General features: G+C 63.3%; 207 protein-coding genes and 1 riboswitch (2 of these 208 only partly in view). Of the genes, 97 read left to right on the plus strand and 110 right to left on the minus strand.

The features are described from left to right. The 3 genes in view from leuS to holA are tightly spaced (at most 12 nt apart) and all read left to right on the plus strand, a layout consistent with a single transcriptional unit that may run on beyond the window. A protein-coding gene (gene leuS / locus IF10I1_RS18850; protein WP_186391393.1) for a leucine--tRNA ligase crosses the window boundary here: on the plus strand, positions 1–1,985 show its 3' portion. The gene continues 622 nt to the left of window position 1, outside the view; 1,985 of the gene's 2,607 nt are visible here — the last part of the coding sequence; its start codon lies off the left edge, out of view; its stop codon occupies positions 1,983–1,985. Further along, positions 1,972–2,535 carry an LPS assembly lipoprotein LptE gene (gene lptE / locus IF10I1_RS18855; protein WP_050474036.1) on the plus strand — a complete coding sequence of 188 codons (564 nt, stop codon included), beginning with the start codon at positions 1,972–1,974 and terminating at the stop codon, positions 2,533–2,535. The genes leuS and lptE overlap by 14 nt, the downstream gene beginning before the upstream one ends. Before the next feature lie 12 nt (positions 2,536–2,547). Then, positions 2,548–3,591: a DNA polymerase III subunit delta gene (holA, locus tag IF10I1_RS18860; protein WP_122522529.1), complete on the plus strand. Its 1,044-nt coding sequence runs from the start codon at positions 2,548–2,550 to the stop codon at positions 3,589–3,591. A 70-nt stretch (positions 3,592–3,661) separates the two neighbouring features. Here holA and IF10I1_RS18865 read toward each other — a convergent pair whose 3' ends face one another. The 9 genes from IF10I1_RS18865 to hemE form a co-directional block, all read right to left on the minus strand. Next, positions 3,662–4,585: a ParB/RepB/Spo0J family partition protein gene (locus IF10I1_RS18865; protein ID WP_050474035.1), complete on the minus strand. Its 924-nt coding sequence runs from the start codon at positions 4,583–4,585 to the stop codon at positions 3,662–3,664. A gap of 110 nt (positions 4,586–4,695) precedes the next feature. Then, positions 4,696–5,520, minus strand: coding sequence for a ParA family protein (locus IF10I1_RS18870; RefSeq protein WP_019964314.1), 825 nt, complete (start codon positions 5,518–5,520; stop codon positions 4,696–4,698). Continuing rightward, a complete protein-coding gene (gene rsmG, locus IF10I1_RS18875; protein WP_164477651.1) occupies positions 5,517–6,203 on the minus strand; it encodes a 16S rRNA (guanine(527)-N(7))-methyltransferase RsmG in 687 nt (228 codons plus the stop codon). Before rsmG ends, IF10I1_RS18870 begins: the two co-directional genes overlap by 4 nt. A gap of 13 nt (positions 6,204–6,216) precedes the next feature. Next, positions 6,217–8,097, minus strand: coding sequence for a tRNA uridine-5-carboxymethylaminomethyl(34) synthesis enzyme MnmG (gene mnmG / locus IF10I1_RS18880; RefSeq protein ID WP_186391394.1), 1,881 nt, complete (start codon positions 8,095–8,097; stop codon positions 6,217–6,219). Between the two features lie 347 nt (positions 8,098–8,444). Further along, the gene (gene mnmE / locus IF10I1_RS18885; protein WP_186391395.1) at positions 8,445–9,797 is read right to left on the minus strand and encodes a tRNA uridine-5-carboxymethylaminomethyl(34) synthesis GTPase MnmE; all 1,353 of its coding nucleotides are present in this window, start codon (positions 9,795–9,797) and stop codon (positions 8,445–8,447) included. A gap of 365 nt (positions 9,798–10,162) precedes the next feature. Continuing rightward, entirely contained in the window at positions 10,163–10,705 is a 543-nt protein-coding gene (locus IF10I1_RS18890; RefSeq protein WP_186391396.1) for a GNAT family N-acetyltransferase, read from the minus strand. Between the two features lie 109 nt (positions 10,706–10,814). Further along, on the minus strand, positions 10,815–12,080 hold the full coding sequence (gene rho / locus IF10I1_RS18895) for a transcription termination factor Rho (RefSeq protein ID WP_026355666.1): 1,266 nt from the start codon (positions 12,078–12,080) through the stop codon (positions 10,815–10,817). Positions 12,081–12,360: 280 nt separating this feature from the next. Beyond that, entirely contained in the window at positions 12,361–12,789 is a 429-nt protein-coding gene (gene hemJ / locus IF10I1_RS18900; RefSeq protein ID WP_050474031.1) for a protoporphyrinogen oxidase HemJ, read from the minus strand. A gap of 10 nt (positions 12,790–12,799) precedes the next feature. Further along, positions 12,800–13,828 (minus strand): uroporphyrinogen decarboxylase, encoded by a 1,029-nt coding sequence (gene hemE / locus IF10I1_RS18905; protein WP_186415178.1) that lies wholly within the window; start codon positions 13,826–13,828, stop codon positions 12,800–12,802. 433 nt (positions 13,829–14,261) lie between these two features. Here hemE and IF10I1_RS18910 point away from each other — a divergent pair, with 433 nt between their 5' ends. The 5 genes from IF10I1_RS18910 (at position 14,262) to dnaQ (ending at position 18,115) form a co-directional block, all read left to right on the plus strand. Continuing rightward, on the plus strand, positions 14,262–15,110 hold the full coding sequence (locus tag IF10I1_RS18910; protein ID WP_081625996.1) for a pyruvate, water dikinase regulatory protein: 849 nt from the start codon (positions 14,262–14,264) through the stop codon (positions 15,108–15,110). A gap of 133 nt (positions 15,111–15,243) precedes the next feature. Next, positions 15,244–15,837, plus strand: coding sequence for a Maf family protein (locus IF10I1_RS18915; protein WP_186391398.1), 594 nt, complete (start codon positions 15,244–15,246; stop codon positions 15,835–15,837). Continuing rightward, the gene (locus IF10I1_RS18920) at positions 15,834–16,676 is read left to right on the plus strand and encodes a shikimate dehydrogenase (RefSeq protein ID WP_186391399.1); all 843 of its coding nucleotides are present in this window, start codon (positions 15,834–15,836) and stop codon (positions 16,674–16,676) included. Before IF10I1_RS18915 ends, IF10I1_RS18920 begins: the two co-directional genes overlap by 4 nt. Next, positions 16,673–17,260: a dephospho-CoA kinase gene (coaE, locus tag IF10I1_RS18925; protein WP_186391400.1), complete on the plus strand. Its 588-nt coding sequence runs from the start codon at positions 16,673–16,675 to the stop codon at positions 17,258–17,260. Before IF10I1_RS18920 ends, coaE begins: the two co-directional genes overlap by 4 nt. A 132-nt stretch (positions 17,261–17,392) precedes the next feature. After that, positions 17,393–18,115, plus strand: coding sequence for a DNA polymerase III subunit epsilon (gene dnaQ, locus IF10I1_RS18930; RefSeq protein ID WP_186391401.1), 723 nt, complete (start codon positions 17,393–17,395; stop codon positions 18,113–18,115). A 267-nt stretch (positions 18,116–18,382) separates the two neighbouring features. On the opposite strand, the gene IF10I1_RS18935 is transcribed toward dnaQ, so the two are convergent. Next, positions 18,383–19,369, minus strand: coding sequence for a D-glycerate dehydrogenase (locus IF10I1_RS18935; RefSeq protein ID WP_050474026.1), 987 nt, complete (start codon positions 19,367–19,369; stop codon positions 18,383–18,385). Positions 19,370–19,638: 269 nt separating this feature from the next. On the opposite strand from IF10I1_RS18935, the gene IF10I1_RS18940 reads away from it, so the two are divergent. Further along, the gene (locus IF10I1_RS18940) at positions 19,639–20,193 is read left to right on the plus strand and encodes an SH3 domain-containing protein (protein ID WP_058898416.1); all 555 of its coding nucleotides are present in this window, start codon (positions 19,639–19,641) and stop codon (positions 20,191–20,193) included. 99 nt (positions 20,194–20,292) lie between these two features. Here IF10I1_RS18940 and fabI read toward each other — a convergent pair whose 3' ends face one another. The 3 genes from fabI to fabA form a co-directional block, all read right to left on the minus strand. Then, a complete protein-coding gene (gene fabI / locus IF10I1_RS18945) occupies positions 20,293–21,105 on the minus strand; it encodes an enoyl-ACP reductase FabI (RefSeq protein ID WP_019964299.1) in 813 nt (270 codons plus the stop codon). A 78-nt stretch (positions 21,106–21,183) separates the two neighbouring features. Then, the gene (fabB, locus tag IF10I1_RS18950) at positions 21,184–22,398 is read right to left on the minus strand and encodes a beta-ketoacyl-ACP synthase I (protein ID WP_186391403.1); all 1,215 of its coding nucleotides are present in this window, start codon (positions 22,396–22,398) and stop codon (positions 21,184–21,186) included. A 111-nt stretch (positions 22,399–22,509) separates the two neighbouring features. Further along, entirely contained in the window at positions 22,510–23,016 is a 507-nt protein-coding gene (fabA, locus tag IF10I1_RS18955) for a 3-hydroxyacyl-[acyl-carrier-protein] dehydratase FabA (protein ID WP_050474024.1), read from the minus strand. Positions 23,017–23,516: 500 nt separating this feature from the next. Here fabA and irrA point away from each other — a divergent pair, with 500 nt between their 5' ends. Continuing rightward, the gene (irrA, locus tag IF10I1_RS18960; protein ID WP_050474023.1) at positions 23,517–23,957 is read left to right on the plus strand and encodes an iron response transcriptional regulator IrrA; all 441 of its coding nucleotides are present in this window, start codon (positions 23,517–23,519) and stop codon (positions 23,955–23,957) included. Between the two features lie 4 nt (positions 23,958–23,961). Here the strand turns inward: irrA and IF10I1_RS18965 are convergent, their stop codons facing one another. Together IF10I1_RS18965 and nth are read right to left on the minus strand one after the other, a co-directional pair. Continuing rightward, the gene (locus IF10I1_RS18965) at positions 23,962–24,498 is read right to left on the minus strand and encodes a GNAT family N-acetyltransferase (protein WP_186391404.1); all 537 of its coding nucleotides are present in this window, start codon (positions 24,496–24,498) and stop codon (positions 23,962–23,964) included. Next, positions 24,495–25,331 carry an endonuclease III gene (gene nth / locus IF10I1_RS18970; RefSeq protein WP_186391405.1) on the minus strand — a complete coding sequence of 279 codons (837 nt, stop codon included), beginning with the start codon at positions 25,329–25,331 and terminating at the stop codon, positions 24,495–24,497. Before nth ends, IF10I1_RS18965 begins: the two co-directional genes overlap by 4 nt. Positions 25,332–25,353: 22 nt before the next feature. Between nth and IF10I1_RS18975 the strand changes: the two genes are divergently transcribed. Both IF10I1_RS18975 and IF10I1_RS18980 read left to right on the plus strand, forming a co-directional pair. After that, a complete protein-coding gene (locus tag IF10I1_RS18975) occupies positions 25,354–25,893 on the plus strand; it encodes a DUF2244 domain-containing protein (protein WP_186391406.1) in 540 nt (179 codons plus the stop codon). Between the two features lie 89 nt (positions 25,894–25,982). Further along, complete coding sequence (locus tag IF10I1_RS18980; RefSeq protein ID WP_186391407.1) at positions 25,983–26,627, plus strand: DUF2799 domain-containing protein; 645 nt, start codon at positions 25,983–25,985, stop codon at positions 26,625–26,627. Between the two features lie 15 nt (positions 26,628–26,642). Here IF10I1_RS18980 and IF10I1_RS18985 read toward each other — a convergent pair whose 3' ends face one another. The 6 genes from IF10I1_RS18985 to IF10I1_RS19010 form a co-directional block, all read right to left on the minus strand. Further along, positions 26,643–27,815 (minus strand): MFS transporter, encoded by a 1,173-nt coding sequence (locus tag IF10I1_RS18985; protein WP_186391408.1) that lies wholly within the window; start codon positions 27,813–27,815, stop codon positions 26,643–26,645. A gap of 193 nt (positions 27,816–28,008) precedes the next feature. Continuing rightward, a complete protein-coding gene (locus IF10I1_RS18990) occupies positions 28,009–29,292 on the minus strand; it encodes a TRAP transporter large permease (RefSeq protein ID WP_094462562.1) in 1,284 nt (427 codons plus the stop codon). Then, positions 29,289–29,819, minus strand: a complete 531-nt coding sequence (locus IF10I1_RS18995) for a TRAP transporter small permease (protein WP_050474017.1) — start codon at positions 29,817–29,819, stop codon at positions 29,289–29,291. The genes IF10I1_RS18990 and IF10I1_RS18995 overlap by 4 nt, the downstream gene beginning before the upstream one ends. A gap of 5 nt (positions 29,820–29,824) precedes the next feature. Beyond that, entirely contained in the window at positions 29,825–30,811 is a 987-nt protein-coding gene (gene dctP / locus IF10I1_RS19000) for a TRAP transporter substrate-binding protein DctP (RefSeq protein ID WP_186391409.1), read from the minus strand. 37 nt (positions 30,812–30,848) lie between these two features. Continuing rightward, complete coding sequence (locus IF10I1_RS19005) at positions 30,849–31,796, minus strand: hydroxymethylglutaryl-CoA lyase (protein WP_186391410.1); 948 nt, start codon at positions 31,794–31,796, stop codon at positions 30,849–30,851. After that, positions 31,793–32,980: a CaiB/BaiF CoA-transferase family protein gene (locus tag IF10I1_RS19010; protein WP_186391411.1), complete on the minus strand. Its 1,188-nt coding sequence runs from the start codon at positions 32,978–32,980 to the stop codon at positions 31,793–31,795. Before IF10I1_RS19010 ends, IF10I1_RS19005 begins: the two co-directional genes overlap by 4 nt. Before the next feature lie 107 nt (positions 32,981–33,087). Between IF10I1_RS19010 and IF10I1_RS19015 the strand changes: the two genes are divergently transcribed. Beyond that, positions 33,088–34,020: a LysR family transcriptional regulator gene (locus tag IF10I1_RS19015; protein ID WP_186391412.1), complete on the plus strand. Its 933-nt coding sequence runs from the start codon at positions 33,088–33,090 to the stop codon at positions 34,018–34,020. Between the two features lie 12 nt (positions 34,021–34,032). On the opposite strand, the gene mutS is transcribed toward IF10I1_RS19015, so the two are convergent. Beyond that, positions 34,033–36,777, minus strand: coding sequence for a DNA mismatch repair protein MutS (mutS, locus tag IF10I1_RS19020; RefSeq protein WP_186391413.1), 2,745 nt, complete (start codon positions 36,775–36,777; stop codon positions 34,033–34,035). A gap of 144 nt (positions 36,778–36,921) precedes the next feature. Between mutS and IF10I1_RS19025 the strand changes: the two genes are divergently transcribed. The 3 genes from IF10I1_RS19025 to trpB (IF10I1_RS19035) all read left to right on the plus strand — a co-directional run bounded on the left by IF10I1_RS19025 (position 36,922) and on the right by trpB (IF10I1_RS19035) (position 41,172). Further along, positions 36,922–39,204, plus strand: coding sequence for an NADP-dependent malic enzyme (locus IF10I1_RS19025; RefSeq protein WP_050474012.1), 2,283 nt, complete (start codon positions 36,922–36,924; stop codon positions 39,202–39,204). Between the two features lie 87 nt (positions 39,205–39,291). Continuing rightward, a complete protein-coding gene (locus IF10I1_RS19030) occupies positions 39,292–39,951 on the plus strand; it encodes a phosphoribosylanthranilate isomerase (protein ID WP_094462564.1) in 660 nt (219 codons plus the stop codon). A 15-nt stretch (positions 39,952–39,966) separates the two neighbouring features. After that, complete coding sequence (gene trpB, locus IF10I1_RS19035) at positions 39,967–41,172, plus strand: tryptophan synthase subunit beta (RefSeq protein ID WP_186391414.1); 1,206 nt, start codon at positions 39,967–39,969, stop codon at positions 41,170–41,172. Between the two features lie 339 nt (positions 41,173–41,511). Here trpB (IF10I1_RS19035) and IF10I1_RS19040 read toward each other — a convergent pair whose 3' ends face one another. Next, positions 41,512–41,679, minus strand: coding sequence for a hypothetical protein (locus IF10I1_RS19040; protein WP_160318761.1), 168 nt, complete (start codon positions 41,677–41,679; stop codon positions 41,512–41,514). Between the two features lie 337 nt (positions 41,680–42,016). On the opposite strand from IF10I1_RS19040, the gene trpA reads away from it, so the two are divergent. The 3 genes from trpA to IF10I1_RS19055 all read left to right on the plus strand — a co-directional run bounded on the left by trpA (position 42,017) and on the right by IF10I1_RS19055 (position 45,327). Beyond that, positions 42,017–42,844, plus strand: coding sequence for a tryptophan synthase subunit alpha (gene trpA / locus IF10I1_RS19045; protein ID WP_186391415.1), 828 nt, complete (start codon positions 42,017–42,019; stop codon positions 42,842–42,844). A 36-nt stretch (positions 42,845–42,880) separates the two neighbouring features. Next, on the plus strand, positions 42,881–43,795 hold the full coding sequence (accD, locus tag IF10I1_RS19050) for an acetyl-CoA carboxylase, carboxyltransferase subunit beta (RefSeq protein WP_186391416.1): 915 nt from the start codon (positions 42,881–42,883) through the stop codon (positions 43,793–43,795). Between the two features lie 215 nt (positions 43,796–44,010). Beyond that, positions 44,011–45,327, plus strand: coding sequence for a folylpolyglutamate synthase/dihydrofolate synthase family protein (locus IF10I1_RS19055; RefSeq protein ID WP_186391417.1), 1,317 nt, complete (start codon positions 44,011–44,013; stop codon positions 45,325–45,327). Positions 45,328–45,615: 288 nt separating this feature from the next. Here the strand turns inward: IF10I1_RS19055 and IF10I1_RS19060 are convergent, their stop codons facing one another. From IF10I1_RS19060 to IF10I1_RS19070, 3 genes are all read right to left on the minus strand, one after another. Beyond that, on the minus strand, positions 45,616–45,987 hold the full coding sequence (locus IF10I1_RS19060) for a cupin domain-containing protein (RefSeq protein ID WP_186391418.1): 372 nt from the start codon (positions 45,985–45,987) through the stop codon (positions 45,616–45,618). A gap of 33 nt (positions 45,988–46,020) precedes the next feature. Beyond that, the gene (locus tag IF10I1_RS19065; protein WP_208994292.1) at positions 46,021–46,947 is read right to left on the minus strand and encodes an AraC family transcriptional regulator; all 927 of its coding nucleotides are present in this window, start codon (positions 46,945–46,947) and stop codon (positions 46,021–46,023) included. Positions 46,948–47,064: 117 nt separating this feature from the next. Beyond that, positions 47,065–48,591, minus strand: coding sequence for a YifB family Mg chelatase-like AAA ATPase (locus tag IF10I1_RS19070; RefSeq protein WP_186424608.1), 1,527 nt, complete (start codon positions 48,589–48,591; stop codon positions 47,065–47,067). 259 nt (positions 48,592–48,850) lie between these two features. On the opposite strand from IF10I1_RS19070, the gene IF10I1_RS19075 reads away from it, so the two are divergent. Beyond that, positions 48,851–49,672 carry a cyclase family protein gene (locus tag IF10I1_RS19075; RefSeq protein WP_186424609.1) on the plus strand — a complete coding sequence of 274 codons (822 nt, stop codon included), beginning with the start codon at positions 48,851–48,853 and terminating at the stop codon, positions 49,670–49,672. Positions 49,673–49,892: 220 nt separating this feature from the next. Here IF10I1_RS19075 and gshB read toward each other — a convergent pair whose 3' ends face one another. The 8 genes from gshB to IF10I1_RS19115 form a co-directional block, all read right to left on the minus strand. Beyond that, a complete protein-coding gene (gshB, locus tag IF10I1_RS19080; RefSeq protein ID WP_186424610.1) occupies positions 49,893–50,837 on the minus strand; it encodes a glutathione synthase in 945 nt (314 codons plus the stop codon). Positions 50,838–51,042: 205 nt separating this feature from the next. After that, the gene (locus IF10I1_RS19085; protein ID WP_019964270.1) at positions 51,043–51,825 is read right to left on the minus strand and encodes a succinate dehydrogenase iron-sulfur subunit; all 783 of its coding nucleotides are present in this window, start codon (positions 51,823–51,825) and stop codon (positions 51,043–51,045) included. 55 nt (positions 51,826–51,880) lie between these two features. Then, positions 51,881–52,723 (minus strand): FkbM family methyltransferase, encoded by an 843-nt coding sequence (locus tag IF10I1_RS19090; RefSeq protein WP_050474000.1) that lies wholly within the window; start codon positions 52,721–52,723, stop codon positions 51,881–51,883. A 12-nt stretch (positions 52,724–52,735) separates the two neighbouring features. Next, on the minus strand, positions 52,736–54,562 hold the full coding sequence (sdhA, locus tag IF10I1_RS19095) for a succinate dehydrogenase flavoprotein subunit (RefSeq protein ID WP_186424611.1): 1,827 nt from the start codon (positions 54,560–54,562) through the stop codon (positions 52,736–52,738). A 5-nt stretch (positions 54,563–54,567) separates the two neighbouring features. Next, positions 54,568–54,951: a succinate dehydrogenase, hydrophobic membrane anchor protein gene (gene sdhD / locus IF10I1_RS19100; protein WP_026355658.1), complete on the minus strand. Its 384-nt coding sequence runs from the start codon at positions 54,949–54,951 to the stop codon at positions 54,568–54,570. Between the two features lie 11 nt (positions 54,952–54,962). Next, positions 54,963–55,367, minus strand: a complete 405-nt coding sequence (gene sdhC, locus IF10I1_RS19105) for a succinate dehydrogenase, cytochrome b556 subunit (protein ID WP_019964266.1) — start codon at positions 55,365–55,367, stop codon at positions 54,963–54,965. Between the two features lie 253 nt (positions 55,368–55,620). After that, positions 55,621–56,526 (minus strand): glutaminase, encoded by a 906-nt coding sequence (locus tag IF10I1_RS19110; protein WP_186391618.1) that lies wholly within the window; start codon positions 56,524–56,526, stop codon positions 55,621–55,623. A gap of 72 nt (positions 56,527–56,598) precedes the next feature. Further along, entirely contained in the window at positions 56,599–57,267 is a 669-nt protein-coding gene (locus IF10I1_RS19115; RefSeq protein ID WP_186391619.1) for a sulfate transporter family protein, read from the minus strand. 291 nt (positions 57,268–57,558) lie between these two features. Here IF10I1_RS19115 and IF10I1_RS19120 point away from each other — a divergent pair, with 291 nt between their 5' ends. Next, the gene (locus IF10I1_RS19120; RefSeq protein WP_186391423.1) at positions 57,559–58,287 is read left to right on the plus strand and encodes a class I SAM-dependent methyltransferase; all 729 of its coding nucleotides are present in this window, start codon (positions 57,559–57,561) and stop codon (positions 58,285–58,287) included. A gap of 12 nt (positions 58,288–58,299) precedes the next feature. Here IF10I1_RS19120 and recR read toward each other — a convergent pair whose 3' ends face one another. The 10 genes from recR to IF10I1_RS19170 all read right to left on the minus strand — a co-directional run bounded on the left by recR (position 58,300) and on the right by IF10I1_RS19170 (position 68,528). Further along, positions 58,300–58,908 carry a recombination mediator RecR gene (gene recR / locus IF10I1_RS19125; RefSeq protein WP_058898393.1) on the minus strand — a complete coding sequence of 203 codons (609 nt, stop codon included), beginning with the start codon at positions 58,906–58,908 and terminating at the stop codon, positions 58,300–58,302. Between the two features lie 86 nt (positions 58,909–58,994). Then, positions 58,995–59,408, minus strand: a complete 414-nt coding sequence (locus IF10I1_RS19130) for a nucleoside 2-deoxyribosyltransferase (RefSeq protein ID WP_186391424.1) — start codon at positions 59,406–59,408, stop codon at positions 58,995–58,997. 36 nt (positions 59,409–59,444) lie between these two features. Further along, a complete protein-coding gene (locus tag IF10I1_RS19135; RefSeq protein ID WP_058898392.1) occupies positions 59,445–59,765 on the minus strand; it encodes a YbaB/EbfC family nucleoid-associated protein in 321 nt (106 codons plus the stop codon). A 17-nt stretch (positions 59,766–59,782) separates the two neighbouring features. Further along, positions 59,783–60,862 carry a tryptophan--tRNA ligase gene (trpS, locus tag IF10I1_RS19140; RefSeq protein ID WP_122522476.1) on the minus strand — a complete coding sequence of 360 codons (1,080 nt, stop codon included), beginning with the start codon at positions 60,860–60,862 and terminating at the stop codon, positions 59,783–59,785. A gap of 111 nt (positions 60,863–60,973) precedes the next feature. Then, a complete protein-coding gene (murJ, locus tag IF10I1_RS19145) occupies positions 60,974–62,584 on the minus strand; it encodes a murein biosynthesis integral membrane protein MurJ (protein ID WP_186424612.1) in 1,611 nt (536 codons plus the stop codon). A 22-nt stretch (positions 62,585–62,606) separates the two neighbouring features. Next, a complete protein-coding gene (locus tag IF10I1_RS19150) occupies positions 62,607–65,426 on the minus strand; it encodes a [protein-PII] uridylyltransferase (RefSeq protein ID WP_186391426.1) in 2,820 nt (939 codons plus the stop codon). Positions 65,427–65,553: 127 nt separating this feature from the next. After that, positions 65,554–65,925 (minus strand): helix-turn-helix domain-containing protein, encoded by a 372-nt coding sequence (locus tag IF10I1_RS19155; protein ID WP_122522470.1) that lies wholly within the window; start codon positions 65,923–65,925, stop codon positions 65,554–65,556. Between the two features lie 37 nt (positions 65,926–65,962). Continuing rightward, positions 65,963–66,577 carry a Smr/MutS family protein gene (locus IF10I1_RS19160; protein ID WP_050473634.1) on the minus strand — a complete coding sequence of 205 codons (615 nt, stop codon included), beginning with the start codon at positions 66,575–66,577 and terminating at the stop codon, positions 65,963–65,965. Further along, positions 66,574–67,674, minus strand: coding sequence for a murein transglycosylase A (locus IF10I1_RS19165; RefSeq protein WP_186391427.1), 1,101 nt, complete (start codon positions 67,672–67,674; stop codon positions 66,574–66,576). Before IF10I1_RS19165 ends, IF10I1_RS19160 begins: the two co-directional genes overlap by 4 nt. 128 nt (positions 67,675–67,802) lie before the next feature. Beyond that, positions 67,803–68,528 (minus strand): Tim44/TimA family putative adaptor protein, encoded by a 726-nt coding sequence (locus tag IF10I1_RS19170; protein WP_122522466.1) that lies wholly within the window; start codon positions 68,526–68,528, stop codon positions 67,803–67,805. 276 nt (positions 68,529–68,804) lie between these two features. On the opposite strand from IF10I1_RS19170, the gene IF10I1_RS19175 reads away from it, so the two are divergent. The 3 genes from IF10I1_RS19175 (at position 68,805) to polA (ending at position 73,527) form a co-directional block, all read left to right on the plus strand. Beyond that, positions 68,805–69,290 (plus strand): FxsA family protein, encoded by a 486-nt coding sequence (locus IF10I1_RS19175; protein ID WP_058898385.1) that lies wholly within the window; start codon positions 68,805–68,807, stop codon positions 69,288–69,290. Between the two features lie 157 nt (positions 69,291–69,447). Beyond that, the gene (locus IF10I1_RS19180; protein WP_186391428.1) at positions 69,448–70,443 is read left to right on the plus strand and encodes an acyltransferase family protein; all 996 of its coding nucleotides are present in this window, start codon (positions 69,448–69,450) and stop codon (positions 70,441–70,443) included. Positions 70,444–70,518: 75 nt separating this feature from the next. Beyond that, the gene (polA, locus tag IF10I1_RS19185) at positions 70,519–73,527 is read left to right on the plus strand and encodes a DNA polymerase I (protein ID WP_186391429.1); all 3,009 of its coding nucleotides are present in this window, start codon (positions 70,519–70,521) and stop codon (positions 73,525–73,527) included. A gap of 102 nt (positions 73,528–73,629) precedes the next feature. Here the strand turns inward: polA and ubiB are convergent, their stop codons facing one another. Both ubiB and ubiE read right to left on the minus strand, forming a co-directional pair. Further along, positions 73,630–75,213, minus strand: coding sequence for a 2-polyprenylphenol 6-hydroxylase (gene ubiB, locus IF10I1_RS19190; protein WP_186391430.1), 1,584 nt, complete (start codon positions 75,211–75,213; stop codon positions 73,630–73,632). Positions 75,214–75,216: 3 nt separating this feature from the next. Further along, entirely contained in the window at positions 75,217–75,966 is a 750-nt protein-coding gene (gene ubiE / locus IF10I1_RS19195; RefSeq protein WP_186391620.1) for a bifunctional demethylmenaquinone methyltransferase/2-methoxy-6-polyprenyl-1,4-benzoquinol methylase UbiE, read from the minus strand. Positions 75,967–76,234: 268 nt separating this feature from the next. On the opposite strand from ubiE, the gene mutM reads away from it, so the two are divergent. From mutM to gyrB, 8 genes are all read left to right on the plus strand, one after another. Then, positions 76,235–77,140 carry a bifunctional DNA-formamidopyrimidine glycosylase/DNA-(apurinic or apyrimidinic site) lyase gene (gene mutM, locus IF10I1_RS19200; protein WP_186391431.1) on the plus strand — a complete coding sequence of 302 codons (906 nt, stop codon included), beginning with the start codon at positions 76,235–76,237 and terminating at the stop codon, positions 77,138–77,140. Between the two features lie 148 nt (positions 77,141–77,288). Further along, positions 77,289–78,062 (plus strand): enoyl-CoA hydratase, encoded by a 774-nt coding sequence (locus tag IF10I1_RS19205; RefSeq protein WP_050473626.1) that lies wholly within the window; start codon positions 77,289–77,291, stop codon positions 78,060–78,062. A 177-nt stretch (positions 78,063–78,239) separates the two neighbouring features. After that, positions 78,240–78,506 (plus strand): 30S ribosomal protein S20, encoded by a 267-nt coding sequence (gene rpsT, locus IF10I1_RS19210; protein WP_019964246.1) that lies wholly within the window; start codon positions 78,240–78,242, stop codon positions 78,504–78,506. 650 nt (positions 78,507–79,156) lie between these two features. Then, positions 79,157–79,585: a rhodanese-like domain-containing protein gene (locus tag IF10I1_RS19215; RefSeq protein ID WP_186391621.1), complete on the plus strand. Its 429-nt coding sequence runs from the start codon at positions 79,157–79,159 to the stop codon at positions 79,583–79,585. A gap of 167 nt (positions 79,586–79,752) precedes the next feature. Then, positions 79,753–81,240, plus strand: a complete 1,488-nt coding sequence (gene dnaA, locus IF10I1_RS19220; protein WP_186391432.1) for a chromosomal replication initiator protein DnaA — start codon at positions 79,753–79,755, stop codon at positions 81,238–81,240. A gap of 211 nt (positions 81,241–81,451) precedes the next feature. Further along, positions 81,452–82,570 carry a DNA polymerase III subunit beta gene (gene dnaN / locus IF10I1_RS19225; protein WP_050473623.1) on the plus strand — a complete coding sequence of 373 codons (1,119 nt, stop codon included), beginning with the start codon at positions 81,452–81,454 and terminating at the stop codon, positions 82,568–82,570. Positions 82,571–82,872: 302 nt separating this feature from the next. Then, the gene (gene recF, locus IF10I1_RS19230; protein ID WP_186391433.1) at positions 82,873–83,985 is read left to right on the plus strand and encodes a DNA replication/repair protein RecF; all 1,113 of its coding nucleotides are present in this window, start codon (positions 82,873–82,875) and stop codon (positions 83,983–83,985) included. A 175-nt stretch (positions 83,986–84,160) separates the two neighbouring features. Next, the gene (gene gyrB, locus IF10I1_RS19235; protein ID WP_186424613.1) at positions 84,161–86,614 is read left to right on the plus strand and encodes a DNA topoisomerase (ATP-hydrolyzing) subunit B; all 2,454 of its coding nucleotides are present in this window, start codon (positions 84,161–84,163) and stop codon (positions 86,612–86,614) included. 92 nt (positions 86,615–86,706) lie between these two features. Here gyrB and IF10I1_RS19240 read toward each other — a convergent pair whose 3' ends face one another. Further along, the gene (locus IF10I1_RS19240) at positions 86,707–87,684 is read right to left on the minus strand and encodes a sugar-binding transcriptional regulator (RefSeq protein WP_186391434.1); all 978 of its coding nucleotides are present in this window, start codon (positions 87,682–87,684) and stop codon (positions 86,707–86,709) included. Between the two features lie 297 nt (positions 87,685–87,981). Between IF10I1_RS19240 and IF10I1_RS19245 the strand changes: the two genes are divergently transcribed. The 4 genes from IF10I1_RS19245 to ptsP are packed head-to-tail and all read left to right on the plus strand — an operon-like array spanning position 87,982 to position 92,185. Next, positions 87,982–89,391 (plus strand): PTS galactitol transporter subunit IIC, encoded by a 1,410-nt coding sequence (locus IF10I1_RS19245; RefSeq protein ID WP_186391435.1) that lies wholly within the window; start codon positions 87,982–87,984, stop codon positions 89,389–89,391. After that, on the plus strand, positions 89,388–89,855 hold the full coding sequence (locus IF10I1_RS19250) for a PTS sugar transporter subunit IIA (RefSeq protein ID WP_122522450.1): 468 nt from the start codon (positions 89,388–89,390) through the stop codon (positions 89,853–89,855). Before IF10I1_RS19245 ends, IF10I1_RS19250 begins: the two co-directional genes overlap by 4 nt. Positions 89,856–89,871: 16 nt before the next feature. After that, on the plus strand, positions 89,872–90,159 hold the full coding sequence (locus tag IF10I1_RS19255; RefSeq protein ID WP_050473617.1) for a PTS sugar transporter subunit IIB: 288 nt from the start codon (positions 89,872–89,874) through the stop codon (positions 90,157–90,159). A gap of 34 nt (positions 90,160–90,193) precedes the next feature. Then, on the plus strand, positions 90,194–92,185 hold the full coding sequence (gene ptsP, locus IF10I1_RS19260) for a phosphoenolpyruvate--protein phosphotransferase (RefSeq protein WP_186424614.1): 1,992 nt from the start codon (positions 90,194–90,196) through the stop codon (positions 92,183–92,185). A 123-nt stretch (positions 92,186–92,308) separates the two neighbouring features. Here the strand turns inward: ptsP and IF10I1_RS19265 are convergent, their stop codons facing one another. After that, a complete protein-coding gene (locus IF10I1_RS19265) occupies positions 92,309–93,994 on the minus strand; it encodes a tannase/feruloyl esterase family alpha/beta hydrolase (protein ID WP_208994293.1) in 1,686 nt (561 codons plus the stop codon). Between the two features lie 287 nt (positions 93,995–94,281). Between IF10I1_RS19265 and IF10I1_RS19270 the strand changes: the two genes are divergently transcribed. From IF10I1_RS19270 to IF10I1_RS19315, 10 genes are all read left to right on the plus strand, one after another. Then, positions 94,282–94,755, plus strand: a complete 474-nt coding sequence (locus IF10I1_RS19270; RefSeq protein WP_186415196.1) for a low molecular weight phosphatase family protein — start codon at positions 94,282–94,284, stop codon at positions 94,753–94,755. Positions 94,756–94,901: 146 nt separating this feature from the next. Further along, on the plus strand, positions 94,902–96,923 hold the full coding sequence (locus IF10I1_RS19275) for a bifunctional DedA family/phosphatase PAP2 family protein (RefSeq protein ID WP_186415197.1): 2,022 nt from the start codon (positions 94,902–94,904) through the stop codon (positions 96,921–96,923). 105 nt (positions 96,924–97,028) lie between these two features. Further along, complete coding sequence (locus tag IF10I1_RS19280) at positions 97,029–97,460, plus strand: YeeE/YedE family protein (protein ID WP_050473613.1); 432 nt, start codon at positions 97,029–97,031, stop codon at positions 97,458–97,460. 5 nt (positions 97,461–97,465) lie between these two features. Then, positions 97,466–97,924 carry a YeeE/YedE family protein gene (locus IF10I1_RS19285; RefSeq protein ID WP_186424615.1) on the plus strand — a complete coding sequence of 153 codons (459 nt, stop codon included), beginning with the start codon at positions 97,466–97,468 and terminating at the stop codon, positions 97,922–97,924. 23 nt (positions 97,925–97,947) lie between these two features. Beyond that, the gene (locus tag IF10I1_RS19290) at positions 97,948–98,841 is read left to right on the plus strand and encodes an MBL fold metallo-hydrolase (RefSeq protein WP_186391439.1); all 894 of its coding nucleotides are present in this window, start codon (positions 97,948–97,950) and stop codon (positions 98,839–98,841) included. Positions 98,842–99,168: 327 nt separating this feature from the next. Continuing rightward, the gene (locus IF10I1_RS19295; protein WP_186391440.1) at positions 99,169–100,953 is read left to right on the plus strand and encodes a SulP family inorganic anion transporter; all 1,785 of its coding nucleotides are present in this window, start codon (positions 99,169–99,171) and stop codon (positions 100,951–100,953) included. A gap of 259 nt (positions 100,954–101,212) precedes the next feature. Beyond that, positions 101,213–102,340, plus strand: a complete 1,128-nt coding sequence (locus IF10I1_RS19300) for a hypothetical protein (protein WP_186391441.1) — start codon at positions 101,213–101,215, stop codon at positions 102,338–102,340. 51 nt (positions 102,341–102,391) lie between these two features. After that, the gene (locus IF10I1_RS19305; RefSeq protein WP_208977088.1) at positions 102,392–102,901 is read left to right on the plus strand and encodes an MmcB family DNA repair protein; all 510 of its coding nucleotides are present in this window, start codon (positions 102,392–102,394) and stop codon (positions 102,899–102,901) included. 68 nt (positions 102,902–102,969) lie between these two features. Then, the gene (locus IF10I1_RS19310; RefSeq protein ID WP_186391442.1) at positions 102,970–104,601 is read left to right on the plus strand and encodes an FAD-binding domain-containing protein; all 1,632 of its coding nucleotides are present in this window, start codon (positions 102,970–102,972) and stop codon (positions 104,599–104,601) included. Next, entirely contained in the window at positions 104,598–104,798 is a 201-nt protein-coding gene (locus IF10I1_RS19315; protein ID WP_186391443.1) for a DUF2256 domain-containing protein, read from the plus strand. Before IF10I1_RS19310 ends, IF10I1_RS19315 begins: the two co-directional genes overlap by 4 nt. A 43-nt stretch (positions 104,799–104,841) precedes the next feature. Here the strand turns inward: IF10I1_RS19315 and IF10I1_RS19320 are convergent, their stop codons facing one another. Together IF10I1_RS19320 and rsmI are read right to left on the minus strand one after the other, a co-directional pair. Further along, complete coding sequence (locus IF10I1_RS19320) at positions 104,842–105,228, minus strand: YraN family protein (protein ID WP_186391444.1); 387 nt, start codon at positions 105,226–105,228, stop codon at positions 104,842–104,844. Continuing rightward, positions 105,225–106,154, minus strand: coding sequence for a 16S rRNA (cytidine(1402)-2'-O)-methyltransferase (rsmI, locus tag IF10I1_RS19325; RefSeq protein WP_186391445.1), 930 nt, complete (start codon positions 106,152–106,154; stop codon positions 105,225–105,227). Before rsmI ends, IF10I1_RS19320 begins: the two co-directional genes overlap by 4 nt. 120 nt (positions 106,155–106,274) lie before the next feature. Here rsmI and IF10I1_RS19330 point away from each other — a divergent pair, with 120 nt between their 5' ends. Together IF10I1_RS19330 and coaBC are read left to right on the plus strand one after the other, a co-directional pair. Further along, positions 106,275–107,537, plus strand: coding sequence for a penicillin-binding protein activator (locus IF10I1_RS19330; RefSeq protein ID WP_186391446.1), 1,263 nt, complete (start codon positions 106,275–106,277; stop codon positions 107,535–107,537). A gap of 11 nt (positions 107,538–107,548) precedes the next feature. Continuing rightward, on the plus strand, positions 107,549–108,778 hold the full coding sequence (gene coaBC / locus IF10I1_RS19335; RefSeq protein WP_186391447.1) for a bifunctional phosphopantothenoylcysteine decarboxylase/phosphopantothenate--cysteine ligase CoaBC: 1,230 nt from the start codon (positions 107,549–107,551) through the stop codon (positions 108,776–108,778). Between the two features lie 2 nt (positions 108,779–108,780). Here coaBC and IF10I1_RS19340 read toward each other — a convergent pair whose 3' ends face one another. Beyond that, positions 108,781–109,335, minus strand: a complete 555-nt coding sequence (locus IF10I1_RS19340; RefSeq protein WP_186391448.1) for a sugar transferase — start codon at positions 109,333–109,335, stop codon at positions 108,781–108,783. Positions 109,336–109,476: 141 nt separating this feature from the next. Beyond that, positions 109,477–109,950 carry an Lrp/AsnC family transcriptional regulator gene (locus IF10I1_RS19345; RefSeq protein ID WP_186391449.1) on the minus strand — a complete coding sequence of 158 codons (474 nt, stop codon included), beginning with the start codon at positions 109,948–109,950 and terminating at the stop codon, positions 109,477–109,479. A gap of 118 nt (positions 109,951–110,068) precedes the next feature. Here IF10I1_RS19345 and IF10I1_RS19350 point away from each other — a divergent pair, with 118 nt between their 5' ends. The 5 genes from IF10I1_RS19350 (at position 110,069) to IF10I1_RS19370 (ending at position 118,635) form a co-directional block, all read left to right on the plus strand. Further along, positions 110,069–111,508, plus strand: coding sequence for an aminotransferase class V-fold PLP-dependent enzyme (locus IF10I1_RS19350; RefSeq protein WP_244284573.1), 1,440 nt, complete (start codon positions 110,069–110,071; stop codon positions 111,506–111,508). A 78-nt stretch (positions 111,509–111,586) separates the two neighbouring features. After that, positions 111,587–112,498 (plus strand): bifunctional helix-turn-helix domain-containing protein/methylated-DNA--[protein]-cysteine S-methyltransferase, encoded by a 912-nt coding sequence (locus tag IF10I1_RS19355; protein WP_050473574.1) that lies wholly within the window; start codon positions 111,587–111,589, stop codon positions 112,496–112,498. 193 nt (positions 112,499–112,691) lie between these two features. Then, entirely contained in the window at positions 112,692–115,088 is a 2,397-nt protein-coding gene (locus tag IF10I1_RS19360) for a PAS domain-containing hybrid sensor histidine kinase/response regulator (protein WP_208977089.1), read from the plus strand. A gap of 278 nt (positions 115,089–115,366) precedes the next feature. Beyond that, positions 115,367–116,263 (plus strand): GNAT family N-acetyltransferase, encoded by an 897-nt coding sequence (locus IF10I1_RS19365; protein WP_371328523.1) that lies wholly within the window; start codon positions 115,367–115,369, stop codon positions 116,261–116,263. A gap of 188 nt (positions 116,264–116,451) precedes the next feature. After that, positions 116,452–118,635, plus strand: coding sequence for a transglycosylase domain-containing protein (locus tag IF10I1_RS19370; RefSeq protein WP_186391451.1), 2,184 nt, complete (start codon positions 116,452–116,454; stop codon positions 118,633–118,635). On the opposite strand, the gene IF10I1_RS19375 is transcribed toward IF10I1_RS19370, so the two are convergent. The 6 genes from IF10I1_RS19375 to rph form a co-directional block, all read right to left on the minus strand. Continuing rightward, on the minus strand, positions 118,636–119,373 hold the full coding sequence (locus tag IF10I1_RS19375; protein WP_186391452.1) for a M48 family metallopeptidase: 738 nt from the start codon (positions 119,371–119,373) through the stop codon (positions 118,636–118,638). Between the two features lie 183 nt (positions 119,374–119,556). Next, on the minus strand, positions 119,557–119,970 hold the full coding sequence (locus tag IF10I1_RS19380) for a DUF2852 domain-containing protein (RefSeq protein WP_094462865.1): 414 nt from the start codon (positions 119,968–119,970) through the stop codon (positions 119,557–119,559). Positions 119,971–120,259: 289 nt separating this feature from the next. Then, the gene (gene phaZ / locus IF10I1_RS19385) at positions 120,260–121,864 is read right to left on the minus strand and encodes a polyhydroxyalkanoate depolymerase (protein WP_208977104.1); all 1,605 of its coding nucleotides are present in this window, start codon (positions 121,862–121,864) and stop codon (positions 120,260–120,262) included. Between the two features lie 356 nt (positions 121,865–122,220). Next, the gene (hemW, locus tag IF10I1_RS19390; RefSeq protein ID WP_050473569.1) at positions 122,221–123,378 is read right to left on the minus strand and encodes a radical SAM family heme chaperone HemW; all 1,158 of its coding nucleotides are present in this window, start codon (positions 123,376–123,378) and stop codon (positions 122,221–122,223) included. Next, positions 123,375–124,016 carry an RdgB/HAM1 family non-canonical purine NTP pyrophosphatase gene (gene rdgB / locus IF10I1_RS19395; protein ID WP_186391454.1) on the minus strand — a complete coding sequence of 214 codons (642 nt, stop codon included), beginning with the start codon at positions 124,014–124,016 and terminating at the stop codon, positions 123,375–123,377. Before rdgB ends, hemW begins: the two co-directional genes overlap by 4 nt. An 8-nt stretch (positions 124,017–124,024) precedes the next feature. Then, a complete protein-coding gene (rph, locus tag IF10I1_RS19400) occupies positions 124,025–124,738 on the minus strand; it encodes a ribonuclease PH (protein WP_122522363.1) in 714 nt (237 codons plus the stop codon). A gap of 196 nt (positions 124,739–124,934) precedes the next feature. On the opposite strand from rph, the gene hrcA reads away from it, so the two are divergent. Continuing rightward, positions 124,935–125,984, plus strand: coding sequence for a heat-inducible transcriptional repressor HrcA (hrcA, locus tag IF10I1_RS19405; RefSeq protein ID WP_186391455.1), 1,050 nt, complete (start codon positions 124,935–124,937; stop codon positions 125,982–125,984). Between the two features lie 30 nt (positions 125,985–126,014). Beyond that, a complete protein-coding gene (locus IF10I1_RS19410) occupies positions 126,015–126,821 on the plus strand; it encodes a molybdopterin-synthase adenylyltransferase MoeB (RefSeq protein ID WP_186391456.1) in 807 nt (268 codons plus the stop codon). Between the two features lie 70 nt (positions 126,822–126,891). Here IF10I1_RS19410 and secB read toward each other — a convergent pair whose 3' ends face one another. Then, a complete protein-coding gene (secB, locus tag IF10I1_RS19415) occupies positions 126,892–127,386 on the minus strand; it encodes a protein-export chaperone SecB (protein WP_050473564.1) in 495 nt (164 codons plus the stop codon). Between the two features lie 215 nt (positions 127,387–127,601). Here secB and IF10I1_RS19420 point away from each other — a divergent pair, with 215 nt between their 5' ends. The 3 genes from IF10I1_RS19420 (at position 127,602) to IF10I1_RS19430 (ending at position 131,610) form a co-directional block, all read left to right on the plus strand. Continuing rightward, positions 127,602–128,960 (plus strand): ActS/PrrB/RegB family redox-sensitive histidine kinase, encoded by a 1,359-nt coding sequence (locus tag IF10I1_RS19420; RefSeq protein ID WP_058898195.1) that lies wholly within the window; start codon positions 127,602–127,604, stop codon positions 128,958–128,960. Between the two features lie 60 nt (positions 128,961–129,020). Further along, on the plus strand, positions 129,021–129,578 hold the full coding sequence (locus IF10I1_RS19425) for an ActR/PrrA/RegA family redox response regulator transcription factor (RefSeq protein ID WP_050473562.1): 558 nt from the start codon (positions 129,021–129,023) through the stop codon (positions 129,576–129,578). A 244-nt stretch (positions 129,579–129,822) separates the two neighbouring features. Next, complete coding sequence (locus IF10I1_RS19430; RefSeq protein ID WP_186391457.1) at positions 129,823–131,610, plus strand: hypothetical protein; 1,788 nt, start codon at positions 129,823–129,825, stop codon at positions 131,608–131,610. A 25-nt stretch (positions 131,611–131,635) separates the two neighbouring features. On the opposite strand, the gene coaA is transcribed toward IF10I1_RS19430, so the two are convergent. The 3 genes from coaA to hisF form a co-directional block, all read right to left on the minus strand. Continuing rightward, on the minus strand, positions 131,636–132,601 hold the full coding sequence (gene coaA, locus IF10I1_RS19435) for a type I pantothenate kinase (RefSeq protein ID WP_050473560.1): 966 nt from the start codon (positions 132,599–132,601) through the stop codon (positions 131,636–131,638). 124 nt (positions 132,602–132,725) lie between these two features. After that, positions 132,726–133,049, minus strand: a complete 324-nt coding sequence (locus tag IF10I1_RS19440; RefSeq protein ID WP_050473559.1) for a phosphoribosyl-ATP diphosphatase — start codon at positions 133,047–133,049, stop codon at positions 132,726–132,728. Between the two features lie 53 nt (positions 133,050–133,102). After that, the gene (gene hisF / locus IF10I1_RS19445) at positions 133,103–133,882 is read right to left on the minus strand and encodes an imidazole glycerol phosphate synthase subunit HisF (protein WP_094462662.1); all 780 of its coding nucleotides are present in this window, start codon (positions 133,880–133,882) and stop codon (positions 133,103–133,105) included. A gap of 45 nt (positions 133,883–133,927) precedes the next feature. Between hisF and IF10I1_RS19450 the strand changes: the two genes are divergently transcribed. Beyond that, positions 133,928–134,665: a DUF3800 domain-containing protein gene (locus IF10I1_RS19450; protein WP_186391458.1), complete on the plus strand. Its 738-nt coding sequence runs from the start codon at positions 133,928–133,930 to the stop codon at positions 134,663–134,665. Positions 134,666–134,806: 141 nt separating this feature from the next. Here the strand turns inward: IF10I1_RS19450 and hisA are convergent, their stop codons facing one another. The 4 genes from hisA to hisB form a co-directional block, all read right to left on the minus strand. After that, entirely contained in the window at positions 134,807–135,544 is a 738-nt protein-coding gene (hisA, locus tag IF10I1_RS19455; RefSeq protein WP_186391459.1) for a 1-(5-phosphoribosyl)-5-[(5-phosphoribosylamino)methylideneamino]imidazole-4-carboxamide isomerase, read from the minus strand. A gap of 63 nt (positions 135,545–135,607) precedes the next feature. Further along, complete coding sequence (gene hisH, locus IF10I1_RS19460; RefSeq protein ID WP_186391460.1) at positions 135,608–136,261, minus strand: imidazole glycerol phosphate synthase subunit HisH; 654 nt, start codon at positions 136,259–136,261, stop codon at positions 135,608–135,610. Then, positions 136,258–136,779: a DUF2628 domain-containing protein gene (locus IF10I1_RS19465; RefSeq protein WP_186391461.1), complete on the minus strand. Its 522-nt coding sequence runs from the start codon at positions 136,777–136,779 to the stop codon at positions 136,258–136,260. Before IF10I1_RS19465 ends, hisH begins: the two co-directional genes overlap by 4 nt. Positions 136,780–136,791: 12 nt before the next feature. Beyond that, positions 136,792–137,385 carry an imidazoleglycerol-phosphate dehydratase HisB gene (hisB, locus tag IF10I1_RS19470; protein WP_094462666.1) on the minus strand — a complete coding sequence of 198 codons (594 nt, stop codon included), beginning with the start codon at positions 137,383–137,385 and terminating at the stop codon, positions 136,792–136,794. A gap of 213 nt (positions 137,386–137,598) precedes the next feature. On the opposite strand from hisB, the gene pyrF reads away from it, so the two are divergent. Further along, positions 137,599–138,327: an orotidine-5'-phosphate decarboxylase gene (gene pyrF, locus IF10I1_RS19475; RefSeq protein ID WP_186391462.1), complete on the plus strand. Its 729-nt coding sequence runs from the start codon at positions 137,599–137,601 to the stop codon at positions 138,325–138,327. A 404-nt stretch (positions 138,328–138,731) separates the two neighbouring features. On the opposite strand, the gene IF10I1_RS19480 is transcribed toward pyrF, so the two are convergent. Continuing rightward, positions 138,732–139,520 carry a dioxygenase gene (locus IF10I1_RS19480; protein ID WP_186391463.1) on the minus strand — a complete coding sequence of 263 codons (789 nt, stop codon included), beginning with the start codon at positions 139,518–139,520 and terminating at the stop codon, positions 138,732–138,734. A 230-nt stretch (positions 139,521–139,750) separates the two neighbouring features. Between IF10I1_RS19480 and dut the strand changes: the two genes are divergently transcribed. Further along, complete coding sequence (dut, locus tag IF10I1_RS19485; protein WP_186391464.1) at positions 139,751–140,212, plus strand: dUTP diphosphatase; 462 nt, start codon at positions 139,751–139,753, stop codon at positions 140,210–140,212. 426 nt (positions 140,213–140,638) lie between these two features. Further along, positions 140,639–141,625 carry a LysR family transcriptional regulator gene (locus tag IF10I1_RS19490; RefSeq protein WP_186391465.1) on the plus strand — a complete coding sequence of 329 codons (987 nt, stop codon included), beginning with the start codon at positions 140,639–140,641 and terminating at the stop codon, positions 141,623–141,625. Positions 141,626–141,631: 6 nt separating this feature from the next. On the opposite strand, the gene IF10I1_RS19495 is transcribed toward IF10I1_RS19490, so the two are convergent. The 6 genes from IF10I1_RS19495 to IF10I1_RS19520 all read right to left on the minus strand — a co-directional run bounded on the left by IF10I1_RS19495 (position 141,632) and on the right by IF10I1_RS19520 (position 148,275). Next, complete coding sequence (locus IF10I1_RS19495) at positions 141,632–142,711, minus strand: serine hydrolase (protein ID WP_186391466.1); 1,080 nt, start codon at positions 142,709–142,711, stop codon at positions 141,632–141,634. Positions 142,712–142,750: 39 nt separating this feature from the next. Continuing rightward, on the minus strand, positions 142,751–143,740 hold the full coding sequence (locus IF10I1_RS19500; RefSeq protein WP_186391467.1) for an ABC transporter ATP-binding protein: 990 nt from the start codon (positions 143,738–143,740) through the stop codon (positions 142,751–142,753). Continuing rightward, positions 143,737–144,714, minus strand: coding sequence for an ABC transporter ATP-binding protein (locus IF10I1_RS19505; RefSeq protein ID WP_186391468.1), 978 nt, complete (start codon positions 144,712–144,714; stop codon positions 143,737–143,739). Before IF10I1_RS19505 ends, IF10I1_RS19500 begins: the two co-directional genes overlap by 4 nt. Then, positions 144,711–145,610: an ABC transporter permease gene (locus IF10I1_RS19510; protein ID WP_186391469.1), complete on the minus strand. Its 900-nt coding sequence runs from the start codon at positions 145,608–145,610 to the stop codon at positions 144,711–144,713. The genes IF10I1_RS19505 and IF10I1_RS19510 overlap by 4 nt, the downstream gene beginning before the upstream one ends. Before the next feature lies 1 nt (position 145,611). Then, positions 145,612–146,583, minus strand: coding sequence for an ABC transporter permease (locus IF10I1_RS19515; RefSeq protein ID WP_186424616.1), 972 nt, complete (start codon positions 146,581–146,583; stop codon positions 145,612–145,614). Positions 146,584–146,709: 126 nt separating this feature from the next. Then, positions 146,710–148,275: an ABC transporter substrate-binding protein gene (locus tag IF10I1_RS19520; protein ID WP_186391471.1), complete on the minus strand. Its 1,566-nt coding sequence runs from the start codon at positions 148,273–148,275 to the stop codon at positions 146,710–146,712. A gap of 902 nt (positions 148,276–149,177) precedes the next feature. On the opposite strand from IF10I1_RS19520, the gene cysK reads away from it, so the two are divergent. After that, the gene (gene cysK / locus IF10I1_RS19525) at positions 149,178–150,140 is read left to right on the plus strand and encodes a cysteine synthase A (protein WP_186424617.1); all 963 of its coding nucleotides are present in this window, start codon (positions 149,178–149,180) and stop codon (positions 150,138–150,140) included. A gap of 256 nt (positions 150,141–150,396) precedes the next feature. On the opposite strand, the gene IF10I1_RS19530 is transcribed toward cysK, so the two are convergent. The 8 genes from IF10I1_RS19530 to IF10I1_RS19565 all read right to left on the minus strand — a co-directional run bounded on the left by IF10I1_RS19530 (position 150,397) and on the right by IF10I1_RS19565 (position 162,532). After that, positions 150,397–151,512, minus strand: a complete 1,116-nt coding sequence (locus IF10I1_RS19530) for a siderophore-interacting protein (RefSeq protein WP_186424618.1) — start codon at positions 151,510–151,512, stop codon at positions 150,397–150,399. Then, positions 151,509–152,783, minus strand: a complete 1,275-nt coding sequence (locus IF10I1_RS19535; RefSeq protein WP_186424619.1) for an MFS transporter — start codon at positions 152,781–152,783, stop codon at positions 151,509–151,511. The genes IF10I1_RS19530 and IF10I1_RS19535 overlap by 4 nt, the downstream gene beginning before the upstream one ends. A 61-nt stretch (positions 152,784–152,844) precedes the next feature. Continuing rightward, complete coding sequence (locus IF10I1_RS19540; protein WP_186391475.1) at positions 152,845–155,055, minus strand: TonB-dependent receptor; 2,211 nt, start codon at positions 155,053–155,055, stop codon at positions 152,845–152,847. Between the two features lie 155 nt (positions 155,056–155,210). Next, positions 155,211–156,995 carry an IucA/IucC family siderophore biosynthesis protein gene (locus tag IF10I1_RS19545; RefSeq protein WP_186391476.1) on the minus strand — a complete coding sequence of 595 codons (1,785 nt, stop codon included), beginning with the start codon at positions 156,993–156,995 and terminating at the stop codon, positions 155,211–155,213. Continuing rightward, entirely contained in the window at positions 156,992–157,948 is a 957-nt protein-coding gene (locus IF10I1_RS19550) for a GNAT family N-acetyltransferase (protein ID WP_186391477.1), read from the minus strand. Before IF10I1_RS19550 ends, IF10I1_RS19545 begins: the two co-directional genes overlap by 4 nt. A gap of 15 nt (positions 157,949–157,963) precedes the next feature. Next, the gene (locus IF10I1_RS19555) at positions 157,964–159,811 is read right to left on the minus strand and encodes an IucA/IucC family siderophore biosynthesis protein (RefSeq protein WP_186391478.1); all 1,848 of its coding nucleotides are present in this window, start codon (positions 159,809–159,811) and stop codon (positions 157,964–157,966) included. An 88-nt stretch (positions 159,812–159,899) separates the two neighbouring features. Next, positions 159,900–161,246 (minus strand): lysine N(6)-hydroxylase/L-ornithine N(5)-oxygenase family protein, encoded by a 1,347-nt coding sequence (locus tag IF10I1_RS19560; RefSeq protein ID WP_186391479.1) that lies wholly within the window; start codon positions 161,244–161,246, stop codon positions 159,900–159,902. After that, on the minus strand, positions 161,243–162,532 hold the full coding sequence (locus IF10I1_RS19565; protein WP_186391480.1) for an MFS transporter: 1,290 nt from the start codon (positions 162,530–162,532) through the stop codon (positions 161,243–161,245). The genes IF10I1_RS19560 and IF10I1_RS19565 overlap by 4 nt, the downstream gene beginning before the upstream one ends. Before the next feature lie 359 nt (positions 162,533–162,891). Here IF10I1_RS19565 and IF10I1_RS19570 point away from each other — a divergent pair, with 359 nt between their 5' ends. The 3 genes from IF10I1_RS19570 (at position 162,892) to IF10I1_RS19580 (ending at position 164,539) form a co-directional block, all read left to right on the plus strand. Continuing rightward, positions 162,892–163,698: a PRC-barrel domain-containing protein gene (locus IF10I1_RS19570; RefSeq protein ID WP_208994294.1), complete on the plus strand. Its 807-nt coding sequence runs from the start codon at positions 162,892–162,894 to the stop codon at positions 163,696–163,698. Between the two features lie 112 nt (positions 163,699–163,810). Beyond that, positions 163,811–164,113, plus strand: coding sequence for a hypothetical protein (locus IF10I1_RS19575; protein WP_082206017.1), 303 nt, complete (start codon positions 163,811–163,813; stop codon positions 164,111–164,113). Between the two features lie 3 nt (positions 164,114–164,116). Then, positions 164,117–164,539, plus strand: a complete 423-nt coding sequence (locus tag IF10I1_RS19580; RefSeq protein WP_186391481.1) for a hypothetical protein — start codon at positions 164,117–164,119, stop codon at positions 164,537–164,539. Positions 164,540–164,735: 196 nt separating this feature from the next. Here IF10I1_RS19580 and IF10I1_RS19585 read toward each other — a convergent pair whose 3' ends face one another. From IF10I1_RS19585 to IF10I1_RS19595, 3 genes are all read right to left on the minus strand, one after another. Further along, on the minus strand, positions 164,736–165,647 hold the full coding sequence (locus tag IF10I1_RS19585) for a diacylglycerol kinase family protein (RefSeq protein ID WP_186391482.1): 912 nt from the start codon (positions 165,645–165,647) through the stop codon (positions 164,736–164,738). A gap of 105 nt (positions 165,648–165,752) precedes the next feature. Next, positions 165,753–166,340, minus strand: a complete 588-nt coding sequence (locus IF10I1_RS19590) for an RNA polymerase sigma factor (RefSeq protein WP_050473528.1) — start codon at positions 166,338–166,340, stop codon at positions 165,753–165,755. Further along, positions 166,337–166,525: a NepR family anti-sigma factor gene (locus IF10I1_RS19595; RefSeq protein ID WP_094462866.1), complete on the minus strand. Its 189-nt coding sequence runs from the start codon at positions 166,523–166,525 to the stop codon at positions 166,337–166,339. The genes IF10I1_RS19590 and IF10I1_RS19595 overlap by 4 nt, the downstream gene beginning before the upstream one ends. 195 nt (positions 166,526–166,720) lie before the next feature. Between IF10I1_RS19595 and IF10I1_RS19600 the strand changes: the two genes are divergently transcribed. From IF10I1_RS19600 to IF10I1_RS19615, 4 genes are all read left to right on the plus strand, one after another. Further along, on the plus strand, positions 166,721–167,521 hold the full coding sequence (locus IF10I1_RS19600; protein ID WP_058898218.1) for a response regulator: 801 nt from the start codon (positions 166,721–166,723) through the stop codon (positions 167,519–167,521). Positions 167,522–167,772: 251 nt separating this feature from the next. After that, positions 167,773–167,937 (plus strand): DUF1328 domain-containing protein, encoded by a 165-nt coding sequence (locus IF10I1_RS19605; RefSeq protein WP_072242536.1) that lies wholly within the window; start codon positions 167,773–167,775, stop codon positions 167,935–167,937. Positions 167,938–168,025: 88 nt separating this feature from the next. Next, positions 168,026–169,057, plus strand: coding sequence for a sensor histidine kinase (locus IF10I1_RS19610; protein WP_186391483.1), 1,032 nt, complete (start codon positions 168,026–168,028; stop codon positions 169,055–169,057). A 143-nt stretch (positions 169,058–169,200) separates the two neighbouring features. Continuing rightward, positions 169,201–170,829 (plus strand): CHASE domain-containing protein, encoded by a 1,629-nt coding sequence (locus IF10I1_RS19615; protein ID WP_186391484.1) that lies wholly within the window; start codon positions 169,201–169,203, stop codon positions 170,827–170,829. A gap of 21 nt (positions 170,830–170,850) precedes the next feature. On the opposite strand, the gene IF10I1_RS19620 is transcribed toward IF10I1_RS19615, so the two are convergent. The 4 genes from IF10I1_RS19620 to thiO are packed head-to-tail and all read right to left on the minus strand — an operon-like array spanning position 170,851 to position 173,474. Then, complete coding sequence (locus IF10I1_RS19620; protein WP_186391485.1) at positions 170,851–171,456, minus strand: thiamine phosphate synthase; 606 nt, start codon at positions 171,454–171,456, stop codon at positions 170,851–170,853. Beyond that, positions 171,453–172,229 (minus strand): thiazole synthase, encoded by a 777-nt coding sequence (locus IF10I1_RS19625; protein ID WP_123193257.1) that lies wholly within the window; start codon positions 172,227–172,229, stop codon positions 171,453–171,455. Before IF10I1_RS19625 ends, IF10I1_RS19620 begins: the two co-directional genes overlap by 4 nt. A gap of 1 nt (position 172,230) precedes the next feature. Next, positions 172,231–172,428, minus strand: a complete 198-nt coding sequence (thiS, locus tag IF10I1_RS19630) for a sulfur carrier protein ThiS (RefSeq protein ID WP_122522306.1) — start codon at positions 172,426–172,428, stop codon at positions 172,231–172,233. Then, positions 172,425–173,474, minus strand: a complete 1,050-nt coding sequence (thiO, locus tag IF10I1_RS19635; RefSeq protein WP_186391486.1) for a glycine oxidase ThiO — start codon at positions 173,472–173,474, stop codon at positions 172,425–172,427. Before thiO ends, thiS begins: the two co-directional genes overlap by 4 nt. Before the next feature lie 76 nt (positions 173,475–173,550). Continuing rightward, a riboswitch (TPP riboswitch) is annotated at positions 173,551–173,666 on the minus strand. 219 nt (positions 173,667–173,885) lie between these two features. On the opposite strand from thiO, the gene IF10I1_RS19640 reads away from it, so the two are divergent. Beyond that, positions 173,886–174,335, plus strand: a complete 450-nt coding sequence (locus IF10I1_RS19640; protein WP_371328520.1) for a GNAT family N-acetyltransferase — start codon at positions 173,886–173,888, stop codon at positions 174,333–174,335. 51 nt (positions 174,336–174,386) lie between these two features. On the opposite strand, the gene IF10I1_RS19645 is transcribed toward IF10I1_RS19640, so the two are convergent. The 3 genes from IF10I1_RS19645 to IF10I1_RS19655 form a co-directional block, all read right to left on the minus strand. After that, positions 174,387–174,887: a GNAT family N-acetyltransferase gene (locus IF10I1_RS19645; protein WP_186391487.1), complete on the minus strand. Its 501-nt coding sequence runs from the start codon at positions 174,885–174,887 to the stop codon at positions 174,387–174,389. Next, a complete protein-coding gene (locus IF10I1_RS19650; protein ID WP_186391488.1) occupies positions 174,884–175,156 on the minus strand; it encodes a YjhX family toxin in 273 nt (90 codons plus the stop codon). Before IF10I1_RS19650 ends, IF10I1_RS19645 begins: the two co-directional genes overlap by 4 nt. 328 nt (positions 175,157–175,484) lie before the next feature. After that, positions 175,485–176,615, minus strand: coding sequence for an ROK family transcriptional regulator (locus IF10I1_RS19655; RefSeq protein ID WP_186391489.1), 1,131 nt, complete (start codon positions 176,613–176,615; stop codon positions 175,485–175,487). Between the two features lie 94 nt (positions 176,616–176,709). Between IF10I1_RS19655 and IF10I1_RS19660 the strand changes: the two genes are divergently transcribed. The 12 genes from IF10I1_RS19660 to IF10I1_RS19715 all read left to right on the plus strand — a co-directional run bounded on the left by IF10I1_RS19660 (position 176,710) and on the right by IF10I1_RS19715 (position 190,955). Next, positions 176,710–178,083: an ABC transporter substrate-binding protein gene (locus tag IF10I1_RS19660; RefSeq protein ID WP_186391490.1), complete on the plus strand. Its 1,374-nt coding sequence runs from the start codon at positions 176,710–176,712 to the stop codon at positions 178,081–178,083. A 121-nt stretch (positions 178,084–178,204) separates the two neighbouring features. Then, the gene (locus tag IF10I1_RS19665; protein ID WP_123193266.1) at positions 178,205–179,116 is read left to right on the plus strand and encodes a carbohydrate ABC transporter permease; all 912 of its coding nucleotides are present in this window, start codon (positions 178,205–178,207) and stop codon (positions 179,114–179,116) included. Next, positions 179,116–180,180, plus strand: coding sequence for a carbohydrate ABC transporter permease (locus IF10I1_RS19670; RefSeq protein ID WP_164477463.1), 1,065 nt, complete (start codon positions 179,116–179,118; stop codon positions 180,178–180,180). Before IF10I1_RS19665 ends, IF10I1_RS19670 begins: the two co-directional genes overlap by 1 nt. A 5-nt stretch (positions 180,181–180,185) precedes the next feature. Further along, positions 180,186–181,298 carry an ABC transporter ATP-binding protein gene (locus IF10I1_RS19675; protein ID WP_186391491.1) on the plus strand — a complete coding sequence of 371 codons (1,113 nt, stop codon included), beginning with the start codon at positions 180,186–180,188 and terminating at the stop codon, positions 181,296–181,298. A gap of 12 nt (positions 181,299–181,310) precedes the next feature. Beyond that, positions 181,311–182,027 carry a glycerophosphodiester phosphodiesterase gene (ugpQ, locus tag IF10I1_RS19680; RefSeq protein ID WP_186391492.1) on the plus strand — a complete coding sequence of 239 codons (717 nt, stop codon included), beginning with the start codon at positions 181,311–181,313 and terminating at the stop codon, positions 182,025–182,027. A 2-nt stretch (positions 182,028–182,029) separates the two neighbouring features. Continuing rightward, complete coding sequence (locus IF10I1_RS19685) at positions 182,030–183,562, plus strand: metallophosphoesterase (RefSeq protein WP_186391493.1); 1,533 nt, start codon at positions 182,030–182,032, stop codon at positions 183,560–183,562. Positions 183,563–184,049: 487 nt separating this feature from the next. Further along, positions 184,050–184,301 carry a DUF1427 family protein gene (locus IF10I1_RS19690; protein ID WP_094462699.1) on the plus strand — a complete coding sequence of 84 codons (252 nt, stop codon included), beginning with the start codon at positions 184,050–184,052 and terminating at the stop codon, positions 184,299–184,301. Between the two features lie 40 nt (positions 184,302–184,341). After that, positions 184,342–185,031 carry a hydrolase gene (locus tag IF10I1_RS19695; RefSeq protein WP_094462700.1) on the plus strand — a complete coding sequence of 230 codons (690 nt, stop codon included), beginning with the start codon at positions 184,342–184,344 and terminating at the stop codon, positions 185,029–185,031. A 161-nt stretch (positions 185,032–185,192) separates the two neighbouring features. After that, positions 185,193–187,043: an amidohydrolase gene (locus IF10I1_RS19700; RefSeq protein ID WP_186391494.1), complete on the plus strand. Its 1,851-nt coding sequence runs from the start codon at positions 185,193–185,195 to the stop codon at positions 187,041–187,043. Between the two features lie 11 nt (positions 187,044–187,054). Next, positions 187,055–188,674 carry an MFS transporter gene (locus IF10I1_RS19705; RefSeq protein ID WP_244293781.1) on the plus strand — a complete coding sequence of 540 codons (1,620 nt, stop codon included), beginning with the start codon at positions 187,055–187,057 and terminating at the stop codon, positions 188,672–188,674. 230 nt (positions 188,675–188,904) lie between these two features. Further along, positions 188,905–189,735, plus strand: coding sequence for an alpha/beta fold hydrolase (locus IF10I1_RS19710; protein ID WP_122518976.1), 831 nt, complete (start codon positions 188,905–188,907; stop codon positions 189,733–189,735). Between the two features lie 191 nt (positions 189,736–189,926). Continuing rightward, positions 189,927–190,955, plus strand: a complete 1,029-nt coding sequence (locus IF10I1_RS19715; RefSeq protein WP_186391496.1) for a homoserine dehydrogenase — start codon at positions 189,927–189,929, stop codon at positions 190,953–190,955. A 51-nt stretch (positions 190,956–191,006) separates the two neighbouring features. Here IF10I1_RS19715 and IF10I1_RS19720 read toward each other — a convergent pair whose 3' ends face one another. Beyond that, positions 191,007–191,918 carry an AraC family transcriptional regulator gene (locus tag IF10I1_RS19720; RefSeq protein ID WP_186391497.1) on the minus strand — a complete coding sequence of 304 codons (912 nt, stop codon included), beginning with the start codon at positions 191,916–191,918 and terminating at the stop codon, positions 191,007–191,009. Beyond that, a complete protein-coding gene (locus tag IF10I1_RS19725; protein ID WP_186391498.1) occupies positions 191,915–192,880 on the minus strand; it encodes a helix-turn-helix domain-containing protein in 966 nt (321 codons plus the stop codon). The genes IF10I1_RS19720 and IF10I1_RS19725 overlap by 4 nt, the downstream gene beginning before the upstream one ends. Positions 192,881–193,130: 250 nt before the next feature. Here IF10I1_RS19725 and IF10I1_RS19730 point away from each other — a divergent pair, with 250 nt between their 5' ends. The 3 genes from IF10I1_RS19730 (at position 193,131) to IF10I1_RS19740 (ending at position 197,100) form a co-directional block, all read left to right on the plus strand. Beyond that, on the plus strand, positions 193,131–193,742 hold the full coding sequence (locus IF10I1_RS19730; RefSeq protein ID WP_094462706.1) for a TetR-like C-terminal domain-containing protein: 612 nt from the start codon (positions 193,131–193,133) through the stop codon (positions 193,740–193,742). A 192-nt stretch (positions 193,743–193,934) separates the two neighbouring features. Continuing rightward, on the plus strand, positions 193,935–195,398 hold the full coding sequence (locus tag IF10I1_RS19735) for a catalase (RefSeq protein ID WP_186391499.1): 1,464 nt from the start codon (positions 193,935–193,937) through the stop codon (positions 195,396–195,398). 172 nt (positions 195,399–195,570) lie between these two features. Then, on the plus strand, positions 195,571–197,100 hold the full coding sequence (locus IF10I1_RS19740) for a VOC family protein (protein WP_186391500.1): 1,530 nt from the start codon (positions 195,571–195,573) through the stop codon (positions 197,098–197,100). A gap of 263 nt (positions 197,101–197,363) precedes the next feature. On the opposite strand, the gene IF10I1_RS19745 is transcribed toward IF10I1_RS19740, so the two are convergent. The 3 genes from IF10I1_RS19745 to IF10I1_RS19755 all read right to left on the minus strand — a co-directional run bounded on the left by IF10I1_RS19745 (position 197,364) and on the right by IF10I1_RS19755 (position 200,804). Beyond that, positions 197,364–198,491 (minus strand): amidohydrolase family protein, encoded by a 1,128-nt coding sequence (locus IF10I1_RS19745; protein ID WP_186424621.1) that lies wholly within the window; start codon positions 198,489–198,491, stop codon positions 197,364–197,366. Between the two features lie 307 nt (positions 198,492–198,798). After that, positions 198,799–200,139 (minus strand): HAMP domain-containing sensor histidine kinase, encoded by a 1,341-nt coding sequence (locus tag IF10I1_RS19750; RefSeq protein WP_186391502.1) that lies wholly within the window; start codon positions 200,137–200,139, stop codon positions 198,799–198,801. Further along, on the minus strand, positions 200,136–200,804 hold the full coding sequence (locus IF10I1_RS19755) for a response regulator transcription factor (RefSeq protein ID WP_122521023.1): 669 nt from the start codon (positions 200,802–200,804) through the stop codon (positions 200,136–200,138). The genes IF10I1_RS19750 and IF10I1_RS19755 overlap by 4 nt, the downstream gene beginning before the upstream one ends. A 367-nt stretch (positions 200,805–201,171) precedes the next feature. On the opposite strand from IF10I1_RS19755, the gene IF10I1_RS19760 reads away from it, so the two are divergent. Continuing rightward, positions 201,172–201,960 carry an AraC family transcriptional regulator gene (locus IF10I1_RS19760; RefSeq protein WP_186391503.1) on the plus strand — a complete coding sequence of 263 codons (789 nt, stop codon included), beginning with the start codon at positions 201,172–201,174 and terminating at the stop codon, positions 201,958–201,960. 170 nt (positions 201,961–202,130) lie between these two features. Then, a complete protein-coding gene (trpB, locus tag IF10I1_RS19765) occupies positions 202,131–203,363 on the plus strand; it encodes a tryptophan synthase subunit beta (RefSeq protein ID WP_186391504.1) in 1,233 nt (410 codons plus the stop codon). Positions 203,364–203,448: 85 nt separating this feature from the next. Here trpB (IF10I1_RS19765) and IF10I1_RS19770 read toward each other — a convergent pair whose 3' ends face one another. The 3 genes from IF10I1_RS19770 to IF10I1_RS19780 form a co-directional block, all read right to left on the minus strand. After that, the gene (locus IF10I1_RS19770) at positions 203,449–204,453 is read right to left on the minus strand and encodes an NAD(P)-dependent oxidoreductase (protein WP_186391505.1); all 1,005 of its coding nucleotides are present in this window, start codon (positions 204,451–204,453) and stop codon (positions 203,449–203,451) included. Next, a complete protein-coding gene (locus tag IF10I1_RS19775; RefSeq protein ID WP_244293783.1) occupies positions 204,446–205,078 on the minus strand; it encodes a TetR family transcriptional regulator in 633 nt (210 codons plus the stop codon). The genes IF10I1_RS19770 and IF10I1_RS19775 overlap by 8 nt, the downstream gene beginning before the upstream one ends. 149 nt (positions 205,079–205,227) lie before the next feature. After that, positions 205,228–205,575 carry a cupin domain-containing protein gene (locus IF10I1_RS19780; protein WP_186391506.1) on the minus strand — a complete coding sequence of 116 codons (348 nt, stop codon included), beginning with the start codon at positions 205,573–205,575 and terminating at the stop codon, positions 205,228–205,230. Between the two features lie 372 nt (positions 205,576–205,947). Between IF10I1_RS19780 and IF10I1_RS19785 the strand changes: the two genes are divergently transcribed. After that, entirely contained in the window at positions 205,948–206,355 is a 408-nt protein-coding gene (locus tag IF10I1_RS19785; protein WP_122518987.1) for an ester cyclase, read from the plus strand. Between the two features lie 200 nt (positions 206,356–206,555). Here the strand turns inward: IF10I1_RS19785 and IF10I1_RS19790 are convergent, their stop codons facing one another. The 3 genes from IF10I1_RS19790 to IF10I1_RS19800 form a co-directional block, all read right to left on the minus strand. Next, the gene (locus IF10I1_RS19790) at positions 206,556–207,446 is read right to left on the minus strand and encodes an SDR family oxidoreductase (protein WP_186391507.1); all 891 of its coding nucleotides are present in this window, start codon (positions 207,444–207,446) and stop codon (positions 206,556–206,558) included. A 77-nt stretch (positions 207,447–207,523) separates the two neighbouring features. After that, positions 207,524–208,513 carry a zinc-binding alcohol dehydrogenase family protein gene (locus IF10I1_RS19795; protein ID WP_208977090.1) on the minus strand — a complete coding sequence of 330 codons (990 nt, stop codon included), beginning with the start codon at positions 208,511–208,513 and terminating at the stop codon, positions 207,524–207,526. 2 nt (positions 208,514–208,515) lie between these two features. After that, positions 208,516–209,124, minus strand: a complete 609-nt coding sequence (locus tag IF10I1_RS19800; RefSeq protein ID WP_122521025.1) for an NADPH-dependent F420 reductase — start codon at positions 209,122–209,124, stop codon at positions 208,516–208,518. A 150-nt stretch (positions 209,125–209,274) separates the two neighbouring features. Here IF10I1_RS19800 and IF10I1_RS19805 point away from each other — a divergent pair, with 150 nt between their 5' ends. Continuing rightward, complete coding sequence (locus IF10I1_RS19805; protein ID WP_186391509.1) at positions 209,275–209,634, plus strand: helix-turn-helix domain-containing protein; 360 nt, start codon at positions 209,275–209,277, stop codon at positions 209,632–209,634. Between the two features lie 177 nt (positions 209,635–209,811). Here the strand turns inward: IF10I1_RS19805 and IF10I1_RS19810 are convergent, their stop codons facing one another. The 4 genes from IF10I1_RS19810 to IF10I1_RS19825 form a co-directional block, all read right to left on the minus strand. Further along, the gene (locus IF10I1_RS19810) at positions 209,812–210,498 is read right to left on the minus strand and encodes a type 1 glutamine amidotransferase domain-containing protein (RefSeq protein ID WP_186391510.1); all 687 of its coding nucleotides are present in this window, start codon (positions 210,496–210,498) and stop codon (positions 209,812–209,814) included. 50 nt (positions 210,499–210,548) lie between these two features. Beyond that, positions 210,549–211,292: a nuclear transport factor 2 family protein gene (locus tag IF10I1_RS23025; protein ID WP_244284575.1), complete on the minus strand. Its 744-nt coding sequence runs from the start codon at positions 211,290–211,292 to the stop codon at positions 210,549–210,551. 77 nt (positions 211,293–211,369) lie between these two features. After that, positions 211,370–211,732 carry a nuclear transport factor 2 family protein gene (locus IF10I1_RS19820; protein WP_122518990.1) on the minus strand — a complete coding sequence of 121 codons (363 nt, stop codon included), beginning with the start codon at positions 211,730–211,732 and terminating at the stop codon, positions 211,370–211,372. Positions 211,733–211,832: 100 nt separating this feature from the next. After that, complete coding sequence (locus IF10I1_RS19825; protein ID WP_186414887.1) at positions 211,833–212,486, minus strand: hydrolase; 654 nt, start codon at positions 212,484–212,486, stop codon at positions 211,833–211,835. A 342-nt stretch (positions 212,487–212,828) separates the two neighbouring features. Between IF10I1_RS19825 and IF10I1_RS19830 the strand changes: the two genes are divergently transcribed. From IF10I1_RS19830 to IF10I1_RS19840, 3 genes are all read left to right on the plus strand, one after another. Next, positions 212,829–213,764 carry a pirin family protein gene (locus tag IF10I1_RS19830; protein WP_186414888.1) on the plus strand — a complete coding sequence of 312 codons (936 nt, stop codon included), beginning with the start codon at positions 212,829–212,831 and terminating at the stop codon, positions 213,762–213,764. A 26-nt stretch (positions 213,765–213,790) separates the two neighbouring features. Continuing rightward, positions 213,791–215,041 (plus strand): DUF5996 family protein, encoded by a 1,251-nt coding sequence (locus tag IF10I1_RS19835; protein ID WP_186414889.1) that lies wholly within the window; start codon positions 213,791–213,793, stop codon positions 215,039–215,041. Positions 215,042–215,194: 153 nt separating this feature from the next. After that, positions 215,195–216,199 (plus strand): zinc-dependent alcohol dehydrogenase family protein, encoded by a 1,005-nt coding sequence (locus tag IF10I1_RS19840; RefSeq protein ID WP_186414890.1) that lies wholly within the window; start codon positions 215,195–215,197, stop codon positions 216,197–216,199. A gap of 229 nt (positions 216,200–216,428) precedes the next feature. Here the strand turns inward: IF10I1_RS19840 and IF10I1_RS19845 are convergent, their stop codons facing one another. Further along, on the minus strand, positions 216,429–217,193 hold the full coding sequence (locus IF10I1_RS19845; protein ID WP_208977091.1) for an alpha/beta fold hydrolase: 765 nt from the start codon (positions 217,191–217,193) through the stop codon (positions 216,429–216,431). Positions 217,194–217,488: 295 nt separating this feature from the next. Here IF10I1_RS19845 and IF10I1_RS19850 point away from each other — a divergent pair, with 295 nt between their 5' ends. Next, positions 217,489–217,896: a helix-turn-helix domain-containing protein gene (locus tag IF10I1_RS19850; protein WP_186391513.1), complete on the plus strand. Its 408-nt coding sequence runs from the start codon at positions 217,489–217,491 to the stop codon at positions 217,894–217,896. A 154-nt stretch (positions 217,897–218,050) separates the two neighbouring features. Here IF10I1_RS19850 and IF10I1_RS19855 read toward each other — a convergent pair whose 3' ends face one another. Beyond that, complete coding sequence (locus IF10I1_RS19855) at positions 218,051–218,950, minus strand: LysR family transcriptional regulator (RefSeq protein ID WP_186391514.1); 900 nt, start codon at positions 218,948–218,950, stop codon at positions 218,051–218,053. Positions 218,951–218,972: 22 nt separating this feature from the next. Between IF10I1_RS19855 and IF10I1_RS19860 the strand changes: the two genes are divergently transcribed. Together IF10I1_RS19860 and IF10I1_RS19865 are read left to right on the plus strand one after the other, a co-directional pair. After that, positions 218,973–220,376, plus strand: a complete 1,404-nt coding sequence (locus IF10I1_RS19860; protein WP_256387640.1) for an MFS transporter — start codon at positions 218,973–218,975, stop codon at positions 220,374–220,376. Positions 220,377–220,608: 232 nt separating this feature from the next. Next, complete coding sequence (locus IF10I1_RS19865; protein WP_186391515.1) at positions 220,609–221,232, plus strand: DNA alkylation repair protein; 624 nt, start codon at positions 220,609–220,611, stop codon at positions 221,230–221,232. 414 nt (positions 221,233–221,646) lie between these two features. Here the strand turns inward: IF10I1_RS19865 and IF10I1_RS19870 are convergent, their stop codons facing one another. After that, the gene (locus IF10I1_RS19870; protein ID WP_050473513.1) at positions 221,647–222,255 is read right to left on the minus strand and encodes a TetR family transcriptional regulator; all 609 of its coding nucleotides are present in this window, start codon (positions 222,253–222,255) and stop codon (positions 221,647–221,649) included. A 116-nt stretch (positions 222,256–222,371) separates the two neighbouring features. Between IF10I1_RS19870 and IF10I1_RS19875 the strand changes: the two genes are divergently transcribed. Next, positions 222,372–223,385, plus strand: a complete 1,014-nt coding sequence (locus tag IF10I1_RS19875; protein WP_186391516.1) for an NAD(P)-dependent oxidoreductase — start codon at positions 222,372–222,374, stop codon at positions 223,383–223,385. Between the two features lie 570 nt (positions 223,386–223,955). On the opposite strand, the gene IF10I1_RS19880 is transcribed toward IF10I1_RS19875, so the two are convergent. After that, positions 223,956–224,137: the 3' portion of a VOC family protein gene (locus IF10I1_RS19880; protein ID WP_186391517.1), read on the minus strand. Its footprint extends 211 nt past the window's final position; the window shows 182 of its 393 coding nt (coding positions 212–393); its start codon lies off the right edge, out of view; it ends in the stop codon at positions 223,956–223,958.

The following is a 224,137-nucleotide window of genomic DNA, read 5'->3' on the forward strand; positions in this document are numbered from 1 at the left end:
ACACGCTCGACCGCTGGCCGGAAAAGGTCCGGCTGATGCAGAAGAACTGGATCGGCAAGTCGGAAGGCCTGCGCGTCCGCTTCGAGTTCACAACTCCGGCTCCGACCGGTGACAAGACCCTCGAAATCTTCACCACCCGTCCGGACACTCTGTTCGGCGCGTCCTTCATGGGCCTGTCGCCGGACCATCCGGTTTCGGCAAAGCTCGCCGAAACCAATCCCCAGATCGCCGCCTTCATCGAGGAATGCCGCCGCATCGGCACCTCGGCCGAGGCCATTGAAACGGCGGAGAAGAAGGGCATCGACACGGGCCTGCGCGTCAAGCATCCGCTGGATGCGTCCATCGAGCTGCCGGTCTATATCGCCAACTTCATCCTGATGGACTACGGCACCGGCGCCATCTTCGCCTGCCCGGCCCATGATCAGCGCGACCTTGACTTTGCCCGCAAATACGGCCTGCCGGTGCGCCCCGTGGTGCTGCCGAAGGACGCGGATGCGGCCAGCTTCACCGTCGCCGATGTGGCCTATACGGATGACGGCACCATCTTCAATTCCGGTTTCCTCGACGGCCTCAGCATTGCCGACGCCAAGGACACGGTGGCGAAGAAGCTGGAAGCCATCGAGATCGATGGCGCGCCTCAGGCTGCCCGTCAGGTGAACTACCGCCTGCGCGACTGGGGCATCTCGCGCCAGCGCTACTGGGGCTGCCCGATCCCGGTGATCCACTGCGATGACTGCGGCGTGGTGCCGGAGAATGATGCGAACCTGCCGGTCAAGCTGCCGGACGACATCAACTTCGACAAGCCGGGCAACCCGCTGGACCGCCACCCCACCTGGCGTGACTGCAGCTGCCCGAAATGCGGCAAGCCGGCCCGGCGCGAAACCGACACGATGGACACCTTCGTGGACAGCTCCTGGTATTTCGCCCGCTTCACCGCCCCGCAGTGCGATCAGCCGACCGATCCGGTTGCTGCGAATGGCTGGCTGCCAGTGGACCAGTATATCGGCGGCATCGAGCATGCGATCCTGCACCTGCTCTATTCGCGCTTCTTCACGCGCGCGATGCAGAAGGTCGGCGCGCTTGATCTGAAGGAGCCGTTCAAGGGCCTCTTCACGCAAGGCATGGTGACGCACGAAACCTACAAGAGCGCGGAAGGCAAGTGGCTGAGCCCGGCCGAGATCCGCTTTGTGGAAGGCACAGAGCGCAGCGCCGTGGAAGTTGCCACCGGCGCTCCGGTCACCATCGGCTCCATCGAGAAGATGTCGAAGTCGAAGAAGAACACGGTGGACCCGACCGACATCATCGAAACCTACGGCGCCGATACGGCCCGCTGGTTCATGCTGTCGGATTCGCCCCCCGAGCGTGACGTGATCTGGACCGAGGAAGGCGTTCAGGGTGCCTGGCGTTTCGTCCAGCGCGTCTGGCGCCTCGTGGGCGAGATCGCCGCCACCCCGGCCCGCAACAGCACGGCACCGGAGTTCAGCGATGGCGCGCTGGAACTGCGCCGCGCCACGCACAAGACGTTGGCAGCGGTGTCGAAGGACATCGAGACCCTGTCCTTCAACCGGGCCGTCGCCCGCATCTATGAGCTGGTCAACCAGATCGGTAAGACGGTGCATGGCGGACTGACCTTCGAGGACGTGTCCTGGTCAGCGCGCGAAGCAGCCGAATGCCTCGTGATGATGATGGCCCCGATGATGCCGCATCTGGCCGAGGAATGCTGGAAGGAACTGGGTCACACCGGCCTCGTTGCCGAGGCCAGCTGGCCGGCCGTGGACGAAAGCCTGCTCGTCGAAGACAGCATCGTCCTGCCGATCCAGATCAACGGCAAGAAGAAGGGCGAGATCACCGTTGCACGAGACGCTTCCAACGAGGTGGTCGAAGCAGCTACTCTGGCCCAGGATTTCGTCCAGAAGGCGCTCGAAGGGCGCCCGCCCCGCAAGATCATCGTGGTGCCGCAAAGGATCGTGAATGTCGTTGCCTAACGCCTCTGGCCGCACTGGCGGCACCAAACTGACCCTTGCCCTGCTCGTTGCCGGCGCCGCCCTTCTGGGTGGCTGCCAGGTGCGCCCGCTCTATGGCAGCCTGACACCCGGTGATGCCTCGACGGCGTCCCATGTGCAGAGTGACCTGGCAGCCATCCGGATCGACACGATCGATACGCTCGGTCCCAATACGAGGCGGGTGCTTCTGACGGAGCTGATGTTCAACTTCGAGCGAGGCAATTCAACGGCAGAAAAGAAATATGACCTGAGACTCGTCGGCAATGTCAGCTCCACGTCCATTGGCGTCGAGCAGCTGGCCGATGTCCCGGCCTCCTATACGATGACGATGAATGTAACCTTCGTGCTCTATGAAAGGGCGACACAGCGCACGCTGATGACCGGCAAGTCCTTTGCCAGCGCGTCCTATGACTTCTCCAGCCAGCGTTTTGCCAACCTGCGCGCCCAGCGGGATGCGGAAGAGCGTGTGGCCAAGCAGGTGGCACAGGACATGACGGCACGTCTTGCCGGCTATTTCGCCACGCGCAAGTAAGGACAGGTTTCCGTGGTCGCGCTCAAAGCCGGTGACATTGACAGGTTTGTCGCCAAGCCTCCGGCCAGCGTCCACGCGATCCTCGTCTATGGCCCTGACACGGGCCTGGTGTCCGAGCGGGCCCAGGCCCTTGTGGCCGCCGTCAGCGACGGCAACAACGATCCCTTCAGCCTCGCCAAGATCGATGCCGGTGACATCGTTTCAGACCCGAATCGTCTGATCGACGAGGCCCTGACCATTCCCCTTTTCGGCGGCAAACGCACCATCTGGGTCAAGGATGGCGGCGGCAAGAACCTGTCTCCGGCCGTCACGCCTGTTCTTGCCCTCACGGACTGCCCGGCTGTCGTCGTCATCGAAGCCGGAGATCTCAAGAAAGGAACGGGCCTGCGCAAGCTTTTCGAGGCCGACAAGCGCGCTGTTGCCATTCCCTGCTATGCCGACACCGCCCGTGACCTGGAAGCGCTCATAGACGAGGAAACCCGCCTTGCCGGGCTCACCATCAGCCGGGAGGCGCGCCAGAGCCTGCACGGGCTTCTGGGCGGCGACCGCATGGCCAGCCGGGGCGAGCTGCGCAAGCTGTGCCTCTATGCCCTCGGCAAGGGCCGCATCGAGACGGACGACATCGAAGCCATCATCGGCGATGCCTCGTCCTTCGAGCTTTCGGAGCTGATTGATGCGGCTGCCGGCGGCGACCTTGCCGCCCTTGATCACGGCCTTGAACGGCTGGAAGCAGCTGGCAGCAATGCCTCCGTCATCGCCGGTCAGGTGCTCGGCCACTTCCAGTGGCTGCACCGGCTGCGGGCAGACGTGGATTCCGGCGGACAAGCTGCCACCATCATCGAAAACGTCAAGCCACCGGTGTTCTTCAAGCGCAAGGCCGCCCTCACCCGCCAGCTGTCCATCTGGGCCGCGCCCGATCTGGAACGGGCCATGACACGGCTTGCCGAGACCATGCGCACCGCCCGCCTGAATGACCGGATCGGCATGCCGGTTCTGTCCGAAACGCTGCTGACCCTTGCCCGCGTCGCCCGCGCCCGCAGCGCCGCCCGCCGCTGATCTTCCCCTATACGCAAAACGGTCCGGATTTACATCCGGACCGCTTCCGATTCGATTTCGTTAACGCACGTTAACGCGTCTCGATGCCCAGCTTGCGGCACAGCTCATCCAGCTGCTCCAGCGAGGCATATTTGATCTTCAACTCGCCCGCATCCTTGCCCGGCTTGTGGCCGATGGCGACCTTGAGGCCCAGCGTATCGGTCAGCCGCTTTTCAAGGGCACGGGTGTCTGCGTCCTTTTCGGCCCGGGTTACCGGGTCCTTGGGACCGGAGAGCTTGGAGAGGATTTCCGGGTCCTGCGCCAGCTTCTCCGCTTCGCGTACGGACAGGCCCTTCTCCACGATCAGCTCGGCCAGAGCCGAAGGATCCTCCAGCGTGATCAGCGCCCGGGCATGGCCGGCGGTAATCAGGCCTTCGGACAGATAATCCTTCACCGCATTGGGCAGCTTCAGCAGGCGCAGGGTGTTGGCCACGTGGCTGCGGCTCTTGCCGATGAGCTTGGCAAGCTCGCCCTGGCTGTAGTTGAACTCGGCCGTCAGCTGCTCATAGCCGAGCGCCTCTTCGATCGGGTTGAGATCCGCGCGCTGCACGTTCTCGATGATCGCCAGTTCCAGCGCTTCCTGATCGGTGATGTCGCGGATGATCACCGGCACTTCATGCAGGCCTGCGCGCTGCGCCGCCCGCCAGCGGCGTTCACCGGCGATGATCTCGAAATGGTTCGGCTTGCCGGCTGCCGGGCGCACGAGGATCGGCTGGATGATGCCCTTCTCGCGGATGGAGTCGGTCAGTTCCGTCAGATCCTTCTCCACGAAGGTCTTGCGCGGGTTGCGCGGGTTCGGCTCCAGAAACTCGACCGGCACCTTGCGCGAGTCCCGCGGCGGCGCCTTGTCCGCGCTCTGTGCCGCCGGTTCTGCAGCCGTGGTAATGCCTGCATCACCGATCAGGGCTGCCAGCCCGCGTCCCAGCCGCTTGTTGCGTCCGCCTTCTTCCGCCATTGGTCTTCTCCGCTTGCGCGTCACATCATACGAATAAAAGAACGCGGGCCCTGCCCTCACAGGGGCTTTGCTCCGCGTTCCATGAAACTTTCAAGCCTGTGCCGTCAGCCTCAGGCTGCCACTTTCCGCAGCTCCCGCTCGCGCTGGATGATCTCTGACGCCAGCCGCAGATAGGCTTGGCTGCCCGCACATTTCAGATCATAAAGCAGCGCCGGCTTGCCATAGGACGGGGCTTCCGAGATACGCACGTTGCGCGGGATGATGGTCTCATAGACCGCATCTCCCATCGTCTCGCGCACATCCGCCACCACTTGGCTGGAAAGGTTGTTGCGGCTGTCATACATGGTCAGGACGATGCCATGGATGGTCAGCTCGTTGTTCAGCGCATTGCGCACCTGCTCCACGGTGGAGAGAAGCTGCGACAGACCTTCCAGCGCGAAGAACTCGCACTGCAGCGGCACCAGAATGGAATGCGACGCCGACAGGGCGTTGATCGTCAGCAGGTTCAGCGAGGGCGGGCAGTCCACCAGCACATAGGTGAACTTCAGCTCCGCAAACAGCGCCGACGTTGCAAACCGCTCGATGGCCTTGCGCAGCCGGTAGGCCCGGTCGGCGCTGGAAGCGATTTCCAGCTCGAGGCCGAGAAGGTCCATGGTGGACGGCGCGACCCAAAGGCGCGGCACGGCGGTTTCCTTCACCGCCTCTTCCAGCGAGCAGTCGCCGCAGAGCACATCATAGGTCGAGAGATTCCGGTCGCGCCGGTCAATGCCAAGGCCGGTGGACGCGTTGCCCTGCGGATCGAGATCGATCACCAGAACGCGTTCGCCAATGGCGGCCAGCGCAGTGCCGAGATTGATGGCAGTCGTGGTCTTGCCCACACCGCCCTTCTGATTGGCCAAAGCCAGCACGCGCGGCAATTCAGGAAGCCTGCTCATCTATGGGATCCTTCCTTGATGGAACCGGCCTCGTTGGATCGGGGCGACACGCTGGAGAGGGTCAGCATGCGGCTCTCGGGATCAATGAGACTGGTCCGTTCTACCAGATCAAAACTCCAGGCGTGAGACGCTTCATCAATCTCCCGCTGAAAATCGCGCCCTTTGTGGAAAACAGCCACAGCTCCCTCTGCGAGGAAGGGATGGGAATAGTCCAGAAGCTCGGCCAGAGAAGCCAGCGCCCGGGCGGAAACTGCATCCACCTTGCCATGGGGCCATTGTTGCGCCACCGATTCGATCCGCTCTGGCATCACCGTGCCCTTCGAACCGGTCTCGCGCAAAGCGGTGCGCAGGAAGGCTGCCTTGCGCTGATTGCTCTCGACGAAATAGACATGGGCCTCCGGCACATCGGCCAGGAGGATGGCCGTGACGATACCGGGAAAGCCTGCCCCGCTGCCAAGGTCCACCCAGCGCTTCGCCTGCGGCCGGCACAGATGCGGCTGCAGACTGTCCGCCACGTGCCGCCGCCAGATCTCCGGAATGGTCGAAGGCGCAATCAGGTTCTGGGCCGGCTGCCAGCGCAGCACAAGATCCACATAGATCTTCAGCCTCTCCTCAGTTTCACGTGAAACAGAAGCAAACTCTTGCAGGATCTGGGGGCCATCCCTCAGGTTCTTCACAGCCATATCCACAGGTCCTTCAGGCGGCGCCGCGGCGTTCATGCCGCTTCACTTGAGACAGAAGCAGCGTCAGCGCGGCAGGCGTCATGCCGTCCATACGCGCCGCCTGCCCCATTGTGCCGGGCCGCACCAGTTCCAGCTTCTGCCGGACTTCATTCGACAGACCGGCGAGCGCGGAGAAATCAAAGTCCTCCGGAATGGCCAGCGCCTCATCCCGGCGCAGAGCGGCAATGTCAGACGCCTGCCGGTCGAGATAGACCGAGTAGAGCGCGTCCGTCGCCACCTGTTCGGCGATGGCAGGTTCAACACCTGCCAGCTCCGGCCACACGCCGAAGAGCCGGTCAATGGTCATGTCCGGATAGGCCAGCAGATCGAAGGCACTGCGCCGCACCCCATCCTGATTGACCGGCAAGCCATGTTTTGCCGCTTGCGACGGGGTTACGGTCAGACCCTGCATCAGCTCACGGGCTGCTTCCAGCTTGGCGAGCTTCGCATCAAAAGCCTCACGCCGGTCACTGCCGATGCAGCCGAGATCCAGACCTGCCGGCGTCAGCCGCTGATCCGCATTGTCGGCACGCAGGGACAAACGGTATTCCGCCCGCGAGGTAAACATGCGGTAGGGCTCGGTGATGCCACGGGTGACGAGGTCATCGACCATCACGCCGATATAGCCCTGCCCCCGGTCCACCACGAAATCGCGCGAGCCGCCCGATGCCACAAGCGCGGCATTGAGACCGGCGAGCAAGCCCTGCGCCCCCGCCTCTTCATAGCCGGTGGTGCCATTGATCTGACCGGCCAGGAACAGCCCCTTGCAGCGCTTGGCCTCCAGCGTCGTCTTCAGCTCGCGCGGATCGACGTGATCATATTCGATGGCATAACCGATCTGCAGCACCTCGACCTTTTCAAGACCGGGGATGCTGCGCAGGAACGCATGCTGGGCATCTTCCGGCAGCGAGGTGGAAATGCCGTTCGGATAGATCGTGTGATCATCCAGCCCTTCCGGCTCCAGAAAAATCTGATGCCCGTCCCGGTCACCGAAGCGGACGATCTTGTCCTCGATGGACGGACAGTAGCGCGGTCCCCTGCCCTTGATCTCGCCAGAGTACATGGCCGAGAGGTGCAGGTTCTCGCGGATGATGCGGTGCGTCTCATCCGTGGTGCGGGTGATGTGGCACGGCACCTGCGGCGTGGTGATCGCCGTTGTCAGCGTCGAGAAAGGCACCGGCTCGTCATCACCCGGCTGCTCTTCCAGCCGCGCCCAGTCAATGGTGCGGCCATCAAGGCGGGCGGGCGTACCTGTCTTCAGGCGGCCGAGCGCAAAGCCGATGGCTTCCAGCGATGCCGAAAGGCCCATCGCGGGCTGCTCGCCCACCCGGCCCGCCGGGATCTTGCGGTCACCGATATGAATGAGCCCGCGCAGGAAGGTGCCGGTCGTCAGCACCACAGCGCCACAAATGATCCGGCGGCCATCCGCCAGCGTCACCGCCGAGACCCGGCCATCCGTAGTCTCGAGGCCATGCGCCTCGCCTTCGACGACCGTCAGGTTCGGGATCGCGCGGATCTCTTCCTGCATCGCCGCCCGGTAGAGCTTGCGGTCTGCCTGAGCCCGGGGACCACGCACCGCAGGCCCCTTGCGCCGGTTCAGCAGCCGGAACTGGATCCCTGCCCTGTCGGCGACCCGGCCCATCAGACCATCCAGCGCGTCAATCTCGCGCACGAGATGCCCCTTGCCGAGACCACCAATCGCCGGGTTGCAGGACATGACACCGATGGTTTCGAACTTGTGCGTCACCAGCGCCGTGCGCGCACCCATGCGCGCCGCAGCCGCAGCCGCCTCACAACCCGCATGCCCGCCACCGATCACCACCACATCAAAGGTCAGAGACTGATCCATCGCCATTCAAATCCCGATCCCGGACGGGCACATGACTGCACCCGCCAGCGTCGATCACCAGACAAAAGAAAATCACGGCCGGCACCCGAGACCCCTCACAAGGAGCCGCCAGAAAACAGACCGGCCAAACTGGCTTCCTTATACGGAAATCACCTGCCAGGGGTCAAAGCTATTTCACGTGAATCACGCAGGTGAGACCGGAACGGATTCACGTGAAACATCCATCACAGCTCAGAGATGATTCACGTGAAACACCCGTAAGGCACATTCCGGAGGAGAGATGATTCACGTGAAACAGGCAGATCCATTCATCGAAACCGGAGCCGAACCGGATTCACGTGAAACACCTCGCCTCACTTGCCGATGCAGAATTCCCGAAAAATCACATCCAGCAGATCTTCCACATCGATCCGGCCGGTAATCCGCCCCAGCGCATCAGCGGCCCGGCGCAGGTCTTCAGCCCGGAGCTCAGCCGGAAGATGATCCCGGCTCACCGCATCCTGCAGGGCGGCCAGGCAATCAGTGAGATAATGCCGGTGCCGTTCGCGGGTCGCGAGTGCCGCCTCACCGCTTCCGAACGTATCAGAAGCAAAACGTCCAAGGGCCTTGAACAGGTCATCAAGGCCGGTGCTTTTAGTAACAGATACAGGAAACTCCTGTATCGTTCCGGAAGAGTCTCGTTTCGAAAGAGTCTCAAGATCGGCCTTGGTGGAGACGATCCAGACCGGAACCGATTCAGTGCGGATCGCCTCCGGCAGCCCTTGCCCTTCATCCTCCGGCAGAGGACCACCCGGCTCCACCGCCCAGAGGATCAGGTCTGCTGCCCGGCCCTTCTCGGTTGCCCGGCGGATGCCCTCCAGCTCCACCCGCCCTGCCCCGCTGCGCAGGCCAGCCGTGTCAGCCAGCGTCACCGGATAACCATCAAGGTCGAGATGCACCTCGATGACATCCCGTGTCGTGCCGGCCTCTTCGGTGACGATGGCCACCTCCCGTCCGGCAATGGCATTCAGGAGGCTCGACTTGCCGGCATTCGGCGCCCCCATCAGCACCACCAGCAGACCATCGCGCAGCCGCTCACCGGAACGGGACCGATTCAAATGGTCTGCCACTTCGCCCTTCAGGACTGCGGCCTCACCCCAGACCGTGTCTGCCACACTGCCCGGCACATCCTCTTCATCGGCAAAATCAAAGTCTGCCTCGATCATCGCCCGCATATGGACGAGCCGCTTGCGCCAGCCCTCATAGAGCCGCCCCAGCGCCCCATCCATCTGCCGGAACGCCTGGCGCCGCTGCGCCTCGGTCTCGGCAGCGATGAGATCGGCCAGGCCTTCCACCTCGGTGAGATCCAGCCTGCCCTTCTCGAAGGCACGGCGGGTGAACTCACCGGGTTCGGCAGGCCGCATGCCGGGCAGGTCTGCAAGCGCCTTCAGAACGGCCGCCACCACTGCGCGGCCCCCGTGGCACTGAAGCTCGACAACATCCTCACCGGTGAAGCTGGCCGGACCGGGAAAGGTCAGCACCAGCGCCTGATCCAGCGGCTCCTGTGTCTGCGGGTCCCGCAGCACCCTCAGCGCTGCCTGACGCGGCTGCGGCATGAAGCTGCTCAGAGAGCCAAGAGCCTCAAAGGCTGACGGCCCGCTCAACCGGATCACGGCAACGCCGGAAGGGAGCGCGCCGCTGGAAAGGGCAAAGATTGTGTCCTGCATGAGGGAAGCCTTGGCAGCTGAAAATCCATGCCAAGGCCCATACCTGCTTCGTCCCTCCCTGCAAAGGGGGAACCACCCAATCAATCCGCATCCGATTCAAATGAGCGGGATCAAATGCACTTCATCCCCCTCCATCGTCATCCCGGCCTTGAGCCGGGACCGGTGAGCCTGGGTACCTGTTGGCTGGCTGTGAATATTCGCCGATGGGCCTTGGCTCACCGGTCCCGGATCTTCGCTTCGCTCTCGTCCGGGACGACGACGATGGGGTTGATGACCTTCAATACGGATCCGATTCATTTCCTCCCCGCATTCACCGGGGTGTTTCACGTGAATCAACGTGAAACATGTTCCGCTCCAAAAGCCTTTCAGTTCTCCCGAGAAAGCCGGTAGAGCACATGCGGCCTAAGTGGATGGTCCTCTGGTACGGACGGATGATCGAAGTCATCTGCCGGATCATGGCTCATGCCCAGCCGCTGCATCACCTTGCGCGATGGCGTGTTCGTCACCGTGGTGAAGGCGACGATCTCGTCCAACTGAAGCGTTTCAAAACCGAATCGAAGCCAGCTTCCCGCTGCCTCGCTGGCATAGCCCTGCCCCCAGGCATGGCGGGCGAGACGCCAGCCGATCTCGACACAGGGCGTGAACGGCACTGGCTCTGGAAACACAGGACGCGACAGCCCGACCATGCCGATGAGGGCCCCATCCGCCTTGCACTCCACCGGCCGGAAGCAGAAGCCGTCCGCGGCTTCCTTCTCCCTCGCACGGGCGATCAGGGCTGCGGTCTCCTCAAGGGTCAGCGGCTTCAAGAAATAGCGCATGACCTGCGGGTCGCCGCAGAGCGCGGCAAAGGGTTCAAGATCTTCATCCCGCCAGGGCCGCAACACGAGCCGTTCCGTTTCGATGATCATGGCTGTCTCCTTCCTGAAACTGATTGATACGAAACCGAATCCATAGGCTCAAACAAAAACCCCCGGCCGTTGCCTGCCGGGGGTTTGAATGAACCGTATCCGAATCGGATCAGGTGTTCATGCTGTCGAAGAAATCGTCGTTCGACTTGGTCTGCTTCAGCTTGTCGAGCAGGAACTCGACCGCATCGACCGTGCCCATCGGGTTGAGAATGCGGCGCAGGACGAAGGTCTTCTTGAGACGCTCCGGCGGCACCAGCAGCTCTTCCTTGCGGGTGCCGGAGCGCTGGATGTCGATGGCCGGATAAACGCGCTTGTCGGAGATCTTGCGGTCCAGGATGATTTCGGAGTTACCCGTGCCCTTGAACTCTTCGAAGATCACTTCGTCCATGCGGCTGCCGGTGTCGATCAGCGCGGTGGCAATGATGGTGAGCGAACCACCCTCTTCGATGTTACGCGCTGCACCGAAGAAGCGCTTCGGGCGCTGCAGGGCATTGGCGTCCACACCACCGGTCAGCACCTTGCCGGAGGACGGCACGACGGTGTTGTAGGCGCGGCCAAGGCGGGTGATGGAGTCGAGCAGGATGACCACGTCGCGGCCATGTTCCACCAGGCGCTTGGCCTTCTCGATGACCATTTCGGCCACCTGCACGTGGCGGACGGCCGGTTCGTCGAAGGTGGAGGACACCACTTCACCCTTCACGGTGCGCTGCATGTCCGTCACTTCTTCGGGACGCTCATCGATCAAGAGAACGATGAGATAGCACTCGGGGTGGTTCGTGGTGATGGACTTGGCGATGTTCTGCAGGAACACCGTCTTGCCGGTGCGCGGCGGCGCGGTGATCAGGGCGCGCTGGCCCTTGCCGAGCGGTGCCACCAGATCGATGATGCGGGAGGAAAGATCCTTGGTGGCCGCATCGGCGACTTCCATCTTGAAGCGCTCATCGGGATAGAGCGGCGTCAGATTGTCGAAATGCACCTTGTGGCGGGTCTTTTCCGGATCTTCAAAATTGATCGTGTTGACCTTGAGAAGCGCGAAATAGCGCTCGCCCTCTTTGGGGCTGCGGATCTGGCCTTCGACCGTATCGCCGGTGCGAAGCGAGAAGCGCCGGATCTGCGAGGGGGAAACATAAATGTCGTCGGGGCCCGGCAGATAATTTGCGTCGGGCGAACGGAGAAAACCGAAGCCGTCCTGGAGTACTTCAACAACACCTTCGCCGATGATCTCAACATCCTGGGCTGCAAGCCGCTTGAGGATGGCGAACATCAGCTCCTGCTTGCGCATTGTGCTGGCGTTCTCGACTTCGAGCTCTTCGGCGAAGGCCAGCAGCTCGGTGGGTGTCTTCTCTTTGAGGTCTTTGAGTTTCATTTCCCGCATCAATAGGGATCAATCTCTGTTGGAGGGTGGGTATGTGAAAAGACGCTTCTGGTTCTGGAATGGGAAAACGGAAACAGAAGTGGAAGCTGTCACGGAAGACCGGTCGAGGGGATAACCGGCTTTGCTTCGGCAGTGGTGTATCCGGGATTTGAGCCTCGGCGCACCTTACGTGAAGTTGACGCGGACCATAACTCTTAAAACGAAACCCCGCAAGAGCCTTCTGTTCTCGCGGGGCCGGTCAAATCGATTGTATCCGCTGCGTCAGAACGGCGCGGACATGTCAGAATGGCTTACCAATCACAAGAATGACGATAAGGATCATCAGAACCGTCGGCACTTCATTGAGGATCCGGTAGAACTTCGCAGGCTTAGTGTTTTCGTCACGTGCGAATACCTTCACCCGTCCTGCCAGATATCCATGCGCACCGCTCATCAGCAGAACCAGCGTCAGCTTCGCATGGAACCAGCCGTCCCTGAAGGCATTGATTTCATAAGCAAGCCACAGGCCGAAGATCCAGGACGCGATCATCGCCGGGTTGATGATCGCCTTCAGCAGCCGGCGTTCCATCACCTTGAAGGTTTCCGACTGGACCGAGCCCGGTTCGGCGCTGCAGTGATAGACGAAGAGCCGCGGCAGATAGAGCATCCCGGCCATCCAGGCGATGATCGAGATGACATGCAGTGACTTGAGCCAAAGATAGAGATCCATTTTATCCTCCTCAGCCCTGACGGACGCGTTCGACCATCCGTGCCACATGGGCCGGATCGGTTTCAGGTGTTACGCCATGGCCGAGATTGAAGATCAGCGGCCCTTGTCCCAGCGCCTTCAGAACATGGGTGATGCCCTCATCAAGCGCGGCCCCGCCGGCCACCAGCCGCATCGGGTCCAGATTGCCCTGCACCGGAACCTTTTTCTGGATCGCCTGGGCCACATGATCGGGTGCGGTCCAGTCCAGACCCACCGCATCCACGCCCGTGCCGGCCACATATGCCTCCAGACGGGCCGAGGAGGCCTTCGGGAAGCCGATGATCCGGGCGCCGGGGCGGGCACCCTTCACACCCTCGACAATCGCTCTGGTGGGCTCGATAGACCACCTGCGGAAGCCTTCCTCATCCAGCACCCCGGCCCAGGTGTCAAAAATCTGGACTGCGTCAGCGCCTGCATCGAGCTGGCGGATGAGATAGCGGATCGAGGCGGTGACCAGCTGGTTGATGAACCGCTGCATCAGGGCCGGATTGCAATAGGCACCCACACGGGCTGCCGTCTGGTCCTGTGTCGTATGTCCGGCGACCGAATAGCAGGCAACGGTCCATGGGGCACCGCAGAAGCCAAGGAGTGTTGTCTCCTCAGGGAGCTCGCGGCGCAGCCGCGTTACGGTCTCAATCACCGGATCGAGGTGCTTGTCTGCCCGTGACTGGTCAAGCTTATCAAGGATCGCTTCGCTCAAGGGCTCAAGCACAGGACCACGTCCCTCTTCAAAGCGAACCGGATAGCCGATGGCATCGGGAACGACGAAGATGTCCGAGAACAGGATCGATGCATCAAAGCCATAGCGGCGGATCGGTTGAAGCGTGACTTCCGTTGCCAGATCCGGATTGTAGCAGAAATCGAGGAAGTTCTTCGCCTTCGCCCTGACCTCCCGGTACTCCGGCAGATAGCGTCCAGCCTGCCGCATCATCCAGATGGGAGGTGGCCACAGGCGTTCGCCTGCGAGCACCCTCATGACGGCACGGTCGGATGACTTCATGGCTTTGTCCTTTATCCCAGGCAGGCCCCTATAAAGGGAGTCTCTGATTGATTTGAATCTGTTTCTTATTCTTGTGAGTGGATTACCGGGATCATTCGTTGTCCACAATCGGTTCAGGTCATTTTCGCGCCGGGAAAAAAGGCCGCAGTTTCTGGACAACAGATTTTATTAAAATTGTACGGAACCTGTTACCTGAATGAAATCAGAGAGATGGTCATTTTTTAAGGATCTGTTAAGGAATTGGGCATGAGTGGATAACCTGTCAGCAACGAGTCAGGCCCATGTTAATCCACATGTGCCGGAAACCGTTTCGGCGCCGGTTGCCGGAAATTTACGCTCTGTTAAGAAGATAGAGCCAGCGGGCATAAGTTTTGGCCCCCAAGGGCAACAAGGGTGACTTGTCCCCGCCCGTCAACAGCGGTGAGGTTTTGTTGTGGGAAAGTCGACACACTACTTTCACCTCCATCTCGTGTCCGATTCGACCGGCGAAACGCTGATGACGGTCGCCCGGGCGGCGACGGTCCAGTATGACGATGTGCAGTCCATCGAGCATCTCTATCCGCTGGTGCGCAGCCACAAGCAGCTGGACCGGGTGACGGCCCAGATCGAGTCCGCTCCGGGGATCGTGCTCTATACTCTCGTCGATCCGGAGATTTCCGGCCGTCTGGAACGGTTCTGCCGCGAGATCGGCGTGCCCTTCGTCAACATTCTCGACCCGGTCTTCGCCGTCTTCCAGGCCTATCTCAATGTGCCGTTGACCCGGCGCATCGGCGGCCAGCACGCGCTGGATGCGGAATATTTCAAGCGGATCGACGCGCTGAACTACACCATGATGCATGACGACGGGCAGATCGCCGGAAAGCTGGAAGAGGCCGATATCGTTCTTGTTGGCATTTCGCGCACCTCCAAGACACCCACCTGCATCTATCTCGCCAACCGTGGAATCAAATGCGCCAACGTGCCGATTGTTCCCGGCATTCCCCTGCCGGACCAGCTTCTCGGCCTCCGCTATCCGCTGGTCGTCGGCCTCATCGCTTCGCCGGAGCGCATCCAGCAGATACGCCAGAACCGGGTTTTGTCCCTGAATGCCGATGGTTACGGTGACACTTATGTGGACCGGCGGGAGATTGCCCGCGAGATTGCCGCGACCCGCCGGCTTTGCGTCGAACAGGGCTGGCCCTTGATTGATGTGACGCGCCGCTCCATTGAAGAGACTGCAGCCGAGATCATGGAGCTGTTCCGGGGCCATCGTCAGACCGCCCGGGAAGCCGGCGGCTTCTAGCGTCAGTCAGGTTCAATCCCGGCCTGACCGAGGCTGGTTTCATTGTTTTCGTTTGTCTTTTCGGGAAAACCGGTGCCCACTTCTCCCTGACAAACTCCAAGATCAAGACGGAAAGCCTGGAGGAATTCCCCATATGACCCTTGTTCTGGCCAGCGGCAGCAGCATCCGCGCGACACTTCTGCGCAATGCCGGGCTTGATTTTGCCGTCGATCCGGCAGGCGTAGACGAGCGCGAGATCGAGCGTCCGCTGCTGGAAGCCGGTGCCGAACCGCAGGAAATCGCCCTTGTTCTCGGCAAGGCCAAGGCGCTGGATGTGGCGCTGCGCCGCCCTGGTGATCTTGTGATCGGTGCCGATCAGGTGCTGGGGCTCGGCTCCACCCGCTTCACCAAACCCGCTGATCTTGCCGCCGCCCGCGCCCAGCTGGCGCTGCTCGCCGGCAAGACGCACGAGCTGCATTCGTCCGTGGTTGTGGCGAAAGGTGGCGAGGTGCTCTGGAGCCATATCTCCACCGCCCGCCTGCAGATGCGCGCCTTGAGCGATGCGGAGCTTGATGCCTATCTGGCTATGGCCGGGTCTGCGGCCCTGTCGAGCGTTGGCTGCTATCAGCTGGAGGGCCTTGGCATCCGCCTGTTCGAGCGGATCGAGGGCGATTATTTCACCATTCTCGGGCTGCCGCTGCTGCCCCTTCTTGGATTCCTGCGGGAGAAGGGAGAAATCCATCCATGACTGCCATCCGCCGCGCCGCCATCACCGGCTGGCCCGTCACCCATTCCCGCTCGCCCCTCGTTCACGGTTACTGGCTGAAGAAGCACGGGCTTGAGGGGGAGTATATCCGGGTGGGCGTCGAGCCTGAGGGGGCCGAAGCCTTCTACCGGGACCTTGCCGCTGCTGGCCTCACCGGCGCCAATGTCACCGTGCCGCACAAGGAGCTGGTGGCCGGGCTTTGCGACTGGCTGGACCCGGCTGCCGAGGCCATGGGCGCCGTCAACACGCTCTGGCTGGAAGACGGCCGCCTGATGGGCGCCAACACCGACGGGCTCGGCTTCCTGGGCAATCTCGACCAGTGGGCCCCAGGCTGGGACAAGGCCGGCGGCACGGCCGTGGTTCTGGGCGCGGGCGGTGCGGCCCGCGCGGTCATCTGGGCGCTGCTGTCGCGAGGCTTCACGCAAGTTCATATTGTCAACAGAACCGAGGATAAGGCCAGGATTCTAGCGGATCATTTCGGCTCCGCTGTTGTGGCTCATGGCTGGGACAAGCTGGGGACAGTGCTTGGACAAGCCTCTGTTCTCGTCAACACCACATCACTGGGCATGACCGGCAAGCCGCCGCTGGAAATCGATCTTGCCCCTCTGCCCGGCACGGCGCTGGTGACGGATGCGGTCTACTCGCCGCTGCAGACGGATCTGCTGAAGGCGGCTTCCGAGTGCGGCAATCCCACGGTGGATGGCCTCGGCATGCTGCTGCATCAGGCGGTCTATGGTTTCGAGCGCTGGTTCGGCATCCGGCCGGAGGTGGATGCGGAGCTGCGCAGCCTCATCCTCAAGGATCTGGGTGTCACGGAATGATCCGCCTCGGCCTTACCGGGTCCATCGCCATGGGCAAGTCGGCCACCGCGAAGATGTTCGCCGAGGCCGGCGTGCCGGTGCATGATGCTGATGCCGCCGTGCATGCGCTCTACGCCGGGCGCGCCGTGCCGCTGATCGAGGCCGCCTTTCCCGGCACCACGGCGAACGGCAAGGTGGACCGCACGCGCCTGGGCGAAGCGGTGCTGGGCAAGCCGGAGGCCATCGCAAGGCTGGAAGCCATCATCCATCCGCTGGTGCATGAGGCCGAAGCGAACTTTCTTTCCAGGGCGAGGGCGGAAGGCCGCCGCATGGTAGTGCTGGATATTCCGCTTCTGTTCGAGACCGGCGGCGAAAGGCGGATGGATGCGGTGGTAGTCGTGTCTGCCCCCGCAGAGGTTCAGCGCGAGCGGGCCCTCGCCCGTCCCGGCATGACGGTGCAGCGGCTGGATGCCATCCTCGCCCGCCAGATGCCGGATGCGGACAAGCGCCGAAGGGCGCATTTCATCATTGAGACCGGTTCCGGCCTGGACTCAGCGCGCCGGGCGGTCCGTTCGGTCATCCGCGCGCTTTCCGGGAAAGCCTGAGCGGAAAAGTCTGAGTGCAAACGGCCAAGCGGCCGGGGAAAAGCCAAGGAAAGTCTTGCGTCCTGCCCCGTCCGTTCCCACACTCGCCCCGGAATACTGGCGGACGCCGGTGCATCAGGATGACAGACAGCCATGCGCGAGATTGCCTTCGATACCGAAACCACGGGCCTTGACCCGCGCAGCGGCGACCGGCTGGTGGAAATCGGCGGTGTGGAACTGATCAATCATGTCGCCACAGGCCGCACCTTCCATGTCTACATCAACCCGGAGCGGGATGTGCCGGAGGGCGCCTTCGCCGTTCACGGCCTCTCCACCGAGTTCCTGTCCGACAAGCCGAAATTTGCGGAAGTTGCGGATGATTTTCTCGCCTTTGTCGGCGATGCGACGCTGGTGATCCACAACGCCTCGTTCGACATGGGCTTCATCAACATGGAGCTGGGGCGGCTCGGCCGTCCGCCGATCCCGCAGAGCCAGGTGCTTGATACGCTGGCCATGGCGCGGCGGAAGTTTTCCTCCGGCCCCTATTCGCTGGATGCGCTGTGCTCGCGTTTCGGCATCGACAATTCCCGCCGCACCAAGCACGGCGCGCTTCTCGACAGTGAGCTGCTGGCGGAAGTCTATCTGGAGCTGCTGGGCGGCCGCCAGACGGCGCTGGGGCTCATGGATGAGGCGGAACGCAAGAGCGGCGGTGCATCGCAAGAGACCGGCGGCCCGCTTGTGGCAGCCCCCGCCCGCCCCCGGCCCCAGCCGCTGGCACCACGGCTGACAGAGGACGAAAAGGCCGCCCACGCGACTTTCATCGCCAAGATGGGCGACAGCGCCCTCTGGAAAAAATACGAGCCTGCGGGGGAATAAGGGGCTGGAAGGCGGTGCAGGTCTTCAGGCTTGCGGATACCCTGCTACCCCTCCATCGTCATCCCGGACGCGCATGCGCGATCCGGGACCGGTGAGCCAAGGCATATCGGTTATGGCTCTACTGGATAAGCAACAAGCGCCCTGACTCACCGGTCCCGGATCTCCGCTCCGCTGCGTCCGGGATGACGCCGGATAGGCAGGAATTGCTGCCAGTCTGTACGCCGGAGAGCATCCCCTCCGGCCTCTTTTCAGATCCTCGACCGCTCCTCAGAGCATCGACGGCAGCACGCGGTCGGGCGGGCGGTGGCCGTCCATGAAGGTCTTGATGTTGATGATGACCTTCTCGCCCATTTCGATACGGCCCTCGATGGTGGCCGAACCCATATGCGGCAGCAGCAGCACGTTCGGCATCTGCGCCAGCTTCGGGTTCACCGCAGGCTCGTGCTCGAACACGTCGAGGCCGGCACCGGCCAGATCGCCGGACTCCAGCTGGCGGATCAGCGCGGTCTCGTCGATCACCTCGCCACGGGCCGTGTTGACCACATAGGCGTCTTTCTTCATCAGCTTCAGGCGGCGGGCTGAAAGCAGATGGAAGGTGCCGGGGGTGTGCGGGCAGTGGACGGACACGACATCCATGCGGGCCAGCATCTGGTCGAGGCTGTCCCAGTAGGTCGCTTCCAGCGCATCCTCGATGTCCGAATGCAGGCGGCGGCGGTTGTGATAGTGGATCGACATGCCGAAGGCCTTGGCGCGCCGGGCAACGGCCTGGCCGATCCGGCCCATGCCGATGATGCCGAGGCGCTTGCCCCAGATGCGGCGGCCCATCATCCAGGTGGGCGACCAGCCGGTCCACTCACCCTTTTCCATCACCTTCATGCCTTCCGCAATCCTGCGCGGCACGGCAAGGATCAGCGCCATGGTCATGTCGGCGGTGTCTTCGGTCAGCACCCCCGGCGTGTTGGTGACGTTGATGCCGCGGTTGTTGGCGCTGACCACGTCGATGTTGTCGACGCCATTGCCGAAGTTGGCGATGAGCTTGAGGTTTGGCCCGGCCTGGGACAGAACGGCAGCGTCAATCCGGTCTGTCACGGTGGGAACCAGCACATCGGCCGTCCGCACGGCCTCCACGAGCTCGGCCTGCGTCATCGGCCGGTCGCTTTCGTTGAGGCGGGTTTCGAACAGCTCTCGCATCCGCGTCTCGACCACATCGGGAAGCTTGCGCGTCACGACAACCAAAGGCTTCTTCTTGCCCATGCCACTAGCCTTCTGCGTTGCGTTGAGGGTGCTTTAACCCTAACGGACCTAGGTTCTCACCATGCGGTATCCCCGCATGGCGGTTCGCTCCTGTTTTCCTTATCAGATGGCCTGCGAGAAACAAGGGGACCAGCCCTTCGGCCAGTATCGACCTTGGTCGGGTGCTGAAGGCCGCAGGCGGCATTTGAGGGACAAAACCGCGCTGCTGCATCTGGCCACGGGGGGTGGCTTTCGCTAAAGGGAACGCAGAAGAGGTGAATGAGGACGGCATGACCCGGTTTGATCAGACCCTGTCTGGCACGATAGCCCGCAAATTCCGGCTGCTGGCCGCCGCTGCCGCGGCGCTGGTGCTCGTTGCGCCGCAGGTTCTGGCGCAGACCGCCCAGACCGGCTCCACCGGCCTGCCGCTTCCCCGTTTCGTCAGCATCAAGTCTGACCGGGCAAATGTGCGCATGGGCCCCTCGCGCGAGCATGAGGTGTCCTGGACCTATGTTCAGGGCGGCCTGCCAGTGGAAATCACGCAGGAATTCGAGAACTGGCGCCGTGTGCGCGACTGGGAAGGCAAGGAAGGCTGGCTGTTCCACACCCTGCTCTCGTCGCGCCGGACGGCGCTCGTGACGCCCTGGGAGCAAAGCGAGAATACGCCGCTGCATGTGGAGCCGCGTCCGGAGGCGGCCATCAGGGCCTATCTGGCGCCCAAGGTGCTGACGGATATCAAGTCCTGCAATGGCACCTGGTGCCGCGTTCAGGGCCGTGGCTACGACGGTTGGGTGGAACAGGTCCGGCTCTTCGGCGTCTATCCCAACGAGAAAATCAGCAACTGACCGGATGCAGCGCGTTCAGCAGCGCACATGACAAAGGGGCCTCACGGGCCCCTTTGCTGTTTCACGAGACTGTTTCACGTGAATCGTGTGGCAGGACGATCAGTCGTCGCTGCGGTCCTGACGCTTCAGCTCGTCGAGACGCGGCATGGACACGATGTTGTAGCCGCTGTCGACGAAATGAATCTCGCCGGTCACGCCGCCCGAAAGTTCGGACAGGAGATAGAGGCCCGAGCCGCCGATCTCGTCCAGCGTCACGGTGCGGGCCAGCGGCGAGTGGCGCTTCTGGAAATTGTACATCAGGCGCGAATCCGAGATGACCGAACCGGCGAGCGTGCGCACGGGGCCGGCGGAAATCGCGTTGATGCGGATGCCCTGCTCGCCGTAATCCATCGCCAGATAACGCACGGAAGATTCCAGCGCCGCCTTGGCAACGCCCATGACGTTGTAGTTCGGCATGACGCGGGTGGAGCCGCCATAGGTCAGCGTCACCACGGAACCGCCGTCCGGCATGATGGCCGCTGCACGCTTCACGATTTCGGTGAAGGAGAAGCAGGAAATCAGCAGTGCCTTGCTGAAATTGTCGCGGCTGGTGTCCGCATAGCGGCCGCGCAGCTCGGTCTTGTCCGCATAGGCAATGGCATGAACGAGGAAATCGATCTTGCCCCACTTTTCCTTCAGCACGTCAAAAACGTTGTCGACGGAGGCGATGTCTTCCACGTCGCAGGGCAGCAGAATGCTGGAACCGATGGACTCCGCCAGCGGCTTGATGCGCTTCCCAAAGGCCTCGCCCTGATAGGTGAAGGCCATTTCGGCGCCGTGTGCGGCAAGGGTCTTGGCAATGCCCCATGCAATGGAGTGGTCGTTGGCGACACCCATGACAAGCCCGCGCTTGCCCTTCATCAGCCCTTCCATAAAAAACTCCTGTCGGACTGCTCATGAGGCGGCCGGAAGGCTTCTCGAAAGCTCCCGGCGCGCCGGCAATCAATCTGTTTAAGCGTATCGTTTGAAAACCACGGAGGCGTTGGTGCCGCCAAAGCCGAAGCCGTTGGACAGAACGCAATCAAGCTTGGCGTTGTCGACGCGCTCACGCACGATCGGCATATCCGCAAAGGCGGGATCAATGGTTTCGATATGGGCCGAGGCAGCAATGAAATTGTGCTGCATCATCAGGATCGAATAGATCGCTTCATGCACGCCTGCCGCCCCCAGCGAGTGGCCCGAAAGGGCCTTGGTGGCGGAAATCTGCGGGATCTTGTCGCCGAACACGGCACGGATCGCCTCGATTTCCTTGATGTCGCCGACCGGCGTGGAGGTGGCATGCGGATTGAGGTAGTCCACCGGCAGATCCACCGTGGACAGCGCAAGGCGCATGCAGCGCTCGGCGCCTTCACCCGAGGGAGCCACCATGTCGTAACCGTCAGAGGTTGCGCCATAACCCACGATTTCGGCATAGATCTTGGCGCCGCGCGCCTTGGCGTGCTCCAGCTCTTCCAGAACCAGCACACCGGCACCGCCGGCGATGACAAAGCCGTCACGGTTGGCGTCATAGGGACGCGAGGCGGTGGACGGTGTGTCGTTGTACTTGGACGACATGGCGCCCATGGCGTCGAACAGGGAGGAGAGCGTCCAGTCCAGTTCCTCGCCGCCGCCGGCAAAGACGATGTCCTGCTTGCCCCACTGGATCAGCTCGGCCGCATTGCCGATGCAGATGTTGGTGGTCGCGCAGGCTGCGGAGATGGAATAGTTCACGCCGCGGATCTTGAACGGGGTGGCCAGCGTCGCCGAGTTGGTCGAGGACATGGCTTTCGGCACGGCCGTCGGTCCGATGCGCTTCGGGCCTTTCGTGCGGGTGATATCCGCCGCTTCCACGATGGCAGGGGTGGACGGGCCGCCAGAGCCCATGATGATGCCGGTGCGCTCGTTGGAGACGTCGCTGTCCTCAAGGCCTGCATCGGCAATCGCCTGCTGCATGGCGATGTAGTTCCAGGCGGCGCCCTGACCCATGAAACGGGTGGTGCGGCGGTCCAGCGCCTCGAAGGGGTTCAGCTTCGGAGCGCCGTGCACCTGGCAGCGGAAGCCGAGATCGGCGTATTCCTGCGCCTTGACGATGCCGGAACGGCCCGCCTGCAGGCTCTCCAGAACCTCCTGAGCCGTGTCGCCAATCGAGGACACGATACCCATGCCGGTAACAACCACCCGCCTCATCGCGGTCTCCTGTCTTTCCAGGCTGCCCATGCGCGCGGCGGCGCGGCAGCAAACTCATTCGTCAGATGTTGGATGGGCGCGGACATGCCGCACCCATGGGCTGATATGGTATCAGGTCTTGGCGAGGCCAACCCGCAGGTCGGTCGCCTTGTAGATCTGCTCGCCATCGGCCTTCAGCCAGCCATCCGCGATGCCGAGCACGAGCTTGCCCTTCATGATGCGCTTGAAATCGACGCCATACTCGACCTTCTTGACCGACGGCGTGACCATGCCCTTGAACTTCACCTCACCGGTGGACAGGGCCATGCCCTTGCCCTCGAGGCCAAGCCAGCCAAGGTAGAAACCGGTCAGCTGCCACAGGGCATCAAGGCCGAGGCAGCCCGGCATGACGGGGTTGCCTTGGAAGTGGCAGGGGAAGAACCACAGGTCCGGATGGATGTCGAACTCGGCGCGGGCAAAGCCTTTGTCATATTCTCCGCCGGTCTCGGAAAGCTCCGTGATCCGGTCGAACATCAGCATGGGCGGCAGCGGCAGCTGCGCGTTGCCGGGTCCGAACAATTCCCCGCGTGCACAGGCAAGGAGGTCTTCATATTCGTAGCTCGAGCGCCGATCGGTCATTCCGTTCCCGTTTATCTTCTTGTTTGCCCGCCTGCTGAGGCTTGCATTTTCTGCCGCATGGGCAGGCGGTTCTGCAGTCATGTGTTCGTGGCCTTCCTAACACAGCAGGTCCAGCTTCGAAAGATCACCAAACGCACAAGAGAGCCGAAAGCGGGGCCTGAAGGCAAGGATATCGCTGCGTCACTTGCTGCGGAGCCCTCTTCCGGGGCCTTAATGCGGCCTGTAGCTCGCCGGACTGAAGCACGCAGGGCTGCATCTGCGGCCCGCCGTGGCTGTTTCATCACGCCGGCGGGAGGACATTTGACCGGCAATTCAAGGAAAAACTTGCATTCCCGGTCCAAGAAATGGCAAAATTGAATTGTTGATATGAAAAAGTCCCCTACAAAGGGCCATAGAGACCATCAGGACAGGCCTTCAAAGCACCGCGCTGCGAATGCCTATGAATAGCACTAGGTTCCGCCGCTGAGGCTGGCCGACGAGACAGAGATCCAAAGTCAGACATGACCGCGCCCGATCACGCCGACCACCACCACAGCCATGATGTGACTGAAATGCTGCGCGATTCCGGGCTGCGCCCGACGCGTCAGCGTGTCGCTCTTGCTGAATTGCTCTATTCCAAGGGCCACCGCCACATCTCTGCGGAAATCCTGCATGAGGAGGCGGTCCGCGCCTCCGTACCGGTGTCACTGGCGACGGTCTACAACACCCTGCACCAGTTCACCGAAGCTGGCCTGCTGCGGGAAGTCGCCATCGACGGCACCAAGACCTATTTCGACACCAACGTCCACGATCACCATCACTTCTTCATTGAAGGCGAAAACAGGGTCGTCGACATTCCGCACGATGGCATCGGCATCGGCCGTGTGCCCCAGGCCCCCGAGGGCATGGAGATCGTGCGTATCGATGTGGTGGTGCGGGTGCGTCCGAAGGGCGCAGCCTGATCTTTCAGGCCGCGCGCTCCCATCTTTCCCTTTCGAGGCAATGCAGCAGTTGCGGCCGTCCCGGTGCATTAGGCAGCCGGTAATCCTGCACGGCTACCTCAAAGCCGAGGCGGGCCAGCAGACTGTTTGACGCCTCGTTCCCCGGACTGGTGATGGCGAGAACACGCGGCAGATCCAGCGCTGCAAAGCCATATGCGAGCACGGCCCGGGAGGCCGCCATGGCATGTCCCTGTCCGCGCGCTTCCGGCAGCAGGGCATAGCCCAGATCCGGCAGATCCAGATTGTCACGCTTGGCCAGCCCCGCCATGCCCAGCGCCGCGCCGCTCGCCCTGTCAGAAATCACCCAGAAGCCATAGTTGCCGCGCCGGTAGGCCGGGCGGATGGCGCTGCGGATGTAGTTGCGGGCATCTTCAACCTGTCTCAGGCCCCGGTCGCCGATATGTTCGATGAAAGCGGCATCGTTCATCAGCCGCATGAGGAACTCAGCGTCTGACAGTTCGAACTGGCGGAAGGAAAGCTGCGGACAGTCCGGGATTTTCATGATGCCGCAGGTGCCCCTGCTTCTGCTCCTGCCTGTGTCCCGGCCTGTCTTGCGGCAATCTCCGCCGCCGTGCGCAGCGCAATGTCCGGCACCGCATCCATCGGCACCTTCTCGTGGCTCTTGCACAGGTCATAGATCAGGCAGCGCGCGCATTCCGGCTTGCGGGCCTTGCAGATGTAACGGCCATGCAGGATCAGCCAGTGATGGGCGTGCAGCCCATATTCGGCCGGCACGATCTTCTCCATCGCCAGTTCGACCGCCAGCGGCGTTTTGCCGGGAGCAATGCCGATGCGGTTGCCCAGGCGGAACAGATGCGTGTCCACCGCAATGGTCGGATGACCAAAGGCCATGTTCAGCACCACATTCGCCGTCTTGCGGCCAACGCCGGGCAGCGCCTCCAGCGCCTCGCGGCTTTCCGGCACCTCGCCGCCGTGATCACGCAGCAGCTGTTCGCACAGGGCGATGACATTCTTCGCCTTGGTCTTGAACAGGCCGATGGTGCGGATTTCCTCGCGCACCCGGTCCTCGCCCAGCGCCAGCATCTTCTCCGGCGTATCGGCAATGCGGAACAGGGTTTTTGTCGCCCGGTTCACGCCCACATCCGTTGCCTGCGCCGACAGGACCACGGCGACCAGCAGCGTGAAGGCATTCACATGGTCCAGTTCGCCCTTGGGCTCCGGATTGTCCGTGTGGAACCGGTCGAAGATCGCGTGGATTTCGGCCTTCGTGTAGCGCGGCGCCGCTTGCTTGCGCCGTGCCGGAGCGGGCGTTTTCGCCGCCGCCGCAGCGGTCTTGCTCTTTTTTGGTGCTTTTGTGATCTTTGCTTGCGTCATGCCTCCTCTATAAAGCTTTCTCATGAGCGGCACCAAGAGCAATCCTGACGGTCCTGATGACGCGGCGCTGGCACCGGGCGAGCGGCCGCTCTTTGCTGCCGTGCTGACGCCGCACCGCTCGCTGGGGCCAAAGGGCTTTCTGGTGCTGATGCTGGCCACGGGGGCGGTCTGTTTCGCCGCCGGGCTTTTGTTCCTCTCCATCGGCGCATGGCCGGTCTTCGGTTTCTTCGGGCTCGATGTGCTGCTGGTCTGGATGGCCTTCCGGCTGAACTATGCGGCGGCCAACCGCTGCGAGGAAGTGACGGTGAGCGCACACGAGATTGTCGTCCGCAAGACCGGGCCGGGCCGTCAGCGGCAGGAATACCGCTTCAACCCCTTCTGGGTGCGGCTTTCGGTGATGCGGCTTGAAGATGAAGGCGTCACCCGGATCACCCTGAGCGCCCGCGGTGACACCATAGGCATCGGCGACTTCCTCAATCCGCCGGACCGGACAAGCTTTGCCACGGCCTTTGCCGCAGCCATTGCCGATGCCAAGGCGGGGCGTATCCCGGCCGTTTCCTGATATTGGACCCATAATTTACCGCAAATCCGCCTTCCGGTTCCCGTCCGTGAGGCGTATCACTCTGGTCTGGGTATCTTGGGGAGGCTTTCATGAAGTTCTGGCTGGGGGCCGCTGCGGCCATGGGCATTGCGCTGCTTTTGGGCGGCTGCGACACGGTTTCCAAGGAACAGTGCCAGGCCGGGGACTGGCGCGCGCTGGGCCGGGCGGATGCGGCTTCCGGCCATGCGGCCAACCGCATCTCCAAGGTGGCGGAAGACTGCGGCCAATATGGCATTTCCCCTGATCCGGCGGCCTACCAGTCCGGCTGGCAGGAGGGTGTGCAGATTTATTGCACCCCGCTCAACGGCTTCAACATTGGCCGCCAGGGCGACAGCAAGTCGGATATCTGCCCGCCTGCTCTTGCCGGTCAGTTTGAATATGCCTATCAGCTCGGCAACCGCATCTATTCCGCCCGGCGGGAGGTCGAGAATGTCGAATCCCGCCTGCGGTATCTGGAAACCTCCACAGACAGCGCCCGCTTCGACCTGTCGCGGCTGGACTGCGGCTCTGGCAGTCCCGACGAGCGCAACGCCTGCCGCCAGAAGGCAGACCGCCTCCGCGACCGGATCAGCGATGGCCGGTTCGAGATCCAGGACCTGCGTTTCCGTCTGATGCAGCGGCAGGGCGAATATGCGGCAACGGAAGCGGCCGTCAACGCTGAGGCCCGGCGTCTCATTTCCGGCTACGGCGGCTGAGGCCGCACGGGCGCTTCAGCTTGCACCCCGCGGCGGGCGCAGCTGGCTGAGGGCCACCAGCACGGCAAGGCCGCTGCCGGCTGCCACGAAGACAACGGTGCGGAAATCAAAGGCGCTGGCGATCAGCCCCATGGAGACCGAGCCGATGAAGGAGCCGAGAAATAGCCCGTTCATGTAGAGCGCGGTGGCCCGCCCCGGCTTGTCCGGCGCATAGCTCTGCACGAAGGAAATCGCGACCCCGGCGAAAAGGCCATAGTAAAGCCCCTCGATGGCCGAGAGGATCACCACATGCAGCACGCTGCTGATCTGGGTGAACAGCAGGAAGGTGACCACAGCGAGCAGCGAAGCGCCGTAGAGCACCGTTCTTGAGCCGAAACGCGCGGCGATGCGCGCGGCAAGGAAAATGGCGATGACCTCGATGATGCACTTGAAGGACAGCGACAGGCCGGGCGTATAGCCGGGCAGGCCCACTTCCCTGACATAATAGAGCGGCATGGCAGCGGTGAAGAGCACATTGCCAACGGCAAAAAGCGTGCAGGTGAAAGCTGCCAGCAGGATGGGCCAGTCGATGCCCTCCAGCGCAGCCGTGCCGCGCGGGCGCTGCGGCGCGCGGAAATCCCCCGGCACGCCCAGATGCCACAGCACAAGCCAGATCACCGCAAGGCCTGCCGAAATCAGATAGGCCACCCGGAAACCGGCGAGATCAAACAGAATGAAGGTCATGGACGGCCCGATGACCCAGGCCAGCGACACGACCATGCGCAGCCAGGCATTATACTCGGCAATATCAAGGCCGGTCCGCTCCGCATAAAGACGGCCGTAGGTGAACTCGGTCGAGGTCGCGCCATTGGCCACCGCCATGATGGGCGCACCGGCAAGCACCAGCACCAGAAAATCCGGAATGGCCGCAAGCAGCAGGGCCATCGCCATATAGGCCAGGATCGAGATCAGCAGCAGCGGCTTCACCGCCACCGCGCCATCCAGCTTTTCGCCAAAGGTCCGGTTCACCACCATGGTCAGCGGCGCCACGAGCCCGGTGTAAAGGCCGATCTGCCAGGGCTCCTGCTTCAACCCTTCGACGATGAAATAGCCCATCGCCGGAATGAGCGAAGAGGTGCACAGCGCGCCGAAAAAGACGAGCAGCAGGATGAGGACTGCCTGACGGGGCAGCTGCAGGACGAAAGACATGAGACGGTCCGGGCCGGTCAAACCGGCAAGGGCAAGGCGCAGCACACGGTCTGCACCCTGAATGGAGGGACCACCAGAATAAGGTGATTTGACGGCTTTGCGCCAGTCCTTCGTGGGGAAATGACTGCCCCCGGCCGTGCACAGCCTGGGGGCAGCCGGGACGCAGGGCGGTTTCCCTTTTGCTGGAATTGCTCTAGCGGCCAAATCCGGATTGCTGCGGCAGCCAGAGGGCCAGCTGCGGAAACAGCCAAACCATGAAGAGGCCGAAGATCAGGATGCCGACATAAGGCGCGGCCCCGCGCATGATGTCGATCAGCGGCGCCCCCGTGATCCCCTTGAGAACGAACAGGTTCATGCCGACAGGCGGCGTGATCAGGGCAAGCTCAAGGTTGATCATCAGCATGATGCCGTACCAGACCGGATCAATGCCAAGGGCCAGCATGGACGGCAGGATGATTGGTGTGGTGATCAGGATGATCGCGATCGTTTCCAGAAACATCCCCAGGATGAAGATCGCAATCATGACCGCCAGAAGGAAGCCCGTCTGGGACAGTTCGAGCGCTGTCACGGTTTCCATCACTTCGGCAGGAAGCCGGATGATGGTGATGGCATGGCCGAACATGCCGGCAGCCGCGATGATCATGAACAGCATGGCGCAGGTGCGCATGGTCTGCCAGAGGCACTCCCCGAGATCGCGCAGCGAAACGTTCCGGTACACGAGCAGAGCGACGAGCAGCGCATAGGCGGCACCCACTGCGGCCGCTTCGGCGGCTGTGAAGATGCCGAAATAGATGCCGCCCAGAATGACCGGTGGCATCATGACGGCCCAGATCGACTTCCAGAAAGCAGCAAGGACGGCGCGTGTGCCGGGCCAGTCCTGGGCCTGTGTTTCGCCATGGGCGTTCGCCTGAACCCAGGAGAAGATGGCGAAGAGGAGTGCGATCAGCAGGCCGGGTACGATTCCGGCGAGGAACAGGCCGCCGATCGAGGCATTGGTGACGACCGCATAAAGGATCATCGGCCCGGAGGGCGGAATGAGGATGCCGAGCGTGCCGCCTGCGGCAATGATGCCGTAAGTGTCGCGCGGGCGGTAGCCGAACCGCTGCATCTGCGGAATGGCGGTGGTGCCGATGGTGAGTGCGGTGGCCACGGAGGAGCCGGAAATCGTGGCAAAGATCGTGCAGCAGAGGATGGTGGCAAAGCCGAGCCCGCCCTTGACGTGACCGACCAGCTTGTTCGACATCTCGTATAGATCGTCGACGACCTTCGCCTTGATCATCACATGCGCCATGAAGGCGAACATCGGGATGGTGGCGAGCAACGGATTGTTGAGCGAGGCAAAGACCGTATCGGCCATCGACCAGACCTTGCCCTCGAAAAGCCAGAGAATGGCAAGCGAGGTAAGCCCGAGGGCCGCGAAGATCGGTATGCCTGTCAGAAGCACGGCGGCCAGAACGGCGATGATGATGAGGGTCATGTCCGGCCTCCACGCAGGAGAATGAAGAGACGCGCCAGGCACACCAGCAGGATCAGTCCGCCGCCTGCGATCATCGCCGATTGGGGGATCCACATGGGCAGTTCGAGATAGCCGGGCGAATAGGCGCCGAAGCGGCGTGAGAACGACACCGTGTGCCAGGCGGTCACCAGCAGCGCAGCTGCAAAGGCCAGAACCGAAATCTGCGCCCAGATATCGAGCCAGCGGCGCAGACGTGGCGGGGCCTTGTCGAGGATGATGTCGATGCGGATATGATCGTTCCGGCGCGATGCCTCGGCCGCGCCGAACATGACGATGGCCACAACGAAAAAGCCGGTTGCCTCCTCGACACCGGCGATGGGCTGGCCAATCACGTACCGCATCCACACGCCAACGCCGGTGATGATCAGCACCACCAGGATCAGCGCAGAGCTTATCAGACCTCCGGCGCCGGAAATCGCGGCGGCGAAACGGTCGAGGGGTGAGGAGGAGGCGCCCGCCTCCTCCCCCCTTTCAGCAGGATCCCGCATCGGAGCTACTTGATCTTTGCAATCAGCGCCAGAAGCTCGCGGCCTTCCTCGCCGGTCTCGGCGGCAAAGCCCTCTTCAAAGGCCGGCTGCATCGCCGCACGGAAGGCTTCGTTCTCCTCGCTGGTGGCGATGTGGACGGTCACGCCCTTCTCCTGCAGCTGGGCCGGAGCATCGGCGGAGGCTTTTTCAGAGGCCTCGATGGCCCAGCCCGCTGCCTTCCTGCCAGCCTCATCGATGGCCGCCTTCTGCGTTCCGGTGAGGCCGTCATACCAGGAGGGCGTCACATAGCCGTGGAGATAGGCGGCAAGGACGGGCACGACCGTCATGTGGTCCTGCACCTCGTAGTAGCGGCGCGAATAGGCGGCCGCGACGTCGGTCACGGCAGCATCGATCACGCCGGTCGCCAGCGCCTGATAGACCTCGCTGCCGGGCAGCGACACCGTCGAGGCACCCATGGCGGTCAGGCCACGGTCGAAAGCAGGGCCAAGGCCGCGCATCTTCAGGCCCTTGAAGTCGTCCGGCTTCGTCAGTGCCTTGCCCTTGGACGTGAACACGCTGACATTGGTCTGGAACATCCAGGCGATGTTCTTCACACCCTTGTCGAGAAGCTTGCCTTCGAGATAGGCAGCGGCTTCCGAGTCCGGCCACTTCTTCCAGGACTCGATGGAGGACATGGTGTAGGGGCCGATGGTGACGTTCATGAGGGGAAGCGTCTTGCCCCACTGGAAGTTCAGCGAGAAGGCGCATTCGATCTCCCCGCGCGCAACGGCGAGGATATTGTCATTGGCCTTGATCAGGCTGTCGGCGCCGAAGATCTGAACATCGATCTCGCCGTTGGACAAGGTTTCAACTTCTGCGGCCCATTTCTCGATCACCTCGGAAATGTGATGGCCGGGCGGCAGCTGATGGCTGCAGCGCATCAGTTCTGCTGCACCCGCAGCGCCTGTCATGGCTGTTGCGGCAAGAAGCGTTGCAAGAAGTGTCTTCGTCATGATGGTCTCCTCCCAGTTTGACCTGTTTATCTCAGGCTCACATTGCTCCCGTTCCGGCCGCCTGCGGCAGCCCTGCACGGGCCAGCTGGCCGTAAAGCGTTTCTGAAGGCATTTCGCGGGCCAGAATCTCCCGGACCCCGATCAGCTTTCCAATGTCGATGCCGGTGGCAAAGCCCTTGGATTCGCATAGGAAAACGAGGTCTTCGAAAACCGCATTACCGGTAGCGCCGGGCGCAAAGGGGCAGCCTCCCAGCCCCCCGAGCGCTCCGTCGAGAATGCGGCAGCCCGCATCGAGCGCGGCGGACGCATTGGCCATCGCCATGCCGCGCGTGTCGTGCAGGTGGATGGCGGCCTCCCGGTCTGCCGCAATGGCGCGGATACGCCGGACAAGCGCGGCAATCTGGTCTGGTCCGGCAAAGCCGACCGTGTCGGCCAAACCGACGACATCGGCACCAGCCTCGAAAAGTGCCTCCGCAAGGGACAGCACCTCGTCCGGATCGACGGCACCCGTGATCGAACAGCCGAAGGCCATGGCGATGCCGGCATTCACCAGTGGCCGGTGATCACTGGCATCGCGCAGCGCGCAAAGCCGTTTCACATGGGCCACCGCTTCGGCGCGGCTGCGCCGGGTGTTGGCCTGCGAATGCGCTTCCGTGGCAGAGACAACGCACATGATCTCATCAACCCCGGACGCAAGCGCGTCATCCGCGCCCCGGTCGTTGAGGACGAGACCAACCGCATGGGCGCCCGGCAGGGCCTTCACCGCAGCCAGCACCTCCCGCACATCGGCGAATTGCGGAAAACGTGAGGCCGGCAGGAAGGAGCCAACCTCGAAATTGCGCACACCGGCAGCGTATTCACGGTTGATCCACTCGATCTTGGCTGCGGTCGAGGGATAGGATTTGACGAGCTGCAAGCCATCACGCAGCCCGACTTCGCGCAGCACCACGCGATCCGCAGGATAGACATCGCGAAGCCGTGTCATGCCGCCTGCTCCTTTGCCTTGCCGCGGGCGGCGATGATCTCTGCCGCATCCAGGCCGACCCCGGTCAGAACCGTCTCCGTGTCCTGCCCCACCCGTTGCAGATCACCGCCACCGGTCAGCATTTCGCCATCGACTTCGAAAGGCAGGGACGGGGCGCGGAAGGTGGAGCCATCCGGCATATGCGAGGTGGCAAGCCCGCCGGGGCGCATCACATGCGGATCGCTGTACATGTCGGCGGGTTTTGCGATGGGTGAATAGGGAATGCCCAGGTCCTCGAATTGCCTCGCAAGCTCACCGGCATCGCGGGCCGCAATGGCACGGGCGACGACCGGAATGGTCCGGCCGCGGGCCTCAATCTGCTGCATCCGCGTCTGCAGCTGCGGATCGCTCAGCAATTCATCGAGACCCAGGAGCTTGCACAGCGCAACCCATTGCCCTTCGGTCACGGCGCCGACGAAGATCTGGTTGCCGTCCGAGGTGTCAAAAATATCGTAGACCGGCCAGGAGAAATCCCGTTCCGGCATCGGTGGCGGCGATTTGCCTTCGAGCTCGTACTGAACCATGTGCTGGGCAACGAGCAGCAGGCAATTCTCGAACAGGCCAATGCGCAGGTTGCGGCCCTTGCCGGTTTCCTTGCGCTCCAGCAGCGCAGCCAGAACGGAAAAGGCACCGAAGAGCCCGCCCATGATGTCATTCGCCGATGACCCGACCCGCAACGGCCTGCCCGAAGGCCCGGTCATATAGGCAAGGCCGGTCATCATCTGGACCACCTCATCCAGCGCCGTGCGGTCCTGATAGGGGCCGCGCAGGAAGCCCTTGTGCGAGGCAACGATCAGTCCGGGAAATTCGCGCCGCAGCGTCTCGCCGTCAGCACCCATCTTTGCCAGCGACTGGTCCCGGAAATTTTCAATGAAGACGTCGGCGGTGGCCAGCAGCTTGCGAAGCGCGGCCTGGCCGCTCTCGCTGGCCAGATCAAGCTGGACCGACTTCTTGCCGCGGTTGAAGAGCGGGAACATCGGCCGCCCCATGCCGGACAGATAGCGGGTCTTGTCCCCTTCCGGCGGCTCGACCTTGATCACTTCGGCGCCGAGAAAGCCGAGGAACATGCCGCAGGACGGCCCCATGATCATGTGGCTCATCTCGACGATGCGTATGCCTTCGAGCGGCTTGAACGGTTCCGTCACCTGCATCTCCTCCCACTGCTTGACGGCAGCATGACAGCAAGTTAGCGCTCGACACGGAGTAGAAAAATTATAAAGTTTATAAGGCTTCGTTCTAAAACCGAGAAACCATGGATACGCGCCAGCTCCGCTACTTCGAGGCGATCTTTGAAAGACGCAGCCTGACGACCGCTGCCGGCGAGTTGCGCATCGCGGTGTCGGCGCTGAGCCATCACCTCGCCAATCTTGAGGCGGATCTCGGACAGAAGCTCTTCCACCGCAGGCCGCGCGGGCTGGAACCGACGGCGGCGGGTGAGCGGCTTTACACCCACGCCAAGGCAATCCTGCGCGCCATGCAGGCCGCCGAAAGGGACATCAAGGCTTCAGGCGGCGAGGTTGCGGGTGACGTGACCATCGGCATGGCCTATTCGGCGGTCAAGGCCATCGGCGTGCCGCTCCTTCAGCGAATCATGACCGACTACCCGAAGCTGAACCTGTCGCTTTCCGAAAGCCTGTCCGGCACGACACTCGCGCATCTGCTCGCGGCCGACGTGGACATGGCTCTTGTCTACAACCCTCCGGCGGATGCACGGCTGAAGTCGATCCCGGTGCTGGAGGAAAGCATGGTGCTGATCGGGCACGAGGCCATCATCGGGGAAACCGGCCGCCCGATCGCCTTTCACGACACGCTCGGGCTGCCGATGATCATCCTGCGCCAGGGCATTTCGGCGCGTGCGCTGGTCGATGACGCCACGCTGCTGAAGAAGCTGGAGAGCAGTGCCCGCTTCCAGCTGAACTCGGTGCATGTGATCGGCGGCGCGCTGATTGCGGGGCTCGGCTGCGCCATCGGCACACGGCTGTTTCTGCAGGAGCACATAGAAACAGGCGCCCTCGCTGTCCGGCCCATCATCATGCCGGAACTGTCACGCACGCTGCATCTGTGCCAGATGGCGGACCGCCCGTCCTCCTATGCGCTGGAGACGGTGCAGCGGCTCGTCATCGAACTGGTGCATAAGGCCATCGACAGCGGACTATGGCAGGCCCGCAAGGCAGAGCAGGCCTGACCTTTTCCGGCGTCACCCTTTCGCCTTGAGAGACTTCAGCCGGTAGAGCGCTTCCAGCGCCTCACGCGGGGTGAGGTCGTCCGGATTGATTTCACCGAGCGCTTCCAGCACCGGATCGGCCTTGGCCGCAGGTGCAGTGGCGGCGGCCTTGGTGGTCTGGACCACGGCGGCAAACAGCGGCAGCTCGTCGATCAGGGTTTCCGCCGGGGAGCGGCGGTCCTTTTCCTCAAGCTGGGAGAGAACGGACTTCGCCCGCTCCACCACCGCCGCCGGAAGGCCCGCAAGCTTGGCCACCTGAATGCCATAGGACCGGTCTGCGGCGCCGGGGATGATCTCATGCAGGAAGACCACGTCGCCGTTCCACTCCTTCACGGAGACGGTGGCATTGGTCAGCCGCGGCAGGCGCTGGGCCAGCGCGGTCAGCTCGTGGTAGTGGGTGGCAAAGAGCGCGCGGGAGCGGTTCACCTCGTGCAGGTGCTCGATGGCAGCCCAGGCGATGGACAGGCCATCGAACGTGGCCGTGCCGCGCCCGATCTCGTCCAGAATGACCAGCGCCCGCTCGCCCGCCTGATTGAGGATGGCCGCCGTTTCCACCATTTCCACCATGAAGGTGGAGCGGCCGCGCGCCAGATCATCGGCCGCGCCGACGCGGGAGAACAGCCGGTCCACCACGCCCAGATGAGCGTTGGCGGCAGGCACAAAGCTGCCCATCTGCGCCAGAACGGCAATCAGCGCATTCTGCCGCAGGAACGTGGACTTACCGGCCATGTTGGGACCGGTGATCAGCCAGATCTGGCCCGACGCTTCCTTGCCCTGCGGCCCGAGGTTGCTGTCATTGGCCACGAAGGTATCGCCGCCGCCGCGCCTGAGCGCCTGTTCCACCACCGGATGGCGGCCGCCTTCGATGGCGAAGGCAAGGCTCATGTCCACCAGCGGGCGGCAGTAATTTTCATCCTGCGCCAGTTTCGACAGGGCCGCTGCCACATCGATCACGGCCAGCGCCCGGGCTGCGGCCTTCACTGGCTCGCTGTCCGCCACCAGCTGGGCGGCAAGCCGGTCGAAGATCTCCAGCTCGATGGCCAGCGCCCGCTCCCCCGCGCTGGCGATGCGCGATTCCAGATCGGCCAGCTCCGTAGTGGTGAAGCGCATGGCGCCCGCCATGGTCTGGCGATGGATGAAGCGCGCCGGATCCGCCGACAGCTTGTCCGCCTGTCCGGCCGGCACTTCGATGAACCAGCCCAGCACGTTATTGTGCTTGATCTTGAGCGAGCGCAGGCCCAGCTCTTCGGAATAGTCCGCCTGAAGCCGGGCAATCACCTTGCGCGAGGCATCGCGCAGATCACGCAGCTCATCCAGGTTGGCGTCATAGCCAGCCGCCACAAACCCGCCGTCGCGCTTGAGCAGAGGCGGCTCGGGGTCGAGCGCGCGGGTCAGTTCGGCGCCCAGATCATGAGGGGCGGCGGCAAGATCGCGCCAGGCACCGGCGAGTTCCGGCGGCAGATCCTGGGCGCTCTTCATCTGCGTCAGAATGCGCGCCGTTGCCTCAAGCCCTTGCGCAATCGACAGAAGGTCACGCGGGCCGCCGCGCTGCATGGCAATGCGGGATAGGGCGCGGGCCAGATCGGGAGCCGCCTTCAGCTCGGCCCTCAGGCTGTCGCGCAGGATCTCGTTGTCGAGGAAGAAGCCGACGGAGTCCTGCCGTGTGGCAATTTCGGCCGGATCGGTGAGCGGTCCGGCCAGACGGCTGGCCAGCAGGCGCGCGCCTGCGCCTGTCACCGTGCGGTCGATGGATGACAGAAGGCTGCCCTGCCGCTCGCCGGAGAGGGTGCGCGTCAGTTCAAGATTGGCGCGGGTGGCCGGATCGATCAGCATCCGCCCGCGTGCCGCCTCCCGGGTGGGCGGGTCCAGCGGCGGGCGTTCGCCCAGCTGGGTCTTCTCCACATAGGCGAGAATGCCGGCCGCTGCGGTCAGCTCGGCGCGGGAGAAATTGCCGAAACCGTCGAGGGTCTTCACCCGGAAATAATTCGCCAGCCGGTCCGCCGCCGTTGCCCCGTCGAAGAAGGCACGCGGCACGGGCGAAATGGCAGCGCCCTGCCCTTCCACCAGATGGCGGATTTCGGTCTCCTGCAGGAGATTGTCCGGCAGCACGATTTCACGCGGATCGATCTGGGCTAGGTCGGCCGAAAGCCGCTGCAGATCCGTTTCGGCCACCTGGAAGCTGCCGGTGGACATGTCGATCCACGCAAGGCCGAAAACACCGTCGCCTGCGTCAGAACCGGCGCGCAGCCTGGTCAGCGCCAGGAGGAAATTGTTGCTCCCCGCATTCAGCAGCCGCTCTTCGGTGAGGGTGCCGGGGGTAACGAGGCGGATGACATCGCGCCGCACGACGGATTTGGAACCGCGCTTCTTCGCCTCGGCCGGATCTTCCATCTGCTCGCAGACCGCGACCCGGTGGCCGAGACCGATCAGCTTCTGCAGGTAGTCGTCCGCCGCATGCACCGGCACGCCGCACATCGGGATATCCTCACCCTGATGCTTGCCGCGCTTGGTCAGCGTGATGCCCAGCGCCTGCGAGGCGATCTCGGCATCCTCGAAGAACATCTCGTAGAAATCGCCCATGCGGTAGAACAGCAGGCTGTCCGGATTGGCGGCCTTGATCTCGATGAACTGCGCCATCATCGGCGTCACGCGGGCATCGCTCGCGCCGGATGCGGCGTCGTTCGGGGCAGGGGTATAGGGGCTCTGATCGGTCGGCATGTGCGGACCCTAGCAAAGCCCTCCGCAGCTTTCACAGGTCCTGTGCCTAAAGGCGCCTTGAGGCGGTAATTTTCCGGGGATAAGGTCTTGGTCCAGATAAGAGAAGCGAAGGCTTCGCAGCACGAGGGAAGGACCGGCCAGACCATGTCGTCATCAGGCAAGAAGGGCAAGACAGGCGTCAGCTTTACAGACCAGGAGGCCCTGCTGTTCCATCAGGAAGGCAAGCCCGGCAAACTCGAAATCAACCCCACCAAGCCGATGGCGACGCAGCGCGACCTGTCGCTGGCCTATTCCCCCGGTGTGGCAGTGCCGGTTCGGGCCATCGCGGAAGACCCCTCGCGGGCCTATGACTACACGACGCGCGGCAATCTGGTCGCGGTCATCTCCAACGGCACGGCCATCCTCGGCCTCGGCAATCTCGGGGCGCTTGCCTCCAAGCCGGTGATGGAAGGCAAGGCGGTGCTGTTCAAGCGCTTTGCGGATGTGGATTCCATCGACCTTGAGGTCGATACGGAAGATGCGGACCAGTTCATCAACGCCGTGCGCTATCTCGGCCCCTCCTTCGGCGGCATCAACCTGGAGGACATCAAGGCGCCGGAGTGCTTCATCATCGAGCAGCGCCTACGCGAGCTGATGGATATTCCCGTCTTCCACGACGACCAGCACGGCACCGCCATCATCGCTGCCGCCGGCCTGATCAATTCGCTGCATCTGACGGGTAAGGACCTGAAGTCGGTGCGTATCGTCTGCAATGGCGCGGGCGCGGCCGGCATTGCCTGTATCGAACTGGTCAAGGCGCTGGGCGTGCCGCATGAGAACGTCATCCTGTGCGACACCAAGGGCGTTATCTATCAGGGCCGCACCGATGGCATGAACCAGTGGAAGTCCGCCCATGCGGTGAAGACCGATGCCCGCACCCTCTATGAGGCGCTGAAGGGGGCGGATGTGTTCCTCGGCGTGTCGGTGAAGGGCGCCCTGACGGAAGACATGGTGCGCGCCATGGCCCCGAACCCGATCATCTTCGCCATGGCCAATCCGGACCCGGAAATCACGCCGGAAGAGGTGGCGGCCATCCGCGACGACGCCATCATCGCCACGGGCCGGTCGGATTACCCCAACCAGGTCAACAACGTGCTCGGTTTCCCCTACATCTTCCGCGGTGCGCTGGATGTGCGGGCGACGACGATCAACGATGCGATGAAGGTCGCCTGTGCGCAGGCGCTGGCAGCTCTTGCCCGCGAGGAAGTGCCGGACGAAGTGGCTGCCGCCTACCGGGGTAGCCGCCCGAAATTCGGCCCCGACTACATCATCCCCGTGCCGTTTGATCCGCGCCTCATCTCCACAATTCCGCCCGCCGTGGCGCAGGCGGCGATGGACACCGGCGTTGCCCGCCGCCCGATCATCGACATGGACCAGTACAGGCACCAGCTTTCTGCCCGCCGCGATCCGGTGGCCGGAACCCTGCAGCGCATCTTCTCCAAGGTGCGTCAGGCGCCCAAGCGCGTGGTCTTTGCCGAGGGCGAAGAAGAACCGATGATCCGCGCCGCCGTCAGCTTCGTCAGCCAGGGGCTGGGCGAGGCCATCCTGATCGGCCGCGAGGATGAAATCCGCGAAGCCGCCGCTGGCGCCGGTGTCGATCTTGCCCGTTCCGGCATCAGCATCCAGAACGCCCGCAATTCCACCCGCAACACCGATTATGCGCAGTATCTCTACACCCGGCTGCAGCGGAAGGGCTATCTGCTGCGCGACTGCCACCGCATGGTCAACAACGACCGCAACTACTGGGGCGCCATCATGGTGGCGCGGGGTGATGCGGATGCCATGGTCACCGGCATCACCCGCAACTATTCCGTCGCGCTCGACACCATGCGCCAGTGCATCGACACCAAGCCCGGCCACCGGGTGATCGGTGTTTCGGTGGCCTTGTGCCGTGGCCGAACCGTGCTCATCGCCGACACCACGGTGCATGACATGCCCAACGCGGAGGAACTGGCCGATATCGCTGAAGAGGCAGCCCATGTCGCCCGGAGGCTTGGCTACGAGCCGCGTGTGGCCATGCTCGCCTATTCCACCTTCGGCCATCCGAAGGGCGAGCGCGCCGAGCGGGTGCAGGAAGCCGTGCGCATCCTCGACCGCCGCCGCGTCGATTTCGAGTATGATGGCGAAATGGCGGCAGACGTGGCGCTCAACATGGACAAGATGGCAGCCTATCCCTTCTGCCGCCTGACCGGCCCGGCCAATGTTCTGGTCATGCCGGCCTTCCACTCGGCCTCCATCGCCACCAAGATGCTGCAGGAACTGGGCGGCTCCACCGTCATCGGCCCGCTGCTCGTCGGCTTCGACAAGCCGGTGCAGATCGTCCCGATGGGTGCCAAGGACAGCGACATCGTCAACATGGCCGCGATTGCAGCCTATAACGTGACGTGATCTATCAGGGTGCCGCCTGCGTCCCGTCCGGGCCAGCCAGGCGGCACCCACTGTCCGTCAAAGATGTGAAAGCCGCAGGAATTCAGAATGCCCAAAACCATCATCAAGATCTGCGGTCTTTCGACCCCCGAAACCATGGAAGCTGCCGTTGAGGCGGGGGCGGATATGGTCGGGCTCGTGTTCTTTCCCAAGAGCCCGCGCCACGTGACCCTCTCCGATGCCTGCCGTCTGGCCGATATCGCCCGTGGGCGCAGCGAGATTGTCGCTCTGACGGTGGACATGGATCTGCATGGCCTGCAGCGCATCAATGAGCTGGTGCAGCCGGATATTTTCCAGTTCCACGGCCAGGAAACGCCGGAAGCCTGTGCTGCCGGGAGGGTAATGTTGCGCCGGCGCATCATCAAGGCAATTGGCGTGAGCGAAAGGGCTGACCTTGAGGCCGCCCTGCCCTATGTCAATGTTGCTGAGCGGATCCTGTTTGACGCCAAGCCCCCGAAAGATTCCGATGTGCCCGGCGGCCATGGGGTTCCGTTTGACTGGACGCTGCTGAAGTCGCTTGACCTGCCGTGTCCCTTCATGCTTTCCGGGGGGCTGGATCCGGAAAACGTTGCGCAGGCAATTGCGCTCAGCGGCGCCACTGCGGTCGATGTCTCTTCCGGCGTCGAGCGCAGCAAGGGCGTGAAGGACAGCGGGTTGATACGTGCTTTTGTGGCGGCAGTCCGGAGCGCGGAACAGGCGAAGGAGTGACGAGAGTTGACCACAATGGCGAACACCCTGCGGTCCGGCCCGGACGAGCGGGGCCATTTCGGGATTTTCGGCGGCCGCTACGTGGCCGAAACCCTGATGCCGCTGATCCTCGATCTGGAAAAGGCCTATAGCGACGCCAAGGCCGATCCGGCCTTCAAGGCGGAGCTGGACAACCTCAACACCCATTACACCGGCCGTCCGTCGCCGCTTTATTTCGCCGAACGCCTGACCGAACATTTGGGCGGCGCCAAGGTCTACTTCAAGCGCGACGAGCTGAACCACACCGGCAGCCACAAGATCAATAACTGCCTCGGCCAGATCCTGCTGGCCAAGCGCATGGGCAAGACGCGCATCATCGCCGAGACCGGCGCTGGCCAGCATGGCGTGGCGACGGCCACCGTCTGCGCCCGCTTCGGTCTGCCCTGCGTGGTCTATATGGGTGCCACGGACGTGGAGCGGCAGAAGCCGAACGTCTTCCGCATGAAGCTGCTGGGCGCCGAGATCGTTCCGGTCACCGCTGGCGCGGGCACGCTGAAGGACGCCATGAACGAGGCGCTGCGTGACTGGGTCACCAACGTTGACGACACCTATTACCTGATCGGCACGGCCGCAGGCCCGCATCCCTATCCGGAGCTGGTGCGCGATTTCCAGTCCGTCATCGGCAAGGAAACCCGCGAGCAGATTCTGGCCGCAGAAGGCCGCCTGCCGGACGCGATCGTTGCCGCTGTCGGCGGCGGCTCCAACGCCATCGGCCTGTTCCACCCCTTCCTCGATGACAAGAGCGTCGAAATCTGGGGCGTCGAGGCGGGCGGGCGCGGCCTGAACGGCCACGAGCACTGCGCCTCGCTGAATGCCGGCAAGCCGGGCGTTCTGCATGGCAACCGCACCTATCTGCTGCAGGATGATGACGGCCAGATCCTGGAAGGCCATTCCATTTCGGCAGGCCTTGATTACCCCGGCATCGGGCCGGAACATTCCTGGCTGAAGGAAATCGGCCGCGCCAACTATGTGCCGATCACCGATGACGAGGCCATGGCCGCCTTCCAGCTTCTGACCAAGGTCGAAGGCATCATCCCGGCGCTGGAACCGGCCCATGCGCTGGCCCAGGTGGTCAAGATGGCGCCGAAGATGGACAAGGACCAGATCATCGTCATGAACCTGTGCGGCCGCGGCGACAAGGACGTCTTCACCGTCGGCAAGATGCTCGGCTTCGATCTGTGATCTGAGGGTTTGCCTCACTATGCCGTGGCTTGTCATGAGCCACGGCGTTTTCTGCCGGTGCTGTCTCCGCAGCTCCTCACCTTGTCATCCCCGCGCAGGCGGGGATCCAGTGCGCCCGGCGTGAGAAATGAACGGAGATTCCGGGGCTACTGGATTCCGGTCTTGCCGCTTCGCGCCAAACCGGAATGACACGGGGACAGCGTGTGCCGCCTGAATGCGTGGCCCTGCCCCCCTCCGGGGCTGCACGCCAGCCGGGCCAATTCCGCGCACACCTTCCCGGCAAACGCAAAGGCCCCGCAGCCTTCTAAACTGCGGGGCCTTTGCATGAAAAACGTCCGGTCAACGGCCGGTTAGGCCGCCTGCGAACATGGCGGTGAGATAAAACTCGAATGCACCCGGGCCGTTGTGGTCCTTATGCGGTGCAGCGGCCTGCGGCTCACGGTCGCTGAAGATGCGGCCAATTCCGGCGAGGCGCGTTGTCTTGCGGCGCGTGGTCTCAATGATCATGGGGGAGGCTCCTTTTCTTGTTGTTCCTGGCCAACCCGGCCTTGTCTTCAAGAGATAGAGACGCACAATGCGCGCTTCAAGGCCCCCCCATTGCAGACCAACCCTGCAACCGCTGCATGGCTCAAAGGACAGGATTTCTGCCGCTGATGCGTCTTCCCCTTGCAGGAAAAGCGGCGCGATTCAGCCTTTCTTGCCTTTCCCTGCCGCGATGCGTTGACAGAAGGCCTTGAAGCCCCCTACATCCAAGCGCTGGTTTCAAGGTTCAGCGCGCCCGCCCTCCGGGCTGCCTGCCTGGCAAACCAGATCTGCGAACAGATCCTCAAGGATGGGAAGCTGAATGACCGGGACGCGCATCGACCGCCGATTCAAGGCCTGTGCCGAAAAGGGGCGTCCGGCCCTTGTCACCTTCATCACGGCAGGCGATCCGGATCTGGCCACATCGCAGGCGATCCTTGAGGCCCTGCCTGCGGCAGGCGCTGACGTGATCGAACTCGGCATGCCCTTTTCCGATCCGATGGCGGAAGGCATTCCCATTCAGCTTGCCACCCAGCGGGCGCTGAAGGGCGGCCAGACCATGGACCGGACGCTCGCCATGGTGCGCAAGTTCCGCGAGAAGGATCAGGACACGCCCATCGTGCTGATGGGCTACTACAACCCCATTTATGTGCGCGGGCCGGAGGCTTTTGTCGCCGAGGCGCATGCTGCGGGCGTGGATGGCCTGATTGTTGTCGATATTCCGCCGGAAGCTGACGACGAACTCTGCATCCCGGCGCTGGAAGGCGGCATCAACTTCATCCGCCTGGCAACGCCGACCACCGATGACCGCCGCTTGCCGGCGGTGCTGAAAAACACGTCCGGCTTCGTCTATTATGTCTCCGTCACCGGCATCACCGGGTCGGCGGCCCTGAACACCACCAATGTTTCGGCGGCGGTGAAGCGGATCAAGGGCCACACGGACCTGCCGGTCGCCGTCGGCTTCGGCGTCAAGACGGCTGAGGATGCCGAGGCCATCGGCAAGGATGCGGACGGCGTGGTCGTCGGCTCCGTGCTGGTGGAGGCGATCCGCAACAGCCTCGATGCAGATGGACAGGCGACGGACAAGACCGTTGCCGCCGTGACAAATCTTGTGTCCTCCCTGGCCGGAGGCGTGGCGCGCGCCCGCTGACCGGCCAACAGGCACCAACAACGAACGGGATTTGCCGTGAACTGGATCAACACTGTCGTACGGCCCAAGCTGCGCAACTTCCTGTCGCGCCGCGAGATGCCGGAAAACCTCTGGATCAAATGCCCGGAAACGGGCGAGATGGTGTTCCACCGCGATCTGGAAGCCAACCTGTGGGTCGTGCCGAATTCCGGCTACCACATGCGCATTCCAGCCAAGAAGCGCCTTGAGTCCTTCTTCGATGGCGGCAGCTATGACCGGGTGGCAACGCCTTCCGTGACCGCTGATCCGCTGAAGTTTCGCGACACCAAGAAATACGCCGACCGCCTGAAGGAATACCGCACCCGCACCGGCGAGGAAGACGCGGTTCTGGTGGCGAGCGGCCGCGTCAACGGTCTCGATTTCACCGCTGCGGTGCAGGATTTCGACTTCATGGGCGGCTCGCTCGGCATGGCCGCAGGCGAAGCCATCCTGACCGGCATGATGACCGCCGTGGAGCACAAGACCCCCTTCGTGCTGTTTGCTGCCTCCGGCGGCGCGCGCATGCAGGAAGGCATCCTGTCGCTCATGCAGATGCCGCGCACCACCATCGGCATCCAGATGCTGCGTGAGGCACGCCTGCCCTACATCGTGGTTTTGACCAACCCGACCACTGGCGGCGTTTCGGCCTCCTACGCCATGCTGGGGGATGTTCACATCGCCGAGCCGGGCGCCCAGATCGGCTTTGCCGGCCGCCGCGTCATCGAGCAGACCATCCGCGAAAAGCTGCCGGATGATTTCCAGAGCGCCGAATATCTGCTGGCTCACGGCATGGTGGACATGGTGGTGAAGCGCCATGACCTGAAGGACACCATCTCGCGCCTTGCCGGCATCTTCATGAAGCGTGAGCTGACCCTGCCGGACCTTGATCCGCCCGCGGACGAACCCGCCCAGGATCAGGCTTCCGCCGCCTGAAAAAAAAAGCCCGCACGGCGGCCTGCCGATGCTTCATGTCTGTTTGACACAAGCATGAGAGGCTCGCCTTGCGGGATCATCCCTTCCCGCAAGCCAGAGCAGGGCCGTTCAAGCGGCCTGCCTGAAAGCAAAGAGACGGGGCTTGCCCGGCAGACCAGTGCCGCCGGGCGGCTCCAGAATGTTTGTGCCATCCGCAGGGAAACTCCAGGGACGCCATGGACCAGATCACCGCCATTCTTGACCGGCTTCTCGCCTTGCACCCGCGCCAGATCGACCTGTCGCTGGACCGCATGCACCGCCTGCTGGCGGCGCTGGGCAACCCGGAACGGCGCCTGCCGCCCGTGATCCATGTGGCGGGCACCAATGGCAAGGGCTCCGTCACGGCCACCATGCGCGCCATTCTGGAGGCCTCCGGCAAGCGCTGCCATGTCTACACCTCACCGCATCTGGTTGCCTTCAACGAGCGCATCCGCCTCGGCGAGCACGGCAAGCTGGTCGATGATCCGCGCCTGATGGCCGCGCTCGACCGCTGCGAGGAGGCGAACGGCGGGAACGAGATCACCTTCTTCGAAATCACCACCGCCGCCGCCCTGCTGCTGTTCTCCGAGGAGCCGGCCGATGTGCTGCTGCTGGAAGTGGGTCTTGGCGGGCGGCTCGACGCCACAAACGTGATTGACCGGCCGCTGGTGTCGGTCATCACCTCCATCTCGCATGACCACGAGAAGTTCCTCGGCAACACCTTGAGCGAGATTGCAGGCGAGAAGGCAGGCATCATCAAGCCCGGCTGCCCGGTTGTCTCAGCCCCCCAGGAGGACGAGGTGCAGGCGGTGCTGGACCGGGTTGCCGCCCGCAACCGCGCGCCCATCGCCCGCTTTGGTCAGGAATATACCGCCAGCGAGGATCAGGGCCGGCTCTGCTATCAGGATGACAACGGGCTTTATGACCTGCCGCTGTCGAGCCTGACCGGCGGCCACCAGATCATCAACGCAGGCCTTGCCATTGCCGCGCTGAAGACCGCAGGCCTGCTGCCGGATGAGGCCACGATTGCAAAGGGCCTCAAGCATGTGGTCTGGCCGGGGCGGCTGCAGGTTCTGACCCACGGCCCCTTTGTCGACCAATGCCCGGAAGGGGCGGAAATCTGGGTTGATGGCGGCCACAATCCGGGTGCTGCCCTGCGCGTTGCCGCCTTCATGGGCGAGCAGGAGGAGCGGCACCCGCGCCCGCTTTACATGATCTCGGCCATGCTGACGACCAAGGACCCGATCGGCTTCTACCGCGCCTTCCACGGCCTTGTGCGCCATGTGGCCACCGTGCCGGTGAAATCCACCAATGCGGCGCATGATCCGTTCGAACTGGCCGATTTCGCCCGCACCGCCGGTCTGGAAGCGACGCCCTTCGACAGCCTGCAGGCCGCCGTCGCCGACATCCGCCGCTGCGCCGCCCGCGACGGCGAGCCCCCCCGCATCCTCGTCTGCGGCTCCCTCTACCTCGTCGGCGACGTCCTCGCCGCCAATGGGATGGCACCGAGGTAAAGGTGGCTGGTTGGCGGCAAGCTGATTGCCGGGCAGATACGCCGCAGCTCACCGGTCCCGGATCTCCGCTTTGCTTCGTCCGGGAAGACGATGGCGTGGGCAAGCACCTCCTCCACGGTTGTCATCCCGGTTTGCCGCGCAGCGGCAAGACCGGGATCAAGTAGCCCCGGCTTTTGCGAGTTCAGCCGCCGCGGCTACTGGATCCCCACCTGCGTGGGGATGACAAGGGGAGACGCCGTGCCGGGGTAAGCTCGCAGCGTTGGAGCCCGGCCCACAACCCGGAAAACCTCAGATCCAGAGATCGTTCTGTGCAGTCCGCTCCCCGCCGGTGTGGCCGGTGTTGAGGATGCCCCGCGGTTCGATCAGCAGAAGATGCACTTCCTGCGCGGCATAGGGCTTGTGCTCCACGCCCTTGGGCACAACGAACATCTCTCCGGCGCCAATCGAAACGGCGCCGTCGCGGAGGTCGATCCTGAGCTGCCCCTTCAGCACGATGAAGGTTTCATCGGTCTCCGGGTGGTCGTGCCAGACGAAATCCCCTTCGATCCGCACCAGCTTGAACTGATACTCATTCATTTCGGCGGCAACGCGGGGCTGCCAGAGAGCGTCGATCAAGGTCAGTTTTTCAGCGAAATTGATGGCCTTGTATGTCTTGTCCATGCTGTCCTGCTCCGTTGCGGGGGGAACAGCAGGCTAGACCGGACCAGTGGGCGGCTTCTTGAACGTTCGTGCAAGCTGCGCGTCAGCGCGTTCAGGCTGGCAGATGAGCCGCCGCCAGCGGGCGGGTGTCATGCCGAAGGCGCTGCGGAAGTGGCGGGTGAAATGCGCCTGATCCGCAAATCCGGCCTCAAGAGCTGCCTGTACCAGAGACGCACCAGCACGGATGAGCGCCCGCGCATGATCCAGCCGCCGCAGTGTCAGATAGCGGTAAGGGCTGGTACCGAACAGGGCCCGGAAATCGCGCGAGAGCTGCCAGCGGTCCTGCCCCGTCGCCTGTTCGAGGTGCTCCAGGGAAACGGACCGCCCGCAAGCCTGCCGCAAAAAGTCGCGTGCCACGTGGGCCGCCCGGCTGTCCGGCGCGCTTATGACCCGTGCGGCAGAAGGCTCTCCGGCGGCCTGCAGGGCGAGCGCCAGATCATAAACGGCATCATTGTACTGCAGCGTCTCCATAGGCGCGCCGATGTGGCTGACGAGGCCGCCAATGGTCCTGAGCAGCCTTGGATCGCGGCTGATGCCACCAGCAACGAATGGCAGGGGCTGATGCGCACCGAGCGCAGTCTGCACAAGGGCAGGATCAAGGTAGAACATGCGGTAATGGAAGCCGTCTTCGGTTCCCCCCTGACCATCGTGCAGCTCATCGGGATGAATGACCATCGCCGTGCCCGGAAGGCCCTCGCTCACCCCACCCCGGTACCGGAACTGCTGCACACCGGACAATGTGCAGCCGATGGCATAGGTGTCATGCCTGTGCGGCTGGTAGGCGGGCCCCGAGAAATAGGCCTCTATGCGTTCGCAGCCTTCCATGCCGGACGCCAGATTGATCCAGCCCGCCGCCCTGCCGCCCGGCGTCTCCTCCAGCTTGCCCGTACCTGCATGCAAGGTCTTGTCTTTCCTAGCCATTCGCAGTCCGTTGGCCAAAGCCGCAAGTCCGGAACGTATTCTCAGTCTTCCCTGATTATGCCGCCGGGCGGAACGCCAGGCAACCGGGAGGACGTGGCGGGGAACCTGCCTTTCCCCTCACGCCGCCTGCTTGAGCACATCCTGGCCTCTGTAACTGAGGGCCTCGGCGAGGTGAATGCGGGTGACGGTGGGGTCGCCGTCGAGGTCGGCGAGGGTGCGGGCGAGTTTCAGCACGCGGTGATAGCCACGGGCGCTGAGGGAAAGGCTGTTGGCCGCATCGGTGAGGAACTGGCGGCCTGACGGGTCCAGCGCCACCACCTCCTCCACCACGGCGGCCGGCATCTGCGCATTGGTGCGGGCGGAAAGGCCCAGCGCCCGGTAGCGCGCCGCCTGCTGATCGCGTGCCATGGCCACCTTTTCGGCCACGGCGGCTGAGCTTTCCGCACGGCCGGGGGTGAGCAGATCGCTGGCGGTGACGGCGGGAACCTCGATCCTGAGGTCCAGCCGGTCGAGGAAGGGGCCCGAGACGCGGGACTGATATTCGCTGGCGCAGCGCGGGCCCCGGCGGCACTGGTGCCCCGGCTCGCCCGCATGGCCGCAGCGGCACGGGTTCATCGCCGCAATCAGCTGGATGCGCGAGGGATAGGTGACCCGGTGATTGGCCCGGGCAATGATGGTTTCGCCTGCCTCCAGCGGCTGGCGCAGACTGTCGAGCACCTGCGGCTGGAACTCCGGCAGCTCATCCAGAAAGAGCACGCCATTGTGGGCGAGCGACACTTCCCCCGGCCGCGCCCGCAAACCGCCGCCGACGAGCGCGGCCATCGACGCCGAGTGATGCGGCGCACGGAAGGGGCGCCGGTCGGTCAGCTTGCCATCGGCCAGCTCTCCGGCGAGGGAGGCAATCATCGAGACTTCCAGCAGCTCCCTTGGCGACAGCGGCGGCAGGATGGAGGCAAGGCGGCTGGCCAGCATCGACTTGCCCGCGCCCGGCGGGCCGACCATCAGCATGTTGTGGCCACCGGCTGCGGCAATCTCCAGCGCACGCTTGGCCGTCTCCTGCCCCTTCACATCGGCAAGGTCCGGCAGGTTGGCCGGCAGACCCCGCAGGCGCGGGGAAGGCCGGGAGAGCACCTGCGTGCCCTTGAAATGGTTCGCCAGCTGGATCAGCGAGCGCGGCGCAAGGATGGACATCTCCCCATCGGCCCAGGCCGCTTCCGGCCCGCATTCCTCCGGGCAGATCAGTCCCTTGCCGAGCCCGTTGGCGCCCATGGCCGCAGGCAGCACCCCGGCCACCGGCGCCAGCGTGCCATCCAGCCCCAGTTCCCCCAGCACCACGTAGTCGGCCAGCATGTCCGGCGGAATGGCACCGATGGCGGACATGATGCCCAGCGCAATCGGCAGATCGTAATGGGAGCCCTCCTTCGGCAGATCGGCTGGGGCGAGATTGACGATCACCCGCTTGGCCGGCAGCGCCAGACCCGAGGCATGCAGGGCGGCACGCACCCGCTCCCGGCTTTCGGCCACCGCCTTGTCCGGCAGGCCCACCACGGTGAAGGCCACCATGCCGGGCCCCACCTGCACCTGCACATCAACGGGCACTGCCTCGATGCCCTGAAATGCGACCGTTGTCACCCGGCTTACCATACGCGCCTCCCCTATGGGTCGTATTCGAGATTACGGCAACTTTTCAGGGAGTCAAGAACGTAAACAGAACATTAACGCCGCTTCTTTGGCCTTGCGCTTTTCCGGGACAGGTTGCAGCATCTTTTCATAGTACCAAGGCTCTGAGATGCTGACGCATCACGCCTTGAAGAGGCTCACGCGCCGCACGGGCTTGACCAACGCTCGATGAGGCAAGCTCGTCGAGCGTTGGTTAAGCCCAGAGAGGCAAAGGGGAACAGCCATGTGTGATGTGTGTGTGATGAATGCCGTGAAGGACCGCATGCTGTCGCGGCGCGATCTTTTCCGGGCCGCAGCCGTTGGCGGGGCAGTGGCGGCCGCTGCGGCGGTAAGCGCGCCCTTTTCCGCCATGGCGGCGGTGCCCAGCAAGGTCAGCGACCTGACCCATGAGCTGCACGAGGCCTTCCCGACCTTTTTCGGCCAGCAGCAGTTCTTTGCCGAAAAGCTGTTCGACTACGCCAAGGACAAGTTCAACCTGTTCGAGCTGCGGGTGAACGAGCACACCGGCACCCATGTGGACGCGCCGCTGCATTTCTCGGCTGACGGGCTGTCGGTGGCGGAAATTCCGGTGGCCAATCTCGTCGTGCCGCTGTGCATCGTCGACATCCGCGCAAGGGCGGCGGAAAACGCCGATGCGCAGCTGACGCCTGACGATATCAAGGCGTGGACGGCGGCAAACGGTGATCTGCCGGAAGGCGCCTGCGTTGCCATGCTGTCCGGCTGGGACAAGCATGTGAACACGGAGAAATTCCGCAATGCCGATGCGGATGGCAAGATGCATTTCCCCGGCTTCCATGTGGAAGCGGTTCAGATGCTGATGGAAACGGGCAAGATCTCCGGCATTGCCTCGGACACGCTGTCGCTGGACTACGGCATGTCGCCGGATTTCGCGGTTCACTACGCCTGGCTGCCGTCGAACCGCTGGGGCATCGAGTGCATCGCCAATCTGGACCAGCTGCCGCTCAAGGGCGCAACGCTGGTCGTTGGCGCGCCCAAGCACCGGGGCGGCACCGGCGGCCCGGCCCGCATCTTTGCGCTGGCGTGAAGCCGAAACAGGAGAGAGTGCCGGGCTTCAGGCCGGGCGGGGCCGTTACCTTTCCGCGTCATCCCGGCCAAGCGCAGCGCGAGCCGGGACCGGTGAGCCGGGGTGCGGGTTGCCTGCGCTCAAGGGCGGTACCGATGGGCCTTGGCTCACCGGTCCCGGATCTTCGCTTCGCTCTCGTCCGGTATGACGATCGAGAATTTTGCAGTGTGTATGCCAGGCTTTACGCCCGGCGCTTGGCCTCGATCACATCCCAGACGCGCACAGCAATATCCGGGCCCCCGAGGCGCTTGACGGCGCGGATGCCGGTGGGGGCGGTGACGTTGATTTCCGTCAGGTTGCCGTCGATCACGTCGATGCCGACGAGGATCAGCCCCTTGGCCTTGAGGGCAGGCCCGAGGCGGGCGCAGATCTCACGCTCGCGGTCACTCAGCTCGGATTCCTTCGGCGAGCCGCCGCGCACCATGTTGGAGCGCAGATCGCCCGGCGCGGGCACCCGGTTGACGGCACCGGCATATTCGCCGTCCACCAGCAGGATGCGCTTGTCGCCGTGCTTCACATTCGGCAGGAAGCGCTGGATCACCCAGGGCTCGCGGAAGGTGGCGGCGAAGAAGTCGTAGAGCGAGCCGTAGTTGAGGTCATCATTGGTGATGCGGAACACCGCCGCCCCGCCATGGCCGAACAGCGGCTTCATGACGATATCGCCATGCTCCTCACGGAAGGCGTCGATCTCGGCCCGGTCGCGGGTGATCAGTGTCGGCGGCATCAGGTCGGCAAACTCGGTGACGAACAGCTTTTCGGGCGCGTTGCGCACCTCGGCCGGATTGTTGACCACCAGCACCTGCGGATGGATCTTTTCCAGAAGATGGGTGGCGGCCACATAGGCCATGTCGAAGGGCGGGTCCTGGCGCATCAGGATCACGTCAATCTGCGACAGATCCGTGCGCTGCTTTTCGCCCAGCGTGAAGTGGTTGCCCTTTTCGTCGCGCACCGCTACCGGCTCCAGCGCGGCGAAGACCTTGCCGTCCTTCAGCGCCAGCCGGTCCGGCGTGTAGTGGTAAAGCTCGTGCCCGCGCGCCTGCGCTTCCAGCATCAGCGCAAAGGCGCTGTCACCGGCAATGTTGATGGACGAAATATGGTCCATCTGGACCGCGACCTTCAGGGCCATGCCTGTTCTCCGGAAAACTTCATGTCAGGGGCCGCTTTGCGGCGGGGCACATACATATGTGATTTCTGGACCGGTTTGTCCAGAATAGGCAACCGGGTCAGAAACCGGCGGCCTGTAACAAAGAAGGCCCGCCCTGCCCCGGTTCCTTGCGGAAGGGGCAGAGCGGGCCCTGATCAGCTGTCAGCTGCGTGTGCCTTGAACCGGGTCAGACGCGGCGGTCCACCAGCATCTTCTTGATCTCCGCGATGGCCTTGGCCGGGTTCAGGCCCTTCGGGCAGGCCTGCGCGCAGTTCATGATGGTGTGGCAGCGGTAGAGGCGGAACGGATCCTCGAGGTTGTCGAGACGCTCGCCCTTGGCTTCGTCGCGGCTGTCGATGAGCCAGCGGTAGGCCTGCAGCAGCACGGCCGGGCCGAGGTAGCGGTCGCCATTCCACCAGTAGGACGGGCAGGAGGTGGAGCAGCAGGCACAGAGAATGCACTCGTAGAGGCCGTCCAGCTTGGCGCGGTCCTCATGGCTCTGGCGCCACTCCTTTTCCGGGGCCGGGGAAACCGTCTTCAGCCAGGGCTCGATGGAGCGGTGCTGGGCGTAGAAGCGGGTCAGGTCCGGCACCAGATCCTTCACCACCGGCATGTGCGGCAGAGGGTAGATGCTGATGGCGCCCTTGGACACTTCATCCATGCCGCGGGTGCAGGCAAGGGTGTTGGTGCCGTCGATGTTCATCGCGCAGGAGCCGCAGATGCCTTCGCGGCAGGAGCGGCGGAAGGTCAGCGTCGGGTCGATCTTGTTCTTGATGTAGATCAGACCGTCCAGGATCATCGGGCCGCAGTCGTCGAGATCGACGAAATAGGTGTCGATGCGCGGGTTGCGCCCGTCATCCGGATTCCAGCGGTAGATCCGGTATTCGCGCAGGTTGGTGGCGCCCGCCGGCTTGTCCCAGACCTTGCCCTCGGTCACCTTCGAGTTCTTGGGAAGCGTCAGCTGAACCATTATCGTCGCTCCGCGTTACGGCGCCGGATGAATGTCCGCGCCAGTCAGTTCCCCGTCAGGCCGCCAGCCGGAACAGGATGTTGTCTCTGGTTTCACCGGCCTTGACGTAACCGAGATCTGCCAGAAGGGTCAGGCAGTCCTCGGCCCAGTGCGGCCGGCAGTTTGTTTCAATCAGGATCGCCCGGGGCCAGAGGTCCCGGTTTGCCGTCCGCAGATAGGGCAGGAGGACACGGTCCTCAAACCCTTCCACGTCCAGCTTCATGACATCCACCCGCTCAAGGCCTGCCTCGCTGATCACATCGAGCAGCGGGCGCACCGGAACGGTGACATTGGACCAGTTTCCGGCCCATTCGCCGGTGGTCAGATCTTCCACCACGGTGGCAAAACCGGCGTTGGAGGGCTCGCGCCAGAGGGAAAGCTCCCCCTCCCGGTCCCCCACCGCCGTGCGCACCAGCGTGATGCTGCCCGCGCCATTGGCCGCAATGTTGAAGGCCAGCTTTTCCGCCGTCTCCTCGCTTGCCTCAACCGCCAGCACACGGGCACCGGCAGCAGCGGCAAACAGGGAATAGGTGCCCACATTGGCGCCCACATCGACGAAGACCATGCCCCGGTGGATGAGCGGTGCCAGGAGACCGTGCTCGGCCCGCTCCGGCAGCCGGCCGCGGGCCAGCATCTTGCGGTCGTCGTAGTTGGCGCCGGGGTAGACGCGGAACTTCAGCCCCTCCACCACCGTGTCATAGGGGCCGCCGAAAAGACGGGCCACCAGTGACCTGATCCGCTTGCGCAGAAAGGCGGAAATGTCATGCCGGTCCGCAAGCCCCCAGGCAAGACGCACCAGACCCTCGGCACGGTACGTGCCGAAGGGGGAACTGGTGTCTGGCCGGGCGGTTGCGGACATCGGGTGCCGTCCTTAGTACACGCGTGCCTTGGGGGCGATCTTCTTCGGGTCGATGCCGCCCTGCTCGTAGGGCGTCAGCGGCTCGAGGACGACCGGACGGTAGTCCAGCTTGACGTTGCCGGCCTCGTCCACCCAGGACAAGGTGTGCTTGCGCCAGTTGTCGTCATCACGGCCACCCAGCGGACCATCCTTGTAGTCTTCGCGGGCATGGGCACCACGGCTCTCCTTGCGGGCCTCGGCGCCGTAGACCGTGGTGATGGCGTTGGCCATCAGGTTCTGCAGCTCGAGGGTTTCCACGAGATCCGAGTTCCAGACCATGGACCGGTCGGAGACCTTGAGGTCGCTCATTTCGCCCCAGATGGCGGAGAGGCGCTTGCAGCCCTGCTCCAGGCTTTCCTGGGTGCGGAACACGGCCGCGTCTTCCTGCATGGCGCGCTGCATCTTTTCGCGCAGGGCCGCCGTCGGCGTGCTGCCGCTGGCGTGGCGCGTCTTGTCGAAGCGGGCCATGATTTCTTCGCAGGAGCGCTGGTTCGGCGTGGGCACTGCGGACTTCGGATCGACAACCTCGGCTGCGCGGATGGCAGCGGCGCGGCCGAAGACCACAAGGTCGATCAGCGAGTTGGAGCCAAGGCGGTTGGCGCCATGCACCGATGCGCAGCCCGCCTCACCCACGGCCATCAGGCCCGGCTGGATGCGGTTCGGGTTGGCGGCATCCGGGTTCAGCACTTCACCCCAGTAGTTGGTGGGAATGCCGCCCATGTTGTAGTGCACGGTCGGCAGAACCGGGATCGGCTCCTTGGTCACGTCCACGCCCGCGAAGATCTTCGCGGATTCGGAAATGCCCGGCAGGCGCTCGGCCAGCATGGCCGGGTCCAGGTGGTCGAGGTGCAGGAAGATGTGATCCTTGTTCTTGCCGACGCCGCGGCCTTCACGGATCTCCAGGGTCATGCAGCGCGACACCACGTCGCGGGAGGCAAGGTCCTTGGCGGAGGGGGCATAACGCTCCATGAAGCGTTCGCCTTCCGAGTTGACCAGATAGCCGCCTTCGCCGCGGGCGCCCTCGGTGATGAGGCAGCCCGAGCCGTAGATGCCGGTCGGATGGAACTGCACGAATTCCATGTCCTGCAGCGGCAGGCCCGCACGGGCCACCATGCCGCCGCCGTCGCCGGTGCAGGTGTGGGCCGAGGTGGCGGAGAAATAGGCGCGGCCATAGCCGCCGGTCGCCAGAACCACCATCTTCGCGGAGAAGCGGTGGATGGTGCCGTCATCGAGGTTCCAGGCGATCACGCCCTGGCACACGCCGTCTTCCGACATGATCAGGTCGAGCGCGAAATACTCGATGTAGAATTCGGCGTTGTGGCGCAGGGACTGGCCATAGAGCGTGTGCAGGATGGCGTGGCCGGTACGGTCTGCCGCCGCGCAGGTGCGCTGCACCGGGGGGCCTTCGCCGTAGTTCTGCATGTGGCCGCCGAAGGGGCGCTGGTAGATGCGGCCGTCCTCGGTTCGCGAGAAGGGCACGCCATAGTGCTCCAGCTCATACACGGCCTTGGGGGCCTCACGGGCGAGATACTCCATGGCGTCGGTGTCGCCGAGCCAGTCGGAGCCCTTCACCGTGTCGTACATGTGCCATTCCCAGCAGTCCGGCGTCATGTTCTTCAGCGAGGCGGCAATGCCGCCCTGTGCTGCCACCGTGTGGGAGCGGGTGGGAAACACCTTGGTGATGCAGGCCGTGCGCAGGCCCTGCTCGGCCATGCCGAGGGTGGCGCGCAGACCGGCACCGCCGGCGCCGACCACCACCACATCGTGGGTGTGTTCGACAAATTCATAGGTCTTGGCCATGTGGATCAGCCTCCAAAGGCAATCTTGATGACCGCGAACACCGATCCGAGGCCGACAGCGGCACAGAAGAAGATGTTGGCCATCAGGGCGAGGAACTTCACGCCGTCACCGTGGACATAGTCCTCGATGATGACCTGCATGCCGAGCTTCATGTGATAGATGCCGGACAGGATGACCAGCAGAAGCAGGATCGACAGCAGCGGGTTCTTCAGGGCTGCAACCAGTTCCGCATGGCTTGAGCCCTGCAGGGAAATGACCAGCACGATGAAGAACGAGATGAGGAAGACGTTGGCAAAGGCCGTGACGCGCTGGCGCCAGAAATGCTCGGTGCCTTCCTTGGCGGAGCCAAGGCCGCGGACCTTGCCGAGGGGAGTGCGCATATCGCTCATGATCTATCTCCTCAGCGGACCATGTAGCCGATGATCCAGAGCAGGATCGTCAGCGTCACCGAACCGATGATGGTGGCACGGGCCAGCCATTCGCGTGCTTCACGGCCGAAACCGGCGCCCATGTCCCAGATGAAGTGGCGGATGCCGCCCAGCATGTGGTGAACAAGGGCCCAGGTGAAGCCGAACAGCACCAGGCGGCCAAGGATCGAACCCATCAGGCCATTGACGAAATCATAATAGGCCTCGCCGGAGGCGGCGGCTATGAGCCACCAAGCCAGCAGCAGGGTCCCGAAATAAAGCGCCCCACCGGTGATGCGGTGGAGGATCGACATCACCATCGTCAGGATCGGCTTGTAGATCTGAAGATGGGGCGACAGAGGGCGGCTGCCCTTCACATCGACATCCGGCATGGACATTCTCTCCCGTCCGACGCCATGCTACCGTTTACGTAAACGTCAGCAATCTGCGGCGTTGTCTAGTGGGGTAATAGCGCCAAGAACACGGCTCGTCAAAGTATCCTGAGGGTGAAAACTGCATTGAGTTTCTTTCCCTCGAATACGAAGCGCGGATTCTCGCGGGTTTGAACGATTGAAAGACCAGAGCGGGTTAATATGGCGTGAAGTTTATGCAGGTGCTGAAACGGCTTTAACTTGACAGGAATCTTCAGGTTTATCCGAAGACAGACCAGCCCGTCTTGCGCGCAAAGGTCTCCATGGCCTCCGTGCCCAACTTGGAATTGCCATACTGGTTCAAGCCCGGAGACCAGACGGCGATGGAAGCCCGGCCCGGCGCGATGACGAGAATTCCGCCGCCAACGCCGCTCTTTCCCGGCAGGCCGACGCGGAAGGCGAAGTCGCCCGAGCCGTCATAATGGCCGCAGGTCATCATCAGTGCATTGATGCGCCGGCGCCGGTCGCGCGAAATCAGGCGCGGCATGCCCGGCCCTTCCAGCAGCAGCCGCCCGGCCAGCGCCAGCTGGCGGCAGCTCATGTCGATGGCGCATTGGTGACAGTAAGTGCCAAGTACCTTGTCGGTGCTGTTCCGCAAATTGCCAAAGGAAGCAAGGTAATGGGCAAGGGCGAAGTTCCGGTTCGCGGTTGCAGCTTCTGACTGCGCAACATTCTGGTTGATGCGAATGTCCTCAAAGTCGCAGGCTGCCTGCACAAACCGCACCATCTGGCCCAGCGCTTCGCGGGGCGAGGAGTCCGCCAGGTAGGTGTCCGTGGTCACCAGCGCCCCGGCATTGATGAACGGGTTGCGCGGAATCCCGTTCTCGTGCTCAAGTAGCAACAGGCTGTTGAAGGCAAGGCCCGAAGGCTCCCGCCCCACCCGGTGCCACAGCTGGTCACCCACCTTGCCCAGCGCCAGAGCCAGCGCGAACACCTTGGACACGGACTGGATCGAAAAGGGCGTATCCGCATCCCCGGCGGCATAAACCTCGCCGGATACGGTGGCTACGCAGATGCCGAACTGATTCGGATCCACCCGGGAAAGCTCCGGGATGTAATCCGCCACCTTGCCCCGGTCGTCCGAGGCCATGGCGTCACTGACGATTGCGTCCAGAAGATCCTGCATCTGCTCCCGCCCAAGTTCTGTCACCGGCGTGCGGCAGGCTCCTCCTCAGCCGTCACCGGGTGGCGGACACAATCATACCCGGCGGGTCAAGGAAAGCCGTTTGAAAAGGTGGACCATGAAAATCGTCGCAAAAACCGGCGTGACCAGGTTCAGCAGCGGCACGGCAAGAACGGCCGCAATCAGCAGGCCGCCCATGAACACCTTGCCGCTGTTTGCCTGCCGCAGCCGCCGGGCTTCCGTTAACGGCATGAAGCGGGAGGCGGCGAACTCGAAGAACTCGCGGCCCAGCAGATGGGCATTCACCACGAAAAAGGCGATGAGGTTGATGCCCGGCACCAGCAGCAGCACCAGCGCAAAAAGATTGCCCAGAATGACCACACCCGTGAACCGCAGCGTCGAAAGCAGCGATGTTCCAAGTGGCAGCGCCTTGCCCGGCAGGTCGGCCGGATAATTCGTCCGCTCGACGATTTCCGCCACATCATCCTGAAAGAACCCGGCGAAAAGCGCGGTCACCGGCGCCACCAGAAAGCCCAGCGCGAAGATGGCGCCGATGCCGGTCAGGATCGTCACCACCGTATCGAGCCATGGATAGGGTAGTTCCACAAACCCGGCGACCAGCGCCTGCAACCCGATCCATACGGCCATCAGCACGGCCAGCGTGAACGCCAGGGATTTGATCAGGATCGCCCGGAAAGCCGGCTCGAAAACCTGCCCCAGAGAGCGGATTGCATCGGAAATCATCGGCAGCTTCCAGTCCTTGCGCGTCTCATACCAACTCTCGATGAGCCCGGCACGCCGGGAGTTTCTCGAGCCCATCGGGCATCTGAGCAATTCCAAGGCATGATGCGTCAGCATCGAAAGCCTTGGCATCACTGCCTTTCAGGGCAGAGATAAGCGCGGCCTGCACCGGCCACAAGGCAGGGAACCCGAAACCGCATTTCACAGTTCAGCTTGCAACAGCGTCCATTGGTGACCCGGGTAAATTGGTGTACCATGCGGGACGGTTGCGGCCTATTTCCGTGGGAGGAGAGCATGCCGGCAAGCAGCAAGCAGAATGCGGCGGATCTGTTCCGCTTTGAATGGGGCATCTACCGCAAGCTCACCAGCACCGGGCTTTTCGGCCATGTGGAGGTGGCCGAAGTGCTGGAGCGGGAGATTTCCGCCCGGTTTCCGGCGCCCTTTTCCATTCTGGAGCTTGCCTGCGGTGATGCCACCGTCACCAGCAGCGTGCTGAGCCGCTGCCCGGTTTCCACCTATCGCGGCATCGACCTGTCCGCCATGGCCCTGTCGCTGGCGCGGAGCAACTTTGCCGCCGCACCCTTCCCGGTGACGCTTGAGGAAACCGACATGCTGGTGGCCCTGTCGCCGGAAAGCACCGGGCCGGTGGATGTGATCTGGTGCGGCCTGTCGCTGCATCACCTGCCGCAGGACGAAAAGCGCCAGCTCTTTGCCCTTGCCCGCAACGCCTTGCGCAAGGGCGGGATGATGGCGGTCTATGAACCGGTGCTGCCGGACGGGCTGACCCGGGACGCCTTCATGGCGCGGATGGCGGGCGAATTGCGTCAGGCCTGGGCCGTGCTTGCCCCGGACGAGTTCGACCACATGTGGCAGCACATCAACAGCTTCGACTTTCCCGAGACGCTGGACGGCTGGAAGTCCCTCGGCCTTGCCGCAGGCTTTGCGCAGGCGCAGGAGGTGTTCCGTCTGACCGGGCCCATGCCCTGTTCCTTCCTCGTCTACGAGGCAGGTCCGTCTCACTGACACGAAAAAAGGTCAAAGCCGGGTGCGGGCCTTCAGGGCCTGTGCCAGCGTGCCTTCATCCAGATAGTCCAGCTCCCCGCCCACCGGCACGCCGTGGGCGAGGCGCGAGACGGTGACGCCGGAGGCGGCCAGTTCGCCGGTGACGTAATGGGCCGTCGTCTGCCCTTCCACCGTGGCGCTGATCGCCAGGATCACCTCGCGGATGCCGCCCCGGTTCACCCGCTCCACCAGCGAGGCGATGTTGAGATCCTCCGGGCCGACGCCATCCAGCGGCGACAGGGTGCCGCCGAGCACGTGATAGCGGGCATTGAGCGCCGCCGCCCGCTCCAGCGCCCAGAGATCGGCCACATCCTCGACGACGACCAGCAGTCCCTCGTCGCGGGCCGGATCGCAGCAGATGGCGCAAGGGTCGGACGTGTCGACCGTGCCGCAGACCGAGCACACGCCCACCTTCTCCACCGCGACAGCCATGGCGGAGGCGAGCGGCACGAGCAGCTGCTCCTTTTTCTTGATCAGATGCAGCGCTGCCCGGCGCGCCGAGCGGGGACCAAGGCCCGGCAGCTTCGCAAGAAGCTGGATCAGGCGTTCAATCTCGGGTCCTGCAACCTTCCGGCTGGCCATCAAACTGCGTCCTTATCCTTGCCCGGTAGAGATGGAATGGTCATCCTCGTCATTGGAACAGCCGCGCCCGCAAGTGCAATCCCGCATCAGTCCACCAGCTGCGGGAAGGGTACAGGGTCGCCATTCAGAATGAAACGCGCCAGCGCGAGCACTTCGATCTCGCAGGACTGGCCGCCCGGCGCTTTCAGCAGAACAACCGGCTTTCCGAAGGCATGAGCAAAGCCCACTTCCATGAGCGTGTTGGCGCCAATATACCCGGCCACATTCTTGTGGTCGAAATTTGCAATCAGCACCGCATCACAGCTTTGGATACGGGTGAGATGGCCATCAATGAAGCCACGCTTGAGGCGGATGGCCTCAGCGGGAAGAAGAGAAGACCAGTCGAGGGTCTCCTCTTCCCGGACAGGCGTTTCCACCTCATGTCCAAAGCTGCGCAGGCGTTCTGCCATCGCTTCCATGGCATCAATGAAGCGCATTGAACCGCAGATGCAAATCTTCATATGCGCTCCCGTGCCAGTTCCGCGATAACCCTTCCCTCAGAACGGCAGCTTGAAGCCTGCGGGCAGGCCCATGCCGCTCATGAGTTCCTGGGTCTTTTCCGCCATCATCGCCTCGGCCTTGGCCTTGGCGTCGGTGTGGGCGGCGAGGATCAGGTCTTCGAGGATTTCCACCTCGTCTTCCTTGGCCAGCGAAGGATCGATCTTCAGGCCCTTCATGTCGCCCTTGCCCGACAGGGTGACGGTGACAAGACCGGCACCGGCGCTGCCGGTTACTTCAACGGCGGCCAGGCTTTCCTGCAGGGAGCCCATCTTCTCCTGCATCTGCTTGGCCTGCTTCATCATCTTGAGGAAGTCCATGGGTGTCTCCTTGTGGTTCAGCGCACGTCGAGGAAGCCGATGATCTTGCGCATGTCGCGCAGCACCGGTTCGGCAATGGCCGAGGCGCTTTCCGCGCCTGCCTTCAGCACCTTGTCGATTTCGGCCGGATCGGCCATCAGGCGGCGCATTTCGCCCGAAAGCGGCGCCAGCTTGTCGACGGCAAGATCCGCCAGCGCCGGCTTGAAGACCGAGAAGGGCTGCCCGCCGTAATCGCGGATGACCTCTTCCTTCGTCTTGCCCGCGAGAGCTGCGAAAATGCCGACCAGATTGTCCGCCTCGGGGCGGCCCTTCAGGCCTTCCACTTCGCCCGGCAGCGGCTCGGGATCGGTCTTGGCCTTCTTCACCTTCTTGGAGATGGCATCCGCATCATCGGCAAGATTGATGCGCGACAGGTCGGACGGGTCCGACTTCGACATCTTCTTGGTGCCGTCACGCAGGCTCATGATGCGGGTGGCGGGACCGGCAATCATAGGCTCGGGCAGCGGCAGATAGAGCTCGTCCGGCACTTCCGGCGAGGGCGTGGGGTTCGGCACGCCGATGCCCAGCTCCTTGATGCGCTCCGCAAAGTCGTTGTTGAACTTCTGCGCAATGTCGCGGGTCAGCTCCAGATGCTGCTTCTGGTCATCGCCCACCGGCACGTGGGTGGCGCGGTAGGCCAGAATGTCGGCGGCCATCAGGTTCGGATAGGCGAACAGGCCAACGGAGGCATTCTCGCTGTTCTTGCCGGCCTTGTCCTTGAACTGGGTCATCCGGTTCAGCCAGCCCATGCGGGCGACGCAGTTGAAGATCCACGCCAGTTCCGCGTGTTCCTTCACCTGGCTCTGGTTGAAGATGATGGAGCGCTTCGGGTCGATGCCGGCGGCGATATAGGCGGCGGTCACCTCGCGGGTCGCGCTCTTCAGTTCGCCCGCATCCGGAAACCCGGCCGTGATGGCATGCAGATCAACGACGCAGAAGATCGACGGCATCTGGTCCTGCAGCGGCACCCAGCGGGAAACGGCGCCCAGATAATTGCCGAGATGGAGATTGCCGGTTGGCTGGACACCAGAAAAACAGCGGGGCTGGAAAGCCGTCATGATCAAGTCCCTGAGAGTTGGCCGGTTGGAAGGGCCCGTAAATGGGAAGGCAGAATGCCGCTGTTCTTATGGCGAACCGCTGGCGGCAAGGCAAGCCGGGAGCTTTGGGCTTCAATCGGACATGAAGCCGGGCATGGCATCGCGTTTGCCGTCTTCGCCTTTCTCCCGGCCCTTGCGCAGGCGGCGGGTAAAGCCGATGAGATCGGCACCGCCGGTGATCTGCGCAAAGACCGCGAAGGTGGCCATGCCGGATCCCGTCAGCAGCAGCAGCCCGGCAAGGCGGATGGAGAGATGGCCACTGGTCAGCAGCGGCGCAAGCGGCCCGGACAGGAGTTCCACCGCCGCGCCCATCAGCAGGCTGGCCACGAACAGCAGCGCCACCTTGCGCAGCACCAGCCTGTCCGGCACGAAATAGCCGCTGCGCCACAGGGCAAGGCCGAGCAGCACGGTGTTGACCCAGCCCGAAATGCTGGTGGCGGCGGCAATGCCTGTATGCCGGAAGTCCGGGAACAGCAGCAGCGACAGGACAAGGTTGATCACGGCGCTGATCCCTGCGCACCACATGGGGGTGCGCATGTCCTCCCGGGCAAAAAAGCCGGGGGCAAACACCTTGTGCAGCACGAAGGCAGGCAGGCCCCAGGCAAAGGCGGCCAGCGCCAGGGCAGTGCCCTCCACCGCCTCCCGGCCGAAGGCGCCGCGCTGGAACAGCACCGAGACGATCTCCTCCGGGATCAGCACCAGCGCCACCGAGGCAGGCAGCGTCAGGGCGAGGGAAAACTCCATCGCCCTGTTCAGCGTCTTGCGGAAGGTGGCACCCTGACCGGAGCGCAGCTGCCGCGTCAGGCTGGGCAGCAGCACGACGCCCACGGCGATGCCGATGACGCCCAGTGGCAGCTGATAAAGCCGGTCGGCATAATAGAGCAGCGCATTGGCGCTGGCCTCGCCCGAGGCAATCACTTGCCCGACGACGATGTTGATCTGGGTGATGCCGCCCGCAATCACCCCCGGCACGCCGAGAAGCGCAAGCCTGCGCACGGCCGGCGTCAGGCGCGGGCGTAGCACGGGCACGCGGAAGCCGAGGCGTTTCAACCCTGCCAGCACGAAGACAAGCTGCACGATGCCGGCCAGGGCAACGCCGCCGCTCAAGGACAGGGCCAGGGTCCGCTCGTCAGACACACCGGCAGACGCAATGGCCGCGAGGACGGCACACATCACCACATTCAGCATCACCGGGGCAAAAGCCGCTGCAGCGAAGCGGTGATAGGTGTTGAGAATGCCGGCGGCAAAGGCCAGCATCGACATGAACAGGAGATAGGGGAAGGCAATCCGTGACATCAGCACGGTGAGGTCGAACTTCTCCGGCTCTGCCGCAAAGCCCGGTGCCAGCGCCCAGACCACCGCTGGCATGAAAACCTGCGCCAGTGCCGTCAGCGCCAGAAGCGTCCAGAACAGGGCAGCGGCAATCTCCCCGGCCACCCGCCGGGCCGCTTCCTCGCCCTCTTCCTCCAGTGTCCGGCCGAAAAGCGGCACGAAAGCGGAATTGAAGGCGCCTTCCGCAAACAGGCGGCGGAAGAGATTGGGCAGGCGGAAGGCGACGACAAAGGCATCGGCCACCGGCCCGGTGCCAACGACGGCCGCCAGCATGGCATCGCGCGCGAAGCCGATCAGACGGCTGGCGAGGGTGGCGCCGCCGACAGTGGCAAAGTTCCGCAGCATGCTCATGGGATCAAGGGTCCGCCGCTGGTCAGGATTGCGTCACCAGTGCCGCCGCCCCGGAATTTGTTTCAAGCTTGCCGTCGACCGCCTGCACGAGCCGCTCGCGGATCACATCCTGCCGGGCGATGTTGGAGATCTTCTGCCCCGTCAGGTCGGTGACATAGAACACGTCCACCACCCGCTCGCCGAAGGTGGAAATATGGGCCGAGCCGATGTTGAGGTTCAGCGTCGCCATGGCGCGGGTAAGGTCATACAGAAGGCCCGGCCGGTCGAGGCCGCTCACCTCGATGATGGTGTAATTGTCCGAGGACGAGTTGTTGACGATCACATCCGCCGTGATCCGGAAGGCCTTCATCCGGCCCTTCACGGCTGTCTTCTTGCTCACATGCTCGGGCAGCGGCGCGTCACCGCGCAGGGTCTTGAGGATGAGATCGGTGATCCGCTCACCCCGCCGCCTTTCATCCGCATCATCGGGCAGCTCGCGGCTGACGAAGATCGTGTCCAGCGCAAAGCCATCCGTGGTCGTGTCGATCTGGGCATCGACGATATTGGCGCCCGTGACGAAACAGGCCCCGGCGATGGAGGACAGAAGGCGCGGATGGTCCGGAGCCAGCAGGGTGATTTCGGTGACGCCCTCGAAGGCGCGGGTGGTGACGGCGGCGGCAAAGCGCTCATGCTTGAGATCGGCGTTGTGGATCAGCTCGGCATGAGCCAGCGTGCGCTCCGGCTCGGTGCGCAGCCAGTAGGCCGGATAATGCCGCGCCACATAGTCCTTGCGTGCCGCCTCCGGCCAGGACGACAGCTTTTCTTCCAGCCGCGCCTTGGCATCGGCCACCCGCTCCTTGCGGCTCAGCTGGCTGTGCCCGCCGGTCAGCAGCGGCTCGCATTCGTAATAGAGCGTGCGCAGCAGCTGGCCTTTCCAGCCGTTGAAGACACCCGGCCCCACCGCGCGGATATCGGCCACGGTCAGGATCAGCAACAGCTTCAGCCGCTCCATGCTCTGCACGATATGGGCAAAGTCGGTGATGGTCTTCCGGTCGGAGAGATCGCGCGACTGGGCATAGGTGCTCATGTCGAGGTGATGCTCCACCAGCCAGGCGACCGTATCGGTCTCCGAGGCGCTGAGGCCGAAGCGCGGGCAGATCTTGCGGGCAATGCGCGCCCCGGCGATGGAATGATCCTCCGGCCGGCCCTTGGCGATGTCATGCAGGAACATGGCCACATAGAGAACCTTGCGGTTCTGGATGGTCTTGATCAGCTGAGTGGAGAGCGGATTGCCCTCGCCCGCATCGCCGCGTTCGATTTCGGCCAGCACGCCGATGGAGCGGATCAGATGCTCGTCCACCGTATAGTGGTGGTACATGTTGAACTGCATCATCGCCACCACCTTGCCGAAATCCGGCACGAAGCGGCCCAGCACGCCGGCCTCGTTCATGGCGCGCAGGGTTTCTTCCGGGTGGTTGCGGGAGGTGAGGATGGAGAGGAACAGCCGGTTGGCTTCCGGATTGTCCCGCAAGGCCCCGTTGATCAGCGACAGGGAGCGGTGGATCCGCTTCATCAGCTCCGGATGGAGATGGTGCTCCATTCTGTCCGCCACCTGAAACACACGGATCAGGTTGACCGGATCATCCTTGAACACGGTGTCCGATGCGGCATTGATGCGGCCGTTCTCAACAACGAAACCGGGGGCCTCGCGGATCGGCTGCACGTTGCTGCCGCGCGCGCCGCGCAGGCGCAGCATCAGCCCGCCGATGCCCGAGCCATGCGGCTTTTTCACATGCTGGTCTTCCAGCGCCGAACAGAAGATGCGCGTCAGGTCGCCCACATCCTTGGCCACAAGGAAGTAGTGCTTCATGAAGCGCTCCACATCCTTCTGGCCGGGATGCTGGGTGTAGCCGAGGCGGATGGCGATTTCCCGCTGAAGATCAAACGACAGGCGCTCTTCCGGCCGGCCGGTGAGGAAATGCACGTGGCAGCGCACCGCCCACAGGAAGTCCTCGCATTTGATGAAGCGGTTGTATTCGGCCCGCGACAGCACACCCTGCGACACGAGATCGGACTGGGTGCGCACGCGGTAGTGATACTTGGCGATCCAGAACAGGGTGTTCAGGTCGCGCAGGCCGCCCTTGCCTTCCTTGATGTTGGGCTCGACCAGATAGCGCGAGGTGCCCTGCCGCTTGTGCCGGTCATCGCGCTCGGCAAGCTTGGCGGCGATGAATTCGGAGCTGGTACCGGCCACGACTTCCGCATCAAAGCGGGTCTGCAGATCCTCGAACAGCGGCTCCTCGCCCCAGATGAAGCGGGCCTCCAGAATGGCCGTGCGGATGGTCATGTCCTGCCGGGCAAGGCGGATGCATTCGTCGATGTTGCGGGTGGCGTGGCCAACCTTGAAGCCCAGATCCCACAGCATGTAGAGGATGTATTCCACCACCTGCTCGCCCCAGGGGGTCTGCTTGTAGGGCAGCAGGAACAGCAGATCGATGTCGGAGCCCGGCGCCAGCGTGCCGCGCCCGTAGCCGCCCACCGCCACCACGGCCATGCGTTCGGCAGCCGAGGGGTTCTTGATCTGGTAGACGTGCCAGAGGGCAAAATCATAGATGACGCGGATCAGTTCGTCCTGCAGATGGCTCAGGCGCTGGGCGCAGGCAAGGCCGCTGCCATCGCGCTTCAGGCCTTCCTGCGCCAGATCGCGGCCGGTCTTGTAGGCAGCCTTCAACTCGCCCAGCACGGCAGCGCGCACCTTAAGGTCCGTGCCCTTGCCGTTGTGGGGGGCGGTCAGGGCGGTCAGCCTTTCACGCAGGGCATCTGCGTCGACAAGCTCATTCAGGTCTGCTGCGGGAAGCTTCATATGTGGTCGTCCTGTCCGGGCCTGCCGCTTCAAGGCAGGCCTGTGCCGCGCCGGACCCTATATGCCCGTAACGCGCCCTGAAAGCCTCTAAACTATGCAGGTCCTGACTTGAGGCAGGATCTGCCGGTCAGACACCATCCCTGGCGGCAACGACCCGCAGCTGGTGCAGCAGATGATCGAGGGAATCCGGGGACAGGCCCTCGATCTTGCGCGCTAGCAGATTGGTGAACTCCGTCGCCTTCGGGTCCAGCCCCGAGGTGTCGATGGTCACCTTTGGATCGGAAATCTCCGCCAGACGCTGGATTTCCTCTGCCTCATCCCAGATGACATTGAAAAACGTTATGATTCGCTGAACCAGGAACCATGTGGGCTTGCCGCGCTTGCCATGTTCCAGCGCCGAGAGATAGGCGCTGGACACGGCTAGACCCGCCGCCATCTCCTTCAGCGAGATGCCGCGCCTAGCCCTCATTTCCCTGATCTTGGCTCCCAGCGGTGTCATGCCGTCTCTTGCCCCTGCCACTGTTCCTGCTTTGACATCAAGCCTTGCGCTTGCGCAGGCGCACATAAAGCGCGCCGGACCCGCCATGGGTCAGATGTGCTTCCTCGAACCCCAGCACGATATGCCGCAGATCGGCCATGGCAAGCCATTGCGGCACCACCCGGCGCAGAATGCCGCGCTCGTCCATATAGGGCGCGCCATGGCCGGAGCCCGGCCCGTTGCGTCCGCCCTTGCCGGTGATGACGAGCACGATCACATGGCCGCGCTGATAGGCAAGATGCAGGAAACCGCGCAACCGGTCATGTGCTTCGTGCTGGGTCAGGCCATGCAGATCGATCCGCGCATCAAAGCTGCGCATGCCGCGCACGATCTTCTGCCGCACCCGCCGCTCCAGCGGCGCCAGTGGCGGCGGGCCCTTGGGCTGGGCGGGGGAGCGGATGGCCGTTTCAGGCGCGCCTGCGTCCTGTCCGGCGCCCGTCATGGCGATACCGGCCCGGGCCATTTCCTCGGCAAGGCTCAGCTCATGCTCCAGATCCGGGTCCGGTTCCAGCGGCCGCGTGGTCTTGAGCGGTGTCAGCGTTGCCGCCACTTTCGACCAGATCTGCCTGTCTTCGGTCGAAAGGCCTTTGTTGCGCCCGCGCCGTCCGCTCATGAGCCTTGCCCCGAGGGTTTCGGTGTGAGCACACGCGGCAGCAAAATGGTGAAGCTGGCCTTGTGGCGCACGGCTCCGGCCGCAGCCCCTGCCGCATCGCCCGAGCCCATGAAGATGTCGCCGCGCGCGGCCCCGCGAATGGCCGAGCCCGTGTCATCGGCAATCATCAGCCGCTGCCACTGCGGCTGCGCCAGACCTGCACCGGAAAGATCCGCTCCGACGAAGACCGGCAGACCATAGCTGTGAAAGCGCGGGTCAATGGCAAGGCTCCGGCCCGGCACCAGGGGCAGGCCAGCCGCGCCAATGGGACCAAGCTCCGGCCCCACCTCGGTCACCTCGCGGAAGAAGATGAAGGAGCGGTTGCGGCGGAACAGCCCGTCCCTCCGTTCCGGATTGGCCGTCAGCCAGGCGCGCAGGCCCTGCATGGTGAAGTCTTCCGGTGTGCCTTCACCCGCGTCCACCAGCACCTTGCCGATGGCGGTGTAGGGATGGCCGGTCTTGCCGGCATAGCCTGCCCGCATCACCGAGCCGTCTTCCAGACGGATCCGGGTGGAGCCCTGCACATGGACGAAATAGGCATCAATGGGATCGGCCAGCCAGACGAGCTCCAGCCCCCTGCCCTTCAGCGCCCCATCCATGATGGCGCCCCGGTCCGGCATTTCGCGGAAGCCTTTTGAGGTTTTCAGCGCATGGGTGAGCCCGGATAGCGCCTTCGGCGTGCCTTCCGGCTTCAACGTGGTCAATCCCTCCGGCGCCCGGTAGAGCGGAGCGGCATAGGCGGGCGATGGCTGGCGCGAACCGCGCACTTCCGGCTCGAAATAGGCGGTGACGAAGCCCTCTGAGGCAACGTGAAAGGGCCGGAACTCCCGCTCGAAGAAAGCACGGGCAGCGGCATCCGTTGCGGGAGCTTCTTCCTGCGCCTTGCGGCAGGCAGCCGTCAGGGCGCGCTGCAGGCTATTGCGTGCCTGAGCGCCTTGCCCATCGCTGGTGCAAAACCGGAGAAAGGACTGGAGGGCGGCCAGATGGCCGTCCTGCGCCCAGCCCCGGAGGCTGGCAAAATCCGCCGGTTTCAGCGGCAGTTCCGTGTCGAATGTCATGGCCCCTGCCCCGCCGGTTCCCCAAAGGCACAGCGCTGCGGCCAGGCCCCGCAACGTCTGCCGCCGGAAACGCAGAAAGGCCGCAGCAGGGGCTGCGGCCCATCGCAATGCCTGTGCTGACTGCACCGTCATCCTGCCGATTCGGTTGCGACCAGCTTCCAGTTCGGATCGCGTGTCGTGGTGTCGCGCGCGAAGGTCCAGATGTCCACCACTTCGCTCACGCGGTTGGGATCGCCATCAATCACATGGCCGTCCTTGTCGCGGGTGGCGGAAATCAGCTCGCTCTGCAGGCGCACGGTCACCTGGGCAATGCTGCCCTTCATGCCTGCTTCAACAATGTCGGCCTTGTCGATGCCGACAAAGGTGGACTCGATGGTCTCCCCGCGCGCTTCGCGCTCGGAGATGGCGCTGTTGAAGCCGTCGAAGACCTCGCGAGACAGGAGCGGCTTGAGCGTCTTGCGGTCGCCTTCGGCAAAGGCGGTGACGATCATCTCGTAAGCCGCCTTGGCGCCCTGCAGGAACTGCTCGGGCTCAAAGCTGCGGTCCGCGGACAGAACCTGGCGCAGGGCCTCGTTCAGCGCGGAACCGGCCGGAGCCACCTTGTCGGCCAGCTGATCCGGGCTTGCCTGCTCTTCCGGTTCCTGGCGCTGCTGCGAACCGGGCAGCGGCACCACGTTGTCGCGCGGGCTTTCGGCGCGGGCCTGGCCGTTCTTGTCCGGTGCGGGCTTGGAATAGGGATCGAACGGCGGGCGCTCGTTGCCGGTCCGGCGGCCCAGCACGGAGCGCAGCTTGAAGAAGATAAAGACCGCAAGCCCCAGAAGAATGATGTTCGTGACGTCAAAGATATCGTTCATTTGGTGCTACCGGGCTCTCTCCGCGATCCGCAGCCTCTCGTGACCGGCCTGACCGGCCGGAAAGGACTGCGGGACAATCATTCAATCCTATATGTAGGTTCTGTTGAACCAGCATCCAGTGCGCGGGGCAAGTGTCTTGTCCATTTGCAAGGCGCAGATTGGGGACATAGCCCCTCCAAGGGGCGAAGAAATTGCAAAAATGCGCCGATGCCTCGCAATTTCTGCCATCTCAGCCTATCTTGTACCCGTTAGTTAACTGTCAACGGGTTCAAATCCTTGCCTCTGCTGATCCTCGGCGGCCTCATCCTGCTGCCGCTTGCCGAAATTGCCGTGTTCATTGTGGTCGGAAAGGCCATCGGCGTGCTGCCGACAATCCTGCTGACGGTGTTCACCGCCGTCGCCGGAACGGCACTGTTGCGCCAGCAGGGGCTTTCCCTTGTCCGCCGCATGCAGTCCGAACTGGATGCCGGGCGCGTGCCGGGCGACGACATGATGCAGGGCGCGATGATCGTTCTGGCAAGCCTGTTCCTGCTTCTGCCGGGCTTTCTGACCGATGCAGTCGGTCTTCTGCTGTTCATTCCGCCGCTGCGCGTGGCGCTGGCGCGGTTTTTCTCCCGCCGCGCCTCCATCGTGGTGGTCAACCGCCGCCGCAAGCAGGGCGAGCCGGTGGTGGACCTGGACGGCGCCGAATGGACCAGCACCCGCCACAAGCCCGATGATGACAGCACCCCGCGCATCAGCCCTTGGCGTGACGGCAACTGACCTCTGCGGCAGAGTGACCCTCACACAGAAGTGACTGCTGCCATCCGCCGTTCGGTCCGATAAGTTTCCGCTGGCTCGTGGAATTTTGAACCGCATCACCCTCCTGAAGGAATGCTGTGGTCCGGGATGGACGGCGACGCCGTGGGGGAGACGCGGAATGGGGCAAGTGGGGCGAATCGGCTGGGTGGATCACGCCAAGGGCATCTGCATCATCTTTGTCGTGATGATGCATTCGGTGCTGGGTGTTGAGGAGGCCGCCGGGCAGATGGGCTGGATGCACCCGGTGGTGCAGTTTGCCGCACCTTTCCGCATGCCGGATTTCTTCATGATCTCCGGGCTTTTCACCGCGCTTGTCCTGTCGTGGCCCTGGCGGCTCTATGCCGACCGCAAGGTGCTGCATTTCGCCTATTTTTACGTTCTGTGGCTGACGATCCAGTTCGCGCTCAAGGCCCCGTCCTTTGCCGCTGAACTCGGCTGGTGGGGCGTCTTGCGGGAATATCTCATTTCCTTCGTTCAGCCCTTCGGCACGCTCTGGTTCATCTATCTGCTGGCCATCTTTTTCGCCGTGACGAAGGCCCTGCATGACCTGAAGGTGCCCTGGCAGCTGACGCTGGCTGCTGCTGCCCTGCTGCAGATCCTGCCGGTCGAGACGGGTATCTACATCGCCGATTATTTTGCCGATCGGTTTGTCTATTTCTTCGGCGGCTATGTGTTTGCGGGCCGCCTCTTCGTGCTGGCGGACTGGGGGGCGGCGCATCGCGGCACAGCGCTGGCCGGGCTTGGGCTCTGGGCGCTGGGCAATGGATTTGCCGTCTTTGCGGGCTACAGTGAGTTGCCGGGTGTTTCCCTGGCGCTTGGCTTTGCCGGAGCTGTGGCCATCGTGCTCGTCTCCAGCCTGCTGGCGCAGCTTCCCCTGCTCGATCCGCTGCGCTTCATCGGTCAGAATTCCATCGTCATTTATCTTGCTTTCTTCCTGCCCATGGCACTCTCCCGCGTGCTGCTGCTGAAAGCCGGTGTGCTGAATATTGGCACGGTTTCCCTGCTGGTGACGCTGGTGGCAAGCCTCGCCCCGCTGCTGCTGCTGTGGTTCATCCGCCGCACTGGCTGGCTCGGCTTCCTCATCGAGCGGCCCGGCTGGGCGCGGATTGCCTGAGACGAAGAAGCCAGCGGGCAGAACCTGATTGGGCAAAGCCGCTATTAGGCCTTTCATCCGCACCCGTTCCCCGGCATGATCCGCGCCATGTCGAACGATGCTTTCCTCCCCGCGCTCACCGCCAACGACCACCTGATCCTGGTCGATGGCTCCACCTTCATTTTCCGCGCCTATCACGCCCTGCCGCCCCTGACGCGCAAGAGCGATGGCCTGCCGGTTGGCGCCGTCTCCGGCTTCTGCAACATGCTGTGGAAGCTGCTGACCGAGGGCCTGACCCCGGAAGAGGGCGACGAGCCGACGCATTTCGCCGTCATCTTCGACCATTCGGCCAAGACCTTCCGCAATGACATCTACCCCGCTTACAAGGCGCAGCGTCCGGAACCGCCGGAGGATCTGATCCCGCAGTTCGGCCTGATCCGTCAGGCGACCCGCGCCTTCAACGTGCCCTGCATCGAGCAGGAAGGCTTCGAGGCGGACGACCTGATCGCCACCTATGCCACGCAAGCCGCCGCCATGGGCGCCCGCGTCACCATCGTCTCCGGCGACAAGGACCTGATGCAGCTGATCAGCCCGCGCATCGGCATGATCGACACGATGAAGAACAAGATCATCGGCGAGCCGGAGGTGTTCGAGAAATTCGGCGTCGGCCCGGACAAGGTGATCGAGGTGCAGTCGCTGGCCGGCGATGGCGTCGACAACGTGCCCGGCGTGCCCGGCATCGGCCTGAAGACGGCCGCCCAGCTGATTCTTGAGTATGGCGACCTTGAGACCCTGCTGGCCAATGCCTCCAGCATCAAACAGCCCAAGCGCCGCGAGAACCTGATCGAATTTGCCGAACAGGCCCGCATTTCCAAGCAGCTGGTGACGCTGAAATGCGACGTGCCGGTGGAAACTCCGGTCACCCATTTTGCCGTGGAAGCCGTCAACGGCCCGCAGGCGGTCGGTTTCCTCAAGGCGATGGAATTCACCACGCTGACCCGCCGTGTGGCCGAGGCAACCGGGGCGGAGACGGCCAATATCGACCCGGCGGAGCTGACCATCCCCGGCTGGCATGCGCCCGATGCCAAGGGCCGCATGATGGAGCGCGGCCCTGCCGCAGCCCCGGGTGCTGCGGCGTCTGCCCCTGCCGGTTCCGCAGATCCGTCTTCCGCGTCCGCGGCTGCCGCGCCAGATGGCATGATGACGCCGCAGAGCCTTGCCGCTGCACGGGCGGAAGAAATCCGCCGCATCCCGGTCGATCATTCCACCTACGAAACGGTTATGGATATCGAGCGCCTCAAGGCCTGGGTGGCCGAGGCGATGGAAACGGGCATCGTCGCCTTCGACACGGAAACCACCTCGCTGGATGCCATGCAGGCCGAACTCGTGGGCGTGTCACTGGCGACCCGTCCGGGCCGGGCCTGCTATGTGCCGCTGGGCCATGTGGATGGGGAGGGCGACCTTCTGGGCGGCGGCGGTCTCGTGCCCGGCCAGATCCCGCTGCGGGCGGCGCTGGATGTGCTGAAGCCGATGCTGGAAGACCCCGGCGTGCTCAAGATCGCGCAGAACCTCAAGTATGACTGGCAGGTGATGGCCCGTCACGGCATCGAGGTTGGCCCGCATGACGACACCATGCTGCTGTCCTACACGCTGGACGCAGGCAAGGGCGGCAACGGCATGGATGAGCTGTCCGAACGCTGGCTTGGCCACACGCCCATCCCCTTCAAGGAGGTGGCCGGGTCCGGTAAGTCGATGGTGACCTTCGACAAGGTGGAGATCTCCCGCGCTTCGGCCTATGCCGCCGAGGATGCGGATGTGACGCTGCGCCTGTGGCTGGTGCTCAAGCCCCGCCTTGCAGCGGAAGCCATGGCCACCGTCTATGAAACGCTGGAGCGGCCCATGGTGCCGGTACTGGCACGGATGGAGCGGCGCGGCATTTCCATCGACCGGCAGATGCTCTCGCGCCTCTCCGGCGAATTTGCGCAAGGCATGGCCGCCGTTGAATCGGAGATCTACGCCCTTGCCGGGGAGACCTTCAACATCGGCTCGCCCAAGCAGCTGGGCGACATCCTGTTCGGCAAGATGGGCCTGCCCGGCGGCAAGAAGACCAAGACCGGCGCCTGGTCCACCTCGGTTTCGGTGCTGGATGATCTGGCTGCTGAAGGCCACGAGCTGCCGGTGAAGATCGTCGAATGGCGCCAGCTCGCCAAGCTGAAGTCCACCTATTCGGACGCCCTGCCCGGCTTCATCAATCCGGAAACGAAGCGGGTCCACACGTCCTACTCGCTGGCCTCGACCACGACCGGTCGCCTGTCCTCGTCCGAGCCGAACCTGCAGAACATTCCGGTGCGCACGGAAGCGGGCCGCAAGATCCGCAAGGCCTTCGTCGCGGAAAAGGGCAACAAGCTGATTTCCGCCGACTACAGCCAGATCGAACTGCGCGTGCTGGCCCATATCGCCGACATTCCGCAGCTGAAGAAGGCCTTTGCCGATGGGCTGGATATTCACGCCATGACTGCGAGCGAGATGTTCGGCGTGCCGGTGAAGGACATGGACCCGATGGTCCGCCGCCGCGCCAAGGCGATCAACTTCGGCATCATCTATGGCATCTCGGCCTTCGGCCTTGCCGCCCAGCTCGGCATTTCACGCGGGGAGGCCGGCGACTACATCAAGATGTATTTCCAGCGCTTCCCCGGTATCCGTGACTATATGGAAGCGGTGAAGAAGGAAGTGCACGAGAAGGGCTTTGTCACCACCGTCTTCGGCCGCAAGGCGCATTATCCGGATGTGAACACGTCCAACCCGTCGATGCGCGCTTTCTTCGAGCGAGCTGCGATCAACGCGCCCATTCAGGGCTCGGCTGCAGACATCATCCGCCGCGCCATGCTGCGGATGGAAGATGCGCTGGCGGACGCAGGCCTCAACATCCGCATGCTGCTGCAGGTGCATGACGAACTGATCTTCGAGGCGGAAGAGGCGGAAGTCGACGCGGCCATCCCGGTGATCCGCCGGGTGATGGAAGGCGCCTGCGAGCCGCTGCTGCAGCTGTCCGTGCCGCTGCAGGTCGATGCCCGCGCCGCAGACAATTGGGACGAAGCGCACTGACAGGGCTTTCGATGCTGACGCATCCTGCCTTGAAATGGCTCAGGCGCCGTACAGGCTTGACCGAATCCCGATGAGCCAAGCTCAGCGGGATTCGGTCTGGCTTCAGAACCAGGCCTTGGCGGCAATCGCTGCCAGAGACAGGGCGATGATCCAGAGCGCAATGCGGCCCGAGCGGTTGTGGCGGGCTTCGGAGCGGCCGATGGCCTCCGCCGTGGCGGCATCAAAGCGCAGCCCTTCGTGGGCCATCTTTTCCAGCTCTTCCGACATGCGCCCCACCCGGTCTGCAAAGATCGGCAGGTCGCTGGCGATGCGGCCGAGCGCATTCACGGCGGCCCCGGCATCGCGCAGCCGGCCGGCCGGCCCCAGATGCTGGGCGATCCAGGCGCCCACAACGGGCTCTGCGGTGCGCCACATGTCGAGGCGCGGGTTCAGCGTCCGGGCGACGCCCTCCACCACCACCATCGTCTTTTGAAGCATGATCAGCTGCGGCTGCGTGTGCATCTGGAACAGCTCCGTCACCTCGAACAGCTGGGTGAGAAGCCGCGCCATGGAAATTTCGGACGCATCATGGCCGTGGATCGGCTCGCCGATGGCGCGGATCGCCTGGGCGAACACATCCACATCCTGATCGGCGGGCACGTAACCGGCCTCGAAATGCACCTCCGCCACGCGGCGGTAGTCGCGGGTGATGAAGCCATAGAGGATTTCGGCGAGGAACCGGCGCTCCGCCTTGCCGAGGCGCCCGGTGATGCCGAAATCGACCGCCACCAGCGTGCCATCGGCCTCGACGAAGAGATTGCCCTGATGCATGTCTGCATGGAAAAAGCCGTCGCGCAGGGTGTGGCGCAGGAAGCTCTGGATCACGTTGGCGGCCAGAAGCTCCAGATCGAGGCCCTGAAGGGTCAGCCCCTCGACGTCGGACATCTTGGTGCCGTCGATCCATTCCATCGTCAGAACGCCCTTGGCGCTGCGCATCCAGTCCACGGAAGGCACGCGGAAGCCGGGATCCTCAGCAGTGTTCTCGGCCATTTCGGACAGGGCGGCCGCTTCCAGGCGGAAATCCATCTCCAGCGCCACGGAGCGGGCCAGCGTGTCGACCACAGCCAGCGGCCGCAGGCGGCGGGAGGGCTCGTGGAAGCGCTCGGCGAGGCGTGCGACCAGATAAAAGCTCTCCAGATCGCGCTGGAAGCGGCGGGCGACACCCGGCCGAAGCACCTTGACGGCCATCTTGCGCAGGGAGCCGTCGCTCTGGCGCACCATGGCGGGATGAACCTGCGCGATGGAGGCGGCGGCCACCGGCTCGCCGAACTCGACGAAAACCTCGCGCACCGGCCGCATCAGCTGCTCGGCCACCCAGGCCTCGGCCTCGCTCTGGCTGAAGGCGGGCAGCCGGTCCTGCAGATAGGCAAGCTCCGCCGCCGCTTCCTTGCCGACCACATCGGCGCGGGTGGCGAGAAACTGGCCAAGCTTCACATAGGACGGCCCCAGCCGGTTCATCGCATCGGACAGGCGCGAGCGGGCGCTCTTGTCGCGCACGGAGCGGCGCTCGAACAGGCGGGCAAAGCGCAGCGCCAGCCGGGCTGCGGGCGGCAGGTCCGGAATGTTGAACAGGCCGAAGACGCCTTCACGCGCCAGAACGAAACCGGCCTGCGCCAGACGCAGCAAGGGACGGATTGCAAGGGCCATGGATCAGAGTTTCCAGCCCGAGTGCAGGGCGGCAATGCCGCCGGTGTAGTTGCGGTAGGTCACCCGCTCGAAACCGGCGGTGCGGATCATCTGCGCAAAGCGTTCTTGATTGGGGAACTTGCGGATGGATTCCACGAGGTAACGATAGGGTTCACCATCGCCTGTCACCGCCTGCCCCATCGCCGGAATGGCGTGGAAGGAGAAGGCATCATAGATCTTGTCGAGGCCGGGCATGTCGACCTCGGAAAATTCGAGGCACAGGAAGCGGCCGCCGCGCTTCAGCACGCGGTAGGCTTCCGAAAGCGCCTTGCCGATTTCCGGCACGTTGCGGATGCCGAAGGCGATCGTATAGGCGTCAAAGCTGCGGTCCGGGAACGGCAGAACTTCCGCATTGCCCTGCGAGAAGCGGATGGAGCCGGAAAGCCCCGCCTTGTCCGCCCGGTCCTGCCCCACGGCCAGCATGGAGCCGTTGATGTCCAGCACCACGGCTTCCACCGCACGGCCCGAGCGCTCGACGATGCGCGTGGCAATGTCACCGGTGCCGCCGGCCACATCCAGCACCTTCCAGCCGCGGCCCGGTGTGTGCGGAGGGGCAAGGGTGGAGACCATCGCATCCTTCCACACCCGGTGCAGGCCGCCGGACATCAGATCATTCATGATGTCATAGCGGGTGGCGACCTTGTGGAACACGTCGTTGACGAGGCCCTGCTTCTCGCCTTCGCGCACGGTGCGGAAGCCGAAGCTGGTCGGCATGTCCTCGGGCGCGCGGCTGGAGGCATAGGCGCCTGCGGAGGAAAAGCCAGTTTCGTCGGTCATGCGGGTCACTCCCTGAATGACGGTCACGGAAGCAGCACTGCTGCCGCAACGCGCGGCCCGGGGCCGGTGTTCCGGGTACGGGCCACAATTGCGCGGACCTTAGTACAAGCCGCAGGCCAGCGCCATTGTTGCGCCGGGCCCGCGTCTCATATAGGCGGTTTGTGCAGTCCATATAGTCTTTTGCTCAAGATCGGTAGGTCCTCCCATGCCCGAATTGCCCGAGGTCGAGACGGTCAGGCGCGGCCTGCAGCCGGATTTCGAAGGCGCGCGCATCCTGAAACTCGAATGCCGCCGCCCGGATCTGCGCTTTCCCTTCCCCGAGCGCTTCGTGGAGCGGCTGGAGGGGCGGATTGTCACAGCCCTTTCCCGCCGGGCGAAATATCTGCTGGCCGATCTCGACAGCGGCGAGGTGCTGGTCATGCATCTGGGCATGTCCGGCTCCTTCCGGGTGGAACAGCAGGCGGACAGCCATATGCCGGGCGACTTCACTCATGCCCGCTCGCGTGATGAAAAGCACGATCATGTGGTGTTCCACCTCTCCGCCCCCGGCAGTCAGGGACCGGAAGCGGCAAGCCGGATTGTCTATAATGACCCGCGCCGCTTCGGTTTCATGCAGCTGGTGGCCCGCAGCGGCCTCAGCTCCCATCCGCTCTTCGCCGCCATGGGCATCGAGCCGCTTGGCAATGCGCTCAACGCGGATCTGCTCGACCAGCTGTTTGCAGGCAAGTCCGCGCCATTGAAGGCAGCGCTTCTGGATCAGCGGCTGATCGCCGGGCTTGGCAATATCTATGTCTGCGAGGCGCTGTGGCGCTCCGGCCTCAGTCCGGAGCGGGCGGCGGGTGACATAACGGGGCCGGGCAAGGCGCGGGTGGCCGCACGCGAGCGGCTGGCAGCTGCAATCCGCAAAGTGCTGGAAGAGGCGATTGCCGCCGGCGGCTCCACCCTGCGCGACCATGCGCAGACCGACGGCACGCTCGGCTATTTCCAGCACAGCTTTGCCGTCTATGGCCGCGAGGGCGAGCCCTGCCGCACGGAAGGCTGCAAGGGTACGGTTCTGCGGCTGGTGCAGTCGGGCCGGTCCACCTTCCACTGCGCGAAGTGCCAGCGCTGAGGCTCCGCCAAAAAGGCGGGAGGGCAGCGCCTTGCACGTGTGCGGCGCGTCAGCTACCCCTTGTTGCCATGGCCCGGCCAGCGGGGCACCACCGGGTGCCGCCGCCGGGCGCTGCCACAGGGGCATAGCCCGTCAGCGGAGGACTGCAATGGCATATGAGAACATCCTGACCGAAAAGCGCGGCAAGGTGGGCATCATCACGCTCAACCGGCCCAAGGCCCTCAACGCTCTGAACGCGGCCCTGATGGCTGAAGTGGCGGCAGCGCTTGACGCCTACGAGGCGGATGAGCGCGTCGGCTGCGTCATCATCACCGGTTCGCAGAAGGCTTTTGCCGCCGGGGCGGACATCAAGGAGATGCAGCCCTTCGATTTCGCCAAGGCCTACATGACCGATCTCATTACTCCGTGGGACCGGGTGGCGCGCAACCGCAAGCCGGTGATTGCAGCGGTGGCCGGCTATGCGCTGGGCGGCGGCTGCGAGCTTGCCATGATGTGCGATTTCATCCTGGCCGCCGACAATGCCAAGTTCGGCCAGCCGGAGATCACCCTCGGCGTTCTGCCGGGGGCCGGCGGCACCCAGCGCCTCACCCGCTTCATCGGCAAGTCCAAGGCCATGGAAATGTGCCTGACCGGCCGGCTGATGGATGCAGTGGAGGCCGAGCGCTGCGGCCTCGTCTCCCGCATCGTGCCGCTGGATGACCTCATGGAGGAGGCCATGAAGGCGGCGGAGAAGATTGCCGACTTCTCGATGCCCGTGGTGATGATGACCAAGGAAAGCGTCAACCGCGCCTACGAGACGACGCTGGGCGAGGGCATCCGCTTCGAGCGCCGCATGTTCCATGCGGCCTTTGCCACGGAAGACCAGAGCGAGGGCATGGCCGCTTTCATCGAAAAGCGCACGCCCCAGTTCCGCAACAAATGACGCTTTGACTCGGGTTTTGGCATTGACGGACCGGTTGGGCGGGACTATAAGCCTCGGCCAACCGGTGGCGATCAAATCGCCGCCGCATTCGTTTGACGCGGGGCAGTTTCAGGCCTATGTCTGCCGCCCCGATGTTCTACGGAATTTTTGTTTCACACTCGGACCAGGATTGAGCCAATGGCCAACACTCCCTCGGCCACCAAGGCGGCCCGCAAGATTGCCCGCCGGACGGCTGTTAACAAGGCACGGCGGAGCCGCGTGCGCACCTATCTGCGCAAGGTCGAGGAAGCCATTGCTTCCGGCGATTACAACGCTGCCACCGAAGCTCTCAAGGCTGCCCAGCCGGAGCTGATGCGCGCTGCTTCCAAGGGCGTCGTTCACGGCAACACCGCCTCGCGCAAGGTGTCCCGTCTGAACGCCCGCGTGAAGGCTCTGCAGGCCTGATAACGCCCGTCATAAAATCTTCAAAACCCGGCCCGAAAGGCCGGGTTTTTTGTTGCCTGAACGGCACATGAAAAAATTCTCACGATAAAACTATCACTGTATACCAGCAAATACTCATGCCGGGCTTTGTCAGTTTTTTCTCATATTTTTCAAATGGTTATGGGCATGTCGGGTTAGGCGTGGCCTCCCCCGCCCGATTCAACCTGAGTCAAGTACGTGGCGAAGTTTTTTTTTGGAGAAGTGCCAGCCTGTTGACCCCCCCTGAGCACATCAAGAAAAGGCCTTGAGTCAGAACGGATTTGACCCGGAAGCTGCTCACGAAGGTGTTAATCTGACGGCGCGAAAAGGCTGCCCGCGGCCATTTTGTTAATAGGCAACTGTTGCCGCGTTCCGGCTGCCTGTGTATGTTCAATCCATCGGGGCAAGCTCGAAATTTAAATAAAAAGCACCGCAAAACATGGACCAGAAAAATGGCAAGGCAGGCAAAGAGACATAACTGGCAGAGTTCAGGAACAGTTTCCTTGCGTACCAATGTTATTTTTACGGGTCGAGCGAACATAGAGCTTTTCTAAACCCGAATTTCTCCTCAGACTTTGTTATCGATGGCGCGCAATACACGATATTGCGAAGGGGGTCTTTTGTCGAATTCTATGCCTTATGCGGGCGACGTTGACGTCAAGGCGGCTTATGAGGCGCTGAGTGCCAGCCCTAATACTGTGCTGGTTGATGTGCGTACCCGGGCCGAATGGAATTTCGTCGGCGTACCTGATCTCCGTGCCCTTGGTAAGGAGGTCGTCTTTACCGAATGGCAGGGTTTTCCGGCCGGTTCACCCGTTCCGGACTTCGTTGCCACACTTTCGGCCGAACTGGAGCGGAAAGGACTGGACAAAACGGTTCAGATCTATTTTCTGTGCCGCTCCGGCGCCCGGAGCCTGAATGCAGCCATTGCGATGACGCAGGCAGGATACGGGTCGTGCTTCAACATTGCCGATGGTTTCGAGGGCCCGCTTGACGGGACCGGTCACCGGGGCAGTGCCGGCGGATGGAAGGCCTGCGGCCTTCCCTGGATCCAGAGCTAGGATCCTTCTTTAGACACTCAGGCAGACCCAACGGGACCACCTCCCCTGGTCCCGGCAGGTTCTGCCGTTCTTGAAACACGGGACAGCCCTCCGGGCGTCCCGACCGTATGAAACGGGAAAGCGGCTGTGGCGGACTGCTTTCCGGAACGAACGAGAGGCGAGGCGACATGCAAGTTCAGGAAGATATGGGCGCTGAACAATGGAACCGCGTCAAAAAAAGCCTGCGGGCCGAGCTGGGCGATGACGTCTTCTCCAGCTGGTTTGCACGCGTTGACCTGGAAGAAAATGCAGATGGCACCGTGCGTCTGTCCGTACCCACACGCTTTCTGAAGCAGTGGATCCAGTCTCATTACCGCGACAGGCTGATGGGCCTATGGAAGCGTGAATGCGAAAACGTGCATCGCATCGAACTGACCGTGCGCGGCGCCATGCGCCCCCGTCAGGTCGAGATGCCGATGGCCAGCAGCAGCAGCCTTTCTGCGCCCGCCCGCCCTGTGGCTGCAGCTGCCGCCGAGGCGCGTCCGATTTCGCTGAGCGAGCCGACCAATGCGGTTGCCGCTGCGCAGGCCGCCACCGCCGCGCTTGCCCGTGCCGAAGCCGACATGGGCAGCCGCGACGTGCTGCAGGGTGCAGCGCTCGATCCGAAATACACGTTCGAGACCTTTGTCGAAGGCGAGTCCAACGGGCTGGCGCTGGCTGCTGCCAAGCAGGTGGCTGCCGGTGGCGCCGTCACCTTCAACCCGCTCTATCTTCATGCCTCGGTCGGCCTCGGCAAGACCCACCTGATGCAGGCCGTTGCCGCCAAGGCGCGTGCTTCTGGCCGCAAGGTGCTCTATCTGACCGCCGAGCATTTCATGTACCGTTTCGTTGCGGCGCTGAAGGCCCAGTCGGCCCTGTCCTTCAAGGAAACCCTGCGCAGCATCGACCTTCTGCTGATCGACGACATGCAGTTCCTGCATGGCAAGCAGGTGCAGCAGGAATTCTGCCACACGCTGAACGCCCTCATCGACGGCGCCCGTCAGGTCATCGTGGCTGCAGACCGCGCCCCGTCCGAACTGGACACGCTGGATGACCGGGTGCGCTCGCGCCTGTCCGGTGGCCTGGTTGTCGGCATCAACGAGCCGGACTTTTCCCTGCGCCGCAACATCCTGTCGGCCCGCGTGGCCAATCTGAAGAAGTCCTACCCGGCCTTCTCCGTTCCCGACACGGTTCTGGACTATGTGGCCCGCCACGTGGTGTCCTCCGGCCGCGACCTTGAAGGCGCGCTGAACCGGCTCGTTGCCCATAACCAGCTCACCAACCAGCCGGTGACGCAGGAAATGGCCGAGATGACCCTGCGGGACCTCATCCGCTCCAGCGAACCGCGCCGGGTGAAGATCGAGGACATCCAGCGGATCGTCTCCAAGCACTATAATGTGACCAAGGCCGACCTGCTGTCGGCCCGCCGCACCCGCACCATCGTGCGTCCGCGCCAGATCGCCATGTATCTGGCCAAGGTGATGACGCCGCGCTCCCTGCCGGAAATCGGCCGCCGCTTCGGCAACCGCGATCACACCACGGTTCTGCATGCCGTGCGCAAGATCGAGGAAATGGCCCGCGCCGATGTGAGCCTGGCGCAGGAGCTGGAGCTGCTGAAGCGCATGCTGGACGCGTGAGCCCAAAGGCTTGCGTGAAGACTTGGGATAGCGGGGGAAACTGCCGCCGTCCTTGCGAAGATTGATGTTTTGAGGGCGTCCAACCGGGCGCCCTCTTGCATTTTGTGGCCATAAAGGGCAGGTTCGATGCCCCGCTCCTGCCCTGCCGGAGCATACGGTTTCCTGCGTCAGGCCGCCCGGTCTGACCGTCACGAGTACACGGAAGACGCGCATGAAAGCGACCCTCGAACGGACCGACCTGCTCAAGTCCCTGACCCACGTGCACCGGGTTGTCGAGCGCCGCAACACGATCCCGATCCTGTCGAACGTGCTGCTGCGCGCCGATCAGGGCTCGCTCAAGCTCAAGGCGACGGACCTTGACCTTGAGGTCGTGGAGACGGTGCCTGCGATGATCGAGCGGCCCGGCGCGACGACCGTGCCCGCGCACATGATCTATGACATCGTGCGCAAGCTGCCCGAGGGCTCGCAGGTCGTGCTGGAAACCTCCAGCGACAACGCCACGCTGGAACTGAGGGCCGGGCGCTCGCGCTTTGCGCTGCAGATGCTGCCCGAGACGGATTTCCCGGATCTGACGGCCGGCACCTTCACCCACCAGTTCACGCTGGCAGGCGGTGCGATCCGCAAGCTGATCGACACCACCCAGTTCGCCATCTCCACCGAGGAGACGCGCTACTATCTGAACGGCATCTACCTGCACACGGTTGCCGGGGAGCAGGGCCAGATGGTGCGTGCGGTTGCCACCGACGGACATCGCCTCGCCCAGGCCGAAGTGCCCGCGCCGCAGGGCGCTGCCGGCATGCCGGGCATCATCGTGCCGCGCAAGACGGTGGGCGAAGTCCAGAAGCTGCTGGAGGACCGCGAGGCCGAGGTGACGGTGGAGATCTCCGACACCAAGATCCGCATCACCAACGGGCCGGTGGTTCTGACGTCCAAGCTGATCGACGGAACCTTCCCGGATTATGGCCGCGTCATTCCGCAGCACAATGACAAGGAAATGCGCGTCGACCGGGACGAGTTCAAGGAAGCGGTGGACCGCGTGTCGACCATTTCCTCCGAGCGTGGCCGGGCCGTGAAGCTGTCCATGTCGGAAGGCCGTCTTGTGCTCGCCGTGAACAACCCGGACTCGGGCAGTGCAACGGAAGAACTCGCCGTCGAATATGATGCCGAGCCGATGGAAATCGGCTTCAACTCCCGCTATCTGCTGGACATCGCCGCTCAGCTGACGGGCGACACCGCCCTGTTCCGCCTGGCAGATTCCGGCTCTCCCACCCTCGTTCAGGACAACGCCACCGGCGACAGCCTCTTCGTGCTGATGCCGATGCGGGTGTGAGGGGTCCCTTAAGGGGGATACTTGGTTCAAACAGTACCGTCAGGCACCAGCTCCTCTCCCCCCTTGAGGGGGAGATGCCCCCGGCAGGGGGCAGAGGGGGGTAACGGCCTGTCAGGTTTTTCAGAAGGCTAAGCCTTGTTGAAGCGCCGCCACCCCCCTCTGTCTGCTGGCGCAGACATCTCCCCCTCAAGGGGGGAGAGGGGTGCTGCGGCGGTATTTCAGGCGTGCCGGCCAGGCCTTCCGGATACTACAGTCCCAATGCCTCTCCGTCCTGCCACAGCCCCTTGCCATGATGGGGCACCATGACCGGCATCAGCCAGGTGGCGATTGAGCGCCTCACGCTGACGGATTTCCGCAACTATGCGCATTTCGCCCTGTCGCCGGAGCGGAAGCTCGTGGCGCTGGCCGGAAACAACGGCATCGGCAAGACCAACATTCTCGAAGCCATCTCCCTCCTGACCGCGGGCCGCGGCCTGCGCCGCGCCAGCCTGCCGGATATTGCCCGGCGCGGCGGCGAGGGCGGGTTTGCCGTCAACGCGCTGATCACCGGCCCCCTGGGCGAAACGCGGCTCGGCACGGGCTACGGTCCGGGCGACAGCGGGCGGCGGGTGCGGATCGATGGCACGGAAGCGCGCTCCTCCGAAGCGCTGCTGGAGTATCTGCGCGTCCTCTGGCTGGTTCCGGCCATGGACGGGCTGTTCACGGGACCGGCCGGAGACCGGCGCCGCTTTCTCGACCGGTTGACGCTGTCGATCGATCCGGCGCATGGGCGGCGGGTGAATGACTTCGACAAGGCCCTGCGCCATCGCAACAAGCTGCTGGAAGACGGCGGTTCCCCGGCCTGGCTGGAGGCCATCGAGGCACAGGTGGCGGAACTCGGCGTGGCGCTGGCGCTCGCCCGGCGCGAGACCGTCAGCCTGCTGCAGGGGCGGATCGAGGCGCTGGACCAGTTGGGCCTGCCCTTCCCCCGTGCCCTGCTCGTGCTGGACGGGGAATTCGAGAGCGAGGCCACCGGCCTTGCGGCGAGCGATCAGGAAGACCTGCTGCGCCGCCGCTTGCGCGAGGGCCGGGCGCGCGACCGGGCGGCGGGGCGCACCCTGACCGGCCCGCACCGCAGTGATCTTCTCGTCACCCATGCGGCCAAGGTGATGCCCGCAGCTCTCGCCTCCACCGGAGAGCAGAAGGCACTGCTGATCGGGCTGGTGCTCGCCCACGCGGACCTGACGGCGGCTGTCTCGGGCATGACGCCCATCCTGCTTCTGGACGAGGTGGCGGCGCATCTGGACCCGGGGCGGCGCGAGGCACTGTTTGCCCGCCTGACCGCACTGGAAGCCCAGGTCTTCATGACGGGTACGGACAAGGCCCTGTTCGATGCTCTGCCGGACAGCGGCGAGATCCATCTTCTGGGCAGCTGAGCGGCGGACGGCATGCTGCCGCAGCGCAACATCCGCCCTTAAAAGGCCGGTTTCCTATGGTTTTTCCACTGGTGAAACCCCTCATGCCCGGCCATTTGGCCGGGTTGGTTGAACCCTCCGGCCAGTGCCGTATAAGGGTACATTGATCCCCTGGACCGAATGGTGACTGATTCGGATGAGCGATACTTCGATTCCCGAGAACACCCCGTCTGCGGAAAGCTCTGCAGCACAGGAATATGGCGCTGACAGCATCAAGGTGCTGAAGGGCCTCGACGCTGTGCGCAAGCGCCCGGGCATGTACATCGGTGACACCGACGACGGCTCCGGCCTGCACCACATGGTTTATGAGGTTGTCGACAACGCCATCGATGAGGCACTGGCCGGCCATGCCGACCATGTGACCGTGACCCTCAACGCCGATGGCTCCGTCACAGTGACGGACAACGGCCGCGGCATTCCGACCGACCTGCACCCGCAGGAAGGCGTCTCTGCGGCTGAAGTCATCATGACCCAGCTGCACGCGGGCGGAAAGTTCGACCAGAATTCCTACAAGGTTTCCGGCGGCCTGCACGGCGTGGGCGTGTCCGTGGTGAATGCCCTGTCCACCTGGCTGGACCTGCGCATCTGGCGCAGTGGCAACGAGCATTACATGCGCTTCCGCCATGGCGATGCCGAAGCCCCGCTGAAGGTGACGGGACCTGCCAATGGCCGCAAGGGCACGGAAGTCACCTTCCTGCCTTCGACCGAGACCTTCACCAAGACCGAGTTCGATTTCGACACGCTGGAGCATCGCCTGCGGGAGCTGGCGTTCCTGAATTCCGGCGTGCGCATTCTGCTGACCGACAAGCGCGGCGTCGAGCCGCGCGTGGTCGAGCTGTTCTATGAGGGCGGCCTTGAAGCCTTCGTGCGCTATCTCGACCGGGCCAAGCACCCGCTGCTGGACGCGCCGATTTACATGACGGCCGAACGTGACGGCATCACGGTCGAAGTCGCCATGTGGTGGAACGACAGCTATCACGAGCAGGTGCTGTGCTTCACCAACAACATCCCCCAGCGCGACGGCGGCACCCATCTGGCCGGCTTCCGTGGGGCGCTGACCCGTCAGGTCACCGGTTACGCGGAAAGCTCCGGCCTTCTGAAGAAGGAAAAGGTGTCGCTGACCGGCGATGACTGCCGCGAGGGCCTGACCTGCGTTCTCTCCGTCAAGGTGCCGGACCCGAAGTTCTCGTCCCAGACGAAGGACAAGCTGGTGTCCTCCGAAGTGCGCCCGGTGGTGGAGAACATCATCAACCAGGCGCTGGCCGAATGGCTGGAGGAAAACCCGGCCAAGGCGAAGTCGCTGGTGTCCAAGGTGGTGGAAGCCGCTTCGGCCCGTGAAGCGGCGCGCAAGGCGCGCGAGCTGACCCGCCGCAAGGGCGCGCTCGACATCGCTTCCCTGCCCGGCAAGCTCGCCGACTGTCAGGAGCGCGATGCCTCCAAGGCCGAACTGTTCCTCGTCGAGGGTGACTCGGCAGGCGGCTCGGCCAAGCAGGGCCGCCACCGCGAGAACCAGGCCGTGCTTCCGCTGCGCGGCAAGATCCTCAACGTGGAGCGTGCGCGCTTCGACAAGATGCTCTCTTCCAACGAAATCGGCACGCTGATCACCGCGCTCGGCACCGGCATCGGCAAGGAAGAGTTCAATGTCGAGAAGCTGCGCTACCACAAGATCATCATCATGACGGACGCCGACGTGGACGGCGCCCACATCCGCACCCTGCTGCTGACCTTCTTCTTCCGGCAGATGCCGGAGCTGATCGAGCGCGGCTACATCTATATTGCCCAGCCGCCGCTCTACAAGGTGAAGCGCGGCCAGTCGGAGCAGTATCTCAAGGACCAGACGGCGCTTGAGAACTATCTGATCGGCACCGGCCTTGAAGACACGTCCCTGGCGCTTGCCAATGGCGAAGTGCGCATGGGCGCGGACCTGCGGCAGGTGGTGGAGCAGGCACGCGCCATCAGCGGCATTCTCGACGGCCTGCACTCGCGCTATGACCGTGCGGTGGTGGAACAGGCGGCGATTGCCGGTGCGCTCAATCCGGACACGCTCAACGACCGGGAAAAGGGCGAGGAGGCGGCTGCCTATATCGCCCGCCGTCTCGACATTCTCGCCGATGAATTCGAGCGGGGCTGGACGGCCGAGGTGCGCGATGACGGCGCGCTCGTCTTCCGCCGCACCGTGCGCGGCGTGGATGAGGTGGCCACCATCGATCCGGCGCTTCTGGCCTCGGCCGATGCCCGCCGCCTCGATGCCCATTCGGCCCATCTCAACGAGATCTACGGCAAGGCCGCGGTTCTGCGCCGCAAGGAAACCGAGACGGCGATCCGCGGGCCGCAGGCGCTGCTGTCCACCATCTTCGCCCTCGGCCGCAAGGGCCTCAGCCTGCAGCGCTACAAGGGCCTGGGCGAGATGAACCCGGAGCAGCTGTGGGAGACGACGCTGGACCCGAACGTCCGCTCGCTGCTGCAGGTGAAGGTCAAGGAAGCCGATGCGGCCGATGACATCTTCACCAAGCTGATGGGTGACGAAGTGGAACCGCGCCGCGAGTTCATCCAGGACAACGCCCTCAGCGTTGCCAATCTGGACGTGTGATGCCGGATCCGGCGGGCTGACCCGCCGGATTTCCTCCCGCAGGAGCGGACTTCGTCCCAGCGCGGATGTCTCAGGCCCAGTTCACGCCCTGTTTACGCCCCCTTGCGGGCCAGCGCCTGGGCGATTTCCTGATCAATGATGATGGTGCGGGCAAGACCTGCCTTCATCACCGCTTTCAGGGGCTCGGTCTTGCGGGCGCCGGAAGCGATGATGACATTGGTGCCGCGTTTCAGTGCCTCGAAGGAGATGCCGACGCGGCGCTCGTTGAGGGCGCAGTCCACGAGAGAGCCGTCTGCGGCGAGCAGAAAGCCGCCGATTTCGCTCACTGCCCCGGCCCGGATGGCCTCTTTCACCTCTGAAGCGCCGATGCCCGCCAGCCTGAAGAAGGTGCCGCCCGGCTGCACGCCGCCGCAGCTCAGCAGATTGAGCGCTGCCGTCTCTCCCTTGTCCAGCATCGCCCGCAGCACCGGGTCCTGCTCCAGTGCCTGGCGCGTTTGCGGGCTGCCGACGTGGCTCGGCAGGGGCAGGGTGCGGGCCGGGCAGCCGATGGTGGCGGCCAGTTGCAGAGCCACCGAATAGGAACTCACCCCATCGTCGATGGATGAGGCGCCAATCATTGCCACCACGAGGCAGTCGCTTTTGGAAAGCTGGCGCATGGCATCGGCCATGCGGGCAATGGTCCGTCCGCCGGCAACGCCCAGGATCATGTCCGGCGTGCTCAACAGAATGCGGGACAGGTAATTGCTGGCGGCAATGCCGACCGACTCGCGCCCCAGCCGCTCGGCCAGCTCCGGCTCCGAGGACTGGGCTTCGAGCGGCGGCGTCAGCACGCATTCCTCCACCCCGTAGCGCTGGCTGATCCAGTCGCTGAGCGCGAGGGTTTCCGCCATTTCATGCTCGACGGAGATCTTCACCAGCCCCGTGTCGCGGGCCTGTGCCAGCAGCCGGGTGACCTTGGTGCGCGACAGATTGAGCCGCCGGGCCACCTGTTCCTGCCCCAGTCCATGGACGTAATAGAGCCATGCGGCGAGCACGCCCAGATCATCATCACCGGACTTGGGTCTTGCCATGTTTCCTCCCTCGAGACTTGCCGGAACATTTCACCTTGCATCTAGATGATGCAGACAGCGCGCCACAGCAACCTGAACAAATGTTTAACCGGAGCACACTTGACACATATCCACCTCCGGGTTTAGACAAAAGTGCATAAGATGCACATTTGACCGATCCTTTGCCGGATTGAGATCTGTGCATCAGGCTGGCGGAGAGTGCGGCAGGCGCCCTGGAGGGAGAGCGCAAGCGGCATCAAGACCTCTCCGTCCCGGGCAGGCCCGGACGCCTGGCCAGAACTTCGGGAGGAGGAAATCATGGATAGCCTGTTGTCAGGGTTGAAGACTGTCGTCGACGGATTGGGCGCGACGGTTCTGCTGCCGATCATCATCTTCATCATTGCCGTGGTTCTGGGCGCCCGCCCGGGCAAGGCGTTCCGCGCCGGTGTCACCATCGGTGTCGCCTTCATCGGCATCAATCTCGTCATCGGCCTGATGTGGACCAACCTCAGCGAGGTGGCGCAGGCCATTGCCACGAACACCGGCGTCACCCGCGACATCGTCGATGTGGGCTGGCCGTCTTCGGCCGCCATTGCCTTCGGCTCGCAGGTCGGCCTCTGGATCATCCCTATCGGCATTGCCGTCAATGTCGTGATGCTGCTCGCCGGCCTCACCCGCACGCTGAACGTGGATGTGTGGAATTTCTGGCACTTTGCCTTCGTCGGCTCGCTGGTGGTCGCGGCCACCAATTCGCTCGGCATGGGCCTTGCCGCTGCCGCCATCATCGCCGTCATCTGCCTCATCTTCGCCGACTGGAGCGCCAAGGCCGTGCAGCGCTTCTATGGCCTGCCGGGTGTTTCGGTGCCGCATCTCCTGTCGGTGCAGATCCTGCCCATCGCCGTTGCCGTGAACTGGGTCATCGACCGTATCCCGGGCCTGCGTGACATCGATCTCAGCACTGATCACATCCAGGAGCGCCTTGGCGTGCTGGGTGAGCCGGTGGTTCTGGGTCTCGTCATCGGCGTGGTGCTGGGCACCATCGGTTTCTGGAACCCGGATGATATCGCCGGCATGATCACCAAGGTGCTGAAGACCGGCATCAACCTTGCCGCCGTGATGCTGCTGCTGCCGCGCATGGTGAAGATCCTGATGGAAGGCCTGATCCCGGTCTCGGAAGCCGCCCGCGACTTCGTTCAGAAGCGCGCCGGCAGCCGCCAGATCAACATCGGCCTCGACTCGGCCATTCTGATCGGCCATCCGGCGGCGATTTCCAGTTCGCTGCTGCTGGTGCCGATTGCCATCTTCCTGTCGGTGGTGCTGCCGGGCAACCGGGTCATTCTCTTCGCCGATCTGGCGGTGATCCCCTTCGTCGTGGCGCTGGCCGCACCCATCGTGCGGGGCAACGTGCTGCGCATGGTGATCATCGGCACGGTTACACTGGGCCTCGGCTTCTACATGGCTGGCGCACTGGCCCCGCTCTTCACCAAGGCTGCGGTATCCTCCGGCTTTGCCATGCCGGAAGGCGCCTCGCAGATCACGGCCATCGGTGACGGCTTTGTCTGGCTTGTCTGGGCAACGCTGGAACTGGTCCAGGTGTTCGGCATCCTCGGACTGGTGATCCTTGCCATCTGTGCTGCCGCGGCCCTGCTCGCCCTTGTCACCAAGCGCGCCACGCTGGAGAAGCTGGCAGGCGGTGAAGACGATGCTGCCAACGGAGCGAATGCATGACGCAATCCCTTGCAGACTGCGTGGTAGAGGACGGTATCTTCCTCAAGGCGCAGGCACAGGACGCAACCTCGGTGATCGGCCTTCTGGCCGGTCACCTCAGGGCCAAGGGCCTTGTCGCAGACACCTATGTGCAGGCGGTCATCGACCGGGAAAAGGTGATGCCCACCGGACTGCCGATGGAAGATGGGCTGGCGGTGGCGGTGCCCCACACTGATCCGCAGCATGTCATCCGCTCCGGCATTGCCATCGCCACGCTGGCGGAACCTGTTGCCTTTGCCAGCATGGATGATCCGGACAATCAGCTGGCCGTGCGGGTGGTTTTCGCGCTGGCGCTGAAGAGCAAGGATGAACAGATCGGCATGCTTCAATCCATCGGCAGACTGCTGCAGGATGGGGAGCGCATCCGCAAGCTGATGGACGCATCCGGCCCGCAGGAGGCGATGGCTCTCCTCAGCGCAGAATAACAACAGGAGGAAACTGATGGCGCAGACCAAGACCGTTCTCGTGGCATGCGGCACCGCCGTCGCCACATCCACCGTGGTGGCCAACAGCCTGGAAGAGGCCATGGCCGCCCGCGGCATCCGCATCGAGACCCGGCAGTGCAAGGCAACCGAGGTGCCCAGCCTGATCGATCAGGCCGATCTCGTCGTCTCCACCACGCCGCTGCCGCCCAACCTGCCCAAGCCCGCGATCGTCACGCTCGCCTTCCTTACTGGCATTGGCCGGGATGCGGAAATCGAGAAGATCGCCAAGATCCTCGCAGGCTGAGCGGACGCAAAGACCAGAAGACGGAACAGGACCGATGGAGACGATGAAGCGCCTGCGCGTTGGCGTCGAGGGGGGATTGCATGCCCGCCCGGCTGCCGAGCTCGTCCGCCTCGCCAAGGGCTTCGAGGCGGAGATCGTGATCGGCGCCGGGGCGCAGACCGCTCCGGCCCGCTCCTCGCTGAAGCTGTTGCTGCTTGGCGTCAAGGAAGGCGACGAGGTGGAGCTGCGCACCAGCGGCCCGGACGCCGCCGAGGCCCTGTCCGCCGTCTCCGGCTTTCTGTCAGGCGGAACGGCACATGAACCGGCGGAAGCGCCCGCATCCATAGCCAGCGAAGCAGTCCCGGTGCCTGCTGAGGAATGCGCTCCTGCCGCTGGCGCAGGGCCCGCTGGCGCCCTCAAAGGCATCGGTACGGGTGGCGGACCTGCCATCGGTCCGGTGTTCCATTTCATCCAGCCCGCGCTGCAGGCTCCGGCCGGCCCCACCCCGCCGGAAGCCCGCAGCGCAGAGCTGGAGAAAGTTGAGGGCGCCCGCGTCCGGCTGCTGCTGCAGATCCATGATGACGCCGCCCGCGCGGCATCGCCTCAAGCCCGAGACATTCTGACCGCCATTGCCAGTCTTGCCGAAGACGCAGACTGGGCCGCAGCCATTGCCGCCCGTGTGGCTGACGGACAACCGGCCATCACCGCCATTCTGACCGCCGGACGCGAGACGGCAGCCGCCCTCGCTGCCCTGCCGGACCCTTACGCCCGCGCCCGCGCCGAAGACATGGATGCGGTGGCCCGGCTGCTGGCACTTGCCGTCAACGGCCTGAAGCCGGTGTCTCTCGCCGATTGCCCGGAAGGGGCGGTCATTGTGGCCGGGGATCTGACCGCGCTGGAAATCGGCGCGGCAGATCTGCGCCGCACCGGCGGCCTCATCTGCCGCAACGGCTTGGCCACCAGTCATGCCGCCATTCTGGCGAAGGCCTTCGGCATTCCTGCCGTCTTCGGTGTGGCTGATCCGCAAGGCAAGCTAGCCGCAGCGGGGTCGGTCGCGCTGGATGGCACATCGGGGCTGGTCTACCCGGACCCGTCATCTGATGTCGCGGAGGAGTTCACGGCACGCTGCGCGCAGGCCCGCGCCGAGGCGGAGCGGCTCTCCGCGCTCCGGGATGTCGCGCCTGTCACGCGCGATGGCACACCGGTCATTGTGGCCGCCAACATCGGCTCGGCGAAGGACATTGAGCTGGCAAAGGAGCACGGCGCCATGGGCGTCGGCCTGATGCGCACCGAATTTCTGTTCCTGGGGCGTACCGCCCTGCCGGATGAGGAAGAACAGTTTTCCACCTACCGGACCGTGCTGGAGGCTTTCCCCGGCCATCCGGTGGTGATCCGCACCCTAGACATCGGCGGCGACAAGCCGGTGCGCGGCATTTCGGTGCCGCAGGAGGAAAATCCCTTCCTCGGCCTGCGCGGCATCCGGTTGTGCCTCGCCAATCCGGGTCTGTTCAAGGTGCAGCTGCGGGCGCTGTTGCGCGCGGCTCCTTACGGCGATCTCAAGGTGATGCTGCCCATGGTCAGCGATCCGGCGGAAATCGCCAGCACCCGCCAGCTCATCACCGTTTGCGAGGCCGAGCTGACGGCAGAGGGCAAGGCTTTCGGCAGCTTTGAGCTCGGCACCATGGTGGAAACGCCGGCCGCCGCGCTCATCGCCGATGATCTTGCGGCGGTGACAACCTTCTTCTCCATCGGCACCAATGACCTCACCCAATATGTCATGGCTGCCGACCGGATGAACCCGTCCGTCGCAAGCCTCTGCCAGACGGACCATCCGGCTGTTCTGCGCGCCATCCGCATGGTGGCGCAAGCGGCGCAGGCCCATGGCATCTGGTGCGGCATCTGCGGCGAGGCTGCGTCCGATGCAAGCCTGCTTCAAACCTTCCTCGATGCCGGCGTGCGCGAGCTCAGCATGGCGCCAGCCTCCATCCCCCGCATCAAGCAGGCCATCGGCGCTGCCACCCTCTCCTCCCCGCCTCAGATCCCCTGAGGTCAGACGCCACCTGCCCCGGAAGACCGCTTCCGGGGCATTTTTCTTGGTTAAGCCCGTGCGGCGCTTGAGCATCTTCAAGGCGTGATGCGTCAGCGTCGAAAGCCTTGGTATTACGGGGTTTCACTGGCAGGTGAAGCTCTCCGCCGAAGCCGGATCGCTGCCGGTGTAGCGGGCCACCTGCGGATGCGGGCAGAGCTTGCGCGTCACCTTGCCCAGCGCCGCGATGCCCTCCTTGTTGCCGTCCGTCACGGAGGCAATCACCGCACCGGGCGCTTCGCCCTTTTCCACCCAATCGGTCAGAGAGGCGAAAAAGTCGAAACCGTCTGCCGTGGGGCCGCTGGCGCCGTGGGGCATGCCGGCAATCCGGTAGTAGCGGATGAAGCCGTCCAGCTCCGCGCCTTTATTGGCCGAGAGTTTTTCGAACCAGGTGTCCGTGTCGCGGATCGAGAACACCGGATCACCCGCCCCATGGAACAGGACAATCTTGCCTCCGGCAGCCCGGAACGCAGTCAGATCCGGATTATCCGCGCCCGGCGGGGTCATGAACTCCATGGCGGATTCGGGAAACTCATCCGTCTTCGCAAAGATCTTCGGCGCGTCCGTGTCGAAGTTGAAGGCGGCAAGATAGGCCATCAAAGCTTCGGGCGATCCTTCGACGCGGGTGGGCGGAGTGGTGAAGATCTGCGCCAGCGAAGGAGCACCCAGCGCCACGATACGCGGCAGATTGGCAAAGGCTTCCGCTTCGCTGTTGACCCGCCACATGCGCCAGTTGGACGAGGCCATGCCGGCATCCCAGACCCAGGGGGCGTAAAGCTGCTCCCCCTTGCTGTTGTGCGGCCCCTTGAGGATCGTCTGCAGCGCATCAATCTTGGACTGGCCCAGGCAGCCGGTTTCCTGCCCGGCCTTGCAGGCAAGCGCGGAGACATCAAAGGCCTTCTGGCAGCCATCGATATCCTGCGCCAGACCATCCTTCAGGCCGTCCAACCCGTCGCAGGCGTCCAGAATTCCCCTCGCCAGAACATCCGTATCGTCCTTTGACAGGGACGTGCGGATATCACCGGAGATGGCGGCCAGTGCCTGCAGGTCGTGGGCGTGCTGCACGGCGGCCTTGGGCAGATTGAAACCGGGATAGGCAATCAGCAGCCCGTCGAAGGCATCGGGCATCCGTTCCGCAGCCACCATGGCATGGCGGCCGCCATTGGAGCTGCCAAGCCCGTAAGACCGCTGCACCGGCTGGCCGTAGAAGGCCTCGATCATCTGCAACGCCACCGGGTTGAGCCGGGCCACGGCACCATAGCCATAGTCCCTGCGGGCCTGAGGATCGAAGCCGAAGCGCGCGCCGCCCGCAAGGCCTGCATCCTTCACCGCTGCGCCATCATGCCCTGCATCACTGGAGACGACCGCATAACCGCGGCCAAGCGCCGTCTGGCTCCTGTCGCCGCCCAGCACCTGACCAAGGGCGGGCACCACGCGGCCATCATTGCCGCCATTGAACTGATGCACGAAGCCGCCGTTCCAGTTTTCCGGCAGGCGCAGTTCAAAGGAAATGGCGTAGGTCTGGCCATCCACGCCCGTGCGCTGGTCCAGCTTGCCCTGAACCGCGCAATGGGAAACGGGCGACATATCGGAGCGGCCAATCGCGGCATCCCTGGCAACCGCTTCACTGCCGGTGACGTCCAGCCCCTCGATCTGGAACAGGCCCGCAGCGGCGGCGCAATCTGCCGCCGCCTGCACGTTTTCCGTGGCTGCCACAGGCAGCAGCGGCGCCGCCAGCAGGCTGGCAAGCAAGGCTTGTCTGAATTTCATTCCGTCCTCCCGAAACAAAATCCGGTCTGCGTCGTTTCCTGCCTGTGACTCAGCTCCTCCTGTGGTCACAGCCAGCAAGTGCAGTCCGGACGCAATCCGTATTGCAGGTCGTATGCTAACGGGCGTCCTTTTGGCTGGACAAGTCAAAACCGCACTACAGCCATACGCCCGCCACCTTGCCGGCCGTGCCGCGGCGTCCGGGTTTGCACGAACTGCCGCTGTCACACGTCCGTAGTGTCATCTGACTAAACAGGCGCCCAAGGGGCGATGATTCGAAGAGGCCTGGAATGACCCCGTCGACTGTGCTTTTCGTTTGTCCGGACAACGCCCTTCTCGGGCCGCTGGCCGAAGCTTATCTGAACAGCCTTGCGCCGCAGGGGATACGTGCCTTTTCTGCGGGCCCCAATCCGCGTGGCACACTGCATCCGCTGGTGCGCCGCCTGCTGCAGGACCATGGCCTGGACGCGCAGGGCCTTGAGCCCAAGAGCTGGGACATCTTCATGCTGCCCCATGCGCCGCAGCCCGACCGCGTGGTGGCGCTGACGGACAGTGTGGCCGGCGGCCATCAGCCGGACTGGCCTGGCAACCCGCGCCGCACCCTGTGGCAGGTGGCGGCCTGCGAGGCTGACAGCCGTCCGGAAAGCCTTGCGGCCTGCAGCGAGTATTTCCGCCGCATCCGCCGCTGCATCGACCAGACGCTGGCCCAGCAGACAGCCCCCGTAGAGCGGCAGGCGCAGGAACTGCTCCTCGCATCCTGTTGAAGCCGCATGCACCTTGCCGAAACTTTCTGGTGCTAGATACCTGTTGAGCACATAGGCCGATACTTATATGCAGGCGGCCTTGGCCCGCGAAACTTCTGGCCGTGCATTGGCGCTGCATAGATGTTGCGATCAGGTGGAAGCCGTTCTTGACCGAGTATCTCAATCAGATCGTCACGTTCCTTGGGGATAACCCCGAACTGGCCGGGCTCATCTGCTTCCTGATCGCCATGGGCGAGGCGCTCTTCATTGTCGGCCTCTTTGTGCCCAGCACCGTTGTGCTGGTCGGCGCGGGCGCGCTCGCCGGGCTCGGCAAGCTCGATCCGGTGTCGATCTTCCTGTGGACCACCCTCGGCGCCATTGCCGGCGACGCGATTTCCTATTGGGTCGGCTATTTCTACAAGGACCGGCTGCGCAATGTGTGGCCGCTGTCCCGCTACACCAGCATCATGGAGCGGGGCGAGGCCTTCTTCCGCCTGCATGGCGGCAAAAGCGTCTTCATCGGACGCTTCGTGCCGGGGGTGAAATCCGTCGTGCCGGGCATCGCCGGCATGGTGGGCATGGATGCCTGGTACTTCACGTTCGTCAACGTCACCTCGGCCATCGCCTGGGCCGTCTCGCACCTCGGTCCCGGCTTCATTGCCGGCACGGCGCTGAGTGCCATCGGCGAGGTCAGCGGCCGTCTGGCGGTGATGCTGGGCGTGCTCTGCGTCATTCTCTTTGTCGTGATCATGCTGGGCCGCTGGCTCATCCAGATCATCATGCCGCTGTTCGCCGGCACCCATGGCGCCATCATCGGCTGGTTTGCCCGCCGTCCCGGCCCGGTCTCGCAGTGGGTGGCCCGCTCTTTCGATCCGCAGCATCCCCGCTCCACCGGCATGCTGGCATCCGCGCTCCTGCTGATCATCACCATGCCGGCCTTCTTCTGGCTGGTGACGCAGCTGACGCCGGGCGACAGCCTGACCCAGGCGGATCTGGCGATCCGCAACCTGTTCGAGAGCCTGCGCTCGCCGCTGGGTGACCGCATCCTCGTGCCCATCACCATGCTGGGCGATGGTTTTCTGCTGACCATCTTTGCGCTGCTGGTCGCAGCCTATCTGTTTGGCCGCAAGGCCTGGCGCCGGGGCACCGGTTTCCTCATCGCTGTCAGCACGACAGCGCTGTTCGTGCCCCTGATGAAGGCTCTCGTCGTGCGTGACCGGCCCAATGTCTTTGGCGACGGTGTGCACAGCTTCAGCTTTCCCTCCGGCCATACGACGGTCACCACGGTCATTTTCGGCATCATTGCCGTGCTGATCGCCCATGAGCGCTCGGCCTGGTCCAAGGCCGGCATCTTCACCATCACCGCCATCTATGTGCTGACCATGGCTTTCTCCCGGGTCTATCTCGGGGTGCACTGGACCAGCGATGTGCTGGCGGGCCTGCTGTTCGGCACCGCCATGGTCTCCGCCTTTGCCTTCGTCTTTGGCCATGTCCACAACGAAAAGGTGGGCCGGGGCGTGCTGGTGGCGATTGTCGCCAGTGCCTTCGTGGTGTTCGGCGGCTGGCACATCACGCGCAACCTGCCTGCAGCCCTTGCCACCTACAGCCCCGTGCCGAACGAGCAGGTGCTGGACGAGGCGGATTGGCTCGACAGCGGCTGGACCCGCGTTGCCCCGCGCCGCGTCGGTCTCAGCGGCGATGAGGAAGAGCCGTTGATCGTGCAATATGCCGGAGATCTCGGCACCCTTGCCCGCCGGCTGGAACAGGAGGGCTGGCAAAAGGCTCCGGCCTGGACCGTAAGATCTGCGGCCGGGTTCATTGAAGGCCAGACGAGCGCGGAGGTTCTGCCCGCCCTGCCACGGACCCATTATGGACGCTATGCCGCCCTGGTGATGATCCGCAACAGCCATGCGCCGGACAAGAAGGACGATATCCGTCAGGTGCTGCGTCTGTGGCCCACAAGCTTCGTTATCGGGAGCGGAGAGGACCTCAGCCCCCTCTATGCTGGCGGCATCATTTCGGAAGAGATCCTGCATCCTCTGGGAGAATTCTCCGCCCCCAAGACGGAACAGGCCGCCCCGCCGGCGGACCGCAATCCCTTCCTGCAGCTGCCGGGTGCGACGGAGCGCCAGCGCCCGGATGGATCGGCGGTGACCCTGGTCCCTGCCCCACCACCGGCGGCTCGATAGTTTCACTTAATTGAAAATACGTCTTGGCATGGCCCGCTTAGTTTCCTATGTATGAAACAAGTGGCCGTTTCCGGCCACCTTCAGGCATATGAAGAGAGGGTCAGAATGCCAACCGAATTCACGCCGCTCCTGTCGCTGGCAGGGGGCGCACTCATCGGCCTTGCCGCCGTTGCCCTGATGGCCGTTCATGGCCGCATCGCCGGGATCACCGGCATTCTGGGCGGGTTTCTGCCGGGCTCGGGCGAGAGTGATCGGGGCTGGCGCATGGCCTTCATCGCCGGCATGATCGCCGCTCCCCTCACAGTCATGGCCGCGACCGGCAGCATGCCGCAGATCGCTGTGCCGGTTTCCACACTTGCGCTGGTGGCCGGTGGATTTCTGGTTGGCATCGGCGCCACCTTCGGCTCCGGCTGCACCAGCGGCCACGGGGTCTGCGGCCTGTCGCGCCTCTCTGCCCGCTCCATCGCCGCCACGCTGACCTTCATGGCCACCGGCGCGGTAACCGTCTTCCTTGTCCGTCACGTTTTCGGAGGCTGAGACCCATGCGTATTCTCTCTGCCTTTGCGATCGGCCTCGTCTTTGGCCTCGGCATCCTGCTGTCGGGCATGGCCAATCCGGCCAAGGTTCTGAATTTCTTCGATATTGCCGGAACCTGGGACCCCAGCCTTGCCTTTGTCATGGGCGGCGCCCTCGCCGTGACAGCCGCCGGCTACCAGATCCTCTTCCGCAAGGGCGGCGCGCCGCTGCTCGCCCCGCGCTATCTGGTGCCCACCCGCAAAGATATCGATCCGAAGCTCATCGGCGGCGCGGCTGTCTTTGGCATCGGCTGGGGCCTGTCCGGTTTCTGCCCCGGCGGGCTTGTGCCCGCGCTCGGGCTTGGCCAGAGTGAACCGTGGATCACCTTTGCGGCCGTCGTCGCGGGTATGCTGGCTGCCCGGGCCATCGGCATGCTGCAGGCGCAGCAGAAACCGGCGCGTCCGAAGCTCGCATCCGGCGAATGACCTGACCCCTCAGGAGAAACACCATGAGCACGCAGTCCTATCCGGTTGACATGACGGTGAACCCCGAGGTCACCGCCTTCTTTGATCCGCTGACCAACACCATCAGCTATGTGGTGAAGGATCCAGCCTCGGAGGCCTGCGCCATCATCGACAGCGTCATGGACATCGACTATGCCGCCGGGCGGATCAGCTATGTCTCGGCGGACCAGATCATCCGCTTCGTCGAGGAGAACGGCCTCAGGGTGGAATGGCTGATCGAGACGCATGTCCACGCCGACCACCTGTCTGCCGCGCCCTATATCCAGGGCAAGCTGGGCGGCAATCTGGGCATCGGCAGCCAGATCACCGTGGTGCAGGAAACCTTCGGCAAGATCTTCAACGAGGGCACTGAGTTCCAGCGCGACGGCAGCCAGTTTGACCGGCTGTTCGAGGATGGGGACACCTATCAGGTCGGCAGCATGACCTGCTTTGCCATCTACACCCCCGGCCACACGCCGGCCTGCATGACCCATGTGATGGGCAATGCCGCCTTCGTCGGGGACACCCTGTTCATGCCTGACGGCGGCTCGGCCCGCGCCGATTTTCCCGGTGGGGATGCGGGCACGCTCTACGATTCCATCCAGAAGGTGCTCGCCCTGCCGGACGGCATGCGCCTCTTCATGTGCCACGACTACGGCCCCAATGGCCGTGACATCCAGTGGGAGACCACGGTGGGTGAGGAAAAGGCGCATAACATCCACGTGGGCGGCGGCAAGACGCGCGAGGAATTCATCGCCTTCCGCACGGCGCGCGATGCCGAACTCGACATGCCGAAGCTGATCATCCCCTCGCTGCAGGTCAACATGCGCGCCGGTCAGCTCCCCCCCGCCGATGACAGCGGCAAGACCTTCCTCAAGGTTCCGGTCAACGGACTTTAAGGAGCGTTTGCGGTCAAAGCGTCAGGAATGAATGCAAGTCTTGATCACAGTGCGGAACGATCCTGAAGGCGTGTTTCATGGCAGGGCTTCACCGCCCCCCGCCCCCTGGTGGGGCGGGGTGAGGGGCGGGGGGCGCAGACACTCAGCCCGGCACGAGTTCAGTGGGTCACCCTACGGCAGCTCTTTTGCAACTAGATCAGACGTGGCCCTAAATTGCTGTCTCACAGCCCCCCACCCCTCACCCCTCCCCACCTTGGGGGAGGGGGGCGGAGACTCTGTGCCAGCAAAAGACATGTTCTTCGTTTTCTCCCTCCAGAGAGCCCCCCAATGAACCGGCTTCAGCGCTATCTTCCGATCCTCGACTGGGGCCGTACCTATGACCGGGCGGCCGCCACCAATGATCTCATCGCCGCCGTGATCGTGACGATCATGCTGATCCCGCAGTCGCTGGCCTATGCCCTGCTGGCGGGGCTGCCGGCAGAGGTCGGGCTCTATGCCTCCATCCTGCCGCTGGTGGCCTATGCCATCTTCGGCACCAGCCGGGCGCTGGCGGTGGGACCGGTGGCGGTGGTGTCGCTGATGACGGCCTCTGCCGTGGGCGAACTGACGGCGCAGGGCACGGCGGAATATCTGGGCGCGGCCATTGCGCTTGCCTTCCTCTCCGGGCTTATTCTCATCGTCATGGGCCTGTTCCGCCTGGGTTTTCTCGCCAATCTCCTGTCCCATCCGGTGATCTCCGGCTTCATCACCGCCTCGGGCCTGCTGATTGCTGCCAGCCAGCTGAAACACATTCTCGGCGTGCCGGGCGGCGGCACCACGCTGGTGGAAATCACCTCGTCTCTGGCCGCCAGTCTTGACCAGATCAATCTCATCACGCTTGCCATCGGCATCCCGGCCATCGGCTTCCTGTTCTGGGTGCGCAAGGGGCTGAAGCCGCTTCTGATCCGTGCCGGTCTGAAGCCAAGGCTCGCGGACAGCATCGCCAAGGCCGGTCCTGTCGCCGCCGTCGCCGTGACAACCCTTCTGGCTGCGGCCTTCGACCTCGGCAGCGAGGGGGTGAAGCTTGTCGGCCATATTCCCGGCGGGTTGCCCACACCCGTGCTGCCGCCCTTTGATGCGAAGCTGTGGCTGGACCTTCTGGGCCCTGCCCTGCTCATTTCCGTCATCGGCTTCGTGGAATCGGTGTCCGTGGCGCAGACGCTGGCGGCCAAGAAGCGCCAGCGCATCCTGCCGGATCAGGAACTGATCGGCCTTGGCGCCTCCAATGTGGCCTCGGCCATTTCGGGCGGCTATCCGGTGACCGGCGGCTTTGCCCGCTCGGTCGTCAATTTCGATGCAGGCGCAGAAACCCCGGCAGCAGGCGCCTATACCGCCGTGGGCATTGCGCTGGCCACCCTGTTCCTGACACCGCTTCTCGCCAATTTGCCCCAGGCAACCCTTGCCGCCACCATCATCGTCGCCGTGCTGTCGCTGGTGGATTTTCCGGCCCTGCGCCGCACTTTCATCTATTCGCGCAGCGACTTTGCCGCCATGGCCGCCACCATTCTCGTCACCCTGCTGGTGGGTGTGGAAGCGGGTGTCACCACGGGCGTCATCCTGTCGGTGCTGCTCTATCTGTTCCGCACCAGCCGCCCGCATATGGCTGTCGTCGGCATCGTGCCGGGCACGGAGCACTTCCGCAATGTGCGCCGCCACAAGGTGGTGACCGGCAGCGCGGTGCTGACCCTCCGCGTCGATGAAAGCCTTTACTTCGCCAACAGCCGCTATCTGGAAGACCGCATTCTCGAACTGGTGGCCGAACGCCCGGCGATCCGCCACGTGGTGCTGATGTGCACCGCCGTCAACGTGATCGACGCCAGCGCCTTCGAAAGTTTGGAGGAGCTGAACCGGCGGCTCAAGGATTCCGGCGTCACCTTCCACCTGTCGGAGGTGAAGGGCCCGGTGATGGACCGGCTGAACCGCACCGATTTCACCCATCATCTCACGGGGCAGGTGTTTCTCACCCAATATGACGCCCTGTGCAGCCTCGACCCCGAAACCGCCCACGTCTCCGAATCCCGCCACCCCAAACGCCGCGCCATGAGCACGCTGTGGGACGGGCCGGAGATTTGAGGGTGGGGGAGCTCAACCCTCAGCTTTTCCATCGTCACCCCGGACGAAGCGCAGCGGAGATCCGGGGCCGGTGAACCACGATCTCCCGGTTATGCCTTTTGGGGCAAGCAACTTGTACCCCGGCTCACCGGTCCCGGCTCGGGGGCCGGGATGACGATGGAGGGGCTGCGGATTCGCCGGCAAGCGGCCATGGCGCCTTGTCTGCCCCAATCCACCTTTCACTTGCCTTCCGCACATCACCCGGGCAAGGGTCGCGGCCATGGAACAGATGCCCAAGCCCATACCCGCTCAAGAACCGCCCGAGGCGAGCCTCCGGCAGCGGTTCGTATCCGGCCCGCAGAGCGGCGGGAGCGGCGTTCTGGCCGTCGTCTATTCGCAGGTGCGCGTGCCCGAAGGCCGGTTCGGGCTGGAGCGGCTGTTCATGGACACGCGCCATGCCTGCCTCTTCCTCAATGACCTGCGCTGGCGCTGGTATGAGGGGCAGACAGAGGCCATCGACGCGGCGATTGACGCCGCTGTGGCCGAGGCGAAACCCTCGCGCATCATCCACTATGGCTCGTCCATGGGCGGCCATGCGGCGCTGGCGGCGGGTTTGCGCCGGGGAGATGGCGAGGTGCACAGCTTCGGCCCGGAGCTGGAGCCCGGACGCCCCGGCACCCAGAGCGCGGATTACGGCCTGCCACACCCCGGCACACCGGCAGAGGCGCTGGCGCTTGCCCCGGAGTTCGCAAGGCTGGAAACCCCGCCCGCCCATCCGCTGCATCTCTACTTCGGCCATTTCGATGCCGCTGATGCCGCAGGCGCGGCACGGGTGCTCAGCCGCAAGGCGGAAGTCCCGGCGATGGCCGGCATCCACGTGCATGAACTGGCCTCCTGCCATGCCAGCCATGACCATCTCTACGCGCTGAACGTGATCCGCAAGATCATCCGGACCTTCGAGCGCGATCCGGCGGCGGAGCTGGCCGCCCGCGATCTGCTGCAGCCGCTGCCGCCTGCGTTCCATGCCGGGTTTTCGCAGGCCGCCGAACTCTTGGCGCAAGGCGTCGTGCCGGAGGACGCAGAGCTTCTGCATCTGGCAGGCCTTGCCCCTGATCACATTGGGCTCTTGCGCCTCAGGGCGGATGCGGCCGCCGCGTGCGGAGATCTGGAAGCCGCTCTTGCCCTGATGACAGAGGCCGAAGCACAGATTGCCAGCCATCCCGGCCTAGCTGCCCTGCCCAAGCGCTGGCGCAAGGACCTGACGCTCGCCCGCATCCGCTGGATGGCGGACCTCGGAAGACAGGAGGCAGCGGCGGACCTGCTGAGGTCTCTCGCCGCGCAGATGTCCCATGACGCAAAGGTTCTGGCGCTGGCGGGAGAGCTTGGCATCAACCTGCCGGAAAGCTGAAATGCAGGGACAGCTCTTGCATTTTCCGAACAAATGCGGAACATTTGCAGGATGAACCCGCTGGATCTTGCTCATACCAACCGCATTGCCCTTGATGACCCGCTCACGGACGGGCGCCAGTCCGAAACGGCGCTCAAGGTCTGGCGCGGGGCGGCGCGGCTCATGCGCCTGCAGGGCTTTGCCTGCCTGCCCGAGCTGACGCTGGCCTCCGGGCGGCGGGCGGATCTGATCGCACTGGGCCCGAAGCACGAGATCATCATCATCGAGGTGAAATCCTCCATCGCGGATTTCAGGGCAGACACCAAATGGCCGGACTACCGCGCCCATTGCGACCGGCTCTATTTCGCCACCCATGTGGATGTGCCGGCGGAGATCTTCCCGGAAGAAGCCGGACTGATCCTGTCCGATGGCTATGCGGCGGATATCCTGCGCGAGGCCCCGCACCATCCGCTGGCGGCAGCAACGCGCAAGGCCGTGACCTCCCGCTTTGCCCGTCAGGCCGCGCTGCGCCTGCATGACCTGCTGGACCCGGATGCAAGGGCCATCGCCAGCGTGCTCTGATCCTTGGCGCGGGCGCTGGCGTAAGAGGGAAAGTCTCCACCCGAGCCACGCCCTTGTCAGATCCCGTCATGCCACCAGCACCTGCCACGGCCTCTACACCCTCCTCCTCGCTCGGCCTGCAGGTTGTCTGGTTCAAGCGGGATCTGCGCGCCTTTGATCATCAGCCCCTGTTCGAGGCCGCCCGCCTTGGGCCGGTGCTGCCGCTCTATATCGTGGAGCCGGGGCTGTGGGCGCAGCCGGACATGTCCGGCCGCCAGTTCGCCTTCCTGCGTGAATGCCTTGAGGAGCTGCGGGAGGCGCTCGCCCGGCTGGGCCAGCCGCTGATCATCCGCACGGGCGAAGCGGTGCCGGTGCTTTCCGCGCTGCACCGGGCGCGGGGCATTGCCGCTCTGTGGTCGCATGAGGAAACCGGCAACCTGTGGACCTTCCGCCGCGATCTGGCGGTGAAGGCCTTTGCACGGGCCGAAGGCATCCCCTGGCACGAGCCGCGCCAGACTGGCGTGGTGCGCCGTCTGGCGAGCCGCAACGGCTGGGCCGCGCGCTGGGACCATGACATGCGCAAGCCCCTGCTGCCGGAACCCCTGCTCACTCCGCTCTCCAGCCTTGGCCTCACCATTGATCCCGGCCCCCTGCCCCCGGCGGGCGGTCCTGGCCTCGCGCCGGACCTTTGCCCCCAGCGCCAGCCCGGCGGGCGCAAGGCAGGCCTTGCCTGTCTTGAGAGCTTCCTTCACCGGCGCGGCAAGACCTACAGATCCGGCATGTCGAGCCCCGTCTCCGGCTTCGACGCCTGTTCGCGCCTGTCGCCTCACATCGCCTTCGGCACGCTTTCCTTGCGTGAGATTACGCAGCGGGCGGAAGACCGGCTGAACCAGCTGGTTCTTGCGGGGGATGCGCCGGGTGCGGCCACATGGCGCGGTGCCGTCAGTTCCTTTCTTGCCCGGCTGCACTGGCACTGCCACTTCATGCAGAAGCTGGAGGATGCGCCGCGCATCGAGGTCAGCAACCTGCACCCCGCCCATGACGGCCTGCGCCCTAGCGAGCCGGACCGGGCGCGGCTGGAGGCCTGGATGAAGGGCGAAACCGGCCTGCCCTTTGTGGATGCCACCATGCGGGCGCTCCTTACCACCGGCTGGATGAACTTCCGCATGCGCGCCATGCTGATGGCCGTCTCCAGCTATCACCTGTGGCTGGACTGGCGCACGCCGGGGGAGCATCTTGCGCGTTGTTTCACCGATTATGAGCCCGGCATCCACTGGCCTCAGGTGCAGATGCAGTCCGGCACCACGGGCATCAACACCATCCGCATCTACAATCCGGTGAAGCAGGGGCTGGATCAGGACCCGGATGGCCGCTTCATCCGCCGCTGGGTGCCGGAGCTGCGCGCCATTCCGGACGCTTTCCTGCACGAGCCCTGGAAGGCCCCCAACGCGGGCGCCGTGCTGGACAAGGCCTATCCGCTGCCGGTGGTGGATCATGTGGCAGCCGCGCGGGCGGCGCGGGACAAGGTCTGGTCCTTGCGCAAGGACCGTGACTTTCACAAGGCAGCAGACACCATTCAGGAGCGGCATGGCAGCCGCAAGTCCGGCATCACCCGCCGGGGCCGCGATGGCGGAGGCGGACGCAAACGCCCGGCAGACACCACTGCCCAGCTCAGCTTCGGCCTGTTGCTGCCACAGGAGGAGGGCAAGGGCAGACCATGAAGATGCGCAAGAAATCCGATCTGCCGGTCAAGACCTGCCGCACCTGCGCAAGGCCCTTCACCTGGCGGCGCAAATGGGCCCGCGACTGGGACAACGTCCTCTATTGCTCGGACCGCTGCCGGAGCACGCGCAAAGGCGGAGGCCCGCTGGCTGAAGATCCGGAGGAGGAGGCGCAAAATTCCTCCCGCAGGCGCTAGAGGCTGCCGTCTCCGGCTCCAGACGCAAAACCAGCGCGAGACTTCAGGCCAGCCCGTCCGGCCGGAAGGCGTCCACCACATGTTCGGGCCAGCGGAAGGGCACGACCAGAACCAGATCGAAGCGCAGCGTCTGCGCGGCAAGATGCGGATGGTGCAGCAGATAGATCTGCGCGGCGCGGATGATGCGGTTGCGGGCGGTGGGTGTGACCGCTTCCAGCGCCGCGGTGCGGGTGCGCCGGGCCTTTACCTCGACAAAGGCAACCACATCGCCCCGCTCAGCGATGATATCCACTTCACCGGTCGAGGCCTTGAAGCGGCGCTCCAGAATGCGCCAGCCGCGCAGGCGCAGCGACAGGGCAGCGAGGCTCTCGGCCAGATGACCCAGCCGGTAGGCTTTCCGCCGCTTCTGCCGCCGCCCCCGTTCCGTCATGATCCGGTCTCTTCCCCCTCTGCCCCAGCGGCTGCCTTCAGCTCCAGCGCCAGCTTGTAAACCTCGTTCCGGTCCAGCCCCGTACGCTTCGCCACGTCCTTGGCTGCGGCGGCAACGGGCATGCCGGCAAGGGCCTCGGTGAGCAGCGCTTCCACATCGGCAGCATCTTCCTCGTGAGCCTGCACTTCCGGCGGGCCGATGAGAACGACGATTTCGCCCTTGGGCGGGTTTTCCTCATAGAAAGCCGCCAGTTCCGCCAATGTGCCGCGCTGGAAGGTTTCGAACTTCTTCGTCAGTTCGCGGGCGACCACCGCAGCCCTGTCGCCCAGCACCTCAGCCATGGCGGCGAGAGAGGCGGCCAGCCGGTGGGGCGATTCGAAAAAGGCAAGCGTGGCCGGAATGGCCGAGAGCTCCGCCAGCCGGCGGCTGCGCTGGCCCGCCTTCTGCGGCAGGAAGCCCGCAAAAAGCAGCGTATCGCTGGGCAGGCCGGAGGCGACCAGCGCGGCAAGCGGCGCAGAGGCACCCGGGATGGGGATGACCCGGTGGCCGGCTTCCAGCACATCGCGCACCAGCCGGTAGCCCGGATCGGAAACCAGCGGCGTGCCCGCATCGGAGACCAGCGCCACCACCTTGCCTTCGGCCAGCGCCGCCAGCAGCCGCGGGCGCTGCCGCTCCGCATTGTGCTCGTGATAGGGCAGAAGCGGTGCCCGCAGGCCGAAGCGCTGGGCCAGCGTCGCCGTGACGCGCGTGTCCTCGCAGGCAATCACATCTGCGCCAGCCAGCGTTTCCAGCGCGCGCAGCGTAATATCACCAAGATTGCCGATCGGCGTCGAGACGACATAGAGCGCGGCCTCCTGCCGGGGCGCCTCGACCACCTGTCCGGCAACGAAATAACGCCGTTCTGGCGGGGCTTCAGCCATCGTCATGTCAAAACTCCGGGCAACAACAGCTTGAGCGCTGTCCAACACATGATCCAGTCTCGTGAAACTGGACAGGAACGTTCTGAATTCGTAAAGGTTTTTGAACGCGGACGCGAGGAGGCCATAGTGCAAAACACGATTGAAGCCGCCAAGGGCATGAAAACAGCATCCCCACATGCGTCCGGACGCGGTTTTCTGCGCCGGAGCCGGCTACGGTTTGCCGCTCTTGCCGGGGCGCTCGGCCTTCTGGCGGGCTGCATGCCCTCCACCATGGGGCCGGTTCAGGACAACACCTCCTTCCCGGCCACTCCGGCTGCGCCCACAGTGGCAGGCGAGATGATTGGCGACGGATCGATTCGCGTCGGCCTGCTGCTGCCGCTCAGCGGTGGCGGTTCTGCCTCCTCCATCGCCACCACCTTCAAGAATGCCGCACAGCTGGCGCTCAATGATTTTCAGGGCTCCAACATCCAGCTTCTGGTGAAGGATACGCAAGGCACGGCGGAAGGCGGGCGCGCTGCGGCCGAAGCGGCCATGTCAGAAGGGGCAGAGCTGCTGCTCGGGCCGGTCTTTGCTCCCGCCGTCACCGGTGCTGCCAATGCGGCGCGCAATGCCGGCATTCCGATCGTCGCCTTCTCCAGCGATACGGCTGTTGCAGCCCCCGGCGTTTATCTGCTCAGCTTCCTGCCTGCCGGAGACGTGCGCCGGATCATCGGTTACGCCGCACAGCAGAACCGCAAGTCCTTTGCCGCCCTGTTGCCGGACGATGCCTATGGCTCTGTTGCCGAAGCAGCCTTCCGTCAGGAAGTGGGCCGTGTGGGCGGGCGCATTGTCGCCATCCAGCGCTACAAGCTGACGGGCAGCGACACTTCGGATCTGGCGGCCAAGGCGCAGCAGCTGGCTCCGAACCTGCCTCAGGTCGACGCGCTGTTTGTGCCTGCAGGCGGCGGCGTCGCGCCCTTCGTCATGCAGACACTGGTGCAGCAGGGCGCGAACCTTGGCACGGTGAAGCTGCTCGGCAGCGGCCAGTGGGAAACCCAGCAGGTGACCAACAGCCCGATGATGGCCGGCGCCTGGTTCCCCGGTCCGGAAAAGAGCGGCTTTGACGCGCTGGCCAGCCGCTATCAGGCCGCCTATGGCAGCCCGCCGCCGCGCAATGCCTCGCTCGCCTATGACGGCACCATCCTGGCCGCCGGGCTTGTGCGCTCCGCCGGGCCCCAGCGCTTTGCCACGCAGACCCTGACCAACCGCGACGGCTTCCTCGGCATCGACGGCGTGTTCCGCTTCCTGCAGAACGGCCAGAACGAGCGCGGTCTCGCAGTCTATGAAATCACCGGTTCGGGCGTGAAGCCTGTCTCCCCGGCCCCGCGCGACTTCCGCAGCCCCAGCTGAGAAAGCCCATCATGACCGGCGGAAAACGGGTTCTCCTGATCACCGGCGGCGGCATCGCTGCCTACAAGTCGCTGGACCTGATCCGCCGCCTGCGTGAGCGCGGCGTGAAGGTGAAGGTGGTGATGACAGCCGCCGCGCAGCAGTTCATCACCCCGCTGGCCGCCGGGGCGCTGACGGCCGAAAAGGTCTACACCGACCTCTTCGACCGGGAGGCGGAACAGGATGTCGGCCACATCCGCCTGGCCCGCGACACCGATCTCATCATCGTGGCGCCAGCCACGGCGGACCTGATGGCCAAGATGGCGCAGGGCCTTGCCGGGGATCTCGCCAGCACCGTGCTTCTGGCGACCAACCGGCCCGTGCTGGTGGCCCCGGCAATGAACCCGGCCATGTGGGCCCACCCGGCGACGCAGCGCAATGTGGCCACTCTCAAGACTGATGGCATTGCTTTCATTGGCCCGGAGCGCGGCGAAATGGCCGAAAGCGGCGAGGCAGGCCTTGGCCGCATGGCCGAGCCGCTGGCCATTGCCGAAAGGGCGCTGGCGCTTCTGGAAGCCGGCAACACGCTGCCTGCCAGGCCTCTCGCCGGAAAGCATGTGGTCATCACCTCTGGGCCGACCCATGAGCCGATTGATCCGGTGCGCTACATTGCCAACCGTTCGTCCGGCAAGCAGGGCCATGCCATTGCCGCCGCAGCCGCGGAGGCCGGCGCGCGGGTGACGCTCATTTCCGGCCCCGTTACCCTGCCCGATCCGGCAGGCGTCACGGTCATCCCTGTGGAAACGGCCAAGGAGATGCTCGCGGCCGTCGAAGCGGCACTACCCGCCGACGTGGCCATCATGGCCGCCGCCGTCGCCGACTGGCGCGTGGCGCAGGAAGGCAGCGAGAAGATCAAGAAGGACGGTTCCGGCCAGCCCCCTGCCCTGGCGCTGGTCGAAAACCCGGACATCCTCTCCACTGTCGGCCATCTTGCCGGCAACCGGCCAGGGCTCGTCGTCGGCTTTGCCGCCGAAACGCAGAACCTCATCGCCAATGCGCAAGGCAAGCTGCAGCGCAAGGCCGCCGACTGGATCGTCGCCAATGACGTCAGCCCCGCAACGGGCGTGATGGGCGGAGATGCCAACACGGTGCGCATCGTCACACATGACGGCATCGAGGACTGGCCGACCCTCGGCAAAACCGAAGTCGCCCGGCGGCTTGTGGCACGGATCGCGGCGGCGCTGGAAACCGCTGAGGGCTGAGATCAGCCGGCGCGGATGCGGTCGCCGCTGCCCGATCCTTTGATGGTCTTGAGGATGTAGCGGAAATAGGCGGAAAGGCTCAGGTCCTTCAGCATCCGCGCGTCGGTTTCCGCCAGCAGCTGCGGCGTGGACATGTCGATATCGTTGATCTGGGCGAGCCCTGTGATACCCGGGCGGGCATTAAAGACGCCGCGCGCTGCGCGCTCAGTGATCAGTTCTGTCTGGTTGAACAGGCAGGGCCGCGGGCCGACAAGGCTCATCTCCCCCTTCAGCACGTTCCAGAGCTGCGGCAGTTCATCGAGTTTCGTGCGCCGCAGAAAATGCCCTAGCTTCGTCACCGCCTGCGGATCGGCCTGATGGGTGGCAACGGACGCTGTATCCGGCCGCATGCTGCGGAACTTGACGAGAATAAACGGCCTTTGCCCCCGCCCGACCCGCTCCTGGCGGAACAATGGCGAGCCCGTATCGAACCAGCCCAGAACCCAAAGCACAGCCAGAAGGGGAGAGCCAAAGACAAGCCCGGACAAAGACAGGATCACATCGCAAATGCGCATCATATCAGCCGTCTTTCAAATCGCCGTTCACCGGCAGCAGCATCCGTTCAGGGCTGTCGCAGCGGCCCGGGGTTTACAACAAGAAGCCGGATAGCCGTCCGCCGGCGTTTTGCCAAGGGGCAAGGTCTGAAACCACACCCGCCTTCACCGCTCCTTCGTCTCGCGCACCGGCAGGGGGCGTTGCTCTTCGATGGCTTCCATGGCGAAGTAGGACGTGACGCTGTCGAGTTCGATGCCGGAGATCAGGCGGCGGTAGACGGCGTCGTAGCTGGCCATGTCGCGGGTGACGACTTTCAGCATGTAGTCATAGTCGCCGCCGATGCGGAAGAAGTCGATGACCTCCGGGATCTGCACCACGTGGCGCCGGAAAATATCCAGCCATTCCGCCGAATGGTGGCGGGTGCGGATCATCACAAAGACCACCAGATCAAGGCCCAGCCGGGTGCGGTCGAGCTGCACCGTCTGGCCGGTGATCACGCCCTCCTTCTTCAGCGCCTGAATGCGGTTCCAGCAGGCGTTGGGCGACAGATGGACCTTCTCCGACAATTCGCGCTGGGTCAGGCTGCCATCTTCCTGCAGCGCCTTGAGGATGGCCTTGTTGAACTGATCAATCATCATGCGCCTTTGTCGAACAGATTCATGGCTATGGGGCGCAATGATGTGAAATATGGGAACATATCTCAAGTCTGATCGCATAATTTTCGATGCATCAGTCTTTTTCCGTTGGAACCATCCCATGCCGATGAGCCTTGAAGCCTTCCAGAGCAGCCTGCGCACCTCCCGCACCGTCGAGGCGCTCAGCGCCGGGCTGATCGGCGAGGGGGCGGAGATCGAAGGGGCCTTCGGGCCGCGCAGGATCACCTATGCGGATTACACCGCTTCGGGCCGGTCGCTGCGGCAGGTGGAGGAGTTCATGCTCACCGAGGTTCTGCCGTATTATGCCAACAGCCACACGGAAGCTTCCTATTGCGGGGCGCGGATGACCACGCTGCGCCGCGAGGCGCGGGCACAGATCGCGCGCAGCACCGGTGCGGATGAAAATTACACGGTCATCTTCACGGGCTCCGGCGCCACCGCCGGCATCAACCGGGCGCTCAGCCTGTTCGGCTTTGCCGGGGCAGGGCAGGAAGGTGGCCGGCCGGCGGTTCTCATCGGCCCCTATGAGCATCATTCCAACATCCTGCCCTGGCGCGAGAGCGGTGCGGAGGTGGTTGAAATCCCTGAAGCGCCGCAGGGCGGGCCGGACATGGATGTGCTGGAAGCTGAGCTTCTGCGCCTCAGGGACCGGCCGCTGGTGCTGGGTGCTTTTTCTGCCGCCTCCAATGTGACGGGCATTCTGACGGATGTGGATGCGGTGACCCGCCTGCTGAAGCGCCATGGCGCGCTCGCCCTCTGGGACTATGCGGGCGGCGGCCCCTACCTACCCATCACCATGGCGCCGGAAGCAGACAGCGCCAAGGATGCGGTGGTGGTGTCGCCGCACAAGTTTCCCGGCGGGCCGGGGGCATCGGGCATCCTGATCATCCGCAATGCGGCGGTGCGCGCCAATAAGCCCACATGGCCGGGCGGCGGCACGGTGTCTTTCGTCTCGCCCTGGGGCCATGACTATTCCGCCTCTCTGGCCGCGCGTGAAGAAGCAGGCACGCCGAATGTGCTGGGCGATATCCGCGCCGGCCTCGCCTTTGCGGTGAAGGATGCGGTGGGTTGCGATTTCATCCTCGCCCGTGACACGGAACTGGCCCGCATGGCCTTCGCGGCCTGGGATGGCCATCCCGCCTTGCGCATTCTGGCGGCGGACCAGCGGGACCGGCTGCCCATCTTTGCCTTTCAGGTGCTGGACCGGCAGGGTGCACAGGTGCATCCGCAACTTTTCACCCGCATGCTGTCCGATTTTCACGGCATCCAGGCCCGTGGTGGCTGCGCTTGCGCCGGGCCCTATGCGCACCGGCTGCTGGGCATCTCTCAGGCGCGCTCGGAAAGCCTGCGCGCTTCGATCCAGGCCGGGGATGAGATCGAGAAGCCCGGCTGGACGCGGCTCAACTTCAGCTACCTGATGAGCAATGAAACCGCCCGCTTCATCCACCAGTCGGTCGCGGAACTGGCGGCCGAAGCGGGTGAGCGGGCAAAGCTCTATGTGGCCGACACGCGCACGGCCCGTTTCCGCAAGGCGGGCTGAGGGCTCGCTTATCGGGTGGCGCAGCAGCAGGGCCGGGGTTAGGGTCAGAATCTGACAATCACCGGACCTGCCGTTGCCATGACCCAGCTTTTTGACCTCAACCTTGCCGGACGCGAAGCTGCCGCCGTTCCCGAAACGGGGGAAGCTGCCGCGCGGGACTATGCCATCGTCCGCCAGACGCTGGAGCGCATTTCGGATACCTGGCGCGACCAGCCGGCGCTGGAGGATCTTGCCCGCGAGGCAGGATTGCAGCCGATCCAGCTGCAGCGGGTGTTCTCGCGCTGGGCCGGTCTGACGCCGAAGCAGTTTCTGCAGGCGATCACGCTGGATCATGCCCGTGACCTCTTGCGCGATGCGGCCAGCATTCTGGAAACCTCCTATGAGGTGGGGCTGTCCGGGCCCGGGCGGCTGCATGATCTCTTCGTCACCCACGAGGCGATGACGCCGGGCGACTACCGCAACCGCGGGGCGGGCCTCACCATCCGCTACGGCTTCCATCCCTGCCCTTTTGGCCAGGTGCTGATCATGGCGACCGACCGGGGCCTTGCCGGGCTCGCCTTCGCCGATGAGGGCGAGGAAGCCTCGGCCTTTGCTGACATGTCGGGCCGCTGGCCTGCGGCCGTCTTCGTGGAAGATGACGTGGCAACAGCGCCCTATGCGGCGCGGGTGTTTGATCCGGCCAGCTGGTCTGAGGAAACGCCGCTCAAGGTCATTTTCATCGGCAGCGATTTTGAGATCCGTGTCTGGCGCACGCTGCTGAAGATCCCCATGGGCAAGGCGACCACCTATTCCGACATTGCCCGCAGCCTTGGCAAACCCAGCGCGGCGCGGGCGGTGGGCTCGGCCGTGGGGCGCAATCCGATTTCCTTTGTCGTGCCCTGCCACCGGGTGCTGGGACGCACCGGCGGGCTTTGCGGCTATCACTGGGGCCTGACCCGCAAACGCGCCATCCTCGGCTGGGAAGCCGGCATCACCGGCATGGGAGGCTGAAAGGGGGAGGCTGAAAGGGGGAGGCTGAAAGGGGGAGCTTGAAGGGAAGACTGATCGGGGAAGATGAAAAGCCTAAAATTCGAAAGGCTTTTTCAAGGGATTGGACTGCAAGCTTGTTTCCGGCTGTGCCCGCAGAACCTTGTCGGGCCTTCATCAGGATCAGGCCTGCCGCGCAGGCCGCTGGGGACAGGGCATGCGACCGCAATCGGCAGACGGAAACGGCAGCAAGGCTGAAGCGGAAACGGGCCTGAAGGCACAGCAGCCGGACGGTCCCGAGCGCCCGGAGGGGCAGAAGCGCCCGCAAAGCCCGAAAGACGCAAAGCGTCCGCCGAAGGGCAAGGCCGGTCAGCCCGGATCCGCGCCGGACGAGCCCGATGCCCTGACCCGCGCCGGGCGCCGGTTCGGTCACGAACGGGTTCTCACACTGGCCGCAGCTATTGGCGTTCTGGCGCTGATTGCTGCCCTTCTGCTGCTCGGCGGCGGGCCTTACGAGCGGCTTCTGGCGCTGGTCCTCGGTTTTGCCGCAGGCGGGCTTGCCATCGCCTGTGTCATTCATGACGACCGCCACCGCCTGCAGACCGCACTCGGCACCGCGGCGGTGGAGACCCACCGGCTGAACCAGCGCATCGAGGAGCTGGAAGACGCCGCCTGGGAACTGCGCGAATCCGACGAGCGCCATGCCAGCATTCTCCATGCGCTGGGCGATGTGGTCATCCGCCGCGACATGGAAGAAAACGTCATCTATGCCAATCCGGCGGCCGGAAGCCTGTTCTGGCCGGAGCAGAGCCCGCGTCCCGGCGAAAAACTGGAGCTGCCGCTGGCGGACACGCCGCAGGACCTGCTCAGCGCCGAAGCCACCGGCGTCTTTGGGGATATTCTGCTCGACACCCGCGAAGGCCCGCGCTGGTTCTCCCGCATCGACGTGACCGTGCGCGAGGGCCCGCGCGGAACGCCGGTGCTGCAGACCGTGCTGCGTGACGTCACCGCGCGGCGCAAGATGGAAGAGGAGCTTCTGGCCGCCCGCCAGAATGCGGAAAGCGCCAGCGAGGCCAAGTCCCGCTTTCTGGCCACCGTCAGCCACGAGGTGCGCACGCCGCTCAACGGCATTCTGGGTATGGCGGCGCTCCTGTCGGATACGCATCTCACCCATGAACAGAGAGCCTATGTGCGGGCGCTGGAAACCTCCGGCGAAACGCTGCTACTGCTGATCGACGAGCTGCTGGACTTCTCCCGCGCCGAAGCCGGCAAACTGACGATCCAGCCGGGACCGGTGGACCTCGAAAGCCTTGCCGAACATGTGGTGGAGCTGCTGGCGCCGCGTGCCCATGCCAAGGGGCTGGAGATCGGCTTCACCGCCGACCCGGCAATTCCCCGTATCGTAACGGCTGATGCCAACCGGCTGCGGCAGATCCTGTTCAATCTGGCCGGAAACGGCATCAAGTTCACCGAAGAGGGCGGCGTCCTCATCAGCCTTGCCATCACGCCGCAGGGCAGCGGCAGCCTGCTGACGCTGGAGGTGCGGGACACCGGCATTGGCTTCTCGGCAGCCGATGCCGAACGGCTGTTCGGCGAGTTCGAGCAGGTGGACCATGGCCCTGCCCGCCGCTACGGCGGCACGGGGCTTGGCCTTGCCATCGTCCGCCGCCTCGTGGGGCTGATGGAGGGAACGGTCGAGGCACTGGCCGAAGAAGGCAAGGGTGCCGTCTTCCGCATCTGCCTGCCGCTGCCCGAAGCGCCCGATGCTGCCGGTCATGCCGGTCTTGAATGCCTGACAGGCCGGCGCGTCGTGATCGTGTCACAGGGCGTGATCGAGGGCGAAGCGCTGGCGCTGCAGTTCATCACCCATGGCGCCAGGGTGCAGCTGGTGCAGCCGGGGGACGACACGCTGGCCGACGCCCTGCCCCATGCGGATCTCGTGCTGCTGGAACATGGCGCTGTGGCCGATGGTGCGGGCTGGCTGGCCACGGCCCGGGCAGCGGGCTGCGTGGCGCCAGCTATTGTTCTCGTGACCCCGCCGGAGCGGGACCGGCTGGACCGGCTGCGCGAGGCAGGGTTCTCCGCCTATCTGGTGCGGCCCGTGCGCGGGCGAACGCTCCGGCGCATCATTGCCAGCCTCATGGGCGAAGGCGGTGAAACGCTTGCCTGGGAAGCGGCCGTGGATCTGCCGCCCGAGCGCATTCCCGGTGCGCCGCACCGGCTTGCCCCGGCCCGGCCGCTGCGGCTGCTGCTGGCCGAGGATAACGATATCAACCGGCTTCTGGGCGAAGCGCTGCTGCGCAAGCTCGGCCATGAGGTGACGGTGGTGCCCGACGGTCTGGAGGCCTGGCGCGCGGCCAGCGAGCAGAATTTCGATGCCATCCTGATGGACCTGCACATGCCGGGGCTCGACGGGCTGGATGCCATGGCCCAGATTCGCGAGATCGAAACCGCCCGCGGGCGCCCGCATGTGCCGGTGCTGATCGTCACGGCGGACGTGATGCCGGCCGCCCGCGACCGGGCAAGAGCGAGCGGTGTTGCCGGTTTCCTCACAAAACCGCTTTCCCGCGAAGCCGTTGAAGACGCATTGGAAAATCTGCCCTCCCGGACATAGTGCCGCTCCCGGATTGTTACCGTCACGAAATATTGTGAACGCTGGCCGTTGTCATGCTAGTGTTGGAAAACTATGGTCTACGGCAAGATCAGGGTTTCGCCGGTTAAGGGGATGAGAATCACTGCAACGGCGCAGCAATCTGACAGGACAAACGAGGCCTGCGGCAACGGTTTCGCAGGGCCCCCGGTGGGAAACAACCGAGGCAGATAGGGGACCGAATCTCAATGATGCGGCCAGGTCTATTTTCTCCGCGCAAGCTCGTGCAGAAGTTCGTGCCGATGATGGGCGAACAGGGCATTTCCGCGCGCTTTTTCCCAGGTTTCGCCAAGTCTCTGCATGGCGAAACAGGCCTTTACGGCGATCTTTCCCTTGGCCGTGTCGGATCGCTGGAGGTGCGCCTCGCCCGCACCGCGCGCGAGGTGAAGAAGGCGCAGCGCCTGCGCTATCACGTCTTCTACGAGGAAATGTCCGCCATCGCCGATGCGCAGACCCTCGCTGCCCGCCGCGACATGGATGCTTTTGACGCCATCTGCGATCACCTGCTGGTCGTCGATCATGCTTCGATGAAGCGCAACAAGCTGGGCCGCCTGCAGCCGCAGATCGTCGGCACCTACCGCCTGCTGCGCCAGGATGTGGCCGAGGCAAACGGCGGCTTCTATACGGCCAGCGAATATGACATCCAGCCGCTGGTCGACGCCAATCCGGGCCTGCGCTTCCTGGAACTGGGCCGCTCCTGCGTGCTCAAGCCCTACCGCAACAAGCGCACGGTCGAGCTGCTGTGGCACGGCATCTGGGCCTATGTGATCCGCCACCGCATCGACGTGATGATCGGCTGCGCCTCCATCGAGGGCACGGATCCGGACCGGATCGCCAGCCAGCTGTCCTTCCTGCACCACCACGCCCGTGCGCCGGAGCCCTGGCGCGTGCGCGCCGTGCCGGAGCGCTATGTCGAGATGAACCGGGTGGCCCGTGAAGAGCTCAACGACAAGGCCACCTTGCGCGAGCTGCCGCCGCTGGTGAAGGGCTACCTGCGCCTCGGCGCCTATATCGGTGACGGGGCCGTGGTCGACTATCAGTTCGGCACCACGGACGTTCTCATCGTCATGCCGGTGACGCAGCTGAATGAGCGCTACGTGAACTATTACGGTGCGGACGCCTCGCGCTACTCAAGCTGAGCTGGCGAACTATCCGCATCCAACGCCAAAGGACCGCTGCCTCTCCGGGGCGGCGGTTTTTGCTTGCGGGGCTCCGCCTCCACGCCTTGCCCGGCGCCCAAGGCTTAACGCCGCCTTAAACCAGCCGCTCTAGTTTGATGCAGATTGCCTGTGCTCCCTGCGCAGGCCCGCAGAGTGACGAGAGGCTCATGGCACGCCGCCCGGCAGGCAGCAATCGGATTGAACCGGCGTTTGGCCCTGCCAGCGGCGATCTTTACGATGTGCGCCCGGGAACCGGTGACGTTTCGGCAGAGCGCCCGGCCAGGCGGCCCCGGCGCCCGCGCGCTGACGACAGCGACGCCTCCGCCCCCCGCCGCAAGCGCCCCGCAAAGGCAGGCGGCAAGGGCAAGGCCAAAAAGAAGGCCCGGCGCAGCCGCGCCCGCTCGTCCAATCCGCTGTTCTGGCTGATCCGCAAGCTGTTCTACTGGGGCTTCGTCCTGTCCATCTGGGGCGGTATCGCCGCCACCGGCGTGGTCGTCTATTACGCGGCCCATCTGCCGCCCACCTCCGAATGGAAGGTTCCGGCCCGCCCGCCCAATGTGAAGATCGTCGCCACCACCGGCGAGCTTCTGGCCAACCGGGGCGACACGGGCGGCGAGGCCGTGCGGCTGGAGCAGCTTCCCGCCTATCTGCCGCAGGCGGTGATTGCCATCGAGGACCGGCGGTTCGAAGACCATTTCGGGCTGGACCCGATCGGTCTGGTTCGCGCCTTCACCGTCAATTTCACCTCCGGCAATCTGGTGCAGGGCGGCTCGACGCTGACCCAGCAGCTAGCCAAGAACCTGTTTCTCGAGCCTGACCGCACCCTGAAGCGCAAGGTGCAGGAAGTGGTGCTGGCGCTGTGGCTGGAAGCCAAATACTCCAAGGACGAGATCCTGGAGATGTATCTCAACCGCGTCTATCTGGGTGCCGGCGCCTATGGGGTGGATGCGGCCGCGCGGCGCTATTTCGGCAAGTCGGCGCGGCTGGTCACCCTGCAGGAAGCCGCCGTTCTGGCGGGCCTGCTGAAGGCGCCCAGCCGCTATGCCCCCACGCGCAATCCCGAGCTGGCCTATGAGCGCTCCAAGGTGGTTCTGGCCGCCATGCGCGATGCCGGCTTCATTGATGCGGCGACCGCCCGGACCGCCATGAGCGAGCCCGCCCGGGTGGTCAGCGACAGGAACACCGCCAGCGCCAATTATGTGGCGGACTGGGTGATGGACCTGCTGCCGCAGTTTGCCGGATCCATCGACAGCGACATTATCGTCGACACCACCATTGATCCGGCCATGCAGCTGGCAGCGGAATCCGCACTTGTTGGCGCGTTGAACACCCATGGCCGGGAGCTCGGCGTCTCCCAGGGCGCCATCGTCATCATGGACACGGCTGGGGCCGTGCGGGCGATGGTCGGCGGCCGGAATTATCAGAAGAGCCAGTTCAACCGCGCCACCAACGCCCGCCGCCAGCCGGGCTCCGCCTTCAAGCCCTTTGTCTATCTGGCGGCACTGGAGAGCGGCATGACGCCGGACACGATCCGCCGGGATGAGCCTTTCTCCCTCAAGGGCTGGCGGCCGCAGAACTACACCAAGCAATATTACGGCGATGTCACGCTGACCGACGCGCTGGCCATGTCCCTCAACACGGTGGCTGCGCGGCTGGCGGTGGAAACGGGTCCGGCAAAGGTGGTGAAGGTGGCGCAGAAGCTGGGCATCCGCTCGCAACTGGCAGCCAATCCTTCGCTGGCGCTGGGCACATCGGAGGTGACGCCGCTGGAGATTACCGCCGCCTACGTGCCCTTTTCCAACGGCGGCTACGGGGTTGTGCCGCATGTGATCCGCCGCATCCGAACGGTGGAGGGCCGCACGCTCTATGCCCGGCAGGGGGATGGAACGGGCAAGGTGATCGACGGCCTGCGCCTTGCCCAGATGAACCACATGATGGCGCAGACGCTGGTCACCGGCACGGGCAAGAAGGCGATGCTGGCCGATCAGCGCCCGGCAGGCGGCAAGACCGGCACCAGTCAGGACTTCCGCGATGCCTGGTTTATCGGCTACACCGGCAACCTGACGGCCACCGTCTGGCTCGGCAATGACGACAACAGCCCGACGAAGAAGGCAACGGGCGGTTCGCTGCCGGCGGAGATCTGGAAGGCGGCGATGGACAAGGCGCATGCCGGTCTGCCCGTGGCGGGGCTTCCGGGTGTTGCCGAACAGCTGCCGCAGAATTACGGCCCCGTGCCCACCGACAATGCCCCCATTCCCCCGGCGGATGTGGGGGCCGATGGCCGGGTCATCCCGCCGCCGCCCTCCGAAGGCGGGCCGCTCGGCTTCATTGGAAGACTGTTCGGCGGCTGATCAGCCGAAGAGATGCAGCTTGCCGCCCTCGTCCTTCAGCCACTGGCGGGCTTTGGGCGTGTGGGGGGCAAGCTGGCGGCACAGCGCCCAAAACCGGTCCGAATGGTTCATTTCCCGCAGATGCGCCACCTCATGGGCGGCGACATAATCCAGGATCTCCGGCGGGGCGAGGATCAGCCGCCAGGAGAAGGACAGACGTCCGTTCGAGGCGCAGGAACCCCAGCGGCTGCGGGTGTCGCGCAGGGAAATGGCCGCGGCCTTCACCCCCAGCGTGGCCGTGTGGCGGGCCACTGCTGCTTCGATATCGGCCCGCGCCTGCCGCTTCAGCCAGTCGGCGACCTTGCGGCCCGTATGTTCGGCAGCGCCAGGCACGCTGAGCACCGCATGGCCGTCTGCATCAAGCTCCGCCGTCACCAGCCCGCGCAGGCGGCCGGAAGGCTCGATCCGGTGCAGGACGCCCCGGACGGGAACAACCGACCCGGCGGTGAAGGGCGTTGTCTGCGGCAGGGCCGCGAGCTTTTCCTCCAGCCAGCCGGCGTGTTTTTCGGCAAAGCGCTGGGCGGTGGAGAGCGAACCGCCCTTGGGGATGGTCAGCACCGGGCCGGACTGGTCATGCGGCAGGCGCAGCAGATAGCGCCGCGCGCGCGGATCAGGCCGCAGGCGCACGGCAATCTCGCCGCCGCTCAGCGGCAGCACGATGTGGTCCGGAAAAACAGGCCGCCGCAGCCGTGAGAACATTCCGCTTCCCTGCAAGGCCCGCAGACAGGCGCCGCGGGAGGTGATTCGAACGTATCAGAGGGTATCCGGTTTTGCAGGCGGGGGGAGTGGCTTGAGGGGCAGCGGAAACCAAGCCCTGCAAAACGGCGAAAGCGGCGCAAGGTGCGCCGCTTCCCGCGTGGTGTGCCGTACCGGACCGGCCGGTCAGGCAGGGCCAGAGGCGCCGGAGCTGCGGCCACGGGCGGACATGAAGCGGTCGAACTCTTCCTGATCTTTGGCCCGGCGTAGTTCGCGCAGGAAAGTATCGAATTCGGCGCGCATGGCATCGAGCTTGGCACGCTCTTCTTCCAGGCGCTTCAGCTCGCGCTCCCGGTAGTCGTCAAAGGCCACATTGCCGGTCCGGCCAAAGCTTCCCGTGTTCATGGTGTTCACCGCGCTCTTGATCGGGCTTCTGTTCCACTGGTCACGCGCGTCCTGAAACAGCGTCTGGAAGCGGTCACCCCAAAGAATATAGGCAAGCATTGCCAGTCCGAGCGGCCAGAACAACACGAAGCCCAGCACCATCAGCGCGATGCTTGCCCCGTTCCAGCCAGGCCTCAACACAGTGTTCCCAGTCATCGTCATCCCCTTTCGGATTTCAACAGACAAAGACGTGGGGGCGGCGGCCCGGCCTTTCAAGAACACCATGAAGTCCTGCGCCGGTTACACGGGGTTCCGGCCTGCCTGCGGAATTTGACGCAGAGGCAGAAGGATTTATTGAATCAACGGCTTGGACGAAAGGTTCGCCGTTTACCGGAGCCTGCAGCAGACATGAAAAAACCCGGCGCCGCCCTGATCACCCGCCGTAAAGCGGGCGTTTCGGGATGCGGGGCCGGGTCTGATCCCTGATCTGGTCTCAGGCCGTGTCTCAGGCGACCGTTTCAGCCAGCTTGCGGGCCTGTTCGATCCAGTTGTCACGGGCCATGCGGCCGCGGAAGTCCAGACGGTCGTCCAGCGCCTCGATCTGTGCGTCCGTCAGGCCTGCGATCTGCCAGAAGTGGAAGATGCCCGCTTCATTCAGGGCCTTTTCCAACTTGGGGCCGACGCCGGTGATGGCCTTGAGATTGTCGGCAACGCCCTGCGGCTTGGCCAGCAGGATCTCGGCCAGCGGATCGGCCTTTGCAGCCACAGCAGCCTTCGGCTCAGGCTTGGCGGCGGCGGCAGCCGCCTCCGCCTTGGGCGCCGGTGCAGCTTCGGCCCTGGGAGCTTCGGCCACAGGCTTTTTCACCTCGGCCGGAGCGGCCGGCTTGGCGGCAGAAGCCTTCTTCAGGCGGTCGCGGTTGGCCTGGGAATGGGTCAGGATGAAGTCGATCATGCGCGGGGCAATTTCGGCGCGGAAGCGCGAGCCGTTGAACACGCCGTAATGGCCCACATTCGGCTGCTCGTAATGCACCTTCATGTCGTCCGGCAGGCTGGTGCAGAGCGTATGTGCGGCACGGGTCTGGCCACGGCCGGTGATGTCGTCCTTCTCGCCCTCGATGGTCAGCAGCGCCGTGTTGCGGATGGCGCCGCAATCCACCAGTGTATCGCCGTGCTTCATCTTGCCCAGCGGCAGGGAGTGCTCGATGAACACGGTCTCCACCGTCTGCAGATAGAACTCGGCCGTCAGGTCCATCACCGCCAGATATTCGTCGTAGAATTCGCGGTGCTTCTCGGCGCTGTCACCGTCACCCTTGACGAGATGCTTGAAGAAGTCCCGGTGGGCGATGACGTGCCGGTCGAGGTTCATGCTCATGAAGCCCGAAAGCTGCAGGAAGCCCGGATAGACGTAGCGCATCATGCCCGGATGCGGGAACGGCACCTGCATGATGACGTTGCGCTTGAACCAGTTGATGCCCTTGGACATGGCCAGATCATTGACGGCAGTCGGCGCGACGCGGGTGTCGATCGGCCCGCCCATCAGCGTCATGGTCGAGGGCGAATAGGGGTCGTTGCGCGCTTCCATCACGGCGACAGCCGCCAGCACCGGCACGGACGGCTGGCACACGGCCACCACATGGGTGTCCGGCCCGAGGAAGTGCAGCATGGAGATGACGTAATCGATGTAGTCATCCAGATCGAACTTGCCGTCCGAGAGCGGCACCATGCGGGCGTCGATCCAGTCGGTGATGTAGACATCGGCGCGCGGCAGCATGGCTTCCACCGTGCCGCGCAGCAGCGTGGCATAGTGGCCGGACATGGGCGCCACGATCAGGATCTTCGGGTCATTGCGGCGCTGGGGGGTGCCGCGCTCGAAATGCAGGAGGTCGCAGAAGGGGCGGCGCCAGACCACGCGCTCGCTCACCGGCACCTTCATGCCGCCAATGGTGGTTTCCGGCAGACCGAATTCCGGCTTGCCATAGCGCCGCGTCGTGCGCTCCAGCACTTCGCAGGCCGCCGCAACCTGGCGCCCGAGCTGCGTGTGGCTCATCGGGTTGAACGGGTTCTGGAAATAGAGCCGTGTTGCGTCCGCTGCGGCACGCACCGGGCCCATGGCGGCATGGTTGATCTCGTAGAGATGATAGAAGGGCAACACTTCTGATCCTTCGTCGCTGGCCCGGCGAACACGCGCTGTCTCACCCGCGTATATCAAGCCCGGCTTCTGGCATTGCAGCAGAATAGGCTGATATTGCCCTCTGCATCAATAGCCCGATTGTGAACAGCCTGACACCAACAGATTGACAGCCCGTGAAGCCAGTTGAGGACCTTGTATCATACGAAAGACTATTTGCTGCACCGCTGTTGTCGCAGTGCAGCATGAAAATAGAGGGAAATCCTATTTTGCTTAAGGACTTATTGCCCGCGAGTTGAAGCCCCCGGCGGGGCTGTCCTGACGGCAGGCGCGGGGCCTTACGCCGCCAGATCCGCCACAACTGCGTCGAGCACGAAAAAGCCGTCGCGGGTGGCGCGGACACGGGTTTCGTCCAGCTTCTCGACCATGCCGTGCTCCAGCAGGTCGTTGAGGCGGCGCGGGTCGATGGAGCGGCCGGACAGCCGCTCGTAGCGGCGCATGTCGACGCCCTCGATCAGCCGCAGGCCCATCAGCAGATATTCATCGCCCTGCTCTTCGTCACTCAGCGGCAGGTCTTCCACCATGCCGTGGCCACGCTCCTCCACATGGGCAAGCCATGTTTCCGGGTGGCGCTCGATGGCGGTGGCGCGCTTGGTGGCGCCCAGCGACAGGCGGCCATGGGCACCCGGCCCGACGCCCACATAATCGCCGTAGCGCCAGTAGACGAGGTTGTGGCGGCATTCCGCGCCCGGGCGGGCGTGGTTGGAGACCTCATAGGCCGGAAGGCCGAGATCGGCGGTCAGATCCTGCGTCAGCTCGTAGAATTCGGCGCCCAGATCCGGGTCCGGTACGATCAGCTTGCCCGCCTGATAGAGGTTGAAGAAGGGCGTGCCTTCCTCAATGGTCAGCTGATAGAGCGACAGGTGATCGGCGGCGAGCTTCACAGCTTGACGCAGTTCCGCCTCCCAGCCGGTCACCGTCTGGCCGGGCCGGGCATAGATGAGGTCGAAGGACAGGCGCGGGAAGGTTTCGCGGGCAATCTCGATGGCCTGCAGCGCTCCGGCCACGTCATGCAGACGGCCCAGCTGGCGCAGGTCCTGATCATTGAGCGCCTGTACGCCCAGCGACACCCGGTTGACGCCGGCCGCCCGGTAGCCCCGGAAACGTTCCGCCTCGACGCTGGAGGGGTTTGCCTCCAGCGAGATTTCCACGTCCGTATCAATCGCCCAGTGCCGGGCAATCGCCTCCAGAATGCGCTCCACCGTGCGCGGCAGCATCAGCGATGGTGTGCCGCCGCCGAAGAAGATCGACTGCACCGACCGGTTCGGTGTCCAGGCAGCAAAATGCGCCAGCTCCCGCTCAAAGGCCGCGACAAAGCGGTCCTGATCGACCGGCTGGTGCCGGACGTGGGAATTGAAGTCGCAATAGGGGCACTTGGCCGCGCAAAAGGGCCAGTGCACATAGATGCCGAAGCCGCCGTCCGGGGTGGTGGTCATTCTTGCTCCAGGCAGGCCTTCGAAAAGGTCACAAAGGCGCGGGCGCGATGCGACAGGGCGGGTGTGGTGGCCGACCAGCCATGTTTTTCCGCCGAGGTCATCTCGCCGAAGGTGCGCTCGTGGCCATCGGGCTGGAACATCGGGTCATAGCCGAAGCCCTGCAGCCCGCGCGGCGGCCACACGATCTGGCCTTCCACGTCGCCCCGGAAGAACTCCACATGGCCATCGGGCCAGGCAAGGCACAGCACGGCGACGAAGGACCCGCGCCGGGCTTCCGCCGTCACGGCACCGGCCTGCTGCAGCTTTTCTTCCACATTGCGCATGGCCATGGAGAAATCCTTCTCCGGCCCGGCCCAGCGGGCGGAATAGATGCCGGGATCGCCATTGAGGGCGGCCACGCAGAAGCCGCTGTCATCGGCCAGTGACGGCAGGCCGGAGGCTTCTGCCGCTGCACGGGCCTTCAGCTCCGCATTGGCCTCGAAGGTGGTGCCGGTTTCTTCCGGTTCCGGCAGGTCCAGCTCGCCGGCCGAAACCACATCGAAGCCATAGGGGCCCAGCAGCTCGCGGATTTCGCGCAGCTTTCCGGCGTTGTGGGTGGCCACGACCAGACGGCCGGGCTCCAGCTTGCGGTGTGCCATGGGGTGCCTCACAGGATGGACATTTTCTGCAGGTCGATCAGGCGGCCGATGCCGCTGCGGGCGAGATCCAGCAGGGCCTTGAACTCTTCCTCGGAGAAGGGTGCGCCTTCCGCCGTGCCCTGGATCTCGACAATGCCGCCAGTGCCGGTCAGCACGAAGTTGGCGTCGGTCTCGGCAGCCGAATCTTCCTCATAATCGAGGTCCAGCACCGGGTTGCCCTTGTAGATGCCGCAGGAAATGGCGGCCACATGGTCCTTCAGCACCGGCTTCTTGACGATCTCGCGGGCGCGCATCCATTCGATGCAGTCATGCAGGGCCACCCATGCGCCGGTGATGGCGGCGGTGCGGGTGCCGCCGTCGGCCTGGATCACGTCGCAGTCGATGGAGATCTGGTTCTCGCCGAGGGCTTCCAGATCGACCACGGCGCGCAGCGAGCGGCCGATGAGGCGCTGGATTTCCTGCGTGCGGCCGGACTGCTTGCCGGAGGAGGCCTCGCGGCGCATGCGCGTGCCGGTGGCGCGCGGCAGCATGCCGTATTCGGCCGTCACCCAGCCCTTGTTCTGGCCGCGCAGCCAGGAGGGGACGCGCTCTTCCAGGCTGGCGGTGCACAGGACGTGCGTGTCACCGAACTTCACCAGGCAGGAGCCTTCGGCGTGCTTGGACACACCACGCTCCAGAGTGACGGACCGCAGCTCACCGGCGGCGCGTTTGGACGGACGCATATCTGGCTCCTGACTTGAAAATGGCCGGTGCGGCGCACTGGCCCACAGATCTTTCCGCGCTTGTAGCCCTGAGACCCGAGAGCCGTAAAGGCCTGCTTGCACTCTGCGGCCATTTTGGTCCTATATCTTGCAGAAGAGCCGTGAATTGCCAGAAGCTGGCAGAGCACGAAACCCGGCAGAGGATGAGGTTGGATACGTGAGCCTGACCGATCTGGACAAGCGGTCCCGCGAGATTTTCCGCTCCATCGTCGAGACCTATCTGGACACCGGCGAGCCGGTCGGCTCGCGCAATGTGGCGCGCGGCCTCGGCATGTCGCTGTCACCGGCCTCCGTGCGCAACGTGATGGCCGATCTGGAACATCTGGGCCTGCTCTATTCCCCGCACACCAGTGCCGGGCGTCTGCCCACCGAAACGGGCCTGCGCTTCTTCATCGACGCGCTGCTGGAGGTGGGGGATCTTTCGCAGGAGGAGCGCGAGCGCATCGACGTGCAGGTGCGCGCCTCCAGCCACACCAAGGGCACGATGGAACATGTGCTGACGGAGGCGAGCCAGCTTCTGTCGGGGCTTTCCAGCGGGGCGGGCGTGGTGCTGACCCACAAGCAGGATGTGCGCCTGCGCCAGATTGAGTTCATCCGCATCGAGCCGCTGAAGGCCCTCGCCGTTCTGGTGGGGGAAGATGGCTCGGTGGAGAACCGCATCATCGACCTGCCCGCCGGCCTGCCGCAGTCGGCGCTGATCGAGGCGGGCAACTATCTCAATGCCCAGATCCAGGGCCGCACCCTGTCGGATGTGCGCCGCGAACTGGAGCGCCTGCGCGAGGCCAACCAGGCCGAACTGGACAGCCTGACCCAGAAGATCGTCGAGGCCGGCCTTGCGGTCTGGGCCGGGGAGGGCGGCGAAAGCGACACGCTGATCGTGCGCGGCCAGTCCAACCTGCTCACCGACGTGGATGTGGCGGAGGATCTGGAGCGGGTGCGCCTGCTGTTCGATGATCTTGAAAACAAGCGCGACCTCATCCAGCTGCTCGGCCTTGCCGAAAAGGGCGACGGGGTGCGCATCTTCATCGGCTCGGAAAACAAGCTGTTTTCGCTGTCCGGCTCGTCGCTGGTGGTCTCACCCTACCGGGACCGGGAGCAGCGCATCGTCGGCGTTCTGGGTGTCATCGGCCCCACCCGCCTCAACTATGCCCGTGTGATCCCGATGGTGGATTACACGGCCCGCCTCGTCAGCCGCATGCTCGGCTGACGGGCTTTTCAGACACAGACAGGATCCGTCATGTTTTCTCCCGCAGAGCTGGAGCGCTATGCCCGTCACATCGTGCTGAAGGAGGTGGGCGGGCCGGGCCAGCAGAAGCTGAAGGCCGCGCGCGTTCTCGTCATCGGTGCAGGCGGGCTCGGCGCGCCGGTGCTGCAATATCTTGCGGCGGCGGGTGTGGGCACGCTGGGCATCGCCGATGACGACACGGTGTCGCTCTCCAACCTGCAGCGGCAGGTGATCCATGACACGGAGCATCTGGGCGAGCCGAAGGTGTCAAGCGCGGCCGAAGCGATTGCCCGGCTCAACCCCAATGTGACCGTGGAGCCGCATCCGGTGCGGCTCGCGGGCCACAATGCCATGCAGCTGGTCCAGCGCTATGATCTCGTCATCGACGGATCAGACAATTTCGCCACCCGCTATCTGGTGTCCGATGCCTGTTTCTTTGCCCGCAAGCCGCTGGTGACGGCTGCCGTGGGGCGCTTCGACACCACCATCACGCTGCTGAAGCCCCATGAGACCGGTGAGGATGGCACGCCCAACCCGACCTACCGCTGCCTCTTCCCGAAGCGGCCGGCGGAGGGCCATCTGCCCACCTGCGCCGAGGCCGGCGTTCTGGGGGCGCTGACGGGCCTTGCGGGGACGCTGCAGGCGCTGGAGGCCATCAAGGAGATCACCGGCATCGGCACAGGCCTGACCGGGCGGCTGCTGATGATCGACACGCTCGCCATGCGCTTCGAGACCATCAACTACCGCCGCTCGCCCGCCAATCCGCTCAACGGTGACAATCCGAAGACCTGGGCGGAGCTGCTGGAAGAGGCGCACTGATTCTTGAAAAGCAAAGGCCGCAGCCCGGAGGGTCTGCGGCCTGAAGCCTTGCCGGAAATGGCTGTCCGGATCAGTTCGGAACCGGAGCCGCTTCCTGGTTCGCCATGTTCTGGCGGTAGAGCTGGGCGAAGTCGATCGGGTCCAGCATCAGCGGCGGGAAGCCCCCGTTGCGGGTCGCATCGGCCAGGATCTGGCGTGCAAACGGGAAGAGCATGCGCGGGCACTCGATCATGACGAAGGGGTGCAGGTGCTCGTTCGGCACGCCGTTGATGCGGAACAGGCCGCCATAGACCAGCTCCACGTTGAACATGACCATGTTCGGACGCTCGGCCTTGGCGCTCAGCGACAGGACCACATCGAAATGACCATCGGCGACCGGCTGGGCGCTGACGTTCACCGAGATGTCGAGCTTCGGCTGTTCGCCCTGCTGCAGCGAGCGCGGCGCGTTCGGGTTCTCGAAGGACAGGTCCTTGATGTACTGGGCCAGGATGCTGAGGCCCGGTGCTTCGCCGCCCTGTGCATCGCTGCCCTGCGCCGCGGCGCCACCTTCGTTGATGTCCGTCATCTGTCTCGTATCCGTCTTTCAGTTTCAGGCCCGGCAGAATGCTCCGGGCCATCAAGCGGCAAGCCGGTGCCCGCTCGTCGGTCGCAGAACACCATCTGGACTGGCTGGCTAGCACGCGAACACCTGTTCACACAAGAGGCCAGGGCATACAAGAGGTGAGGGCACACAAGAGGAGAGGACTTGCCACGGCACGGATTTCGGCTCAGTTAGAAGCCATGAGCAACCCAGTTGAATCCGGTTTCATCCTTTCCCACCGCAGGCTCAGCCTGGATACGCTGGTGCGCCTGCGCTGGCTGGCGGTTGCGGGCCAGACAGTGGCCCTGCTCGTGGTGCAACTGGGGCTGGGCTATCCGGTGCCTTCCGCTCCCGCCTTTGCGCTGGTCGCCTGTTCGGCCTGGCTCAATGTGTTCCTGAAGATCCGCTCGCCTTCCGCCAAACGCCTGCCGGACTGGGCGGCGGCCGGGCAGCTGGCCTATGACATCCTGCAGATGAGCGGCCTGCTGTTCCTGACCGGCGGCCTTGGCAATCCCTTCGCCTTCCTGCTGCTGGCGCCGGTGATGGTGTCGGCCACCGGCCTGTCGGGCCGCTTGACGCTGATGCTGGGCCTGCTGGTGACGGTCTGCGCCACGCTGCTGGCTTTCCTCCACCTGCCGCTGCCCTGGCCGGAGCCGCATGTCTTCTCGCTGCCGGATGTCTATTCGGTGGGCGTCTGGGTGGCACTTGTCTCCTCCCTCGCCTTCATGGCCGTCTATGCCTTCCGCGTGGCCGTGGAAGCGCGCCAGCTGGCTGATGCGCTGGCCGCCAGCGAGCTGGTTCTGGCGCGCGAGCAGCATCTCAATGCCCTCGATGGTCTTGCCGCCGCCGCCGCCCACGAGCTGGGCACGCCGCTGGCAACGATTTTCCTGACGGCCAAGGAGCTCTCGCGGGAATTTGATGAGGGGGATCCGCGCCGCGAGGATGTGGTGCTGATCCGCGCCCAGGCCGAGCGCTGCCGCGATATCCTGCGCCAGCTGACCACCCTGTCGAGCGACAAGGACCAGCTGTTCCAGCGCATGCCCATGTCGCAGCTGATCGAGGAAGTGGTGGAGCCGCACCGCGGCTTCGGCATCGACATCAAGGTGGGCTTTGCCGGCAAGGAGCCGGAGCCGGTGGGCGTGCGCAATCCGGCCATCCGCTATGGCCTCGGCAATCTCCTTGAAAACGCGGTGGATTTTGCCGCTTCCGCCGTTCAGGTGAAAACCTCCTGGGATCACCGGACCGTCCGGATCGAGATCCGCGATGACGGTCCCGGCTTTACCCCGGACGTTTTGTCGCGGATCGGCGAGCCCTACATCTCCTCCCGCGCCTCCCGTTCCCAGACCGGTGGAGGCCTCGGACTTGGCTTTTTCATTGCGAAAACCCTGCTGGAGCGGACCGGCGCGCGGCTCATGCTGGAGAACCGCCCGGCCCCCGAAACAGGGGCTGTCGTGCGTATTTCCTGGCCCCGCAGCAGCATTGAAGGCGCCACGGATATGGACCCGGCCGCGGTTTCTGGCCATATAAAGGACACTATTCACGAGCGAGGGGCTCCGTGAGCGGCCAGACACCATGCTGGCAGCGGAGCTGATCACGTCTGTAAATGCAGGACGGCACCCATGAGTGACACAGAGCTTCGCAAGATCGAGGCGGAAGACAAGAGTCTGCTGCTTGTTGATGACGACAAGGCCTTCAACCAGCGCCTTGCCCGCGCCATGGAAAAGCGCGGGTTCGAGGTGGAAACAGCGGAAAGCGTGCGTGAGGCTATCGCCAAGGTGGGGGCCCGTGCTCCGGCCTTTGCCGTGGTCGACATGCGCCTTGAAGATGGCAGCGGCCTTGACGTGATCGAGGCGATCCGCGAAAGCCGTCCCGACGCCCGCGCCGTCATCCTCACCGGCTACGGCAACATCGCCACGGCGGTGACGGCGGTGAAGCTCGGCGCCATCGATTATCTCTCCAAGCCCGCCGATGCGGATGAGGTTTTTGCCGCGCTGACCCGTGAAGGCGACGAGAAGGCCGTTCCGCCGGAAAACCCCATGTCCGCCGACCGCGTCCGCTGGGAGCATATCCAGCGCGTCTATGAAATGTGCGAGCGCAACGTCTCGGAAACGGCGCGCCGGCTCAACATGCACCGGCGCACGCTGCAGCGGATTCTGGCCAAGCGCGCCCCGCGCTGATGTGAGACCGTGCGGCGCATGAGCAATTTCAAGGCATGATGCGTCAGCATCCCGGAGCCTTGCTGTAAGCCGGGCCGCCAGCCTCGCACCAGATGCAATTGATAGCGCTGGGGCACTTCCGGCGCTTTGGGTGCGGGCCTCAAATGAGCAAAATCCCGCCCCAAGTGTTTGCGATATTGCCGTGAGTGGCCCGGCAAGGCTAAAAGCGGCTCGCGCCGGGCTTGTCCCGGACGGGTGCAAACGCATGAAGATGAGGGACGACATGGGGTGGATGTTCAGCGGCGGTGCCCGGGGTGCGACGGCCGGACTTCTGACGCTTCTGGCGGCCACGTTCCCTGCGCAGCCCGTCTTCGCCCAGAGCCTGCCGGAGCAGATCCGGGTGCAGGTCGTTCCGGCCGAGCCGGGCATCCGCTCCATTCTGGTCAACAAACGTTACCGCCCGATCATCTCCCGCGGCATTGAAGGCGCCGTGGTCGAGACTGTGACGGGCGCCGTCGATCCGTCCACGGTCGGCTGTCAGGTCGAGCTTGAAATCACGCTGGAGAACAGCCGCGTCCTGCGCGAGAGCGCCGATATCTGTGCTTCCGGTGGCGCGGTGACGGTGGATGTGAAGCGGGAGGTTGGCGGCCGTCCGCGCGTCGTCGGCGGTGCCGGTGTCACTCCAGCGCCGGCCAGCCCCTCGGGCTCGTCCTCCTCCTCGCAGCCCGCTCAGAGCCAGAGCACGCAGACCCCGGCCGCAACGGCTCCGGCGGCGCAGGCGCCTCAGACACAGCCGCAGACACAAACCCAGCCTCAGCCGCAGGTCCAGACGCCGCCGCAAACGCAGGCCCAGCCGCAAACCCAGAGTGAGTCCCGGCCGCAAGTTCAGGCTCCCGTTCAGCAGAGCCAGCCGGCACCGCTGCCGCCGCTGGATAGCCCCGTCCAGCCGGCCGCGCCGGTGGAGCGGGAATGGACGGTCACCGGCACCGAGCTTGGCTCGACCCAGGCTCAGCTCGTGCATGGCTCGGCGCAAGGCGCGGATGCCGATTTCATTGCCCGCTGCACGCCGCAGTCCGGCTTCATTACCGTCAGCGTGCCCCAGACCGCCGCTCCGGTCTATCAGGGCAGCCCCGTCTCCGTGGCGCTGAAGTCGGAAGAGTTCTACACGGGCTATGATGCCACCGGCTCTGATGCGAACAACCCGCAAGGGCGCCCCCTGCCGGAGTTCACCGTGGCCGCCACCGATCCTGTCTGGGACGTGATGGCGCGCAAATCCGTGCTGGAGGTGATTGTCGAGGGGGCCGTCACGCCGGTGTCCCTGAAGGGCAGTGCCCGCTCGGTGCGCCTGTTTGCCGCCGCTTGCGCCTTGCCGGACCAGATCGTGGACCCCAACTCCAACCCGGCCATGGCGGGCGGCATGGGAGATCTGGCTTGCGCTGAACTTGGCGGGATCCGCTCGCTCGACGGCGGCTTCCGCGGCCGCATGCTGTTCCGCAACGCCCGGGGCGGACCCATTGATGTGTTCTGGATCGATTATTCCGGCATCCAGCAGTTCTATGCGCGCCTTGAGCCGGGGCAGGTGCTGGATCAGGAATCCATCATCTCCAATGCCTGGCTCGTCACGACCGATGTGGGCCAGTGCCTCGGCATTTACATCAGCCGCGAGCCGCAGCAGACCGTGGTGATCGGACAGTCGAATGCAGGCCCCATACCCGGTCAGCAAGGCCTGCCGCAGGGGGCCTTCACGCCCGCGCCGCCGGTGCAGCCCATGCAGCCGCAGGCTCCGGGCATGCTGCTGCCGCCCGCGCCCATCGGCAATGTCAGCACCACGAACTATGTCTGCACCGCCGGTATCGACCTGCAGGTCGTCTATGACACCGCCCGCGGCGTTGCCATGGTGACCGAGTTCGGGCAGGTCTCCGTCACGCTGCCGCGCGTCAATGGCGGGACAGGCTTCCGCTATGAATCAAACGGCTATGTCCTGCAGGGCCAGCGGGACAACGTCACCTGGTCCCGCCCGGGTCTTTACGACGTCTTCTGCGGGCGGGGGTGAGCTCAGCCAGGCCTTCTCCCGGATTTCAGATGCGCCGCAGGGCGACTTTTGAAATCCGGTGATTGGCATCCTTGGTCAGGATCAGATCGGCGCGCGGGCGCGTCGGCAGGATGTTTTCCTGCAAATTCAGCAGGTTGATGTTGGTCCAGATGGTCTTGGCCGTGGTCAGGGCTTCCTCATCCGTGATCCGCGAGTAGCGGTGGAAATAGGAGCCGGGATCGCGGAAGGCGGTCTCACGCAGGTGCATGAAGCGCTCCACGTACCAGGTCTCCAGAATATCCTCCGGCGCGTCGATATAGACCGAGAAGTCGAAGAAATCCGAGACGAAGGGCACGGCACGGCCATCCTTGGGCAGCTCCCGCGTCTGCAGCACATTCAGGCCCTCGACGATGAGGATATCCGGCTGGTCGATGGTGACCGAGTGGCCGGGCATCACATCGTAATAGAAGTGGGAATAGAGCGGCGCCCGCACGTTGCGCTTGCCCGCCTTGATGTCGGACAGGAAGGTCAGCAGGGCCGTGCGGTCAAAGCTCTCGGGAAAGCCCTTGCGCTGCATCAGGCCTTCGGCTTCCAGCACCGCATTGGGGAAGAGGAAGCCATCGGTGGTGACCAGATCCACCTTAGGGCTTGCCGGCCAGCGGGCGAGCAGGGCGCGCAGGATGCGCGAGGTGGTGGACTTGCCCACCGCCACGGAGCCTGCAACGCCGATGATGAAGGGCGTCTTGCTCTCCGCCACGCCGAGGAAGCGCTTGGTCGCCTGATGCAGGATCAGCGTGGCTTCGGCGTAATAGGCCAGAAGCCGCGACAGCGGCAGATAGATGCTCTCCACCTGCGCCATGGAAATGGGGTCGTTCAGGGCCCGCAGCTCGCTCACCTCGGCAGAGGTCAGCGTCATGGGCGTGTCGGCGCGCAGCCGCGACCATTCGTTTTCCGTGAAGACCCTGTACGGCGACAGGTCCATGGTTTCGGGGCGGATGACAGTCTGGTCCATGGGCGGCTCTGTCCCGGTTGTTCCAAGGGATTGCATGCGGGCCTTTCCGGTCCGGATGCTGTGTCTCAAGGCATCCGCGATGCCGGCGCATCACGCCTTGAAAGGCTCAGGCGCCGCACGGGCTTCAGCTTGCAGGCCGCGAGGCCTTTTCCTCAAGGCCGGTCTGCCCGGTGCGTGCGGCCAGTTCCGCCATGACCTCGTCAAGGCTCACACCGCAGACTTTCAGCACCACCATGAGGTGATACAGCAGATCCGCCGCCTCACCCTTGAGGCCATCCCTGTCGCCCTGCACGGCGGCAATCGCGGCCTCCACGGCTTCCTCGCCCAGTTTCTGGGCGCATTTGCCGATGCCCTTGCCCACCAGCTTGCGGGTGTAGGACATGTCGTCATCGCTTGCCGCACGGGCCGCTACGATGGCTTCCAGATCGGCCAGAGTGAATGCGGTCATCAGAGCAGTCTTTTCCCGTAACAGGTGAAACTTACACCGGATTTCGGCCGAAATCAGGTATCCATTCGCATAGGTATCCCAGCGGCAGCCATGTGGGTTTTTGCCTCACCGATGCTGTAGGTGCCGAAGTGGAAGATCGAGGCGGCCAGAACGGCCGTCGCATGGCCATCGCGCACGCCTTCGACGAGATGATCAAGCGTGCCGACGCCGCCCGAGGCAATCACCGGCACCGGCACCGCATCGGCAATCGCCCGCGTCAGGGCAATATTGTAGCCGGACTTGGTGCCGTCCCGGTCCATGGAGGTGACCAGCAGCTCGCCCGCGCCCAGCTCCACCACCTTCTGCGCAAATTCCACGGCATCGATGCCGGTGGCGTTGCGCCCGCCGTGGGTGAAGATCTCGAAGCGCGGTGCTTCACCTTCCGCATTCACCTGCTTGGCGTCGATGGAGACGACGATGCACTGGGCCCCGAATTTCTCGGCAGCCTCGCGCACGAAATCCGGATTGTTGACGGCCGCCGTGTTGATCGACACCTTGTCGGCCCCCGCGATCAGCAGCTTGCGGATATCCTCCACCGTGCGCACGCCGCCGCCGACGGTGACAGGCATGAAGCAGGCCTCCGCCGTGCGCCGCACCACGTCGAAGATCGTGTCCCGGCCCTCGTGGCTGGCGGTGATGTCGAGGAAGCACAGTTCATCGGCACCAGCGGCATCATAGGCCTTTGCCGCCTCCACCGGGTCTCCGGCATCCACCAGATCAACGAAGTTGACGCCCTTGACGACACGGCCGTCCTTGACGTCGAGACAGGGAATGATGCGGGCCTTGAGGGTCATGCGCGGGCCTTTGCAATTTCATGGCCACGCAGATATGGAATCTGAATGGCAGAGACGGACAGTTCTTACATCTTCTATGCGGACGAAAGCGGCGATCATTCGCTGACGTCCATCGACGTGAACTTTCCAGTTTTTGCCTTGTCGCTCTGCGGCTTCAAAAAATCAAGCTATTGCAGCCAGATCGTTCCCCGCTTCCAGCGGATCAAGTTCCACTACTTCGGCCATGATGCCGTCATTCTGCATGAGCACGAGATCAGAAAGCAGAAGGGCGACTTCAGGCTTTTCAACGATCAGAGGCTGCGCGAAAGCTTCCTGCAAGATGTGTCGGATTGCATCGAGGCTTCGTCCTTCCGGATCGCCGGATGCGTCATTCTGAAAAGTGAGCTGAAGCTGGATTTCTTTCCGGACAATCCCTACGCCATCGCCCTTGGGATCTGTCTCGTCAAAGTCCATCAGTTTCTGAAGGCAAAGCAGGAAACCGGCAAGCGGACGTTCTTCATCTTCGAGAAACGCGGGACTCGGGAGGATCAGGAGCTTGAACTGGCCTTCCGGCGCATCATTGCCGGAGACAACCAGATCCGGACGCCAATGCCTGGTTTCGAGGCGATTTTTCTCGACAAGAAATCCAATTCGATTGGCCTGCAGATTGCCGATCTGACCGCAAGGCCCATGGCCCTCAGCGTGTTCCGCAAGGATCAGCCGAACCGGGCTTTCGAGATTCTGTCCAGAAAGATGATCGGCGGCACCTCTCTGGGTGCGAAGGGGCGCGGAATCTTCGCCTGAAAAGCGAAAGGCCCCGGATTACTCCAGAGCCTGACGCCGACCGGGAACCCCCAATCCATTTGGTTCAAAGATAAGGGATTTTCAGATTTTGTCAAGCCTTTTCATAGACTTAAGCAAGAAGTCCCAACCCCTTCATCTGATTCAGCTTTCCCTTGCCGCCCGGATCAGGGCCATGGCTTCGGCCGGGTCGAGGCGGCCGTCGTAGAGGGCGCGGCCGGAGATGGCGCCTTCCAGGATGGCGGAGTCCGGCTGCAGCAGGCGCTTGATGTCCTCGATGGAGGCAAGACCCCCCGAGGCGATGACGGGAATGGACACGGCAGCGGCCAGTTCCAGGGTCGAGGGGATGTTGAGCCCCTTCAGCACGCCGTCCCGGTCGATATCCGTGTAGATGATGGCCGAAACGCCGGCATCCTCGAAGCGTCTGGCAAGGTCCACGGCGGTGAGTTCGGAGGTTTCCGCCCAGCCTTCCACCGCCACATGGCCACCCTTGGCGTCGATGCCGACAGCGACCTTGCCGGGGAACTTGCGGCAGGCCTCGCGCACCAGCTCCGGATCGCGCACGGCGACGGTGCCGAGAATGACGCGGGTGATGCCCTTGGCCAGCCAGCTTTCGATATGGGCGAGCGTGCGGATGCCGCCGCCCAGCTGCACCGGGTTTTTCGTTGCGCCGAGAATGGCTTCCACCGCCGCGCCGTTGACGCTTTCCCCGGCAAAGGCGCCGTTGAGGTCAACCACATGCAGATATTCGAAGCCCTGATCTTCAAAGGCCTTGGCTTGCGCCGCCGGATTGTCGTTGAACACGGTGGCCTGGTCCATGTCGCCCAGCTTCAGGCGCACGCACTGGCCGTCCTTGAGGTCGATGGCGGGAAAAAGGATCATGGCAATGTCTCTCTTGCGGCGCCTGCCGCGCTGTAATCGTGCTTCAGACGGGAAAACCGGGTCTCAGGGCTTCCAGTCAAGGAAGTTGGCAATGAGGCCAAGGCCAAGCCGCTGGCTCTTTTCCGGGTGAAACTGGGTGCCCACCATCGTGTCGCGCGCCACCATCGCGGTGAAGGTGCCGGCATAGTCGAAGGTGGCCAGCCGGTCTTCCGGGCGGGTGCAGGCGAAATGGAACGAATGAACGAAATAGGCATGCAGCCCGTCCGGCCCGGTATCCAGTCCCTTGAGCACGGGGTGCGTGTCAGGATGCACGCTGATCGTGTTCCAGCCCATGTGCGGGATCTTCAGCGAGGAATCTGCCGGCTTCATCGCCGTGACATCGCCGTCGATCCAGCCGAGGCCTTCCACCGTTTCGAATTCCAGCCCGCGCGAGGCCATCAGCTGCATGCCGACGCAGATGCCCATGAAGGGCTTGGCCTTGCGGCGCACGCTTTCCTCCAGCGCCTCGCGCATCCCCTCGACGGCCTCAAGCCCGCGGCGGCAATCGGCAAAGGCGCCGACGCCCGGCAGGACGATGCGGTCAGCCTTCAGCACCTGGTCCGGATCGGAGGTGACGATCACATCCGGCACCTTCGCATGGTCGCGGGCGGCGCGTTCGAAGGCCTTGGCAGCCGAGCGCAGGTTGCCCGAGCCATAGTCAATGATGGCGACAGTCATCTTGCACTTTCTCCTGTGAACCCCGAGCCGGCAAATCCGGAGCCGGACAGCGTCAGGCCGATCACCTGCTCACGGCCAAAGCGCGGCACGAAGCCCTGCGGCTGCGGGGCAGCCGGTGTGTCCACCGGGCGCGGGGCCGGGCGGTAGGCGTTGAAGAAGCGCAGCTCGGCCTCTTCTCTGTCCTGCCCCGTGACAACACCGGCGAAGATCCAGCCCTTGCGCTCCAGCGACCAGCGCCGCAGGTTGCCGCTTTCAAGGCCGATGAGAATGCCGGTCAGGAAGGCCAGCACGCCGGGGATCGACTGGCTGAAATTCTGCGCAATCAGCTCCAGCACCAGCGAAACGGTGAGATAGGCCAGAAACGGCAGCCACAGCCGGTGCACCAGCATCCAGATGCCGGTGAAGACCAGCGCCGGGGTGGAGAAGCCGTCGCGCACGAAAACCGCCCTTTGCGCCATGGCGGGCGTCAGTTCACGCCCCTCCGCCTCCGGCGGCAGCATGACCATATATGAGCTCATTGTCCTGCCTCCTCAGCCGCCCAGCTGGCCCTTGGTGGTGGGCACGCGGCCCGCCTGGCGCGGATCGATCTCGATGGCCTTGCGCAGCGAGCGTGCCACGGCCTTGAAACAGGTTTCCGCGATATGGTGGCAGTTGCTGCCATAGATGTTGGCAACATGCAGGGTGATGCCCGCATTCATGGCGAAGGCGCGGAAGAATTCCTCGAACAGTTCGGTGTCGAACTCGCCCACCTTGTCGCGGGAGAACTCCACCTGCCAGACGAGGAACGGCCGGCCGGACACATCCAGTGCGCAGCGCGTCAGTGCCTCGTCCATGGCCAGATGCGTGTCTGCATAGCGGGTGATGCCGGACATGGACCCCAGCGCCTGAGACAGCGCCTGCCCCAGCGCGATGCCGGTGTCCTCCACCGTGTGGTGGAAGTCGATATGGGTGTCGCCCTCGGCGCGCACCTTGATGTCGATCAGCGAATGGCGCGCAAGCTGTTCCAGCATATGGTCGAAGAAGCCGACCCCCGTCGCCACGTCATAGGCGCCGGTGCCATCGAGATTGATCTCGACGTCAATGCGGGTTTCCTTGGTGTTGCGCGAGATTGCCGCTGTGCGCATCTGTCATCCTTCCATCGGCCAGCCTGACTACCTGCCTGGCGAAACCGCGCCGTTTTAGCAGGCGGTGCCACGCATTGAAACACAAATGGGCAATCTGGCCAGAGACTTCTTTGCCAGATCATGGAGGCCGGGGAAACGCTGCGGTTCTGGCGTTGCCGCAGCTGGCCTGCTAGGAAGCGGCAACGCCTCACGCCCCGATGAAAGGAAATCCGGATGGCCGTCTCCAGCCGCTTTGCCCCCAAGTCCGCCACTCACCGCCTGATGCTGCCGCTGGATGTGCCCACGGTTGAGGAGGCGCGGGTGCTGATTGCGGCGACGAAGGGCGCCGTCGGGGTCTACAAGATCGGCATGGAGCTGCAGTTTGCAGGCGGGCTGAGGCTCGCCGAAGAGCTGGCGGGCGAGGGCATCGAGGTGTTCCTCGACGTGAAGCTGCTCGACATCGACAACACCATCGCCAGCGCCGTGCGCAACATTGCCCGCATGGGCGTGCGCTTCGTCACGCTGCATGCCTACCCCAAGACCATGCGCGCCGCCGTTGCCGCCCTGCAGGAAACGGATGCCAGGGATCTCTGCCTGCTCGGCGTCACGGTTCTGACCTCCATGGACGAGGAGGATCTGCTGGCGGCCGGTTATCGCGGCCCGGTGGCGGGCCTTGTCGAGGCGCGCGCCGGGGATGCACGGGCCGCCGGCATGGGCGGCATCGTCTGCTCGCCGCTGGAGGCGGGCCTTGTGCGCAAGGCTGTGGGCGGCGAGCTTGTGGTGGTGACGCCCGGCGTGCGGCCCGCCGGCAGTGACAAGGGCGATCAGAAGCGCGTGATGACGCCGGGCGATGCCATCCGCGCCGGGTCCGACTATCTCGTCATCGGCCGCCCCATCAGCCGCGCCGCCGCCCCCCGCCGCGCGGCAGAGGCCATCGCCGCGGAGATCGAAGCAGCGCTGTGAGGCGGGTCTGACCCCGATCCCTTGAACCGGGCTGCAAGCACGGAGGGAAGGCAACCCAAATGGCCGCAGTGCCCCTCTCCCCCCTTGAGGGGGAGGTGTCTGCGTCAGCAGACAGAGGGGGGTGGCAGCGCTTCAATACGGCAGGCTCTCTCTCATAAGCGGACAGTCCGTTACCCCCCTCTGCCCCCTGCCGGGGGCATCTCCCCCTCAAGGGGGGAGAGGAGTTGGAGCCTCACTGGCAGTCTGTCGTAAACGCTGCCCATCAAGAGAGGGGAATCGAGAGGCCTCATTCAGAGCGGTAACCCTCTGAAACTTCTTGTCTTCCCCGCACAAGGCAACGTTTGTGGCGTCTCCCGGCACAAGTCGGCAAACGCATACCGCCGTTTCAGCGCAAACACCCGCCCCTAAGCTGCTTTTCCGAACCGGTAGTAGGACATGGACAGGGTGCCGTATTCGTAGGTGCGGTGAAGCAGCTCGCCCTTGGCGCCCTTGCCGCCCGCGCCGAGCGCGAAGAACACGGGCAGAAGGTGCTCCTCCCTCGGATGCGCCATCCGGAAGCCGGGGGCGGCGTCGAGATCCGTGATCCGTTCCGCCTCGCCGGTGAGAAGCCCTTCATCCAGCCAGGCGTCAAAGGCCTTGGCCCAGTCCGGCGTGGGGCTGTTCTGCGGCATCAGCTGGCGCAGGTTATGGGTGGTGCTGCCTGTGGCGATGATCAGCACGCCGCTGTCCTGCAGCCCGCTCAGCGCCTCGCCCAGCTCCAGCAGCTCCTGCGGGCCGTAGCTCAATGGCAGGGAGAGGGCGACGACGGGAATATCCGCCTGCGGATAGGCGAGAGAGAGCGGCACCCAGGCGCCGTGATCCAGCCCCCAGCTGGGGTCGATCTGCGCCTCGATGCCTGCGGCACTCAGCTTGTCCATCACCTCGCCGGTCACATCTTCCGGGGCGCTGGCCGGATACTGGATCTCGAACAGGGCACGCGGAAAGCCGCCGAAATCATGGATGGTGCGCAGCGGGCCGGGGGCGGAAACCCGGAGGCCCTCCGTCTCCCAGTGGGGCGACAGCACGACGATGGCACGCGGGCGCGGCAGGCTGGGCCCCAGCGCCTTCAGAAACCGGTGCGCGGCGCTGTCCGCAATCGCCAGCATGGGCGAGCCATGGGCCAGAAACAGCGGTTCAAATCCTGTGGCAGACATGTGATCCCTCCAAAGGACACAGGGGTGTCGATCTTGGGTCTGAGAATAGGAATGTTTCCGCCGTGAATAAAGAGGCGTAAATGCGACGGATCGTTCACACAGGAGAAACAGAAGTCGTGCCCCCTGTCCGGCGCCCCGCCGCATGACCTGTTGACCGCAAGCCGCAAGGCTTGCGCTGGGCCGCCAATGCTGACAGCAAGAGGGCCGTATTTCCTTCAAGGAGAATTGCCATGCCCGTTCCTGCTTCCGTCACCGTTGAACTGCTGCGCCTTGAGCATGGCGCAGACCTGCCGCTGCCCGCCTATCAGAGCGCCGATGCGGCCGGGTTTGATCTGATGGCAGCGGTGAGCGAAGATCTGGTGCTGCAGCCGGGCAAGAGGGCGATGGTGCCGACCGGCCTTGCCATGGCCATCCCGCGCGGCTTCGAAGGCCAGGTCCGCCCCCGCTCCGGCCTTGCCGCCAAGAACGGCATCACGGTTCTCAACTCCCCCGGCACGGTGGATGCGGATTATCGCGGCGAGGTGAAGGTCATCCTGATCAACCACGGCGACGAGCCCTTCACCATCACCCGCGGGTTGCGCATCGCCCAGATGATCATCGCCCCGGCCATGCAAGCCACCCTGACCGAAGTCACCACCCTCGACGCCACCCAGCGCGGCGCTGGCGGGTTTGGGTCGACTGGGGTGGGGTGATTGGGTTTTTGCAGGGCGGGGGAAGGGCGTCGGTTTGGGAGAAGACAAGTATTTTCGAGGTCTCTTCTTTTAGCCCAGAGTTATCATACCCCCCAATCTCAACAGGACTCTGCAGTAGAATTCACGCAGCCGTTCAGTCGCTGTAGCATGCTCCCGGTCGTTGCAGCGGCTGGCCATACTGCCTGCGGGCCAGAGGCTGCTGATAGTTGGTGTCGGGAAGCAGCCGAAAAGAGCGATCAAGCACCTCAGCGGAAAACTTGGTCACCGCCTTACTCATGATGCTACATCCTGTTCAAAAGTTGGAGCCTTCGCCAAACCCGGTGCGGTTCCAGACACCGTCTTGATACAAACCGGGCTTCTTGAGGCGCGCAACATTGCTATAGACTGGTTGGCTAGAGGTAGCATTTAAGGAAATAGGGCAATTCGATGCATCATTTCGCGCTTGGCTCTGTCGACTTCAATCTTTTGAAGGTGCTGTATGCGCTGGCACTGAAAGGTAACATGACAGAAGCAGGCGCGTTTATAGGGCTATCGCAGCCCGCTGTTAGCCATGCCCTAAAGAGATTGCGAGCGATCACAGGTGATGACCTGTTTGTCAGGACGCCTGCGGGTTTCGTGATGACAAGGTTCTGTGCTGACATTTTTCCGAGCGTTCGCAGGATTATTGAAGATACCGAAGCGGTTATGTTTTCCAGACGGAAATTTGACCCTGAGCATTCCGCGAAAACCTTCAGGATCGGTATGAATGATTATTTCTCTGTCGTTCTTATGCCGTTGCTCTTGGAGCGGCTGCAAGCTCAGTCGAGAAAAAGTGTCGTTGAGGTAATACATATGCCCAGGACTGTTCTTTCGAATAGAAGAAGTTATCTGACCTTGGTTCAAAATTACCTTGATGAGGGAACAATTGATGTCGCAGTTATGACGGCAGACAATTTGCCGTCACAGTATCGTTGCGCACCGCTCTTTACAGAAAGCCGGGTCTGTATCATGTCCGCTGGCAATCCGGCGGCAGCTTCGCCTCTTTCGCTGGACGCACTCCTTGATCTTGGTCATGTCAAGGTAACGTCATCTCCAGACCGGCGTGGCTGGGTTGACGAACGTCTGGATGCCATTGGCCGTCAACGGCGCATAGTGGCAGTTGTACCGCACTTTTCGGCGGCTGTCGCCGTTGTGTCACGCAGCGACTTGGTTGCAATCATGCCTGAAAGTGTGGCCCGTCTGTTTGAGAAATCGCACAACTTGCTCCTTTTTGATTCCCCATTCGGAGACGAGAAGCAGTCGACGAGCATGATCTGGCTTGCCGAAAACGAACGTGATCCGGCAAGCCAATGGCTCCGGTCGCAGATCTCCTCGTGCTTTTCGGATCCGAGGATCGGATCCGCCAGCGCAATGGAACGCAATGCTACCACATGAGACGGCTTAGCTGTTGCAACGCCTGTGCGCTGCAACAAAGAGATCGGCCACGGACAGGAACTGCTCCATGGTTACAGCCGGGAGCTCTTCAGTGAAGCTGCCATTGTTACGGGCGATTGCCTGCTCATCAGAGATTGCGCGCCGGTTGACGAGCACCATGTCGAGCTTCGGGAGGCATAAAATAAACTGACCGAAGTGACCTGCCGCTACGAAAGCATCTTCCCATTCCGGGGTCTCGGCCGAAGTGACAGGGACCCACCACAGGTAGCTATAACCTGCAATCCTTGACTTTCGGCTTTCATTCATCTGGCTGGCAGATACTCGGATCTTGGTGCTCTCGCGAACCCATTCAGACGGAATAATTTCCTGATCATGCCATTTGCCATTCCTGACCATAACAAGCCCAAGTCGAGCCATGTCTCTACAAGACAGGAAAAAATGATAGGCCAGATACCGGGATTGCCCGTCGTAGCCGAGCATGCGCTGGCGGTTTGGATCAAAATCCTCAAGCTGCAGCGGCCCGGCAAAATCTTCTGCAAATGCGTTGAATACACTGCGTCCAGTCAGCTTTTCGAATGCATGACCGAGAACGTTGAAGTCCCAGTTGTTATAATGAAAGTGGGACCCTGGTTTTTTGGTGCCACGTGCAGGGATGTTCTTCGTGTTGCTACCAGGGCTCCCAGGCTTGTGGTATACGCCTGAACAGCTGATCAGAAGATCTCGCAGCCGCGCGGACCGCTCAATTGGCAGGAGTGGTTCCTCCTCATCGATATCAAGCGCTTCCATCGTAAGATCTAGATCAATCAATCCAGAACTTACAGCCTTACCAAAGAGCATTGAAAGAATACTCTTCCTTGTTGATGCGAGATAGCTTACTTCGGATATGTCGCCGTATTTATATATAATATTACCGAATCTTACGGCGGCAAAGGAAGTTGTATTCAGGTTATTCAAAGCGGCATCAATCGCATTCCGCTCACCCTCTGAAAGACTTTCCGGATCAGAAGATGTGGAGATCTCCCATTTCTCAGCCGGATAAGTTCTCACGTCGGCTTTTATAGGTGCGAACGAAATCGTTTCAGACATAGTTCTTCCTTTTAGTCTGGTCTCAGTAACGCTGGAGGCTTAGTCGTTCAGATGACAGGCGCTGTTGTGGCCAGCAGAAAGCTGGCGCAAGGCAGGTCTTTCCACCCGGCATCGGTCCATGGCCAATGGGCAGCGCGGATGGAAGTGACAGCCAGAGGGCGGAGCAAGCGGACTGGGAATCTCGCCTGTAATTGTTGTGTAAGTCTTCTTCTCCAGATCCAGGCTTGGCCTCTCATTTAACAAGGCTCTGGTATAGGGGTGAGCTGGTGAAGAAAAAAGAACTTCAACCGGCGCCTCCTCTACGACCCGGCCGAGATACATCACAATAACGCGATGGGAGATATGCTGGACTACTGATAGATCGTGGCTGATGAACACATATGTCAATCCGAGTTCTTCTCTCAGATCCATGAAGAGGTTAATCACCTGAGCTTGAATTGAAACGTCGAGTGCGGCAACGGACTCGTCGCAGATAAGGACATCAGGGTTCACAGCCAGTGCACGTGCAATGCCGACACGCTGCCGCTGTCCTCCACTCAACTGATGCGGGAACCTGTCCATCAAGGCTGGATCGAGGCCAGCTCGCCGCATCTGCGTCTCGACGTAACCGAACAGCTCCTTTCGGCTCGTCAAGCCGTGATGAAGAGGTGCAGCTCCAATGATGTCCTTGAGCCGCTGACGGGGATTGAGTGATGAGGTCGGATCTTGAAAGATCATCTGAACCTTCAGCCGCTCAGTAAGCGTCTCCTTGGCGGTCAAGGCTTTGACAGGTATGTTTTTCAATCGCACTTCGCCGGAGGAGGGCTCGAGAAGGCCAGCAATTACGCGTCCCAAGGTCGATTTGCCGCATCCGGATTCGCCGACAATGCCAACCACCTCTCCCTGCGAGACAGAAATGCTGACACCGTCGAGAGCATGCACTACGGGGTTCGGCTTCTTGAGGTTAAGCGCTTCCAGCCCGCGTTCTATAAGGCCTGATTTCCTGCTGAAACGTTTGGCAATGTTCACGGCTTCAACGCGAATTGTCATGGCCGGCCTCCTTCGGAAACTGGGTTGAAGCATCGCACAAGACGGCGATCAGAACCTCCGAGCGGCGGCATTTCACTGCAGGCACCGGAAGCAGACGAACAGCGTGGGCGAAAGGCGCACCCTGCCGGGAGCCTGTCGATGGCAGGAGTCGTTCCTGGGATCTGGCTCAACCTCTCCCCGCGCGTGTTCCGGGACGGCAAGCTGTTGATCAAGCCATGGGTATAGGGATGCCGTGGGCTTCGAAGGACGTCAGCGGTATCTCCCTGCTCTACAATTCTGCCCGCATACATAACAGATAGACTGTCAGCGAGGCCTGCTACCACTGAAAGATCGTGGGTGATCCAGATGAGTGCGGTGCCCCGCTCACGGGCAAGCTTTTGAACAACAGATAGAATTTGAGCCTGTATTGTGACATCGAGTGCCGTCGTTGGTTCATCTGCGATGATCAGGTCTGGTGACAGCAAGAGGGCTGTTGCGATAGCAACGCGCTGACGCATCCCGCCTGAGAACTGGTGCGGATAGGCATCCAGCCGCTCGTCAGGACTTGGAATGCCTACCATGCCAAGAGCGTCTTTGGCTCTCTGGATGGCTTCTTTCTTGCCAACTTTCTCGTGCGCTAGAATGGTCTCAACCATTTGTGTCCGCACGCGCAGGACCGGGTTAAGCGTTGACATTGGATCCTGAAAGATCATGGCGATCCGGTTCCCGCGAAGTCGCCGCATTCCTTCACTTGGCAATCTGCACAAGTCTTCCCCTTTGAAGAGAATTTCTCCACCTGTAACGCGGACGGGCTTATCTACGAGGCCCATGATCGACAGCCCTGTGATGGACTTCCCCGATCCGGACTCTCCCACCAAACCCATCACCTCCCCGGGAGCGAGTTTCAGGCTCACCTTGTTGATCAGTGTCGTCGTTCGCTCAGAGGCAACAACCTCGGTCGTCAGATCCCTAACGTCGAGCAGCGTAGAAGTCATCGTTGCGCTCCTTTTGGATCAAGCATCTGGCGCAACCTGTCTCCAACAAGGTTGATGGCAAAGATGGTGAGTACAAGGGTTATTGCGGGGAAGAGGCTTATCCAGTAGATGCCTGAGAGCATGAACTCGAACCCGCTGGCGATCAGGAGGCCGAGTGATGGTTCAGTGATGGGGACCCCAAGGCCGAGGAAGCTCAAGGTAGCCTCGAGAGTAATGGCCCTGGCCACCTGCATGGTCAGGAGAACCACCAGAGGCGACAGGCAATTGGGGAGCAATTGCCTGCAAAGGATGTTCCAGTGCGGCAGGCGGAGAAGCTGAGCTGCCTCAACATATTCCCTCCGCATTTGAGTCAAGGCGGAGCCGCGTGCCGTTCGGGCGTATGTTGCCCACTCCACCAGAACAATGGCGAAGACCACGTTTCCTACACTCTTTCCAAGGAGTGCGAGAATGAGAAGCGCTGATAGTATTGTTGGAAACGAAAGCTGAAGGTCGACGATCCGCATCATCACCGTCTCAGTCCGTCCGCCAATGTAGGCTGCCATCAAGCCAAAGGCCGTCCCGGTAATGAACGCCAAGGTCGCAGATCCGAGGCCTACGACGAGGCTGATCCGGAGCCCATACATGATGGCCGACAGCATGTCCCTGCCTTGACTGTCGGAGCCGAGCAGAAACGTGAAGCCACTCATGGACTGACTGCCTGGAGCCATCCGGCCATCCATGATGTCAAGCTGAAGGAGGTCATAGGGATTCTGAGGCGACAGCAATGGCGCGAGCAAAGCCGCCAGGACGATGAGAACCGCAACGATCAAGCCAACGCATGCGAAAGGTGCGCGGCAGAAACGCTGAACAAAACTCCAGCTGCTGTTCAGTGACCGGGGAAAATAGCTGCGTTGCATATTATTCTCCCTGCAGTCGTATGCGTGGATCCAGTAGTCGATAAACAACGTCGACAACAAGATTTATAAAGACGAACATTAGAACAACGAGCATTAAATATGCCACAATAACGGGTCTATCAAGTGCGCTTATGCTGTCTATGATTATATTACCTGCTCCGGGCCAAGCAAATATCGTCTCAGTGACCACTGAGAATGCAATTGTCTGACCTATATCGAGCCCCACAACTGTTACGACGGGGATCATCACGTTCTTCAGAACATGTACGCTCAGGATTCTATTTCCTGTAAGACCTCGGGCTCGTGCAAATCTGACATAGTCACTCGTCATCGCTTCGCGTACGCCGGACTCAGTCAACCGTGCCACCATCGAGATGTTGAACAAGGAAAGACTGAGTGCCGGCAGGATGATGTGTTTGAAGCCGTCCCAGGTCAGGAAAGACCAGGCGACACCAAAGAGCATGCGGGTTTCACCCCGGCCAGAACTCGGGAGCCAGCCCAACTGAACGCTAAAAACTATGATCAGAAGGATGCCGATCCAGAATACCGGCAAGCTAAAACCGAGAATTGTTCCGGTCATAATGCTGCGTGCGAGGAGGCCTTCGGGCTTGTGACCGGCAATCAGTCCGAGAGGCAGGCCGATGATCACCGACAAAATGACAGCGGCAAATGCGAGTTCCAGTGTCGCGGGCAGGCGGGAGAGGATAAGATCTACAGCTGGCTCATTGTAAACATAGCTGATTCCAAGATTTCCTTGAGATATACCTTTTAAGAACAGGAAAAATTGCTCATGTAGCGGCCTGTCTAGCCCCAAGTCTGCAACCAATCGCAGACGCTCTTCGTGTGTGGCTTCTGGTGGCAGCAAAGTCTCGATAGGACTTCCAATCAGATGGAGGCCCAAAAAGAGAATAAGCGCCATCGCAAGCGCCACGAGAACCGCCTGCCCCGCGCGCTGGATTATCCATATAGTCATGTTGTTCCCGTAGATCTTGCTGTAACTGATGCAATCAGCCGCCAGCCGCGGTGTCGTTACAAGACACCGCGGGGATTTTGACGTCATGCCGCCAAATCGTGAGCACAATTGTCAGCGGGTCAGGTATCAATCGGAGACCGTGACGTCCTTTGCGAGCGTCCGTTCATCGATCCGCGGTGCGTAGGAGATACCCTTTCGCATCACCCATGCATTGCTCTGCATGTATAGCGGAATTACAGCGCCGTCATCCAGGGCGGCATTTACGGCCTCGATAAGCGCTTTCTCACGCTTGGCATCGTCAAAGATCGTCATGGCTGAGCTTACGATCTCGTCAAGCTGCGGATTGGAATATCCGCTGTCGTTCGAGGCACCAAGACCTCTTTTGGGATCCTTCGAGCCAATCACATTCACCAGCATCGAACTGGCATCATAGGTCGCATTTCCAAGTCCGAGCAGCTTCATCGCAAACTCACTCTTCCGGGAAGAGAACGTTGTCCAAGGAAGCGCTTCAACACTGGTGTTAACGCCGATTCTCGTCCACATCTGGGCAACCGCCTGGACGACTGCAGGCGCATTCGGATAGCGGTCGTTGGGAACATGGATCGTGAGGCGGAAGCCTTCAGGGTAGCCCGCGTCCGCAAGAAGCTGCTTTGCTGCCGCGGCATCGGCCGTAGGCACTTTAATTTCCGGGCTATAGGAAAACGCACCTTTGGGAAGCCACTGGCCTGAAGCGGTCGCTGTTCCGCTCATAATCCGGTCGACGATTGCTTCGCGGTTAATTGAAATTCCCAGTGCTTTTCTTACCCGCGGATCAGCAAGCGGATTCTTGTCGAGTTGCTCTCCGCTACTGCCTTTAATGAAGTTTTTCCAAGTGTCGCCTGACACGGTAGGCGCCAGATAGATCACTCGGAGACCTGGGGCGGATTCAAATGCCAGCTTTGCCTCTGATTTGAAGCGCTCGAGGTCTGTCGCGGCAGGCGCGTCGATGATGTCGACATCCCCCGCTAGAACTGCCGTTGTTCTCGCGCTTGGGCTGCCGATCATCCGGTAGATGGCCTTGTCCCATACAACCTCATGCCCCCACCAGTCGGGGTTCTTCTCAAGTACGATCTCATCACCCTGGCGAAAACTCGCCAAGCGGAACGCTCCCGTTCCGATCGCCGCCTTGCCTGAATTGTAGTCGGAGGTTTCGGCTCCCTCACCAGCGTGCCGGGAAACAATTGCTACATTGGCGAGCTCTCCCGGAAGGGTGGGCGACGGTCTTTTGGTCTTGATAATGACCGTGTGTTCGCCATCTGCCTCCACTTCAGCAATAGTGCGGAGGAAACCACCGAAGCCGCCCGGACTATTGGGGACATTGCCAGCACGGCCCAACGTGAAAACAACGTCATAGGAAGTCAAGGCTTTGCCGTCATGCCACTTGACGCCTTCCCTCAACGTGAAACGCCACTCTGTTTCATTTACCGCTTCCCACTTCACCGCCAAGCCAGGCAAAAGCTGGCCGGATGCACTGCGCTCGGTCAGGCGGTCAAAGATCTGCATCGCTATGCTGTTGTTGGGAGAGGCATTGTAAAAGTGTGGGTCGATGGATGTTACTGTACCAGCCAGACCGATTTTTAGATCATCTGCACTTGCGGAAGATATGAAAAAGGCAGCGGCAGCAGTCGCCATCAGGAAGGCTCTGATTTTCATGAGGTCCCCTTTGATATTATTAGTTGAGTTTTTTCACGCCTCCTCAAGGCGGTGGTGAGATTTTAATGGCTGACCTTCATTGATCAAATGAATAGTTTTAATGTTCTGCATTCGTCAGGCGAATTGAGGCTGGCGCCGATAGCTTGGGACACAGGCCATGAGAGGCATCCACTCTGAGCCGGGACCTCTGGCTTTGGGAGAGGTCAGACTGCCCATTACCGCTGCCAGATCAGCTTGCCCTTGATGGCCTGAAGAGCATCTCGACCGCGGCTGTATCGTAGCAATCTCCTTCTTTACTAATAAAGGCTGCAATAGAATTCTGCTCTTCTGTGGTCGACGGCACCAGGCACCGCACCGCCGCATGCCCTGAGCAAGTAATAGTCTTCCAGTACATCCCGCAAAGGCAGAAGGGCCATGTCCGGGCTCTTCACGCGATGGCGCAGATGTGCCGGCAGGACATCCGCATAGGTTCCGCTGCCGTTAAGATGCCCCCGGCGGATCTCGTCAGCGTACACGGCAAGTCCGGGCGCATGGGCAAGCGAAACGGTCTCCACATGCCCGGAACCGCGTGAGGCTTCAACAACGCAATATCCGGCGGGATAGGCGACAGGCGAGGGAACTGCGGCATTTACCAGACCGTCGAGTTCCACCCCGCCGGCAGTGTGCAGATGACCCGAGCGAAGCCGCTAAAACCGACGCTGCCCTGCACCCCTGCAATACGCCACCCCACCGGGGCCACCCCACCCCTAGCCCCCGTTTGGTAGAACTTTCCTTATTCCTCAGGCTTTTGAGCATGAGAGCACTCGATTCCGGCGGGAATTGTTCCTAGGTTAGGGTTCAGAATTCCGACAGAAGAACAGGTGCCCCGCATCATGGTGCCGGGGCCAGGACGGGAGATGAGAATGACCGACAGGAAGCCGGGCCGCGGCCGGATTTACAGCTCGATCACCGAAACCATCGGCGACACGCCGCTTGTGCGGCTGGACCGCCTTGCGGAAAAGCACGGGGTGAAGGCCACTCTGCTGGGCAAGCTGGAGTTCTTCAACCCGATTTCCAGCGTCAAGGACCGTATCGGCGTTGCCATGGTCGAGGCGATGGAAGCCTCCGGCCAGATCCAGCCGGGCAAGACCACGCTGGTGGAGCCGACCTCCGGCAACACCGGCATTGCTTTGGCCTTCGTGGCCGCCGCCAAGGGCTACCGGCTGATCCTCGTCATGCCGGAGACCATGTCCGTCGAGCGGCGCAAGATGTTCAAGATCCTCGGCGCCGAGCTGGAGCTGACGGAAGGGCCGAAGGGCATGAAGGGCGCCATCGCCCGTGCCCAGGAGCTGGTCAGCGAGATCCCCGGCGCGGTGATGCCGCAGCAGTTCGAGAACCCGGCCAACCCGGAGATCCACCGCCGCACCACGGCGGAAGAGATCTGGAACGACACGGACGGCAAGGTGGATGTGTTCGTCTCCGGCATCGGCACGGGCGGCACCATCACCGGCGTGTCGCAGGTGCTGAAGAGCCGCAAGCCGGGCCTGCACGTTGTGGCGGTGGAGCCGGCCGACAGCCCGGTCCTGTCCGGCGGCAACCCCGGCCCGCACAAGATCCAGGGCATTGGCGCCGGCTTCGTGCCGGGCGTGCTGGACACGTCGGTCTATGATGAGGTGGTCAAGGTCACCAATGACGAGGCCTTTGCCACGGCCCGTGAGGTTGCCCGCACCGAGGGCGTGCCGGTTGGCATTTCCTCCGGCGCGGCGCTGACGGCGGCCATCAAGGTTGGCCAGCGCGACGAGATGGCGGGCAAGACCATCGTCGTCATCATCCCCTCCTTCGCCGAGCGCTATCTCTCCACGGCGCTGTTCGACGGGCTGGAGTGAGACACGGCTGCAACGGCCAAGCGTAACAAAAACCCCGGCGGATGCAGCATCCGCCGGGGCTGAAGAAAACCCTCTCCGCCGTCATCCCGGACGCGCCCTGCGCGATCCGGGACCGGTGAGCCGGGGTGGATGCTGTTTCAACGCGTTTTGACCGAAAGGCTCGGGCTCACCGGTCCCGGATCTCCGCTTCGCTGCGTCCGGGATGACGGCGTTGAGGCAGAAAGAAAATGCGGCTCGTCGCCGTCCCCGCCTGAGCTTATCTCTCCATCCCGGTCTTGCCCTTCGTCCAGTAGGCAATCGCATACTGGCTGCCCTTGCCGAGGCCGAAGTCCTTGCGGAACAGGGGGCGGAGCTGCTGGGCGGTCTGCTGTTCGCCGGCAAACCAGGCAAAGGCGGGCTTCGTGCCCGTAAAGATGGCGCGGATGGCCTGTTCCAGATCCGCATCGAAGCTTTCCGGGGCAAGGCCATGCACCGTGAGGCCGAGGCGGGCAACCTTGGCGGCGGAAAGATAGGCCAGCGCCTCCGCGTCCGTGCCCAGCCCGAGGATCACGTGGCCGCCGCCGGAAACGGGGGTGCCTTCCCGGTCCATGTCCGCCGCCAGCGCCTCGATCATGCGGGCCACGGCCGGCGCGCCGGTGCCATCGGCGGCAAGGAGCAGCGGGCCTGCGAGCGGCGGATGCTGGAAGCCGGAGGGGCCGAGCAGGCCGATCACATCGCCTTCGCGGCAGGCCTCGGCCCAGTCCGAAACGGCGCCGCCCGCATGGCGGACAACGTCAATGTCGATTTCGCCGGCCTGCTTGCGGGTCTCCTTGAGGGTGTAATAGCGCATGTGCAGCCCGTCCGGCCCTTCAGGCAGGATCAGCGCGCCATTGGCGGCAAGCTTCGGCCAGACAGGGGTGCGGCCTTCCGGCGGCAGCAGCAATTTCACGTGAATCCCGTCGCTGCCAAAGCGCTCCATCCCCTCCACCTTGAAGGTGAGGCGGAGGAGGACAGGGCTGAGCGCCGCCTTCTTCAGCACCGTCAGCTCGTGGAAATAGGGCGGTGGAACTTCGCCATCGCGCGGGTCATCGTCGGACCAGCGCAAGGCGGTGGTCGTGCCGGGCTGCAGCTCTTCGAGATGCTCCATCAGCCATTGCTTCAGCCGGTGCAGCGGAACCAGCCCGTTTGCCTGCACCGTGATGCGCAGCCCTTCGCCCTCATGAACGGTGAGGCCAACGGTGTTGGGGTCAAGGTTCAGCACCACTTCGGCCGGGGAGGGGCGGATAACGTCCATGCCGTTGCGGAGCATTTCGGACACGAGCGTTTCCAGCAGGCCGGCGGGGGCGCCGCTGGGAAGCGTGGTGAAGGCAATCAGAGGGGCGGGGCCGTTCATGGGCGGACTTCCTCAAACATCGGCGGGGCGGGCTTGCGGCGCAGGAGTGTTGCCGTCAGCAGCACGGCAAGGCCGGACAGGGCCGTGGACAGGGTGAAGAGGGTGCCATAGCCAAGCTTGTCCGCCAGCATGCCGGAGGCGCTCGACCCGGCCAGATAGACCACCAGCTGGGCGCAGGCGAGAATGGTGAAGTCCGTACCGGGCTGGTCCTTCGAGGCGACGGACATGAACAGCGAATAGAGGACGACGATTTCCATGTAGCGGATCAGGGTCTGGAACCCGGCCGCACCGATGACCGTGTAGAGACTGTCCGACAGACCCAGCGCATGCAGGGCGAACATCAGGAAGCAGATGGTTCTGAGGCCGCCAAGGGTGATCAGGGCCGTGCGGGTGCCCTGCCAGCGCATGAGCCCCACGGCCACCACGGAACCGAGAAGCCCGGCCGTCGCCGCCGAAGCGCCCGAGAGATAGCCGATCCAGGACAGCGGCAGCTTGATATCAACGAGGTAAGACCCTTCCATCGCCTTGACGAGGCCTTCGCTGGCGCGGAACACCAGTGCCACGATGAGGATCTGCACGGCCTCCGGGCGGCGGAAGAAGGCGCGGAGCGAGGGCCGGGGAGCAGCGGAGCGTTCGCTGGTTTGGGAAGGGCCGCTGTCCTCGTCTTCCTCCATCATCACGGTCATGGCGAGGGGAATGAGGGACAGGGCGGCGACGAAGAGCAGCGTCGGCTGCCAGCCCCATTTTTCGAACAGGAACAGCGACAGGCTGCCGCCGATGACGACGCCGAAGGCGACTGCCCCGCCCTGGCAGGCGTTGCCGATGCCCCTGTCCGCTTCCGTCAGCTTCTGCGTGGCATAGCCGTCCGTGGCGATGTCCTGCGTCGACATGGCGATTGAAATGACCATGCACATAAGGAAGAGGCTGACCACATCGGCCGGCTGGATGAAGGCCATGGCAAACAGAGCGGCTGAGCAGACAAGCTGCATCGGCACGATCCAGCCGCGCCGGTGGCCGATGGGCAAAAGACGGATCCGGTCGACGAAGGGCGCCCATGCGAATTTCACCACCAAGGGCAGCATCAGCAGCGAGAAAAGCCCGATGGCCGTACGCGAAACGCCCTGCTCGCGCAGAACGGGCGGCAGGGCGGCGGCGATCAGATAGGTGGGAATGCCTTGCGCCAGATAGAGCCCGGCCAGCGTCACATAAAGACGGATCCGGCTCTTTTCTGCTGGCGCTGTCTGGCTTTGGGGCGCTGGTGCATCCCGCATGGCACTGGTCTTTCCGGAAAAAAGGCAAGCCTCCCGCAATCGCTTGCGGGAGGCCTCAGGATCAGAAGGTCACGCGGTAGGTGAGGGCAACCGTACGGCCAAGGCCCGAGATCTCCGCGCCGCGGACGGCGCTGGCTGTCGGGTTGACATATTCCGTGTCGAAGACATTGCGCACACCAAGTGACAGCTTGCCCGCTTTGCCCATGTCCTTCGAAACGCCCATGTGCACCAAGGTAACGGCTGGCAGGTGCTGGCTCGTCTGCTTGCGTCCAGACAGATGCTCGATCTCGGCGCGGGCCATGATGTCGTGAATGAAGCGCATCTCACCATAGACATTGAACTTGACGTTGTTCGGGATGCGGTTGTTCGGCATGTATTCGCCTGCATCAATGCGGCCGTTGCCATTGGCGTCATACTTGCCTTCCACATAGGAAAAGACGGTGCCGATGGTCAGCCGGTCGGTGGCATCCGCTTCGGCGGTGAGGTCAAAGCCCCAGATCTTTTCCTTCTGCTGGGAAACGCTGTTGGTCAGAGGGTCGAAGGCCGTGCCCTTGTCCGAAGTGGAGATATAGGCACTGGCGGTGCCGCGCACCCGGCCCCAGTCTCCGCGCAAGCCCGCTTCATAAGTGTTCACCAGCTGCGGCTCGGGCGCAATATTCGCGTAGCTGATGTTGAGATTTGCCGGAGCGTTGCCGCAGCCAAGCGCGCGCAGCAGAACGCCATAGGTGGCGCAGATGTCGGTGGTGGAATTGGCACCGGCACGGCGGGTGAAGCCGCCGATATCTGACAGGGAATAGCCCTGGGAGAAGTTGGCGAAGGCCTGTGCTTCCTCGGTCAAATCGAAAACGCCGCCGATGTTGTAGGTCGGGGAGTTGTAGGAGAAGCTGCCGCCTGTGACGTTGACATTCCGGAGCGGCACACGGGCTCCGCGGAAGAGGAAGATGCCGGAAGGCCGCGTGAAGTCTTCGACGTCAAGATAGAACTGGTCGAAGCGGGCGCCGCCCTGCAGGGTGAACCGGTCTGTGACCGGAAGTTCCAGCTGCGCAAAGGCGCCAATCTGGTTCTGCGTCATGGGGGCGATCACCGCCGCTCCATCCACGCGCGCCTGCGTGGTGTGGTCGTAGGTGTAATCAGCACCCCAGGTGATTTTCGCGCCGTCGCGGATGAAGTCGAGATCGCTGTTGACCGTCGCATTGATGCCAGCCCGCTCGCTTTTCAGCACTGTCTGATTGTAGGGCGAAACGACTGTGGACCCGTTGGAGGCCGCATAGACGAACGAGTTCTCAGGCGACAGGGTGTTGAACAGGGACTGCTTCTTGATGGAATTGTAGAAAGCCGTGACGTTGAGCACACCGAGCATGAAGTCATTCTCGGTGAAGGTGCCGGTCAGGTATTTGGAGTCTTCCTCCAGCCGCTGGCCGGTGTAAGGGGAATTAAAATCCGGGCTGATGGGCGTGCTGGCGTAATTGGTCATCCAGTCCGGCTTCTGGTCGAGATAGGTCCAGTCGAAGGACAGGCCGAAACGGCGCGTCTCGTTTTCGTAGCCGAGCGAGGTGAACATGTTGCCCTGCCGCGTCCGGTCGCTGCCGCCCTGCCCGATCAGGGCATCGGAAGGCATTTCGCGGCCCTTGCCGTCATAGGTCTTGCGCGTCATGTCTCCGGAGAGGGAGAAGAAATAGTCGAATTGGCGGATACGGCCTTCCACATTGGCGCTCACCGACGGCGAGATCGACTTTCCGAGATCCTGGGTGAAGGCGGTCGCCTGGGTGGTGATGGTGGTGCGAATACCCTCTTCCATACCACGCTTGGTGATGAAGTTGATGGTGCCGCCTGTGGCGCCAGCGCCATAGAGGCTGGAAGAACCGTTGACCACTTCGATGCGCTCGATCGTGTTGAGATCGATCATCGACAGGATGCGGGTGTTGTCGCGCAGAGGGGTGTTGCGCGGCACGCCATCGACCATGATCAGCACATTGCGGCCGCGGAATGTCTCCGATCCGCCCGAGATGGTCTGGTTCGACGGAGCAAAGCCCGGAACAAGGCGGGAAATCAGATCGGTCGGATCGGTGGAGCCGAAGCTTCCAGCCTCGATCTGCTCCCGGTCGATGACGACAACCGACTGCGCCAGCGTGCTGACCGCACTTTCACTGCGCCCCGCAGTGATGACGATCTTGTCGAGGGTGGACGTCTTCTGCGCGGTCTCATCCTGCGCCAATGCCGGAAAGGCTGCGATAAGCGCCGTTGTCGTCAGCGCGAGTGTCTTCAGATGCATGGCCTGCCACCTTTTGCATGTGTGTTTCAAGTCGGTTGGCGGTGGCTTGGCCCTTGCGGCCTGGCTTCCTGATATTGGCGCTACAACTGCATATATGAATTAGGGATTCAAGTTTTGTTCGGTATGTGCGCCTTGCAAAAGTTGTGCTGTTGCGTTCACGCAACATTTCCGCAACGGCACAATGGGTTGCGTAGATCCGTGCCGAGGGCTGGCATCGGCCGCTGGGCGGAATCGCCATAGCCGATGGCAAAGCGCACCTTGTTGATGCAGACCCTCGGCATCGCCGGATGGAACAGATCGAACATCTTGTGCCGTTCTGCCAGATCCGGATGGGCCGCCATATATGCCTCAAGCACATCCGCCAGAAGCCGGTAGAATCTGTCTTCCGGCAGCACGCCGGACGCCTCAAGCCGGGCAGAGAAGAAGCGCAGCACGGTGACGAAATGCGCCGTCTGGATGTTGTGAACGATATAGGCCGGAGGCTTCGACGGCAGCACCGCCCTCACTTCGTCCGGCAGGTCCGCCTGTTCGGGAAACACCACATTGACCAGATCCACGTCGCCCTGCAGATCCTTGATGGCAATGCCAGCCGGCACGTCCCTTTCCAGCACCACGGTGATGTTCTGCCCATGGGCGATGAAGCCCGTGCCGAAGCGGCAGAGCATGTGATAGAGCGGCACCACGCTGACCTCGAAGAGGCGCTTCAGCCAGTCCTCGAAGTCCAGTCCCGCCCGGCGGGCATGGGCCACGGCCAGCGGCCGCCCCTCCGCATCGGGATGCAGCAGCGCGGCATAGAGACAGGCGCGGCGGTTTGGCCCCACCCGGCCGGAGGCATTGTCGCGCCAGATCACGCCCAGCGTTTCGCCATGCTGATAGGGCGCATCCTCCATCTGGCCATAGAGCGGGTGCCGGTACCAGATGCCGCGTGCCTCGCGCAGGATCGTCACGTGCCGGGCCAGCAGATCATCTGAGGCCACGATGCCTTCCAGCCAGTCAGAGAGCGCAGCGCCGATGGCGATGTATTTGCCCGGAATGCCGCGCCAGGCGGAGGTGTTGAGGATGGTCAGCGCCACCTTCACATCCGCAGAGCCGGGCCGGTCGATGCTGGTGAGCGTGCGCAGGCTGGGACCGGCCACATAGCGCCCGCCGAAGCTGCCGAGAAACACCAGATCGCCGGTGGCAAGATCCGTTACATAGGCCTGCTGGATCACATTGTCCCACTGCCAGGGATGCACGGGGATCAGCGTGTGGGTCTCAAGGCTGAGCCCCTTTTCCGTGAGGCGGGCGAGAAGCTTTGCCGCCTCAGCTTCGCCGAGCTGGCGGCGCAGGAACGCCGCTTCATAGTCGTCACCGCCCAGACGGCAGTTCTGCCGGCTGGCTGCCAGCCAGAACAGGGAGAAGGGTTCGGCCGATTCCGGTGAATAGCGGGCAAGGTTATCCGCGCCCCAGCCAAGGCGCCCCTTGTTGGCCACCGCCTTGGGGTGGCCTTCCAGCAGGCCGTGCAGCACATGCACGGGCAAGTCGAGCAGCCGGTCCGCCTCAAGGCCTTCCGTTTTCTGATGCAGGATCATGTCCTGCCGCAGGGTGTTGGAAAGTTCGCGCAGGAAGGTGGCAAGGGTTTCCGGCGCCATGCCGAGCTCGGCCCTTGCGTCCAGCGTGAACTGCAGCGGCGAGGTGGCCCCCTCCGGCTCACGGCGGATTGTCCGGCTGTCCGTCAGAAGGTTGCCCCAGGCGCCCGTGCGGGCGGCAAAGCGCCAGGTGATGCCGGACTTGAGGCGCAGGGCATATTCGCTGTCGCCTTCTGCTTCCGGCGCCAGCACTTCCTCGTAGGTCAGTTCGTCCAGCATCTTGGCAAGGCCTGCGCGGCAAACCTCCTGCCAGCGGGCGTCAGCGGCGCTCCGGCTGTCTGCCGGGGTGGAGACTGCAAAGGGCGCGTTCACAGCCGCACCTCCGAGAAGAACCGGTCACGCGGGCAGCGCATCAGGGCCGAGCGCTTGTGCGGGAAGTCGAACTCCTTGACCTTTTCGTAGCCGACTTCAGCGGCGTAGTTCAGCAGCTTGGCATTGTCGACGCGCGGCTCGCCCATGATGTTTTCCGTCATTGGGCAATCGAGGAAGAGGTAATGCAGCAGGCCGCGCAGCCAGGCGCCGGTCTTGGCCCGGCCAAGGTGGCGGCGCTCGCCGATCAGCCCATGCCAGGCCCGGTCCCAGGGGCCGCTGTCATAGAAGGGGCCAAGCCGGTCCTCCCGCACCCAGTAGGTCTCGAAATAGCCCGCGTCCTCGCCGTTGAAACAGCCGATCAGCGGATAGGTGTGCGGACGCTCCGCGAAGGCGGCGAGATAATCGCGCAGCTTCGGCTTGTCCCAGGCCAGTTCCCAGAAATAGGCGACGCGGCCATCGTTCATCCAGCGGTGGAAGGTGTCGAGGTCCCGGTCGATGTCCACCGCACGGAAGGAGACGGTGAGATCGGCCACCGGGTCATACCGCTCGTAGACCACGCCCACCGGATGGGGCGGGCGCAAGGGGTGGTCGCGGCCATCGGGTCCCGGCACCAGTCCGGTGCGCAGCCGTCCCGTGGGCCTGTGCCTCAGCCAGAGCAGGTCTGTCTGATAAAAGCCGTCGCGGCGCACCTCCAGCCCGCCCGCAACCGGATGGGCGAAGGGCAGATCGCGGGTCGTGAGCGGAGCATCTGCCGGATCAAGGATCAGCCGGTGAAGGCTTCCGTCAGCGGCAAAGGCCGCTTCCAGCGCCCGCAGCACGGCGCCGGTCAGCTCGTCCGCGCCCGGCGTTGTGCCGTTCAGGCGCAGCGACAGAACCGGTGTTTCCCCGGTGCTGTCGAGACGGGTGGTCACGAGGGCTTCCGCCCGGGTGGTGCTGGCTGCATGAATGTTCATGGGCTTGTCTCCGTGTCACTTACCGTCCGCGCGCATCAGCGGCAGCAGCGGGTTCGGCATTTCAAGGAAGGCGGCGAGCTGGCCCGAGCCATCGCCCGAAGCCTCGTTCACGTTGCTGAGGCTGGTGCGGTAATTGCCCTTGCTCACCCAGGTGGGGCGGTTCAGCAGGAAGTCATGCAGGCTGGTGTCGCCCCGGCTCTGCGCCTTCTCCCGCTGCAGGAAGGTCAGAAGGCAGCGGTTGGCCCGCTCTTCCGTGATGAGGCCATCCAGCACCAGTGTGGCGATCACGCTCATCAGATTGTTGATGATGACGTAGTAGCAGAAGAGCCCGTCACCCAGTTCCGGCGGCACCACGTTCTCCGCGTGGCGGCCGATATCGGGCAGGTGCTTTGCCAGCATCTCGTGATGGGTGGTCAGATGGCCGGTGCCCTGACAGTCGCGCAGCCACAGATGCGCGGGCCAGCCGTGCTCATCGAGCGCCAGCGTCATGTTCTGCTGATGCGCACCAAAAAGCAGGCCGTAGCGGGCGCGGATTTCCAGAAGCGGATGGATCGCCGCATCCAGGAAGCCCTGCAGCCAGCTTTCCGCCAGATCCTCCGCTGCGCCGCCATTGCGGGCGGCACGGGTCAGGATCAGTTCGCCCAGCGGAGAAGCTCCATCTGGGCGCTGCTCGCACAGGCCCGCCATCATCACCGGCCCGGCGGCGGTTTCATCACGGAACGGGTTGTCGCGCAGGACAACGAAACTTTCCTCCAGCGCCCCGCCATCGGCATCCTTCAGCGCCACATAGGCCGGTTCGCGCAGGATCGAGGCCTTCGGGAATTCGGTGGCAAGGCTTTCACCGATCGGGCCATCCAGCAATTCGGCCAGTTGCAGCCCGCGTTCCACCTCCTTGCGCGCCAAGGTACGGCGGGAGTTGGTGAGGCGCAGCGACAGCGAGAATTTCAGCATGGACGGCGCATGCCAGGCATGGACACCCCGGAACGAGCCGGTGGCGGCAAAGGGCTGGCCCAGTTCGCCCAGCGGGCGCAGCAGGCCTTCGCGCAGGAGGGCGATGACATCCGCCCGGGCAAGAAGCTTCGGCGCCTGAAACGGATGCCAGGGCAGCGGCACGAAGCCGTCTTCCGGCTGGCGCAGCTCTTGCGGCAAGGACGGATCACTGTCTGCCAGGACCCGCAGCATCTGTTCTGCCGGGGTCAGCGTGCCGCTGGCAAGGACGAGGATGGAGCGGTGGGCGAGGCACCAGAACAGCGGGAAACATCCGCCTAGATCCGGCGCGAAGCGGCGTGCCTCCGGGAGATCCAGCCCGTCGCGGCTGCGCGGATTGGGATGGGTGGCGTGGCCGCCGGTCAGGGCTTGCTCCCCCTGCTGGAAAGTCCAGCCTGAGGCGAGGCCCAGCGGCGGGCGGGCACGGAAGGCTGCTTCGACGGCAAGCCGGCTGTCCATCACCCGCTGCAGCAGCTTCATCTGCAGGGCTTCATCGCCCGCGCTTGCTACCGGATCGGTGATGAGCAGGGCCAGTGCTGTGGCCAGCGGCACCTTGCGCAGGCTGCCGTCAGCGCCCATCAGACAGAAAGGCAGGCGCACGGCGGTGCGGAAGGGGGTGCGGGCCGGGGCGTGGATCAAAAGCGCACCGCCGCCCGCAAGCGGCAGTTTCAGGATTTCTCCGCCCGGCGCGGCAAAACCGTCCGGCAGGGAGGCCTCAAGGCTCGCCCGCTCACCGGGGGCAAGCGCAGACCAGCCGTCCCACTCACGCAGAAGGGCATTCAGGAAAGCGCTCGCGGCGGAATGATCGGCCAGCGCTGCGGCATCCATGGGCGCGGCAGCGGGTGTCATCCGGTTTGAAGGCAGAAGCTGGTTCATGCCGGGTCCTCGTCAATCGGGATCAGGTCAGCCGCCGCCGCCAGGACCGGGGCAGGTCTGGCAGGCGGCGGCGATGGTGGCGGCCGGGTTAGCCGACGGCCCGGGTGAGCGGGGCTTCATCCGGGAGACGCTTCGGCCAGTCCACCAGTTCCGGTCCGGCGCTGACATCGAAGAGGTCTTCTCCGGTCAGGGCGTTGATGATGACGGCGCTGCGCCAGGCCATGAGGCTCATCTGCGGATCGACGATGCCATGCGACGACAGGCCGAGATTGAGGCCGAAGAGGCCGATGCTGGAGGGCCCATCCCATTGCAGGCGGTAGCTGGCATCCAGGACCGGCAGGCCATTGGCATCGAGATCCAGCCGGTGGCGCAACGGCTCAAGGCAGGCTGGCAGGGCAGGGCGGGCGCCGGTCGCCAGGATCACCGCATCGGCGCCGAAAAGCTCGCTTTCGCCGCTGGTGATCGCGTGCGTGTGCAGCAGGAAACCGCCGTTCTGCCGGTCCATTGCCTCCAGATTGCGGCCCGGCAGCAGGGAAATGCAGTTCTCGCCCATGAGATGGCGGCGGCGGTAGATCTCTGCAAAGAGTGTGTCCACCGTAGCTGGCGTCAGTCCGTCGCTGGCGAGCTTCTGGCAGGAAATCTCGCTGCGCTGGGCCTCGAAGGGGAGCGTCTGATAGGCCGCGACATAACCCGGCGTGAACACCTGATCGACAAAGCCGCCTTCCTCCAGCGGCGAGAAGCGCGGCAGATTGCTGATCCAGCTTACGTGCGCAGGCGCGCCCTCGGCGCGGGTCAGAAGGTCGAGCAGGATTTCCGCGCCGGTCTGCCCGCCGCCGATCACGGCCACGCGCTTGCCCGTGAAACTGCGCGGCTGGGTCAGGTAGGTTCCCGCATGGAAGCAGTCGGCCCCCAGATGCACGGCCGTGCAGGGCGGCACAAACGGCGCCATGCCTGCGCCTGCAATGAGATTGTGCGCCAGCTCCGTGCGGCCGCTGGCAAATTCCAGCCGCAGGCGGCTGCCGTCCAGATGGACGGCCGTGGCTTCCTCGCCAAAGGTGAGAGTGTCGAGCCGTCCGCTCACCCACTGCAGATATTCGTTGAATTCCATCCGTGTGACGCCGGTGAAGCGGCCGGAAAGGAAGTCATAGAAGCGCTTCTTCTCCACCAGAAAGGCGGTGAAGGAATGCGGGCTGGTCGGCAGGACGGGCGTGACCAGATCCTTGAGGAACGAGGTCTGCAGGATCGAGCCGGGGAACATCAGACCCTGATGCCAGATGAATTGCTTCTTCTTCTCAAAAAAGCGCGCATTCAGCCCCGGCACGCTGTCGAGGAGCGCAGCGACGCTGAGATTGAAGGGGCCGATGCCAATTCCAGCCACATCAAGCGGCAAGGCGGGGGTGCCGGCATGGGGGCGCATTTCGAGCACGGGGTTCATTCTGATGCTCCTTTATGAGGGGCGTGGACAGGGGCGGCGGCGGACAAATCCGGGAGGGGGAGCTGAAGCGCCGGGCCGCTGCTGCGGCTGAAACGGGTGAGGATTGGGATGAGAATTGCGGTGAGCGCGGTTGCGCCCGCCAGAACGGCAAGGGCCATGTCGAGGCTGAGGGAGCCCAGAACACCGCCCGCAAGGGAGCCTGCAGCAAGCCCTGCAAATTGCAGGCTGCTGAGGCGGGTGGAGGCCAGGGCGCGGCCTGACGCAGGCATGCCTTCGGCAGACAGCGTCAGCGCCGTATTGGCGCCCAAGGCTACGGAAAGACCGGCAGCGGTGAGCGCTGCGGCAAGCGCCAGCACCGGCAGGCTGGCGGCAAAGGTCAGAAGGCCAAGCCCGGCAGCGCAAAGCACTGCCCCGGCCAGGCGGCCTGCCTGAAGGCGGTGGCCGATGATCCGCTCAAGGCCGAGCTGCACGGCAATGCCCACCGCGACAGAGACGGCCAGGCACAAGCCGGCCGCGCTGGCCGCTTCCGAAGGAGAGAGGGAAAGCCGCTGCGCGATGACGGGCCCAAGCAGCACATAAGCCGCGCCCGTGGACAGCTGCAGCAGGAAACCAAGAGACAGAGGCCCCGCCAGCGGGCGCCAGCCCGGTCTGGCTGCACCGGCTTCCATCTTCGGAACCGGGCGGACGGCAGGTTTTTCGCCGCTGTCTTTGCGCAGGAAAAGCACAAGCGCCGCCAGATAGACCGGCAGGGGCAGCAGAACGGGCGCCCAGGCGCCAAGCAGAAGCAGGGGCGCGATCAGGGCGTTTCCGGCGAGGCGGCCAATGCCGTTCATGGCATTGAGCCGGCCGATGTGACCGGCCAGCGCCGCGCCCTCTGTTCCGGTGTTCTGCGGTTTCCGGACCGTGCCCGCGCTTTGTGCCAGCGGCAGAATGGCCGGGGCGCTGAGGCTGTAGATCAGGCGTCCGGCAGCCAGAAGCGCGAAGGCCGGCAGGGCGGCGAGCCAGCCATATGCTGCTGCGGCAATGCCTGCGCCCATCATCATGGCGCCGAGGCCGGCACCTGTCAGTGTCAGCTGCAGGGCCCGGTCAAGCCCACCGCTGGCTGCCACACGGCCCCAGCCCGGAATGGCAAGAGCGGCCGCGAGCAGGCCAAGCCCGACCAGGGCCCCGAGCGTTGCGAGACTGACACCGAAAAGATGCTGCAATACCGGCACAAGGGCGATCAATGCCGCCTGATGGAATGCATTGGCCGCCAAGGCCAGCATCAGCATCCGGAGTTTTGCCACGGGCACGCAACCTTGAGTTTTTGATTTTGCCTTCAATACCTGAGTTTTTGATTCAAGTAAAGATGGTTGATGATCCCGGCCCGGCGAAACGTGCAGCAAAATTTTTTGGAACAAAGTTCTCCGTGGTGTGTTTTGCTATCGTGTGTGGGAAAAACAGGATGGCTTTCAGTTGTTTCTCAATTCAGGGATCAATGAGGCCATCTGCAAGAAATGGAGGATAAATAATGATCCAAAGGATTATTGCTACAACCGCTCTTGTTTCTGTACTCGTTGCCGCCCCGGCAATGGCGCAGGACATGAATAACGCAACAGGGACGGCGCCGTCTGTCGAAAACCCTGCAGTAATGCCAGGTGCTCCGATGGATACACAGCCGGGCGTGATGCCGGAGCAGGACATGAGCCAGCCCTCTGGCACGATGGCTCCGTCCGGCCTCTCCGGCATCACATCCGAGGTTGTCGCCAGCAGCCTGATCGGTGAGGACGTCCATGCGACCGGTTCCACCGAAGGCGAGCGCATCGGCAGAGTGTCCGATGTGGCGATGACCGAGACCGGTGAGGTCAACGCCGTGATCATCTCGGTTGACAGCACCGCTGAGGCCGAAGGCAAGGACGTTGCCGTTCCCTTCGATCAGCTGACCGGGATCGACCAGAACGGCGAAAGCCGCCTGATGGTGCAGATGACGCCGCAGCAGCTGAATGCCGAGCCTGCCTTCGACAAGACCAGCCTGACCGGCCCGTCGGTGATCGATGAGCTGAGCGAATCGGTCGGTTTGACCGACGATACCGCCGGCACCACCACGGCGATGCCGGGGGCAGGAGCCACGGGCCAGGTGGATGGCAGCCAGGCAGCTGGTGTCAATGTGATCAGCACTGACAACCTGATCGGCACCAATCTGGTCACGGCAGACGGCAGCACCGCCGGGAAGATCTCCGATGTGGTGATCGCGCCCGCCGGCAAGGCCGAGGCCTATGTGATCAACGTGGGCGGCGTGCTTGGCATCGGCAGCAAGCCGGTGGCCGTTGAAGCCTCCAACGTGATGATCCAGCGTGATGCCGAGGGCACCATTCAGGCCACCACGTCAGTGACGCCGGAGGCCATCGAGAACGCTCCGGCCTATACGCTGGAAGCCTACCGGCAGAGCCCGGAAACCACGGTTATCCGCTAACCCTGCCTGAACATCGGTCAAACCCTGCGTGGCGCCCGCAATCGTGGGCGCCACCGGCCGGACTATTTCCCTTCATCCGGGCCGGCTTCCGGCCCTGACACAGGAGCACATCATGCCTGCAGCAGTTCAGAATGCCGCAAATGACACCAGCAAGTCTGTTTCCGCCAAGGATCTGGAAGAGCGCATCGCCCGCGTCCGGGCCGATGTCGCCGATCTCGGCAAGGCCGTCGCCAGCTATGGCAGCGGCAAGGCCGATGACCTGAAGGTCGCCGGTGAGGATGCGCTGGAAACGCTCAAGAAAGAGCTTGCCGATCTGGAAGGCAAGGTTGCCACACAGGTTCGCGCCCGCCCGCTCCAGTCGCTGGCCATTGCCGCTGGCGCCGGCGTGCTCGCAGCCCTGCTGATGCGGCGCTAAACCATGCGCCTTCTGGCTTCCCTCGCCCTGGACACCCTGGGTGATGCAAAAGGAAGGCTGCGGCAGCTTCGCCGCAGCGTCCTGCTGCTTGGGGGTTGTGCCCTGCTGGTGCTCACCGCCTGGGGCTTCGGCGCCACCGCCGCCGTGATCTGGGTGATCCGCACCGGATATGATCCGGTTGCCGTCCTTTTCGTTGCTGCGCTGCTGCTGCTGTCTCTGGCTGCGCTGCTGGTGGCCATCATGATGCTTTTGAACCGGCAGGACCGGCGCAAGCGTGAGCAGAAACGCGCGCTCAACGCCATTGCTCTTGCCGCGGCTGCACCCCTTCTGGCGGGCGGCGGAAAGGGCAAGACCATGGGCCTGGCCGTTCTCGCAATAGCCGGCCTGTTCCTCGCCACCCGCACCCGCTCGTCCGGCAGCGAATAACACCACCCACTGAGCTTGACTCAGTGGGTGGTAACCAAGTCCGCGCGGTGCCAGAGCAATGTTCCAGAGCAATTTCCTGCCGTGATGCGCCTGCATCGGGAGCCTTGGAACAAACCCTTACCAAGCCAGCCATCTGCATTCGTCCCGGTCTTGTGCCGGGATTTTCCGTTGTCAGGAGAACGGCGCCGGAGGGGGCTCACGCTGCCCCGGCCGCAGCCGGCCGCAACACGGCGAGAGCCTGCGGCTCGATCTTCACGGTGATCTTCAGCGGCAGGCCGATCAGTTCGCCATCCAGCACGCCAATCTTGCGGCGCATGGAAGGGGAGAGTTCCACCTCGACCTCACGGGCGCGGTCATACATGAGATTGGCGTTGGAACGCCACGCACCGCGGGCAAGGTCAGCGGCCAGCAGCGTTGTTTCCAGCGCGGTCAGCCGGTGGACGCTGTAGACCCCCAGAACCCCCTCGTCCAGCCGCGCCGCATAGGGCAGCGTGCCCTCGCCATAGACGTTGTTGGACACGGCAATGATGCTGAAGCGCCCGCGCCGGACCTCGCTGCCGGTGCGCAGTTTGGCGCGAAAGGAAAAGGGGCGGAAGGTGGAGCGCAGGAAGGCGCGGAAGCTGCCCCACATCTTGGCAAGGCGCGAGGCATGTTCCGCCTTGTCGCGCTCCCGGATCATCTGCGCCTGCAGGCCGAGGGAAAACTGATGCACGAAGGGCCGGCCGTTCATCAGGCCGATGTCGGAGCGCACCACCTCTGCCTTCGCCAGAGCCGCGATGGCCTTGTCGAGCGGCAAGGGAATGGCGAGCGAGCGGGCAAAGAGATTCATGGTCCCGGCCGGAAGCACGCCCAGCACCTTGCCGGAGCGGTAGGCCATCGCAGCGGCAGCCGAGATGGTGCCATCCCCGCCGCCGGCAAGGATGATCTCTGCCGCCGGATCATCCGCAATGCGTTTCAGATTGTCTTCAAGGCGGGCGGAGGAGGTGACGATACACTGCACTTCATGGCCTGCGGCGGAGAACTCCGTCTCGATAAGGTTGCAGACCGCCTGAATATCGGCCGTCTTCAGGGTGCCGCCATCCCGGTTCAGGAGAGCTGTAACGCGCATTCAAACTCCCTCTCGTGCCGCAGCCGGGACATCCAGACAGCACAAGCGGGCAGAACGAAGGACAGTTCTGCCCGCCGCAGGCAAGGCCACAGGGCTGCTTTGCGGTCAGCCGTGAAATAGCTGCTGGGTGACAGGCGCAGACAGGCTGTCGGGGCCGTAATCTTCTTCGCCGCTGATCTGCAGCCGTTCCTGCAGGCGGTTGCGGGCGCGGTTGACCCGGCTCTTGATCGTGCCGATGGCACAGCCGCAGATCTCCGCCGCTTCCTCATAGGAAAAGCCGGAGGCGCCGATCAGAATGATGGCTTCGCGCTGATCGTCGGGCAGCTCTTCCAGCGCCTTGCGGAAGTCCTGCAGGTCGAGCGAGCCATACTGGCCCGGATGCACGGCGAGGCGCTCGGTGAACAGGCCGTCGCTGTCCTGCACCTCACGGCCGCGCTTGCGGGCCTGGCTGTAGAATTCGTTGCGCAGGATGGTGAAGAGCCAAGCCTTCATATTGGTGCCCAGCTCGAAGCTTTCCTGCTTGGCCCAGGCCTTCATGATGGCGTCCTGCACCAGATCATCAGCCCTGTCGGCGTTCCCGGCCAGCGACACACCAAAGGCGCGAAGGCTTGGCAGGCAGGCGAGCATCTCACGCTTGAAGATCTTGCGCGGGTCTGCCGCCTGCGCCGTGTCTGCCGTCCCCGCTGCCGTCATTTCTTCAAGCTCCTCTCCTCAGCTTCGTCGAGGCGCTCCAGAAGATCGAGGAACCGGTCGGGAATCCCTTCATTCTGTACCGTGTCGTAAAGCTGCCGGAGGCGGGCCGAGATCTGCTGCGCATGGGCGCCATCCAGCGCTCCAGTGCCAGCGTCCGGTGTTCCGGGCTTTTTCCAGTCGTTCATGGGCATCGTGCATCCGTTTCGTATCTGTCAGGAAAATGCAGACCGTCAAAAAAAGTTCCAGGCAGGAGGAACTTTTTTTGGAACCAGCCGTTCCTTTCCCAAGATGCCCGTGCGTGCGGGCGGTCACAATCCGGTTTCTCCCCGGCACAGTTCCATTCCGGACGCCACACGGGGAGCCCTATGGAGCGTTTTTTAATGTCGCTTTCGACCCGTATTGCACCTCACCTGAGCTATCTGCGCCGCTACGCCAGAGCCGTGACCGGCTCGCAGGCATCAGGCGATGCCTATGTCGCGGCGACCCTCGAGGCCTTGATTGCCGATGTGTCGCTTCTGCCAGAGGCGCAGGACGACCGGGTTGCGCTTTACAAACTCTTTGCCACGCTTTTTGGTTCCACGCTGATCAAGATCGAGACGTCGGAATCGCCGTTCCTGTGGGAGCGCCGGGCCTCCAGCTACCTTGCGTCGCTGCCGCCACGCAGCCGTCTCGCTTTCCTGCTGGTGTCGGTGGAGGAGTTCACCCCAGCCCAGGCAGCCGATATCCTGTCCGTGACGGAAACCGAGTTTGGCGCCCTGCTGCGCGAGGCGGCGGAGGACATCTCCCGTCAGGTGGCCACCGATATCATGATCATCGAGGATGAGCCGCTGATCGCCATGGACATCGAGCAGATGGTGGAAGGGCTGGGCCACCGGGTTACCGGCATTGCCCGCACCCATGCGGAGGCCGTGGAACTGTTCCGCGAGACCCGGCCGCGGATGATCCTCGCCGATATCCAGCTTGCCGATGGCAGTTCCGGCCTTGATGCGGTGAACGAGATCCTCGCCGACGTGACGGTGCCGGTCATCTTCATCACCGCCTTCCCGGAGCGCCTTCTGACGGGCGAGCGGCCGGAACCGGCGTTCCTTGTGACCAAGCCTTTCAATCCGGACATGGTGAAGGCCCTGATCAGCCAGGCCCTGTTCTTCGACGAAAGCGCCAGGGCTGCGGCGGCGGAGTAATGCCATGCCGCATGGCGCTTCCGCCTTCCAGGGCTTGATGCGTCAGCGCCGCAGGGTCTTGCTATAACAGGTTTCACCCCTCGAGAGCCGGATGCGATGGAACCACACGGGAGTTCAGCCGTTACATGATCAGCACCTTGCCTCTGCACTGCATACTATCGTTGCAAAGCAGAGGTGGTGAAAGTCTCGAAGCTGGAGAGCGGAAAGTCCTGTGGCAATGCAGGACTTGTGTCTTTCAGAAGGAGTTGATCATGCTGTATTATGCGGCTGTATTTCTTGTGATTGCGATCATCGCAGGTGTGTTGGGGTTTGGCGGCATTGCCGGTGCTTCTGCCGGTATTGCACAGATTCTATTCTTCGTGTTTCTGGTCTTCCTCGTCCTGTCCCTGATCGCTGGTGTGCTGCGCCGGGGCTAGGGCAGAGGTGATGTTCCGGAGCGAACAGCAGGAGGGGCTGGCTGCAAGAGCAGCGGAGCCCCTTTCTGCGAGAGTTGGAGTGGCGCCGGTGGTTCATCGGTTGATCTGGAAGGATCCGGGGCAGCCGGAGACCCATCTGCGTGAATATCTGCTGCTGGCGCTGGAGCGGTCGGGCATCTGCCTTACCCTTCAGGACAGCCAGCTGAACTATGTCTATGCCGCCAATCTCCCCGCGCCCTGGAGGCTGGATCCGGAAGGAGGCCATCCGACCGATGCCGCCATTTTCGGTGACGAGGTGGCTGGAATGCTGGCGGCCAGCAAGGCTCAGGTCATGGCCTCGGGCGAGCCGGCTTTTCTTGAGGCCGATCTCGGTGAGGCCGGGGTTTTTTCCTTCAATGTGGAACAGGTGACGTCCTTCGGCGCGCGGCCCTATCTGCTGACGACGATCGCCGACCTCACCGAAAAGACCCGCCGCGAGAAGGTGCTCCGGGCGCTTCTGCGCGAGGTCAGCCACCGGTCCAAGAACCTTCTTGCCATCATCCAGAGCATTGCCTCGCAGACGGCGCGGCACTCCACCCGGATGGACCAGTTTCTGGCCAAGTTCCGGGGGCGGCTGCATTCGCTGGCGCAGTCTCAGGATCTGGTGACGGACTCCAATTGGCATGGCGCCTATTTCGAGGATCTGGTGCGCCAGCAGGTCAGCCGCTATGTGCCGCAGAATCCGCATCTGGTCGAGGTGCTGGGCGACAACGCCCTGCTGGACCCGAATGCGGCCTTGCATGTGGGCCTTGCCCTGCACGAACTGATGGTCAATGCGGTCAGCTACGGAACGGCGCTGACCGTTGGCCCGCCGGTCACGGTGCGCTGCCGGCTGAGCAAGCAGGACGGTGTACGGATGGCGGAAATCGTCTGGATCGAAACCGTGACGCCGCAGGCCGGCGAACCGGCCGCCGGGACGGGCGCCGGCCAGACATCCCGCACGGCCTATGACCGCCATTTTGGCAGCACCGTGCTGGAGCGGGTTGTACCGCTGGCTGTCAACGGCAAGGCCAGCTACAGCCTTACGCCGCGCCTGGTGACATACAGCATCGAGTTTCCCGTGGAGCCCCATCCGGCCTGATTTCTCCGGCCAGATGGGGTTAACCCCGAAAATTCAGCACATTGTCCTAACGTAACCTATTGAAAACTGACAAGGCACACCGTTTACTCCCTCAACTGGCAGGGTGTCTTCACCCCTGTCCCCCGAGCACGGTTGCAGATGTCATGAGGAAGTATCTCCCCCCGGCCGTGTTCCTTGCCGTGGCCTGTGTTGGGCTGTGGCTGACCTGGGCCGTTTTTCAGGCTGAAACAACGGCAGAACGGCAGCGGTTTGAAGCCGTTGCCCGGGAAGCCGTGGACAGGGTCAGCAGCCGCATAGAGCAGCAGCTTGGTGTTCTGGCGGCCACCCAGGCCTTTTTCGAGGCTGCGGGGGGCATTGCCAAACATAACGAGTTTCGCACCTTCGTTCTGGGCCTTGAGCTGACAGGCCAGCTCCGCGGGCTGCAGGGCGTCGGCTTTGCACAGTTGGTCCGCACCGGGGCTGAGGCCCCTGTGAATGAGGCGCTGTCCGTCCATTTCGGGAGTGAGGCTGCCGTCTGGCCCAAGACCACCGCAGAAGACTGGCGCACGCCCATTGTGATGCTGGAGCCGCAAGATCCGCGCAACGCCCGGGCCATCGGATATGACATGTTCAGCGAGCCCCTGCGCCGGGCCGCCATGTCGCGCGCCATGGAAACCGGCAAGCCCCATGCCTCGGCGCCGGTCGAACTGGTGCAGGAGACCGGAACAGAAAAACAGGCAGGCTTTCTGGTCTACAGTCCCTTTCGCGGAACGCAGCCGCGTGTGCTGGGCGATGAGCCCGGCGGGCTGCCGGACGGTTTCATCTATGCTCCGGTGCGCGCAGGAGATCTGATCCTTGCGTCTTTGACGCATCCGCTGGAACTGCCGGTCGAGGTAGAGGTGACGGACACCGGTGCCGACAGTTCCGCGCAGCCCGTGCTGTTCCGGTCTGACGGTTTTGTGAAGCTGTCGGAAAAGGACTTCCAGTCCATGACGGGAGAAATCACCGTTGCCGGCCGCGACTGGCTCGTGCGGGTGCGGCAGCCTGATGCGAAGAACGGCATCGCGGCGCATTGGCGCTCCCTGCTGATCTGCACGTTTTCGCTGCTGTTCGCGGCGGCGCTGGCGGTCTCCATCCGCAATCAGAGCCGGGCCGTCGAAGCCCGGCGTGAGCTGGAAACCATGTCGCAGCAGGTCATCGCCGAGAAGGATCTGATGCTTCAGGAAATGAAGCACCGGATCAAGAATTCCATTGCCCGCATTCTCGCCATTGCCCGCCAGACGGCCAGCAGTTCTCCTTCACTGGAAAGCTTTTCTTCGTCCTTTGCCTCCAGACTGCAGGCTATGGCCAATGCGCAGGACCTCCTGACCCGGTCCCGCTGGCAGCGCGCCGGGCTCAACGAGCTTCTGGAGCAGGAACTGGAGCAGGTGTTCGGCGAAGCGCTCCAGCGTGAAAAGCTGTGCGGCCCCCCGGTGGTTCTCAACGAAAAGGCTGCGCACGCGCTGAGCCTCGTCTTCCACGAGCTGGCAACCAACGCGCTCAAATATGCCCGTGTCGGCGATGACGGGGCTTCTCTGACCGTGGACTGGACGCTGGAAGCCGCCCCAAAGGGCAAGCTTCTGCAACTGGTGTGGACGGAGAAATCCGCGCAAGCCGTGGAACCAGGGACAGCCAAGGGCTTCGGCACACGGCTGATTGACGCCAGCATCCGCGGCGAACTGGGCGGCAAGATCGAGCGCGAGTTCACCGGCCATGGCCTTGTCGTGCGCATGACTGTACCGCTACAGGCCTGAGGCTCGATCCCCCGTTGATGCTCAGCGCCAGCGGGCCGTGGCGGCGAGCCATTCGCGCACGCGCGCTTCCGGATCTGTGTTGCGGGTGATGTCGGTGGCAACCGCTGCACTGTCAGCCCCTGCGGCAAGCGCCGCTTCCGCCCGCTCCGGTGTCAGCCCGCCAATGCCGATCAGCGGCAATGCACCAATGCGCTGCTTCCAGATGCCAAGCTTCTCCAGTCCCTGCGGCGCCCACGTCATCTCCTTCAGGATGGTGGGATAGACCGGACCCAGCGCCACATAATCGGGCTTGGCGGCAAGCGCCGTTTCAAGTTCGGCCTCGTCATGGGTGGAGAGCCCCAGCTTCAGCCCGGCGCGGCGGATGGCGGGCAGATCGGCCTCCGCCAGATCCTCCTGCCCCAGATGCAGCCAGCTGCAGCCTTCGTCGATGGCCATCTGCCAGTAGTCATTCAGCACCAGTGTGGCGCCATGGGCCTCGCACACGGCTTTTGCGTCGCGGATCTGGCGGCGCAACTCGTCCGGCGCGCAGTCCTTGACCCGCAACTGCACCAGCTTCACGCCCTGCGGCACAAGGTGGACGATCCAGTCCGCGCTGTCGACGATGAGATAGAACGGATCAAGCGTCATCCGAAGGCTCCCTTGCCAATGATGGGGGTTGATGGCACGGCCATGTCCCTTGGTTCAAGCAATCCGGCAAGATAGCCTTGGCGCCCGGCCTCCACCGCCCCGGCAAAGGCTTCGGCCATCAGCTCCGGATCCGCGGCTCCCGCCACGGCCGTGTTGAGCAGCACCGCATCAAAGCCCAGCTCCATCACCGTGGTGGCATGGGAGGGGCGTCCAAGCCCTGCGTCGACGATCAGCGGCACGTCCGGGAAGGCGGCACGCATGGACCTGAGGGCGGCAAGGTTCTGCGGGCCCGCAGCCGTGCCGATGGGGGCGCACCAGGGCATCAGCACCTGGCATCCGGCTGCCAGCAGCTTCTCCCCCACGATCAGGTCATCGGTGGTGTAGGGAAACACCTCGAAGCCCTCGGCGCTGAGAATGCGCGCGGCCTCCACCAGTTCGAACACATCGGGCTGCAGTGTGTCGTGGTGGCCGATCACCTCCAGCTTGATCCAGTTGGTGGCGAACACCTCGCGCGCCATTTTCGCCGTCAGCACCGCCTCGGACGCGCTGTGGCATCCGGCCGTATTGGGCAGAACCTTGACGCCAAGATCGCGGATCATCTGGAAAAAGGCGCCGCCATTGCGCCCGCCCGCCGTCTCCCGGCGCAGCGACACGGTGACGATCTCAACCTTCGAGCGGCGCACCGCCCCGGCCAGAACGGCAGGGGAAGGATAACGTGCCGTGCCCAGCAGCATGCGGGATGAAACGTTGCTGCCATAAAGCGTCAGGCTCATCTCAGCCTCCCTGCATCGGCGACAGGATCTCGATCCGGTCGCCCTCGTTCAGCCGGCAGGCCTCGCGCGCTTCGCGCGGCACCAGTTCGCCGTTGACGGCGGTGGCCAGCCAGTCGCCTTCATAATCGAGTTCCTGCAGCAGGGCCGGCAGGGTTTCCGCCGCACAGGCCACGGCCTCGCCATTCACCAGCACATTCATGGGTTTGCATCTCCCTTGTTTTCCATCAGCCGCCGTGCGGCCATATCCGCTGCCTGCCGGGCGAGGGCCGGGGCGAGCAGGAAACCATGCCGGTACATGCCGGCCACTGCGAGATCCGTGCCTTGCGGCAGGCGCTCCCGCTCTGCCACCACGCGCGGCATGTTGTCGTCAAAGGCCGGACGCACACCGGCGCCAAGCTCCACGATGCGTGCTTCGCCAAAGGCGGGATGCAACGCATAGGCGGTGTTGGTCAGTTCCATGACCGAGCGTGCCGTCACCGGGCCGCCGTCGTCGCTTTCGATCATGGTCGCCCCCACCATGAAGCGCCCGCCGCCGCGCGGCACCACATAAAGCGGATGGCGCGGATGCAGCAGCCGCACGGGCCGTGACAGGGAAATCTCGCCGGTCTCCAGATACAGCATCTCGCCGCGCACACCGCGCAGACCCGGCATCCGGCCGATGGCACCCGGCCCCGTGCAGTCGATGACGAGGGATGCGTCCGTCTCAGCCCCTTGCGCCGCATCGCCCAACCGGAAGGTGACGCCTTGCGCTTCCAGCTGCTTCCACAGCGCCGTCATGGCAAGGCGCGGGTCGAGATGCGCTTCGCTCTCGAAGAACAATCCGGTCATGAACCGCCCGGCCAGCGCAGGTTCCAGCTCGGCAATCTCCGCCGCATCTACCATTCGGTGGCCTGAGGACCTGCTGGCAAAGCGGCGCAGTTCCGCCTGATCGCGCGGCGGGCACAGCACCAGCGTGCCCTTGCGGGAGACAAGCCCCGGCACGGCCGCCTCCCACCAGTCTGCAGCTTCCAGCCCAAGCTTCAGCACCTCGGGCCCGGCGGTCTCCGCCTCGCACCAGGGCGCCAGCATGCCGCCGGCATAGAAGGAAGCCCCGTGTCCCGGCGCCGGACTGGTGTCCGCCACGGTGACGGCAAGTCCAAGGCGGGACAGTTCCAGCGCCGCCGCAAGCCCGGCAACCCCGGCCCCGCGGACAAGCACCGTGGAAGAGCCTGACAGTCTGGAAAGGCGAGAGTGTGTCTGGCGCATCCGCTTCCGGCTTCCGTGGCATTTGTCTCACGGGCGGAAGGGCTTTGTGAGGCGCCCGCCGGCAAACGCCAGACCTCCGCGCATCACACACCATCCCTCCGCCAGCGTGAACTGGATCAGGTTCAACGGGTCACTGCGCTGCATCGCCAGCAGTATCTCAGCCCCTTGCACGGGACTCCCCAAGGTGGAGCCCAACCTTTGCGCCGGGCGGCCGGGATTGTCAATTGCATGACAGGAGCTGCATGAAGGCGGCTGCGTTGACAGGGATTGGCCGCGCGTCTAGGACAGGTTCAGTCAGTCAGGGAGATTTATGCGCAGAAGCTTCAATCCAGTTTGACCCTATTGGGTGAGCGGCCATCCGGCCGGATGATTGAGTGTGCGCATTTGCGCCTGACTGACGGAAATATGAACATGACAGAGCTTTGCATCAGGCCGTACCGGCCGGATGATACCCCCTGCCTGCTCCGCATCTGGCGGGCCGCCTCCGAGCTGGGCCATCCCTTCTTGGGCAAGGACCAGCTCGATGCCCAGGAGAAGCTGACCGCAGAGATCTATCTGCCCATGGCTGAGACCTGGATCATCGAGGTGAATGGCCAGCCGGCCGGCTTCATCGGCCTCCTCGATGACTTTATCGGCGGCCTTTTTGTGGACCCGGCGCAACATGGGCGCGGCCTTGGCAGGGCGCTTGTGGTCCATGCACTCAAGAGCCGCAGCAGCCTGGACCTGGAGGTCTATGCCCGCAACGAAGCCGCTCAGGGCTTTTACCGCAGGCTTGGCTTCTTGGAGGTGGGCCGGCGTCCGGAGGATGACAACGGCTTGCCGTTCGAAGTGATCCGGCTTCGCCTCGACAAGCCCTTCTGACGGCAAGGGATGACCGGGCCGCATCTTGTGGCGATGCGGCCCGGCCAAGTGTCAGTCCGGCTGATTCAGTCCGAAGGCGGGGTGATGGATCAGCTCTCCCTGCGGGGCCTGCCCGCCGAAAGGCAGCGCCAGAACCACGCTGGAAGGAACGCCCGTGACGCCCAGCCCGGGAAAGGCCCGGAAGCCAAACCGGGCATAATAGGCCGGGCTGCCCACCAGCGCCGCCCCGCGCGCCAGCGGCCTGAGCTGGCGCAGTGCTTCGCGCATCAGGGCCGTGCCGGTGCCCTGACGGGGCCGTTCGGGCAGCACCGCCAGAGGGCCGATCAGCCCCCAGGGGCCATCCGGCCCTATGCGGGCCCAGGAGGCGGCGAGATAACCCGTTACCTCGCCGTCCTCTTCGGCGATGAGTGAAAGCGCAAGGGCCCCATCGGCCCGCAGCGCCTCGACAATCGCGGCCTCTGTGCCGGTGGATTGCGCCAGCATCTTGAGCGCTTCGGTGACCACGCGGCGGATCGCCGGAGTGTCTGCGGCCATTTCGGTGCGGATGATCATGCGAATGCCTCCTGACGGTTGTCGGGCTGAGCCCGGACGCTGAGGCGTCCCGTGCCGGAAATCCGGTAGGGGCTGGATGCCCTGGATTCAATGAGGCGTTTGCGCCGCAGTTTGGCAAAGACCTCGGGCGTGCAATCGGACAGGAGAAGGCCGTCGCGCGTGAAGCACTGCACGTCTGTTATGCGGCCGTTGCCGGACCGGTGATGACGGATATAGCCGCCTTGCGCCAGCACGTGCAGAACGCGCTGTTCGCTGCGAGAGATGTTCATGGAAAAGCCTGTGTGCAGAAATCACCCTGGCACCCTTCGGGCACGGCAAAACCGCCGCTGCGAAACGGTGCATCTGGATGTCCCGGTCGATCGGGACAGTCAGCGGGTGGTCACAAGCTCCAGCATCTACAATCCCCTGTTGGCTTGGATTGGACGCCCACAATTTAACGTTAGGGCAGGCAAACCGTCAACAGCGAACAGGCGGCAGCCCTTCCCTTCCCGGCTTTTGCAAGGACATCCGTTCTCCGATTCGGCGTATGAGAATGGCCCACCGCGTAGTGTGAGTTCCTGCGGCCGTCGAGCGGTTTGCACCCTCACCCGGCGGGGGCTAGCCGCGCAACTCGTGCAGGATCATGGCGGCCGCGCCAAAGGCGACGGCGTCCGTCGCAGAGTTCTGCGGAACCAGGATCTGCGGCTGCAGAACCCGCGCCCCTTCAAATGGCTCCGATGTGGCAAATTCAAGCCAGCCGGCAAGCCGCTTGCGGACCATCCAGGGCAGCGTCCCTCCGAGGTAAATTGCGGAAGGTGCCAGGATGGCTGCAACCATGAAGGCCAGCTTTGCCGTCTCCGGCCCGGCCTTCTCAAGCCATGTCTCCAGCACAGCCGCATGCTGCTCCAGATAGGTGGTCCACTCCTCCGCAGAGCGTCCCTCCGGGATATTGCCTGCATGGGCGAGGCACCAGGAGGCCAGATCATCGAAGCTCGGTCTAGAGCGGCCGCGGGCGCGCAAGGCACCGACTTCGCCGGCATTGCCCGCATGCCCGCGGTAAAGCTCGCCATTGACGATCAGACCGCTGCCGATGCCCTCCGACAGATAGAGATAGACGAAATTCTCATGAGTGGCGGCGTTGCCCATCGTCAGCTCGCCCATTGCCGCTGCGTTGGCGTCGTTCTCGATCATGACCGGGCATCCCAGAGTTTCCTCCAGTGCGGCTGCGAGGTCGGAGCCTGTCCAGCCGATCACCTCCTGTGCCAGATCGAGGGAGGCCGTCTGTTGATGGAAGCGGGTCGGCATGGCGATACCGGCACCGATCAGCAGCCGCGGATCTATGGCACTTGCAGCGGCAAGCTTTCCTTTCAGCCGCTCAACGGCGGCCAATAGGCCGGAGAAGGTCTCGAAGGACCCCCGTTCCTGCCACTCACCCGCGAGATTTCCGCGAAAGTCGAGCAGGACGATCGAAACGGCATACCGGTTGGCATGCAGGCCGATTGCGTAACCTGCCTTTTCAGACAGCATCAGATCAATATGCGGCGCCCCGCGCCCGCCCGAACGCCGGGCGCCTTCAAGGATGATGCCGCGTTCGATCAGGTCGCGGGTCATCATACTGACCGCCGCTGCCGTGATCCCGCACATTTCCGCCAGCTGCACCCGCGACGCCATGCCTTTTCTGCGCAGGTGCTTGAGCATGCCGGCCTGTGTCCGGCCAATGCCCTCCAAAGGGTGCTGCCGCGTCAGCATGAGATTTCTCCTCCTCGTCTTTCCCTAGCGAATGTCATCAAACTTTTAATTAAGCAAGTTAATTAATGAAACATCGCCAACTGGATTGATCAGCATGACAAAGCCTATCGCCCTTCTCGCAAGCATTGCACTCTCGGCTCTCGTGGCCGGCCACGCGCATGCCGAAGACATCAAGATCAAGATGTCGACCCTCGCGGACAAGTCCGGCCCGGCGCGTATCACCAACATCGAAGCCGCAGCTGAAATCATGAACGGCCAGTTCAAGGCGGCCGGCGTCGACAAGCGCATCGTCATTGAGGCAAATGCCAGCGCCGTCAAAGGCTGGGACGATCTGGCGCTTGAGCTCATGAAGGCCTTCTCGGTCGGTCAGGGGCCTGACCTCTATGTCCTGCCGCATGAGTGGATCGGCAAGTTCGCCGAAGATGGCAATGCCCTTGCCATGGACGGGATCATCGCTTCTACCCCCTGGGCCTATGGCGACATTCTGCCTGTCCTGTGGAACTCCGCCAAAGCCGCCGACGGCAAGATCTACGGTATCCCGCAGGATGCTGAGATCCGCATGTTCTTTTACAACAAGGACATGCTGCGCAAGATCGGCAAGGATGAAGCTTTCATCGAGAGCCTTCCTGCCCAGGTCGAAGCCGGCAGCTTCACGCTTGATGACCTGACCGCCCTCGCCAAGGAGGTGGTTGACGCAGGCGCGGCGGAATACGGCATGCTGCACCGTCCGAATGTCGGCATCGACTATCTGATGGTGTTCCAGTCCTATGGGGTCAAGTTCATTGACGAGGCCAGCGGCAAGCTCATCTTCCCGAAGGCGGAGATGGCCGAGGCGCTGGGCTGGTATGAGCGGAACGCCCGTGACGGCGTGACGCCGGCGGACAATACCGCCATGAGCTGGGAAGCCATTCAGGGTGCCTTCAAGCAGGAAAAGGCCTTCATCTTCCATCAGGGCGTATGGGCTGTTGCCTGGCAGGCCGGTGACAAGAACGGCGCTGTCTGGCCTACGGACAAGGAAGGCTATTTCAACAAGATCGGCTGGATTCCGGCTCCGGCGGCGAAGCAGGGGGGCGCACCGTCCAACCTGTCCCATCCGCTTCTCTACACGGTCAACGCGAAGAGCGAGCATGCCGATATCGCGGCCAGCCTGATCGCGCTGGCGACCTTGCCCTACTTCAACACCGAGCATGCTGTCGGCTCCTATCACACGGCAATCAGCCATGCGCAGACAGCCATGCCGAAGTACAGGGACAACTGGGTGCTTTCGGCCGCATCGCCGATGATGGCGCATGCGCAATTCGTCCCCAACCACACCCAGTTCGGCAGCTACAACAAGGCGCTCTTCAGCGGTCTCCAGGCCGTTGAGACGGGCAAGATGACAGCTGCGCAGGCGGTGGACTTCATCGCCGAAGAGCTGAGCCTTCAGTTCGGCGCCGACGTCGAAATCCGGGACAGCGCAAGCAACTGATACGCATGTGGCTGCAAGGCCATGGACTTGCCGCCCGGCCGGAGACTGCCTTCTTGCCTCCGGCCGGGTTCCCGGGACTTCAGAAAATGCCGCCGCGGGCGGGCAATCCGGATCGAATTCAATGTCCAGCACACGCCTGCGGGCGCATCGTCCAGCCAGACCGGCGCTTTATCTGCTGCCGGCCATAGGACTTCTGACGGTCTTTTTCCTCGGGCCGATCATCGTCAACGGGGTCATCGCCTTCACGGACATGGGGGCAAATCTGCGGGCGGGAGAATTCACGCTGCAGAACTTCGAGCGCATCCTGCAACGTGACGCACGCCTGCCGGCGGTTCTGATGACAACGCTGATCTATGTCAGCGCAACCCTGTTTCTGTTCAACGTCGGTCTGGGTGCGCTGCTGGCTGTCGCGACCACCGCAGTCTCCGGACGGCTTGGCACGTTCTTCCGAGGTCTATGGCTCTTGCCGCGCATGAGCCCTGCTGTTCTCTATGGCATTCTCTGGATCTGGATCGCCGACCCGTCACCTGCTGGGCTGCTGGCCCAGGTCTCCGGTGCCCTCGGCTTGCCGCCGGTCAACCTGCGCAACGACTTTCCGCTTCTGCTCGTTGTCATTGCCAACGGATTCGTCGGTGCGTCGTTCGCGATGATCATATTGACCTCCGCAATCCGTTCAATTCCGGCGCATCTGGCCAACGCTGCCCGCGTGGATGGTGCAAGCGAATGGGGCGTGCTGCGCCATGTGGTGATGCCTGCGCTGTCACAGCCGGTCCGCTTCATCACCATCTATCAGGCGCTCTCCCTGATGACGACCTATGAGTACATCCTGCTGATCACCGGGGGCGGTCCTGTCTATGATTCAACGCCCTATGCTCTCTACATCTACCGCAGAGCCTTTGAAAACGGCGCTTACGCCTATGGCGCGGCGCTTGCGCTGGGCCTGATGGTCCTCGGTGTGGTGATCACGCTCCTGCAATGGCGTCTCACAGACATGCGCTCCACTTTTGCAGCCCCCAGGATCGAGGTGCTCTGATGCTGTCCAACAGGTCAATGCTTGCAGGATCTGCCGGCTGGGCGCGCCTGGAGCGCCGCGGCATCATGAACCGCGCAGGCTTTTCGGGTGTCATCCTGCTTTTTCTGACGCTCGTATCCATTCCCGTCCTGCTGCCCTATCTGTGGCTTCTGGTGAAGTCATTCACCTTGTCCGATGGCGCCATCAGCAGCATGGTGATGTGGCGCAGCACTGCAATTGCTGCCGTAGCCTATGCCGGAGTTTTGCTGCTCTGCCTTCTGGCGGCCAGATTGAAACGGCCCCAGTTCGCCTGGCTGGTGTTCGCTCTGGCGATCCTGATCCTTGTGGCGGTCTTCATCGCTCCTTATCTGACGCTGCAGAACTACCGCTTTCTCCTGACGCGCGACATCGACGGAACGGGAACCAGCCGGACAGGCCTGCTGCCGTCAATCTGGTCAGCGCTCGGCAGCTCGCTGCTGTTCGCGATGGCTCAGACCTTGATCGTGACGCTCGTTGCCACGCCTGCGGCCTATGCCCTGTCGCGCTTCGCCTTTGCCGGGCGTGAAGCCTTCCTGCGCGGCCTCCTGATGCTGCATGCCTTTCCGGCTCTGGCGCTGACCGTCGCCGTCTTCGTGCAGCTCTACTACATGGGACTGCTGAACAGCCTTGCCGGGGTCGTGCTTGTCCTGAGCGCCCTGGAGCTGCCCTATGCGATTTTTGTGCTCAAGGGGTTCTTCGACACGGTGCCCTGGGACATCGAAATGAGCGCCGTCACGGATGGCGCAACCCGGGCACAGGCGTTCCGGATGGTCGTGCTGCCGCAGGTCCGCTCGGGGCTGATTGCGGTCGCCACATTCACCTTCCTGCGGGGCTGGGAAGAATATGTCTTTGTCCAGACCCTGCTGATCGAAAAAAGCCAGATGACGATGAGCCTCTACCTCTTCTTCGTCTCGCAGGATCACATGGGCGTTGACTATGGGCTGGTGGCGGCCGTGGGCATTGTCTACCTGCTGCCCGTGCTCGTTCTCTACGCTTTCACTCAGAAATACATCACTCAGATGAGCTTCGGCGGAATCAAGGGATAACGGCCATGGCCAAGATCACACTCGACAACGTGACGAAACGCTGGGGCGAAACCCTTGTGCTGAAGCCGTTGAACCTGACCATTGAGGATGGAGAATTTGTCGCCATTCTCGGCCCCTCCGGATGCGGCAAGTCGACGACGCTGTTCCTGCTGGCCGGTCTCTATGCGCCGGCATCCGGTGCCATCACCTTCGACGGCCACAACGTCAGCAAGGTCGACGCGCGCGACCGGAATGTCGGCATCGTCTTCCAGTCCTATGCGCTTTATCCGAACCTGACCGTCCGCGAGAACATCGCCTTCCCGCTGAGGTTCAAGCCTGTTGGCAAGGAAGAAGCGGCCCGGCGCGTTGAAGAAGCAGCCACCCTTGTCCAGATCAGTTCCCTGCTCGACCGGCGCCCTTCGCAACTGTCCGGAGGCCAGCAGCAACGGGTGGCCCTGGCTCGGGCGCTGGTCAAGGAACCGAATATTCTGCTGCTGGATGAACCCCTCTCGAACCTCGATGCAACGCTGCGCATTTCCATGCGGGCCGAATTGAAAGCGATCCAGAAACGTCTCGGTATCACCACGCTGATCGTCACCCATGATCAGATTGAAGCAATCACCATGGCTGATCGCATCATCTGCATGAACAATGGCGAGATTGCCCAGATCGGGACGCCGGATGACCTTTACCGGCGGCCCAGCAATCTTTTTGTCGCGGGCTTCATCGGGACACCGCCGATGAACCTGATTGAAGGTCAGGCCAGCGCAGAGGAGCTGCGTCTTGGCGCTGCGCTGCTGCGTTTGACGTCGCCCTGCGACGGACCTGTGACCCTGGGTCTGCGCCCGGAGGATATCGCCCTGACCGCTCCGGCAGAAGCACCGCTCTGCGGTGAGATCGTCAGCGTGGAGCCGATGGGCCGCGAAGTCTTCTACACGGTTGCCACACCTGCCGGTCTCATCCACGCGCTCGAATATGGCGAGGCTGTACGGCATGCGCCCGGAAGCCAGACCGGACTTGACTGGAATGCCGCCCTCTCTCTCATTTTTGGTGCAGACGGCAACCGCATCCCCGGCCTCCATGCCGCAGTTCCTCATCCCGCCTTCAACAGCGCCGCGCAGCGGCTGCAAGTGAATTGACAGGACCTTTCAGTGACCAGGATTGTCTCCCATCGCGGTGCAAACAAGTTTGCACCGGAAAACACATTTGCCGCCGCAGACCTCGCCCTTGAGCAGGGTGCAGATTACATCGAGCTGGACGTGCGCGAGAGCGCGGACGGAGTGCTCTACGTCTTTCACGACGAGACGCTCGACCGCACCACAAACGGCACAGGCCCCATTGGTCATGCCGTGGCCAGGGAAATTGATGCGCTCGACGCCGGCAGCTGGTTCGATCTCAAGTTCAAAGGCGCCGTTGTGCCCCGGCTTGATGCCTATCTTGAGCATCTGCGGGGCCGCGCCGGGGTCTATATCGAGCTGAAATACTGCGATCCGGCCAAGGTGGCGGCTCTGGTCCGCAATCTCGGAATGACGCGCGACACGTTCTACTTCTCGTTCTCCGAGGAGATGCGGCTGGGGCTGCAGCTGATTGCACCGGAATTCCGGAAGATGATGACGCTCAACATTGCCAAGTCGCCGTCCCTCGCCGCCTCCGTCCATCACGCGTCGATCATCGAGATCACGGTGGAGCAGATGCGCAGGCCTGGTCTTCTGGAAGCCTGCCGCATGGCCGGGCTGGACGTCATGGTCTATTACGGGGGAGACGATCCGCTCGTGCATCGCGAAATTGCTAACGCGAGTGCCAGCTACATCAATCTCGACCGGCCGGACCTGTTCCAGGCGGCGCGCCGTCATCCTGGAGGTTCTTAGTCTTGCTGAAGGCTGCAATCGTCGCTGATGTCCATCTGCATGATCTGTATGGCGGTTACGGGCTGAGGGAGCTAAGCCGTGGTGCGCTTGCCCTTCGCACCTTTGCAGATACTGCGGCCTCCACGCGCGTGTTCAACGAGAGCTACCCGGCCTTCCTTGCAATCCTGGAAGACATCGTGCGGCGGGGCATCAGCACGGTCGTGCTGCTGGGCGACTATTCAGACGACGGTCAGCCCGGCGCGGTTGCTGCCCTCAAGCGTATCCTGTCAGACTACGAAACGAACCACGGGCTGCGTTTCTTTACGGTCTTCGGCAATCACGATTGCTTTGGCCCTGTCCCTCGCCATCAGTCCAAATGGCTGACGGCAGGCGGCGGTGGGGCCTCAGTGCTGGCGTCGAGCGATCCCGGCGCCCCGGAGCCAGCCGTCTTTGCACCGGAAATGCTGGGCATGAGCACTGCCGGCGCCATGCAGGCCATGGCGTCTTATGGCATCGCGCGTCCCGCTGGTGTGCTTCACTGGGAAACACCTTTCGGCACACGTGACGGCCTTGATGAACGCTATCCTCCGGGCGGTGATCCGGCATTGCCTGACGCATCCTATCTGGTCGAGCCGCAAGAGGGCCTCTGGCTGCTGATGCTGGATGCCAATGTGTTTCATCGCGCCGGGGCGGGCTGGAAGCTGAAGGCAGACGCGGCCTGGGATCATGTCCTGACGGACCGGCCTTATCTGATCGACTGGATCCGGGACGCTGCTCAGCGTGCGAAACACCAGGGGAAGACCCTTCTTGCCTGCTCCCATTACCCCGTTCTGCCGCTGACGCTTGAAGACACTGGCAGCGGCGTGCGGGCTGCAGGCACTCCCAGCTGGCTGGAGCGGATGCCGTCCGCAAATACGGGCCAGACCTTGGCCGCTGCCGGTCTTGAATGGCATTTCAGCGGCCACATGCATACGGCGGGCGAGGTGGAACTCGACGGTCTTGTGAATGTCGCCGTCCCCTCACCTGTTGCCTATCCCGCCGGATATTGCGTTGTCGAAGCCTCACATGGCTCCGTGCATGTGGAGACCGTTTCGCTTGCCCATGTGCCCGGATTTGACGTGGCCTTCTCCGCTTATGCAGACGAGATCCGCCGGGGGCATCTTACCGGCAGCCACGGGATGACCGGCAGCGGAACCTATGCAGATTTCCTGCTGGCACATCTGCGCCAACTCGTGGCCACACGGCATGTTCCGGCGGACTGGCCGCGCCTTCTGCCCTGCCTTGAGCAGCCAATCGGGCATCTTCTGCCTTCCGGAGGCCCTTTTGAGGGCCTCTTCACGCGAAGGCCGGACATGGCCCTTCTGCCTTTGCGTTCGGTTCTGGAAGACTATTATGTGCTCAGGGCATGCGGCGGCGGCGCGCCAGATGCCATTGACAAGACAAGAACAGAATTCTATCGCGGCCTTTCAAAGGCTTTGTCTGGCGGATTGCGTCAGTCAAATGATTCAATACTCGATGAGTATCTGTTTGAGGTCATTTCGAAGAACCTGATTTAGTTTCAGATTGAATTCGATCTGAGTATTTCGGATGCGCTTCATATTTCCGGTGCCGGCTTCATATCCCGCTACGCCCGGCGGGCAGGGGCCGATGCGGCGTCTCCATGCCGCATTCCGGCCGGCGCGGACGCGGTGAAGCTTGCTGAAAAGGGAGCGTGAGGGCGGATCTGCATCGCAAGTCCCGGCGCGGATGGCCTGGCGGCTTTCGTCCGGCACGCGGCCGCAAGATTGGCACCGTCATCGCAGTTTCGGCACCGCAGCGGTCAAGCACCGGCACTAGAGTAAATACCGTGACGCCAATCTGGCCGTTACGGCGCGCACCTTCCCGCTGCCTTTGTTGCAGCGGTGCTTGCGTGTCCGCGCCGGTCCCTCGGGTGCCGGTCAGTGCCTGGACGCCGGGCGTTGACCAAGCCCGTGCAGCGTCTGAGCACATTCAAGGCGTGATGCGTCAGCATCGCAAGACTTGGTATCACGGGGAGATCAGTCCATGGGCCAGCTTCATCCTTACCTTCTTTCGCTGGCCGTTGGCCTGGGAATCGGCGTGCTCTATGGCCTGCTGTCGGTCCGGTCGCCTGCGCCTCCCATCATCGCCCTGCTTGGCCTCCTGGGGATGCTTGCAGGTGAAGCAGGTGTCCAGTGGTTCAAGGGCCACAAGAACCTTGTCCAGGCAGTGCTGCACGAAAAATCCTTCGCCCTGCCGCGCACCGGTGAGGCAGCGAAGAAAGACGGCACCGCCTGAGGTGCTCGCCAGTTCTCCCATCACACGAAAGCGAACACAGATGTCCAGCAAGCTACAGGTTCTCACCCCTCAGAACAGCCAGCTTATCTTCATCGATCAGCAGCCGCAGATGGCCTTTGGTGTCCAATCCATCGACCGGCAAACCCTGAAGAACAACGTCGTAGGGCTTGCCAAGGCGGCAAAGGCCTTCAAGATCCCGGCGACCATCACAAGTGTGGAGACGGAAAGCTTCTCGGGCCCGACCTTTCCGGAACTGCTTTCGGTGTTTCCCGAGGCTCCTATTCTGGAGCGCACGTCGATGAATTCCTGGGATGATCTGAAGGTCCGCGAGGCCTTGGCAGCCAATGCCGCGGACGGGCGCAGAAAGATCGTTGTTTCGGGTCTGTGGACCGAAGTCTGTAATCTGACCTTCGCCCTCTCCTGTCTCGCCGACACCGACTATGAAATCTACATGGTGGCCGATGCCTCGGGCGGAACGTCCGTTGACGCGCACAACTACGCCATGGACCGTATGGTGCAGGCCGGGATTGTCCCTGTTACCTGGCAGCAGGTCCTGCTCGAATGGCAACGTGACTGGGCACGGCGTGACACCTACGAAGCCGTCATGGCCATCGTGCGGGAGCATTCCGGGGCCTATGGCATGGGTGTCGACTACGCCTATACCATGGTTCACAAGGCTCCCGAGCGCACAGCGCACGGCCCGGTCATGCCGCCCAAGCCTGCGGCCTGAATGATGTGACCGGCCCGGCCGGCTGTCCCGCCGGGATCAGCCGCCGGCTCCGTGCATCTGGGTGCTGCCCTCTTCCCATGCCATCCGCCGCATCACCGTGACGCCGTGACGCCTTCCCGGCGGTGCGGCTGCGGATTGGATGCGCCGCCAAGGAGAAAGCCATGACTGCCCACGATCTGATCATCATCAACGCCAAGGTGACGACCCTCGACCGGCAGAACCCTTCGGCTGATGCCGTGGCGATCCGGGACGGCAGGTTCCTTGCCGTGGGTCCGGAGGCGGAGGTCCGGGCCGCTGCCCCGGACGCCGGGATCATCGACGCAAAAGGGCGCCGGTTGATTCCGGGGCTGATCGACAGCCACACCCATATGATCCGCGGCGGATTGAACTACAATATGGAGCTTCGCTGGGATGGCGTCCCGTCGCTTTCCGATGCGATGATGATGCTGAAACGGCAGGTCGACCGCACGCCTGCGCCCCAATGGGTGCGTGTCGTCGGCGGCTTCACTCAGCACCAGTTCGCTGAAAAACGCCTGCCGACGCTTGAGGAAATCAACGCCGTCGCGCCTGATACGCCCGTCTTCATTATGCATCTGTATGATCGCGCGCTGCTCAACGCGGCCGCATTGCGTGTCGTTGGCTACACGAAGGACACGCCCAATCCTCCCGGCGGCGAAATCGTCAGGGATGGCGCAGGCAATCCCACCGGCCTGCTGCTGGCGCAGCCCAATGCAACGATCCTCTATTCGACGCTGGCCAAGGGGCCGAAGCTGGATCCCGAGTACCAGATCAATTCGTCCCGCCATTTCATGCGCGAGCTGAACAGTCTCGGAGTGACCAGCGTGATCGACGCCGGCGGCGGTTTCCAGAACTATCCCGACGACTATGAGATCATCGAAAAACTTCACGCCGGCGGACAGCTGACGGTTCGCATAAGTTACAACCTCTTTACCCAGAAGCCCAAGGAGGAGCTGGCGGATTTCTCAAGCTGGGTGAAGCAGGTCTCGCCCGGGCAGGGTGACGATGTCTACCGCCACAACGGCGCTGGCGAGATGCTCGTCTATTCCGCCGCCGATTTCGAGGATTTCCGCGCCGAGCGCCCGGACATGCCGCCGGATATGGAAGCCGATCTGGAACCCGTCATCCGTCTCCTGGCGGAAAACCGCTGGCCCTGGCGGTTGCATGCCTCTTACAACGAAACGATCGATCGCGCGCTTGACGTGTTCGAGAAGGTCAACCGCGACATTCCGCTCTCCGGCATCAACTGGTTCTTCGACCACGCCGAAACGATCACCGACCGCAACATCGACCGGATCGCCGCGCTCGGCGGCGGCATTGCCGTACAGCACCGCATGGCGTTTCAGGGTGAATATTTCGTCGAGCGCTACGGGGCAAAAGCTGCAGAGCGCACGCCGCCCGTCCGCCGGATCATGGAGGCGGGCGTGGCGCTGGGCGCCGGCACGGACGCAACCCGCGTGGCCAGTTACAATCCATGGGTTTCGCTTTCCTGGCTGGTGACGTCCAGAACGGTCGGGGGGCTTGCCCTTTATCCGCAACAGGACCGCCTTGACCGGGAAACAGCATTGCGGCTGTGGACCGAAGCCAACACCTGGTTCTCCAACGAGCAGGGGAAGAAAGGGCAGATCAAAGCGGGTCAGCTTGCCGACCTCGCTCTGTTGTCCGGGGACTATTTTTCGGTGCCGGAAAGCGGCATCGTTCACCTGCGGTCGGTCCTGACCATTCTCGGCGGCAAGGTCGTGCATGGCGAGGGTGACTACGAGCGCCTCGCACCGGATCTTCCCGCGCCGATGCCGGACTGGTCGCCGGTCGCAACCTTCGGCGGCTACCACCGGACAACGGAAACGCGCACCCGGATGATGGTGAATTGCGGTTGCGCGAGTGGTTGCGCGGTTCACGGGCACGATCACGCTGCAGCGCTTGGCGCAAGTGTTCCGGCATCAGACGCCCGTACCTTCTGGGGTGCCCTCGGATGCGGCTGCTGGGCTGTCTGACCTTGTCCGCAATGAACCCTTCATCCAGGACGAACGAGGAAACCGCCATGAGCGAGATACGGCACGAGAAGGCCCCCGGTCCGCTTGACTTCCCCGTCTACCGGGCGCTGTGGATCGCCACGGTGGTTTCCAATGTCGGCACATGGATGCACGATGTCGGCGCCGGATGGCTCATGACCTCGCTGTCGCCGAGCCCGCTGCTCGTCGCGCTGGTCCAGGCGGCGACGACGCTGCCGATGTTCCTGCTGGCGCTTCCGGCAGGCGCGCTCGCCGACATCGTTGACCGCCGCAGGATGCTGATGGCGGCGCAATTGCTCGGTCTGCTGGCGGCCGCACTTCTGGCGGTTCTGACCTTGCTGGATCTCGTCACTCCCGAGGTGCTGCTGGCTGGGACTTTCGTGCTCGGCACCGCTGCGGCCCTGAGCGCTCCGGTGTTCCAGGCGGTCGTGCCCGAACTGGTGGACAAGCAGGCATTGCCGGATGCCATTGCGCTGAACAGCCTCGGCGTCAACATCTCGCGTGCCATTGGTCCGGCGCTCGGCGGGGTCATCGTCGCGTTTGCCGGAATACCGGCCGTCTTCGCGTTGAACGCACTGTCGGTCGTGGCGGTGCTGGCCGTCCTTTACACATGGAAGCGCCCGCCAACCGCTCACGCCCTGCCGCCAGAGCACTTCTTCGGTGCGCTGAAGGCGGGCTACCGATACACGCGCCATTCGCCGGCGATGCAGCTCGTGCTGGTCCGGGCGGTGGGGTTCTTCCTGTTCGGAAGCGCGCTCTGGGCCATGCTGCCGCTGATCGCGCGGCGCGGGCTGGGGCTCGATGCCGCCGGCTACGGTGCCCTGCTCGGCTGCATGGGGGCCGGTGCGGTTCTGGGCGCGATCCTGCTGAAGCGGTTGCGCAAGACGGTTCCCGCCAACACGATCTCCGTCGGGGCGACGGTGTTTTTTGCTCTGTCGACGCTGGCTCTGGCGCTCGCCAACAGCGCCTGGATCGCCGGGGCGGTCATGTTTTCCGCCGGCCTCGCCTGGATCGGAATGCTGACGTCGCTCAATGTCGCGGCACAGATGGCATCGCCCGGATGGGTAAAGGCGCGCGCGCTCGCCGTCTACATTCTCGTGTTTCAGGGAGCCATGACGGGCGGGAGCATCCTGTGGGGCTCGATCGCTGCCAGCACCAGTGTCAGCACCGCTCTTGTGGCCGCCGCCGCCGGGCAGGCGGCGGCGCTGATGCTGGCCTTCCGCTGGCGCCTGCCACAGGATTCAGCCTCCGATCTGTCGCCTTCGAATCATTGGGCCGAACCGGTGGTGTCGGTGCAGCCAGCGGGCGACCGGGGGCCGGTCCTTATCGAGATCGAATATCAGATCGAGCCCGCGCGGCTTCCCGAGTTTGTTGCGGCGCTGCGCAATTTCCGCTCCTCGAGGCAGCGTGACGGCGCGATACGGTGGGACGTATGGGAGGATGCTGCGGAGCCTGGGCGGGTCATCGAGAGCTTTGTCGTCGAAAGCTGGATCGAGCATCAACGGCAGCATGCCCGGGTAACGCGCACCGATCAGCTGGATCAGGCAACCATCAACGCATTCCATGCTGGCGACCGGCCGCCGATCGTGCGTCATCTCCTGCGGCCCTTGTGACCGGGCACTGACAGGGAGCGCGCCGTGCCATCATGTTCGGGGGCCGGAAACGGCCTGCTGCGGCCACCGGTCCGCAAGATCGGCACTTGCACAGCAGCTTCCGCGCCGCAGCACTTTCGCCAACCCGCTAGAACCAACATGCGAAAAGCAGGTGGCAAGCGTTGCGAGCGCCGCTGCGAGGGCCTGCCATTTCGGACATCCGCTCAACCTGGTTTGGAAGGAGACGTGCAATGGCAACTATCACCACATCCGATGGGACAATCCTCTTCTACAAGGATTGGGGGCCGAAAGACGCGCAGCCCATCATGTTCCACCATGGCTGGCCGCTGAGCGCCGACGACTGGGACACCCAGATGCTGTTCTTCCTGTCCGAAGGTTACCGGGTGATTGCGCATGACCGGCGCGGCCATGGCCGCTCCAGCCAGACTGATACCGGCAACGACATGGACACATATGCCGCGGACGTGGCTGAACTCGCTAGGGCGCTCGATCTGCGCGACGCGGTCCATATCGGCCATTCGACCGGCGGCGGCGAAGTCACGCGCTATGCGGCGCGTGCCGAACGTGGCCGGGTGGCCAAGGCCATTCTGATCGCGGCGATCCCGCCGGTGATGGTGCAGTCCGGCGCCAACTCTGACGGTGTTCCGATGGAGGTCTTCGACGGGTTGCGCTCCGCGCTGGAGACAAACCGGGCGCAGTTCTACCGTGACCTGCCTAGCGGACCCTTCTACGGCTTCAACCGGGAAGGTGCGAAGGTCAGCCAGGGCCTGATCGACAATTGGTGGCGCCAGGGTATGAGTGGTGGCGCCAAGGCGCATCATGACTGTATCGAAGTATTCTCGGAAACCGACTTCACGGAGGATCTGAAGGCACTCACAGTTCCCGTCCTGATCATTCATGGCGAGGACGATCAGATCGTGCCGATCGGGAACTCGGCCTATAAGGCGATCAAGCTCGTCAGGGACGGGACGCTGAAGACCTATCCCGGCCTGTCACACGGCCTGTTCGCCACCCATCCGGAGGTGGTGAACCCGGATATGCTGGCCTTCATCCGCGCCTGAGATGGTTGGTCAAGGGGCCCGGCGGTCGCGGATTGCGTGACCGCCGCAGGTGCTCTTTCGTGCAGTCCTGCCCGCCGCAGCCGGCGCAGGGATGCCGGTCCGGAAAGAGCCGGGTTGTGGGGGAAACATGTCCGGCTTTGTCGGAGGCATTGGGATACGGGCCAGATGCTCAAAGATAAGGCGTTGAAACTATGAATGTCGTCAGGGTCGCGATTGCCGGTTTCGGAGGCGTGGGCCGCGCCACGGCCAATCTTCTTCTGGCCCGGCGTGAACGCTACCGGCAGGTCTATGGGGCCGATATTCGCCTCGTCGCCATCTGCGGATCGCGAGCCGGCCTGGCCGATCCGGAAGGATTGGACGCCGGGCGCCTTGAGGCGCTGGAGCCGGGCCTGACTGGCCCGGCCTTCGTCGAGGCGAGTGATGCCGGCATCCTCATCGAGGCAGGCCCAAGCGACTTTCGCACCGGGGGTCCCGGCCTCGCCTATATTCGGTCCTCGCTTTCGGCGGGGCGCGACACCATCGTCATATCGAAGGGCGCGCTGGTCCACAGCGGACCGGAACTGCGGGCCCTGGCGCATTCTTCGGGGGCGATGCTGAAACTCAGCGGCGCCGCTGCTGCCGCACTGCCGGCGCTTGACCTTCTCGAGCACAGCCTGAAAGGCTGCGAGGTGCTGGAAATCGAGGGCATTCTGAACGCGACCACCAATTACCTGCTGGATGCGATGATGAACCAGAACCTCGGCTTCGACGAAGCGCTTGCGCGCGCGCAGGCGGGCGGGTTCGCCGAAGCCGACCCGCGCAACGACACCGAGGGCTGGGACACCGCCTGCAAGCTTCTGATCCTTGCCAATTTCGGCCTCAATACGGGTCTGACGATGGACGGCCTCGCCGTCGATGGTATCCAATCGGTCACGGAGCAGCGCATCGCTGCATGGCGCGAGCAGCGTCTGGTTCCAAAGCTCGTCGGGAGCCTTGTCCGGACGGGAGGCGTGATGCGGGCAACTGTGGGCATCCGGACCTACCCGCCGGACGATCCGCTCGCCCATGTATCGGGGAAGAACAAGGCGGTCCGCATCACCACCGATGCCATGGGCGAGACGATCGCGTTCGGATCCGGCACGGAGCCTCTCGCCACAGCGGCCGCCGCACTGAAGGATCTCGAACATATCCTCACGGCAAGAGCGGTGCAGGCCACCTATCGTTCGGGAACAAGGCCATGACGGGCTAACTCCATCGCCAGGCTTCCCGCCGCCAGGCGCCGTCATCGAAAGTCATTGCGGCGTCATAGAACACAGCGGATCGCAAACCGCCCGGCGATAGTCGGTCGGGCTCATGCGCTGATGCTTGATGAAAATCCGGGCCAGCACCTGGTTCGACGAATATCCCACCTCCTGCGCGATCTGGGTGACCGGAAGGTCCGTTGTCTCAAGGAGCTCGCAGGCTTTCTCCATCCGCAGCCGGGTCAGATACACCCGTGGCGGCACCCCGACGCTCTGCTTGAACATGCGGGCGAAATGAAAGGGGGAGAGGCGCGCTTCAGCGGCCAGTTCGTCGAGGCTGATGTCCTCCGAAAGCCGGGCGTGCATAAGCTCCAGACACCGCCGCTGCGCCCAAGGAGCAAGACCACCCTTGGCAGCCGTCAACGGTGCCCCGCCCAACCGGCACAACTCAGCCAGAATCTCCAAACCTGCGGCGCGCGCCAGCAGCCGGGAAGGTACCCCCTCGTCATTGCAGAGAGCCCACAGGTTCCGCAGCGCGGAGCGGATGGCCGGTGAGTCGAACACCCGGCCGTAGATGGAGAGGCTGTCGAGCGAGAGCCCGCCGCTGGCGGCGTCGTCAAGCACGCCTTGCCATTGCGCCACAGGGAGAGCCAGGCTCCGGAGCCGATGGCTGCCGTCATTGATCACCGTGGTCGCGAAGTTCGGCGCGGCGACGGCAAGGGCGCCTTTCACGGTTGTCATGTCGAAGCGGCCGCCTCCCAGATCTCCCTGGACACGGCTGCAGCCAAGCATGTCTTCAATCAGGACGATGTCCGGCAGCGCCGGGCGGGACATGTCCCCGGCAGGCCGCTGGATCTCAAGAAGGTCGAGAATTGCGCCCGGGGATTTCATCGACCGCACATAGGACGAATGCTGGCCTGTGCTGTGCCATTGGGCGAATGAGGCATGGGCATCGATGGTCATTGCCGTCCCTCCAGAGGCGAGCGCGCGCGAAGCGGGCCTGGGGCGCGAAGCGGGGCGCGAACTGGGGCGCGAACCGGATCGCGAGCGGTCCGGCGGTAGTCGGACGGGCTCATGCGTTGATGCTTGAAGAACACCCGGGCGAGGACCTGGTTCGACGAATATCCCACTTCCTGCGCGATCTCCGTGACCGGAAGGTCTGTCTGGGCCAGGAGTTCGCAGGCTTTCTCCATTCTCAGCCGGGTCAGATAGACCCGTGGCGGCACGCCGAAGCTCTGCTTGAACATCCGGGCAAAATGAAAGGGTGAAAGGCGCGCTTCAGCGGCCAGTTCATCGAGGCTGATGTCCTCCGAAAGCCGCTCCTGCAGCAGGTCAAGGCAGCGCCGTTCGGCCCAGGGGGCAAGGCCGCCCTTTGCCGAAGTGAAAGGTGCTCCGCCGAGCCGGCACAATTCGGCCAGTATCTCGCAGCCTGCGGCCTGCGCCAGCAAGCGCGAGGGTGCTCCCTCTTCATCGCACAAGGCCCAAAGATTCCGGACCGCCGAGCGGATCGCTGGCGAGGCAAATGCCCCCATGCACAGTTTCTGATAGTCGAGAGAAAACTGTCCTCCGGCGGCTTCATCCAGAATAGGCTGCCACTGCGCCAGGGGAAACGACAAGCTGCGCAGCTCATGCTCGGCGTCGACAATGACCGTGTTTGCAAACCGCGGAGCGGAGAGAAAAAAGCTGCCTTTTCCGCTCTTCACGCTGAAGCGCCCGCCTCCCATATCGCCGCTGACGCGGCTGCCGCCATGCAGGTCCTGATACAGGACGAGATCCGGGACAGCGGGATCGGACATGTCCCCGGCCGGTTGAGAGGCCTCCAGAAGATGTATGATGCCACCAGCTGACTTCATCGTACGCACATAGTGCGCAAGGTGACCATTGCTGTACCATTGGGCAAAAGAATGATAGGCAGGCACGGTCATGCTGTGTCTCCTATGCTTTCGGCAGCCCTCCTAATCCGGGCCGGCAGCTTGATTCGTGCCGCTCAGACCGGCTGTAGACCTAATTAGTCAAAGCAAATATCTTTCTTCCGGAGGCGTATGAAAGGCATTGCCGCGATCTTCGTCTCCGGTTCTCTGAAATCAATCAGGAATAGACGTTGAAGCCCGCCTCAATCTCTTCTCACTCACAGGTTGAAACGCTACCGTTCCATCCACTGTGGAGAACTTTTGAATGGAACGCAAGAGTATCGACCTGATAAAAAGACGGAAGCCGAGCGGGGCGGCGGTCATCCGGCCTGAACTGACGACGGCGCTGTTCAGAGCCTTGTTCGAGGAGTGGGCAGAAACCGGTTTTGCGGCCGTCAGTCTGGAGCGCGTGGCGGCACGGGCGGGCGCAGGCAAGGCGGCGATATACCGGCGCTGGCCCTCGAAGCTGGAATTCGCATGCGAAGCGATACGCAGTGTCGAGGTCATGCGGCTGGGAGCCACAGACCAAGGCTCTCTGCAGGCGGACATCAGGGAGTATCTCAGAGCGACGCGCGCGGTCCTGCGGCATCCACTGGTCCGCCGTATAGTCCCCGATCTGGTTGCCGAACGTCTGCGATCGAACGAACTGTCGGCAATGCTGGATGGCGTTTCCGAGGCACGGCGGCAGTTCGGACACCAGCTGCTTGATCGCGCCATTGCCCGCAACGAATTGCGCGCCGACGTCGACAGGGGGGTGGCGCTCGATCTTCTCTTTGCTTCCCTCTACTCGCGCATGATCATCCGGGGGAAGAGCTTCACGAAGGCTGAACTCGACAGGCTGGGCATCGCCCTGCATGCCGCCATCAGGAACTGTTGACGCCCCGCCAGTACCACGGGAGCTCGCGGCACACCGGCATGGTGACAATCCTTCCATTTGCCCCCGGCGAAACATCGCAAGAACGGCATCGTCACCGCAGGGGCTGCGACGCCCTGCCGGCGCAGTTCGTTAGCTTGTTCAGCGGATATGCCGCCAGACGGCGCGCGGTGTGGACGAGAGGAAGGATTGAGCATGCCTCCGCAGGATGACCGGAACTCACGCCTGACGACAACCGCCGGCGCACCCGTTGCCGACAACCAGAACAGCCTGACCGCCGGTGACCGCGGTCCGGTGCTCATGCAGGACTGGAAGTTGATCGAGAAGCTGGCCCACCAGAACCGGGAACGGATCCCCGAGCGGGTTGTTCACGCCAAGGGCTGGGGTGCGCATGGGACACTCAGAATAACGGGAGACATCTCGCACCTGACCTGCGCCAAGGTGCTGCAGCCCGGCACCGAAACGCCGATGATCGCGCGCTTCTCGACGGTTGCGGGGGAAGCAGGAGCGGCCGATCATGAACGGGACGTTCGCGGTTTTGCGCTCAAGTTCTACACCGAAGAAGGCAATTGGGATCTGGTGGGCAACAACACGCCGGTTTTTTTCGTCCGCGACCCGGCCAAGTTCCCGGATTTCATCCACACGCAGAAGCGCCACCCGCGCACCAATCTGCGATCGGCAACGGCGATGTGGGACTTCTGGTCCCTGTCACCGGAAAGCCTGCATCAGGTGATGATCCTCTTTTCCGACCGCGGCCTGCCAGTCAGCCCGATGCACATGAACGGATACGGCAGCCACACCTACAGCCTGTGGAACGGCAAGGGCGAGCACGTCTGGGTCAAGTTTCACTTCAAGACCTCACAAGGCCACCGCCACTACACGAATGCCGAGGCGGAAGAAGTCGTCGGCAGAACCAGGGAAGGCTATCAGGAAGCCCTGTTCAACGCGATCGAGGAGGGCAACTATCCTCGCTGGATCGTGCAGGTTCAGGTCATGACCGAAACCCAGGCGCGCGAGTTGCCCTTCAACCCCTTCGACGTTACGAAGGTCTGGCCCCATGCCGGGTTTCCGCCGGTCGGGATCGGCGTGCTCGAACTCAACCGCAATCCGGACAATTACTTTGCCGAAATCGAGCAGCTGGCCTTCAGCCCATCGAACGTCGTGCGCGGCATCGGCCATTCGCCGGACAGGATGCTGCAAGGCAGAATCTTCGCCTATGCGGACGCTCACCGCTACAGGCTCGGCACGCATTACGAGGCGCTGCCGGTCAACCGGCCTCTGTGCCCGGTGCATCATTATCACAAGGATGGGGCGATGCGCTTCTTCGGCAACATGCCCAACTCCGATGCCTATTACGAGCCCAACAGTTTCGGCGGTCCAACGGAGGATCGCTCGTTTGCCGAACCACCGCTCCAGATTGAAGGTCCGGCTGACCGGTTCGATCACCGGGAAGGAAACGACGATTTCAGCCAGCCGCGCGCGTTGTTCCTGCTGTTCGACGACGCGCAGAGAGCACGGCTGTTCGCCAACATTGCCGCCGCGATGGGCGGTGTTCCCGGCTCGATCATCGAGCGGCAGGTCGAGCTTTTCCGGCAGGTTCATCCGGACTTCGGCGCCGGAGTATGCGCTACGCTGGACGAAATCGATCCGCAATTCTGATCCCGCGGGCCTGAAGCACTTCCGATGAAAACGAAGCGTGCTCCAGATCCTTGTCTTCACGCAATCCCGGACGCGAAACCGGTTCCGATTTCTGCTGGAGTTGCTCTAGGCGGAAGCCCGTCCGAAGGTCCATAACCATAGGAAGAAACCAAGTGCGGAAGGTATCAGCGGAATGACCAGCGGCATACATCACGTCACCGGCATCACCTCCAATGTGCAGGCCAACGTCGACTTCTATGCCGGCTTTCTCGGGCTAAGGCTTGTGAAGCGCACCGGCGGCTATGCGGATGCCGAGCAGTTGCACCTCGTCTACGGAGATGGCATCGGCAGTCCCGGCTCGTTGCTGACGTTCCTTGTCTGGGAAGCGGCAGGCCGCGGCCGCACGGGCATTGGCCAGGTATCGGAAGTGACGCTGGCGGTGCCGCCTGCCTCGCTCGGGGACTGGATCACAAAGGCACTTGCCGCCGGCATACCGCTCGAGGGCCCATCCCGCGAGTTCGGGGAGCCGGTCCTCCGGCTGAAGGATCCGGACGGGCTGATCGTGAAGTTGGCGGGCGTGGACATGGCCACGCCAGTACCGCTTCCGAACGCTCCCACCCGGCTGCGGGGCGTCACGCTTCTGACGGACAAGGCGGTTGAGACCACAAGCTTTCTGACACGTTTCGGGTACAGGGAAGAAGGCCGCTCCGGTGTTACCCGGCGCATGGCGTCCGATACCGACATCATCGATATCAGGGAGGTCACAGGTTTCGTGCCTTCCGTGCCCGGCGGCGGAGTGCCTGACCATGTCGCCTTTCGCGCGAGCGGGATCGATGATCTCCGCTCCATGCGGCTTTCGCTGAAGGATCACGGGCCCACCGAGGTGCATGACCGGAAGTATTTCACCTCCCTCTATGTTCGCGATCCCGCCGGGATATTGATTGAATATGCGACCGACGGGCCGGGCATGACCGTCGACGAAACGCCGGACGGGCTTGGCCGGACGCTATTCCTGGCCCCGCATGATGCCGGCCGCGCGGAGGATCTGGAGGCGATGCTTCCGCAATTCGCCCTTCCCGGCGAAGAGCGGTTTCCGATCCGCGGCCTCCCTTTCATTCACCGCTTCAACAGGCCGCAGCAGCCAGACGGTACGGTCTTGGTGCTGCTGCATGGCACCGGCGGCAATGAAGCCAGCCTGATGCCGGCCGCACGGCGCATAGCACCGCATGCGGTGCTGCTTGGTGTGCGCGGCCGCTCGACCGAAGAGGGAACCAACCGCTGGTTCCGCCGCACCGGTGCAACGGCATTCGACCAGCAGGACATCCGCGGTGAAGCAGAAGCCTTCGCAGCGTTTGTCGAAGGCGCTGTAGCCGGCTATGGCCTTGATCCCGGGAAACTCGTCTTCCTCGGTTATTCCAACGGTGCCAACATGCTGGCGGCGGTCATCCAGCTTCATCCTGGCACCGTGCGCCGCGCGGTTCTGCTGCGTGGTATCCAGCCCCTGGAGACCCCGCCGGCCCTTGACCTGTCGGATACGCGCGCACTGGTGCTGACCGGACGTGATGATGAGCTTGCCCGTCATGCGCCGGCTCTGGCAGACGCCCTTGTGGCTCGGGGCGCGCATGCCGGCAGCCTGGAACTTCCGGCCAGTCATGAACTCACCGCTGCGGACATCACTGAAGCCACTCAGTGGATTCAGCAGGAGCTCTCAATGAAGAACTAGTCCCTTTGCGCGGGACCCCCGCCCGGACAACCGGCGCGGCTTCTGTGCCGGGAAGCCTCATGGAGCGTTCCATCGCGGCGGTTTCTAGCGAGGCCGTATTCATCCGGCTCCTGCTTGTTGCGACCGGTTCGGTGCCTTGCACCCATCGGCCCCGCCCGGCACGCGAACGAGGCGGCGCCTCTCATACCAATTCTCGATGAGCCCGGCTCATCGAGAATTGGTCAAGCCCGTGCGGCGCTTGAGCATTTTCAAGGCGTGATGCGTCAGACCTTCATGCCGAACAGCTTTTCCGCATTCCGGAACGCGATCTTTTCCTTGTCTTCCCGTGGCAGATCGACCGCCCGGAACCAGTCGGTCTGTTGCTTCATGTCTGCAAATGGGTAGTCGGTTGCAAACATTACCCGATCCGCGCTGATGTACTTCAACAGAAGATGAAGAAGTTCATCCTGGGGGAACGCGCTGGTTGTAAACCAGAAATTGTCATGGAAATATTGCTCGAACGGCTTGTCCAGGGTGCGTTCGGTGACTTCGCTCATCTTTTCCACGATGCGTTCGTAGAAGAACGGAAGGCCCTCGCCCATATGGCCGATGATGATCTGGAGCCTGGGATGTCTGTCGAATACCCCAGACGTGATCATTCGAAGGCATTGAGTGACAACTTCCTGGTGCCATCCATATGCCGAGATGCTGAGGACCTGGTCCTGGAACTCCGCCTGATATTCCGGCCGCATATTGCTGTAGTAGATTTGGAAAACTTCGTCTGGAGGAATGCCTGGATGGATGTATATCGGCACATCAAGGGTTTCGGCACGCGCCAGCACGGGTTCAAAGTCGGGATGATCGAGGAATTTCTTCCCGATGATCCCATTGGTCAGGGCTCCCAGCAAACCATCCTCCCGCACTGTGCGCTCCAGTTCGTCCGCTGAGGCTTCCGGACTCTGCAACGGCAAGGTTGCAAATCCCTGGAACCGCCCCGGATAGGTGGCCATCGGTCCCTCGACAATCAGCCTGTTGAGACGATAGGCAAAATCGATGCCCTCCTGACCGGGGATATTCTGCACGCCCGGCGTATGTGCGGAGAGGATCTGGACGTTGATCCCCGCTTCATCCATTGCACCGATGCGGCGCGGGCCAAGTTCGGCAAGACCGGTCCCCTCAAGGAACAGCCTGTCATTCCGCTCCATCAACTCATAGGTGGAAAAGGTCTCTTCTGTGCCGATAAATGGCAGGTCCTGGTCTCGCAGGTAGATGTCCGAAATCTCTTTCGCTGAGGCACTGGAGATAATGGCAGGCGCGGACAATCCGGCACCAACACCAAGTGCAGCCGCGCCGCCGAGAAAACTGCGGCGCCCCATCGCGAGGCTCTGCTGGGGGTTTTCGATCCGTTTCATGTCAATTTCTACTCCGATATTGCATTGCGCAGTTCGGGTGCGCCTTTCGCGCGACAAAGAGTTCAGTCCAACCCACAGAAGTCTGTGCCGGGCCATTGCTGCCTGTTGTTGACGCTGTCTCGAACTTTGTCTGCAGCGCCTACCGTCGAGGCCCAAGATTGCGGGAACGTTGTGCGCCGTGCTGATCGGCGAAGGAACAGAAGGTCAACCGCTCATATCGAGGGATGACCGGCCAGCCGGGCACCGGAGGTCTTTACTGCATGATCCGGGCGCCGGGTCTGCGACACTCCAGACCGCATACAACGCCCTATTCAGAAAGCCGCGGTAACGAGATCTCGAAAACGGCCCCTCCACCAGAGGCGTCACCCACTGTGACGCGCCCCTTATGCCGCGCTACGATATCGCGGACGAGAGCAAGCCCCAGCCCTGCGCCCTGGTCGAGCGGGGCTACCCTTCCGAAGGGTTCAAAAATGACGTCGCGATACTCCTCGGGAATGCCCGGACCTGTATCGGCGACCCTCACTTTGACATCAGAGCTGACTGTGACGCTGATGATGGACTTTTCGCCCCCATGATTTACAGCGTTCTGGATCAGATTCTGCAGAGCGCGAGATAAGGAAGGCGGATCGCAGAGGACCGGAACATTCTTGGTCTCGGCGTCGAAGACAATCGTGCTTCCCGCCGCAATCACGACGGGCGCCATGTCAGCAGCAGCCTCTGTCGCCAGTTCGACGAGATTGGTGCGTTGAAACTGCGGAACTTCGGCCACGAGGCGCTCGAGATCGAGCAACTGATTGGCGAGATTGGCGAGCCGCGCAACATCCAGCATAAGTTTCCCATGGTGCTCGCCGCCATGCATCAGTTCCAACCGTGCTTGCAGGATGGCAATTGGCGTACGCAATTCATGGGCGGCGCCGGCAATAAACCGATGGCGGCGCTCGATCCCGTCGTCGAGGCGCTGGAGGGCTGCATTCACCGCGCGAACAAGCGAATGGAGTTCGCCCGGTACCCGGTCCGCCGATAGCCTTGTGCCACGCCGCTCGAAGTCGATCTTGCCGGCATCGAGCGCGACCTGATCGACGCCGCTCAGTTCCCTGCGCACGATCCGCGGAATGATAAGAAACGAGGCAAGAGTCAGGAGACAGAGAAGGCCGACGAACACCGGGTTGCCGAATGCAGAACGAATGCCGATTTCGGGACCATTGCCAACGACAATCCAGATGCGCCCCATCTCCCCTTCGTGGCGCCTGAGGAGGGCGACCACGTCTTCATTCGGACCCAGGCCGGAAATATTGGCTGAGCGCACGGTCTTGAGCGCCTCAACCATGGTCAGCAACCGGTCCGGGATTTCGCCCCACTGCACCGAATGACCATTTGCATCGAGCGCGTAGAACCACAGGTCGGGATAGCCGGTTGCGTCTTCCGCGAGTTCACTGCCCATGACGAGTTGCCATCTGCCGTCCTCGCCGACCACGATAGCGTTGGCAATGTCATTGATAATATCGCTGTCGTAGCGCAGTTCCTCACTGAGGAAACGATAGATTGGCACTGCGGCAATGGCAGTGAAGGCAATCAGCACCAAGGCCTGCATGACCACGATCAGCCATGTGAGGCGAGTGCGCAAGGAGTTGGATCCCAAAAGCTTCATGGCGCCGCTTTCAGGAGATACCCGATCCCACGTATCCCATGAATCTCGACGCCCGCCGAGGCGAGCTTCTGCCGCAGCCTCGATATGTGAGAATCAAGTGTGTTGGAGGCAATCTCGTCGTCGTAGCCATATACCGCCTCTTCAAGAGCCGGACGGGCAACTGTCCTCCCTGCTCGCCGTACCAGAACTTCGAGTGCCAGCAATTCCCGCCGGGTAAGATCGAGCGGCACGTTGCCGATGTAGGCCTGCCGCTCGGTAAGGCTGAAGGACAGCCTTGCGACTTTGACCGAGCTGGCTTGCAACTGAGCGGGCCGGCGCATGACAGCGCGAAGCCTTGCCAGCAGCTCAGCTACGGAAAATGGCTTGGCAAGATAGTCATCCGCCCCGGTATCGAGCCCAGCGATTCTCTGGTCTGGGGTACCGAGAGCGGAGAGGACGATCACTGGTATCCCGGCGCTTTCCTTGCGCAGCAAGGGAATGAGAGCGAGCCCATCGCCGTCGGGCAATTTGCGATCCAGCAACACCGCGTCATGAAGGCCGCCGCGACAGGCTTCCTTTGCAAGTTCGAGGGTCCGCACGTGGTCGACCAATATGTCCTGTCTGCCGAGCGCGACGGTCATCAGGTCTGCCATCTCCCCTTCGTCTTCGACCAATAGAATGCGCACGCAAGACCCCTTCGGTTTCACGACATTTCTAACAGGGAACATTGCCTCAAGGTTGCGGGAAATGGAGGCCGGGCCTGTAACCGAAACTCGTAAAAGGACTTCTTTGCACCGGTCGGTCGGCCAAAGTCCAACCATCCTAGCATCGGCGAAGCCCTCCAATTGGATATGTCTTGGAAGCGTTGATTACTGTTGTTCACCGCTCATGGAAGACTTTGCAGCCTGTCGGGCCAGAGCGCGCTCGGGCGGTCTGCCGGCTCTTGGGGGAGCGAAACGGCTCAAGCGATGCTTGTGCTCCAGGCCATTGAAGTCACTGTGCTCGAAATCGGCTAAGCTTGTTGTGTAGAGTGACACGCGCCGGACGCTTTCGATGACGCAGGTTGAAACGATGAGCTTTGCCCAGCAGCAAGCTAACCTCTTGCGTGCTCACGCAACGGCAAGCCGTTTTGATCCCCACTTTCATAGCACGTACTCGATAGTGGCTCTCAAACGGGGGGCGGCCGAGATCAAGTCGGCCAGATGGAGTGAAACCGCCCGTGCGGGCGATATCTTCTTTTTCAATCCCTACGAGGTCCACTCGGCGCATTGCTCTCAGGATGGTGCTGAGTACGACACCTTGTACCCATCCATGGAGTTCTTCAGCCGATGCCTCGGCACTGAGCATCATGACGGACCTCTCAGCATCCAGACCACCATTCTCAAGCGGAGCTCGGAGACCAAGGAGTTTATCGAGGCCCTGTGCACGCCTGCGCTCGATGGCAATTCCGTGGAGGTTTCACTCCGGCGGATGCTCTCAGCTTGCGCTTTCTCGACAAGTTCCGCAGACGAAGGCACCAGCGCGCTCGCGCGCAGAGCCTGTATGCTGATCCGGAAGAACAGCACGCGTGCAATGCGGACCGAGGCGCTCGCGCGGGAAATGGGCGTGCATAAGAGCCATCTCGTCAGGGCGTTCAGCACTGCGGTGGGCATGGCACCTCAGACCTATATACGTCAGGTACGCGTGGCGAAGGCCAGGGAGTTGATTTCCGAGGGCTTTCCGATCAGCGAGGTCGCGCTCATGCTGGACTTCAGCGATCAGGCTCACCTCACTCGAGAATTCAAAAAGGTCTATGGGGTGCCACCCGGCGCGCTTTCGAGAGCCCTTGGGAGACGTCGATGACAGATCGGCGCTTCCCCCCATCAAGTGCTTTCACAAGATTAAGCTGACAGCTACGCAGTCTTGCCTGTCTTCGCGGCGTTCGGCCGCCGCCAACACGGCATGCAAATCCTGTTCAATACGCCATACGGAGGGTCGCATAAGCTCGGCACTGAAACGTCGAGGTTATTAAGATGCAACAAGATGATCTTCCGTATTTGAGGAAATTCCCTGATGCTTCGGGGCGTTTTGGGCGGTTTGGCGGCAATCATTATCCCCCGGACGTGTGGCCGGCACTTCAGGAACTCGAAGCAACCTATCTGGCGTTACGAGATACGCCGGACTTTCAGCACGCCCTTGATATGGTTCGCGCCGGGTTGCAGGGGCGCCCGACACAGGTCCACTTTCTCAAAACCACCACCGCGGAAGTGGGGGGTGCGCGCATATACGTAAAGCGCGAGGATCTGAACCATACGGGCGCGCACAAGATCAATCATTGTGTCGGGTTCGCACTGCTCGCCCGCAAGATGGGCAAGCGGAAGCTGATAGCTGAAACCGGGGCCGGGCAGCACGGGGTCGCGCTGGCCACTGCCGCCGCCTATTTCGGTCTCGAGTGCGAGGTTCATATGGGCGAAGCCGACATCGGCAAGCAGAGCTCGAATGTCGGACGCATGCGCCTTCTCGGTGCGAAGGTGGTTGCTGCAAGCGCTGGGCAGTCTGCCTTGAAAGAGGCGAGCGACTCCGCATTCAGCGCCTATGTCGAGCAGCATGAACACGCCCTCTACGCAATCGGTTCGGCGATAGGGCCGCACCCCTTCCCCATGATCGTGAGAGATTTCCAGTCGGTCGTGGGACGGGAGGCTCGCAGTCAGTTCCTGTCGCTGAGCGGGGGCTCTTTGCCCGGCCACGTCGTTGCCTGCGTAGCTGGCGGATCAAACGCGATGGGCCTCTACTCGGGTTTCCTCGAGGATCCAACCGTTGCTCTCCATGCCGTGGAACCTCTTGGAACGTCACATGAAACCGGGAAACATGCTGCGACGCTTTCCTTCGGAACCTCGGGAACCCTTCATGGCGCGCAGTCCATCGTTCTGCAGCAGGAAGACGGGAAGCCCTCGCAGGTGTCCTCGGTCGCATCGGGCCTCGTCTATCCCGGGGTTGGGCCAGAGATCGCGATGCTGCATGAGGAAGGCCGCATAAAGGTCTCGGCTGTCTCCGACAAAGAGGCGATCAGCACCTTCTTCCGCATTGCAAAGTCTGAAGGGATCATACCAGCGCTCGAAAGTTCCCACGCGCTCGCCTTCGCGATCCGGCTGGCAGAGCGCAGCCCTGCGTCGGAAAGCATCCTGGTGAACCTGTCCGGCCGAGGCGACAAGGATGTCGATTTCGTTCTGAAAGAATTCCGGGACGCAGACAGCCTTGAGATCTAGCCCTGCTCCGCGTCCCCGGGCACCCGGTCATGCCGGCGGGAAACCGCGGTTACCTTTCAGGCAAACGCGGTGAGACGGTTTCCATTCAGGCCAAAGCCGGCGTGTTGCCTCGCGGCGTCCATGCTCTCAGCTCGGCCAGCCCTTCCTCCCAGCCAATGACCGGTTGATAGCCAAGTTCCTGTTTTGCCTTGGAGATATCGAGCGTGATCTCAACGGCACTCGTCGCATATTCTTGAAAGCTCAGAGGTCCGCGCAGACGGCCTCCGGACAAGCGATAAAGACCATCGCTCACTCGAGCCAACAGGCGCAGTACGGAGCGCGGCACTGACTTGTCAGGAGGCGAGATCCCTCGTGTCGCGAACAGACCTGTCACGGTATCCCTGAACGGCCGGGCCGGGCCACCGTCGCTGATATGATAGATTTCACCGGCCCGCCCCTTGGTGAGCGCCAAATCGGCCGCATGGCACAGATTGCCGGCATGCGTCGTGGAGGAAAGGTAATCGCCGCCGGAGATCCAGGCGAATTGTCCGCTTCGCACCATGGCCGCGAGCGTGGGCAGGGCTGTGGTGTCGTCGCGTCCCCAGATCATACGGGGGCGAAGGACAATCACGGCCATGGCGTCACTGTTCCCTTTCAACGCGACCTTCTCCGCTTCGGCCTTGCCGGCGGAATAGGCTCCCGCATGACGTACCGGGACGGGATGGCTCTCATTGACGTTGCGCAGGGGATGGCCATCCTGCAGCACCGAGTCCGAACTGATGTGCACAAGGCGTCTGATACCCGCAGCAGAGGCGGCGGTGACGACGGCCTCGGTGCCGCAGACGTTATCTTCATGAGCGTCCCGGCCAGGCCCGTGGTCGAGGTTGGCGGCCGCATGCACGAGTTCTGTCGCCCCCACCATGAGCGGTTCGAGGTCATCGTACCGCATGTCACCTCGAACCGCGGTGGCCCCCAATTCGGTGACGACCGCCGCGCCTCGATCGCTGCGGGCGAGCCCTGTCACGCGATGTCCGGCAGTTGTGAAGTGGCGAATGAGGTTTCGTCCAACATAGCCGCTGGCGCCGGTGACAAAGATATGCCGTTCAGTCACTCGAATTCTCCCCGATGAGTGTGCCTGTTCGGGCAAGCGTTGTGATGTCGTCGAGGATTTCAGCACGTTCGGCCTCGCTCCAGGCAACCAAATCCATGTGCTGCTGGAACTTGAATCCTTCGAGAGCAAGCCACGCCAGCCGTGTCGTGCGGGCGTCGGCAGCGGCCTCGATCAGCCCCGCGCGCAATTTCTCCTGGTTTGCCCGAAATTCACCACGAAGCGCTTCATCCTGCATCAGTGCAGAGATCAGGCCGAGGACGGCGGCGTTGCCTCCACTCACCCATTGCATCCGCTTGGCGGCTTCGATCCTGCCGAGCAGCGGCGCATCCAACTCTCCGGCGAACTGCGCTTCGCAACTCGCATTGAAGACGTTGTCAGCTTCGATTGTCCTTGCGACGAGGGCAGCCAGGAGATCACGTTTGCTGGTGTGCTCGTAAAGCACCGTGGCCTTGGAACCCCCCGCCTCTTTCGCAACAGCGCCGAGAGTCAACACGCCGTCGCGGGCAATAACGCGTTCCACAGCGTCAAGAATATTTGACTGATCATGTATGCGAGGCCGGGGCACGCAATTCTCCCTGTTTATTTCCGACCGTTCGGAAATAAACAGGGCCTGCTCAGATGTCAAGAGGTTCACCCGCCGGCCTCACCGCGCCTAAACCGCCGGAAATCCGGCTTCCGCGCCCGAGGCGGTGCTCAGGACACGCCGTGACGCTCAGGCCGCATCGGACGCCTCTTTCCCCGTTCCAAGGCCGCAGTGCGTTGTTCCGCGATATGCTATTCCGCTTCTGACCAGTGAGGATACGTGACATAGGCGGTCAGCGCGCCCTCTGCGTGAGAGCGAATGATCACGGCGTTCCCCTTCGGCATATAGATGATCTCGCCAGGACCTGCGGTCAGGGTCTCGCCACCTGCTTCGACCGAAACCCTTCCTTCCAGGACCACCATTACGTCATCGACGACGATGGTGGTCTCCAGCACCTGGCTGGGGCCATACCGTCCATATCCGACAGTGACCGGCCCCCCTTGCCGTTGATCCGCCAGGTTCGCGGCAAAGATGTCGGCGTCCTGTCCGGGCGAGCGTTCGAATACGGCATCGGCTGGTTGAAACCTGAGGACTTTCATCTCTTTCCTTTCTGAATTCCGGTGCAGTCAGAGGTCATCGAGACCGGTGCGTCCCGCGGTGATGCCGGCGTCGCCTCTCGAGTTCGGAAGGAGATCAATCCGCCTGCGGAAATGATCATAGGCAACGGTCTTGGAGCCACCGGCTCGCTCGGCGCGGCGTGCAAGCGTGCGCCCATCTGTTCCCTCTTTCCCGGCCATAGGTCGTGCAATTTGGAGAAGTTGGCGATGCGCTCCTCATGGGACAGACGCGCGGCACCGGCCGATGTCTCAAGTTTCGTCGTGGCCACGCTGAGGGAACATCTCAATCGTAACTTGGTTCCCGTCTCCGTCATGATTTCAAGAGTGCTTCAGAAATCCGGAAGGAGATGAGCAATGTCGGAAAGAAACATCGAACTGATGCGGCAGATGGCCGAATTCGAAACCGCGCACGACAGAGACCGGCTTTTCGCCCTCTACACCGACGATGTGATCTTTCGCGATGTCGCGTTGGATGTGCTCGCGACGGGAAAAGCCGAAGTGAGACGACTGCTGGAATCCGTTTATGCTGCGATGGAAGGGTATTCGATGACCTTGACCTCAGTTTACGCCGATGAGAATGGCGGTGGAGCGGAATGGATCATGGCGGGCAAGCACACCGGCGATTTCATGGATTTTCCGGCGACCGGCGTCTCGTGGGAACTGCGCGCGGCCTCAATCATGCGTTTTTCCAACGGTCTCGTCAGTCATCGCAGCGATTATTGGTCGGTTTCGAGTTTCACCAAGCAGGTGGGGCTTGAGTGAAATACCTCACGAAAACAGGTCGTCTGCTATGCGGACGGACCCGTCATCCGGCGTCCCTGGCCATCCGAGCGATGCCGCCCAGGGTGAGGGCAATTAAGGGAGATGCCAGGGGCTCACAGGTGATTGCGCTCCGGGGCGGGAAGGCACAGTGGTTGGACCCTCCCGCCTCTCGACAGCCATGATCCGATGGCTCTCCCGGACTAGTTTCCGGTTTCGAGTTGGCGGTCAGCAAAGCTGGCGCGCAGGAACTCAGCTGGCGTTACCGGCTTACGGCCAAGGAGTTTTTCCAGATCCCCGGTCTGGCCGTCCCACTCGCCGGTGTTGACGCCATGGACCCAAAGCAGCACAAAGCCGGCGGCGGGCTCGGGCAGGCCGGCCGTCATGAGCTGGGCGATGTAGTCCTGATCCGAAACCATGTTGTAAGGCACCGGCTTGCCCGTGATTTCCGTCAGGATCTGAGCGACATCCTGGAAGGAGGCCGCCGGGCCGCCATACAGCGAATAAGACTTGTTCTCATGACCGGATTGGCTCAGGACAACGGCATGCGCTTCGGCAAGATCGTCACGGCATGCATACGCAGCTTTGCCTGTACCGGCGGGCGCGTGGACCCCGGTCTCCAGCGCATTGCCGCCAACGTAGAGTTCGACATTGTCGAGAAATGGCGGATGACGGACGAGCGTGTACGTCAGGCCGGAGGATTTGAGTTTTTCCTCGACAAAGCGGTCCTCCTCGGTGACTTGCGGCAGTATAAAGTCAGACCCGGCTTTGCGGATAATCGGCATGAAAACGATGTGCTGGACATGGGCTTCCCGTGCCGCATTGATCACGTTTTCATGCTGGGTATTCCGGTCTGTAAATGCCGTCGCCGACACGAGCATCACCTTCTCGATGCCCTCGAACGCACGCACCAGCCCGTCATAATCCAGGTAGTCGCCCTGGCGGATCTCGACCCCCTTGGCGGTAAGATCTGCCGCTTTGACCGGATCGCGCGCGAGACCGGCAATATCATTGGCGGGCACCCGGTTCAGAAGATGGTTGAGGGTCATGCGGCCGATTTTGCCGGTAGCGCCGGTGACGAGGATTTTGGACATGGATTTTCCCTTTCGGTTCATGGGGGCGCAGCTCAGTTGCGCCAAGCTCTGACTTGAGTGGGGGCGAGCTGGATCAGTCAGGCGGCAATCACGATCTTTCCGATCGTACGCCGGCTCTCGAGTTGTTCATGTGCGGTCTTCATGTTCTGGGCGGTCAGTCCGTCGAGCCGAGTGGAAACGATCGGGCGCAGCCCCCCAGAGGCAACGCGATCGGCAACCTCGGCAAGGATCTCGCTCTGGCTGGCGAGATCGAAGCCGCTGATCACCTTCGCGAACACCATCTCGGTATGGAGAGAGATGGATTTCGACACGATTGGGCTGGCGTCGAACGGCGGCGCGATATCGACCGCCGACAGGTGCCCGAATGGCCGCAGCAGCTTCGCGATCCAGCTTAGGTTTCCAGCCGTTCCAGCGGTGGAAAACACCATATCCACCTGATCAATCTTGGCGGCGTGGAGTTGAGCGGTCACGTCCTGGCTGTGATCGACGACCAGGTCGGCCCCCATCGCCTCGCACCATTCCTTGGTTTCCGGACGTGAGGCGGTGGCAATTACAAAGGCGTCTGTCCTGGCTTTCAGCAACTGGATTGCCATGGAGCCCACACCGCCGGCGCCGCCGATGACGAGCACACGGTCAACACCGGACGGCAGCGTGCCGCGATCGCGGAACACCGCCTCCCATGCCGTCAGGCTCCCGATAGGCAAGGAAGCGGCATCGGTGAAAGCAAGCTGATCGGGGATCCAGGTGACGACACGATGGTCGACGGCAAGACGTTCTGCCCAGCATCCGTCGCGGGTGAGGTCGCCGGTGCCCATTACACGGTCACCGGCGGCAAAACCCTTTGCCTTTGAACCGGCCTGGAGCACTACTCCGGCGAATTCCCAGCCCAGAATAACGCGACCGCCTGCCCCGGCGCTGCGCACGCTCCTGATCAATGCCTCGCCGGGATTGACCCCGACCGCCCGGATGCCAACCAGAAGATCGGCATCACGCAGCTTCGGTTCGGCGACTTCCATCTCCTCGATCGCATAAGCATCGAGAGTGTGGGCCTTCTCGTAAGCAAGCACTCTCACAGCACGAACCGATCGGCCAGGGTGAGATTGAGGCCCGCCAAGGGGCCACCGACCTGCTGCTGCCTGCCACCGATCGCGAGAGTCCCGAGATCGACAGCGGCGAAGCCGGCCTGTTCCAGCACTTCACCCAGCGCTTTCTTCACACCAGCATCGTCCCCCGAGAGGAAGAGAACGGTTCTCGGTTTTTCGGGCGATGTGTCATTGATCCACTGCATGGGGACTGTGTTGAACGCCTTGACCACTTTGGCGCCCACCGCCAGATCGGCAACGATTTCGCTCGACGTGCGGCCCGAGAGGTCGCCAAGATCGCTTGGATTTTCGCGGTTGATCCGGTTTGTGGCGTCGATCAGAGTGCGGCCGGACCAGTCCGGGACCGATGCGAGAGCGTCCGGGACATGTGCCCACTCGACGCTCAGCACGACAACGTCCTGCTCGGCGGCTTGCTGCGGGGTCCCGGCGGACGCTCCCCGGCCCAGATTCCGGACGACCTTGGCGAGAGTGGCTGGCCCGCGGCTGTTGCTGAGCAGGACCTCGTGGCCAAATGGCAGTATGTGGCGCGCAATCGTCTGTGCGACCTCACCTGCTCCGATAAACCCGAACTTCATGCAGGCCTCCTGGAATTCTGCATCCGCTGTGTTGGCTCGGCGATCATCGAACGCCTCGCGCGTCGACATCGCCGCCCGACCCAGTTAAGACAGGGCAGACTTTGGTTCCAGTACCGACTATTTTGTAAGTATCGAATTTAGGAGTTCACGATGACCGAGACGACTTTCCAGTGTGGCCTGGAAGCGGTTCTGGCCATTCTTGGCGGCAAGTGGAAGCCGCTGATCGTTTATCATCTGGCCGGCGGTTCCAAGCGCACCGGTCAACTCCGCAGGCTCGTCACCAATGTGAGCGAGAAAATGCTGATCCAGCATTTAAAGGAACTGACGGACGATGGCGTCATTCGCCGCATCGATTTCCAGAAGGTGCCACCGCACGTCGAATACGAACTGACGGATTTGGGCCGAAGTCTGACCTGCCTGCTCGCGCCGTTATGCGAATGGGGAACCCTTCACAGCGACAAGGTGGCGGCGATCGTGAAAAAGCGGGAACAGCCGGCGAAGGTCGCTTAGGGGCCTTGCCGGGAAGCGGTCAGTTCGGCAGAGCGCTCTACCCTTGCACAGACAGTTATTCGGACCGGCCAAAAACTGAACCAACGGCAGCACGGAGTGCCGGGGAATGCCCCGGCACCGTCTTGTGATCTCAGCGGACGAGGTGCTGCACTCACGAATGAAGACGGCAACCGGCGCTCATGCCGGTTTCTGCAGCACTTCGACGAGACGTTCGGCAGCCGGGGCCGAGGAAGCCGGGTTCTGGCCGGTGATCAGCAGGCCATCCTGTACGAAGTACGGACCCCAGTCAGGCCCCTTCGAATAGAGGCCACCCTTGGCCTGCAACTCGTCCTCGACGAGGAACGGCACGACTTCCGTCAGGCCGACGGCAGCCTCCTCGCTGTTGGTGAAGCCGGTGACCTTCTTTCCTTCGACGAGCGGACGGCCGTTCGGCGCCTTAACGTGACGGAGCACGCCCGGCGCATGGCACACCAGCGCGACCGGTTTGCCGGCGGCAAGGAAACTTTCGATCAGCGCCGCCGAGACCGGGCTTTCGGCGAGATCCCACATCGGGCCGTGGCCGCCTGGATAAAAGACCGTATCAAAATCAGCCTGGGATATGCCGGCGAGCTTCACGGTATTCGCCAGCGCTTCTCGCGCCTCGGCGTCGGCCTCGAAGCGGCGCGTGTCCCCGGTCTGGAAGGCGGGCTCGTTGCTTTTGGGATCAAGCGGCGGCTGGCCGCCGTCCGGCGAGGCGAGCGTGATCTCGTAGCCGGCTTCCTTGAACACATAATAAGGCGCGGCCAGTTCTTCGAGCCAGAAACCGGTCTTGCGGCCGGTGTCGCCAAGCTGGTCATGCGACGTCAGGATCATCACAACTTTCATGGCTTCATTCTCCAATAAGATGTTGCAGGCCCGGGCCGGGCAGCCTGCGGTTATGCCGGTTCGGGGCGGGCACCGCGTGCCCCTTCCATGGGATCGAACATCGCGATCCCGCTACCGGTTGCCGTGGCCGTCACCTCGTTTTGCAGGACGTCCCAATGCTCGGCCAGCTTGCCGTCCTCGACCCGGAAGATGTCGATCGCGATCTGCGGTTCATCCGCCCAGCCGCGGATGCGGCCGTGGATCGCGACGAGATCGCCATCCGCAATGATCAGGCCGGGCTCGTAGTGGACATGCTCCGGCAGCCCTTCGACGATCGCCCGCAATGCGTCCCGTCCCTGAGGAATGCCGGGATTGTGCTGGATGTAATCCGGAGCGTAAAGCCGGTCCACGGCCTGCGCATCGTGACGCTGGAACAGTGAGGTCATCGCTTCGAGAACCAGCGCCTTGTTGCGCTGAGGACGGTCATCGGAGGGGCGGTCCGCGGGCCGGGTGATGGCCATCGTCCCCGTCATCCGCAGAAACTGGCCGCCGGGCAGTGTCGCAAACGAGAAGACCAGATTGCGATCATAGTCCTGAACATTCGTGACCGTCGCTCCGCTCTCCTCCTGCCAGCTGACCGCGAAGATGCTGTTGCCGATCGGCACGACCTGAATGTCAACGGTCTCGGTCCGGGCGAACGGCCCTTCCTTGATCTCGAACCTCAATTGCCCGGCGGACAGGAGCGTCAGGCTGACTGGGAAAGCCGGATAGGAGACATCCATCTCCAGTCCCACAGGAAAACCATATCCGGTCATGTGCAGCAGTTCCTTTGAATTGACAGCGGCCCGGCAGATAAACGTCCGCGAGAACTCCGCTCAGCGCCTCTTGCCGTTCAGATATCCGGCTGGTCGAGGAAAACATGCAGGGTTCGAATGAGGCCGCCTTCGACCTGTGCCACATCGGTGCCCGTCACTGCGGCGGGACCTCCGGGCGGGCCTGCCCGCCACTGCAAGCGCCCAACGCCGTTGTGGCCCGATGCCGGTCTTACCGCGGTGAACACGAAACCCGGAGGCAGATGCTTCAGAACGTCCGCCACGGCCTGCGAGATCGCGTCATGACCTCGCGCCGAACGCCCGGGCTCGTGAAGCTCCGCGTTTTCAAGGTAGATCTTCCGGATCGCCGCGATGCGCCGCGCGGGGTCATGTTCGCCGAACACCAGATCGAGGTTGGCCTGCATGAGTGTCTCGAAATCCATCCGTGCCTCCTTGGCGGCAGCTTCGGGCAATGCCGTGGATGACGAAGCGAAGCCGGGTCGGGGAATGCCCCGAGGGTTCGCCTCGCCATCCGGGCTCCAATCAGCCTGCCGGGTTCGGCACCGGCGTGTTGAGCAGCTGCTGCTCCCACAGGAAGGCGATACCGCTGCCTGCGGCATGCTGGATAACCACGTCATTGAGCGCACCGGCGGTCTTTGCCCGCGCCCAGTCGCGCTGCCATTCCGCCGCCAGCGCCATCCATGTGATCATGTTCACGCCGGCCGCGATCATGCGCTGGATGGCAATTTCATGCGCCTCTGTCGAGACGGCGCCGGATGCATCGGTGACGACCGTCACGTCCCAGCCTTCGCCGGCCGCCTGGATTGCCGGCATCGCGACGCAGACTTCGGTCCACAGGCCGGCCAGCACCAGCTGCTTGCGGCCTGTCGCCTTGACCACGTCGACAACCTTGGGATCTTCCCAGGTGTTGATCAGTGTCCGGTCGATGATCTCCTGGCCGGGAAACACGTCGGTGATCTGCGGGAAGATATGACCGCCGCGATCCGCGACAACGCTGGTCAGGATGGTGGGCACGCCGAATACCTTAGCAGCCTTCGCCAGCGCGGCCGAATTGTTGACCACCATGTGCGGGTCGTGGCTGTTCAGGTTCGCCAGCTGGTAGGGCTGGTGGTCGATCAGGACCAGTACGGAATCCTCGGGGCGAAGAAGCGAGGCAAGGCCGTTACGGAAAGTCATTCTAGTCTCCTGCGTCGTGAGGGTAGCGCTCATCGGCTTCTGGTAAGTAGCGAATGCATCGGGGCACTGCGGTGCAGGACTTGCCTCTCAGGTGCCGTTCTTGCTCCCTTTCCGGCCCACCGCGACACGAACGCTTGAGTCCGCCCGGTTTCCCGAGGAGGGTAAGACCGAATTCCGGCGGACCTGCCGGCAGGAAGGCGTGTCTGCCAGACCCTGCGGCGGGCGCAGCCAGTGACATCTCCCTCGGCGGTACGGCAGGAACGGCCGGATGGACATCGCTGGCTTGCGGACATTCGCGGGAGTGGCTGGTGCCGGGGCGCCCGAAGACAAAGGATGATGCACATGAGCTGGAACCCATCAATCGAGCCGGGATGTCCCGATGAAGCCGGGATCGACGCGATCGAAACCCTTATTGTCCCGCGCTCCCGCGACCTTGGCGGTTTCGAGGTCCGGCGCGCCCTGCCCGCGCCGAAGCGGCAGATGGTCGGGCCCTTCATCTTCTTCGATCAGGCCGGGCCGGCAGAGTTGCTGACCGGGCATGGCGTCGATGTCCGGCCGCATCCGCATATCGGCCTCGGCACGGTCACTTACCTGTTCAAAGGCGATTTCCATCACCGCGACAGCACCGGTGCCGATCAGATCATCAGCCCCGGTGCTTTGAACTGGATGGTGGCCGGGCGCGGCGTCACGCATTCGGAGCGCACGTCCGCAGCAGCGCGGAGCGGCCCGAACAGCCTGTTCGGGATCCAGACCTGGCTGGCCCTGCCGGACAGTCATGAGGATGTGACGCCAAGCTTCGAGCACCACGGCAAGGAGACACTGCCCGTGATCGAGGACCGCGGTGTCACCGTCCGGCTCATTCTCGGAAACGCCTATGGCAAGACCGCGCCCGCGACGATGCTTTCCGAGACATTCTACGCCGATGTGAAGCTTGAACCGCGAAGCCGGCTGCCGATGCCGGACAATCACGAAGACCGTGGCATCTACATCGTCGAAGGTTCGATTTCGGTTGCCGGACAGGAATTCGAGGCGGCGCAGATGATGGTGTTCCGGCCGGGTGACCGCATCACGGTGGCCGCCGGGAGCCAAGGTGCGCGGCTGATGATCCTCGGCGGCGCGACCTTCAACGGACCGCGCTACATCTGGTGGAACTTCGTCGCCTCCTCGCAGGAGCGCATCGAGCTCGCCAAGGCCGAATGGCGTGCCGCGAACTGGGGCAAGGGCCGCTTCGATCTGCCTGTGGGTGACCGGCACGAGCACATTCCCCTTCCGGATTGACCGGATGCAGCCCGGAGAAGCAAGAAATGAACAACTGGCCTCATCTCGATTACCTCAGCTGGCGTGAAACCTGTTCAGCCTTGCATCTCTATCTCCAGATCGCCGGCAAATACCGGCTGGCGCATACGCCGTGGGTCAACCATTCATGGAACGCGACCTTCTATGTCACGCCGGCCGGTTTGACCTCCTCACTCATCCCGAACGGACCGGGCATCGAAATCCTGTTCGACTTTCATGAGCACAGGGTCGTGGGCATCAACGGCAACGGTCAGAAAGCGTCCTTCGGCCTCGGGCCGGCCACGGTCGCGTCATTCCATACAAGCTTCGTGCAGCTGATTTCGGATCTGGGCGGCACTCCCACCTTCAACGGCCACCCGAACGAGGTCCCATTTCCGGTTCCCTTCGCCGAAGATGACCGGGACCGGCCCTACGACGGCGAGGCCGTGCAGCGCTTCCACCAGGCCTTGATGGCGGCCGGCAAGGTCTTCAACCGGTTCCGCACGTCGTTTCTGGGCAAGTCCAGTCCTGTTCACCTCTTCTGGGGCAGCTTCGACCTGGCCGTTACACGTTTTTCGGGACGGCGCGCACCGCTTCACCCTGGAGGTGTCCCGGCATTGCCGGATGATGTGGCGCAGGAGGCTTACGACCGCGAGGTCTCGTCGGCAGGTTTCTGGCCGGGCGGTGGCGGCATCGATTATCCGGCCTTCTATGCCTACGCCTATCCTGCGCCCGGCGGTTACCGTGCTGCGGCGGTGCAGCCCGGTGCCGCGTTCTGGCACGATGGTCTTTCTGAGTTCATTCTCCCTTACGACGCTGTCCAGTCCGCAGCTGATCCCGGCGAAGCCCTGATGGCTTTCCTTGTCTCGACTTATGAAGCCGCTGCTGAAGCGGGTGGCTGGGACCGTGATCTTCTCGAATGCGCGCACGGGCAGCCGCGGCAGGTGCGCGCGCCCGATGCGGCGGTGATGGGGAATACGCCTGCGGTGGGTGATGAACAGGTCAGGCGGGAGGATGGCGTGTCGAAGGGGCGCTATCACCTCGTCATCGATGGTGTTGAGGCTGAGATGGCCTACAGCCGCGCCGGTGCGGGAATAATCATTATCGATCACACCGATGTGCCAGCAGCCCTGCGCGGCCGCAAGGTCGGGGAGCGGCTGGTGCGCCAGGCGATCGAGGACGCCCGCCGCCAAGGGGTCGCGATTGTGCCGCTGTGCCCCTTCGCGAAGGCGCAAATCGATCGGCACCCGGAGTGGCAGGACGTGGTTCACCAGCCATAAGAGGAAAGCAGCGGGCCGGGATATCGCTCCCCGTGTCTTGATCAGCTGCTCTCTAGCACCCCAGGAAAGCCACCGGAAGCAAAAGTCACAGCAATGACGTGCGCCTGCCAACAAGGCATCCACCGTCAATTGGGAGCGGGAAAGGGCAAGACTATGAACGGCACCATGAAGGCAATCGTTCTCGAAAAATTCGGTGGCTACGACGCATTCGAGCTGCGCGATGTGCCTGTACCGGCCGTCGGCCCGCGGCAGGTCCGGGTGCGCGTCCACGCCACGGCCATCAATCCCCTAGACTATCAGATCCGCCGTGGCGACTATGCAGACTATGTGCCGCTCCCTGCCATCATCGGTCATGACATTTCGGGCGTCGTGGAAGAGAAGGGCGCCGACGTGAGCGAGTTCGAGACCGGCGATGAGGTTTATTACACGCCCAAGATCTTCGGTGGCCCCGGCTCATATGCGGAGCAGCACGTTGCCGATGCCGGTCTGGTTGCCCGCAAGCCGCGCAATATCAGCCATCTGGAGGCTGCCAGCCTGACGCTGGTTGGCGGTACGATCTGGGAAGCCCTCGTCAGCCGCGCCCAGCTTGCCGTCCATGAAACGATCCTGATCCACGGCGGCGCCGGCGGTGTGGGCTCCGTGGCGATCCAGCTGGCCAAGGCGATGGGCGCGCGGGTCATCACGACCGCACGCTCCAGCAACCACGTATTCGTGCGTTCGCTCGGAGCGGACGAGGTCATCGACTACACCTCCGGCGACTATGTCTCGGCCGTGGCAGACCTGACGCATGGGCAGGGGGTGAATGTCGTGTTCGATACAATAGGCGGTGACGCCCTGACGAAGAGCCCGCTCGTCCTCGCAGATGCAGGGCGGGTGGTCAGCATTGTCGACATCGCACAGCCGCAAAACCTGATCGAGGCGTGGGGCAAGAATGCCGCTTACCATTTCGTGTTCACCCGGCAGAACCGCGGCAAGCTCGACGCACTGACGAACCTTGTTGAACGCGGCCTGATCAAGCCCGTCGTCGGCGCGGTGCTGCCGCTGGCCCGGATCGGCGAGGCGCATGAATTGCTCGAAGGCGGAGGCTTCCGCGGGCTGCGCGGCAAGGTAGCGATCGATGTTGCCGGTCAGACCGTCGATCTTCCCACGCCACGATAGATACAGAGCGGCCACCAGTCCTCGATGGGCGTCACTCATCGAGAGCTGGTCGGGCCTGCCGGCGCATGAGCTCATTCAAGGCGTGATGCGTCAGCATCCTTGCGCCTTGGGATCAGACGGCCGCACCTTCCTGAAGTGCCGCATTGACCGGCCCGGCATTCCCGGCCGGTATCCGGACAGGCGGCAAAGTGCACGGACCGGTTTGCCCGGTCCGTGCTGCAAGGCATGGTTATTCGACCGCCTTTGCTGCCTGCCGGATGATGTTGGCCACCTCGTCCGGGCTCGTCATCGGCAGCATGTGGCCGTTCTCGATGTCGACGATCGTGGAGCCAGCCCGTTCGGACATCTGACGCTGCAGACCGGGCGCAATGATCCGGTCGAGGGTCGCGATGGCTGACCAGCTCGGCTTTTCATTCCAGGCAGCGACCCGGGCCTCGTATTCGAGGATTGCGGTGTTCGATGCTGCCTGCGACCTTGCCACGTAGATGGCGTCGTCGCGGGACAAGCCATTTCCGGCGACTGAGACGAAGGCATCTTCATCGATCAGGTAGTGACCGTCGTCGAAAACCGTGAGCTTATCGGACATGAACTCAGTCGGATCCGAGGCCAACAGGGCCCCGGCGCTTTCTCCAGCACCGGGCTGGAATGCCGCGATATAGACAAGGCCCTTTACGTCCGGGTCGCCGCCAGCTTCGCTGATAACCATGCCGCCGTAGGAATGCCCGACCAGCAGCATCGGACCGTCCTGAACGCCGATAACCCGCCGGACTGCGGCAATATCGTCTTCGGTCGAGGTCAGCGGCATCTGCACGATCGTTACCTTGTAGTCTTCCGCAGTCAGACGGTCATAGACGCCGCGCCAAGTGCTGCCGTCGACATTCGCGCCATGCACAAGAACGATGTTCTTCACATCGGCGAGCACCGCGCCTGATTGGGCGGTCAACATACCGAGTGTCATGGCACAGGAGAGCATGAGAGTTTTCAGATAGGTCATGATCGAGTTCCCTGCTGTTATTCACCTTGGGGTACAGATAGGCGGCAGTCCATGCTGAGTGGCCCTGTCTCGCGGACGGGGTGCCGGGGCCGGACGGGCTGTTCGGACAGGCTTCGGCAACCGCCCGGAACACTGTCCGCCCCGCTCTGCCGCGTTACTGGCCGGACACGAGCACCGTATTTCCGTTCACCATCTATTGTTCCCTTTGGTAACTATTGATGGTTATGAAATGGCACCGTTATAAGAAACGCACAAGACGGCACATATCTGTAAGCCGGTGACCAGGAGGTAACTCATGGAGAAGCTGATCCACGGCAGGCCCTACACGGAAACGAAGAGAGGCCCGGTCTTCACGCCATGCGCGCCGAACAACATCCTTGCGAGGCTGGGTGACAAGTGGACGATCCTCGTCATGAGCATTCTTGCGCTGGATCCAGCCAGGCCTCTCCGTTTCTCTGAAATCAGGAACGGGATTCCGGACATTTCGCAGCGCATGCTCACAGTCACGCTCCGGAATCTTGAACGGGACGGCCTTGTCCTGCGCCATTATTTTGCCGAGGTGCCGCCGCGCGTCGAGTACGAGTTGACGCCCATGGGCCGGACAATGCTCCCGGCCCTCGAAGGCTTCACCGGCTGGATCAGGAACAATTGGCAGGAGATCGAGCAGTCCCGCCAGCGGTTTGATGCAGCCGCCGGCCGCTAGGGCAATTCCAGGAAAGGTGAGAACCGCTTTTCCGCCCGCAATGGCATGAAACAAACTGGCGGAGCTTTCCGTGACACGGGGAAAGATGGAAATGCTCCAGCCCGGCGAACCAAAGTACCGCGCGCCCACCCCGCCAACCGCCCCTGCGCCCTCGTCAGCCGCGCTGTTCGTGCGGGAAAAGATTGCCACCCATGAAATCTACGAAAACCCGGAGTTTCGGGGCCAAGTGCCGGCTCGACGGCCACAGAATACGGAAGCTGCCCGAGTGCTTCACTGCGTCATCCAGCACCGCAACCAATTTCCCGTCGGCAAGCTGATCGCGGATTGCAAAGTCAGGCAGGCAGGCGAGACCGATACCTTCCTGCGCAAGATGGATCAGCGGCTCAATGGCACTGGCGACAGCCACAGTCTTGATCGCAGGAGAGAACGGCTTGCCATCGACCTGCAAAGGCCATTCTTCGACCTTGCCTGTGCTTGGGAACAGATGACGCAGGCCACGATGCTCCGACAGATCGGAAGCAGTCTGGGGCGTGCCATGCCCGGCGAGATAAGAGGGAGAGCCAACCAGCCTGTAGCGGAACGTGCCGAGTGTACGCATCATCAGGCGCGAGTCGCTGATTTCTCCGGTGCGCACCACCGCGTCAAAACCTTCGTCGATCACGTCCACCAGCCGGTCCGTGAAATCAAGGTCCATTTCAATGCCGGGCCATGCCCGCATGAAGGCGGTGAGTGTCGGCATCATCAACATGCCGACCAGCGGCAGACTCACGCGCAGTTTGCCACCCGGCGTTCCCCGCGTCTGCAGTAATTCCAGTTCGGCTGCCTCCATTTCGCTGAAAATGCGGCGGCATCGTTCCAGAAAAAGCGCGCCTTCCGGCGTTAGAGTGACTGTCCGCGTGGAGCGGTGGAACAGGCGCACACCGAGCCGGTCTTCCAACCGGGCAACCGCCTTGCTGACCGCCGAAGAGGAAATGCCAAGTTTCTGACCGGCAGCGGTGAAGCTGCGCATCTCCGCTGCCTGCACAAAGGCGTTGAGTGAGCCGAGACTGTCCATTGCAGGTCCATTGTTGACATATATGTCCGAAGTGTTCGGAACTGTAGCCTTCTTCTCATCGAACCGGAACCTGCCTAGCTTCGCGTCATGCCGTGACCGGCGGATCGTGCCGTCTTGTATGCCGGCCATCCGCAAGCGGCTTTTCAGACAAGGCACAGGCGGACCAATGACTACAGCAAGCGGTACATCACCGGTTCAACCGAACAGCGCGGCACCGGCCATACCCGGCGGGCGGCTTCCACTTGCGGCGCTGCTGGCACTGACCATGGCGGCCTTCATCACCATTCTGACCGAAGCGTTACCTGCGGGCCTGCTGCCGCAGATGGCTGAAAGCCTTTCTGTTTCCGAGGCGCTGATCGGGCAGCTTGTCACCATTTACGCGATTGGGTCGCTGGTGGCAGCCATTCCGCTGACGACTGCGACACAGGGTTGGCGCCGCCGTCCGCTTCTGCTGCTCGCTATCAGCGGCTTCGCCATCGTGAATACGGTGACGGCCCTATCCGGCAGCTACGTTGTCATCATGATTGCGCGCTTTTTTGCCGGGGTCTTTGCGGGGCTGCTCTGGGCATTGGCGGCGGGCTACGCGGCGCGTATGGTGCCGGAGCATTTGCAGGGCCGGGCGATCGCGATCGCCATGGCGGGAACACCGATTGCACTCTCGCTCGGTATTCCGGCCGGAACTTTCCTTGGTGCCACCGTCGGCTGGCGCGTCACTTTTGGCCTCATGAGCGCGCTGACCGTCATTCTCGTTTTCTGGGTGCTGGCAAAGGTGCCCGATTATCCCGGTCAGGCGCGCGGAAAAGGCTTTTCCATTGCGACGGTCTTCACGTTGCCAGGCATCCGGCCGGTGCTGTTTGTGACGCTGGCCTACGTTCTCGCCCACAACATCCTCTACACCTACATCGCCCCGTTTCTTGTGCCAGCGGGTCTGGCCGACCGCATCGACCTTGTGCTGCTTGTCTTCGGTATGGCTGCGCTCGTCAGCATCTGGATTGCCGGGCTATTGATCGATCGATGGCTGCGGCAACTCGTTCTGGCCAGCATAGTCTTGTTCGGGCTGTCTGCGCTGGCTCTCGGCATCGCAGGCGGCATGCCGCTGGTGGTCTATGCGTCCGTAGCGATTTGGGGGCTCGCGTTTGGCGGCTCTGCGACGCTGTTCCAGACGGCGTCAGCGAAGACGGCAGGCAAGGCGACGGACGTGGCGCAGTCCATGATCGTCACCGTCTGGAATGTGGCGATCGCCGGTGGTGGCATCGCCGGAGGCGTCCTGCTGGAAACCTCCGGTGCCGCTTCGTTTCCATGGACCGTGCTGGCATTGCTCATCGCAGCCCTGGCTGCCGCCTGGGCGGCGCGGTCTCACGGTTTTGCGTCTCCGCGGAAAAATGGCTTGCTAGACACGGACACGAGCACCGGCAACAACCGTTGAGCCATGCACCGGCGAGCGGCACCGATGATGGGCCGTCGACGGGGAGCGCTGGCCTATCTGGGCGCGCGCCTGCCGCCAGACGCCGGCCGGCGTCTGGCTGTGGGAGACCTGTTCCCCAAAGAGGTGCGGCACGATATAGATGAAGCAAGGCTGCGGTCTGCACCTCCCGGCGAAGAGGTGATCTCTTTGAGTTTTCACCGCACCGATGATGTTCGGGAAAGGTTGCCGCTCGATGCCGGACCTCCAGCAACTCATTGAACGCGCCAAGGGCACCGAGCACGGCTTCAAGGACCTCGAGGCTGCCGCTGCCGGGGTCCTTGACGAGGCAGCGGCCGGCGAAGCTTTGCAGATAGCGATCGCCCTTCTGAACATCGAGCTGGCCCAGGCGCGCAGTATCGGAACGTTCATCCTGGGTGGCTTGGCATCGTCGGATGAAACGGCGCTGGGGATAATGAAGAAGCAGGTCAGCCGGGACGGCGACTGGCGCGTGCAGGAAATCCTTGCCAAGGCGTTTGACCGTTATTGCGCAGACATTGGATACGAAGCCGCGCTTCCGGTCATCAGGGAGTGGCTGGCAAATCCCTCCGCCAATGTCCGCCGTGCCGTGACTGAGGGGCTGAGAATCTGGACGGGGCGCCCGTATTTTTGCGATCATCCCATGGCTGCAATCGAACTGCTTTCCCCATTCAGGAACGACGGCAGCGAGTATCTGAGGAAGTCGGTTGGCAACGCGCTGCGGGATATCAGCAAGAAGCATCCCGAACTGATCAGGCAAGCCGTGGAGCAATGGAACCTTGATGAGCGCGGAACGAAGCAGACCTACAAACTGGCGGCGCGGTTGATTCGAGGGGAATGAACAACCAGCCGTCCTGTTGACGGCCATGCTCATCACCGGCATCCGGCCGGACCTGCCGGGCCAGATCACGGCGAATACATGTGACCGCCCGGCCGGATCGCTGCTTCTGATCCCGCAGAGACGCGCATCTCCGGTCAAACGATGACGGCTCCTGTCACGGCCATATGCGGGCTTTTCAGCATCGCGCCAGGGCCGCAGGTAACAGGCTTCGCATCATGGGATCGACATCGGAATTGCTGCGAACTCTGGCCGCCGCTTCGGTCGTAGAAACGGTGGCGTTCGAATTCCAGCCTCGCGCGTAGAGGCTTGCATGGCCGCCATGAGGAAGGCCGCAGATGGATGCCCCGCCCCTGCAGCGCCTCCAAACCGGCAGTTGCCCTGAGGGATTGCGGGCCATTGAACGATCCGCGTTGCCTACATGTCCGGCTGGCTGGCTGCCGCGAAAGCCGTGACCAATGTATCGATCACCGCATGAAGCCGCGGCTCCAGGTCCAGACCAGCGACGGCGGCCTGCTCCACGTGAGCAGGATGGACGAAGACCGTAACAGCATCCCGCACCACACCGGCAGCCACGTCGAGGTCGGGGATACGGAACTCGCCCCGCACCACCCCATCCTCCAGCACCTGCCGCACGAGCCCGGTCATGCGGCGCGCATAGTCGCCGACGAGGTCCGGGCGTTCGGCGATAATCCGGCGGTAGAGACCGTGGATCTCCGGATCGTCCCCCAGCTTGGCCCGCTTGCTGCGGTGGAGCGCCAGGACAAGGCCGCGCAGCCTTTCTGCCGCAGATCCATCGGCTTTGGCGAAGCGGGCCGCCAGTTCGGCCTCTTCGGCCATCGTCCGCGCCGCAAGGGCGTCAAAGATATCCGCTTTCGACCGGAAGTGCCGGTAGAGCGCCGAATGCGACAGGCCCATGGCCTTGGCGATGTCGACAACATTTGTCTTGGCCTCGCCGAACCGGCGGACCTGTTCGGCGGCGGTGTCCAGAATGCGGTCGCGATGATCGTGGGCGTCGTTCGTCATGCGCGGCTTTTAGCTGACACATCGCACGCATGCAACATGTAACAAATTTCATATTTTGTATTGTGTTGCATTTGGGGATGTGACACGTTGGGACAAACGATCTTCAGGAGATAGTCATGAGCCAGTTTTCTTCCCAGCAGACACCCCGCCTCGCCCTCGTCACCGGAGGCTCCGGTTTCGTCGGCGGGCATCTCATCCGCCGCCTGCTGTCGGATGGCTGGCGCGTCCTTGCGCTTGGCCGCAGCGACAAGGCGCGGGCGGAGATCGAGGCCCTCGGCGCCGAGCCGGTTGAGGGCGACCTTCTGGACCGCACGGCGCTGGCCGGCGCGATGGAAGGGATCGAGGTGGTGTTCCACGTTGCGGCGCATTTCAAGCTCTGGGGGCCGGTGTCCCTGTTCCGCCGGATCAATGTCGAAGGCACGCGCAATGTCGTGGACGCAGCTGAGCGCGCCGGTGTGCGCCGCATCGTCTATGTCAGCGCCGCCGCCGTCGTCATGGGCCGCCCCGAACCGATGCGTCGCGTGACCGAGGACATGCCCCTGCACAAGATGCCGTTTGCTCCCTACGCCGCATCCAAGGCCGAAGCGGAGGAAGTGCTGCTGGCGGCAAATGGCCGCCGCGCGGACTTTTCCACGGTGGCCATCCGGCCGCCTTTCATCTGGGGGCCGGGCATGCCGGCGCTTGACCGCATGGTCGAAACCGTTCGCGCAGGGCAGTTCCAATGGGTTGCCGGCGGCGGGCAGGCACTTTCCACCTGCCATGTCGATAACCTGTGCCACGCGTTGATCTTGGCCGCCGATCGCGGGTCAGGCGGAGAGGCCTTCTTTGTGAGCGATGGCGAGGACACGACGCTGAAGTCCTTCCTGACGCGCCTGCTCGCCAGCCGCGGCGTGACGCCCAAGGACCGCGCTGTGCCGTTTGGCATCGCCTGGACGATGGCGGGTGTGATGGGTGCGGTCTGGCGGATCTTCCGCCGCAAGGGCGAGCCGCCGGTCACCCGGCAGATGCTGCGGTTCATCGGCAAGGATTTCACCATCGACGTAAGCCGTGCGCGAAATCAACTCGGTTACGCTCCGGTCATCTCGGCGGCTGATGGCATGCGCGCAATGCAGGCGAAAAACCTTCGCTGACATCAGCTTGCCCCCTTCACGAGACGGACGCGGCCTCTCCGGTTGTGGTGTTTTCGATCTTCCGGCATGTCTCTGCGCGGATGGGCTGGGGCCTCGCATCGTAACGAGCCGGGAATAGCGGCTATGGCGGATAATCGACAGTATTTGGCGCACCCGAAGTGAGGGAGAACGCCAAGCCAAAACCTATTGATTCCAAAATTAGATAAATGATTTCAATCTATTAGATATCTGCTCCGATTAAACCTAAGAGGGCGCGTGGAGCTCTTGCGGCACTAATGTGTACGGCACGGGAAAGCGTAAGTGGACGTACGACGCTTGGCAAGGTTCTGGCTATAGTCCAGCATTAATATCGTATTGATTGGGTGGTCTGAGGGATAAAATCCATGCGCTTTGTAGCCAACTTTGAGGTCGCCTCGGAAGTGTCGGTTGTGGCCGACGGTCAGGTGTTGAAAATCTGCGACCCACGCGAGGCGTTTAAAGCCCTGATCAGGAACATTCCGCGCTCGGAGTTCACTACGCCGTTCTTGCTTGCTGTTCATGTCTACTTCGATGCTGAGGCCCCAATGTGCGCTACTTGTCTTTCATCTCGACAAGCTGAATCAGGTTGCCGCAAGTATCATCGAATACGGCCATGCGAACCATGCCCGCATCCATCGGCTCGACCGTGAACTTGACGCCAAGGCCGCACAGCTTCTGGTGCTCGGCGTTCAGATCATCAACCTGAAACGAGGCCGCGGGTATGCCATCCTCGA

Origin of the sequence: Pannonibacter sp. I15F10I1 (assembly GCF_900185665.1) — a bacterium.
Taxonomy (GTDB): Bacteria; Pseudomonadota; Alphaproteobacteria; order Rhizobiales; family Stappiaceae; genus Pannonibacter; species Pannonibacter indicus.

Excerpts from the sequence above, each read along its gene's own strand:
- lptE (WP_050474036.1), top strand. The coding sequence starts at position 1,972 with ATGTCGTTGCCTAACGCCTCTGGCCGCACTGGCGGCACCAAACTGACC.
- IF10I1_RS18865 (WP_050474035.1), bottom strand. The coding sequence starts at position 4,585 with ATGGCGGAAGAAGGCGGACGCAACAAGCGGCTGGGACGCGGGCTGGCA.
- IF10I1_RS18870 (WP_019964314.1), bottom strand. The coding sequence starts at position 5,520 with ATGAGCAGGCTTCCTGAATTGCCGCGCGTGCTGGCTTTGGCCAATCAG.
- rsmG (WP_164477651.1), bottom strand. The coding sequence starts at position 6,203 with ATGGCTGTGAAGAACCTGAGGGATGGCCCCCAGATCCTGCAAGAGTTT.
- mnmG (WP_186391394.1), bottom strand. The coding sequence starts at position 8,097 with ATGGCGATGGATCAGTCTCTGACCTTTGATGTGGTGGTGATCGGTGGC.
- mnmE (WP_186391395.1), bottom strand. The coding sequence starts at position 9,797 with ATGCAGGACACAATCTTTGCCCTTTCCAGCGGCGCGCTCCCTTCCGGC.
- IF10I1_RS18890 (WP_186391396.1), bottom strand. The coding sequence starts at position 10,705 with ATGATCATCGAAACGGAACGGCTCGTGTTGCGGCCCTGGCGGGATGAA.
- rho (WP_026355666.1), bottom strand. The coding sequence starts at position 12,080 with ATGCGGGAAATGAAACTCAAAGACCTCAAAGAGAAGACACCCACCGAG.
- hemJ (WP_050474031.1), bottom strand. The coding sequence starts at position 12,789 with ATGGATCTCTATCTTTGGCTCAAGTCACTGCATGTCATCTCGATCATC.
- hemE (WP_186415178.1), bottom strand. The coding sequence starts at position 13,828 with ATGAAGTCATCCGACCGTGCCGTCATGAGGGTGCTCGCAGGCGAACGC.
- IF10I1_RS18915 (WP_186391398.1), top strand. The coding sequence starts at position 15,244 with ATGACCCTTGTTCTGGCCAGCGGCAGCAGCATCCGCGCGACACTTCTG.
- IF10I1_RS18920 (WP_186391399.1), top strand. The coding sequence starts at position 15,834 with ATGACTGCCATCCGCCGCGCCGCCATCACCGGCTGGCCCGTCACCCAT.
- coaE (WP_186391400.1), top strand. The coding sequence starts at position 16,673 with ATGATCCGCCTCGGCCTTACCGGGTCCATCGCCATGGGCAAGTCGGCC.
- dnaQ (WP_186391401.1), top strand. The coding sequence starts at position 17,393 with ATGCGCGAGATTGCCTTCGATACCGAAACCACGGGCCTTGACCCGCGC.
- IF10I1_RS18935 (WP_050474026.1), bottom strand. The coding sequence starts at position 19,369 with ATGGGCAAGAAGAAGCCTTTGGTTGTCGTGACGCGCAAGCTTCCCGAT.
- IF10I1_RS18940 (WP_058898416.1), top strand. The coding sequence starts at position 19,639 with ATGACCCGGTTTGATCAGACCCTGTCTGGCACGATAGCCCGCAAATTC.
- fabI (WP_019964299.1), bottom strand. The coding sequence starts at position 21,105 with ATGGAAGGGCTGATGAAGGGCAAGCGCGGGCTTGTCATGGGTGTCGCC.
- fabB (WP_186391403.1), bottom strand. The coding sequence starts at position 22,398 with ATGAGGCGGGTGGTTGTTACCGGCATGGGTATCGTGTCCTCGATTGGC.
- fabA (WP_050474024.1), bottom strand. The coding sequence starts at position 23,016 with ATGACCGATCGGCGCTCGAGCTACGAATATGAAGACCTCCTTGCCTGT.
- irrA (WP_050474023.1), top strand. The coding sequence starts at position 23,517 with ATGACCGCGCCCGATCACGCCGACCACCACCACAGCCATGATGTGACT.
- IF10I1_RS18965 (WP_186391404.1), bottom strand. The coding sequence starts at position 24,498 with ATGAAAATCCCGGACTGTCCGCAGCTTTCCTTCCGCCAGTTCGAACTG.
- nth (WP_186391405.1), bottom strand. The coding sequence starts at position 25,331 with ATGACGCAAGCAAAGATCACAAAAGCACCAAAAAAGAGCAAGACCGCT.
- IF10I1_RS18975 (WP_186391406.1), top strand. The coding sequence starts at position 25,354 with ATGAGCGGCACCAAGAGCAATCCTGACGGTCCTGATGACGCGGCGCTG.
- IF10I1_RS18980 (WP_186391407.1), top strand. The coding sequence starts at position 25,983 with ATGAAGTTCTGGCTGGGGGCCGCTGCGGCCATGGGCATTGCGCTGCTT.
- IF10I1_RS18985 (WP_186391408.1), bottom strand. The coding sequence starts at position 27,815 with ATGTCTTTCGTCCTGCAGCTGCCCCGTCAGGCAGTCCTCATCCTGCTG.
- IF10I1_RS18990 (WP_094462562.1), bottom strand. The coding sequence starts at position 29,292 with ATGACCCTCATCATCATCGCCGTTCTGGCCGCCGTGCTTCTGACAGGC.
- IF10I1_RS18995 (WP_050474017.1), bottom strand. The coding sequence starts at position 29,819 with ATGCGGGATCCTGCTGAAAGGGGGGAGGAGGCGGGCGCCTCCTCCTCA.
- dctP (WP_186391409.1), bottom strand. The coding sequence starts at position 30,811 with ATGACGAAGACACTTCTTGCAACGCTTCTTGCCGCAACAGCCATGACA.
- IF10I1_RS19005 (WP_186391410.1), bottom strand. The coding sequence starts at position 31,796 with ATGACACGGCTTCGCGATGTCTATCCTGCGGATCGCGTGGTGCTGCGC.
- IF10I1_RS19015 (WP_186391412.1), top strand. The coding sequence starts at position 33,088 with ATGGATACGCGCCAGCTCCGCTACTTCGAGGCGATCTTTGAAAGACGC.
- mutS (WP_186391413.1), bottom strand. The coding sequence starts at position 36,777 with ATGCCGACCGATCAGAGCCCCTATACCCCTGCCCCGAACGACGCCGCA.
- IF10I1_RS19025 (WP_050474012.1), top strand. The coding sequence starts at position 36,922 with ATGTCGTCATCAGGCAAGAAGGGCAAGACAGGCGTCAGCTTTACAGAC.
- IF10I1_RS19030 (WP_094462564.1), top strand. The coding sequence starts at position 39,292 with ATGCCCAAAACCATCATCAAGATCTGCGGTCTTTCGACCCCCGAAACC.
- trpB (WP_186391414.1), top strand. The coding sequence starts at position 39,967 with ATGGCGAACACCCTGCGGTCCGGCCCGGACGAGCGGGGCCATTTCGGG.
- IF10I1_RS19040 (WP_160318761.1), bottom strand. The coding sequence starts at position 41,679 with ATGATCATTGAGACCACGCGCCGCAAGACAACGCGCCTCGCCGGAATT.
- trpA (WP_186391415.1), top strand. The coding sequence starts at position 42,017 with ATGACCGGGACGCGCATCGACCGCCGATTCAAGGCCTGTGCCGAAAAG.
- IF10I1_RS19055 (WP_186391417.1), top strand. The coding sequence starts at position 44,011 with ATGGACCAGATCACCGCCATTCTTGACCGGCTTCTCGCCTTGCACCCG.
- IF10I1_RS19060 (WP_186391418.1), bottom strand. The coding sequence starts at position 45,987 with ATGGACAAGACATACAAGGCCATCAATTTCGCTGAAAAACTGACCTTG.
- IF10I1_RS19065 (WP_208994292.1), bottom strand. The coding sequence starts at position 46,947 with ATGGCTAGGAAAGACAAGACCTTGCATGCAGGTACGGGCAAGCTGGAG.
- IF10I1_RS19070 (WP_186424608.1), bottom strand. The coding sequence starts at position 48,591 with ATGGTAAGCCGGGTGACAACGGTCGCATTTCAGGGCATCGAGGCAGTG.
- IF10I1_RS19075 (WP_186424609.1), top strand. The coding sequence starts at position 48,851 with ATGTGTGATGTGTGTGTGATGAATGCCGTGAAGGACCGCATGCTGTCG.
- gshB (WP_186424610.1), bottom strand. The coding sequence starts at position 50,837 with ATGGCCCTGAAGGTCGCGGTCCAGATGGACCATATTTCGTCCATCAAC.
- IF10I1_RS19085 (WP_019964270.1), bottom strand. The coding sequence starts at position 51,825 with ATGGTTCAGCTGACGCTTCCCAAGAACTCGAAGGTGACCGAGGGCAAG.
- IF10I1_RS19090 (WP_050474000.1), bottom strand. The coding sequence starts at position 52,723 with ATGTCCGCAACCGCCCGGCCAGACACCAGTTCCCCCTTCGGCACGTAC.
- sdhA (WP_186424611.1), bottom strand. The coding sequence starts at position 54,562 with ATGGCCAAGACCTATGAATTTGTCGAACACACCCACGATGTGGTGGTG.
- sdhD (WP_026355658.1), bottom strand. The coding sequence starts at position 54,951 with ATGAGCGATATGCGCACTCCCCTCGGCAAGGTCCGCGGCCTTGGCTCC.
- sdhC (WP_019964266.1), bottom strand. The coding sequence starts at position 55,367 with ATGTCCATGCCGGATGTCGATGTGAAGGGCAGCCGCCCTCTGTCGCCC.
- IF10I1_RS19110 (WP_186391618.1), bottom strand. The coding sequence starts at position 56,526 with ATGCAGGATCTTCTGGACGCAATCGTCAGTGACGCCATGGCCTCGGAC.
- IF10I1_RS19115 (WP_186391619.1), bottom strand. The coding sequence starts at position 57,267 with ATGATTTCCGATGCAATCCGCTCTCTGGGGCAGGTTTTCGAGCCGGCT.
- IF10I1_RS19120 (WP_186391423.1), top strand. The coding sequence starts at position 57,559 with ATGCCGGCAAGCAGCAAGCAGAATGCGGCGGATCTGTTCCGCTTTGAA.
- recR (WP_058898393.1), bottom strand. The coding sequence starts at position 58,908 with ATGGCCAGCCGGAAGGTTGCAGGACCCGAGATTGAACGCCTGATCCAG.
- IF10I1_RS19130 (WP_186391424.1), bottom strand. The coding sequence starts at position 59,408 with ATGAAGATTTGCATCTGCGGTTCAATGCGCTTCATTGATGCCATGGAA.
- IF10I1_RS19135 (WP_058898392.1), bottom strand. The coding sequence starts at position 59,765 with ATGGACTTCCTCAAGATGATGAAGCAGGCCAAGCAGATGCAGGAGAAG.
- trpS (WP_122522476.1), bottom strand. The coding sequence starts at position 60,862 with ATGACGGCTTTCCAGCCCCGCTGTTTTTCTGGTGTCCAGCCAACCGGC.
- murJ (WP_186424612.1), bottom strand. The coding sequence starts at position 62,584 with ATGAGCATGCTGCGGAACTTTGCCACTGTCGGCGGCGCCACCCTCGCC.
- IF10I1_RS19150 (WP_186391426.1), bottom strand. The coding sequence starts at position 65,426 with ATGAAGCTTCCCGCAGCAGACCTGAATGAGCTTGTCGACGCAGATGCC.
- IF10I1_RS19155 (WP_122522470.1), bottom strand. The coding sequence starts at position 65,925 with ATGACACCGCTGGGAGCCAAGATCAGGGAAATGAGGGCTAGGCGCGGC.
- IF10I1_RS19160 (WP_050473634.1), bottom strand. The coding sequence starts at position 66,577 with ATGAGCGGACGGCGCGGGCGCAACAAAGGCCTTTCGACCGAAGACAGG.
- IF10I1_RS19165 (WP_186391427.1), bottom strand. The coding sequence starts at position 67,674 with ATGACATTCGACACGGAACTGCCGCTGAAACCGGCGGATTTTGCCAGC.
- IF10I1_RS19170 (WP_122522466.1), bottom strand. The coding sequence starts at position 68,528 with ATGAACGATATCTTTGACGTCACGAACATCATTCTTCTGGGGCTTGCG.
- IF10I1_RS19180 (WP_186391428.1), top strand. The coding sequence starts at position 69,448 with ATGGGGCAAGTGGGGCGAATCGGCTGGGTGGATCACGCCAAGGGCATC.
- polA (WP_186391429.1), top strand. The coding sequence starts at position 70,519 with ATGATCCGCGCCATGTCGAACGATGCTTTCCTCCCCGCGCTCACCGCC.
- ubiB (WP_186391430.1), bottom strand. The coding sequence starts at position 75,213 with ATGGCCCTTGCAATCCGTCCCTTGCTGCGTCTGGCGCAGGCCGGTTTC.
- ubiE (WP_186391620.1), bottom strand. The coding sequence starts at position 75,966 with ATGCCGACCAGCTTCGGCTTCCGCACCGTGCGCGAAGGCGAGAAGCAG.
- mutM (WP_186391431.1), top strand. The coding sequence starts at position 76,235 with ATGCCCGAATTGCCCGAGGTCGAGACGGTCAGGCGCGGCCTGCAGCCG.
- IF10I1_RS19205 (WP_050473626.1), top strand. The coding sequence starts at position 77,289 with ATGGCATATGAGAACATCCTGACCGAAAAGCGCGGCAAGGTGGGCATC.
- rpsT (WP_019964246.1), top strand. The coding sequence starts at position 78,240 with ATGGCCAACACTCCCTCGGCCACCAAGGCGGCCCGCAAGATTGCCCGC.
- IF10I1_RS19215 (WP_186391621.1), top strand. The coding sequence starts at position 79,157 with ATGCCTTATGCGGGCGACGTTGACGTCAAGGCGGCTTATGAGGCGCTG.
- dnaA (WP_186391432.1), top strand. The coding sequence starts at position 79,753 with ATGCAAGTTCAGGAAGATATGGGCGCTGAACAATGGAACCGCGTCAAA.
- dnaN (WP_050473623.1), top strand. The coding sequence starts at position 81,452 with ATGAAAGCGACCCTCGAACGGACCGACCTGCTCAAGTCCCTGACCCAC.
- recF (WP_186391433.1), top strand. The coding sequence starts at position 82,873 with ATGACCGGCATCAGCCAGGTGGCGATTGAGCGCCTCACGCTGACGGAT.
- gyrB (WP_186424613.1), top strand. The coding sequence starts at position 84,161 with ATGAGCGATACTTCGATTCCCGAGAACACCCCGTCTGCGGAAAGCTCT.
- IF10I1_RS19240 (WP_186391434.1), bottom strand. The coding sequence starts at position 87,684 with ATGGCAAGACCCAAGTCCGGTGATGATGATCTGGGCGTGCTCGCCGCA.
- IF10I1_RS19245 (WP_186391435.1), top strand. The coding sequence starts at position 87,982 with ATGGATAGCCTGTTGTCAGGGTTGAAGACTGTCGTCGACGGATTGGGC.
- IF10I1_RS19250 (WP_122522450.1), top strand. The coding sequence starts at position 89,388 with ATGACGCAATCCCTTGCAGACTGCGTGGTAGAGGACGGTATCTTCCTC.
- IF10I1_RS19255 (WP_050473617.1), top strand. The coding sequence starts at position 89,872 with ATGGCGCAGACCAAGACCGTTCTCGTGGCATGCGGCACCGCCGTCGCC.
- ptsP (WP_186424614.1), top strand. The coding sequence starts at position 90,194 with ATGGAGACGATGAAGCGCCTGCGCGTTGGCGTCGAGGGGGGATTGCAT.
- IF10I1_RS19265 (WP_208994293.1), bottom strand. The coding sequence starts at position 93,994 with ATGAAATTCAGACAAGCCTTGCTTGCCAGCCTGCTGGCGGCGCCGCTG.
- IF10I1_RS19270 (WP_186415196.1), top strand. The coding sequence starts at position 94,282 with ATGACCCCGTCGACTGTGCTTTTCGTTTGTCCGGACAACGCCCTTCTC.
- IF10I1_RS19280 (WP_050473613.1), top strand. The coding sequence starts at position 97,029 with ATGCCAACCGAATTCACGCCGCTCCTGTCGCTGGCAGGGGGCGCACTC.
- IF10I1_RS19285 (WP_186424615.1), top strand. The coding sequence starts at position 97,466 with ATGCGTATTCTCTCTGCCTTTGCGATCGGCCTCGTCTTTGGCCTCGGC.
- IF10I1_RS19290 (WP_186391439.1), top strand. The coding sequence starts at position 97,948 with ATGAGCACGCAGTCCTATCCGGTTGACATGACGGTGAACCCCGAGGTC.
- IF10I1_RS19295 (WP_186391440.1), top strand. The coding sequence starts at position 99,169 with ATGAACCGGCTTCAGCGCTATCTTCCGATCCTCGACTGGGGCCGTACC.
- IF10I1_RS19300 (WP_186391441.1), top strand. The coding sequence starts at position 101,213 with ATGGAACAGATGCCCAAGCCCATACCCGCTCAAGAACCGCCCGAGGCG.
- IF10I1_RS19305 (WP_208977088.1), top strand. The coding sequence starts at position 102,392 with ATGAACCCGCTGGATCTTGCTCATACCAACCGCATTGCCCTTGATGAC.
- IF10I1_RS19310 (WP_186391442.1), top strand. The coding sequence starts at position 102,970 with ATGCCACCAGCACCTGCCACGGCCTCTACACCCTCCTCCTCGCTCGGC.
- IF10I1_RS19315 (WP_186391443.1), top strand. The coding sequence starts at position 104,598 with ATGAAGATGCGCAAGAAATCCGATCTGCCGGTCAAGACCTGCCGCACC.
- IF10I1_RS19320 (WP_186391444.1), bottom strand. The coding sequence starts at position 105,228 with ATGACGGAACGGGGGCGGCGGCAGAAGCGGCGGAAAGCCTACCGGCTG.
- rsmI (WP_186391445.1), bottom strand. The coding sequence starts at position 106,154 with ATGACGATGGCTGAAGCCCCGCCAGAACGGCGTTATTTCGTTGCCGGA.
- coaBC (WP_186391447.1), top strand. The coding sequence starts at position 107,549 with ATGACCGGCGGAAAACGGGTTCTCCTGATCACCGGCGGCGGCATCGCT.
- IF10I1_RS19340 (WP_186391448.1), bottom strand. The coding sequence starts at position 109,335 with ATGATGCGCATTTGCGATGTGATCCTGTCTTTGTCCGGGCTTGTCTTT.
- IF10I1_RS19345 (WP_186391449.1), bottom strand. The coding sequence starts at position 109,950 with ATGATGATTGATCAGTTCAACAAGGCCATCCTCAAGGCGCTGCAGGAA.
- IF10I1_RS19350 (WP_244284573.1), top strand. The coding sequence starts at position 110,069 with ATGCCGATGAGCCTTGAAGCCTTCCAGAGCAGCCTGCGCACCTCCCGC.
- IF10I1_RS19355 (WP_050473574.1), top strand. The coding sequence starts at position 111,587 with ATGACCCAGCTTTTTGACCTCAACCTTGCCGGACGCGAAGCTGCCGCC.
- IF10I1_RS19360 (WP_208977089.1), top strand. The coding sequence starts at position 112,692 with ATGCGACCGCAATCGGCAGACGGAAACGGCAGCAAGGCTGAAGCGGAA.
- IF10I1_RS19365 (WP_371328523.1), top strand. The coding sequence starts at position 115,367 with ATGATGGGCGAACAGGGCATTTCCGCGCGCTTTTTCCCAGGTTTCGCC.
- IF10I1_RS19370 (WP_186391451.1), top strand. The coding sequence starts at position 116,452 with ATGGCACGCCGCCCGGCAGGCAGCAATCGGATTGAACCGGCGTTTGGC.
- IF10I1_RS19375 (WP_186391452.1), bottom strand. The coding sequence starts at position 119,373 with ATGTTCTCACGGCTGCGGCGGCCTGTTTTTCCGGACCACATCGTGCTG.
- IF10I1_RS19380 (WP_094462865.1), bottom strand. The coding sequence starts at position 119,970 with ATGACTGGGAACACTGTGTTGAGGCCTGGCTGGAACGGGGCAAGCATC.
- phaZ (WP_208977104.1), bottom strand. The coding sequence starts at position 121,864 with ATGGGCCCGGTGCGTGCCGCAGCGGACGCAACACGGCTCTATTTCCAG.
- hemW (WP_050473569.1), bottom strand. The coding sequence starts at position 123,378 with ATGACCACCACCCCGGACGGCGGCTTCGGCATCTATGTGCACTGGCCC.
- rdgB (WP_186391454.1), bottom strand. The coding sequence starts at position 124,016 with ATGGCACACCGCAAGCTGGAGCCCGGCCGTCTGGTCGTGGCCACCCAC.
- rph (WP_122522363.1), bottom strand. The coding sequence starts at position 124,738 with ATGCGTCCGTCCAAACGCGCCGCCGGTGAGCTGCGGTCCGTCACTCTG.
- IF10I1_RS19410 (WP_186391456.1), top strand. The coding sequence starts at position 126,015 with ATGTTTTCTCCCGCAGAGCTGGAGCGCTATGCCCGTCACATCGTGCTG.
- secB (WP_050473564.1), bottom strand. The coding sequence starts at position 127,386 with ATGACGGACATCAACGAAGGTGGCGCCGCGGCGCAGGGCAGCGATGCA.
- IF10I1_RS19420 (WP_058898195.1), top strand. The coding sequence starts at position 127,602 with ATGAGCAACCCAGTTGAATCCGGTTTCATCCTTTCCCACCGCAGGCTC.
- IF10I1_RS19425 (WP_050473562.1), top strand. The coding sequence starts at position 129,021 with ATGAGTGACACAGAGCTTCGCAAGATCGAGGCGGAAGACAAGAGTCTG.
- IF10I1_RS19430 (WP_186391457.1), top strand. The coding sequence starts at position 129,823 with ATGAAGATGAGGGACGACATGGGGTGGATGTTCAGCGGCGGTGCCCGG.
- coaA (WP_050473560.1), bottom strand. The coding sequence starts at position 132,601 with ATGGACCAGACTGTCATCCGCCCCGAAACCATGGACCTGTCGCCGTAC.
- IF10I1_RS19440 (WP_050473559.1), bottom strand. The coding sequence starts at position 133,049 with ATGACCGCATTCACTCTGGCCGATCTGGAAGCCATCGTAGCGGCCCGT.
- hisF (WP_094462662.1), bottom strand. The coding sequence starts at position 133,882 with ATGACCCTCAAGGCCCGCATCATTCCCTGTCTCGACGTCAAGGACGGC.
- IF10I1_RS19450 (WP_186391458.1), top strand. The coding sequence starts at position 133,928 with ATGGCAGAGACGGACAGTTCTTACATCTTCTATGCGGACGAAAGCGGC.
- hisA (WP_186391459.1), bottom strand. The coding sequence starts at position 135,544 with ATGATCCTTTTTCCCGCCATCGACCTCAAGGACGGCCAGTGCGTGCGC.
- hisH (WP_186391460.1), bottom strand. The coding sequence starts at position 136,261 with ATGACTGTCGCCATCATTGACTATGGCTCGGGCAACCTGCGCTCGGCT.
- IF10I1_RS19465 (WP_186391461.1), bottom strand. The coding sequence starts at position 136,779 with ATGAGCTCATATATGGTCATGCTGCCGCCGGAGGCGGAGGGGCGTGAA.
- hisB (WP_094462666.1), bottom strand. The coding sequence starts at position 137,385 with ATGCGCACAGCGGCAATCTCGCGCAACACCAAGGAAACCCGCATTGAC.
- pyrF (WP_186391462.1), top strand. The coding sequence starts at position 137,599 with ATGGCCGTCTCCAGCCGCTTTGCCCCCAAGTCCGCCACTCACCGCCTG.
- IF10I1_RS19480 (WP_186391463.1), bottom strand. The coding sequence starts at position 139,520 with ATGTCTGCCACAGGATTTGAACCGCTGTTTCTGGCCCATGGCTCGCCC.
- dut (WP_186391464.1), top strand. The coding sequence starts at position 139,751 with ATGCCCGTTCCTGCTTCCGTCACCGTTGAACTGCTGCGCCTTGAGCAT.
- IF10I1_RS19490 (WP_186391465.1), top strand. The coding sequence starts at position 140,639 with ATGCATCATTTCGCGCTTGGCTCTGTCGACTTCAATCTTTTGAAGGTG.
- IF10I1_RS19495 (WP_186391466.1), bottom strand. The coding sequence starts at position 142,711 with ATGTCTGAAACGATTTCGTTCGCACCTATAAAAGCCGACGTGAGAACT.
- IF10I1_RS19500 (WP_186391467.1), bottom strand. The coding sequence starts at position 143,740 with ATGACAATTCGCGTTGAAGCCGTGAACATTGCCAAACGTTTCAGCAGG.
- IF10I1_RS19505 (WP_186391468.1), bottom strand. The coding sequence starts at position 144,714 with ATGACTTCTACGCTGCTCGACGTTAGGGATCTGACGACCGAGGTTGTT.
- IF10I1_RS19510 (WP_186391469.1), bottom strand. The coding sequence starts at position 145,610 with ATGCAACGCAGCTATTTTCCCCGGTCACTGAACAGCAGCTGGAGTTTT.
- IF10I1_RS19515 (WP_186424616.1), bottom strand. The coding sequence starts at position 146,583 with ATGACTATATGGATAATCCAGCGCGCGGGGCAGGCGGTTCTCGTGGCG.
- IF10I1_RS19520 (WP_186391471.1), bottom strand. The coding sequence starts at position 148,275 with ATGAAAATCAGAGCCTTCCTGATGGCGACTGCTGCCGCTGCCTTTTTC.
- cysK (WP_186424617.1), top strand. The coding sequence starts at position 149,178 with ATGACCGACAGGAAGCCGGGCCGCGGCCGGATTTACAGCTCGATCACC.
- IF10I1_RS19530 (WP_186424618.1), bottom strand. The coding sequence starts at position 151,512 with ATGAACGGCCCCGCCCCTCTGATTGCCTTCACCACGCTTCCCAGCGGC.
- IF10I1_RS19535 (WP_186424619.1), bottom strand. The coding sequence starts at position 152,783 with ATGCGGGATGCACCAGCGCCCCAAAGCCAGACAGCGCCAGCAGAAAAG.
- IF10I1_RS19540 (WP_186391475.1), bottom strand. The coding sequence starts at position 155,055 with ATGCATCTGAAGACACTCGCGCTGACGACAACGGCGCTTATCGCAGCC.
- IF10I1_RS19550 (WP_186391477.1), bottom strand. The coding sequence starts at position 157,948 with ATGAACATTCATGCAGCCAGCACCACCCGGGCGGAAGCCCTCGTGACC.
- IF10I1_RS19555 (WP_186391478.1), bottom strand. The coding sequence starts at position 159,811 with ATGAACCAGCTTCTGCCTTCAAACCGGATGACACCCGCTGCCGCGCCC.
- IF10I1_RS19560 (WP_186391479.1), bottom strand. The coding sequence starts at position 161,246 with ATGAACCCCGTGCTCGAAATGCGCCCCCATGCCGGCACCCCCGCCTTG.
- IF10I1_RS19570 (WP_208994294.1), top strand. The coding sequence starts at position 162,892 with ATGGATACACAGCCGGGCGTGATGCCGGAGCAGGACATGAGCCAGCCC.
- IF10I1_RS19575 (WP_082206017.1), top strand. The coding sequence starts at position 163,811 with ATGCCTGCAGCAGTTCAGAATGCCGCAAATGACACCAGCAAGTCTGTT.
- IF10I1_RS19580 (WP_186391481.1), top strand. The coding sequence starts at position 164,117 with ATGCGCCTTCTGGCTTCCCTCGCCCTGGACACCCTGGGTGATGCAAAA.
- IF10I1_RS19585 (WP_186391482.1), bottom strand. The coding sequence starts at position 165,647 with ATGCGCGTTACAGCTCTCCTGAACCGGGATGGCGGCACCCTGAAGACG.
- IF10I1_RS19590 (WP_050473528.1), bottom strand. The coding sequence starts at position 166,340 with ATGACGGCAGCGGGGACGGCAGACACGGCGCAGGCGGCAGACCCGCGC.
- IF10I1_RS19595 (WP_094462866.1), bottom strand. The coding sequence starts at position 166,525 with ATGAACGACTGGAAAAAGCCCGGAACACCGGACGCTGGCACTGGAGCG.
- IF10I1_RS19600 (WP_058898218.1), top strand. The coding sequence starts at position 166,721 with ATGTCGCTTTCGACCCGTATTGCACCTCACCTGAGCTATCTGCGCCGC.
- IF10I1_RS19605 (WP_072242536.1), top strand. The coding sequence starts at position 167,773 with ATGCTGTATTATGCGGCTGTATTTCTTGTGATTGCGATCATCGCAGGT.
- IF10I1_RS19615 (WP_186391484.1), top strand. The coding sequence starts at position 169,201 with ATGAGGAAGTATCTCCCCCCGGCCGTGTTCCTTGCCGTGGCCTGTGTT.
- IF10I1_RS19620 (WP_186391485.1), bottom strand. The coding sequence starts at position 171,456 with ATGACGCTTGATCCGTTCTATCTCATCGTCGACAGCGCGGACTGGATC.
- IF10I1_RS19625 (WP_123193257.1), bottom strand. The coding sequence starts at position 172,229 with ATGAGCCTGACGCTTTATGGCAGCAACGTTTCATCCCGCATGCTGCTG.
- thiS (WP_122522306.1), bottom strand. The coding sequence starts at position 172,428 with ATGAATGTGCTGGTGAATGGCGAGGCCGTGGCCTGTGCGGCGGAAACC.
- thiO (WP_186391486.1), bottom strand. The coding sequence starts at position 173,474 with ATGCGCCAGACACACTCTCGCCTTTCCAGACTGTCAGGCTCTTCCACG.
- IF10I1_RS19640 (WP_371328520.1), top strand. The coding sequence starts at position 173,886 with ATGACAGAGCTTTGCATCAGGCCGTACCGGCCGGATGATACCCCCTGC.
- IF10I1_RS19645 (WP_186391487.1), bottom strand. The coding sequence starts at position 174,887 with ATGATCATCCGCACCGAAATGGCCGCAGACACTCCGGCGATCCGCCGC.
- IF10I1_RS19650 (WP_186391488.1), bottom strand. The coding sequence starts at position 175,156 with ATGAACATCTCTCGCAGCGAACAGCGCGTTCTGCACGTGCTGGCGCAA.
- IF10I1_RS19655 (WP_186391489.1), bottom strand. The coding sequence starts at position 176,615 with ATGCTGACGCGGCAGCACCCTTTGGAGGGCATTGGCCGGACACAGGCC.
- IF10I1_RS19660 (WP_186391490.1), top strand. The coding sequence starts at position 176,710 with ATGACAAAGCCTATCGCCCTTCTCGCAAGCATTGCACTCTCGGCTCTC.
- IF10I1_RS19665 (WP_123193266.1), top strand. The coding sequence starts at position 178,205 with ATGTCCAGCACACGCCTGCGGGCGCATCGTCCAGCCAGACCGGCGCTT.
- IF10I1_RS19670 (WP_164477463.1), top strand. The coding sequence starts at position 179,116 with ATGCTGTCCAACAGGTCAATGCTTGCAGGATCTGCCGGCTGGGCGCGC.
- IF10I1_RS19675 (WP_186391491.1), top strand. The coding sequence starts at position 180,186 with ATGGCCAAGATCACACTCGACAACGTGACGAAACGCTGGGGCGAAACC.
- IF10I1_RS19690 (WP_094462699.1), top strand. The coding sequence starts at position 184,050 with ATGGGCCAGCTTCATCCTTACCTTCTTTCGCTGGCCGTTGGCCTGGGA.
- IF10I1_RS19695 (WP_094462700.1), top strand. The coding sequence starts at position 184,342 with ATGTCCAGCAAGCTACAGGTTCTCACCCCTCAGAACAGCCAGCTTATC.
- IF10I1_RS19700 (WP_186391494.1), top strand. The coding sequence starts at position 185,193 with ATGACTGCCCACGATCTGATCATCATCAACGCCAAGGTGACGACCCTC.
- IF10I1_RS19705 (WP_244293781.1), top strand. The coding sequence starts at position 187,055 with ATGAACCCTTCATCCAGGACGAACGAGGAAACCGCCATGAGCGAGATA.
- IF10I1_RS19710 (WP_122518976.1), top strand. The coding sequence starts at position 188,905 with ATGGCAACTATCACCACATCCGATGGGACAATCCTCTTCTACAAGGAT.
- IF10I1_RS19715 (WP_186391496.1), top strand. The coding sequence starts at position 189,927 with ATGAATGTCGTCAGGGTCGCGATTGCCGGTTTCGGAGGCGTGGGCCGC.
- IF10I1_RS19720 (WP_186391497.1), bottom strand. The coding sequence starts at position 191,918 with ATGACCATCGATGCCCATGCCTCATTCGCCCAATGGCACAGCACAGGC.
- IF10I1_RS19725 (WP_186391498.1), bottom strand. The coding sequence starts at position 192,880 with ATGACCGTGCCTGCCTATCATTCTTTTGCCCAATGGTACAGCAATGGT.
- IF10I1_RS19730 (WP_094462706.1), top strand. The coding sequence starts at position 193,131 with ATGGAACGCAAGAGTATCGACCTGATAAAAAGACGGAAGCCGAGCGGG.
- IF10I1_RS19735 (WP_186391499.1), top strand. The coding sequence starts at position 193,935 with ATGCCTCCGCAGGATGACCGGAACTCACGCCTGACGACAACCGCCGGC.
- IF10I1_RS19740 (WP_186391500.1), top strand. The coding sequence starts at position 195,571 with ATGACCAGCGGCATACATCACGTCACCGGCATCACCTCCAATGTGCAG.
- IF10I1_RS19745 (WP_186424621.1), bottom strand. The coding sequence starts at position 198,491 with ATGAAACGGATCGAAAACCCCCAGCAGAGCCTCGCGATGGGGCGCCGC.
- IF10I1_RS19750 (WP_186391502.1), bottom strand. The coding sequence starts at position 200,139 with ATGAAGCTTTTGGGATCCAACTCCTTGCGCACTCGCCTCACATGGCTG.
- IF10I1_RS19760 (WP_186391503.1), top strand. The coding sequence starts at position 201,172 with ATGACGCAGGTTGAAACGATGAGCTTTGCCCAGCAGCAAGCTAACCTC.
- trpB (WP_186391504.1), top strand. The coding sequence starts at position 202,131 with ATGCAACAAGATGATCTTCCGTATTTGAGGAAATTCCCTGATGCTTCG.
- IF10I1_RS19780 (WP_186391506.1), bottom strand. The coding sequence starts at position 205,575 with ATGAAAGTCCTCAGGTTTCAACCAGCCGATGCCGTATTCGAACGCTCG.
- IF10I1_RS19785 (WP_122518987.1), top strand. The coding sequence starts at position 205,948 with ATGTCGGAAAGAAACATCGAACTGATGCGGCAGATGGCCGAATTCGAA.
- IF10I1_RS19790 (WP_186391507.1), bottom strand. The coding sequence starts at position 207,446 with ATGTCCAAAATCCTCGTCACCGGCGCTACCGGCAAAATCGGCCGCATG.
- IF10I1_RS19800 (WP_122521025.1), bottom strand. The coding sequence starts at position 209,124 with ATGAAGTTCGGGTTTATCGGAGCAGGTGAGGTCGCACAGACGATTGCG.
- IF10I1_RS19805 (WP_186391509.1), top strand. The coding sequence starts at position 209,275 with ATGACCGAGACGACTTTCCAGTGTGGCCTGGAAGCGGTTCTGGCCATT.
- IF10I1_RS19810 (WP_186391510.1), bottom strand. The coding sequence starts at position 210,498 with ATGAAAGTTGTGATGATCCTGACGTCGCATGACCAGCTTGGCGACACC.
- IF10I1_RS23025 (WP_244284575.1), bottom strand. The coding sequence starts at position 211,292 with ATGACCGGATATGGTTTTCCTGTGGGACTGGAGATGGATGTCTCCTAT.
- IF10I1_RS19820 (WP_122518990.1), bottom strand. The coding sequence starts at position 211,732 with ATGGATTTCGAGACACTCATGCAGGCCAACCTCGATCTGGTGTTCGGC.
- IF10I1_RS19825 (WP_186414887.1), bottom strand. The coding sequence starts at position 212,486 with ATGACTTTCCGTAACGGCCTTGCCTCGCTTCTTCGCCCCGAGGATTCC.
- IF10I1_RS19830 (WP_186414888.1), top strand. The coding sequence starts at position 212,829 with ATGAGCTGGAACCCATCAATCGAGCCGGGATGTCCCGATGAAGCCGGG.
- IF10I1_RS19835 (WP_186414889.1), top strand. The coding sequence starts at position 213,791 with ATGAACAACTGGCCTCATCTCGATTACCTCAGCTGGCGTGAAACCTGT.
- IF10I1_RS19840 (WP_186414890.1), top strand. The coding sequence starts at position 215,195 with ATGAACGGCACCATGAAGGCAATCGTTCTCGAAAAATTCGGTGGCTAC.
- IF10I1_RS19845 (WP_208977091.1), bottom strand. The coding sequence starts at position 217,193 with ATGACCTATCTGAAAACTCTCATGCTCTCCTGTGCCATGACACTCGGT.
- IF10I1_RS19850 (WP_186391513.1), top strand. The coding sequence starts at position 217,489 with ATGGAGAAGCTGATCCACGGCAGGCCCTACACGGAAACGAAGAGAGGC.
- IF10I1_RS19855 (WP_186391514.1), bottom strand. The coding sequence starts at position 218,950 with ATGGACAGTCTCGGCTCACTCAACGCCTTTGTGCAGGCAGCGGAGATG.
- IF10I1_RS19860 (WP_256387640.1), top strand. The coding sequence starts at position 218,973 with ATGTCCGAAGTGTTCGGAACTGTAGCCTTCTTCTCATCGAACCGGAAC.
- IF10I1_RS19865 (WP_186391515.1), top strand. The coding sequence starts at position 220,609 with ATGCCGGACCTCCAGCAACTCATTGAACGCGCCAAGGGCACCGAGCAC.
- IF10I1_RS19870 (WP_050473513.1), bottom strand. The coding sequence starts at position 222,255 with ATGACGAACGACGCCCACGATCATCGCGACCGCATTCTGGACACCGCC.
- IF10I1_RS19875 (WP_186391516.1), top strand. The coding sequence starts at position 222,372 with ATGAGCCAGTTTTCTTCCCAGCAGACACCCCGCCTCGCCCTCGTCACC.